The 224582-nt window shown below is 64.5% G+C and carries 217 protein-coding genes, 3 tRNA genes and 1 pseudogene (1 of these 221 running past the window's edge); 85 read left to right on the top strand and 136 right to left on the bottom strand.

The genetic code is table 11. The features are described from left to right. The 4 genes from fdxA to DW2_RS01045 all read right to left on the bottom strand — a co-directional run. A protein-coding gene (fdxA, locus tag DW2_RS01060) for a ferredoxin FdxA (RefSeq protein ID WP_038142645.1) crosses the window boundary here: on the bottom strand, nt 1-41 show its beginning. 301 nt of this gene lie to the left of the window's left edge; only the first 41 of its 342 coding nucleotides appear in the window; its start codon is at nt 39-41; its stop codon lies beyond the left edge, outside the window. Nucleotides 42-125: 84 nt separating this feature from the next. After that, on the bottom strand, nt 126-416 hold the full coding sequence (locus DW2_RS01055; RefSeq protein ID WP_038142643.1) for an RNA-binding S4 domain-containing protein: 291 nt from the start codon (nt 414-416) through the stop codon (nt 126-128). A gap of 9 nt (nt 417-425) precedes the next feature. After that, nucleotides 426-3251, bottom strand: a complete 2826-nt coding sequence (locus DW2_RS01050) for a helicase-related protein (RefSeq protein ID WP_038142642.1) — start codon at nt 3249-3251, stop codon at nt 426-428. 18 nt (nt 3252-3269) lie between these two features. Continuing rightward, nucleotides 3270-3791 (bottom strand): tetratricopeptide repeat protein, encoded by a 522-nt coding sequence (locus DW2_RS01045; protein WP_038142641.1) that lies wholly within the window; start codon nt 3789-3791, stop codon nt 3270-3272. Between the two features lie 115 nt (nt 3792-3906). On the opposite strand from DW2_RS01045, the gene DW2_RS01040 reads away from it, so the two are divergent. Together DW2_RS01040 and DW2_RS01035 are read left to right on the top strand one after the other, a co-directional pair. After that, a complete protein-coding gene (locus tag DW2_RS01040; RefSeq protein ID WP_038143380.1) occupies nt 3907-4194 on the top strand; it encodes an SCP2 sterol-binding domain-containing protein in 288 nt (95 codons plus the stop codon). Continuing rightward, nucleotides 4194-5177: an alpha/beta hydrolase gene (locus DW2_RS01035; protein WP_051855117.1), complete on the top strand. Its 984-nt coding sequence runs from the start codon at nt 4194-4196 to the stop codon at nt 5175-5177. The genes DW2_RS01040 and DW2_RS01035 overlap by 1 nt, the downstream gene beginning before the upstream one ends. Here the strand turns inward: DW2_RS01035 and DW2_RS01030 are convergent. From DW2_RS01030 to DW2_RS01015, 4 genes are read right to left on the bottom strand one after another with little or no spacing between them, the layout of a single operon-like run. Continuing rightward, entirely contained in the window at nt 5158-5883 is a 726-nt protein-coding gene (locus tag DW2_RS01030; RefSeq protein WP_038142639.1) for a proteasome-type protease, read from the bottom strand. The genes DW2_RS01035 and DW2_RS01030 overlap by 20 nt on opposite strands. Before the next feature lie 33 nt (nt 5884-5916). After that, entirely contained in the window at nt 5917-6729 is an 813-nt protein-coding gene (locus DW2_RS01025) for a transglutaminase family protein (protein WP_038142637.1), read from the bottom strand. Then, entirely contained in the window at nt 6726-7688 is a 963-nt protein-coding gene (locus DW2_RS01020) for an alpha-E domain-containing protein (protein WP_038142635.1), read from the bottom strand. The genes DW2_RS01025 and DW2_RS01020 overlap by 4 nt, the downstream gene beginning before the upstream one ends. Nucleotides 7689-7695: 7 nt before the next feature. Then, on the bottom strand, nt 7696-9108 hold the full coding sequence (locus tag DW2_RS01015) for a circularly permuted type 2 ATP-grasp protein (protein WP_038142633.1): 1413 nt from the start codon (nt 9106-9108) through the stop codon (nt 7696-7698). A gap of 219 nt (nt 9109-9327) precedes the next feature. Between DW2_RS01015 and DW2_RS01010 the strand changes: the two genes are divergently transcribed. Further along, nucleotides 9328-11145, top strand: coding sequence for a M3 family oligoendopeptidase (locus DW2_RS01010; RefSeq protein ID WP_038142631.1), 1818 nt, complete (start codon nt 9328-9330; stop codon nt 11143-11145). Nucleotides 11146-11221: 76 nt separating this feature from the next. Here DW2_RS01010 and DW2_RS01005 read toward each other — a convergent pair whose 3' ends face one another. The 4 genes from DW2_RS01005 to lgt all read right to left on the bottom strand — a co-directional run bounded on the left by DW2_RS01005 (nt 11222) and on the right by lgt (nt 15442). After that, a complete protein-coding gene (locus DW2_RS01005) occupies nt 11222-12019 on the bottom strand; it encodes a Hint domain-containing protein (protein ID WP_038142629.1) in 798 nt (265 codons plus the stop codon). Between the two features lie 662 nt (nt 12020-12681). Next, a complete protein-coding gene (pgeF, locus tag DW2_RS01000; RefSeq protein WP_038142626.1) occupies nt 12682-13443 on the bottom strand; it encodes a peptidoglycan editing factor PgeF in 762 nt (253 codons plus the stop codon). Nucleotides 13444-13457: 14 nt separating this feature from the next. Beyond that, a complete protein-coding gene (locus tag DW2_RS00995; protein WP_038142623.1) occupies nt 13458-14540 on the bottom strand; it encodes a class I SAM-dependent methyltransferase in 1083 nt (360 codons plus the stop codon). Beyond that, nucleotides 14537-15442, bottom strand: a complete 906-nt coding sequence (gene lgt / locus DW2_RS00990; RefSeq protein WP_038142621.1) for a prolipoprotein diacylglyceryl transferase — start codon at nt 15440-15442, stop codon at nt 14537-14539. Before lgt ends, DW2_RS00995 begins: the two co-directional genes overlap by 4 nt. A gap of 125 nt (nt 15443-15567) precedes the next feature. Here lgt and DW2_RS00985 point away from each other — a divergent pair, with 125 nt between their 5' ends. After that, nucleotides 15568-15828, top strand: coding sequence for an accessory factor UbiK family protein (locus tag DW2_RS00985; RefSeq protein ID WP_038143374.1), 261 nt, complete (start codon nt 15568-15570; stop codon nt 15826-15828). Between the two features lie 70 nt (nt 15829-15898). On the opposite strand, the gene DW2_RS00980 is transcribed toward DW2_RS00985, so the two are convergent. Further along, nucleotides 15899-16906: a PhoH family protein gene (locus DW2_RS00980; RefSeq protein WP_051855114.1), complete on the bottom strand. Its 1008-nt coding sequence runs from the start codon at nt 16904-16906 to the stop codon at nt 15899-15901. A 511-nt stretch (nt 16907-17417) separates the two neighbouring features. Between DW2_RS00980 and DW2_RS00975 the strand changes: the two genes are divergently transcribed. Next, nucleotides 17418-17792 (top strand): hypothetical protein, encoded by a 375-nt coding sequence (locus tag DW2_RS00975; protein WP_038142619.1) that lies wholly within the window; start codon nt 17418-17420, stop codon nt 17790-17792. A gap of 22 nt (nt 17793-17814) precedes the next feature. Here DW2_RS00975 and miaB read toward each other — a convergent pair whose 3' ends face one another. Continuing rightward, the gene (miaB, locus tag DW2_RS00970) at nt 17815-19140 is read right to left on the bottom strand and encodes a tRNA (N6-isopentenyl adenosine(37)-C2)-methylthiotransferase MiaB (protein WP_038142616.1); all 1326 of its coding nucleotides are present in this window, start codon (nt 19138-19140) and stop codon (nt 17815-17817) included. A gap of 139 nt (nt 19141-19279) precedes the next feature. Between miaB and DW2_RS00965 the strand changes: the two genes are divergently transcribed. From DW2_RS00965 to hemP, 3 genes are all read left to right on the top strand, one after another. Continuing rightward, the gene (locus DW2_RS00965) at nt 19280-20164 is read left to right on the top strand and encodes a hypothetical protein (RefSeq protein WP_038142613.1); all 885 of its coding nucleotides are present in this window, start codon (nt 19280-19282) and stop codon (nt 20162-20164) included. A 146-nt stretch (nt 20165-20310) separates the two neighbouring features. After that, the gene (locus DW2_RS19625; protein ID WP_156102840.1) at nt 20311-20481 is read left to right on the top strand and encodes a hypothetical protein; all 171 of its coding nucleotides are present in this window, start codon (nt 20311-20313) and stop codon (nt 20479-20481) included. After that, a complete protein-coding gene (gene hemP, locus DW2_RS19270; protein WP_081874794.1) occupies nt 20478-20627 on the top strand; it encodes a hemin uptake protein HemP in 150 nt (49 codons plus the stop codon). The genes DW2_RS19625 and hemP overlap by 4 nt, the downstream gene beginning before the upstream one ends. 177 nt (nt 20628-20804) lie before the next feature. Here hemP and DW2_RS00960 read toward each other — a convergent pair whose 3' ends face one another. The 3 genes from DW2_RS00960 to DW2_RS19620 all read right to left on the bottom strand — a co-directional run bounded on the left by DW2_RS00960 (nt 20805) and on the right by DW2_RS19620 (nt 22842). After that, nucleotides 20805-21248, bottom strand: a complete 444-nt coding sequence (locus DW2_RS00960) for a GNAT family N-acetyltransferase (RefSeq protein ID WP_051855112.1) — start codon at nt 21246-21248, stop codon at nt 20805-20807. Nucleotides 21249-21307: 59 nt separating this feature from the next. Beyond that, entirely contained in the window at nt 21308-21772 is a 465-nt protein-coding gene (locus DW2_RS19265; protein WP_081874793.1) for an NUDIX domain-containing protein, read from the bottom strand. 80 nt (nt 21773-21852) lie between these two features. Further along, complete coding sequence (locus DW2_RS19620; RefSeq protein ID WP_162178876.1) at nt 21853-22842, bottom strand: IS1595 family transposase; 990 nt, start codon at nt 22840-22842, stop codon at nt 21853-21855. 177 nt (nt 22843-23019) lie between these two features. Here DW2_RS19620 and DW2_RS00945 point away from each other — a divergent pair, with 177 nt between their 5' ends. Then, a complete protein-coding gene (locus tag DW2_RS00945) occupies nt 23020-23673 on the top strand; it encodes an FMN-binding negative transcriptional regulator (protein ID WP_337588229.1) in 654 nt (217 codons plus the stop codon). A 136-nt stretch (nt 23674-23809) separates the two neighbouring features. Here the strand turns inward: DW2_RS00945 and DW2_RS00940 are convergent. Continuing rightward, nucleotides 23810-23883 (bottom strand) — tRNA-Gly (locus tag DW2_RS00940). A gap of 35 nt (nt 23884-23918) precedes the next feature. Further along, nucleotides 23919-24587 (bottom strand): SOS response-associated peptidase, encoded by a 669-nt coding sequence (locus tag DW2_RS00935; RefSeq protein ID WP_038142608.1) that lies wholly within the window; start codon nt 24585-24587, stop codon nt 23919-23921. 79 nt (nt 24588-24666) lie between these two features. Here DW2_RS00935 and DW2_RS00930 point away from each other — a divergent pair, with 79 nt between their 5' ends. From DW2_RS00930 to arsC, 3 genes are read left to right on the top strand one after another with little or no spacing between them, the layout of a single operon-like run. After that, entirely contained in the window at nt 24667-25005 is a 339-nt protein-coding gene (locus DW2_RS00930) for a DUF952 domain-containing protein (RefSeq protein ID WP_038142607.1), read from the top strand. Next, complete coding sequence (locus tag DW2_RS00925) at nt 25002-26063, top strand: quinone-dependent dihydroorotate dehydrogenase (RefSeq protein ID WP_038142606.1); 1062 nt, start codon at nt 25002-25004, stop codon at nt 26061-26063. The genes DW2_RS00930 and DW2_RS00925 overlap by 4 nt, the downstream gene beginning before the upstream one ends. Then, on the top strand, nt 26054-26383 hold the full coding sequence (arsC, locus tag DW2_RS00920) for an arsenate reductase (glutaredoxin) (protein WP_038142605.1): 330 nt from the start codon (nt 26054-26056) through the stop codon (nt 26381-26383). Before DW2_RS00925 ends, arsC begins: the two co-directional genes overlap by 10 nt. Nucleotides 26384-26523: 140 nt before the next feature. Here the strand turns inward: arsC and DW2_RS00915 are convergent, their stop codons facing one another. From DW2_RS00915 to acs, 8 genes are all read right to left on the bottom strand, one after another. Continuing rightward, on the bottom strand, nt 26524-28620 hold the full coding sequence (locus tag DW2_RS00915) for a 3'-5' exonuclease (RefSeq protein ID WP_038142604.1): 2097 nt from the start codon (nt 28618-28620) through the stop codon (nt 26524-26526). Beyond that, complete coding sequence (locus DW2_RS00910) at nt 28620-29009, bottom strand: response regulator transcription factor (RefSeq protein WP_038142603.1); 390 nt, start codon at nt 29007-29009, stop codon at nt 28620-28622. Before DW2_RS00910 ends, DW2_RS00915 begins: the two co-directional genes overlap by 1 nt. A gap of 4 nt (nt 29010-29013) precedes the next feature. Then, nucleotides 29014-29550, bottom strand: a complete 537-nt coding sequence (locus DW2_RS00905) for a hypothetical protein (RefSeq protein WP_038142602.1) — start codon at nt 29548-29550, stop codon at nt 29014-29016. Between the two features lie 9 nt (nt 29551-29559). After that, nucleotides 29560-31389: a DUF294 nucleotidyltransferase-like domain-containing protein gene (locus DW2_RS00900; protein WP_038142601.1), complete on the bottom strand. Its 1830-nt coding sequence runs from the start codon at nt 31387-31389 to the stop codon at nt 29560-29562. A gap of 93 nt (nt 31390-31482) precedes the next feature. Next, on the bottom strand, nt 31483-33222 hold the full coding sequence (locus tag DW2_RS00895; protein WP_038142600.1) for a sodium:solute symporter family protein: 1740 nt from the start codon (nt 33220-33222) through the stop codon (nt 31483-31485). Nucleotides 33223-33248: 26 nt separating this feature from the next. Continuing rightward, nucleotides 33249-33506 carry a DUF4212 domain-containing protein gene (locus DW2_RS00890; RefSeq protein ID WP_038142598.1) on the bottom strand — a complete coding sequence of 86 codons (258 nt, stop codon included), beginning with the start codon at nt 33504-33506 and terminating at the stop codon, nt 33249-33251. A 65-nt stretch (nt 33507-33571) separates the two neighbouring features. Continuing rightward, nucleotides 33572-34270, bottom strand: a complete 699-nt coding sequence (locus DW2_RS00885; RefSeq protein WP_038142596.1) for an adenylate kinase — start codon at nt 34268-34270, stop codon at nt 33572-33574. Continuing rightward, nucleotides 34270-36237, bottom strand: a complete 1968-nt coding sequence (gene acs / locus DW2_RS00880) for an acetate--CoA ligase (protein ID WP_081874792.1) — start codon at nt 36235-36237, stop codon at nt 34270-34272. Before acs ends, DW2_RS00885 begins: the two co-directional genes overlap by 1 nt. 443 nt (nt 36238-36680) lie before the next feature. Here acs and DW2_RS00875 point away from each other — a divergent pair, with 443 nt between their 5' ends. Then, complete coding sequence (locus tag DW2_RS00875) at nt 36681-37178, top strand: HugZ family pyridoxamine 5'-phosphate oxidase (protein ID WP_038142594.1); 498 nt, start codon at nt 36681-36683, stop codon at nt 37176-37178. Between the two features lie 75 nt (nt 37179-37253). Here DW2_RS00875 and DW2_RS00870 read toward each other — a convergent pair whose 3' ends face one another. After that, nucleotides 37254-39545: a glycosyl hydrolase family 28-related protein gene (locus DW2_RS00870; protein ID WP_038142592.1), complete on the bottom strand. Its 2292-nt coding sequence runs from the start codon at nt 39543-39545 to the stop codon at nt 37254-37256. Between the two features lie 193 nt (nt 39546-39738). On the opposite strand from DW2_RS00870, the gene DW2_RS00865 reads away from it, so the two are divergent. After that, complete coding sequence (locus DW2_RS00865; protein ID WP_038142591.1) at nt 39739-40596, top strand: CHAD domain-containing protein; 858 nt, start codon at nt 39739-39741, stop codon at nt 40594-40596. Here DW2_RS00865 and DW2_RS00860 read toward each other — a convergent pair. Further along, entirely contained in the window at nt 40593-42239 is a 1647-nt protein-coding gene (locus tag DW2_RS00860) for a lysine--tRNA ligase (RefSeq protein ID WP_038142590.1), read from the bottom strand. The two genes, DW2_RS00865 and DW2_RS00860, sit on opposite strands and share 4 nt — an antisense overlap. A gap of 108 nt (nt 42240-42347) precedes the next feature. Between DW2_RS00860 and DW2_RS00855 the strand changes: the two genes are divergently transcribed. After that, complete coding sequence (locus DW2_RS00855) at nt 42348-42770, top strand: tellurite resistance TerB family protein (RefSeq protein WP_038142589.1); 423 nt, start codon at nt 42348-42350, stop codon at nt 42768-42770. A gap of 96 nt (nt 42771-42866) precedes the next feature. On the opposite strand, the gene dacB is transcribed toward DW2_RS00855, so the two are convergent. The 7 genes from dacB to DW2_RS00820 form a co-directional block, all read right to left on the bottom strand. After that, nucleotides 42867-44309: a D-alanyl-D-alanine carboxypeptidase/D-alanyl-D-alanine endopeptidase gene (gene dacB / locus DW2_RS00850; RefSeq protein ID WP_038142588.1), complete on the bottom strand. Its 1443-nt coding sequence runs from the start codon at nt 44307-44309 to the stop codon at nt 42867-42869. Nucleotides 44310-44379: 70 nt separating this feature from the next. Continuing rightward, on the bottom strand, nt 44380-44988 hold the full coding sequence (locus DW2_RS00845; protein ID WP_038142587.1) for a nicotinate-nucleotide adenylyltransferase: 609 nt from the start codon (nt 44986-44988) through the stop codon (nt 44380-44382). 74 nt (nt 44989-45062) lie between these two features. Next, nucleotides 45063-46199: a GGDEF domain-containing protein gene (locus tag DW2_RS00840; protein WP_051855110.1), complete on the bottom strand. Its 1137-nt coding sequence runs from the start codon at nt 46197-46199 to the stop codon at nt 45063-45065. Continuing rightward, nucleotides 46196-46780, bottom strand: coding sequence for a heme NO-binding domain-containing protein (locus tag DW2_RS00835; protein WP_038142582.1), 585 nt, complete (start codon nt 46778-46780; stop codon nt 46196-46198). Before DW2_RS00835 ends, DW2_RS00840 begins: the two co-directional genes overlap by 4 nt. Before the next feature lie 60 nt (nt 46781-46840). Next, complete coding sequence (locus DW2_RS00830) at nt 46841-48574, bottom strand: DUF4153 domain-containing protein (RefSeq protein WP_038142581.1); 1734 nt, start codon at nt 48572-48574, stop codon at nt 46841-46843. 18 nt (nt 48575-48592) lie between these two features. Further along, complete coding sequence (locus tag DW2_RS00825; protein WP_038143356.1) at nt 48593-49297, bottom strand: HAD family hydrolase; 705 nt, start codon at nt 49295-49297, stop codon at nt 48593-48595. Between the two features lie 47 nt (nt 49298-49344). After that, nucleotides 49345-49623 (bottom strand): DUF3572 domain-containing protein, encoded by a 279-nt coding sequence (locus tag DW2_RS00820; protein WP_038142579.1) that lies wholly within the window; start codon nt 49621-49623, stop codon nt 49345-49347. A 105-nt stretch (nt 49624-49728) separates the two neighbouring features. Here DW2_RS00820 and DW2_RS00815 point away from each other — a divergent pair, with 105 nt between their 5' ends. Further along, nucleotides 49729-51120 (top strand): diguanylate cyclase, encoded by a 1392-nt coding sequence (locus tag DW2_RS00815; RefSeq protein ID WP_038142577.1) that lies wholly within the window; start codon nt 49729-49731, stop codon nt 51118-51120. A 48-nt stretch (nt 51121-51168) separates the two neighbouring features. Here DW2_RS00815 and DW2_RS00810 read toward each other — a convergent pair whose 3' ends face one another. The 4 genes from DW2_RS00810 to DW2_RS18905 form a co-directional block, all read right to left on the bottom strand. Continuing rightward, nucleotides 51169-51672, bottom strand: a complete 504-nt coding sequence (locus DW2_RS00810) for a periplasmic heavy metal sensor (protein ID WP_051855108.1) — start codon at nt 51670-51672, stop codon at nt 51169-51171. After that, the gene (locus DW2_RS00805; protein ID WP_051855106.1) at nt 51672-52091 is read right to left on the bottom strand and encodes a hypothetical protein; all 420 of its coding nucleotides are present in this window, start codon (nt 52089-52091) and stop codon (nt 51672-51674) included. The genes DW2_RS00810 and DW2_RS00805 overlap by 1 nt, the downstream gene beginning before the upstream one ends. Further along, entirely contained in the window at nt 52084-52662 is a 579-nt protein-coding gene (locus DW2_RS00800) for an RNA polymerase sigma factor (RefSeq protein WP_038142573.1), read from the bottom strand. Before DW2_RS00800 ends, DW2_RS00805 begins: the two co-directional genes overlap by 8 nt. Before the next feature lie 98 nt (nt 52663-52760). After that, complete coding sequence (locus tag DW2_RS18905) at nt 52761-53570, bottom strand: EF-hand domain-containing protein (RefSeq protein WP_051855104.1); 810 nt, start codon at nt 53568-53570, stop codon at nt 52761-52763. Between the two features lie 180 nt (nt 53571-53750). Between DW2_RS18905 and DW2_RS00790 the strand changes: the two genes are divergently transcribed. After that, nucleotides 53751-54152, top strand: coding sequence for a DUF983 domain-containing protein (locus DW2_RS00790; RefSeq protein WP_038142571.1), 402 nt, complete (start codon nt 53751-53753; stop codon nt 54150-54152). After that, nucleotides 54145-54855, top strand: coding sequence for an NUDIX hydrolase (locus DW2_RS00785; RefSeq protein WP_038143346.1), 711 nt, complete (start codon nt 54145-54147; stop codon nt 54853-54855). The genes DW2_RS00790 and DW2_RS00785 overlap by 8 nt, the downstream gene beginning before the upstream one ends. Here DW2_RS00785 and DW2_RS00780 read toward each other — a convergent pair. The 4 genes from DW2_RS00780 to msrB all read right to left on the bottom strand — a co-directional run bounded on the left by DW2_RS00780 (nt 54852) and on the right by msrB (nt 57810). Next, the gene (locus DW2_RS00780) at nt 54852-55754 is read right to left on the bottom strand and encodes a DMT family transporter (RefSeq protein WP_038142568.1); all 903 of its coding nucleotides are present in this window, start codon (nt 55752-55754) and stop codon (nt 54852-54854) included. The two genes, DW2_RS00785 and DW2_RS00780, sit on opposite strands and share 4 nt — an antisense overlap. Then, nucleotides 55751-56191, bottom strand: a complete 441-nt coding sequence (locus tag DW2_RS00775) for a lipocalin family protein (protein ID WP_162178875.1) — start codon at nt 56189-56191, stop codon at nt 55751-55753. The genes DW2_RS00780 and DW2_RS00775 overlap by 4 nt, the downstream gene beginning before the upstream one ends. 50 nt (nt 56192-56241) lie before the next feature. After that, entirely contained in the window at nt 56242-57288 is a 1047-nt protein-coding gene (locus DW2_RS00770) for an aldo/keto reductase (RefSeq protein WP_038142564.1), read from the bottom strand. Between the two features lie 81 nt (nt 57289-57369). Next, a complete protein-coding gene (msrB, locus tag DW2_RS00765) occupies nt 57370-57810 on the bottom strand; it encodes a peptide-methionine (R)-S-oxide reductase MsrB (RefSeq protein ID WP_038142555.1) in 441 nt (146 codons plus the stop codon). 120 nt (nt 57811-57930) lie between these two features. On the opposite strand from msrB, the gene DW2_RS00760 reads away from it, so the two are divergent. Continuing rightward, nucleotides 57931-59553 carry an acyl-CoA dehydrogenase family protein gene (locus tag DW2_RS00760; protein WP_038142553.1) on the top strand — a complete coding sequence of 541 codons (1623 nt, stop codon included), beginning with the start codon at nt 57931-57933 and terminating at the stop codon, nt 59551-59553. 53 nt (nt 59554-59606) lie between these two features. After that, the gene (locus tag DW2_RS00755; protein ID WP_038142551.1) at nt 59607-60095 is read left to right on the top strand and encodes a cupin domain-containing protein; all 489 of its coding nucleotides are present in this window, start codon (nt 59607-59609) and stop codon (nt 60093-60095) included. A 13-nt stretch (nt 60096-60108) separates the two neighbouring features. On the opposite strand, the gene ychF is transcribed toward DW2_RS00755, so the two are convergent. Then, nucleotides 60109-61206 (bottom strand): redox-regulated ATPase YchF, encoded by a 1098-nt coding sequence (ychF, locus tag DW2_RS00750; protein ID WP_038142549.1) that lies wholly within the window; start codon nt 61204-61206, stop codon nt 60109-60111. A 122-nt stretch (nt 61207-61328) separates the two neighbouring features. Here ychF and DW2_RS00745 point away from each other — a divergent pair, with 122 nt between their 5' ends. Together DW2_RS00745 and trpA are read left to right on the top strand one after the other, a co-directional pair. After that, nucleotides 61329-61751 carry a VOC family protein gene (locus DW2_RS00745; RefSeq protein WP_038142548.1) on the top strand — a complete coding sequence of 141 codons (423 nt, stop codon included), beginning with the start codon at nt 61329-61331 and terminating at the stop codon, nt 61749-61751. 72 nt (nt 61752-61823) lie between these two features. After that, nucleotides 61824-62615 carry a tryptophan synthase subunit alpha gene (gene trpA, locus DW2_RS00740; RefSeq protein WP_038142546.1) on the top strand — a complete coding sequence of 264 codons (792 nt, stop codon included), beginning with the start codon at nt 61824-61826 and terminating at the stop codon, nt 62613-62615. A 10-nt stretch (nt 62616-62625) separates the two neighbouring features. Here the strand turns inward: trpA and DW2_RS00735 are convergent, their stop codons facing one another. After that, nucleotides 62626-63411 carry an ABC transporter permease gene (locus DW2_RS00735; RefSeq protein WP_051855194.1) on the bottom strand — a complete coding sequence of 262 codons (786 nt, stop codon included), beginning with the start codon at nt 63409-63411 and terminating at the stop codon, nt 62626-62628. A gap of 223 nt (nt 63412-63634) precedes the next feature. Here DW2_RS00735 and DW2_RS00730 point away from each other — a divergent pair, with 223 nt between their 5' ends. After that, nucleotides 63635-64246, top strand: coding sequence for a GcrA family cell cycle regulator (locus tag DW2_RS00730; protein ID WP_038142543.1), 612 nt, complete (start codon nt 63635-63637; stop codon nt 64244-64246). A gap of 72 nt (nt 64247-64318) precedes the next feature. On the opposite strand, the gene DW2_RS00725 is transcribed toward DW2_RS00730, so the two are convergent. Further along, complete coding sequence (locus DW2_RS00725; RefSeq protein ID WP_038143341.1) at nt 64319-65575, bottom strand: OmpP1/FadL family transporter; 1257 nt, start codon at nt 65573-65575, stop codon at nt 64319-64321. A gap of 198 nt (nt 65576-65773) precedes the next feature. On the opposite strand from DW2_RS00725, the gene rimO reads away from it, so the two are divergent. Beyond that, nucleotides 65774-67159, top strand: coding sequence for a 30S ribosomal protein S12 methylthiotransferase RimO (gene rimO / locus DW2_RS00720; protein ID WP_038142542.1), 1386 nt, complete (start codon nt 65774-65776; stop codon nt 67157-67159). Beyond that, nucleotides 67159-67620: a CAP domain-containing protein gene (locus DW2_RS00715; protein ID WP_051855100.1), complete on the top strand. Its 462-nt coding sequence runs from the start codon at nt 67159-67161 to the stop codon at nt 67618-67620. Before rimO ends, DW2_RS00715 begins: the two co-directional genes overlap by 1 nt. On the opposite strand, the gene DW2_RS00710 is transcribed toward DW2_RS00715, so the two are convergent. From DW2_RS00710 to DW2_RS00700, 3 genes are all read right to left on the bottom strand, one after another. Continuing rightward, on the bottom strand, nt 67617-68378 hold the full coding sequence (locus tag DW2_RS00710) for an ion channel (RefSeq protein ID WP_038142540.1): 762 nt from the start codon (nt 68376-68378) through the stop codon (nt 67617-67619). The two genes, DW2_RS00715 and DW2_RS00710, sit on opposite strands and share 4 nt — an antisense overlap. 142 nt (nt 68379-68520) lie before the next feature. Beyond that, nucleotides 68521-69027, bottom strand: coding sequence for a hypothetical protein (locus tag DW2_RS00705; RefSeq protein WP_038142538.1), 507 nt, complete (start codon nt 69025-69027; stop codon nt 68521-68523). Between the two features lie 290 nt (nt 69028-69317). Further along, on the bottom strand, nt 69318-69956 hold the full coding sequence (locus tag DW2_RS00700) for a hypothetical protein (RefSeq protein WP_156102836.1): 639 nt from the start codon (nt 69954-69956) through the stop codon (nt 69318-69320). A 423-nt stretch (nt 69957-70379) separates the two neighbouring features. Here DW2_RS00700 and ettA point away from each other — a divergent pair, with 423 nt between their 5' ends. The 3 genes from ettA to DW2_RS00690 all read left to right on the top strand — a co-directional run bounded on the left by ettA (nt 70380) and on the right by DW2_RS00690 (nt 73919). Then, nucleotides 70380-72035: an energy-dependent translational throttle protein EttA gene (ettA, locus tag DW2_RS00695; RefSeq protein WP_038142536.1), complete on the top strand. Its 1656-nt coding sequence runs from the start codon at nt 70380-70382 to the stop codon at nt 72033-72035. Between the two features lie 60 nt (nt 72036-72095). Continuing rightward, on the top strand, nt 72096-72959 hold the full coding sequence (locus tag DW2_RS19260; RefSeq protein ID WP_162178874.1) for a DUF3800 domain-containing protein: 864 nt from the start codon (nt 72096-72098) through the stop codon (nt 72957-72959). A gap of 150 nt (nt 72960-73109) precedes the next feature. After that, entirely contained in the window at nt 73110-73919 is an 810-nt protein-coding gene (locus DW2_RS00690; RefSeq protein ID WP_038142535.1) for a division plane positioning ATPase MipZ, read from the top strand. A 92-nt stretch (nt 73920-74011) separates the two neighbouring features. Here the strand turns inward: DW2_RS00690 and DW2_RS19615 are convergent, their stop codons facing one another. The 3 genes from DW2_RS19615 to DW2_RS00680 all read right to left on the bottom strand — a co-directional run bounded on the left by DW2_RS19615 (nt 74012) and on the right by DW2_RS00680 (nt 76008). Beyond that, nucleotides 74012-74167 (bottom strand): hypothetical protein, encoded by a 156-nt coding sequence (locus tag DW2_RS19615; protein ID WP_156102835.1) that lies wholly within the window; start codon nt 74165-74167, stop codon nt 74012-74014. Between the two features lie 250 nt (nt 74168-74417). Further along, nucleotides 74418-74494 (bottom strand) — tRNA-Arg (locus tag DW2_RS00685). 89 nt (nt 74495-74583) lie between these two features. Then, nucleotides 74584-76008, bottom strand: coding sequence for a sensor histidine kinase (locus DW2_RS00680; protein ID WP_038142533.1), 1425 nt, complete (start codon nt 76006-76008; stop codon nt 74584-74586). A 281-nt stretch (nt 76009-76289) separates the two neighbouring features. Between DW2_RS00680 and rpmH the strand changes: the two genes are divergently transcribed. From rpmH to yihA, 7 genes are all read left to right on the top strand, one after another. Further along, nucleotides 76290-76424 carry a 50S ribosomal protein L34 gene (rpmH, locus tag DW2_RS00675; RefSeq protein ID WP_038142532.1) on the top strand — a complete coding sequence of 45 codons (135 nt, stop codon included), beginning with the start codon at nt 76290-76292 and terminating at the stop codon, nt 76422-76424. Between the two features lie 127 nt (nt 76425-76551). Then, nucleotides 76552-76974, top strand: coding sequence for a ribonuclease P protein component (gene rnpA / locus DW2_RS00670; protein ID WP_051855097.1), 423 nt, complete (start codon nt 76552-76554; stop codon nt 76972-76974). After that, nucleotides 76971-77255, top strand: coding sequence for a membrane protein insertion efficiency factor YidD (yidD, locus tag DW2_RS00665; protein ID WP_038142531.1), 285 nt, complete (start codon nt 76971-76973; stop codon nt 77253-77255). Before rnpA ends, yidD begins: the two co-directional genes overlap by 4 nt. After that, the gene (ttcA, locus tag DW2_RS00660) at nt 77245-78126 is read left to right on the top strand and encodes a tRNA 2-thiocytidine(32) synthetase TtcA (protein ID WP_038142530.1); all 882 of its coding nucleotides are present in this window, start codon (nt 77245-77247) and stop codon (nt 78124-78126) included. Before yidD ends, ttcA begins: the two co-directional genes overlap by 11 nt. A 100-nt stretch (nt 78127-78226) precedes the next feature. Continuing rightward, nucleotides 78227-79783: an EAL domain-containing protein gene (locus tag DW2_RS00655; RefSeq protein WP_156102834.1), complete on the top strand. Its 1557-nt coding sequence runs from the start codon at nt 78227-78229 to the stop codon at nt 79781-79783. Nucleotides 79784-79989: 206 nt separating this feature from the next. Further along, a complete protein-coding gene (gene yidC / locus DW2_RS00650) occupies nt 79990-81834 on the top strand; it encodes a membrane protein insertase YidC (protein ID WP_038142527.1) in 1845 nt (614 codons plus the stop codon). A gap of 268 nt (nt 81835-82102) precedes the next feature. After that, the gene (gene yihA / locus DW2_RS00640) at nt 82103-82753 is read left to right on the top strand and encodes a ribosome biogenesis GTP-binding protein YihA/YsxC (RefSeq protein ID WP_038142524.1); all 651 of its coding nucleotides are present in this window, start codon (nt 82103-82105) and stop codon (nt 82751-82753) included. Between the two features lie 24 nt (nt 82754-82777). Here the strand turns inward: yihA and argF are convergent, their stop codons facing one another. The 3 genes from argF to DW2_RS00625 all read right to left on the bottom strand — a co-directional run bounded on the left by argF (nt 82778) and on the right by DW2_RS00625 (nt 85936). After that, complete coding sequence (gene argF / locus DW2_RS00635; RefSeq protein ID WP_038142523.1) at nt 82778-83704, bottom strand: ornithine carbamoyltransferase; 927 nt, start codon at nt 83702-83704, stop codon at nt 82778-82780. A 72-nt stretch (nt 83705-83776) separates the two neighbouring features. Next, nucleotides 83777-84955, bottom strand: a complete 1179-nt coding sequence (locus DW2_RS00630) for an aspartate aminotransferase family protein (protein ID WP_038142522.1) — start codon at nt 84953-84955, stop codon at nt 83777-83779. Nucleotides 84956-85186: 231 nt separating this feature from the next. Continuing rightward, nucleotides 85187-85936 carry a ZIP family metal transporter gene (locus tag DW2_RS00625; protein WP_038143332.1) on the bottom strand — a complete coding sequence of 250 codons (750 nt, stop codon included), beginning with the start codon at nt 85934-85936 and terminating at the stop codon, nt 85187-85189. 153 nt (nt 85937-86089) lie between these two features. On the opposite strand from DW2_RS00625, the gene DW2_RS00620 reads away from it, so the two are divergent. Continuing rightward, a complete protein-coding gene (locus tag DW2_RS00620; protein ID WP_038142521.1) occupies nt 86090-87253 on the top strand; it encodes an alpha-hydroxy acid oxidase in 1164 nt (387 codons plus the stop codon). Here the strand turns inward: DW2_RS00620 and DW2_RS00615 are convergent. Continuing rightward, complete coding sequence (locus tag DW2_RS00615) at nt 87244-88392, bottom strand: MFS transporter (protein ID WP_051855095.1); 1149 nt, start codon at nt 88390-88392, stop codon at nt 87244-87246. The genes DW2_RS00620 and DW2_RS00615 overlap by 10 nt on opposite strands. Before the next feature lie 181 nt (nt 88393-88573). Between DW2_RS00615 and DW2_RS00610 the strand changes: the two genes are divergently transcribed. The 3 genes from DW2_RS00610 (at nt 88574) to pth (ending at nt 90609) form a co-directional block, all read left to right on the top strand. Next, nucleotides 88574-89203, top strand: coding sequence for a 50S ribosomal protein L25/general stress protein Ctc (locus DW2_RS00610; protein WP_038142519.1), 630 nt, complete (start codon nt 88574-88576; stop codon nt 89201-89203). A gap of 171 nt (nt 89204-89374) precedes the next feature. Then, a complete protein-coding gene (locus DW2_RS00605; RefSeq protein WP_038142517.1) occupies nt 89375-89743 on the top strand; it encodes a hypothetical protein in 369 nt (122 codons plus the stop codon). Nucleotides 89744-89925: 182 nt separating this feature from the next. Continuing rightward, a complete protein-coding gene (pth, locus tag DW2_RS00600; protein ID WP_038142514.1) occupies nt 89926-90609 on the top strand; it encodes an aminoacyl-tRNA hydrolase in 684 nt (227 codons plus the stop codon). Nucleotides 90610-90690: 81 nt separating this feature from the next. Here pth and DW2_RS00595 read toward each other — a convergent pair whose 3' ends face one another. Then, a complete protein-coding gene (locus tag DW2_RS00595; protein WP_038142512.1) occupies nt 90691-91125 on the bottom strand; it encodes a VOC family protein in 435 nt (144 codons plus the stop codon). A 150-nt stretch (nt 91126-91275) separates the two neighbouring features. Here DW2_RS00595 and thyX point away from each other — a divergent pair, with 150 nt between their 5' ends. From thyX to DW2_RS00580, 3 genes are all read left to right on the top strand, one after another. After that, nucleotides 91276-92190, top strand: coding sequence for an FAD-dependent thymidylate synthase (gene thyX / locus DW2_RS00590; RefSeq protein WP_038142510.1), 915 nt, complete (start codon nt 91276-91278; stop codon nt 92188-92190). 3 nt (nt 92191-92193) lie between these two features. Further along, complete coding sequence (locus DW2_RS00585) at nt 92194-92874, top strand: hypothetical protein (RefSeq protein ID WP_156102833.1); 681 nt, start codon at nt 92194-92196, stop codon at nt 92872-92874. Nucleotides 92875-93071: 197 nt separating this feature from the next. Then, nucleotides 93072-93479: a DUF1810 domain-containing protein gene (locus DW2_RS00580; RefSeq protein WP_038142507.1), complete on the top strand. Its 408-nt coding sequence runs from the start codon at nt 93072-93074 to the stop codon at nt 93477-93479. Here the strand turns inward: DW2_RS00580 and DW2_RS00575 are convergent. From DW2_RS00575 to DW2_RS00555, 5 genes are all read right to left on the bottom strand, one after another. Continuing rightward, entirely contained in the window at nt 93476-94387 is a 912-nt protein-coding gene (locus tag DW2_RS00575) for an ABC transporter permease (RefSeq protein WP_038142506.1), read from the bottom strand. The two genes, DW2_RS00580 and DW2_RS00575, sit on opposite strands and share 4 nt — an antisense overlap. Before the next feature lie 13 nt (nt 94388-94400). After that, on the bottom strand, nt 94401-95660 hold the full coding sequence (locus DW2_RS00570) for an ABC transporter permease (RefSeq protein ID WP_038142505.1): 1260 nt from the start codon (nt 95658-95660) through the stop codon (nt 94401-94403). Nucleotides 95661-95863: 203 nt separating this feature from the next. Next, nucleotides 95864-96940, bottom strand: a complete 1077-nt coding sequence (locus DW2_RS00565; RefSeq protein ID WP_038142502.1) for an ABC transporter substrate-binding protein — start codon at nt 96938-96940, stop codon at nt 95864-95866. A gap of 99 nt (nt 96941-97039) precedes the next feature. Next, nucleotides 97040-98143, bottom strand: coding sequence for an ABC transporter ATP-binding protein (locus DW2_RS00560; RefSeq protein ID WP_038142500.1), 1104 nt, complete (start codon nt 98141-98143; stop codon nt 97040-97042). Nucleotides 98144-98488: 345 nt separating this feature from the next. Beyond that, nucleotides 98489-98575, bottom strand: a tRNA-Leu gene (locus tag DW2_RS00555). Between the two features lie 189 nt (nt 98576-98764). On the opposite strand from DW2_RS00555, the gene lipB reads away from it, so the two are divergent. The 4 genes from lipB (at nt 98765) to DW2_RS00535 (ending at nt 102849) form a co-directional block, all read left to right on the top strand. Continuing rightward, nucleotides 98765-99514, top strand: a complete 750-nt coding sequence (gene lipB / locus DW2_RS00550) for a lipoyl(octanoyl) transferase LipB (RefSeq protein ID WP_420340822.1) — start codon at nt 98765-98767, stop codon at nt 99512-99514. Between the two features lie 112 nt (nt 99515-99626). Next, on the top strand, nt 99627-100061 hold the full coding sequence (locus DW2_RS00545; RefSeq protein WP_038142497.1) for a c-type cytochrome: 435 nt from the start codon (nt 99627-99629) through the stop codon (nt 100059-100061). A gap of 431 nt (nt 100062-100492) precedes the next feature. Continuing rightward, nucleotides 100493-102166, top strand: a complete 1674-nt coding sequence (gene ctaD, locus DW2_RS00540) for a cytochrome c oxidase subunit I (protein WP_038142495.1) — start codon at nt 100493-100495, stop codon at nt 102164-102166. Nucleotides 102167-102312: 146 nt separating this feature from the next. Continuing rightward, nucleotides 102313-102849 carry a DUF2244 domain-containing protein gene (locus tag DW2_RS00535; protein ID WP_038142494.1) on the top strand — a complete coding sequence of 179 codons (537 nt, stop codon included), beginning with the start codon at nt 102313-102315 and terminating at the stop codon, nt 102847-102849. 3 nt (nt 102850-102852) lie between these two features. Here DW2_RS00535 and DW2_RS00530 read toward each other — a convergent pair whose 3' ends face one another. The 3 genes from DW2_RS00530 to DW2_RS00520 form a co-directional block, all read right to left on the bottom strand. Then, a complete protein-coding gene (locus tag DW2_RS00530; RefSeq protein ID WP_038142493.1) occupies nt 102853-103275 on the bottom strand; it encodes a hypothetical protein in 423 nt (140 codons plus the stop codon). Between the two features lie 65 nt (nt 103276-103340). Beyond that, nucleotides 103341-103526 carry a DUF3008 family protein gene (locus tag DW2_RS00525; RefSeq protein ID WP_038142492.1) on the bottom strand — a complete coding sequence of 62 codons (186 nt, stop codon included), beginning with the start codon at nt 103524-103526 and terminating at the stop codon, nt 103341-103343. A 98-nt stretch (nt 103527-103624) separates the two neighbouring features. Further along, the gene (locus DW2_RS00520; protein WP_038142491.1) at nt 103625-104089 is read right to left on the bottom strand and encodes a GatB/YqeY domain-containing protein; all 465 of its coding nucleotides are present in this window, start codon (nt 104087-104089) and stop codon (nt 103625-103627) included. A gap of 169 nt (nt 104090-104258) precedes the next feature. Between DW2_RS00520 and carA the strand changes: the two genes are divergently transcribed. Then, the gene (gene carA, locus DW2_RS00515) at nt 104259-105422 is read left to right on the top strand and encodes a glutamine-hydrolyzing carbamoyl-phosphate synthase small subunit (RefSeq protein ID WP_038142489.1); all 1164 of its coding nucleotides are present in this window, start codon (nt 104259-104261) and stop codon (nt 105420-105422) included. A gap of 83 nt (nt 105423-105505) precedes the next feature. Continuing rightward, the gene (locus tag DW2_RS00510) at nt 105506-107551 is read left to right on the top strand and encodes a glycosyltransferase (protein WP_081874788.1); all 2046 of its coding nucleotides are present in this window, start codon (nt 105506-105508) and stop codon (nt 107549-107551) included. Here DW2_RS00510 and DW2_RS00505 read toward each other — a convergent pair whose 3' ends face one another. Further along, nucleotides 107552-108205, bottom strand: coding sequence for a GntR family transcriptional regulator (locus tag DW2_RS00505; RefSeq protein ID WP_051855093.1), 654 nt, complete (start codon nt 108203-108205; stop codon nt 107552-107554). A 95-nt stretch (nt 108206-108300) separates the two neighbouring features. On the opposite strand from DW2_RS00505, the gene DW2_RS00500 reads away from it, so the two are divergent. The 3 genes from DW2_RS00500 (at nt 108301) to DW2_RS00490 (ending at nt 110649) form a co-directional block, all read left to right on the top strand. Beyond that, nucleotides 108301-108975: a pyrimidine 5'-nucleotidase gene (locus tag DW2_RS00500; RefSeq protein WP_051855091.1), complete on the top strand. Its 675-nt coding sequence runs from the start codon at nt 108301-108303 to the stop codon at nt 108973-108975. Between the two features lie 114 nt (nt 108976-109089). Continuing rightward, the gene (locus DW2_RS00495; protein WP_038142488.1) at nt 109090-109317 is read left to right on the top strand and encodes a hypothetical protein; all 228 of its coding nucleotides are present in this window, start codon (nt 109090-109092) and stop codon (nt 109315-109317) included. Nucleotides 109318-109437: 120 nt separating this feature from the next. Next, the gene (locus DW2_RS00490) at nt 109438-110649 is read left to right on the top strand and encodes a UbiH/UbiF family hydroxylase (protein ID WP_038142487.1); all 1212 of its coding nucleotides are present in this window, start codon (nt 109438-109440) and stop codon (nt 110647-110649) included. A gap of 12 nt (nt 110650-110661) precedes the next feature. On the opposite strand, the gene DW2_RS00485 is transcribed toward DW2_RS00490, so the two are convergent. The 5 genes from DW2_RS00485 to ppk2 all read right to left on the bottom strand — a co-directional run bounded on the left by DW2_RS00485 (nt 110662) and on the right by ppk2 (nt 115050). Continuing rightward, complete coding sequence (locus DW2_RS00485) at nt 110662-112038, bottom strand: MATE family efflux transporter (protein ID WP_051855089.1); 1377 nt, start codon at nt 112036-112038, stop codon at nt 110662-110664. Between the two features lie 42 nt (nt 112039-112080). After that, complete coding sequence (locus DW2_RS00480; RefSeq protein ID WP_038142483.1) at nt 112081-112680, bottom strand: cytochrome b/b6 domain-containing protein; 600 nt, start codon at nt 112678-112680, stop codon at nt 112081-112083. Nucleotides 112681-112685: 5 nt separating this feature from the next. Beyond that, the gene (locus DW2_RS00475; protein WP_038142480.1) at nt 112686-113129 is read right to left on the bottom strand and encodes a c-type cytochrome; all 444 of its coding nucleotides are present in this window, start codon (nt 113127-113129) and stop codon (nt 112686-112688) included. A gap of 195 nt (nt 113130-113324) precedes the next feature. Then, complete coding sequence (locus DW2_RS00470) at nt 113325-113927, bottom strand: SAM-dependent methyltransferase (protein WP_038142477.1); 603 nt, start codon at nt 113925-113927, stop codon at nt 113325-113327. Nucleotides 113928-114018: 91 nt separating this feature from the next. Beyond that, nucleotides 114019-115050 carry a polyphosphate kinase 2 gene (gene ppk2 / locus DW2_RS00465; RefSeq protein WP_156102832.1) on the bottom strand — a complete coding sequence of 344 codons (1032 nt, stop codon included), beginning with the start codon at nt 115048-115050 and terminating at the stop codon, nt 114019-114021. A gap of 153 nt (nt 115051-115203) precedes the next feature. Between ppk2 and DW2_RS00460 the strand changes: the two genes are divergently transcribed. From DW2_RS00460 to DW2_RS00445, 4 genes are all read left to right on the top strand, one after another. Next, nucleotides 115204-115863, top strand: a complete 660-nt coding sequence (locus DW2_RS00460; protein WP_038142474.1) for a glutathione S-transferase family protein — start codon at nt 115204-115206, stop codon at nt 115861-115863. 670 nt (nt 115864-116533) lie between these two features. Continuing rightward, a complete protein-coding gene (parE, locus tag DW2_RS00455; protein ID WP_038142472.1) occupies nt 116534-118489 on the top strand; it encodes a DNA topoisomerase IV subunit B in 1956 nt (651 codons plus the stop codon). A gap of 113 nt (nt 118490-118602) precedes the next feature. Then, the gene (locus DW2_RS18900; RefSeq protein ID WP_051855087.1) at nt 118603-119085 is read left to right on the top strand and encodes a hypothetical protein; all 483 of its coding nucleotides are present in this window, start codon (nt 118603-118605) and stop codon (nt 119083-119085) included. 120 nt (nt 119086-119205) lie between these two features. Continuing rightward, the gene (locus DW2_RS00445; RefSeq protein ID WP_051855084.1) at nt 119206-119715 is read left to right on the top strand and encodes a gamma-glutamylcyclotransferase family protein; all 510 of its coding nucleotides are present in this window, start codon (nt 119206-119208) and stop codon (nt 119713-119715) included. Here the strand turns inward: DW2_RS00445 and pdeM are convergent. Next, the gene (pdeM, locus tag DW2_RS00440) at nt 119688-120311 is read right to left on the bottom strand and encodes a ligase-associated DNA damage response endonuclease PdeM (RefSeq protein WP_420340826.1); all 624 of its coding nucleotides are present in this window, start codon (nt 120309-120311) and stop codon (nt 119688-119690) included. The two genes, DW2_RS00445 and pdeM, sit on opposite strands and share 28 nt — an antisense overlap. A gap of 20 nt (nt 120312-120331) precedes the next feature. Next, nucleotides 120332-122737, bottom strand: a complete 2406-nt coding sequence (locus DW2_RS00435; RefSeq protein ID WP_038143312.1) for a ligase-associated DNA damage response DEXH box helicase — start codon at nt 122735-122737, stop codon at nt 120332-120334. Between the two features lie 200 nt (nt 122738-122937). Here DW2_RS00435 and ilvD point away from each other — a divergent pair, with 200 nt between their 5' ends. Then, nucleotides 122938-124773 (top strand): dihydroxy-acid dehydratase, encoded by a 1836-nt coding sequence (gene ilvD / locus DW2_RS00430; protein WP_038142467.1) that lies wholly within the window; start codon nt 122938-122940, stop codon nt 124771-124773. Nucleotides 124774-124827: 54 nt separating this feature from the next. On the opposite strand, the gene DW2_RS00425 is transcribed toward ilvD, so the two are convergent. The 12 genes from DW2_RS00425 to DW2_RS00370 all read right to left on the bottom strand — a co-directional run bounded on the left by DW2_RS00425 (nt 124828) and on the right by DW2_RS00370 (nt 139027). Continuing rightward, the gene (locus DW2_RS00425; protein ID WP_337588228.1) at nt 124828-125667 is read right to left on the bottom strand and encodes a fructosamine kinase family protein; all 840 of its coding nucleotides are present in this window, start codon (nt 125665-125667) and stop codon (nt 124828-124830) included. Nucleotides 125668-126210: 543 nt separating this feature from the next. Continuing rightward, nucleotides 126211-126396, bottom strand: a complete 186-nt coding sequence (locus DW2_RS00420) for a PLDc N-terminal domain-containing protein (protein WP_038142465.1) — start codon at nt 126394-126396, stop codon at nt 126211-126213. Nucleotides 126397-126547: 151 nt separating this feature from the next. Further along, a complete protein-coding gene (locus DW2_RS00415; protein ID WP_038142464.1) occupies nt 126548-128515 on the bottom strand; it encodes a bifunctional 2',3'-cyclic-nucleotide 2'-phosphodiesterase/3'-nucleotidase in 1968 nt (655 codons plus the stop codon). Between the two features lie 150 nt (nt 128516-128665). Then, nucleotides 128666-129679, bottom strand: coding sequence for an ABC transporter ATP-binding protein (locus DW2_RS00410; protein ID WP_038142462.1), 1014 nt, complete (start codon nt 129677-129679; stop codon nt 128666-128668). Then, nucleotides 129676-130644: an oligopeptide/dipeptide ABC transporter ATP-binding protein gene (locus DW2_RS00405; protein ID WP_038142459.1), complete on the bottom strand. Its 969-nt coding sequence runs from the start codon at nt 130642-130644 to the stop codon at nt 129676-129678. The genes DW2_RS00410 and DW2_RS00405 overlap by 4 nt, the downstream gene beginning before the upstream one ends. A gap of 1 nt (nt 130645) precedes the next feature. Further along, entirely contained in the window at nt 130646-131548 is a 903-nt protein-coding gene (locus DW2_RS00400; RefSeq protein WP_038142458.1) for an ABC transporter permease, read from the bottom strand. 22 nt (nt 131549-131570) lie between these two features. Further along, on the bottom strand, nt 131571-132494 hold the full coding sequence (gene oppB / locus DW2_RS00395; RefSeq protein WP_038142457.1) for an oligopeptide ABC transporter permease OppB: 924 nt from the start codon (nt 132492-132494) through the stop codon (nt 131571-131573). A gap of 66 nt (nt 132495-132560) precedes the next feature. Further along, complete coding sequence (locus DW2_RS00390; protein ID WP_038143308.1) at nt 132561-134144, bottom strand: peptide ABC transporter substrate-binding protein; 1584 nt, start codon at nt 134142-134144, stop codon at nt 132561-132563. A 321-nt stretch (nt 134145-134465) separates the two neighbouring features. Beyond that, nucleotides 134466-135197, bottom strand: a complete 732-nt coding sequence (locus DW2_RS00385; RefSeq protein ID WP_038142455.1) for an alpha/beta hydrolase family protein — start codon at nt 135195-135197, stop codon at nt 134466-134468. Nucleotides 135198-135359: 162 nt separating this feature from the next. Further along, complete coding sequence (katG, locus tag DW2_RS00380; protein WP_038142453.1) at nt 135360-137534, bottom strand: catalase/peroxidase HPI; 2175 nt, start codon at nt 137532-137534, stop codon at nt 135360-135362. 402 nt (nt 137535-137936) lie between these two features. Next, nucleotides 137937-138560 (bottom strand): cytochrome b/b6 domain-containing protein, encoded by a 624-nt coding sequence (locus DW2_RS00375; protein ID WP_038142452.1) that lies wholly within the window; start codon nt 138558-138560, stop codon nt 137937-137939. Then, the gene (locus DW2_RS00370) at nt 138560-139027 is read right to left on the bottom strand and encodes a PepSY domain-containing protein (RefSeq protein WP_038142449.1); all 468 of its coding nucleotides are present in this window, start codon (nt 139025-139027) and stop codon (nt 138560-138562) included. The genes DW2_RS00375 and DW2_RS00370 overlap by 1 nt, the downstream gene beginning before the upstream one ends. Nucleotides 139028-139142: 115 nt before the next feature. On the opposite strand from DW2_RS00370, the gene DW2_RS00365 reads away from it, so the two are divergent. The 3 genes from DW2_RS00365 to DW2_RS00355 are packed head-to-tail and all read left to right on the top strand — an operon-like array spanning nt 139143 to nt 141492. Continuing rightward, nucleotides 139143-139487: a PepSY domain-containing protein gene (locus tag DW2_RS00365; protein WP_038142448.1), complete on the top strand. Its 345-nt coding sequence runs from the start codon at nt 139143-139145 to the stop codon at nt 139485-139487. Continuing rightward, a complete protein-coding gene (locus tag DW2_RS00360; RefSeq protein WP_038142447.1) occupies nt 139487-140152 on the top strand; it encodes a response regulator transcription factor in 666 nt (221 codons plus the stop codon). The genes DW2_RS00365 and DW2_RS00360 overlap by 1 nt, the downstream gene beginning before the upstream one ends. Continuing rightward, complete coding sequence (locus DW2_RS00355) at nt 140149-141492, top strand: sensor histidine kinase (RefSeq protein WP_038142445.1); 1344 nt, start codon at nt 140149-140151, stop codon at nt 141490-141492. Before DW2_RS00360 ends, DW2_RS00355 begins: the two co-directional genes overlap by 4 nt. Nucleotides 141493-141947: 455 nt before the next feature. On the opposite strand, the gene DW2_RS00350 is transcribed toward DW2_RS00355, so the two are convergent. The 4 genes from DW2_RS00350 to DW2_RS19255 all read right to left on the bottom strand — a co-directional run bounded on the left by DW2_RS00350 (nt 141948) and on the right by DW2_RS19255 (nt 162569). Then, nucleotides 141948-159809: a leukotoxin LktA family filamentous adhesin gene (locus tag DW2_RS00350; RefSeq protein ID WP_038142443.1), complete on the bottom strand. Its 17862-nt coding sequence runs from the start codon at nt 159807-159809 to the stop codon at nt 141948-141950. A gap of 149 nt (nt 159810-159958) precedes the next feature. Next, entirely contained in the window at nt 159959-160597 is a 639-nt protein-coding gene (locus DW2_RS00345; protein WP_038142442.1) for an invasion associated locus B family protein, read from the bottom strand. A gap of 14 nt (nt 160598-160611) precedes the next feature. After that, the gene (locus tag DW2_RS00340) at nt 160612-162177 is read right to left on the bottom strand and encodes a ShlB/FhaC/HecB family hemolysin secretion/activation protein (protein ID WP_038142440.1); all 1566 of its coding nucleotides are present in this window, start codon (nt 162175-162177) and stop codon (nt 160612-160614) included. Beyond that, the gene (locus tag DW2_RS19255; protein ID WP_162178873.1) at nt 162174-162569 is read right to left on the bottom strand and encodes an invasion associated locus B family protein; all 396 of its coding nucleotides are present in this window, start codon (nt 162567-162569) and stop codon (nt 162174-162176) included. Before DW2_RS19255 ends, DW2_RS00340 begins: the two co-directional genes overlap by 4 nt. A 501-nt stretch (nt 162570-163070) precedes the next feature. Here DW2_RS19255 and DW2_RS19610 point away from each other — a divergent pair. Both DW2_RS19610 and DW2_RS00325 read left to right on the top strand, forming a co-directional pair. Next, entirely contained in the window at nt 163071-163745 is a 675-nt protein-coding gene (locus tag DW2_RS19610; RefSeq protein ID WP_156102830.1) for a hypothetical protein, read from the top strand. A gap of 66 nt (nt 163746-163811) precedes the next feature. Next, nucleotides 163812-165203 carry a tyrosine-type recombinase/integrase gene (locus tag DW2_RS00325; protein WP_081874784.1) on the top strand — a complete coding sequence of 464 codons (1392 nt, stop codon included), beginning with the start codon at nt 163812-163814 and terminating at the stop codon, nt 165201-165203. Between the two features lie 950 nt (nt 165204-166153). Here DW2_RS00325 and DW2_RS00320 read toward each other — a convergent pair. From DW2_RS00320 to DW2_RS00290, 7 genes are read right to left on the bottom strand one after another with little or no spacing between them, the layout of a single operon-like run. Next, entirely contained in the window at nt 166154-167065 is a 912-nt protein-coding gene (locus DW2_RS00320; protein WP_038142436.1) for an FAD:protein FMN transferase, read from the bottom strand. Continuing rightward, nucleotides 167065-167613: a nitrous oxide reductase accessory protein NosL gene (locus DW2_RS00315; protein WP_038142434.1), complete on the bottom strand. Its 549-nt coding sequence runs from the start codon at nt 167611-167613 to the stop codon at nt 167065-167067. Before DW2_RS00315 ends, DW2_RS00320 begins: the two co-directional genes overlap by 1 nt. Next, nucleotides 167610-168437, bottom strand: coding sequence for an ABC transporter permease (locus DW2_RS00310; RefSeq protein ID WP_038142431.1), 828 nt, complete (start codon nt 168435-168437; stop codon nt 167610-167612). Before DW2_RS00310 ends, DW2_RS00315 begins: the two co-directional genes overlap by 4 nt. Continuing rightward, on the bottom strand, nt 168434-169348 hold the full coding sequence (locus tag DW2_RS00305; protein WP_081874783.1) for an ABC transporter ATP-binding protein: 915 nt from the start codon (nt 169346-169348) through the stop codon (nt 168434-168436). Before DW2_RS00305 ends, DW2_RS00310 begins: the two co-directional genes overlap by 4 nt. Beyond that, complete coding sequence (locus DW2_RS00300) at nt 169345-170607, bottom strand: nitrous oxide reductase family maturation protein NosD (RefSeq protein WP_038142430.1); 1263 nt, start codon at nt 170605-170607, stop codon at nt 169345-169347. The genes DW2_RS00305 and DW2_RS00300 overlap by 4 nt, the downstream gene beginning before the upstream one ends. Nucleotides 170608-170618: 11 nt before the next feature. Beyond that, on the bottom strand, nt 170619-172505 hold the full coding sequence (nosZ, locus tag DW2_RS00295; protein WP_038142428.1) for a TAT-dependent nitrous-oxide reductase: 1887 nt from the start codon (nt 172503-172505) through the stop codon (nt 170619-170621). A gap of 12 nt (nt 172506-172517) precedes the next feature. Further along, on the bottom strand, nt 172518-174650 hold the full coding sequence (locus DW2_RS00290; protein WP_081874810.1) for a NosR/NirI family protein: 2133 nt from the start codon (nt 174648-174650) through the stop codon (nt 172518-172520). Between the two features lie 269 nt (nt 174651-174919). Here DW2_RS00290 and DW2_RS00285 point away from each other — a divergent pair, with 269 nt between their 5' ends. Next, nucleotides 174920-175357, top strand: coding sequence for a pseudoazurin (locus DW2_RS00285; protein WP_038142426.1), 438 nt, complete (start codon nt 174920-174922; stop codon nt 175355-175357). Between the two features lie 161 nt (nt 175358-175518). Beyond that, nucleotides 175519-175728, top strand: a complete 210-nt coding sequence (locus DW2_RS00280; RefSeq protein WP_038142424.1) for a DUF1858 domain-containing protein — start codon at nt 175519-175521, stop codon at nt 175726-175728. Here DW2_RS00280 and DW2_RS00275 read toward each other — a convergent pair. Next, complete coding sequence (locus tag DW2_RS00275; RefSeq protein WP_038142421.1) at nt 175725-176420, bottom strand: Crp/Fnr family transcriptional regulator; 696 nt, start codon at nt 176418-176420, stop codon at nt 175725-175727. The two genes, DW2_RS00280 and DW2_RS00275, sit on opposite strands and share 4 nt — an antisense overlap. Nucleotides 176421-176583: 163 nt before the next feature. On the opposite strand from DW2_RS00275, the gene DW2_RS00270 reads away from it, so the two are divergent. Then, a complete protein-coding gene (locus tag DW2_RS00270; RefSeq protein WP_038142420.1) occupies nt 176584-177780 on the top strand; it encodes an NnrS family protein in 1197 nt (398 codons plus the stop codon). A gap of 240 nt (nt 177781-178020) precedes the next feature. Here the strand turns inward: DW2_RS00270 and DW2_RS20260 are convergent, their stop codons facing one another. Then, nucleotides 178021-178338 (bottom strand): class I SAM-dependent methyltransferase, encoded by a 318-nt coding sequence (locus tag DW2_RS20260; RefSeq protein WP_081874782.1) that lies wholly within the window; start codon nt 178336-178338, stop codon nt 178021-178023. A gap of 583 nt (nt 178339-178921) precedes the next feature. Then, nucleotides 178922-179464, bottom strand: a complete 543-nt coding sequence (locus tag DW2_RS00260) for a phosphatase PAP2 family protein (protein ID WP_038142417.1) — start codon at nt 179462-179464, stop codon at nt 178922-178924. A 34-nt stretch (nt 179465-179498) separates the two neighbouring features. Here DW2_RS00260 and DW2_RS00255 point away from each other — a divergent pair, with 34 nt between their 5' ends. Continuing rightward, nucleotides 179499-179981, top strand: coding sequence for a DUF2127 domain-containing protein (locus DW2_RS00255; RefSeq protein WP_038142415.1), 483 nt, complete (start codon nt 179499-179501; stop codon nt 179979-179981). 498 nt (nt 179982-180479) lie between these two features. Here the strand turns inward: DW2_RS00255 and DW2_RS00250 are convergent, their stop codons facing one another. The 7 genes from DW2_RS00250 to DW2_RS18890 form a co-directional block, all read right to left on the bottom strand. Continuing rightward, nucleotides 180480-180698 (bottom strand): hypothetical protein, encoded by a 219-nt coding sequence (locus tag DW2_RS00250; RefSeq protein WP_038142412.1) that lies wholly within the window; start codon nt 180696-180698, stop codon nt 180480-180482. 24 nt (nt 180699-180722) lie between these two features. After that, nucleotides 180723-180968: a glutaredoxin family protein gene (locus DW2_RS00245; protein ID WP_038142409.1), complete on the bottom strand. Its 246-nt coding sequence runs from the start codon at nt 180966-180968 to the stop codon at nt 180723-180725. Nucleotide 180969: 1 nt separating this feature from the next. Further along, nucleotides 180970-181173, bottom strand: a complete 204-nt coding sequence (locus DW2_RS00240) for a CopZ family metallochaperone (protein ID WP_038142407.1) — start codon at nt 181171-181173, stop codon at nt 180970-180972. Nucleotides 181174-181203: 30 nt separating this feature from the next. After that, nucleotides 181204-181599 carry a DUF302 domain-containing protein gene (locus DW2_RS00235; protein ID WP_038142405.1) on the bottom strand — a complete coding sequence of 132 codons (396 nt, stop codon included), beginning with the start codon at nt 181597-181599 and terminating at the stop codon, nt 181204-181206. A 31-nt stretch (nt 181600-181630) separates the two neighbouring features. Further along, on the bottom strand, nt 181631-184126 hold the full coding sequence (locus DW2_RS00230) for a heavy metal translocating P-type ATPase (RefSeq protein ID WP_051855080.1): 2496 nt from the start codon (nt 184124-184126) through the stop codon (nt 181631-181633). Between the two features lie 260 nt (nt 184127-184386). Then, entirely contained in the window at nt 184387-184596 is a 210-nt protein-coding gene (locus tag DW2_RS18895) for a response regulator transcription factor (protein ID WP_272944417.1), read from the bottom strand. Between the two features lie 54 nt (nt 184597-184650). After that, complete coding sequence (locus DW2_RS18890) at nt 184651-184965, bottom strand: response regulator (protein WP_081874780.1); 315 nt, start codon at nt 184963-184965, stop codon at nt 184651-184653. A gap of 33 nt (nt 184966-184998) precedes the next feature. Between DW2_RS18890 and DW2_RS00220 the strand changes: the two genes are divergently transcribed. Both DW2_RS00220 and DW2_RS00215 read left to right on the top strand, forming a co-directional pair. Further along, complete coding sequence (locus DW2_RS00220; protein WP_038142403.1) at nt 184999-185271, top strand: hypothetical protein; 273 nt, start codon at nt 184999-185001, stop codon at nt 185269-185271. After that, complete coding sequence (locus DW2_RS00215; protein ID WP_038142400.1) at nt 185268-185507, top strand: hypothetical protein; 240 nt, start codon at nt 185268-185270, stop codon at nt 185505-185507. The genes DW2_RS00220 and DW2_RS00215 overlap by 4 nt, the downstream gene beginning before the upstream one ends. Nucleotides 185508-185749: 242 nt before the next feature. Here the strand turns inward: DW2_RS00215 and DW2_RS19605 are convergent, their stop codons facing one another. Next, nucleotides 185750-185917 (bottom strand): hypothetical protein, encoded by a 168-nt coding sequence (locus tag DW2_RS19605; protein WP_156102829.1) that lies wholly within the window; start codon nt 185915-185917, stop codon nt 185750-185752. A 7-nt stretch (nt 185918-185924) separates the two neighbouring features. Between DW2_RS19605 and DW2_RS20255 the strand changes: the two genes are divergently transcribed. From DW2_RS20255 to DW2_RS00200, 4 genes are all read left to right on the top strand, one after another. Further along, a complete protein-coding gene (locus tag DW2_RS20255; protein ID WP_156102828.1) occupies nt 185925-186218 on the top strand; it encodes a UbiA family prenyltransferase in 294 nt (97 codons plus the stop codon). 170 nt (nt 186219-186388) lie between these two features. Continuing rightward, complete coding sequence (locus DW2_RS19595; protein WP_156102827.1) at nt 186389-186529, top strand: hypothetical protein; 141 nt, start codon at nt 186389-186391, stop codon at nt 186527-186529. 93 nt (nt 186530-186622) lie between these two features. Next, a complete protein-coding gene (locus DW2_RS00205) occupies nt 186623-186952 on the top strand; it encodes an SHOCT domain-containing protein (RefSeq protein WP_038142396.1) in 330 nt (109 codons plus the stop codon). A 100-nt stretch (nt 186953-187052) separates the two neighbouring features. Then, nucleotides 187053-187514 carry a c-type cytochrome gene (locus DW2_RS00200; RefSeq protein WP_238321216.1) on the top strand — a complete coding sequence of 154 codons (462 nt, stop codon included), beginning with the start codon at nt 187053-187055 and terminating at the stop codon, nt 187512-187514. 19 nt (nt 187515-187533) lie between these two features. On the opposite strand, the pseudogene petA reads toward DW2_RS00200, so the two are convergent. From petA to DW2_RS00140, 13 genes and pseudogenes are all read right to left on the bottom strand, one after another. Beyond that, nucleotides 187534-188018: pseudogene (gene petA, locus DW2_RS20370) on the bottom strand (ubiquinol-cytochrome c reductase iron-sulfur subunit); the annotation flags it as partial. Further along, a complete protein-coding gene (locus tag DW2_RS00195) occupies nt 187967-188923 on the bottom strand; it encodes an XdhC family protein (RefSeq protein WP_051855074.1) in 957 nt (318 codons plus the stop codon). The pseudogene petA and the gene DW2_RS00195, both read right to left, overlap by 52 nt. 10 nt (nt 188924-188933) lie before the next feature. Next, entirely contained in the window at nt 188934-190106 is a 1173-nt protein-coding gene (locus DW2_RS00190; protein ID WP_038142392.1) for a M20 aminoacylase family protein, read from the bottom strand. Between the two features lie 11 nt (nt 190107-190117). After that, entirely contained in the window at nt 190118-190708 is a 591-nt protein-coding gene (locus DW2_RS00185) for an SRPBCC family protein (RefSeq protein ID WP_081874779.1), read from the bottom strand. Beyond that, nucleotides 190708-191601, bottom strand: coding sequence for an NAD(P)-dependent oxidoreductase (locus DW2_RS00180; protein ID WP_038142390.1), 894 nt, complete (start codon nt 191599-191601; stop codon nt 190708-190710). Before DW2_RS00180 ends, DW2_RS00185 begins: the two co-directional genes overlap by 1 nt. Continuing rightward, complete coding sequence (locus DW2_RS00175; RefSeq protein WP_038142388.1) at nt 191598-193976, bottom strand: xanthine dehydrogenase family protein molybdopterin-binding subunit; 2379 nt, start codon at nt 193974-193976, stop codon at nt 191598-191600. The genes DW2_RS00180 and DW2_RS00175 overlap by 4 nt, the downstream gene beginning before the upstream one ends. Continuing rightward, nucleotides 193973-194470, bottom strand: coding sequence for a (2Fe-2S)-binding protein (locus DW2_RS00170; RefSeq protein WP_038142387.1), 498 nt, complete (start codon nt 194468-194470; stop codon nt 193973-193975). Before DW2_RS00170 ends, DW2_RS00175 begins: the two co-directional genes overlap by 4 nt. Then, the gene (locus DW2_RS00165) at nt 194467-195336 is read right to left on the bottom strand and encodes an FAD binding domain-containing protein (RefSeq protein WP_038142385.1); all 870 of its coding nucleotides are present in this window, start codon (nt 195334-195336) and stop codon (nt 194467-194469) included. Before DW2_RS00165 ends, DW2_RS00170 begins: the two co-directional genes overlap by 4 nt. A gap of 4 nt (nt 195337-195340) precedes the next feature. Continuing rightward, nucleotides 195341-196450, bottom strand: coding sequence for an ABC transporter ATP-binding protein (locus DW2_RS00160; RefSeq protein WP_038142384.1), 1110 nt, complete (start codon nt 196448-196450; stop codon nt 195341-195343). Between the two features lie 14 nt (nt 196451-196464). Next, on the bottom strand, nt 196465-197430 hold the full coding sequence (locus DW2_RS00155) for a carbohydrate ABC transporter permease (protein WP_202900070.1): 966 nt from the start codon (nt 197428-197430) through the stop codon (nt 196465-196467). Between the two features lies 1 nt (nt 197431). After that, a complete protein-coding gene (locus DW2_RS00150; RefSeq protein ID WP_202900069.1) occupies nt 197432-198277 on the bottom strand; it encodes a carbohydrate ABC transporter permease in 846 nt (281 codons plus the stop codon). A gap of 131 nt (nt 198278-198408) precedes the next feature. Continuing rightward, nucleotides 198409-199665 (bottom strand): extracellular solute-binding protein, encoded by a 1257-nt coding sequence (locus DW2_RS00145; RefSeq protein ID WP_202900068.1) that lies wholly within the window; start codon nt 199663-199665, stop codon nt 198409-198411. 314 nt (nt 199666-199979) lie between these two features. Beyond that, on the bottom strand, nt 199980-200705 hold the full coding sequence (locus DW2_RS00140) for a TetR/AcrR family transcriptional regulator (RefSeq protein ID WP_202900067.1): 726 nt from the start codon (nt 200703-200705) through the stop codon (nt 199980-199982). A gap of 178 nt (nt 200706-200883) precedes the next feature. On the opposite strand from DW2_RS00140, the gene DW2_RS00135 reads away from it, so the two are divergent. Further along, nucleotides 200884-201195, top strand: coding sequence for an NIPSNAP family protein (locus DW2_RS00135; RefSeq protein WP_038142381.1), 312 nt, complete (start codon nt 200884-200886; stop codon nt 201193-201195). A 16-nt stretch (nt 201196-201211) separates the two neighbouring features. Continuing rightward, a complete protein-coding gene (locus tag DW2_RS20365; protein WP_081874778.1) occupies nt 201212-201787 on the top strand; it encodes an NTP transferase domain-containing protein in 576 nt (191 codons plus the stop codon). A 46-nt stretch (nt 201788-201833) separates the two neighbouring features. Here DW2_RS20365 and DW2_RS20360 read toward each other — a convergent pair whose 3' ends face one another. Beyond that, complete coding sequence (locus DW2_RS20360) at nt 201834-202097, bottom strand: SDR family oxidoreductase (protein WP_420340825.1); 264 nt, start codon at nt 202095-202097, stop codon at nt 201834-201836. 214 nt (nt 202098-202311) lie between these two features. Beyond that, nucleotides 202312-202956, bottom strand: coding sequence for an ArsR/SmtB family transcription factor (locus DW2_RS00125; RefSeq protein ID WP_238321214.1), 645 nt, complete (start codon nt 202954-202956; stop codon nt 202312-202314). Between the two features lie 103 nt (nt 202957-203059). Here DW2_RS00125 and DW2_RS00120 point away from each other — a divergent pair, with 103 nt between their 5' ends. The 6 genes from DW2_RS00120 to DW2_RS00095 are packed head-to-tail and all read left to right on the top strand — an operon-like array spanning nt 203060 to nt 207035. After that, nucleotides 203060-203911: a sterol desaturase family protein gene (locus DW2_RS00120; RefSeq protein WP_038142377.1), complete on the top strand. Its 852-nt coding sequence runs from the start codon at nt 203060-203062 to the stop codon at nt 203909-203911. Then, on the top strand, nt 203908-205209 hold the full coding sequence (locus DW2_RS00115) for an MFS transporter (RefSeq protein ID WP_038142375.1): 1302 nt from the start codon (nt 203908-203910) through the stop codon (nt 205207-205209). Before DW2_RS00120 ends, DW2_RS00115 begins: the two co-directional genes overlap by 4 nt. Beyond that, complete coding sequence (locus tag DW2_RS00110; protein WP_051855072.1) at nt 205202-205918, top strand: DUF1499 domain-containing protein; 717 nt, start codon at nt 205202-205204, stop codon at nt 205916-205918. Before DW2_RS00115 ends, DW2_RS00110 begins: the two co-directional genes overlap by 8 nt. Before the next feature lie 9 nt (nt 205919-205927). Then, entirely contained in the window at nt 205928-206281 is a 354-nt protein-coding gene (locus DW2_RS00105; protein WP_038142374.1) for a DsrE/DsrF/TusD sulfur relay family protein, read from the top strand. Further along, nucleotides 206281-206577 carry a rhodanese-like domain-containing protein gene (locus DW2_RS00100; protein WP_038142371.1) on the top strand — a complete coding sequence of 99 codons (297 nt, stop codon included), beginning with the start codon at nt 206281-206283 and terminating at the stop codon, nt 206575-206577. The genes DW2_RS00105 and DW2_RS00100 overlap by 1 nt, the downstream gene beginning before the upstream one ends. A 32-nt stretch (nt 206578-206609) precedes the next feature. Beyond that, entirely contained in the window at nt 206610-207035 is a 426-nt protein-coding gene (locus DW2_RS00095; protein WP_038142368.1) for a rhodanese-like domain-containing protein, read from the top strand. Between the two features lie 458 nt (nt 207036-207493). Here DW2_RS00095 and DW2_RS19590 read toward each other — a convergent pair whose 3' ends face one another. From DW2_RS19590 to DW2_RS00050, 8 genes are all read right to left on the bottom strand, one after another. Then, nucleotides 207494-208051 (bottom strand): C45 family peptidase, encoded by a 558-nt coding sequence (locus DW2_RS19590; protein ID WP_156102826.1) that lies wholly within the window; start codon nt 208049-208051, stop codon nt 207494-207496. Continuing rightward, the gene (locus tag DW2_RS19235; protein ID WP_238321213.1) at nt 208048-209058 is read right to left on the bottom strand and encodes an ABC transporter ATP-binding protein; all 1011 of its coding nucleotides are present in this window, start codon (nt 209056-209058) and stop codon (nt 208048-208050) included. Before DW2_RS19235 ends, DW2_RS19590 begins: the two co-directional genes overlap by 4 nt. Next, a complete protein-coding gene (locus tag DW2_RS00075) occupies nt 209055-210050 on the bottom strand; it encodes an ABC transporter ATP-binding protein (RefSeq protein ID WP_038142313.1) in 996 nt (331 codons plus the stop codon). The genes DW2_RS19235 and DW2_RS00075 overlap by 4 nt, the downstream gene beginning before the upstream one ends. Further along, a complete protein-coding gene (locus tag DW2_RS00070) occupies nt 210047-210937 on the bottom strand; it encodes an ABC transporter permease (RefSeq protein ID WP_038142310.1) in 891 nt (296 codons plus the stop codon). Before DW2_RS00070 ends, DW2_RS00075 begins: the two co-directional genes overlap by 4 nt. Then, entirely contained in the window at nt 210934-211941 is a 1008-nt protein-coding gene (locus DW2_RS00065) for an ABC transporter permease (protein ID WP_038142309.1), read from the bottom strand. The genes DW2_RS00070 and DW2_RS00065 overlap by 4 nt, the downstream gene beginning before the upstream one ends. Before the next feature lie 20 nt (nt 211942-211961). Further along, nucleotides 211962-213500, bottom strand: coding sequence for an ABC transporter substrate-binding protein (locus DW2_RS00060; RefSeq protein ID WP_038142307.1), 1539 nt, complete (start codon nt 213498-213500; stop codon nt 211962-211964). Nucleotides 213501-213698: 198 nt separating this feature from the next. Beyond that, nucleotides 213699-215066 (bottom strand): RNA polymerase factor sigma-54, encoded by a 1368-nt coding sequence (gene rpoN / locus DW2_RS00055; protein WP_081874775.1) that lies wholly within the window; start codon nt 215064-215066, stop codon nt 213699-213701. Between the two features lie 208 nt (nt 215067-215274). Then, nucleotides 215275-216789: a plasmid recombination protein gene (locus tag DW2_RS00050; RefSeq protein WP_156102825.1), complete on the bottom strand. Its 1515-nt coding sequence runs from the start codon at nt 216787-216789 to the stop codon at nt 215275-215277. Nucleotides 216790-216960: 171 nt separating this feature from the next. Between DW2_RS00050 and DW2_RS00045 the strand changes: the two genes are divergently transcribed. After that, entirely contained in the window at nt 216961-217503 is a 543-nt protein-coding gene (locus DW2_RS00045; RefSeq protein WP_051855069.1) for a YdcF family protein, read from the top strand. A 277-nt stretch (nt 217504-217780) separates the two neighbouring features. Here DW2_RS00045 and DW2_RS00040 read toward each other — a convergent pair whose 3' ends face one another. Beyond that, nucleotides 217781-218818 (bottom strand): GSU2403 family nucleotidyltransferase fold protein, encoded by a 1038-nt coding sequence (locus DW2_RS00040; protein ID WP_038142301.1) that lies wholly within the window; start codon nt 218816-218818, stop codon nt 217781-217783. On the opposite strand from DW2_RS00040, the gene DW2_RS00035 reads away from it, so the two are divergent. Continuing rightward, nucleotides 218749-219291 carry a YdcF family protein gene (locus DW2_RS00035; RefSeq protein ID WP_272944410.1) on the top strand — a complete coding sequence of 181 codons (543 nt, stop codon included), beginning with the start codon at nt 218749-218751 and terminating at the stop codon, nt 219289-219291. The genes DW2_RS00040 and DW2_RS00035 overlap by 70 nt on opposite strands. A gap of 163 nt (nt 219292-219454) precedes the next feature. On the opposite strand, the gene DW2_RS20355 is transcribed toward DW2_RS00035, so the two are convergent. From DW2_RS20355 to DW2_RS19225, 3 genes are read right to left on the bottom strand one after another with little or no spacing between them, the layout of a single operon-like run. After that, nucleotides 219455-219592: an integrase core domain-containing protein gene (locus tag DW2_RS20355; protein ID WP_081874774.1), complete on the bottom strand. Its 138-nt coding sequence runs from the start codon at nt 219590-219592 to the stop codon at nt 219455-219457. 33 nt (nt 219593-219625) lie between these two features. Then, entirely contained in the window at nt 219626-220981 is a 1356-nt protein-coding gene (locus tag DW2_RS00030; RefSeq protein WP_038142299.1) for a HipA domain-containing protein, read from the bottom strand. Further along, on the bottom strand, nt 220978-221202 hold the full coding sequence (locus DW2_RS19225; RefSeq protein WP_038142298.1) for a helix-turn-helix domain-containing protein: 225 nt from the start codon (nt 221200-221202) through the stop codon (nt 220978-220980). The genes DW2_RS00030 and DW2_RS19225 overlap by 4 nt, the downstream gene beginning before the upstream one ends. 911 nt (nt 221203-222113) lie before the next feature. On the opposite strand from DW2_RS19225, the gene DW2_RS00020 reads away from it, so the two are divergent. The 4 genes from DW2_RS00020 (at nt 222114) to DW2_RS19585 (ending at nt 224079) form a co-directional block, all read left to right on the top strand. Then, a complete protein-coding gene (locus DW2_RS00020) occupies nt 222114-222869 on the top strand; it encodes a glycosyltransferase family 2 protein (RefSeq protein WP_038142297.1) in 756 nt (251 codons plus the stop codon). Between the two features lie 130 nt (nt 222870-222999). Next, nucleotides 223000-223275, top strand: a complete 276-nt coding sequence (locus tag DW2_RS20320; RefSeq protein ID WP_081874807.1) for a topoisomerase DNA-binding C4 zinc finger domain-containing protein — start codon at nt 223000-223002, stop codon at nt 223273-223275. 257 nt (nt 223276-223532) lie between these two features. Further along, complete coding sequence (locus DW2_RS00015; RefSeq protein ID WP_038142294.1) at nt 223533-223727, top strand: hypothetical protein; 195 nt, start codon at nt 223533-223535, stop codon at nt 223725-223727. A 7-nt stretch (nt 223728-223734) separates the two neighbouring features. After that, nucleotides 223735-224079, top strand: a complete 345-nt coding sequence (locus DW2_RS19585; RefSeq protein WP_156102823.1) for a hypothetical protein — start codon at nt 223735-223737, stop codon at nt 224077-224079. 44 nt (nt 224080-224123) lie between these two features. Here the strand turns inward: DW2_RS19585 and DW2_RS19950 are convergent. After that, on the bottom strand, nt 224124-224582 hold a 459-nt coding region (locus DW2_RS19950; RefSeq protein ID WP_162178868.1), incomplete at its 5' end, for a hypothetical protein.

Here is a 224582-nt window from a genome sequence, read left to right as displayed (position 1 = left end):
TATTTGCACTTGATACAGTTATCGGTGACGACATAGGTCATGGTGACACCCCGGCTTCTCGGATTCCTGCAACCTCCTAGCGAGGCTGTCGCCGCGATTCAAGGGAGCGCACCGCTTTTCCCGCGTCAACGCTCGGGGTCGGCCCCGGGCTCGATCCGCTCGTAGAGCCCCTGCGCCTCGCTCGCCGGGCCGCGCCGCGTTCCGCAATCGAGAATGCGCAGGACCTGAACCTGAGCGCCGATCCGCAGCGTGAGCACGTCGCCCGGGCCGACGGCGCGGCCCGGCTTGTCGATCCGCTGCCCGTTCACGCGCACCCGTCCGCCCTGCACCACCTGCTGGGCCAGCGCGCGGGTCTTGCAGAACCGCGCATGCCACAGCCATTTGTCGATGCGCAGGCGCTCGGACGCGCGCTCCATCGCCGCAGACTACTTCTTGTCCTTGAGCGCGGCGAGCACCGCGAAGGGGTTGTCGGGATCGACCGGCTTTTCCTTGCGGGGCGGGCGCGCTTCGAAATTGCGCGGCCCCTGCGGCTTGCCGCCCTTCTTGCCCTTCTTGCCCTGCGGCTTGCCGCCGCCCTTGCGTTCTCCCCGCTCGCCCCGGTCGCCCCGGTCGCCGCCGGGCTTGGCGTCGCGACGCGGGCGATTGCCGCCGCGCGGACGCGGCGCCCAGGTGAAGGTGTAGAACAGCTCGGTCTCGTCGCCCTCGACTTCGGAGGCGGCCAGCATGTCGCCGCCGGCCTCGGCCGCGGCCTCCGCCTCGGGATGGGTTTCCGCCGCCGCCTCACCGCCGCCGGCCTCGGCTTTCGCCTCGTCTGCCTGCTCCTGCGAGAGCGCCTCGGCGCCAGCGGCCTCCTCGGCCTTCTCGAGTCCGGCGGGTTTCACCTTCGTCCGCTCACCCTGCTCGGCCTTGTAGCCCAGGCCCTGCATCAGGTCCGCGAACTGCTCCAGCGTCATGCCGGTGATCGACAGCATGTCGGGATTGGCTTCGAAACCGCCGCGGCTGTCCTGACCGCGCAACAGGTCGGCGAGCCGTTCGAGCATGTCGATCCGGATCGCGCGCGCGCCGGCGGGCCGGTAGCCCGAAAGCCGGTAGGTCTCGGCCTCGAACCCGTCGATATTGGGGATCGTCACGAGGCCCGGAGGCGGGCTCTCGGGGAATTCGTCACGGCCATCCCAGAGCGAGGCCAGCACCAGCCGCAGCCGGGTCGGCGCGGGCTTGAGAAGCGCGGGCATGAAAATCGTGTACTGGCCGAAGCGCACGCCGTGCTTGCGCAGCGCGCCGCGTGCGTCCTGCTCGAGATCCTTCACCTCGGCCGCCACCTGCTCGCGCGGGATGATGCCGAGCGCCTCGACCAGCCGGAAGGCGAAACCGCGCGCGAGCCCGGTGAGCTCCTCGTCGCGGCTCATGTTGAGAAGCGGCTCGAACAGCGCGGCCACCTTGCGATCGATGAAATGCTGCAGACGGCGCGTCACCTTCTCGGCCACATCCGCGCCGGCCTCGTCATCGACGAAAGCCTGCACCGTCGGCCGCAGCACGTCGGCGCCCTTCACGAGCTTGCCCACCGCGGTGTCGCCCCACATCAGGCCGCCCTGCTCGGTGAAATCCATCTCGGTATCGGGCGCGTTGTAGAAGCGGTCAGCGCGCAGACTGAATTCGGGAGCAAGCGCCTCATAGGCCGCACGGGCAAGCATCTTCGCCTCATCCGGCGATCCGGTCTCGTCCTGCCGGAACCGGAATCCTTCAAGACGGCCGGCGAATTCGCCTTCCACCGTCACTTCGCCCTTGTCATTCACCTCGGCCACGAGGGTCTCCTTCTGCTTGAGCCGGCGCAGCAACACGGATGTGCGCCGGTCCACAAATCTTTGCGTCAGCGCGCCATGGAGCGCATCCGACAGACGGTCTTCTACAGCGCGGGTCGCCTCGCGCCAATGGCTTTCGTCATCGACCCAGCCCTTGCGTTGCGCGACATAGGTCCAGGTCCGGATAAAGGCCAGACGGCGCGAGAGCATATCGATATCGCCCCCGGTGCGGTCGATCCGCTCGATCTGGCGTGCGAGCCAGTCCGAGGGCACGCCCTTGCCCGTCTGCAGGAACTCGAAGATGCGCGCCAAAAGGGTCGCATGTTCGGCCTCCGATATCGAGCGGAAATCGGGGATTCGGCAGACATCCCAGAGCAGCTGCACATCCTTCGGGCTGATGACCCGGTCGCGGATCGCGGGATCGTCGGCCAGCACCTTGAGCGCGCGCAGGTCGTCCGCGTCGCGCCCCTTGGTGAGCCACTCGCCCTCGGGCCGCACCTCAAGCGAGCCAATCAGCCGGTCGAGCGTTCCGAATTCGAGCCGTGCGTTGCGCCATTGCAGCCGCTGCAGCGGCGCGAAGCGATGCTCCTCGATCGCCTCGATCACCTCGGGCTGCAAGGGGCGCGCCTCGCCGGTCACCCCGAACGTGCCGTCCGAGGTATGCCGCCCGGCCCGGCCCGCGATCTGCGCCAGCTCATGCGGGAAGAGCGGGCGCATCCGCCGCCCGTCGAATTTCGAGGTCGCGGAAAAGGCCACATGGTCGATATCGAGGTTCAGCCCCATACCGATCGCATCGGTCGCCACGAGGTAATCCACGTCGCCGTTCTGATACATCGCCACCTGCGCGTTGCGGGTGCGCGGGCTGAGCGCCCCCATCACCACCGCGCAGCCGCCCTTCTGGCGGCGGATCAGTTCGGCGATCGCATAGGTATTCTCGACCGAGAAGCCGACGATGGCCGAGCGCGGCTTCATCCGGGAGATCTTCTTCGAGCCCGCATAGCTCAGTTCGGAGAACCGCTCGCGCTTGGTGAACTGAACCTTCGGCACCAGGGCCGCGATCGCGCCGCGCATGGTTTCCGAGCCCAGAAACAGCGTCTCGTGCAAACCGCGCGCGTTCAGAAGCCGATCGGTGAAGACATGGCCGCGCTCGGGATCGCCGCAGAGCTGGATCTCGTCGATGGCGAGGAAATCCGCGCCGATGCCCGTAGGCATCGCCTCGACCGTGCAGACCCAGTATTGGGTGCGTTCGGGAACGATCCGCTCCTCGCCGGTGACCAGCGCCACCACGCTCGGCCCGCGCTGCGCGACGATCCGGTCATAGACCTCGCGCGCGAGCAGCCGCAGCGGCAATCCGATGACGCCGGTGCGGTGGGCGAGCATCCGCTCGATGGCATAATGGGTCTTGCCGGTATTGGTCGGCCCGAGAACGGCCGTGATCCGCCCGCTTTGCATCGCAGCTCCGTTGCGGCCTCAGAGAGCCGTGCCCTGATGCGCCTTGTCCAGACGCGCAATGGCGTCTTTCACATCCTGTTGATGCGGGTTCAAGGCGAAAGAGGCGCGATAGGCCTCGAGGGCGCGCTTGTTGTCGCCCATTTCCTCGAGAATTGCGCCAAGTCCCGCCAATGCCCCCCAATGGCGCGGTTCGAGCTTGAGCGTATGGGCGATATCGGACGCCGCCGGCCCGTAGAGCCCCGCCATGAAATAGGCGGTCGCCCGACCGTTCCAGCCGGCGGCGAAATCCGGTGCGTGATCGGTGAGCGCGGTGAAATGCTCGATCGCGGCCTCCGCATCGCCCTGATCGAGCGCCCGCTCGCCCCGCTGGAACAACAGATCCATCACCGCCGAACCCGACCGCGACCAGGCCCGCCGGATATCGGCCTCGGCGCGCGCCCAGTTCGCATCGTCGGGATCGGCGAGTTCCTTGAAATACGAATCGAGCCCCTCCGTCTCGGCATGGACCGGAAAGGCTGCAAAAGTTGCAAAAAGGCCCACCGCACAAAATGCCGTGACGGCACATTTGTATCTGTGAATTCGCTGCCACATAAACGAACTGTAACCCATACGCCGGAGAAAGCGAGAGCCCGGCCATCAAAACTGGAGGAACATGATGAGCGAGGTTATCGACAAGGCGGTCGAGGCGCTTCGGGCGAAGCTGCCCGACGGGTTTTCGTCCACCGCGAAATTCGTGATCGAGGACGAGGGCTCGATCATCGCCGACGAGAACGGCGTGCGCGCGGGCGACGATGAGGCCGAGGTCGTCCTGACCGCGGATCGCGAGACCTTCGAGGGCATGCTCAACGGCGACGTCAACCCGACGGCGGCCTTCATGTCCGGCAAGCTCAAGGTCGACGGTTCGATGGGGCTGGCGATGCAACTGGGCGCGGCGCTCGCCTGATGGATCGCGCGCCCCTGTACGACCAGATCGCGCGCGGCCCCGAGGGTGGCGCGGCCTACTGGCTGAAGACGCAGGATGACGTGCGCATCCGCTTCGGTCACTGGCCAAGCCCCCCCGAACCGCGCGGGACCGTCTTCCTGCTTTGCGGGCGCACCGAATATATCGAGAAATACGGCCCTGCCGCGGCGGATTTCGCCGCGCGGGGCTACGCGATGCTCGCCATCGACTGGCGCGGACAGGGGCTGGCGGACCGCCTCCTGCCCGGCGCGCCCGAAAAGGGCCATGTCGGCGGCCTTCAGGACTATCAGTGGGATCTGCATGCGGTGATCGACGCGGCCGACGAGCTCGGCCTGCCGAAACCCTATTTCCTGCTCGGCCATTCGATGGGTGGCGCGATCGGGCTGCGCGCGATCGCGCACGAACATCACCGGTTCTCGGCCGCCGCCTTCTCGGCGCCGATGTGGGGGATCAAGGTCTCGCCGCTGCTACACCCGCTCCGGATCGTCCTGGCCAATCTCTTCGGCGATTCTTTCCTGGCCGAGGCCTATCCGCCCGGCATGAACGCGACCACCTATGTCTATCGCGACAGTTTCGAGGACAACCGGCTCACCCGGGACCCCGAGATGTGGGCCTGGCTGATCGAGCAGGCATCGAAGGCGCCCGAACTCACGCTTGCGGGTCCGACGATCCATTGGGTGGCCGAAAGCCTTCTCGAATGCGAGGCGCTGGCCTCGCTGCCCTCGCCCGACCTGCCCTGCTATTGCGGGCTCGGCGGGGCGGAGAAGATCGTGCATACCGCCTCGGTCCATGACCGGATGGCGCGCTGGCCGAAAGGCGAACTCGACGTGATCCCGGGCGCCGAGCACGAGATCATGATGGAGATCCCGCAGACCCGCGCCCGGTTCTACGACCGCTGCGCGGCGCTTTTCGATGCGGCCGGCGCGCTCGCGGCGCGCGACACGCTCAAAGCTGAATCTGCGTGAAGCTGTCGCGCAGCGCGTTCGACCAGGCTTCGGACATGCGCGCGAAATCGGCGTCTCCCGCCTCGATCCGGCGCCGGAGCGAGATCTTGCAGTCATCCTTGCGGATCACCGCGAGATCGAGCGGCATCCCCACCGAGAGGTTCGAGCGCAGCGTCGAATCCATCGACAGCAGCACTGCCTTCTGCGCGTCCTCGAGGCTGGTCTGTGGCGTCACCACCCGGTCTAGGATCGGTTTGCCGTATTTGTGCTCGCCGATCTGGAGGAAGGGCGTGTCCTCGGTCGCCTCGATGAAATTCCCCTCCGGATAGATCAGGAACATCCGCATCTCGCCGCCCGCGCGCTGCCCGGCGACGATGACCGAGGCCGAGGTCGAGATCCGCTCGGCATCCATCCGGCTCACGATATCCTTGCGCACGCCCGCCATCGTGTTGCCGATGATCTCGGCCACCTTGAGCATCGTGGGCGCGAGCATGATCGAGGTCTCGCCCGTCGCATCCGACGCGTCGATCGCCTCCTGCAACCGCGCGAGCGTCGTCTGGGTGACCGAGAGCGACCCCGCCGTCATCACCGCGACCACCCGTTCGCCCGGCTCCTCGAAGGTGAACATCTTGCGATAGGTGGCGATATTGTCGAAGCCGCCATTGGTCCGCGTGTCGGACAGCAGAACCATGCCCTCGTTCAGGAGAAGGCCAACGCAATAGGTCATGATATTTCCTCGATGCCGGGAGCAGCGCGCAATCTATTGCTGGACTTCGTGCAAGGCAACAGTGACCTTCATCCGCTCCTCGCCCGCGCCCTGCGTCACACCGCGCACCGGCGCCGCCTCGCGCGCATCGAGCCCCGATCCGAGACGGATATAGCGCTCGTCCGGACAGCAGCGATTGGCCGGGTCGAACCCGATCCAGCCGACCGGCTTGACCCAGATCTCCGCCCAGGCATGCGCGGCTTCATGCGGGCTGCCGTCCTCGGAGGCGAAGAGATAACCCGAGACGTAGCGCGCGGGCAGATCCACCGAACGCGCCGCCGCGATCAGCGCATGGGCGTGATCCTGACAGACCCCCTCCCCCTGTGCGAGCGCCTCCGCCGCGGTGGTGTGCGCATGGGTCGCACCCGGCCTGTAGGCGATCGCCTCGGCCACCGCGCGGCTCAGACGATGCGCGCGGTCGAGTTCGTCGGACGCCCCCGCCACGGCCTCCGCCCCCAGATCGGCCAGCGCGTCGTCGATCCATGTCGCGACCGTCTCGCGCAAATAGGCCATTGGGTGAACGCTCTCGCGATGACCGCGCAGCACGCCCGAGGTGTCGAAGGTCTCGACCTGGCCGCTCACGGTGATCGCGACCTCCTCGACGGGGGGGCGGATCGACCATCCCTCCACGCGGTCGCCCGCCCCGTCGCGGAAGGCACCGCCGCGCACGCCGCCCTCGACCGAGACCTGCCAGTCGATCACGCGCTGCCCTTCGAACCGCGACGGAAAGAGGCGCAGCGACTGCACCGCCGTTCCCATCGGCTCGCCATAGCCATAGGTGGTCACATGGTTCACGGTCAGGATCATCGCGCCTCTCCGGACAGGTAACTGCGTTGGACCAGCGCCGCGACCTGACCGATCTCGCCGATGAACCGGGTCAGGAACTCGTGCAGCCCCTCGTCCACGATCTCGGCCACTTCGGTCTGCTCGAGCTCCTTCACCAGCGCCCGCGCATGCAACAGCGCGAGGTCTGCCCCCGGAGCATCGCCATAGAACCGCGCGAGATTGTCGAGGTGGTGCATCGCCTTGCGTGTCGCCGACATCAGCGAGCGCGGGCTGGCGGGGTTTAGGATCAGGAAATCGATGATCTTCGAGGCCGTCACCTCGCCGCCATAGGCCCAGTGAAACGCCCGCAGCGCCTTGAGCGCGCGCAGCAGCACCTGCCACTGGTAATTGTCGAGGCCCGATCCGACGAGTTCCACCGAAGGCAGCAGGACGAAATATTTCACGTCCACGAGCCGCGCCGAATTGTCCGCCCGCTCGAGCGCATAGCCGAGGTTCATGAAGAAGAACCCGTCATTGCGCAGCATCGTCGCATCCATCGCGCCGCGCAGCAGGGCCGACTGGCGCGCCACCCATTCGCACAGCTCGGTCAGCTCCCATTCCGAGCGCGGCTGACGCTCGATCTGGAGGATCTCCTGATAAGCGGTGTTGAGCGCGTCCCAGACCTGCCCGGAGATCGCCGTGCGAACGATCCGGGCGTTTTCCCGCGCCCGCTCGATGCAGGAGACCACCGAGGACGGGTTGTCGCGATCGAAGAACAGGTAGCTCTCGATGTTGCGCTGCACCGGGTCACCGTATTTCTCGGCGAACCCTTCCGCCGTGCCCGAGGCCTGCAACAGGCTTTCCCATTCCGACCGGTAGCCATGCCCCGCAGAGGGGATCAGCGAGATCCGCGCCCCGACCTCGAGCAACCGCCCCATCGTTTCGGCGCGCTCCATGTAGCGCGCGATCCAGTAGAGATTTTCCGCCGTCCGGCTCAGCATGTCCTACTCACTCCGCCAGAACCCAGGTATCCTTCACGCCGCCACCCTGCGACGAGTTCACCACGAGCGACCCTTCGGTGAGCGCGACCCGCGTCAGCCCGCCCGGCACCAGCTCGATCTTCTCGCCCACGAGGCAATAGGGCCGCAGATCGACATGGCGCGGCGCGACGCCCTCCTCGACGAAGGTCGGCGTCGTCGAGAGCGCGAGCGTCGGCTGGGCGATGTAATTGTGGGGGTTGTCCTCGATCTTGATGCGGAAGGTCTCGATCTGCTCCCGGGTGGCTTTCGGACCGACGAGCATCCCGTAGCCGCCCGACCCGTGCACCTCCTTGACGACCAGCTCCGGCAGATGATCCAGTACATATTTCAGATCATCGGGCTTCGCGCATTGCCAGGTGGGCACGTTTTCCAGAAGCGGCTCCTCGCCCAGATAGAACCGCACCATCTCGGGCACGAAGGTATAGATCGCCTTGTCATCGGCCACGCCCGCCCCCGGCGCCGAGCAGATCGTCACCCCGCCCGAGCGGTAGACATCCATCAGCCCCGGCACGCCCAGCATCGAATCCGGGCGGAAGCAGAGCGGATCGAGGAAGGCGTCGTCGATCCGGCGATAGATCACGTCCAGTTTCTTCGGCCCCTCGGTGGTGCGCATCCAGCAGAACCCGCCCTCGACGAAGAGATCCGCCCCCTCGACCAGTTCGACCCCCATCAGGTCGGCAAGGAAGGAATGTTCGTAATAGGCCGAGTTGAAATGACCCGGGGTGAGGATCGCGATCGACGGCTCGCTCTCGCATTTCGCGGGCGCGACCGATGCCAGCGTGCGGCGCAGCGCCTCCGGATAGCCGTCGACCGGCTCGATCCGGTTCTCGCGGAAAAGCTTCGGGAACATCCGCATCATGATCTCGCGGTTCTCCAGCATGTAGGAGACCCCGGAAGGCGTGCGGCAATTATCCTCGAGCACGAAGAACTGATCGGGGCCGGTGCGCACGAGGTCGACGCCCACGATATGCGAATAGATCCCGCGCGGCGGCACGAACCCCGCAACCGCGCGTTCATAGGCCGCGTTCTGATAGACGAGCCGCGCCGGGATCCGCCCGGCCCGCACGATCTCGCCGCGCCCGTAGACATCGTTGAGAAAGGCGTTGAGGGCACGCGCACGCTGCTTGATGCCGCGCTCGAGCCGGCGCCATTCCTTTTGCGTGAAGACCCGCGGGAACATGTCGAAGGGGATGAGCCGGTCCGGATCGCCGCCCTCTCCATAGACCGCGAAGGTGATGCCGATCCGCCGGAACAGCGCCTCCGCCTCGGCCTGTTTCATCGCCCGCAGCTGCGCGGGCATCTCGCGCATCCAGCCATCGAGCCCGGCATATGGCGGGCGAACCTCGCGGCCCTCGAACATCTCGTTGAAATATTCGGTCATGTCGCTTGTCGTCACCCCCTGCTCTTTCTCAATTCGTAGGACGTGGGCTTTCCGAGGGGAAGGCAGAGACCCACGATAGGCGCACCAGCGCCGGTGGCGAAACAAAATTTCGCCCGCTCTGCCCAAAAATCAGGCAATCGGCGCGTCGGGCATCGCCCTTGTCAGTGGTGCCCTGCTGCCCCTATCTGGGGAGCAAGCATTCTGACCCGAGAGGATACCATGACGCTGACCCATCGCCGCCCCGTCTTCGATGCCAATGCAAGCGGAGGCGCCTTCGGCGCGTTGCCCGAATGGGATCTGACCGATCTCTATGCCGCGCCCGATGCGCCCGAACTTGCCGCCGACATGGCATGGCTCGAAGAACACTGCGCCGCCTTCGCCGCCGATTACGAGGGCAAGCTCGCCGATCTCGACGCCGCCGGCATGGCCGAATGCATCGCGCGCTACGAGAAGATCGACGAGAAGGCCGGGCGCGTGATGTCCTATGTCGGGCTGCGCTATTATCAGAACACCGTGGATGCGGGCCGCGTGAAGCAGCTCTCCGACGCGCAGGACAGGATCACCACCTTCACCACGCCGCTGGTTTTCTTCAGCCTCGAGTTCAACCGCATCCCGGATGACAAATACGAGGCCGTCTTCGCCGATCCGAAGGTGGCGCGCTACAAGCCCGTCTTCGACCGGATGCGCGCGATGAAGCCCTATCAACTTTCCGACGAGCTGGAGAAATTCCTCCACGATCAGTCGGTCGTGGGCGCCGCAGCCTGGAACCGGCTCTTCGACGAGACCACCGCGGCGCTCGAATTCGAGGTGCAGGGAGAAAAACTGAGCCTTGAGGCGACGACCACCCTGCTCTCGGATCATGACCGCACCAAACGCGAGGCCGCCGCGCGCGAACTTGCCCGCGTCTTCGGCGAGAACATCCGCACCTTCTCGCGCATCCACAACACGCTGGCGAAGGAAAAGGAAATCGAGGATCGCTGGCGCAAGATGCCGACCCCGCAGACCGGGCGGCACCTGTCGAACGATGTCGAACCCGAGGTGGTGCAGGCCCTGCGCGACGCCGTGGTCGCCGCCTATCCGCGCCTGTCGCACCGCTATTACGCGCTGAAAGCGAAATGGCTCGGCCTAGACAAGCTGCAGGTCTGGGACCGCAACGCGCCGCTGCCGACCGAAGCACCGCGCGACATCATGTGGAACGAGGCGAAAGAGACGGTGCTGGACGCCTATTCCGGCTTCGATCCGCGCATGGCCGAGATCGCGCAGCCCTTCTTCGAGAAAGGCTGGATCGACGCGGGCGTGAAACCGGGCAAGGCGCCGGGCGCCTTCGCGCATCCGACCGTCACCACGGTGCACCCCTATGTGATGCTCAACTACCTGGGCAAACCGCGCGACGTGATGACGCTCGCCCACGAACTCGGTCACGGCGTCCACCAGGTGCTGGCCGCGAAACAGGGCGAGATGCTCGCCTCGACCCCGCTCACCCTGGCGGAGACGGCGAGCGTGTTCGGCGAGATGCTGACCTTCCGCAAGCTGCTCGCCGCGGCGAAGACCAAGGAAGAGCGCAAGACGCTTCTGGCCGGCAAGGTGGAGGACATGATCAACACGGTCGTCCGCCAGATCGCGTTTTACGATTTCGAGTGCAAGCTGCATGCGGCCCGCGCGCAAGGCGAGCTCACCCCCGAGGATATCAACGCGCTGTGGATGTCGGTGCAGGGCGAGAGCCTCGGCCCGGCCTTCGAGTTCATGGACGGGTATGAAAGCTTCTGGTCCTATATCCCGCATTTCGTCCACTCGCCCTTCTACGTCTACGCCTATGCCTTCGGCGACGGGCTGGTGAACGCGCTCTATGCCGCCTACGAGGCCGAGCCCGAGGGGTTCCAGGACAAGTATTTCGCGATGCTGGAGGCGGGCGGCTCGATGCACCACAAGAAACTGCTCGCGCCGTTCGGCCTCGACGCATCCGACCCGGCCTTCTGGGACAAGGGCCTGTCGATGATCGAAGGCTTCATCGACGAGCTCGAGGCGATGGAAGACTGATCTCTGACTCCGCCGAAACTGCAAACGCCGCGCGATCCTCTCGCGCGGCGTTTTGCTGTGGCTTGGCCGGAGCGCCTCAGCCCTGGAGCTGTTCGACCTCGAAGCGGGTCAGGCGCGGGATTGCGAGCGGGCCGAAATCGCGCAGCCGGTCGACATGCGGGAAGAGCGCGAGGAACAGTTCGGCCAGCCGCGGGTCGATCATGCGCTCGATCCCCTCGCCCGGGTGATAGCTCTCGATCTCGAACCCGCCGACCTTCAGCGTGCCGTGATGTTCGAGCGCGACGTGATAGGCGGTGATCGCCGAGATCGGCTTGACCTCCACCACGCTCACCCCATCGACGAAGCCCGCGATCGGCGCATAGGCCTGATCGAGCCCGAGACGGTTGCGCAGACGCGCGTCGCGCAGACAGAACCGGGCATGCGGGCCCAGCACGACGTCGTTTTGCGGCCGCCCATGCCCGAAAGCTTCGGCGGTGACGCGGATCATCCGGCCCGTATCCTCCCCCGCGCTCGGGAACACCGTCATCGAACCGATCCAGGTGACAAGCTCCACCCGTTCGTCGGCGGTGATCACGCGCTGGCCAGGCACCAGATCCTCGATCGCGACGGGACCGTCTTCGGTCGCGACGATCGCGCCGCGGGCAATGGCGCTGAACGCCTCCTCGAAGAGCGGGACGGCCGGGGCGATCCGGGTCTCTTCCGCGATATCGCCATTGGGTTCGAGCCACATCGTGGAATAGCGACGGGTCATCCCCGAAGCGCGCAACGGGCGTTTCGGCGCGTAGGGTGTCGCCCGCAGGGCGCGGGTCGTCGGGATATCAGAAACCAGGCCGGCCGAGCGAGGCCCGGCCGCCATGCGGCGTGTCATATTCATGCGATCAACCTTTCGGTCTCGTCACGTCTGCACTGGCCCCCACCTGTGGCAGAGAGACATGTCCGATCTGTACTGTTGGTAGCGAGTTAAAATTTACAAAGGGTTACCGCGAGCGGGACGGGAGACGAGCACAGCGGCAGGCGTTTCACGCCTCTGGCTTCATCCGTCTCCGACGCCCGTGGGTCTTCCTGATGAATGATTTCGCGCGGGTCCGAACGGGCGGTCCCTGTGCGGTCCGGGCAGCCGTGGCAGCGTCTGCCCGGGGCGCTCAGCGAGCCGCGACGAGGCGCGGCGCCTCGACCCGGATCAGACCGCGGCGCATTTCCGGAGAGCGGCGGTTCGTGCGCGCCCAGGGCATTTCCACATCACAACGCTTGGCCTCGGCCATGGCGGTTTTCATCCAGCGACGCATTGGTTTTTTGGCAGACATTTTCTTTCACCTCGTCTTGGGATCTCCCCGATCCGCTTGAGATCTTTATCGCCGGCCAATTGGGCCAGCGTGAGGCGTGCGCGAAATTTTTTCCGCCGCGACGGGGGCCCGAATATGGCAAACCTGTAACGGTTCGCCCGCCAGAGAAATCAGGTCCGGGAACGGATGTCGCGTGCCGCAGCGCCATAAATCGGGCGGCAATCTGACCGCCACCCGCTCAATCGCGCCGCAATCAGAGACGAATCGCGGAGAGCAGGCGGCCGTAATCGGCCTCGCCGGCATGGGTGGTTCGGCGATAGGAATAGAAGTTCTCCGGCTCGCCATAGGTACAGCGCCGCACCCATTCCGCCTCGCCGATCCCGGCCTCGCGCAGCCGGTGCAGCGAGAAGCTCGGCAGATCGAAATGCGGCTTGCCGTTCGGCCCGCCCGAGAAGAACCGACCGTAGGAGGGATCCTCGACGATGAACCGCTCGAGGAATTCCTCGCCCACCTCGTAAGCGTGGATCGAGATGCAGGGGCCGATCACGGCGACCGTGTCTTCCCGGTGCGCGCCAAGCGCCTCCATCGCCTCGAGGGTGTTTTCGAGGACGCCGTCGAGCGCGCCGCGCCAGCCCGCATGGGCCGCGCCGATCACGCCCGCCTTGGTGTCGGCGAAAAGCACCGGCTGGCAATCCGCGGTCAGGACCGAGATCGCGAGCCCCGGCGTCGCGGTGACGATCGCATCGGCCTGGACCGGCCTGTCCGGCACGCCGTCCACTGTCGCGACATCGGGCGAGTGAACCTGTTTGACGCCGAGCAGCGCCTCGGGGGCCACGCCCATCGCGTCGGCAGCCCGCGTCCGGTTGGTCCGCACGGCCTCGGCCTGATCGGACGAACCCGGCCCGCAATTGAGACCCGAGAAGATGCCCGAAGACGCTCCGCCGCGCCGGGTGAAGAACCCGTGCCGCACGTCCTTGAGGGCGGGAGAGGTCAGGATTTCGAGCGTGGTCGCCATGGCGTCCTCCTTGCTCAGGCTCGGGCGGGGTCGAAACCTGGCGGCAACGCCGCGCGCGGCGGCACGATCGCCAGAGTCTGGAACAACTGACCCATTTCTTCCGGGTGGGTCAAGCGGCGATGCGCGGCGATATGGCTCTCGAGCGCGGCCCCCGACAACCGTTTCGCCAGCGCCTGCGCCCGCGCGGTGATCCCGAGACGCTCCAGCAAAACGCCCTGCGCGGTCATGGCGGAAACCTGTGCGCCCGCCGCCTCCGCCGCGCTTGCGAGCGGTTCGAAATCGACATGCGCGGTCAGGTCGGCCTCGCCGGGCGTCGCGAAGGGATCGACGGACCGATGGGCGCGCAGGGCCTGGAACGTATCGCCCAGCGAATGCCAGTTCCCGTAATCGATGAGCAGCGCCGCCCCGCCCTGCACGGCGATCCGGGCGGCCACGCCCTCAACGAAGGCCGCGGCCGGGGTACAGGTTTCGACCACGTCGCCGGGAACGGTGTCGGCGATCCTCGGCTCCAACGCCTCGAGCCGGGACGCAGGCGCAAGACCGGGACAGAGCGAGCCATCGGGCGCCAGCCCCACCTGCCGCTCGGACCAGCCGTTTTCGACCCGCTGAAACTGCCGGATCGGCAGCGCGTCGAGAAATTCATTCGCCACGAGGAAGAGCGGCAGGTCGGGCAAGGTGTCGAGGCTGTCATGCCACCTCACCTGATGCCCCTTCAAGGTCCCCCGCTGGCTCTCGCGCAGCGTTGGCGAGGCCTCGATCAGGTGGAGCTGCGCCGCATCGACCATCCCCGGCACCGCCGCCATCGCGCGCAGCATATCGGCCATCAAGGTGCCCCGCCCGGGCCCGGCTTCGGCCAGCGCGAAAGGGGCGGGCTGTCCCTGATCGAGCCAGACCTGCGCCAGACACAGGCCCAGCATTTCACCGAACATCTGGGAAATTTCGGGGGCGGTGGTGAAATCCCCCTGCCCGCCGAACGGATCACGCGTGGCATAATATCCGTGCTCGGGATCGAGCAGGCATTGCGCCATGTAGCGATCGAGCCGCATCGGCCCCTCCGCCGCGATCTGCGCGGCGATCTTGCGGCCGAGCGGCGTCATTGCGCCCTTGCCGCGCGCAGCGCCCGGATCACGAAGAACAGACCCACCGCGATCATCGGCAGCGACAGCACCTGCCCCATCGTGAGCCCCCAGCCCTCGGTGAAGCGGATCACATGGCCGAACGGATTGCCCGGCGTGACGAATTGCGGATCGCCCTGCCGGAACAGCTCGACGAAGGCACGCGCCGCGCCGTAGCCGGTGAGGAAGATGCCGAGGCTGAGACCGGGGCGCTTGAGCGATCGGGCGAACCAGACCATCCCCCAGAGGATCGCCCCCAGAAGCAGCCCCTCGAGCCCGGCCTCGTAGAGCTGCGAGGGATGACGCGCACAGGCGCCGTCCACCTGCCCCGCGATGCCCAGACAGGTCTGCGCCGCCTCGCCGGGAAAGATCACCCCCCAGGGCGCATCGGTGGGGCGGCCCCAGAGCTCGGGCTTGATGAAATTCGCGATCCGGCCGAGGAACAGCCCGATCGGGGCCACCAGCGCCATCGCGTCGGCGAGCTGCAGCTTCGGCACCTCATGTCTGCGCGCGAACCACCAGCCCGCGATCAGCGTGCCGAGGAAGCCGCCATGGAAGGACATCCCGCCCTCCCAGACCTTCAAGATGTCGAGAGGATGCGAAAGGTACCAGTCAGCCTCGTAGAACAGCACGAATCCGAGGCGTCCGCCGAGCACCACGCCGAGGATGACCGCCGTCAGCAGATCCTCGACCTTGCCGGCCTCCATCGGCGCGCGGTCGCCGGGCCACAGTCCGGGGCGCTTCATCAGCGCGACGATGATCCGCCAGCCCGCGACGAGACCCGCGATATAGGCGAGCGCATACCAGCGGATCGGCAGACCGAGGCCCGGGATCATGATCGCGACCGGGTCGAATTGGGGATAGGGAATGGCAAGGGGAAGCAAGGCGGTCTCCTGTCATTGGCCGCGGCGAGAAAGCCCCGCAAGGAACGGGAAGTCAACCTTGCCACCGCGTCGCGCAGGTTCCATATAGGGTGGGATTTCCGCATTTTGACCGCGAGGGGATGGACATGCAGCCGCCCAACAAATTCTTCGACGAGATGTCCAAGCTGATGACCAACGCGATGGGCGTTGCTCAGGGCGCCAAGGACGAGGCCGAGACCGCGATGAAGTCCTGGATGGACCGCTGGCTGGCCGACCGCGACCTCGTGACGCGCGAGGAGTTCGACGCGGTGCGCGCAATGGCGCAGAAGGCCCGCGAGGAGAACGAAGCCCTCAAGGCGCGCATCGAGGCGCTCGAGGCCGCCTCCAAGGGCAAGACCGACGCCTGAACATGAGAACGGGGCAGCGCGGGCGCTGCCCCGTTTTTTCTAATGTCTCTGACCGGCCGCCGCGCGCCGCTCAGCCATCGGCCTTGTCATAGGCGTCGATGATCTTCGCGACCAGCGGGTGGCGCACGACATCCTTCGCCGTGAAGTAGTTGAACGAGATTCCGTCCACGCCGCCCAGGATCGTCTCCGCATCGGCGAGCCCCGAGGGCATCCCGCGCGGCAGGTCGATCTGGCTGCGGTCGCCGGTGATCACCATGCGCGAGCCCTGCCCCAGACGAGTAAGGAACATCTTCATCTGCATGGTCGAGGCGTTCTGCGCCTCGTCGAGCACCACGAAGGCATTCGACAGCGTGCGACCGCGCATGAAGGCCAGCGGCGCGATCTCGATGCGCTTTTCCTCCATCAGCTTGGCGAGCTGCTTGGCGGGCAGGAAGTCGTTCAGCGCGTCATAGAGCGGCTGCATGTAGGGATCGACCTTCTCCTTCATGTCGCCGGGCAGGAAGCCCAGACGCTCGCCTGCCTCGACGGCAGGGCGGCTCAGGATGATCTTGTCGACATGGCCGCCGATCAGCATCGTCACGCCGACGGCGACGGCGAGATAGGTCTTGCCGGTGCCCGCCGGGCCGATCCCGAAGGCCAGCTCGTTCTCGAAGAGGTGCTTCACATAGGCCTTCTGCGCCTCGGTGCGCGGCTCGACATGCTTCTTGCGGGTGCGGATCTCGTATTTGCCCGCCTCGAACATCTCGAGCTGCTCGTCCATCGTGGTGCCCGCGCCGCCCAGATCGGCCATGCGCAGCGCCGCGTCCACCTCTTCGGCGTCGATCGGCTTGCCCTGTTCCAGGCGCTGGTAAAGCTGATGCAGCACCGCAGCCGCCTGAAGCTGCGACTCGACGCCGCCGACCACGGCGAGCTGGTTGCCGCGTCGCAGGATATGAACCTGAAGCTTGTGCTCTATCTGGGCCAGGTTGCGGTCGAATTCGCCGCACAGGTCGATCAGCAGCCGGTTGTCGGGGAACTCGAGGAGCGTCTCGTGAGAGTCCTGAGAGCGGGGCGGGGATGTGATCGCGCTAAAGCCCAAGAAGAGTGTCTCCCTAGCTGATATGGTAAAGATATGGTGCCTGCCTATGGGGATTCTCGCAAGCACTGGTTTTTCTCACCCGCTCCGCCGGGGCAAGATTTCACAAAATCGAAACGAAACAGCGCCCGCGCAACCCGCCTCGCGGCGGCTGCACGAATTTTGGGCACCCCGTGTTCGGCCTGGGGGGAACGCCTTTCGCGACGCGCGAGATATGGGGGCAAGCCGCCGGAGGATCAAGGCCTCTGCCCCCCGCGACAGACCCGCCGCGCGCGCCCTGGCGCCGCGCGCATTCCGGCCCGCAAGACGGGAGAGGCCGGGTTGTTTGTCATCCCCTTGGAAACGCACGGGAATGATTTGTCACATTGTTTGCGGAACTGAGGGCAAGTGCGGAGTTTTCTTCACTAACTCAACGAATCACGACAGAAGATGAGGTTCTAGCCGGCGGGTGGGTGTGTTGATTCTGCTTCCGTCGTCCATGTTTTCTGCTGCCCGATCAGGAGGCTTCAACCCGATGAAGACCAGCGCCATCGCCATCATCCTCGCCGGCGTGTTCACTGCCGGCGCAGCCGCTGCGGATGACCGCTCGGCCTGCACCAACGTCCCGCAAGCGCATTCGCATGTCACCTCCCGCGCCCATGCCCATTGCGGCACGCCGGTGCGCAAACAGCCGATCCGCATCAACTGCTACCGCGGCCCGTGGCGCGAAACGATCTGGGATCATCCCCAGGGCAGCTTCGTCGATGATCTCGTCACCTTCGGCTACGACTATGCCAATGCCGAAGCGATCGCGACGCGCATCTGCAAGGACGAGAACCTCGTCGGCGACGCCGAAGCTCAGAAGACCGCGCTTCTGCGCGCGATCGCCCAGACGCCGCCCGGCCACTGATTTGAGATGACGACTGGCGGGTTCAGCCGATGAGCTCGCCCGCCAGCGAATTCGGCGCCGAGGCGGTGACCCGCACGCGCGCCAGCACGCCCGGGGCGAGGCCCTCGCCCTTCACATGGACGGCCTGGAGATAGTCGGACTTGCCGACCCACTGGCCTTCCATCCGCCCGGGCTTCTCGAACAGCACCCCGACCTCGCGCCCGACCATCGCGCTCTGGGCCGCGCGTTGCTGTTCGGTCAGAAGCGCCTGCAATTCCTGCAACCGCGCATCCGCGATCTCGGCGGGAACCGCGCCCTTCGCATTGGCTGCCGGCGTGCCCGGTCGGGGCGAATACTTGAAGGAATAGGCCATCCCGTAATTGATCTCGCGGATCAGCGTCATCGTGTCGGCGAAATCCTGATCGCTCTCGCCGGGGAAGCCGACGATGAAGTCGCCCGACATCATCATGTCCGGGCGCGCCGCGCGGATGCGCTCGATCAGGCGGATATATTCCTCGGCCGTGTGCTTGCGGTTCATCGCCTTGAGGATGCGGTCCGAGCCCGACTGCACCGGCAGATGCAGGTAGGGCATCAGCTTGGGCTCCTCGCCATGCGCCGCGATCAGGTCGTCTTCCATGTCATTGGGATGCGAGGTCGTGTAGCGGATCCGCTCCAGCCCGTCGACCTTGGCCAGAGCGCGGACCAACCGCGCGAGGCTCCAGTCGCCGCCTTCCCCTGCCCCGTGATAGGCGTTGACGTTCTGACCGAGCAGGGTGATTTCCTTCACGCCCTTCTCGACCAGTCCCCGCGCCTCGCGCAGGATCTTCTCGGCCGGGCGCGACACTTCCGCGCCGCGGGTATAGGGAACGACGCAGAAGGCGCAGAACTTGTCGCAGCCCTCCTGCACGGTCAGGAACGCGGTCGGGCGCGCCTGCCGGGGCCGGGCGGGCAGATGGTCGAACTTGTCCTCGGCGGGAAACTCGGTCTCGACCGGGCGCGCGCCATTGCCCGCGCGGGCGACCAGATCGGGCAGCTTGTGATAGCTCTGCGAGCCCACGACCAGATCCACCAGATCCGAGCGGCGCAGGATCTCGTCGCCCTCGGCCTGCGCCACGCAGCCCGCGACGCCGATCTTCAGATCGGGCTTGGCCTCCTTGAAGGGACGCAGCCGGCCCAGATCGGAATAGACCTTCTCGGCGGCCTTCTCGCGGATATGGCAGGTGTTGAGAAGCACCATGTCGGCCGCCGCCACATCATCGGTCAACTCATAGCCCTGCGCGCTCATCGCCTCGGCCATGCGCTCGCTGTCATAGACGTTCATCTGACAGCCATAGGTCTTGATGTGCAGCTTCTTGGGGGCCTCGGTCATGGCATCCTCGCGCGCTTTTCCTGAGCGGGCCTGATACAGCCAAAAGCCCCTTTCCCGCAAGGCCGCCCTTAAGCGCTTGATTTCGCGCGGGGCTTCCCCGATCCTGCGCTCCAAGACCCGCGAAAGGGCCGCAACAGGCATGAAACACGCATCCCTCGCCGATTTTCTCAGGAGCGACCGCGCCGCGCTGGCAAAGGGCCCGGTGAGCGTGATCCTCGCCGAGGACGGGGTCGAACTCGAAGGGACCATCCGCCATCACCTGGGGCTTGGCTTTCCGGTCCTGCTGGTGCTCGGCCGCGCGGCGATGGAGCTGCCCGAGGGGCTGTTTTCCGAAAGCCGCGCGCAGATCCATCGCATCGATTTCGACCTGCATCAGCGCGACGCCGCACCGCGTGCTCTCAACCCGATCATCGCCGCGATGCCTGCGGGCGTGTGGGGCTATTACTGCTTCAATGCCGAGTATCTCTTCTACCCGTTCTGCGAGACGCGCTCGATCCGCGAGCTTCTGACCTTCCACGCCGAGGAACGGCGCTCGGGGATGCTCAGCTATGTGATCGACCTCTATGCCGGCAATCTCGACACCCATCCCAACGGCGTCGATCCCGAAGGACCGCTCTTCGATCGCGCGGGCTATTACGCGCTCGCCCGCCCCGATCCCGCCAAGCACAACCATCCCCGGGAACGGCAGCTCGATTTCTTCGGCGGGCTGCGCTGGCGCTTCGAGGAGCATATCCCCGAAACTCGGCGCAAGATCGACCGGATCGCCCTTTTCCGCGCCAAGCCGGGGCTGGAACTGCGGGCGAACCACACGTTCAACGACGAGGAATACAACACCTATGCCTGCCAGTGGCACCACAATCTGACCGCGGCGATCGCCTCCTTCCGCGTCGCCAAGGCATTGAAGTTCAATCCCGGTTCCACCTTCGACATCCACAGCTTCGCCTGGGTCAATTCCGCCCGGTTCGAATGGTCGAGCCAGCAGCTGATGGATCTGGGCCTGATGGAGCCCGGACAGTGGTTCTGACCTCCTGACCCCCTGCGCCGCCGCGCCGGCCAGTCGGGAAACCGGGGCGCGAAAACCCGTCTTTACAATTCCGACTTTTTCACTCAGGATATATGCATCCGCCAGTCGATTCCCGACCAGCCAGCGACTTGAGCAGGAGACCGGAGATGAAGAGACCCGCTGTCCCCGGCCCCCGTTGGAGGGCCGAACCGACCACCCAGGAGGCCGACCCGCCCCTGAGCCTGCGCGACATCGTCGAGGCGCTCTGCGCCCCGATGGCGCCGGGCGCCACCGCCTTCGAGATCGCGCTAGACCGGATCGAGGGGGCCCGCCGATGAGCATCAAGGAAAGTTTCGCCGCCTCGCTTCCCGTGCATGACGCGCGGGTGCTGACCGGAGAGGCCGGCCTCGCGCATATCCTACTCGACGGGCAGGTCTACACGCTGCGCATCACCCGTGCGGGCAAGCTGATCCTGACGAAATGACACGGCGCCTTGCCCGATCGGGGCTTGATCGCCAAGACCGCGCGGGACGCACCCGGGCGGTCTTTTCTTTTGGTCATGTCCGCAAAGCGTGTTGGTCTGCTCGCCGGATTGATCGAACCTACGTTAATGATGTGACGAGGTCATCTGGCCGCTCCGAGCCCTTTACGGGCCCCGAAACTAAAGGGATTTCGAGAGCAAGAGCGCGTCACTGCCTTCGGACTGGAAGCCGCAGCTTTCGTAGAATGATCGGGCCGTCACGGTGCTTACCAAACGGCAGCGCCGGATCTCGCGCGCACGCAAGACGTCCTCCAAGCCAGAGAGGATAGCTTTGCTGACGCCGTTAAAACGTGCGTCCGGATGGACATAGTTCAAAAGGATATTGCCGCTCAAGGTGGTCATGCCAACCCCGATGATCTTCCCGTCCCGCTCGGCCACCAGCACGACGGCGTCAGCCCGCGCGATCCAATGGTGCCAGGTCTCGACTGTCTTGTTGCCAAGCCAGTCTTCGATTTCGGACGGATCTTTCAGATGATCTGCAACGCAGAGTTCGATAATTGAGCGGCGCAGGGTGCTGACGGCCTCATCAGCATCGGCATCCGTCGCTTGCCTTATCTCAATCATGTTACCTCACTCTAGCTGTCGATTGCCGGCGCCGCGTTCGCCCGCAACCGCGTTCCGGTCTATTCAGGGGATCGATGTTGCCCTGAAAACAGGAGCGCCTTGGGATAGGGAAGCGCAAGATTTGGCATGTCAGCTGCCGAAAAGTATCGAAGCTCCTGGGGCTCTGTGTCAATGCAGGGAGAATCCGTCGGTGCCACCGCGCATTTGAAGACGATCACCGTATATTCCACCAAATGCCCGTTGGGATATCGGTAACGAAATGCTTCTCCTCCCAATACTGATACGAGGTCAGCATTGAGGACTTCCGCGCCAGTTTCTTCGAGCACTTCGCGCCGAAGGGCATCGTTCGGGGTTTCACCAGGCTCAATGCCTCCAGGCGGGAGTCTCCAACCTTCCGGGCCAGCTTTTCTTTGAAGAAGCAGCCGTCCGTGCCGATCGTGAATGAGCGCTGCCACACTCGGAATCAAGAGAAGATCGTTGCCAATCTTTGATCTCAACGTGGAGATGTAAGAACTTACAGTCATTGGTGAAAACTAACTCTCGTGAGTGCGTTTTGAAAGGCAAAGTGGATTTTGGTGAGACATAGGCCATCGTCAGCATCTTTTTATGAACCTCGTATCACGTCTGCAGGCCTTGCGCCCGCCAACCTCAGCTCCAGCCAACGGATATACCCGTTGAGATTCTTTGAAGCCGGTCCGCAGAAGGGCTTGATGAACTTCTTGTAGCGGGCATGGAGCGAGTTCACGTTCTGGATGTGATAGCAGCCTGCGGCGACACGCGTTCCCGGTTTGCTGCCCAGCACAACGTGCTCGATACCGCCTGCCGACGCGATCTTGGAATAGCCAGCGGCCCCATCTGAGCAGAGCACTGCATCTCGAGGCACCAAGGGCGTCATCGCATCTTGCAGCGTCGCGCCTGCGTGGTTCGCCAGGCGCTGGAAGAGCTTCGCGCCGCCCCTGTCGGCAACTGTGAGGATGGGAAGCTGCCACCTCGAGAGCCCCCTCATCATCTTTAACCCCTGGGAGGTGAAATCCTCCCATCTGGGGCGCGGCGGCGCGGGGACATTCAGCGGATCGGCAGCGTGCCGCACCCATTCACGAGATCCCTTCCGGGACTCGCGTTGATAAGTCTCATCCGCCTCGATGATCCCGGAGAAGGCTGGCGTCACACGGTTTTCGATGATCGAGAAGACCAGCATTCGCCAGCGCCAGACCGTGTATTTGTTGAGCCCAAGCTTCTTTGCGAGCTTACGCACCGACAAAGGCGTGGAGCCAATCAGCATATCTCGCAGGACGACCATGAACAGGTCAGGACGATGGATGTGTCCGACAGCGCTCCCCGTTCGGCCCGAATAAGTTTTCTGGCAGCCGCCGCAACGATAGCGCTGGATCTTGGTTCGCGTTCGTCCCCACTTCTGACGACGTTCCTCGCCGCAGAACGGGCACTTGGCTTCGCGGCTTGTTCGTGCTTCGATCTCCGAGATCGCTTCGGTTTTTCTCCGGAGATCGCGAATTCTCGTCTGAGCATCTTCGATCTGTGCTGGGTTCAGCTCATTGAGGGCATCGAGAAAGTGGCGAAAATCTTGGTGTCGCAATGGCATTCTCCGCTTGAAAGGCGGATACATATTGGCCGAAACCTCAATAGACGAAGCGAGCCAACACGCTTTGCGGACACCACCTTTCTTTTTGGACGTGCCGCAAGGTGTCTCGCTCCACCGATCGGGGAGAGTGGAGATTGCGAGCACCGGAAGAACCGCCCTATAGATGTTCCGATGCAGCACCAGGCGGGACAGGCGAAAATGTATCTTCCTCCACATTTCGAAGAAGCGGACATGAACGCGATTGCGGCGACGATCGAAGCCGCGCCGCTGGCATGCCTCGTCGCACAGACCGATAGCGGCCTGATCGCCAATCACCTCCCGCTGCTCAGAGCGGCAAACGGCGATCTTCTGGGTCACGTCGCTCTGGCCAATGATATGCATCGCCTTGTGGCAGAGGGTCAGGAGGTGCTCGCCGTCTTCCGTCGCGATGATGCCTATGTCTCTCCCAACTTCTACCCGACCAAGCAGGACCATCATCGGCACGTGCCGACATGGAACTACGAGGTCGTGCACGTCTATGGCGATATCAGTTTCCAGCATGACGAGCGTTCGAAGCGCGCGGCCGTCGGGTTGCTGACACGCGACCATGAACGCCGCTTGAACGGGAAGGACGCATGGCGGATGGCGGATGCCCCCGCCGACTATATGGAGCAGATGCTCGCCGGAATCGTCGCGTTCCGGATCGCAGCGACCCGGACATTCGCAAAATCGAAGCTCAGTCAGAAGCGCGAGGCTGGCGATTACCGCGGTGCCATCGAGGGGCTCAAGGCCTCGGGTCATGCGGAGATGGCCGAACGCATGGAGGCGCGGCGTCCCGCGATTTAGTGAGGCGGCGAAGGTTTCGAAGCGGCCCTGCCCGGTTCGCGCGCCTCCCTCCCCCTTTTCCGGAGAACAAGGAGAACCACTGCGCGCCGGACGCGCCGCCAGCGCGTCACTCGCATCAGTCCTGATACTGGGAAAGTGGAGCGGGTGATGGGAATCGAACCCACGTCTTCAGCTTGGAAGGCTGCGGCTCTACCATTGAGCTACACCCGCGTCGGGCTTGTGCATACCCTCCCGCGCGCCGGCGTTCAAGCGGGATCGGCCAGCGGCGTGCAAAGTTCGGGTCCCGAAGCGCGGTTCGAATTCACCTCCATCCCCACGCGCCAGGCCTGCAACACGCCTTCGGGGCGCGGCTGCATCAGACGCGCCGCGCCGTGCCCCTCCTCGCCCAGCCATTTCGCCCAGTCGTTCTTCTCGATCACCAACGGCTCGCGGTGATGGATCGGGGCGAGCGTCGGCCCCGCCGAAACGGTCACGATCGCACAGGTCGTGAGCAACTCCCCGCCCCGTTCCCAGTCCTGCCAGAGCGCGCCGAAGACGATCGGCTCGCCATCGCGGCGCGAGACGAACCAGGGCAGTTTCGCCTCGCCCTCGCGATGCCATTCGTAGAACCCGTTCGCCGCGATCAGGCAGCGCCGGTCCCGGATCGCGGCGCGGAAAGCCGGTTTCTCGGCGACCGTCTCGGCACGGGCATTGATCAGCAGCGGGCCGTCGGTCGGGCTCTTGTACCAATGCGGCACGAAGCCCCATCGCATCGCGCGCAACTGCCGATGCCCCCCGAGCGAGACGCAGACCGCAAGCGGCTGGGTCGGACAGATATTGTAGCGCGGCCCCTCGGGCAGATCGTTGCCCGGCACGGCCTTGAAGAGCCGCGCCATCGCATCGACGGGAAGGATATTTGCCATGCGTCCGCACATGGGTTCAAGGTAGAGGGCCCGGCGGCAGGCTCAAGCCCCGCCGCTTGACCGGGCCGCGCCTTTGGGGCAAGGGAAACCCATGCTGATCTACAAGATTTTCCGCCGCCCCGAATGGGATGCCTTCCGCGAAGCCGGCCACACGCTCGGCGCGCCGATCGACCTTCAGGACGGCTATATCCATTTCTCGACCGCCGAACAGGTGGTCGAGACCGCCGCCAAGCATTTCGACGGGCAGTCCGATCTCGTCCTCGTCGCCTTCGAGGCCGAGCGGATGGGGACGGAGCTGAAATGGGAGCCCTCGCGCGGCGGCGCCCTCTTCCCGCATCTCTACCGCCCGCTGCAGATGAGCGAGGTGATCTGGGATCACGCCCTGCCGCTCGGGGCGGCGGGCCATATCTTCCCGAAGGAGATGTCGTGAGCACCCTCGTCGAGCGCGCCGGGCTCGCGCTGCTGCACCGCCTCGATCCCGAGACCGCGCATGGCCTTTCGTTGCGCGCGTTGCGCCTAGGGCTCGTGCCGCTGCCCGGCCCGGTCACCTCGCCGCGCCTCGCCACCGATCTCGCCGGGCTCGCGCTGCCCAACCCGGTCGGCCTCGCCGCGGGGTTCGACAAGAATGCCGAAGCCGTGCCGCAGCTGATGCGCGCGGGGTTCGGCTTCATCGAGGTCGGCGCCGCGACGCCGCGCGCGCAGGAAGGCAACCGGCGCCCGCGCCTGTGGCGCCTGCCCGCCGACCGCGCCGCGATCAACCGCTTCGGTTTCAACAACCAAGGCATGGAGCCGATCGCCGCCCGCCTCGCCGCGCGGCCCGGCGGCATCCCGGTCGGCCTCAATCTCGGCGCCAACAAGGACGCCCCCGACCGCGCGCGCGATTTTGCGACCGTGCTCGCCCATGCGGGCCCGCATATCGACTTCGCGACGGTGAACGTCTCCTCGCCCAATACCGAGAAGCTGCGCGATCTGCAGGGCAAGGCGGCGCTCTCGGCGCTGCTCGCGGGGGTCATCGAGACCCGCGACGACCTCGCGCGCCCGATCCCGGTCTTTCTCAAGATCGCGCCGGATCTCGGCGAAGCCGAACTGGCCGAAATCGCCGAAGTGGCGCTCGAGAGCGGCATCGACGGGGTGATCGCGACCAATACCACGCTTTCGCGCGAAGGGCTCTCCACCCCCAGCCCCTCCGATCAGGGCGGGCTGTCGGGCGCGCCGCTCTTCGAGAAATCCACCCGCATCCTCGCCCGGCTCTCGCAGCTCACCGAGGGGCGGCTGCCGCTGATCGGCGTGGGCGGCGTGGGCTCGGCCGAACAGGCCTATGAGAAGATCCGTGCCGGCGCCTCCGCGGTCCAGCTCTACACCGCGATGGTCTTCTCGGGGCTCTCGCTCGCCGCCGAGATCGCGCACGGCCTCGACGCTCTTCTGGAACGCGACGGATTTTCGAACGTTGGCGAGGCGGTCAGCACCGGGAGGGAGAGATGGCTCTGACGATCTGGCACAATCCGCGCTGCTCGAAATCGCGCCGGACGCTGGCGCTGCTGCACGAACGCGGGTTCGAGCCGGTGATCCGCGACTATCAGAAAGAGCCGCCGACCATGGTCGAGCTGCAAGACGCGCTGATGAAGCTTGGTTCCCCCGCCTCGGCGCTGATGCGCTGGAAGGATACCGACCTCGGGAAGGATGCCGACGAGAACGAGATCCTGTCGGCTCTCGCGGCCAATCCGAAACTGATCGAGCGTCCGCTGGTTCTCACCGATTCCGCCGCCCGGATCGGCCGCCCCCCCGAGGCCGTGCTCGAGATCCTGTGACGCCGCGGGGGGCGCTGCCCCCTCTTTGCTGCGCAAATTCACCCCCGGGATATTTCGGTCAAGAGGAAGCGAAACGCGATCTGCTTCCTCTTGAGAAAATATCCCGGGGGAGGCCGCGCAAGCGGGCGGGGGCGGAGCCCCTATTCGTTCATGTCCTTGATCAGGCGCCCGTGCTTGCGCAGCTCGGCCACGAGCGCACCGAAAGTCGTCAGGCCGCGGGCCTGAAGCGCGGGGAGCAGCTTCAGGAAGGCATCGGCCGTCGCGACCGTGTCCCCGATCGCGGTGTGGCGCGCCTCTTCGGGAATGGTGATCCCGAGGCGATGGGTGAGCGCGTCGAGCGTGTGGCGCTCGGATTGGCCGAAGACCACCGCCGAGAGCAGCACCGTGTCGAGGATCGGGTGGTCGAAGCGCGCGCCGATCGCGGGCTCCTTGCGGTGCAGGAATTCCATGTCGAAGGGCGCGTTATGGGCCACGAGCACCGCGCCCTCGGCGAATCTGTGAAAGCGCCGCCCCACTTCGGCAATCCCGGGGGCGCCGTCGACCATCGCGTTCGAGATCCCGTGCACCTCGGTCGAGGATGGCGGGATCGGGCGGCCGGGATCGACGAGCGTGTCGAAGACCTCCGCATCGAGGCGACGGCCGTTGACGATGCGCACCGCGGCGATCTGCACGATCTCGTCGCCCTCGCTCGGCAAGAGACCGGTGGTTTCGGTGTCGAAGACCACATAGGTCAGCTCGGCAAGCGGTGTCTGGGCGAATTCCTCCACCCGCTCGCGCGAGAGCAGGTCGAAATCATACACCACGGCGCGCGGGACCGGGGCGGGGCGGGAGGTGACCAGACGCGCCTCGCGCAGCGGCAGGCAGAGCCGGGCGCGGCCGCCCGCGCGCGTTTCGGGCCAGATCTCGGCGGCGTGGATCGCCAGCACGCGCCGCCCGGTGACATCCTCGAGCCCGATATCGAGCGGCGCGTCGAGCCAGGTCTCGAGCTCGGGGATGGAAACCGGAGGCCCCTCCCAGCCAAGCGCGATCATCGCGCCCGGCCCATCCTCGGTGATCTCGAGGCGAAACTTGGTGCGCCCGGCCAGCCTGCGCACCAGCGCGGCGATCAGGGCGACGATCTCGAACCCCTCGCAGCGCACCATCAGAGCCGCGGTCACCGGTTCGATCTCGCCGCCTTCCGCGCCGACCCGCGCCGCGACCGCCTCGCCCAGATCGGAGGCCCGGATCATCGAGAGCGGCCACCAGCCGAGCCGTTGCGCCTCGTGGCGTTCGAAGAAGCCGTGGATCGAGGCGGAAAGCGCGCCGGCCTCGCTCCGGGCGGCCTCGCGCACCCGGTCGCGCTCGGGCCCGGGCTCCGGCCCGTCATCGGCGGCCAGCACCCCGATCAGCGATTGCAGCGCCGCGGCGGGGCGTCGGATCCGGTCGAAGAGCTCGTCCATGAACTGCTCGCGCTGGGCATGTTCGGCCATGTCGGCCGAGACGTCGCGCAGGGTGAGCACATAGCCGGGCCGCGCGCCCAGATGATGATCCTCCCCTTCCGCGAGAAGCCGCATGCGCGCAGCCAGCACCCGCCCGTCGGCCACCGTCGCGCAGAGCAGGTCGGAGGCGGCATCGGGATCGTCGGTCGCGCGCAGCCGGTCATAGGCATGGGCGATCGGCGGGCGGTGGAGGTAGTCGAAGAGGCGCCGGTCGAGCCCGGGCCCGTGCGCACCGCCCAGAAGCGCCACCGCCTGCCCGTTATAGAAGGCGAGCTGGTGATCGGGGGTACATAGAAGCACGCCCACCGGCACGTCCGACAGGAGCGTCTCGAGCCGTTCCTTCTCCTGCGCAAGCCGGGTGGTTTCGCGCTGGACGGCCTCGGTGAGCGCGTTGCGGGTCTGGGCGAGGCTGCGCGCCACGGCGGCGGCGGCCGGGGCGAGATCGCCGAGATGGCGCGCGATACCGGCATCGAGCTCGCCCTCGACCTCGGCCGCACCGCGCGCGCGCAAGAGGCCCGAGAGCCGCTCGATCGGCTTCGCGACATGCTCGTCGAACAGGAACCAGACCCAGGCGATCAGCCCCAGCGTCACGAAGCCCGCGACCGTCCCTCCGATCACCAGCGCATCGAGCGGGTTCGCGTCATCGAGCCGCAGATATCCGAACCAGAGCCCGCCCGCGATCGCCACGAGGCTTCCGAGCGCGAGGGCGGCAAAGAAGAGGAACACCCGGATGCGCAGGCTGAGCCGGGCGGGTGTCATCAGGCCGTTCCCCGGTCGAGAATGCGCCGCACCTCGTCGCGCAATTCCTTGAGCTCGAAGGGCTTGGCGATGAAACCGTCGGCGCCGAGCGCGAGGCCCTTGCGCCGCTCCATCGCCGAGCCGCGGGCGGTCATCATCAGGATCTTCACATCGCCCAGGCCCTTGTCGGCGCGCACCTCCTGACAGATCTCGTAGCCCGAAACCTCGGGCAGCATCACGTCGAGCAGCACGAGATCGGGATGGGTCTCGCGGATCTTGTCGAGCGCCCCGCGCCCCGTGGCGATCCGGTCGTGATCATAGCCCTCGCGGCTCATCAGATAGTCGAGCGCGATCGCGATATTGTCTTCGTCCTCGACGATCAGGACGCGATGTTTCCTGCCCCCCGGCATCTTCTCATCCTCCTGCGCAAACTGCCTTCAGGCCCGGATCCTGGTCGGAGAGCTTCAACCATCCGCCGCCGACAAGCTCGCCCGTATCCGACAGCTCCGCCCCGCCCACCAGATCGGCCCGGCTGCCCGTGGCGCAGTCATAGACCGTGGGCACGGTTCTCAGCGGCTGCCAGCGCTCGATCAGCAGAAGGTCGGTCTCGGCCAGTTCCGGCTTGTCGGCGACGGGGTGGACGACCTTGTCCGCATCCACCGCCATGAACCGCACGACCATCGGCACGAGATAGGACCAGGGACGCCACGGCACGCTCTCGTCGATCGTCTGCAGCACCACCACCGAGTCGGGCATGCCCGCGCGCATCTTCGGATACCAGCTATATTCGCTCCAGACCGTGTAGCCGATCAGCGCCGCGCCGATCGCTGCGGGCATCAGCCATTTCGGCAGCTTCTCACCGCGGACCTTCTTGCTCAGATGGTTGAGCAGGAAGACCACGAGAGCGGCGAATGCTCCGGCAGCGAGGGTGGCGATGTAGTCGTTGGTCATTGGCTCTCCTTAGCTCATCACGCCCTTGCCGTGCCCGAGCGCGGATTGCATCGTGCGCACCACCACGAAGGCGTCGCGCAGATGCGAGCGTTCGAAATCGGACAGGTCGGAAGGGGCGAGGTAATTGTCGGGCTTGCGGCCGGCGCGGGCGAGGTTCGCTTGGTTCTCCAGCCGCATCGACGCGATCAGGTCATAGGCCTCGGTCAGATCGCGCGCGCCCGAATGCGACAGCACGCCCGCCTCCTCGGCCTCCAGCAGCCGCGCGCGGGTATTCACCTCGGGCAGACGCCCGCGCAGCGCATAGACCCGGGCCAGATCGGCGACCGGCACCACGCCGTTATGCTTCATGTCGATATGGTTGCGATACTCGCCCGAGCGGATCGTCGCGAAGCCGCGGATCAGCCCGAGAGGCGGCGTGTGCTTGAGCGAATTGGCGATCATATGGGCGACGAAGATCGAGTTCTTGGAGGCTTTCTCGAGGGTCCGCGCCTGCAGATCTGCAAACAGCCCCGCTCCGTTGCCGCCGATCGCGCGCAGATCGAACATCACCGAGGCGAGCATCTGCGCCTCGGGATTGGGCGTCGCGATCCAGCCGTCGAAATAGTCGCGCCAGACCCGAACCGGCTGGCACCAGCGCGGATTGGTCGCCATCATGTCGCCCGGGCAATAGACATACCCGCAGGCGTTGAGCCCGTCCGAGACGATCTTCGCGAGCTGCCGGAAATAGGCCATGTCCGCATCCGTCACCGCGTCGTCCAGGATCAGGCAGTTATCCTGATCGCTGACCCCGGTCTGCTCCTGCCGCCCCTGGCTGCCGCAGGCCATCCACAGATAGGGCACGGGCGGCGGCCCGAGCCGATCCTCGGCCATCGCGAGAAGCCGCCGGGTGACCGCATCGGCGATATCGGTGATCAGCCGCGTGACCACCTCGTGGGCGTGATGGCCGCCCACCAGCTGCACCAGAAGCTGCGGGATCTGCGCGGTCACCGCCGCCATGTCCTCCACGCTCTCGGCGGCCGCCACATCGCGGATCAGCACCGCCGAGGACACCGCCTGGAACCGCGTGAGGTCGGTCTGGGTGACCATCCCCACGAAGCGTCCGCGATCGGTGACCGGCAGATGCCCGATCCGCTTCTCGAACATGATATGGAGCAGGTCCGAGCCGAGCCCGTCTGGCGGGAGCGAGACCGGATCGGCGGTCATCACCTCGCGCACCGGCGTCTCGGGCGCGCGCCCCTCGGCCAGCACCTTGTTCGACAGATCGCGCACCGTGACGATGCCCAGAAGACGGTTCTCGGGATCGGTCACCCCGAGCGACGAGATCCGCCGGTCACGCATCTGCCGCGCGGCCTCGGCGACGGTGGTGTCCGGCGCGCAGGAGATCGGCGCTTGCGCGAAGAGCTCCGAGATCTTCATCGTCGCGATCGAATGGTTGCGCGCCTCGCCGCTGCGGGCACGGTTGAAGAAACGCGAGAAGGCGGGGACGGTCTTCGAGAGCTCGCGGAACGCCTCGGCCGGCAATTCGAGAAGGACGGTTGGGGAGCTCGTGCGCGCGGTGGTCGCGGCCAGCCCGTCGCGCATCAACCCGCGTTCGCCGAAGGTGTTGCGCGGCCCCAGGATCGAGACCAGCGCCCCGTTCCGATCGGTGACCTCGACCGATCCGCTCTTGATCAGGTAGATTCCCTCGAGCGGCTCGCGGAAGGAATAGACCACGGATCCTTCGGGCAGTTCCCTGCGGCGGAAGGAACTGGCGACACGTTCCAGCTCGTTGCGCGGCAGGTTGTCATAGGGATGGACGCCTTCGAGAAATGCGAGGATCGGGGTCAGATCGGCGGCCATGATCTCGTCCTTTGGGTGGTGGCGGCGCCCCGGGGGGCGCCTGCCGGCATTTCAGGGGCCGGGACGAGGATAGACCCCGTCCCGAGCCGTGTCTCAGTGGTCCACCGCCGCACCGGCGCCTTTCGGCACGCGGATCGACTCGACGAGCTCCTGGATGTCTTCCGGGGTCTCCTTGGTCGCGTTCGAGACCAGGAAGGCCGTCGCGAAGTTGAGGACCGCACCGATCACGCCGAACGAGGTCGACTTGATCGAGAGGATCATCGGGTTCGCATCGGTGAAGGTGTTGGTGTCCGGAATGAAGAACCAGCCCTTGTGCAGGAAGATGTAGACGAGGGTGGTCGTCAGGCCGACCAGCATGCCCGCCACGGCGCCCGTGTTGTTGATCTTCTTCGAGAAGATCCCCATCATCAGCGCCGGGAAGATCGAGCTTGCCGCCAGACCGAAGGCCAGTGCCACCGTCTGCGCCGCGAAGCCGGGCGGATTGAGACCCAGATATGTCGCCACCGCGATCGCCACCGCCATCGAGATCCGGGCGGCCAGAAGCTCGCCTTTTTCCGAGATGTTCGGGTTGATCTGCGACTTGATCAGGTCATGCGACACCGCCGACGAAATCGCCATCAGCAGGCCCGCCGCGGTCGAGAGCGCCGCCGCCAGACCACCGGCCGCCACCAGCGCGATCACCCAGCCCGGAAGGTTGGCGATCTCGGGGTTGGCGAGCGTGATGATGTCGCGGTTCACACTCAGTTCGTTGCCGTCGCCCGCATTGTATTCGATGCGGCCGTCGCCATTCTTGTCGTCGAAGCTCAGAAGCCCGGTCTTGGCCCAGTTGCGGACCCAGGCGAGGTTCTGGTCGTTCTCGATCGCGGTCATCTCCACGGCCGGCTGGTCGACACCGTTCGGGTAGAAGGTCTTGACCAGGTTCAGACGTGCCATCGCGCCCACAGCCGGAGCGGTCAGGTAGAGCAGCGCGATGAAGACGAGCGCCCAACCCGCGGAGGAACGCGCATCGGCGACCCTCGGGACGGTGAAGAAGCGCACGATGACGTGGGGCAGACCAGCGGTCCCGATCATCAGCGTCATGGTGAACAGGAACATGTTCAGCGTCGTGTCATGCTGACCCGTGTAGGACTTGAAGCCGAGCGCCTCCACCGTGTCGTTGAGCGTCGACAGGATCGGCGCACCGGAATTCACATCGGTCGAGAACAGGCCCAGGCCCGGGATCGGGTTGCCGGTCAGCTGCAGCGAGATGAAGATCGCCGGGATGGTATAGGCGATGATCAGCACCACATATTGCGCCACCTGGGTGTAGGTGATGCCCTTCATGCCGCCCAGAACCGCGTAGAGGAACACGATCGCGGCGCCGATGAAGAGGCCGGTGGTGTTGCTCACTTCGAGGAAGCGCGAGAAGGCCACGCCCACGCCGGTCATCTGGCCGATGACGTAGGTGATCGAAGCGATGATGAGACAGACCACGGCCACGGTGCGCGCGGTCTGCGAATAGAAACGGTCGCCGATGAATTCCGGAACCGTGAACTTGCCGAACTTGCGCAGATAGGGCGCAAGCAGCATCGCCAGCAGCACGTAGCCGCCGGTCCAGCCCATCAGGTAGACCGAGGTATCGTAGCCGCCGAAGGCGATCAGGCCCGCCATCGAGATGAACGAGGCCGCCGACATCCAGTCAGCGCCCGTCGCCATGCCGTTGACGACCGGGTGAACGCCGCGGCCGGCGGCGTAGAATTCCGACGTGGTCCCGGCACGGGCCCAGATCGCGATGCCGATATAGAGCACGAAAGTCGCGCCCACGACCAGCAGGTTGAGGGTAAACTGATCCATGTCCCTCTGCTCCTCCCTGTGTGTGCTTATTCTTCGACGCCGTGTTCGCGATCGAGCTTATTCATCCGCGCCGCATAGGCGAAGATGAGCACGAGGAACACGAGGATCGAGCCCTGCTGGGCAAACCAGAATCCAAGATCGGTGCCCCCGATCTTGATGCCTGCCAGCATCGGGCGCAGTAGGATCCCGAAGCCGAAGGAGACGACGAACCAGATCACCAGGAACAGCTGGATGGTCTTGATGTTCGCCTTCCAATAGGCGTTGGACGAAGATTTGTCCGCCATGAGCGTAACTCCCTTTCGATTTTCTCCAGACGGGCCCCCTCCTCAGGGCCCGCCCCTCCCCAAAATCAGGCCGAGACGCGTTTGACGATCGACCCGAGATCCGAGGCGATCTGATCGATGGACCCCATCGCGTCGACCTCCTCGAGTACGCCGAGCGCCCGGTAATGGGCGATCAGCGGCGCCGTTTGCGCGTGATAGGCGTCGAGCCTCGCACGCGCCGTCTCGGCATTGTCGTCGGCCCGGCGCTTGAATTCCGTGCCGCCGCATTTGTCGCAGACCCCGGCAATCGCGGGCTGCTTGAACTCGTCGTGATAGCCTTCGCCGCATTTGGCGCAGGTATAGCGACCGGCGACGCGCGCGATCATCGCCGCGTCATCCACCTTGAGGTTGATCGCCGCGGTGACGCCGCCCTGACCGGTCTCGGCCAGAAGCGCGTCGAGCGCCGCCGCCTGCCCCGCGGTGCGCGGGAAGCCGTCGAGGATGACGCCCTTCGCGACGTCCGGCTCGGCCATGCGGTCTTTCAGGATCGCCAGCACGATCTCGTCCGAGACGAGCCCGCCGCTCTCCATCACCGATTTCGCGGCAAGCCCCGCGGGCGTGCCCGCAGCCACTGCCGCGCGCAGCAGGTCTCCGGTCGAGAGCTGCACGAGGCCGTAGGTCTCTTCGAGCTTGCGCGCCTGGGTTCCCTTGCCCGCGCCCGGAGGTCCGAGCAGGATCAGGACGGCCGGTTCGGTCTCGGTCATCATGTCGGTCCCGTCCGTCATCACGCGTTGCCGCGGTTCGCGATCAGGTCATCGACCACCGACGGGTCGGCCAGCGTCGAGATATCCCCGAGCGCGCCGAAATCGTTCTCGGCGATCTTGCGCAGGATGCGGCGCATGATCTTGCCCGAACGGGTCTTCGGCAAGCCGGGGGCCCATTGGATGATGTCGGGCTTCGCGATCGGGCCGATCTCGGTACGGACCCATTTCTCGAGCTCCTTGCGCAGCTCGTCGGAGGGTTCGACATCGTTCATCAGCGTGACATAGGCATAGATGCCCTGCCCCTTCAGTTCGTGCGGGTAGCCCACGACGGCGGCCTCGGCCACGGCCTGATGCGCAACAAGCGCGCTTTCGACCTCGGCGGTGCCCATCCGGTGGCCGGAAACGTTGATCACGTCGTCGACCCGGCCGGTGATCCAGTAATATCCGTCCTTATCGCGGCGGCAGCCGTCGCCGGTGAAGTAATAGCCCTTGTACTGGCTGAAATAGGTCTCCTGGAACCGCTCGTGATCGCCCCAGACGGTGCGCATCTGCCCCGGCCAGCTATCGGCGATGCAGAGCACCCCCTCGGCCTCGGTTTCGTCCTGACGCACCGCGGTCTGCGGGTCGAGCACGACGGGTTTCACCCCGAAGAACGGACGCGTCGCGGAGCCCGGCTTGGTCGGGATCGCGCCCGGCAGCGGCGTGAGCATGTGCCCGCCGGTCTCGGTCTGCCAGAACGTGTCGACGATCGGGCATTTGCCCTTTCCGACATATTTGTCGTACCAGGCCCAGGCCTCGGGGTTGATCGGCTCGCCGACCGAGCCGAGAACCTTCAGATCGGACAGGTCGTATTTCTCGACCCATTCCGAGCCCTGACCCATCAGCGCGCGGATCGCGGTCGGTGCGGTGTAGAACTGGTTCACCTTGTGCTTTTCGCACACCGCCCAGAACCGCCCCGCATCCGGATAGGTCGGCACGCCCTCGAACATCACCGTGGTCGCGCCGTTCGCGAGCGGCCCGTAGATGATGTAGCTGTGGCCAGTCACCCAGCCCACATCCGCGGTGCACCAGAACACGTCGCCGTCATGGTAGTCGAACGTGTATTGATGGGTCATCGCGGCATAGACGAGATAGCCGCCCGTCGAATGCACGACGCCCTTCGGCTTCCCGGTCGAGCCGGAGGTATAGAGAATGAAAAGCGGGTCCTCGGCATTCATCGGGCGCGGCGGGCATTCGGGCGAGACGTTCTCCATCATCGCCTTCACATCGACGTCGCGGCCGTCGATCCAGGTGATCTGGTCGCCGGTATGCTTCACGACGAGGCAGCGCACCTTGTCCGAACAATGCAGCAGCGCCGCATCGGCATTCGCCTTGAGCGGCGTGCGGCGCCCGCCCCGCGGGGCGGTATCGGCGGTGATCACCAGCTTCGCGCCGCAATCGTTGATCCGGTTCGCCAGCGCATCGGGGGAGAAACCTGCGAAGACGATCGAGTGGATCGCACCGATCCGCGCGCAGGCCAGCATCGCATAGGCCGCCTCGGGGATCATCGGCAGGTAGATCACCACGCGATCGCCGCGCATCACGCCCTGGCTCAACAGCACGTTGGCGAAGCGGTTCACCTTTTCCGACAGCTCGCGATAGGTGATGTGCTGCGCGGGCGTCTCCGGGTCATCGGGCTCGAAGATGATCGCGGTCTGCTCGCCGCGGGTCTCCAGATGCCGGTCGACGCAGTTCACCGCGGCATTCAGGACGCCGTCCTCGAACCATTTGATCTGCACATGGCCAAAGGTGAAATCGGTGTTCTTGACCTTGGTATAGGGAGTGATCCAGTCGAGCCGCTTGCCTTCACGCCCCCAGAACTTGTCGGGGTCGGTGATCGATTCCTGATACATCGCGCGATACTTCGCGGAATCGGCATGGGCATTCTCGAAGCCCGGAGGCACCTCCTTCACTTCCGGAACCTGAGAAACCTGATCTTGAGCAGCCATTGGCTTCCTCCCAACAATTCGTCTCGCGGCAACAAACCGCACACAGCCCGCAGACACACGCGGACGGCTCACCCCGCCGAAGCATAACTCATTCGTTAATATTCATGTAACCCCATTTATAAATTGATTTTTTCTGTAAATATTTTGACAGGTTCGCCGCGTAATCTGTAAATTTTATGCGCAGCCGAGAAAATTTCACACGCACATTCAAATGGTTGCGTGTTCAGAGGGCAGGCCCAAACAGCGGAAATGTCGAATTTACCCGGTGGTCAAACCTCGGTCGCACGCCCGACCACGCCTTCGCCTCTTCCACGATTCGAGCTTGGGCTCAGGCGACGCGTCCCGGCGCGGATGGCTTGCAGGAGCCGCGGGACAAGCTACTGTCAGAAGCACAAAGGCCCCCGCGCCGTTTGTCCCGACGCGCGGTTCGCAGGATCATAGAGATGCCGCAAGACGTCCCCAAAACGAGCCCGTTCCGCCCTGCTGACCGGGAGGCGCGCAAGCTCGCCCGCGATCTCATCGCGGCGGCGCGCTTCGCAAGCCTCGGCGTGCTCGATCCGGAGACGGGGCACCCTTCGGTGACCCGCATCGCCCTCGGCCCCGGCCCGCAGGGGGAACTGCTCACTCTCGTCTCCGGACTGGCGGCCCATACGACGGCACTCAGGACCGACCCGCGCGCGGGGCTCCTGATCGGTGAACCGGGCCCCAGGGGCGATCCTCTCACGCACCCGCGCCTGTCGCTGCAGATCGAGGCCCGGCCCGTCCATCGCGACGAGCTCCGCTTCCCTTCGATGCGCGATCGCTGGCTGGCGGACCATCCGAAATCGGCTCTCTATATCGACCTGCCGGATTTCCTCTTCTTCGAGCTGCGCCCGCTGTCGGGCGCGCTCAACGGCGGCTTCGGGCGCGCCTGGCGTCTCGGTCCCGAGGACCTCACATAACCGCCGGCCTCATGCGGAAACGGCGCGCGAAACCTCCTTCGCGCGCCGTTTTTTGCTTCTCGCGATGCGAGCCGATCAGATGGGGTTGTCCATCCGCAAGGTGACCTGCAGGCGCCCCTTCGCGGCCTCGGGCCAGTTGATCGTCGCGAGCGTCTTGTCGGCCCCCTGCTCGACGGCGACATAGGGCATCGCGGTGACCTGCGCCCCGGCGGCATCCCGAACCATCCCCTCGGCCACCAGGCTCTGGACATTGCGCGCCCAGCCGCCGAACGGAAGATACCCGGCCGGATCGACCGTCCAGACCGTCTGCGCCGTGCCCTGATTGACCTCGAGCATCACCGGGTTCTGGGTGATCTGGGTCACCGCGTTGAACATGTTGCCCTCGAAGACGACATTGCGCATCCGCCCGCGGTCGAGATCGGCGAAACTCGTATCGACCTTCTCGATGCGGTCGATGCTGCCGTTCAATGACTTGAAGACATTGTTCGCCACGCTCAGGCCCTGCACGAAATGCCCCGCCCCGTAGGGTTTGATCGACAGCCATGAGAACCACGGCGCGACGTTGATGCACACGCAGGTATTGCCGGTGATCGTCAGCCCGCCAAAGCTGTATTCGTTCGAGAAGTCGGGATGGGCATCGTGCTCGTTCGTCCACTCGATCACCGAATTGTCGATGTAGTTGCCCGTCACCGCCGATTGCACATTCGTCTGGGTGAAGACGAGGCCCGCCACCCGAACCCCGTTGATCTCCTCGTCGCCCTGGAACCAGTGGTTGCCGACGATCAGGTGCCCCGAACCGTTGAGCACGAAGGTCGTCCCGAAGCGCACGAAACGCGAGTCGCGGATCTTCGTGTCATTGGCATTCACGTTGAGCACCATCGTCGTGCGATCCTGCGCCGGCACCAGCATCTCGTTCGACAGGAACTGGCAACCGTCGATCAGCAGATCCTGACAGCCGCGCCCGATCGAGGTGATCACCCGGTCCTTGGGGCGTACGACATAGCTGTCGCGGATCTGGAACATCTGGCCCTCGGGCGCGAGCAGGATGCAACTCGCGGCGCCGTTGCAGAGGAACTCCACATTGGCGACATTGAACCGGTCGAGCTTTTCCATCCCTGAAAAGTCGAGGATGTACTGGTTGCGGGTGAAGGTATAGGTCCGGGTGCCCGAGCCGCCGTAAAGGGGCTGCGAAAGATAGAGCGTCCCCGCCCCCACATTCTTCGATTTCACATAGACCTCGCGGCCGACCCCAGTTCCGCTGACCCGCGCGCCCACGGGGATATTGGCGATATTGGCCACATTGGTCAGCTGCATCGAGAGCGCGGTCGAGTAGGTCGCCTGCGAACTCACCACCTCATCGTCCCATGCCGCGCCCGCGATCACGTTGAACTGGCCGTTTTGCAGTACCCTGCGGTTCGAGAAGCTCGCAAGATCCGGCGCCAACTCCTCGATCCGGATCGGTTCGCTCACTTCGACGCGCCGCCCCTTCAGGTCGAGCACGTTGTGATCGGTATAACCGAAGAGCGCCTGCAACGCCTTCTTGAACCCTTCGAGCTCATCCCCGAAGGCTTCCGCATAGGTCGGAAAATCGAAAGACGACAACAGGGCGAGCTTCGCCGAGGCCGGCATCACCAGCGTGCCCACGAACTCCACCGGCGAAGAAAGCGAGATCGAATTGGCGAGAAAGTAACTCCCAGCCGAGACAAGGAGCTTGCGCCCATCCGCGGCCTGATCTGCGGCGACGAAGGCGGCGCTGTCATCCGTCGCCCCGTCCCCCACCGCACCGAAATCCCGCACATCCACCCAGCCCATGAGGTCGCGCAGGAAGGCCTCGGTCACGTCCTCGATCTCGAAATCGTCGATCCGGAGGACCCCGCCATTGGGCCCCGTCAGATCGAGCCCGAAATGCCCATGGACCGCGGAGAGCCCCCAGGGCATATCCACGCCGACCCGGTTGCCCGTCCCGACGATCGCGGAGATCTCGACCACCTTTCCATAGCTCTGCAGAAGCGTGGTCGGCCCGACCTCGATCAACCCGCCGACATGGGCGCCGCTGCCGCTCACCGCATGCCCGGCGATGCGGATCTCGGGCAGATTGCCGCTCACCGCCTTCACCCGGGTGCGAATCCGCAGATAGGTGCCGGGCAGGATCGGCGTGTCACCCATATAACGTAGCTTTTGCAGCGTCTGCGTCTTGAGCATTTCCAGACAGCCGTCGAAATCCGCATCCGCCGGGACGAGCACCGCATTGGCCGCGCCCTCGTAAGTCGTCGAGCCGGGCATCCCGTCCTCGCTCGACCATTGATCCAGCCCTTCGGCGAATGCGGGCGGGGTCAATACCAGCCCTTCGGTAATCGCGACGTTCATCAGCCAACCTCTTGTCCAGTTTCCCGCCCGCCCCGGCCATCAGCCTTGTGGCGATCGCCACCGGGGGGTGCCTCGGCGGGACAAGAGCTAGAGAGAAAGGTTAAAGAAGACCTGAGATCAGCGGACGCTGACAGCGTCACGCCCCTGTCATATCATGGCGCGAGAAACGGAGCGTAGCCGAGCGGAGAGCCTCATGGCCTATGCGATTTCGCGCGACGAAAAGAGCCCGTCCACGATGCTGCGCCGGGTCGCTCGCGGTGAACTGAAAGCCGCGCTCAGACAGGTCGAGAGCGAGTCGCGCTCGGTCCATCCCCTGCGCAAGAACATCAAGAAAACCCGGGGCTTGCTGCGCCTCTTCGCGCCCCGCTTCGACGATTTCCCCCGCGAGAACAAAGCTCTTTCCGAAGCCGCTTTCGGGGTTTCCGGAATGCGCGATGCCGAGGTGATGCGCGCGACGCTGTTACGACTGGGGCGTGAAGGTCCGGATCTCGATGGCGCGGCTGCGGCGCGGGCGATGCTCGAGGCGTTGCGCCCTCTTCACACCGAGATCGACGCTGCCGCCTTCTCCCTTTTCGCCGAACGGATCTCGGAGATCCGGAAGCGCGCCAAGCACTGGAAAGTCCGTGGCAAGGGCTGGCCCGCCTACGAGGACGGACTTTTGGCGACACTCGAGGACTGCCGGAAACGGATGAAGAAAGCGCGCGCCTCGGGCAAGAATGAAGACCTCCACGCCTGGCGCACGCGGGTGAAGCAGCATTGGTATCATACGCGCCTGCTCGCCCCGATCTGGCCGGAGATGCTGCACCCGCGCGAAGATGCGCTCGACATTCTGGGCGAGCTGGTCGGAGACCACCACGACCTCCATGTTCTGGCACTCGCCGCGCCCGAACACCTCGCTCCCGAGCCGCGTTCGGCCCTCACCCGCCTGATCGAGACGGAAATGACGCGGCTCGAGAGCGAGGCCTTCGCTCTCGGCGCGCGTCTCTTCGCGGAAAAACCCGCCGCCCTCGGCGCTCGCTGGGGCGGCTGGTACCGTCTCTGGAAGGCTTAGGCGACCAGTTCGCCCGCCAGCGCCCGCTCGATCAGCGCCACCGTTTCGTCGACACCGTAAAGCGCGATGAACCCACCGAAGCGCGGCCCTTGCGACTGGCCCAGAAGCACCTCGTAGAGCGCCTTGAACCAGTCCCGCAGATTGCCGAATTCATGGTTCTTGCCGATCGCGAAGACGACCGATTGCAGGAACTCGTCGCTGTGATAGTCGACCTCCGGCAGAGCCTCGTCGCTGCCCGCGGCCGCGTTCTTGCGCGCGATCTGGTCGAGCGCCGTCTGTTCCGATTTCAGCGCCGCCACGAGATCTTCGAGCGCCGCGCGCTCCTGATCGGTCGGCAGGCGGAATTCGAGGGTCGGCTTCACGAAATCCTCGAAATAGCGCAGCGCGAAGCCGGCCGCCTGATCGAGGTCGGGATTGCCCTCGGGGCTCGCCTCGGGTGCGTACCGCTTGATGAAGCCCCATAGCCCGTCCTTGTCCGACGCCCCCGCCACGCTCGCGAGATTGAGCAGCATCGAGAACGGCACGACCATCTTGCTTTCCGGCGGGGTGCCGCCATGGATGTGCCAGACCGGGTTGTTGACCTGCTGATCGACGCTTTGGTCGGGATAGGCGCGCAGCTGCTGGTGATATTCGTCCACCGCCTTCGGGATCACGTCCCACCAGAGCCGCTTCGCGGTCTTCGGCTTTTGATACATGAAATAGCTCAGGCTCTCGGTCGCGGCATAGGTCAGCCATTCATCGATCGACAGCCCGTTGCCCTTCGACTTCGAGATCTTCTCGCCATTGGCGTCGAGGAACAGCTCGTAGGTGAAATGCTCCGGCGCGCGCCCGCCCAGCACGCGGCAAATCCCGTCATAGATCGGCGTGTTGGTCGAGTGGTCCTTGCCATACATCTCGAAATCGACGTCGAGCGCGGCCCAACGCATCCCGAAATCGGGCTTCCATTGCAGCTTCACATTGCCGCCGGTGACCGGCAGCGTCCATTCGCGCCCGTCCTCGTCATCGAAGGTAACGGTGCCGTTCTTCGCATCCACTTCCTTCATCGGAACGTAAAGCACGCGGCCGGTTTCAGGATGGATCGGCAGGAAGCAGGAATAGGTCTGCTGCCGCTCTTCGCGGAGCGATTTCAGCATGATCGCCATGATCTGATCGTACTCATGCGCCGCACGGATCAGCATGTCGTCGAACTTGCCCGACTTGTAATAGTCGGTGGCGCTCGCGAATTCGTATTCGAAGCCGAACGTATCGAGGAAGCGGCGCAGCATGGCGTTGTTGTGGTTGCCGAAGCTGTCGAACTCGCCGAACGGATCGGGGACCGAGGTCAGCGGTTTCTGCTCGTGCTCGCGCAGCATGTCCTGGTTGGGCACGTTGGTCGGCACCTTGCGCATCCCGTCCATGTCGTCCGAGAAGCACAGCAGTTTCGTGGGGATATCCGAGATCACCTCGAAGGCGCGGCGGATCATCGTGGTGCGCGCCACCTCGCCGAAAGTGCCGATATGCGGCAGCCCCGAGGGCCCGTAGCCCGTCTCGAACAGCACATAGCCCTTCTCCGGGTCGCGCTTCTCGTAACGCTTGAGAACCCGGCGCGCCTCTTCGAAGGGCCAGGCCTTGGATTTCATCGCGGCGTCACGCAAGCTCGTCATGGCATACCTCACTGGGGCGCGCCCGTCGCGCCCGATCGCGATCCACCTATTGAAGCGGAACGGGACAGTCAATAATTAGCACCCGAACCCTGCTCAGGAGCCGATCCATTGCCCGATATTCTCGCCTCGCTCTCGCCTCAGGATGCGCTTGTCGCCGTCATGGTCGCCGTCTCCGCGGCGGACGAAGACGTGCCCACCTCCGAACTGGTCGCGATCAACCGCATCGTCGATCACATGCCCCTCTTCGCGGATTACGATATCGACCGGCTCGCGCGCGTCTCGCGCTCGGTCTTCTCGCTCTTCGAGGAGGAGGACGGGCTCGAGGCCCTGTTCGGCCTGATCCGCGACGCCCTGCCCGAGCGCCTCTTCGAGACCGCTTATGCGCTGGCCTGCGACGTGGCCGCGGCGGATGGCACGATCCGGCAGACCGAGCTGCGGCTGCTCGAAGAGATCCGTGGCGAACTGGCGATCGACCGGCTCCATGCGGTGGCGATCGAGTGGGGTGCCCGCGTCCGCCACCTGACGCTCTGAGCACGCGTCAGACATCACTTCGTCCCGACGCGTTCGCGCCTCGTCCGACTTGCTCGCCTTGCGCCACAGCCTGCCGCCCCGCCGCAGGCAAAGCGATCAACTGCCGTAGACCGCAGCCCACCGCGCGAGCAGCTGACTTTGGAGGATCTTCGAGGAGTTGAGCCAGGACCGTGCCCCGGGCGGCCGAAGCTCGGTCCCGGCGCGCTCCCGTCGCGGCAAGTCGCCGGTGAAGATCGCGAAAACCAGCTCTGTCCCGTCGGGCGCAGTCATGTAGCCTGCAAGCGTGGAGACGAAATTGAGCGTCCCGGTCTTCGCATCGACGGCGAAGGGCTGATCCTTGACCGCGCGCCCCGTCTCGTCGCGGAGCTTGAAGGGCTTCATCAGCCCTCTCAGACCGCGTTGCGGCCCAAGCATCCGCAACGCCGTCACCATGTCACGCGCCGAGATCCGCGCATCCGCGCGCAGCCCGGAATGATCGGTGAAATGCGCCGACTGCACGCCCGTGCGCGCGGCGAGCCAGTCGGTCATCGCCTTGCCGGATGCCGGCAGCGACCCGACCGGGCCGAACCGGGCGCTGGCGGTCATGCCCACCGCTTCCGCAGTCAGATTGGTCGAGTATTTCATCATCGCATGCAGCAGGGGCGACAGGGGGTCGCTGGCATCGCCCACTAGGTCGCGCCCTGCGGGCAGCGCCACCGCCTCCCGCGGCACGGGCAGCGGCACACCCTGCGCGCGCGCCAGCGTCTGGAACACATCGCCCGCATAACTCGCCGGGTGGCGCACCGGCAGCCAGCGGCTCCCGGCCCGTCCCAGTGCCGCCGACGCGACCGTCCATTCCTCGATACCGCCGCGATCCGAATAGCTGAAAACGGGTTTCGCGCGTGCCGCGACCGAGACCTTCGTCGTGTAGGCGGGGGGCCGTGCGTCACGCCCCCGCGCATCCATGCTGACGGCCCAGCCATTCCCTTCGCGCTTCCACTCGAAATGCACGCGGTTGAAATTCAGCATCAGGCCCGAGATCGACGGGTTGTAGCCCGCGTAGATGGGCTGATCCTCGGCGATCTCGCGGGCATAGGGCAAGGCCCCGGACCAGGTCAGGAACCGTCCCGTCACCCCGCGCACGCCCTGCGCGGCGAGCTTCGCGGCCATCGCGGCCAGATCGTCGGTCGAAAGTGTCGGGTCACCGCCTCCGGCGAGCACCAGATCGCCCTGGATGAGCCCCCTGGAAACCGGCCCCGTCGCGATCAGCCGGGTTCCGAACCGGAACTCCGAACCCAGCATTTCGAGCGCATAGAGCGAGGTGATGGATTTGAGCGCCGAGGCCGGCGGCAACGCCTTCGCGCCGTTGCGATGTTCGAGGATCTGCCCGCTGCGCAGATCGGCCACGACGAAGCTCACATCGCCGCTCAGTCCGGCCGCGCGCACCAGAGCCTCGCTCGACGCGACGCTTCCCTGTGCACGCAACACCCGGGGCATCGCAACGAGGCTGGCGCCGCCTGCCATGCCGCCCAGAATCCGCCGCCGTGAAAGCGCCTTCATGTGTCGATTCTCCCTGATGACCGGTCGAGCCTAGCGTGGCGTTCGGTCCGGGTTCAAGGAGGGGGCGAGCTCAGTCGCGCACCCAACCGCCGCTTTGGCGGATTTCCGTCGAGGAGAGACGCGACATCGGGATATTGACGAAACACCAGCGCGGTGTCGGCCCCTCGGCAAGGCGTTGGGAGGCCCAGAAAGGCATCTCGGCGGCGCGGTAGATCCGCGCGGCACGCGCATAGCGGCCCTCGGTGCGCCATCCGGGACGGGCCAGCACGCCGACCGGCACGGTCTCCATGATCTCGCGCCACTGCTCCCATTTGTCGAACTGCACGAGGTTGTCCGCGCCCATAAGCCAGACGAATTTCACGCCCGGATACAGTGCGCGCAGGGACCGCAGCGTATCGGCCGTGAACCGGGTCCCGAGACGGGCCTCGATATCGGTCACCTCGACGCGCGGATCGCCTCCGAGAAGGCGCCGCGCCTGCGCCATCCGTTGCGCGAGCGGCGCCGGCCCATGCGCCTTGAGCGGATTGCCGGGGCTCACGACCCACCAGATCCGATCGAGCCCGAACCTGCGCAGCGCCTCGCGCGTGATCAGCACATGACCGTCATGGGCGGGATCGAAGGATCCGCCCAGCAATCCGATGCGCTGCCCTGCCCGGGCAATGGGATAGCCCTGTTTCATGCGCTGCCCCATATCCGATCGCGAGGGGCGAGGAAAAGGGCAAAGCGTCGGGAAGTGGCGTCTTCAGCCCTCCCTCACATCGAGGGCGGCCGCGCGAAGCGCAGACATCCCCGCCCCGCTTCCTTGGAGGCATAGGTGGCGTGATCGACATCGCCCAGGACCTGCCCGAGCTCCTCCGGCAGGTAGTCCTGCGAGAAGGCGGCGCCGAGCGAGCCGGAAATGAGGCATTCGCTGCGCCCATACCATTTCGGCGCCTCGAGCTGCGCTATCAGGCGCGCCGCAAGTGCCCGGACCTCATCCCGCCCGAGCCGCCCGCGCAGCATGAGCAGGAACTCGTCTCCCCCCATCCGCGCCGCGATATCGCCCGCCCGCAAGGCGTCGCGAAGGATGCGGGCCACCGATTGCAGCACATAGTCGCCCGCGGCATGGCCATGGGTGTCGTTGACGGTCTTGAAGTGATCGAGGTCGATCTGAACCACCGCGAACGGCGCCCCGCCTGCCGCGGCGCCGGCGATCGCCTTCGTCAGTGCCTGCTCCATCGCCCGGCGATTGGGAAGCTTGGTCAGCGGATCGGTCAGCGCCTGGGTCTCGGCCTCCTTCCGGGCCGTTTCGAGCCGCGTGGTCAGCGCCCGCAGCTCCGCCATGACCAGCGACTTCGCCTCCTGCAGGTAGAGCATCTCCATCGCGAGATCGGCGGCCGAGAAATCCCTCTCTGTCAGGTTGAATGCGGCGACCGCCTCCCGCAGGTAGATACCGAAGCTGAGCTTCATCACGACCCCGCCGCCCTCCGCTTCCGGCATCGCGAAGGCCTCGCCGCGCAGGCTGAGCCCCGGGCGCGCGCGCAATGTCAGATGAATGGCGCGCTCCCGCGCCATCGCCCGCAGCAAACCACTGCTTTCCCGGGGCTGGAGGCTGCGCGGCGCATAGCCTTCCGCGTCGCGCGCATTCGGGCAAAGCGATCCGCCATGTCCCTGCCGGCCGATCGCGAAGAAGCGATCGAAGGGCTGGCCGAGCACCTCCGCCTCATCGAGCGCCTTGTGCAAGGTCCGGCCCAGCCCCTGGATCCGTCCGGCATCGTCGATCCAGAGGAACATCGGCATCAGGGCATTCATCAGCGGCGCGAAGCGCCCCAGACAAGAAGGGAATGCCGTCATTTCCGAGGGGTCCTGCGCCGCCTCGATGATCTGCCGATCGGCTTGCGTCCCGCTCATCCTTGTGCCCCGACATGATGTGACAGCCGAAAGCCGCGCGCCTCGGAATGGCGGCAGTCGAGCAGACGGATATGGACCGCCTCCATGTCGCAATCCGTCGGCATCTCGATCACGGCAAGCGCACCGTAATCGTCGGCCATCGCACGCATGAGCCCCGCCATCACCGCCCCCCATCCGGGGTGAGGAGCCTCTATCGTCAGGCGATACTCGCCCAAACCGATCTCGACGAGGTCGAGCTCGGGCAGGTCGAGATCGGCAAGCGCCATCCGCGCGCGCCCGTGCAACTCATTGAGCGAATAGAGAAACCCGGCGAAATCCTGCCCGCCGTAACGCAACAGGCGCCGAACCGGCTCGCAGGTTGTCAGGTGGGCCCCCAGATCCTCGAGCAGTTCGGGACGGGACCGCCGCAACTCAGCGCCCGCCGCCTTCAGCAGGCCGAGCGTCTCCCTGTCGGGATAGCGCAGCATCGGCTCGTAACCCTCTGTCGGCGCGCCGACCCGGTGGGCGACCTGACGCCACAGATCCGGCCCGTAGGTATCGGTCAGGAAATTCTGTATCGAACGGTTGATCAGGCCGAGCATGGGTCCTCCTGCCCGGCACGCTAGGGGCAAGAGGTTAAGAAAGCTCGAAACCCCTTCGGCTCACGGAGCCACCGGCAAGAGCACCTTTCCGCCGGCCTCGAGCGCCTGAATGCCGCTCGGCACCAGCGTCGCCTTCCCCGCGGCAACCGCCGCGATCACCGCGTCGAGCCCCCCGCGCGCGATGGCACCCTCCTGAGCGTCGCGGATCTGTCCGCGCCCCGTCCCGCGCCAGAGCCCCTCACTATCGGCATAGACCGCCACCATGTCCGAATAGGGTCCCTGCCGGATCAGCATTGCCTCTTCCCCGGTATGGGAGGGCAGAAAGTCTCCCAGCACGAGCGCGCAGCTCGGCCGACCGTCGGAATGAGGCAGGCAGAGCCCAGCGCTCCCCGCCCCCGCATCCGTCAGGATCGCGCGAAGCAGACCTTTCGGCAATTCGGGGCTTCCCGGCGCGACGACGATATCCTGCCGCAAGGCTGCAAGCCGCCCCGCCGCATCCGCCGCGGCCCCGTCTTTCGAACCATCGCGCGCGAAGACCGCCGCCAGCGCGCGGTCCGACCGCGCCATCTCGCGCAGGCGCGCCACGCCTTCCTGTCCTGCGAGCCCCCAATCGTTCTGCATGGCGTCGACCGGCAGATGCGCAGCGTCGATCCTGCCCGCTTCATAGAGCGCGATCTGCGAGCGCGTCGCGATCCGGTTGGGCGACACGAGAGGCGTCAGCCAGAGCAGCGCCACCGCCAGCAGCGCGAGCGCCATCGCGATATTGACCCGCCGCACGCCGGCCATCCATTGCCGCCCGGAGAGCACCGACACCGCATATCCCAAGGCATAGCCTGCCAGTAGCAGCGTCAGGGCGACCTCGGCCACGCGCGGGGGCGTCCAGCCGAGCGCGGCGATCTGGTGCCACTCGATCCAGCCGGCCGCCGCGACGAGTACAGGCAGGATCAGCGACAAGCCCTGTGCGGATAGCCGCAGGATCGGCGCATGCACCGCCTCGTAATCCACGCGCTCGACACCGATCGATACAAGCGTCACCGCCGCGATCGCCATTGCGAGGAGCGTATCGGTATCCGGGAACCCCGGCACGCCCACCACCCCGCGCCGCAAGATCAGCCCGGCGACGAAGACCACCACCACGACCAGCACGGCCGGCAGGAGCAGCCGCAAGAGCCGCAGGATCAGCGCGGGCGAGATCATCTCCTCGAGCTCGGTCACCACCGCCAACCCGAGGCCGAAGATCGCACCTGCGAGCGGCCAGGCGATCTGGTCATGTTCGAAGAGCACCCGCAGCACGTCGATATCGACCAGTTCGAGCAAATGCGACGACAGGTAGAGCACGATCCAGACCAGCGCGAGGAACACGCAGGCCGCCGCGTAGCGCACGACGATGTTCCAGCTATGCGCGAAGAGATCCGCATAATCGGCCCAGGCCGACCGGCCGCGCATCAGGATGACCATCGCGAAGGGCAACGGGATCGAGGCCAGCACGAAGAGCGCCAGCAGGCCGAAACGCATCTGTTCGGCGATCGACTTCGTCGGGTCGAGCGTGCCCGCCTCCCACCAGCTCAGACCCGCGACGGGCAGAGCGATGACGATCGCCGCGCCGAGCGCCTTGCGCGCGCCGATCTCACCCAGCATCGCGAGCGAGGCGCCGAAGAAGACGGCGCCGAGCACACCGAGGGCGAAGACCGCGCGCGCATCCAGGGGGAGCGCGTCCGGCATCGCATTCAGCAGCCACCAGAAGAACAGTCCGGCGAGCGCCCCGAGCAGACTATGTTGAAGCCTCGTATGCATCGCCCTCTCACACTGGTCTCAGCCACCGCGCCGCGCAAGCCAATCCGGCAGTCCGCCGATATTGTCGAGCACCGCATCCGCCGCCGGTTCGAGTTCCGCACGTCTGGCGGGCCCGCTCAAAACCGCGATCGCGATCATTCCCGCGGCCCGCGCGGCTTTCATGTCATGCAGGCTGTCGCCCACCATGACGATTTCCTCGGGGGCGATCTCGAGCGCATCCGCGAAGGCCAGGAGCGGGCGCGGGGTCGGTTTCGCACCATGGCCACTGTCATAACCGATGATCACGTCGAACAACTCGGTCACGCCCGCGCGGGCGGCATGGGCGCGGGCCGTGGCCTCCGCATCATTGGTGCAGATCCCGAGCCGCATCCCGACCCCGCGCAGCTCCGTCAGCAATGGGGCGAGCGGAACCGGTGCGACCAGCGGAACCTCCCGCGCGGCGGCGTCGAGTTCGGCGACAAGCTCGTCGAGCTCGCGTCCGGGCAGGTGCGGAAGCAACAATTCCGCGGCCTCCTCGACCGTGCCCGCGATCACCGCCGAATCCGCCTCGAACTCCACTTGCTCAAGATCGAAGCCGATCGCGGCAGAGAGAGACATCGCATGTGCGTCGTCGCGCGCCATCGCCTCGATGCGCGCCTTCGCCCAGGCTCCCCAGGTCGCGTCGAAATCGAAAAGCGTACCGTCCTTGTCGAACAATACTGCCCGAATCCTGGTTCCTGCCATCATGCCTCCGCTGCCCTTCTCGGGGCTAGACTGCCCCGAGCGGGAGCCTACGTCCAGTGCCGCAGATCGCCCCGCCCGAGAACGGTGCGTGCGCCCATAATCGTCTCCGGCTGCACACCGAGCTCCGCGGCGCATTCGAGCACCCAGCGATCCTCCATCAAGAGGTAATCGAGCACGCCCGTCAGAAAATCCGGATCATCCGCCTGTGTGCGAAGATCTTCCGCACTCGCACCCGAGACCGAGAGGAACCCGTCGAGAAGACCCTCTTGCGAGGCCATCCAGCCCAAGGTGCGGATCGCGAGAACATGAGCATCTTCGTGCCGCATCTGGGCCACCTCCTGATTACCGGAAACGCTTTGTTAACTGATCGTCCCGTATCTTCAAGTCACCGGTCGAGACAGAGCGGAGTGCAATCGGGGAGCGGACGAGAGATGGCGGGATCGATCCTGATAGTGGATGATGTCGCGACCAACCGCATCGTCCTAAAAGCGAAACTGACCGGCGCGCATTACGCGACGCTTCAGGCCGCAAACGGCGCGGAGGCAATCGCGATCGCCGCGAGCGAACGCCCCGGACTGATCCTCGCCGATGTCGATCTTCCCGATATGACGGGCACCGAAATGATCGCATGCCTGCGCGCGGATGCGGAGACGCGGCATATCCCGCTCATCGCGCTCACAAGGCGCGACGATCCGGTTCTGCGCCTCGAACTGCTCGAGGCCGGGGCGGACGAGGTGCTCTCCAAGCCGATCGACGAACTTGTCCTGATGGCACGGCTGCGCAGCCTGCTGCGGGCCCATGCCAGCGCCGAGGATTTCGCCCTGCGCGCCTTGACCTTCCGCGAATTGGGATTTGCCGAAACGGCCGACGATTATGTCGCGCCCGTCCGGATCGGCCTCATCGCCCGCACCCGGGAAACCGCATTGCGCTGGAAGATGGCGCTGGCGCGCACTCTTCCCGGCGACCGGATCGAGGTGCTGAGTGAAGACGCTCCGATCCGGAGAGCCGACGATGCGGCCCCCGAGGCCTTCGTGATAGAGGCGGATCCGGCACGCCCCCATGACGGGTTGCGGCTGATGTCCGAACTCCGATCGCACGCCGCCACCCGAGACGCGGTGATCGCGATCGCGGTCCCTCGCTTCGCGCACGAGACGCAGGCGACCGCACTCGACCTGGGGGCCGATGATCTCCTGCCTGCGGATCTCTCGGCTCCGCTCGCCGCCGAAGAGGCCGCGCAACGCCTGCGGGCCCAGCTCGCGCGCAAGCGGCTCCACGACAGGTTGCGTATTTCGGTCAACGAGGGTCTGCGCCTCGCGACGGTCGATCCGCTGACCGGCCTTCACAACCGCCGCTTCGCCACGACCCAATTGGCACGCCTGTCCGAGCGCGCGCGCCGGACCGGGCGGCCCTTCATGGTGATGCTTCTCGATCTCGACCGCTTCAAGCGGATCAACGACACCTTTGGGCATAGCGCTGGCGACCATGTCCTCACCGCGTTCGGCAAGGCACTCAAGACCCATCTGCGCGGGGTCGAACTGATCGCGCGGATCGGCGGAGAGGAATTTCTCGTAGCAATGCCCGAAATCTCGCCGGATCGCGGACAGCACCTCGCCAGGCACCTGCGTGACGCCATCGCCGCGCAACCGATCCGCCTCCCGGACGGGGGCGCGATCCGGATCACCGTCTCGATCGGGCTCGCCTTCGGCGGGTTGCGCGATGACGATCCGCAACATCTCGTCGAAGAAGCCGATGCCGCGCTTCTCAACGCGAAGGCGACCGGCCGCAACCAGGTGGCACTCTCGCGGAAGATCGCCGCAGCCTGACTTTGCCTCGGCCGGCAAGGGACCGGCCTGCGCTCATTGCTCTCACGCCTACTGCGCATCCCCTTGCGGCGGGGGCGGAGGCCCGTCTGGCCTGTCGAAACGCGGCGCGTGGGCGAGCCGATCGGCGAAGGCGCGGCGTTCCTGCGGGCCCATCGCATCGAAACGCTGCAAGATCAGCGCCTCGCCGATCTCGAGCCGCGTCACGGTCCGCTCCTTGTGCCGGGCCAGCACATGCTCCACCTCCGCGCGGTTCCACGGCTCCTCGCGCAGCGCCGCGATCAGCGTCTCCATATCGCTGCGCGCCTGGCGGCGCATCTCGCGGAATTGCGGGCCGTGGGATTGCGCAGAGGCCCGAAGCGCGGCGCGGTCGTCCTTGCTGAAGGCCCCGCCAAGCACCCCGAGGCTCACATCGCGCACCATCGGCGGAGGCGGACGCCGGTCATGGGCCAGGATGCCACCCACGATCGCCCCCGCGACCAGCAGGTTCAGCGCGACCGACCCGATGAGCGCCCAACGCAACCCGCGACAGGTCGTTTTCCCCGTTTCCGCCATCAGAACCCTCCATCATCGACAAAGGCGAGGCTTTCCCCGCCGGGCATGAGATTGACCGTGCCCAGACTGTCGCTCGTCGTGCCGAATACCGCACTCATACCGCCCATCTGCTCGGCACCCATGAAACCGATCCAGAGCCCTGCGAGCGCGGCGGTGACCAGCCCGCCGAATGTCGCCCAACCTCCGACCAGACCACGCAGACCGTCGAGAAACCCGCTCGGGCCTCGCGCCTCTCCGGGGCTCCCCGCACCGGAACGGTCGTTGAAACCCGCCTGCACACCCTGCGCATCGGCCACGACCCGCGCGAGAAAATCGGGGCCCGGTTCCGGGGCGCGCGCACGCGCTTCGGAAAAGAGCGCCTGAAGAAGCGCCTCTTCCGCCTGATGATCCGAATTGCGATCGAAGGTCTTGTCACTCATCGCCAAACCCCAACTCTTCCCGCCGTCCGGCAAGCAGCTTTCCCAAGGCACGCTTCCCGCGTGCCGTCAGACTTTCCACGGCTTCGACCCCGGTTTCCATCGCGGCCGCGATCTCGGGATTGGACAGGCCGTCGATATGGCGCAACGTGACCGCGATCCTCTGTCGCTCGGGCAGCTGCGCCAGCGCCGCCTCGAGCGCCGCCATCCGGTCGCGCCGCATCATCTCGTCAAGCGCCGAGTCGCTTTCATCCGCGATCTCGGGCGCCGCGTCGAGCCCGATCCCGCGCCGTTTGCGCAACCGGTCCGTCGCGAGGTTGGCCACGACACGATAGAGCCAGGTCGTGACCTGCGCCTCGCCGCGACGCCAGTCCGGCGCGATCTTCCACAGGCGCAGGAGCGCTTCCTGCGCGACATCCTCGGCCTCCGCCCTGTCTTGGAGATAGCGATGGGCCAGCCGGTAGGCCACAGGCCCCAGACGAAGCGTCAGACTGCGCGCAGCCGTCGGATCGCCCCGCGCATAGAGTTCCAGCAGGGCTTCGTCGGAAGCATCCTTCATCGCATCCAGCGCCATCTTCTCACTGCCAAAGGCCTAGCGCGCTTTCTCCGGGCGCGCAATTGAGCGGCTGTCCGGGGCAGCATGCCCGCCCCGGACAGCACATCGGAGTGGCCTCAATTCGCGCCGTTGCCCCATTGGCCGCGCGGACCGGTTGCCGGCCCCATCCCGGAACCATCCATCGGCCCCTGACCGCCGGGCATCATACGTCCATACCCATCGCGGGCGCCGAAGCGATCCATCCGGTGGCGCCCGTCGCGATCGCCCTTGCCTGCGCGGTCGTGATGCCTGCCTTCGCCCATCCGTTCGCGCATGAACTGGCGGGCACTCTGCATTTCCTGAGCGTCCACCGCGCCGTCGCCGTTGCGATCGATCCGCGAGAACATCCGCGTCGGCAGCGGGTGCGCCAACAATTCGGCAGCCGAGAGCTGACCATCGCCATTGCTGTCCTGCGCCTCGAAACGCGCCTTCACCCGCGCCTCGATCCGGGCCTTCACCTTGGCGAGCTCGAAATTCACCAACTCGTCTTGCGAGATCGACCCGTCGCCATTCGCGTCGAGTGCTTTCGCATCGGCGGCACGCTTGGCCTGGATCTCCTCGAGCGTGACCTTGCCATCGCCATTGCTGTCGAACTGCGCGATGTCGAAGCCGAACCCGCCGCGCAGTCGATTGCCGCCCGCCATCGGGCCCGCTCCCATCGGCGCCGCATCATTGCTCTGGGCCACCGGTCCGGTGCCATCGCGTTGCGCCATCGGGCCGGTGCCGTCACGCGCTCCCGTTTGGCCGGGGGCTGCCTGTTGCCCCTGTCCCTGACCGCCCTGCCCGGCGCCCGGCATCGCGGTTTGGGCGACGGCGGGAAGCGTGAGCGCGAGGCCGGTCCCCGCGAGAAGCGCTGCAACGACGGTCTGCCTGTTCAAGAATTTCATTTCTGACTACTCCTTGTCTCTCCCGGCGCGCCTTCTGCGCCGTTGATATCGTTTTTACGGGCATCATTCTCTTTTCCGTCGCGGGGTCCCCGATCTTCTCGCGGCACGCTCTTTCCAAGCCCCGGCGCGCTCGCCATACTGCCCCCGACCGCATGAGAAGACTGCGGGAAGGGAGAGACGATGCAGCATGATGATCCGCCCCATGATGATCGCCCGCTCGGCCGGTCGATCCTGCGCGGGTTGAGATGCCGCTGCCCGGCCTGCGGCGAGGGCCGCGTGCTGCGCGGCTATCTCAAGGTACGTGACGCCTGCCCGGCCTGCGGCGAGGATCTCTCGCATCAGCGCGCCGATGACGGACCGGCCTATCTCACCATCCTGATCGTCGGGCACCTGATGATCCCGCTCATGGCGGCCTTCTTCATCGCCTTCCGGCCCGAGCCCTGGCAGATGATCGCATTGTTCGGCACCGGGTCGATCGTGCTTTCGGCGGCCCTGTTGCCGCTGATGAAAGGAATGCTCGTCGCGATCCAGTGGTCGCGGCGGATGCATGGTTTCGGCGGCGGGGACCCTGTTCATGACTGAGACGACGACTGGAGCTCCCGACAAGAGCGCGCTGCGCGATGCGGCGACCGTGATCGTGTTGCGCCGCGAGGGCGGCGACCCTCCGCGCGTCTTGATGGGACAGCGCGGAGAAGGGGCCGCCTTCATGCCCTCGAAATACGTCTTTCCCGGAGGCGCGCTCGATCCGGATGACTGGAACGTCCCGCTCGCCGCCCCGCTGCCCGCGCTCGACGTGGCGCGGCTCGAGGATGACGCGCCAAGCGGCATCGGCGCGGCGCTCGCGGCCGCGGCCCTGCGGGAATTGTGGGAAGAAACCGGCCTCGTTCTGGGGCAACCGGGCCGTTGGCCCGGAGAGGTGCCGCCCGACTGGCAGGCTTTCGCGGATCTGGGTTTCGCCCCGTCGGCCGCCGATCTGCGCTTCGTCTTCCGCGCGATCACGCCCCCCGGCCGCCCCCGGCGCTTCGATGCCCGGTTCTTCCTGATCGACGCGGGCGCGATCCACGGCGATCTCGATGATTTCTCGCGCGCCTGCGACGAGCTCTCGCATCTGCACTGGGTGCCCCTGCCGGAAGCCCGTGCGCTCAATCTGCCCTTCATCACCGAGGTCGTGCTGGCCGAGATCGCGGCGCTGATCACCACCGATCACCCGCTCGGATCGCCGCATTCGGTGCCGTTCTTCGACAATCGCGGCCCGCGCTCGGAATTTCGCCGGATCGGGCTCTAGCGCCCCGCCAGCACGATCACGATCAGCGAGAGCATCACCAGCGCGATCCCGATCCCCTCGCGCCGATGCAGCTTTTCGTGAAAGACCAGCGCCGAGGCGAGCAGCGTGAACACGATCTCCACCTGCCCGAAAGCCCGCACGAAAGCCGCGTTCTGCAGCGAGAAGGCCGTGAACCAGCCCGCCGAACCCAGTACCCCGGTGATCCCGACCAGAACCGTCCGCCGCCAAGCCGCGAAGACACGGCACAACTGGCCCGGTTCGCGCAGTCGCAGATAGAGCCCCATTCCGAGACTTTGCACGAAGGTTGCGCAGGCCAGCGCCACGATCGCGCGGGCGAAGAAGCCGAGCGGCTCCAGCTCCAGCGTCGCGCCCCGATAGAAGATCGAGGACAGCCCGAAGAGCGCCCCCGCGCCGATCCCGTAGAGCGCGGCGCGCAGGGCGAACCCGCCCTCTGGCGGCTTGGTGAGAAACAGCACACCGGCAAGCCCGATCACGATCCCGACCCATCCGAGCGGCCCGACCCACTCACCTAGGATAACGGCAGAGAACAGGGCGACCTGCACGGTCTCGGTCTTGGTGAAAGCCACGCCGACCGCGAAGTTGCGCAAGCCGAAGAGCGCGACTGTGAGAAAGGTCGCCGCGACCTGCGTCGCACCGCCTGCGATCACATAGCCCCAGAAGGCACCGCTCAGATGCGGCCAGGGCGAGCCTGATCCCGCGATGAAGGCGAGAGCGGCGGCCGCGGCCAGCGGAAACCCGAACAGGAAGCGCGAAAAGGTCGCACCGCCCACCGAAAGTTGCGCACCGGCCAGCAGCTTTTGCAGCATGAAGCGCAGCGTCTGAACCGCGGCGGCGAAAAGCGTTACCCAGACCCAGAGATGGGCCGGCGCCTCGCTCACTGGAGCCTCGCCAGATCGTAGCCGTTGAAATCCATCACCTCGCGGGCGGCGGAGAGAAGATCGGGCCGCGCGGGCGATTGGCGCGACAGGATCACCCCCCAGCGCCCGGAGGGCGTGCCGAGCGCCGCGATCCGGTAATCCTGATCGACCCAGAGCACGAAGATCGGCTCGCCCTCATAGGCGCGGCGTGCGGCGAGGCGCCCCCCCGGCCCGGTCAGGACAACCCGGTCATCGAGCGGTTTCTGCGCGCCCGCGCAATCCGTGCCGCTCACCTGGTAGGCACCCTGCCCGTCCCATGTCCAGTGCTGCGCGCCCGAACATCCGGCCACGCCGCTCTGCACGACGTGCCAATCGCCCGCGAACCGCTCAGGTTCGAAAAGCGCGGCCGAGGAGATCCGGGCCTCCGGGCTGCGCAAAGGCGTGAGCGCCGCGGGCATGCATCCCGAAAGCGTCAGAGCTCCGAGGAGAAGAACCGCGGCGCCGCGCATCAGTACGGCATCGGGTTTTGCTGATGCGTCACCGCGATCTTTTCGAGGAGCTCCTTCGGGAGCTCCACGCCCGCCGCGTCGAGGTTCGGCATCAGTTGCTCGACAGAGGTCGCACCGATGATCGGGATCACCGGGAAGGGCCGGCTCATCACCCAGGCAACCGCCATCGTGACGGGATCGAACCCGGCCTCCCGCGCAAGATCGCAATAGCGATCGGCGATGTCGAAGGCGCGTGGGTTGGCACGGCCACCCAGATTGTGCACCAGCGAGCGGCGCGTCTTCTCGGGTGTGACATCGCCCGAATACTTGCCGGTCAGGATCCCCGCGGCGAGCGGCGAATAGGCCAGCAGCGTCACCTGCTCGTGCTGGCCCAGCTCGCCCAGATCGAGATCGTAGAGCCGGCACATCAGCGAATATTCGTTCTGGATCGCCTGAACGCGCGGCCCCCTGCCCGCCTCGGCGAGCTGGAGCCATTGCGCGGTGCCCCAGGCAGATTCGTTCGACAGGCCGAATTCGCGGATCTTGCCCTCGGCCTTCAGCTCCTCGAGCGTCTCGAGACAGGCGCTCATGTCCTCGAGCACCGCCTCTTTCGACGGCTGCTTCGACGGATCGAAGCGCCAGGTCTTGCGGAAATGGTAGGAGCCGCGATTGGGCCAGTGGAACTGGTAGAGGTCGATGTAATCGCTTTGCAGACGCTTGAGCGAATCCTCGACCGCCTGACGGATCCGTGCCGGGCTGATCGCGGGCCCGCCCGGGATCGCGTTCGAGCCTTCCCCGGTGATCTTGGTCGCGATCACCAGGTCATCGCGCTTGCCGCGCTTGGCGAGGTAGGTGCCGACGATCTCCTCGGTCCGGCCGGCGGTTTCCGGCGTCACCGGATTGACCGGGTACATCTCGGCGGTGTCGAGAAAGTTCACCCCGCGATCGAGCGCCACGTCGATCTGCGCATGCCCTTCCGCTTCCGTGTTCTGGCTGCCCCAGGTCATCGTGCCCAGGCAGATTTCCGAGACCATGATCCCGCTCTGGCCAAGTTCCAGCTTGCGCATTCCCGCGCCCCCTTTTCGAGTTCGGTTTTCGTGTCGCGCGAGACCCTGCCACCGGGGTCGCGAAAGGTAAAGACCCTTGCCCTATTCGACCTTGCCTATCAGATCGCCATAGCCCTCGGCCTCCATCTCCTCGAGCGGTACGAAGCGCAGCGAGGCGGAGTTGATGCAATAGCGCAAGCCCCCCTGATCGCGCGGCCCGTCCGGAAAGACATGGCCCAGATGGCTGTCACCATGTTTCGAACGCACCTCGACGCGTGTCATCCCGTGGCTCGTATCGGTCAGCTCGACGACATGGTCATCGAAGAGGGGACGCGTGAAGGACGGCCAGCCGCAACCGGATTCGTATTTCGTCGAGGAGGCAAAGAGCGGCTCGCCCGAGACCACGTCGACATAGATCCCCTTCGCCTTGTTTTCGGTATATTCGCCGGTCCAGGGGCGCTCGGTGCCGTTTTCCTGCGTCACCCGGTATTGCTCGGGGGTCAGCTTGGCGAGCGCCTCGTCGGATTTGGTCCACTTGCTCATGATCGGTCTCCCTTCGGGCTGTGATCTAGGCGGCGAGAGCGGGCGGAAAAGGCCTGCCGTGGCGTTTTCCTCGCCCCGCGCGCGCCCCTGCCCTACCCTCGTTCGCAGGAGGAGCCCGCCATGACCACACCCGACCCGCGTTCCGATCTGCCCACCCATCTCGTGGAGAACCAGCCGCCGGCGCGCGGCGAGCTAGACCTCTGGGCTTCCGACCGCCCCCTGCGCGAGGCGATCGCCCGCGCCGGCGGTCAGGAACAGGTGCTTGCCGCCTATGGCCGAACGCTCGGAACGTCGGATATGCGCGAGGCCGCGCGCGACGCCAATCGCCATCTTCCGGAGCTGCACCTGTTCGACACCGGCGGGCGCAGGCTCGACGAGGTGCGCTTTCATCCCGCCTATCACCGCTTCATGGAGGCCGGGATCGGCGCCGGCTATGCCGCCCTGCCCTGGGAGGGAACCCCGGGCGGTCACGCCACCCATGCCGCGATGGTCTATCTCGCGAGCCAGGTCGAACCCGGGACCTGCTGTCCGATGACGATGACCTATGCCGCGGTGCCTGCGCTTTCGGCCACGCCCGAGATCGCAAGGATCTGGCAGCCGCGGTTGACCGCGCGCAGTTACGACCCCCGCGTGCTGCCGATCGGCGAGAAGACAGGCGCGACGCTGGGCATGGCGATGACGGAAAAGCAGGGCGGGTCCGATGTGCGCGCCAATACCACCCGCGCCACCCCCGCGGACGGGCATTGGCGGCTCACGGGGCATAAATGGTTCTGCTCGGCCCCGATGTCGGACGGGTTCCTGACACTGGCGCAGACCGACAAGGGGCTGAGCTGCTTTCTCGTGCCGCGCTGGCTGGAGGGCGAACGCAACGCGATCCGCATCCAGCGCCTCAAGGACAAGCTCGGCAACCGCGCGAATGCCTCCTCCGAGATCGAATACGAGGGCGCGCATGCCTATCTGCTGGGCGAGGAAGGCCGCGGCGTGCCCACGATCATCGAGATGGTCCATCATACCCGGCTCGATACCGCGCTGGCACCGGCCGGGCTGATGCGCGCCGCGATCTCCGAGGCCCATCACTGGGCCACCCATCGCGCCGCCTTCCAGCGCCGGTTGATCGACCAGCCGTTGATGCGGGCGGTTCTGGCCGATCTTGCGCTCGAATGGGAAGGCGCGCTGATCCTTGGCATGCGGGTCGCGCAAGCCTTCGACGGCACCGCGCCCGAAGACCGCGCCTTTGCCCGGATCGGCGTGGCGCTGGCGAAATACCTCTCGAACAAACGCTGCCCGGTCGTGACCTACGAGGCGATGGAGGTGCTGGGCGGCATCGGCTATGTCGAGGACAGCCCGATGCCGATGCTCTACCGCGAAGCGCCGCTGAACGGGATCTGGGAAGGCTCGGGCAACGTGATTTGCCTCGACATCCTGCGCACTCTGGCAAAGGAACCGCTTGCCGCCGAAACGCTGCGCGCCGAATTGCTGGCCGCGCATGGCGCCGATGCGCGCTATGACGCGGCGCTGCAGGAGCATGTCGCGCGCTGGCCCGCGCTTCCTCCCGAAGCCGAGGCGCGCTGGTTTGCCGAGCGGCTCGCGCTGCTTCTCACCGCGTCCCTGTTGATCCGTTTTGCGCCCCCTCTCGTCGCCGATGCCTTCGTCGCGACCCGCCTTGACGGCGCGGCCGGGCGCACCACCGGGGCGATGGCGAGCAGCGACGTCTCTGCTATCTTGGACCGGATCGCTGGCTGAGGGGGCGGATGCCTCCGGCGGGGATATTTGGAGCATTTGGAAGGGGGGCTCTGATGAGCGAAGACCGATACCTGATCCGGGCCGGCGAGATTGCCGCGATGGAGGGGTTGGCGAAAACGCATTTCCTCAACACCAAGGCGCGGCGGACCAACAAGAGCCTCGGAGACGCGACCGGGCTGAAGGGCCTCGGCTTTCACATCATCGAGGTGGAGCCGGGTTTCGAGACGACGGAGTTTCACCGTCATCACCATGAGGACGAGGCCGTCTTCGTGCTGTCAGGCACCGCCACCGCGCGGCTCGGCGAAGAGCGGGTGGAGATCGGGCCGGGCGATTTCATCGGCTACCGCGCCGATGGTGCGGCGCATGGGATCGAGAATACGGGAACGGAGGTCTTGCGGCTGATCGTGGTCGGACAGCGTCTGCCCCATGACGTGGCGGACTATCCCGACCGCGGCAAGCGCATCTTCCGCAACGCCGGGATGTCCTGGCAACTCGTCGATATCGACGCGATCGAAGAGGTTCAGGCGGGCGCCAAGCAATGACGCCCGGAACCGTTCACGCGTTGAACAGGAAGTGCAGCACGTCGCCGTCCTTGACCTCGTAGGTCTTTCCCTCGACGCGGAACTTGCCCGCGTCCTTCGCGCCCGCTTCGCCCTTGTTCGCGACATAGTCCTCATAGGCGATGGTCTCGGCGCGGATGAAACCGCGTTCGAAATCGCCATGGATCACGCCCGCTGCAGCGGGTGCCAGCGTACCCTTGCGGATCGTCCAGGCGCGGGCCTCTTTCGGACCGACGGTGAAATAGGTCTGAAGGTCGAGCAGGTCGTAGCCCGCGCGGATCAGGCGATCGAGACCGGCTTCTTCGAGCCCCATCTCTTCGAGGAACATCGCCGCTTCCTCGGCATCGAGCTGGCTGATTTCCTCTTCGATCTTGGCCGAGATCACGACGGTGCCCGCGCCCTGCTCGGCGGCCATCTTCGCCACCGCCTCGGATTTCGCGTTGCCGGTGGAGGCGGAGCCTTCCTCGACATTGCAGACATAGAGAACCGGTTTGGCGGTCAGCAGCTGCAGCATGTTCCACGCCTTGCGGTCGTCATCGGACACCTCGACGGTGCGGGCGGGGCGACCGGCCTCCAGCGCCTCCTTGGCCTGCTCGAGAAGGCGCATCGCCTCTTTCGCTTCCTTGTCGCCGGATTTAACCTTGCGCGCGAGGTTCGCGATCCGCTTCTCGAGGCTTTCGAGATCGGCGATCATCAGCTCGGTCTCGATGGTCTCGGCATCGGCCACCGGATCGACACGGCCCTCGACATGGGTCACGTCGCCATCCTCGAAGCAGCGCAGCACATGGGCGATGGCGTCGACTTCACGGATATTGGCGAGGAACTGGTTGCCGAGACCTTCGCCCTTCGACGCGCCCTTCACGAGACCGGCGATATCCACGAAAGTCATCCGGGTCGGGATGATTTCCTTCGAGCCGGCGATCGCGGCCAGCTTCTCGAGACGCGCGTCGGGCACGGCGACCTCGCCGACATTCGGCTCGATCGTGCAGAAGGGGAAATTCGCCGCCTGCGCCGCCGCCGTCTTGGTCAGCGCGTTGAAGAGGGTCGATTTGCCCACGTTCGGCAGACCCACGATACCCATCTTGAAACCCATTGCGCCCTCCTGGTTGCGGCTTGGCGCTTCTTATTCATTGGATCTGCCTTGCGCAAGCAGGGGGCTGGGGCGGAATCGGCAAAGGTGCTACCATTGGAGCCAAGTCACCGAGGGAGGCGTCCATGAGTTTCGATCCCTACATCCATTTCCAGGGCAATTGCGCGGCGGCGATGGAGTTCTATGCCGATCTGTTCGGCGGAGAGCTCTCGATGATGCGCTATGGCGAGATGCCGGTCGAAGAGCGCCAGGGGCCGCTGTCGGAGGCAGGCGCGAAACGGATCATGCATGCCTCGCTGGTGATCGGGAACCGCTCGCTGATGGCTTCGGACTGGCCGGAGGGGGCGGAGGGCGGACCGCAGGCCTCCGTGTCGATCTCGCATGCCGAACCGACGCGGGCCAAGGCCCGGGCGATCTATGACGCGCTCTCCGAAGACGCCCGCGAGGTGATGATGCCCTTCGGCGACACCTTCTTCGCCGACGGCTTCGGGATGCTCCGCGACCGGTTCGGCACGGCCTGGATGATCATGGGGCCCGTCAAGATGTGACGCGCCCGCGCGCGCCCATTGATTTTCCGCCCCGCATGTCGCAAACCGCTCCGGAAGCCGCCGGAGGACAGCATGACTCGCATCGACGCCAAATTCGCCCAGCTCAAGGCCGAGGGGAAGAAAGCCTTCGTCTCCTATATCATGGCGGGCGATCCGGATCTGGGAACCTCGCTCGAGGTGATGAAGGGCCTCCCGGCCGCCGGCGTCGACATCATCGAGCTTGGCATTCCCTTCACCGACCCGATGGCGGACGGGCCGACGATCCAGCTGGCGGGCCAGCGCGCGCTCGAGGGTGGCCAGACGCTGCAGAAGACGCTCGACATGGCGACCGAGTTCCGCAAGACCGACGACACCACGCCGATCGTGCTGATGGGTTATTACAACCCGATCTACAATCGCGGCGTGGACACCTTCCTCGCAGATGCCAAGGCCGCAGGGATCGACGGGCTGATCGTGGTGGATCTTCCGCCCGAGGAGGACGTGGAACTGTGCATCCCTGCGCGCAAGGCCGGGCTCAACTTCATCCGGCTCGCGACCCCCACGACCGACGACAAGCGCCTGCCGAAGGTGCTGCAGAACACCTCGGGTTTCGTCTATTACGTCTCGGTCACCGGGATCACCGGCGCGCAGGCCGCGCAGCAGACCGAGGTCGCCCCGGAAGTGGCCCGGATCAAGGCCAAGACCGATCTGCCGGTGATCGTGGGCTTCGGGATCAATACTCCTGAAGCCGCGAAGACCATCGCGGGCGTCGCGGATGGCTGCGTCGTAGGTTCGGCGATCGTGAAGGAAATCGCCGCGGGCAAGACGCCGGGCGAGGTTCTGGACTTCGTCGCGGGTCTCGCAGGCGGCGCCCACTCGGCCTGAGCGCTGGCGCTCAGGGTTTCATGCGATAGCCGGTCCGCAGCCAGTACCAGCCGAGCCCCAGCACGCCCACGAGCGCGGCGCAGATCACCGTCAGCCCGTGCCAGGGCGAGGCGTCGGAGACACCCAGAAATCCGTAACGTGCCATGTCGATCAGGTAGAAGACCGGGTTGTAATGGGTCAGGATCTGGAAGGTCGGCGGCAAGGCTTTCGCCGAGTAGAACGTCCCCGAGAGGAACGAGAGCGGAGTGATCACGAAATTCGTGATCGCCGCCATCTGGTCGAACTTGTCGGCAAAGACCGCCGCAAGGATGCCGAGACCGCCGAGGAAGGCCGCCCCCAGGACGACCGCGGCAAGAGCCCAGAGCGGGTGCGCGATCCCCTGCCCCAGCACGACGAAAAGCCCCAGCCAGATCACCACCGCCACGATCAGCGCCCGCGCGATCGCGCCGGCAAGGTAGCCCAGAAGGATCTCCCACGACGCCAGGGGCGGCATCAGCGTGTCGACGATATTGCCCTGCACCTTCGCGATCACGATCGAGCTTGACGTATTGGCGAAAGCGTTCTGGATCACGGTCATCATCAGGATGCCCGGTGCGATGAAATGCAGGAAATCGACGCCCATCACATCGGCGCGATTGCGTCCGAAAGCGAGCGCGAAGACGGTCAGGAAGAGCCCTGCCGTGATCAGCGGCGCGAGCACCGTCTGCTGCCAGACCGCGAGGAAGCGCCGGATCTCGCGCCAGCCCAGCATCCGCAGCCCCATCCAGTTCACTGCGCCGAAGCGGCGCACGCCCATCTCGTACATCGCGTTTGCTCTCCCGTTATGCGCCGCTGACCTAGCACCGAGCGGTCACAAGCTCAACGCCACGGGCGCACAACCGGGTTCCGCCTGACGCACGCTCCGCCTTCGGCCTTGAAATGCAGGGGACGCGATTGTATCTGTGCGCTCTCCCGCTAGAATGCGGGCCGACCAGAGATGCCTGCGGACCGATCCGGCAGGAAACAAGGAAAGGATGCCCATGTCCTGGACCGATGAACGCGTTGAACTGCTCAAGAAGATGTGGAGTGAAGGCCAGTCGGCCAGCCAGATCGCGAAAGAGCTGGGCGGCGTGACGCGCAATGCGGTGATCGGCAAGGTGCATCGCCTTGGCCTGTCGAACCGCACGGGCGGAGCGGCCGAGCCCGCCAAGCCCGAACCCAAGGCGAAGCCGGAAAAGACCGAGGCGAAAGCCGAGAAGCCGGCGGCCCAGAGCCCGAGCGAACCTGTCGAGCCCAAACCAGCCGCGAAACCGGCACCGGCTGCGGCGCCTGCGCAACCCGCCGCTCCGGTCGTCGCGGCCACGCCCGCGCGCAAACCGATCATCCCCGCGGGTCAGCCGCTGCCGCCTCAGCCCTCCGCGAACGAGATCGATCCCGCCGCGCTCGCGAAGGTGGGCGAGGTCGAGAAGCACGCGAAGAAGCTCAGCCTGATGGAGCTGACCGAACGCACCTGCAAATGGCCGATCGGCGATCCCGCGACCGAGGATTTCTGGTTCTGCGGTCTGCCGAGCCAGGCTGGCAAGCCCTATTGCGAGGCCCATGTCGGCGTCGCCTTCCAGCCGATGAGCTCGCGTCGCGATCGCCGCCGCTGATCCGCGCAGCATGACCCGATCAAGAAAGGGCGCCCGTCGGGGGCGCCCTTCGCTTTTCTGAAGAGGCCTGCCTCAGAACTTGCGGGTCCAGCCGATCGAGGCGGAGAGCTGATGCATGTCGAGCTCCACCGTCCCGCCGAACATCCCCGGTCCGGACACCTTATGGGGCAGGACGTAGTTCACCGCGAAATCGAGCGTGTCGTGGTCATTGAGCTTCTTCGCGCCACCGAAGCTCAGATGATGCTCGACCACGCCCGGCGCGAGCAGACCGAGCTTCACGTCTTCGGGGCCGACCGGGTTGGTCGCATAGGCGTATCCCATCCGCCAGGTCATGTCCGGGCCTTGCTGCCACTCCGCCCCGAGGCGCACGACATCCACGTCATCCCAGCCGAAACCCACGCCGCCGGGCGCACCGAACTGACCGCCCGTGGTGGGATTTCCGACCGCTCCGATATCGCTGTAGAAGATCCGCTGCAGGTCGAACATCAGGGTCAGGTCGGAGCGGGGCTTGAACGCGACGCCCGCGCTGACCGAGGCCGGGATGTCGAAACTGCCGTAATTCTCGAAAAGGCCCGCATATTTGTCGAGCTTCGACATATGGAAACGGGTCTGGCCGGCCAGACCGACGCTGAGCCGCGGGTTGATCTCGTATTTCAGGCCGGCGCGCAGACCGACCCCGGTCGAGTAATCGTAGCCGTTATTCGTCACGTTGCCGGGCGAGACCGAGTAGGTCGAATTGTCGAAGGGCGCCAGTCCGCGGGCCGCAAAGCGTTGCAGGGCGAAGGTGGGCGCGACGCCCCAGCTCAGATTGCCCTCCTTGCGCCCGTAGCCCACCGAGACGAAAAGCTGCATCAGATCCACGCCGGCCTTGCCGCCGCAGAAGATCCCCGTTGCGGTGCCGCAATTGGAATTGACGACATCCGGATAGCTCGTGTTCATCCCGCCATTGCCGTAGACGAGAACATTGAAGGCCGCGCCGTTCTCGAGGGTCCGGTTGTAGCCGAAATTCGGGATCGGAAAGAAATCGTGCCCCGACCGCGTCTCCCCGTTCGGCAGCGGGTTCGCCCCGTTCGCGGTGAAACCGCGCCGCGGCGAGAACAGCTCGAGGCCGAAGCTCATCTGGTTGCCGATCTCGCCGATACTGGCGGGGTTGATCGCCGCCGACATCGGATCGACCGAGTAGGCCACACCCGCGCCTCCGACCCCGCGTTGCGCAGGCCCGTAAGCGAGGGCGAAATACCCTTCGGTCGCCTGCCCCATACCGGGCAGGGCCATCGCAAGGCACAGCGCCGCCACCCCCGTCACGCGGGGCTTTTGCAGTCTCATCATCATTATCCTCCCTTTTCGCCGGGTTATCCGCGAAGCTGCAGCTCTCCCTTTCCGCACTTCACCCCGGCAGTCGCCGCAAGGAACGACTAAACGTATTCAAATGGATTCATTTGAAGTCTGGCAAGCTTTTTCTCGGCGCAGACTGACGCTTGGTCAGCAGGGCTTTTCGCGCGACGCGCGGCAAGCTATATCGCGTCCATGAGTCAGAACCCTCCGAACCTTCGCCCCGACCTCGCGCCCCGCGCCCGGATTTCCGAAGCCCCCCGCCCCGGCCAGCCGGTGATCGGGATGGTGTCGCTCGGCTGCCCGAAAGCGCTGGTGGACAGCGAGCGGATCCTCACCCGGCTGCGCGCGGAGGGCTACGCGATCTCGCCCGATTACGCAGGGGCCGATGCGGTGATCGTGAACACCTGCGGCTTCCTCGACAGCGCCAAGGCCGAGAGCCTCGAGGCGATCGGCGAGGCGCTTTCGGAGAATGGCAAGGTGATCGTCACCGGCTGCCTCGGTGCAGAGCCCGACTACATCACCGGCACGCATCCTTCCGTGCTCGCGGTGACGGGCCCGCATCAATACGAACAGGTGCTCGATGCGGTGCATGGCGCGGTGCCGCCCGATCCCGACCCGTTCATCGACCTGCTCCCGGCCGCGGGCGTCAAGCTCACGCCGCGCCATTACAGCTATCTGAAGATCTCGGAAGGCTGTAACCACAAGTGCAAGTTCTGCATCATTCCGGACATGCGGGGGCGGCTCGTCTCGCGCCCGGCTCACGCGGTGATCCGCGAGGCCGAGAAACTGGTCGAGGCCGGCGTGCGTGAGCTTCTGATGATCTCTCAGGACACCTCGGCCTACGGCGTCGATATCAGGCATGCGGAAGAGCGCGGCCATCGCGCCCATATCACCGATCTGGCCCGGGATCTCGGCAGCCTCGGCGCCTGGGTGCGGCTGCATTACGTCTATCCCTACCCGCATGTGCGCGACCTGATCCCGCTGATGGCGGAAGTGCAGGAGAACGGCGGCGGCGTGCTGCCCTATCTCGACATTCCCTTCCAGCACGCACATCCGGATACGCTCAAGCGCATGGCGCGCCCTGCGGCCTCGGCCAAGACGCTCGACGAGATCGCCGCCTGGCGCGCGACCTGCCCCGACATCACCCTGCGCTCGACCTTCATCGTCGGCTATCCCGGCGAGACTGAGGAGGAGTTCCAGTATCTCCTCGACTGGATGGACGAGGCGCGGCTCGATCGTGTCGGCTGCTTCCAGTATGAAAACGTCGCGGGCGCGCGCTCGAACGACCTGCCCGATCACGTGCCCGACGAGGTCAAGCAGGACCGCTGGGACCGTTTCATGCAAAAGGCCCAGGCGATTTCCGAAGAGAAACTCGCGGCGAAGGTCGGGACGATCCAGCAGGTGATCGTGGACGAGGTGGATGCGGAAGGCGCGACCTGCCGCACCAAGGCCGACGCGCCCGAGATCGACGGCAATCTCTTCATCGACGAGGGTTTCGAAGCGCTCAATCCCGGCGACATCGTCACCGTCGAGGTGGACGAGGCGTCCGATTACGACCTGTGGGGACGGATCGTGTGATGCGCTGGCTCGTCGCCCTACTCTTCGCCCTGTTGCCGGTCACGGCGATGGCGCAGGGCTGCGGCGGCGATCCACAGGCAGCCGCCTATCTGGAGAAGGCAACCTCCGCGATCCGTACGCAGCAGGGCCTCAACGGGCTCGCCCGGGACCCGCGCCTGGCGGCCGCTGCGCAAGCCCATGCCTGCGACATGGCGCGGCGCGGCTATTTCAGCCATAGCGGGCGCGACGGGTCGAGCGTGAAGGGCCGGGCCCGGCATGCGGGCTATCGCGCCTGCCTGATCGCCGAGAATATCGCGATGGGTCAGCGCAACGCGCAAGCCGCCTTCGCCGACTGGATGAAATCCTCCGGGCATCGCCGCAACATCCTGCTCAAGGGCGTGGCGCAGATCGGCATCGGGATTGCCCCCGCGCGGGCCGGGCGCGGTCCCTATTGGGTCATGGTGCTGGGGCGGCCCTGCTAGCTGAGCCCCTCGGTGTCGATATGCACCACGGCACCGCAATGCTTGCAGTGGATCGCGTCGGCCTCGTGCAGGCTCAACCCGCAGGTCTTGCATTCGTAGCGCACCTTGGTGGGCCGGAAGAGCACCTGGGCGAGACGCAGGAAGAGCGTGACGCCGAAGATCATGATCGCGACCGAGAGCATCCGCCCGAACTCGCCCTTGGGGGTGATGTCCCCGAATCCCGTGGTCGTCAGCGTCGTGACGGTGAAATAGAGCGCATCGGCATAGTTGTTGATCTGCGGGTTGATCCGGACCTGCGTCGCATAGATCAGCCCCGTCATCACGAAGAGGAAGACCCCGAGATTGATCGCGGCGATCACCACATCCTCATGACGGCGGAAGAAGACGAAATCCCGCCGGAGCCGTGCGAGCAACTGATAGGTCCGCAGCAGCCTCAGCGTGCGAAGGATCCGCAGGAACCCCAGCCCCTCGCCGGCGATCGGCGCGAGGAAGGAGGCGATCGCCACCAGATCGGCCCAGGTCGCCGGCCGGGTCCAGAACCGGATCTTCTCGCCCGAGAGCGCATAGCGGGCCGCGAAATCCGCGACGATCACCACCCCGATCACCGCATCGACGGCCTCGATCCAAAGCGCACGCGACAGGAAAGAGGACACGATGACAAAAGCGACCGTGGCGAGGTCGAAGGCCAGCAACGCATAGCGGAACGCATGGGCTTCGGCCGTGTCGGATTCGTAGTAGTGGCGCAGCGTCTTGATCATCGGCTCTTTTCCCAGGTTTCGCTAAGGGATACCTGCTTTCGCGCGCCAGTCAAAGGATGCGAAAAGGCGGCCCCGCACGGGGGCCGCCTTGTCTGTCTTTCTGTTCCGGTCGATGCGCTTCACGAAGCGCACCGGAAATTGCTCAGTTCACCGCGGAAGGCGCGGCTTGCGAGGCGACGAAGGCCGCTTCGTCAAGGTTGCCGTTTTCCACCGCATAGGCGATGCGCTGCAGCTGCGCCGAGGTATAGGCCTTCGGGTTCAGGCCGAGCTGTGCCGCGATTTGCGACTTGCCCGGATTGGTTGCCCCGACACCCGGACCCCCCGGCTGCGCATTCTCGCGGCGCAGGTAGAAGTTGAGCGTCGTCGTATCGCCCTTGCGCGCGGCTTCGAGAATGTTCTGAAGCTCGGTTGCGGTGTAGCGCGTCGGGTCGACGTTGTTCAGACCGGGGAAGGTCTGCAACTGCTTGGCGATCTGGGTCTCGCCCGGGGTGGTGGCCGAGGGTGCCTGCGGACCGGAGGCCGGCGAGCTGACCGACATCGGCGGGATGATCACGCCATAGCTATCGCTATTGGAGGCAGCAGCCACACCGGCCGTGCCGACGGAAAGCGCGAGGACCGAAAGCGCCGAGACGAAAATCTTGCGGGTCATGATGAACTCCTTTTCTTACTCATCACATCGAACTTGAGTGGCGCCCCTGTGGCGCCGGTCACCCGCATCTATGTGTTCGTATAAATAGGAAAACCTGCTATTTTGACCATGGTTCTGTCAATTTTTGCACATAGTTTTTTGAAACCATTTGGCCGATACACCCCTATCGCGCGCGGATCCTTTACAGGCTGAATCTACAGGCTGAAACAGAAACGACCCCCGCGTGGGAGGCCGTCTCTCATGCGCCCGGTCGGGCACTGTCATTTCACGACGACAGAGCCCGACGCGACTTAGCCGGAGGTGACCGCATTGCCTTGCGCGACCACGTTCTTCGCCTGCTCCACATGCCCGCGCCGCAGGTCATGCTGGATCTGCTGCAACTGCGCCACCGTGTAGAGGTCCGGGTTGAGCCCAAGTTGCGCGGCGAGTTGCGTCTTGCCCTGATCCGTCATTCCGATCCCCGGCCCGCCGGAGCCGATATCCTGATGCCTGGCGTAGTAGTTTGCCGACACCAGGTCGCCGCGCTGCGCCGCATCGAGCATGTTGGTGAGCTCGGCGACCGTGTAATCGCCGGGATTGATCGTCGGGAGCTGCGGGAAATTCCTGAGCTCCGCGGCGAGTTGCGATTTGCCCTGATTGGTGGTGCCGATGCCGGGACCGCCCGCGTGAAGGTCCGCATGATCCGCATAATAGAGCGCCGTCGTCATGTGCCCGCTCTGGGCGGCGTCAAGCATGTCGGTCAGCTCGGCGGTCGAATAGTCGGCGGGGTTGATCCCGCGCAGCTCGGGGAAGGTCTGCAATTCGGCTGCGATCTGCGCCTTGCCCGGAGCGGCACCGGCCATACCGGGGGACGAGGCAGCCGCCACAGTTGCGGAGCCGGCAGTCAGGCCAAGCGCTGCGAGAAGAGCGAGTAGTGCTTTGTTGGTCATGATGAACTCCTTGATCCTCATAATTACGAACGACGCGACGCGCCGTCTGCCTCTCGAATTGGGCGCACCCGCGCGCGCAGAAAGGGCGGTTTCTAGCCTGCCCCTTGTTGGGCGCTGCACAAAGGATCACGGAACCGAGGCCACCAGGCGCGACGTCGCCGCTTGGATACGAGGGCCCCTCCGATGCAACGCACTGACATTCATAACGAATTCGCGAACACTTCCGCGCGAGCAGCTCGAAATCCGCACCATCAACTTGTCTTCACCCGGCGCGAGCGCGGCGTCACGGCTGCGGGAGGGTGCGCGTGAGCGGCCTGGCGCGGCGGAAAATCCGCACCTCGCGCGCTCTCATGCGCCCCCTTTCACTATCGCTTCTTTCCTAATAGAAGGCGCGGAAACCCCTTTTTCCTCACGAGGTATCCCATGGCGTCCTATCAATATGTCTATCACATGGATGGTGTCTCGAAGACCTATCCGGGGGGCAAGAAATGCTTCGAGAACATCCGCCTGAGCTTCCTGCCCGGCGTCAAGATCGGCGTGGTCGGCGTCAACGGCGCGGGTAAGTCCACGCTGCTGCGCATCATGGCCGGCATCGACAAGGATTTCTCCGGCGAGGCCTGGGCCGCGAAAGGCGCCAAGGTCGGCTACCTGCCGCAGGAACCGGTGCTCGACCCCGCGCTCAACGTGCGCGGCAACGTCATGGAGGGCGTCGCGGCCAAGAAGGCCAAGCTGGAGCGCTTCAACGAACTGGCGATGAACTACTCGGACGAGACCGCCGAGGAGATGGCCCAGCTGCAGGACGAGATCGACAGTGAAAACCTCTGGGATCTCGACAGCCAGGTCGACGTCGCGATGGAAGCCCTGCGCTGCCCGCCCGACGAGGCCGATGTCGAAACCCTCTCGGGCGGTGAGCGCCGCCGGGTCGCGCTGTGCAAGCTTCTGCTCGAAGCGCCCGACATGCTGCTGCTGGACGAACCGACCAACCACCTCGACGCGGAAACCATCGCCTGGCTGCAAAAGCACCTGATCGAGTACAAGGGCACGATCCTGTGCGTCACGCACGACCGTTACTTCCTCGACGACATCACCTCCTGGATCCTCGAGCTCGAGCGCGGCCGCGGCATCCCCTACGAGGGCAACTATTCGAGCTGGCTCGAGCAGAAGGCCAAGCGCCTCGAACAGGAAGCCCGCGAGGACAAGGCCAAGCAGAAGGTGCTCGAGAAGGAACTCGAATGGATCCGCGCCGGCGCCAAGGCGCGTCAGGCGAAATCGAAAGCCCGTATCTCGGCCTATGAGAAGATGGCGGACCAGTCCGAGCGCGAGCGCGTCGGCAAGGCGCAGATCATCATCCCGAACGGCCCGCGTCTGGGCGGCAAGGTGATCGAGGTCGAGGGCATCTCGAAACATTACGGCGACAAGCAGCTGATCGAGAACCTCTCCTTCTCGATCCCGCCGGGCGCCATCGTCGGGGTCATCGGCCCGAACGGCGCGGGTAAATCCACGCTCTTCCGGATGATCACCGGTCAGGAACAGCCCGATAGCGGCGCGATCACGCTGGGCGACACGGTCAAGCTCGCCTATGTCGACCAGTCGCGCGACGCGCTCGACCCGAACAAGACCGTCTGGGAAGAGATCTCGGGCGGGGCCGAGCTGATCGAGCTGGGCGACGCGCAGGTCAACTCCCGCGCCTATTGCGGCGCGTTCAACTTCAAGGGCGGCGACCAGCAGAAGAAAGTGGGCCTCCTGTCGGGCGGCGAACGCAACCGCGTCCACATGGCCAAGCTTCTGAAAGAGGGCGGCAACGTGCTGCTGCTCGACGAACCGACCAACGATCTCGACGTGGAAACCCTGCAGGCGCTGGAAGCCGCGATCGAGGATTTCGCCGGCAACGCGATCATCATCTCGCACGACCGCTTCTTCCTCGACCGCCTCTGCACCCACATCCTCGCCTTCGAGGGCGAGGCCCATGTGGAATTCTTCGAGGGCAACTTCGAGGATTACGAGGAAGACAAGATCCGTCGTCTTGGCCCGGATGCGGTCGAGCCGAAGCGGGTGAAGTATAAGAAGTTCTCGCGGTAAGAGGCTTGCACCCTCGACGACTTTTGATAGCCTTCAACCCTATTTGGGTTGGAGGCTATTTTGTTTCAGATATTTCTCGATGAAAGCGGCACCTACAAAATTGAAACCGCCTCTCGTGACACACAGAACTATTTAGTTCTGACTGCCGCGGTTGTTCCAGACGAAGAAGTGGCGCCGCTCCGGGCTTTGCTTGAAAAAATCCGGGATAAGGGGGGCGATCATAAAAAGAAACCGCTACACTCAAACACAATCAAACTCCCAAAGCTCCTTGGCCTCGTAAAAGATATAGAAAACTTCAACTTTACTCTCATCTCGGTGATATCCTGCAAAAAAAGCATCCTGAACAGCGATGATGGGTACTGGAAAGAAAAAGCAGTGAGCAATAATTGGGCCTACGCGTCAACAATTCACCGATTATTGTTCGAGCGCGTAGGCATGTTAATGGAGAAAAGGTTTTGGAACAGCCCGGAAAAAGAAAAATCCATAAGTGGAATAAAAATTTTCGCCGAGCAGCACACTGACATTCGCGAGGAAAGTATAAATAAATATTTGAACACTTGTCGAAATAATCCGAAAGACAAATTTGTTTCTTTTCTCGGCTCTCTGCCACCCTTCAACATGAAACAAAAGTCTAAAGAAGAAGAACCGCTTCTTTGGTTGGCTGACGTTGCCTCATATGCCGTCGCCAATACGCTTCTCGATGGCAAACGAAAACACGTTGAGTCTGACCTTCTAAGGCACATCGCAGAGAAATATTGGCACAATGAAGATGACGGTTCGATGCTGGAACTCGGCCTCCGTTTCATTCCCTCGGCGCGGGAAGTATGCAAATCTCCGCGAGAGCTTCATCTATTTACTCGCTCGCTTCCTATGGAAATATGCGACGTCAGAGCGCAAAGAGCCGCCGTCGACCAATCGACTTAGCTTGCAAGGATATCTCCCTAACCCCCGACCAAAACCACACACCCTTCCCCCATCTGACATCGCCGCTCACACCCCGCCTTCCCCCACCCCATCTGACCATCTATAGTGTCTCCCAAGGGACAAGACACAAGACAAGGCGGGGACAGGGACGTGGCGCATATCATCGTGATGGGCAACGAAAAGGGTGGCTCGGGCAAGTCCACCACCTCGATGCATGTGGCGACGGCGCTCGCGCGGATGGGGTGGAAGGTCGGCGCGCTCGATCTCGACCTGCGTCAGCGCAGCTTCGGGCGCTATGTCGAGAACCGCCTGGCCTTCATGGACCGCGAGGGGCTCGACCTGCCGACCCCCGATTACCGCGAGCTGCCCGAGGTCGACGCCGCCTCGCTCGCGCCCGGAGAGAACCCCTATGACCATCGCCTGTCGAGCGCGGTGGCCGAAATGGAGCCGAGCTGCGACTTCATCCTGATCGACTGCCCCGGCTCGCATACGCGGCTCAGCCAGGTCGCCCATTCGCTGGCCGACACGCTGGTCACGCCGCTCAATGACAGTTTCATCGATTTCGACCTGCTGGCGCGGATCGACCCGGTCACCTCGAAGGTGATCGGCCCCTCGATCTATTCCGAGATGGTCTGGTCGGCGCGTCAGCTGCGCGCCAAGGCGGGCCTGAACCCGATCGACTGGGTGGTGCTGCGCAACCGCGTGGGCGCCCAGCAGATGCACAACAAGCGCAAGGTGGGCGCGGCGCTCGAGCAGCTTTCCAAGCGCATCGGGTTCCGCGTCGCGCCGGGCTTCTCCGAGCGGGTGATCTTCCGCGAGCTGTTCCCGCGCGGGCTGACCCTGCTCGACCTCAAGGATCTGGGCGTCGAGAACCTCAACATCTCGAACGTGGCCGCCCGCCAGGAGCTGCGCGAGCTGGTGAAGGAGCTGCAATTGCCGAACGTCTCGATCGACTTCTGAGCACTGGCGCGAAGCCGAACATCAAAACGCCCGGACGGATCGTCCGGGCGTTTTGCTTGAGGCTCTCGGTGTGTGTGAGGGGGCGAGAGCCGTCAAATGGAGCGTTGCATCTCGGCGAAGGGGGAGACGTGCCGGCGCTGCCGGCGACGCGGCTCCTTGCCGTTGCGCAGGGCCGCATAGCGGGCATCGAGAACGGTGTCGCGACGGCGGCCGACGAGGGTGAGGAACGAGGTGAACATGCGGAACATCTCTAACTCCTTGGGGGGCTGCGGGGTGCTGTCCGTCAATACAACCTGACCGCGAAATAAGGCGCATAAGTGGCAACTATGGGGAATGTGCACGACCGCAGAGCGGCAAAAGCGTGCGTTTTGCACGGATAATGCAACAATCTTCGGCATTCCGAGGGATTATGACCGGATACGCCGGAAATCGCTTCGCGCAGCAGTTGCGCGCGACTATCGACGGCTTAACGTCGAGATTTTCCGGTATCGGGGAAAATGGCGGACCCGGAGCGATTCGAACGCCCGACCCCTTGATTCGTAGTCAAGTGCTCTATCCAGCTGAGCTACGGGTCCGCTTGTGGGGGCGATTTAGCCCCCGTGACCGGGCAATGCAAGGGCCGTTTTGGGAATTTTCCAAAAAATTCCGCCATGCCCGCTTTTGCTCAGGCCTCGCCGCCATTCCCCTTTTCCGTGACGCCCTCGACGCAGAGTTCCGAGGGCAGGAAGATCCGGAATTCGGTGCCGGTCTCGTCGGTCCGGACCAGATCGAGTCGTCCGCCATGTCCGCGGATCAGTTCGGCCGCGATGGCGAGGCCGAGCCCCGTGCCGCCCGCGCGCGTCCCCCCGGTGAAGGGCTGGAAGAGGTGCTCGCGCGCGCGCTCGGGAAGACCCGGCCCGGTATCCTGGACCCGGATCCACCAGCCCTCGCGGTTCTCCCCGCCACCAATCTCGATCGTGCCGGGCCGCCCCGTCGCCTCGATCGCCTGACGAGCGTTGCGCACGAGGTTGTTGAGGACCCGGTAAAGCTGCTCGCGATCGCCGCGGATCACGAGGTTGGGCGGCATGTCGGTGACGAAATCGACGGTGGTTTCCTCGCCCGGATGCTCCTCGTTCTCGATCACTTCCTGCGTCAGTTCGTTGAGCATGAAGCGCGACAGTGCCGGGGGCGGCTCCTTCGCCTTGCCGAAGGCGAGCGTCGTTTCGCACAGGTTGATCGCCCGACCGATCGAGCCCATCAGCTTGGGCGCGGCGCGTTGCACGGCGGGATCGTCCGAGCTTTCCATCCGGTCGGCGAAGAGCTGCGCGGTGGTGAGGATGTTGCGCAGGTCGTGGCTGATCTTGGCCACCGCCTGCCCGAGCTGCGCGAGACGCTCCTTCTGGCGCAGGGACGCGGTGAGCTGGGTCTGCATCGAGGCCAGCGCCTCCTCGGCGACCCGCAGTTCCTCGACGCTGGCTTCCGGCGTGATGATCCGGCGCGCATCCTCGGGCGCCTCGGAATAGGCGGACATATGCGCCACGAGCCGCTTGATCGGCACCACCATCAGTTGCCGGACCAGAAGGAAGAGAAGAACCGCCGTGATCACCGAGAACACCGCCGAGATCGACAGCAGCCGCAGCCCGTATTCGACCATCGCGATCCGCATCGGCTCGGTCGCGAGCGTCACCTCGATGACGATCCCGCCCTTCTTCACCGGCTGACCGAGCACCCGGATCACCTTGTTATCCGAATCGAAGAGCGCGTGAACCGCATCGCGAATCCGCGTCCATTCGGTCGAATGGCGCAGATCGTAGGTTTCGGTGACCTGCGAGGGAATCGGCGAGGAGAGGACCAGCTGGCGCACCGCGTCGCGGCGCAGCACAACGTTGAACACGCCCGCATTGGCGAGCAGTTCCTTCTCGAGATCGGGGGCGATCGTCGTGTCGGTGGTCAGGAGCGCGAGAGAGGCGATCTGCGCGCGCTCGAGACGCGTCAACAGGTAATCCTCGCGGAAATTGGCGAGCCCCGGGAGCAGGATCAAAGCTTCTGCAATAACGACGAAGACCGTCGTCAGGATCAGAAACCGCCCTGAAAGAGTGTTCAACGCCATCGCCTATCAATTTGCCCGGGCGACCTGCTGGCGCCCTTCGCCCCGCTTTTCTATGTCGGCTGGGCTGCGCTGTGCAACCGCAACGGTTAGCGCTAAGATAGTGGCCTCGCACAAAAGGCAAAACCCCGTGAGAGGTCACGTTTCTCGCGGAAGAGGGAATAAAGGCCGAAAAATCCTCTTCTGCCGAATTGACTTGCCCGGAAGAGGCCACTAAAGACCGGGCTTCGAAATGCTATCAGGCCTCGAATCCCGATTCAGGGGCCCGAACCGGAGTGACAACGATGAAACGCACGTTCCAGCCGTCGAACCTCGTTCGCGCCCGCCGCCATGGGTTCCGTTCCCGCATGGCGACCAAGGGTGGCCGCAAGGTTCTCAACGCCCGCCGCGCGAAGGGCCGCAAGCGTCTGTCGGCCTGAGGCCTGACGCGCCGCATCGGCTTTTGACGCCGCCGGAAGCTTTTCGGGATCGGGCCTCGCGCCATGATCACGGGACGCACCCGGCGGTTTGTCTATTTGCGCTTACCCAATTCGCGGAGATGCCGTGATGGCCGCCATTCGCTCTGCAGATCCCGCCCCTCCGATCGCGGTTCTCAGGCAGCGGGCGGATTTCCTGCGGGCGGCGTCGGCGCGGCGCAAGGGCATGCCCGGCTTTCTCCTGCAGGCCCGGGAAAGGCGCAGTGACGAACCTGTCGGCCCCGAACTGATCCGCATCGGCTTCACCTGCTCGAAGAAGCTCGGCAATGCCGTGGCGCGCAATCGCGCCAAGCGCCGCCTTCGCGAGATCGCGCGTGCCGTCCTGCCCGAGGCAGGCCGTCCCGGCTGGGACTACGTGCTGGTCGGGCGCCCCGAGACGACGGCAACCCGGGATTTCGCGGAGCTCAAGGCCGATCTCGCAGCCGCCCTCGCCGTGATCCACGACCTGCCGATAACCCCGCCGCGCCCGCGCAAACCGCGAGGGAAGAAATGAGCCCGCTCGCCCATATCCTCGCCCTGCCCGTGCGCGCCTATCGACTCGTGCTGAGCCCCTGGATGGGACATGGCTGCCGCTACCAGCCGACCTGCTCGGTCTATGCGCTCGAGGCACTCGAGCGGCACGGCGCGATCAAGGGCGGATGGCTCGCGGCGAAACGGCTCCTGTCCTGCCATCCCTGGGGCGGACATGGCTATGACCCGGTGCCCGGCGCCGATCCCGAACATGACGCGGCCCATCGCGGCTGTTCGCACAAGGACCCTACCGATGCTGGATGACGAAGACAGCCCGATCCACCCGCTCTTCGCGGGTGCCCCCTCGACCACCGAATTCAAGAAGCTCCGCAAGCGGATCGTCCGCGAAACCCGCGAGGCGATCGAGAAATACGGGATGATCGAGCGCGACACGAAATGGCTCGTTTGCCTGTCGGGCGGCAAGGACAGCTACACCCTGCTCGCCGTTCTGCACGAGTTGAAATGGCGCGGGCTGCTGCCGGTGGAACTTCTGGCGTGCAATCTCGATCAGGGCCAGCCGGGTTTCCCTGCCACCGTCCTGCCCGAGTTCCTCGAGCGCATGGGCGTGCCGCACCGCATCGAATACCAGGACACCTATTCGGTGGTGAAGGAGAAGGTCCCTGCGGGCCGCACCTATTGCGCGCTCTGTTCACGCCTGCGCCGCGGCAATCTTTACCGGATCGCGCGTGAAGAGGGCTGCTCGGCCGTCGTGCTGGGGCATCATCGCGACGATATCCTCGAGACCTTCTTCATGAATCTCTTCCATGGCGGGCGCCTCGCGACGATGCCGCCGAAGCTGGTCAACGAGGAGGGCGATCTCTTCGTCTACCGCCCGCTCTCCTTCGTGGCCGAGGACGATTGCGAGAAATTCGCCAACGCGATGAACTACCCGATCATCCCCTGCGATCTGTGCGGTTCGCAGGACGGGCTGCAGCGCCAGCAGGTCAAGCAGATCCTCGACCAGTGGGAAAGGAACGCGCCCGGCCGCCGGCAGGTGATGTTCCGCGCCCTGATGAACGCGCGTCCCTCGCATCTGTGCGACCCGTCGCTCTTCGATTTCGCCGGGCTCGAACGACGCGTGGCGGACGAAGCGGATTTTAGCGAAAACATCCCCGAGCTTCGCAGCCGCGATTAATCGAGCGCTCACCAATTACCCCTAGCGTGTGATCGGCCGGACCCACCTCGGGTCCGTGAACCACGATGGGGGCACAGTGAAGATCCGCGGCAGGGACATCATGCATAGCGCGCGCCCTCGCGTGAACGGGCACGGCAAGCCCGGCCCGATCCTGCTCCGGCGCGAAATGATCGCCTTCCTTCCCGCCTGCGCGCTCGCCCTGCTCTGGGTCGGGGTAGAGGGGTTCGTCATCCTGGCACTCACGGCAACGCTCGTCGGCTGGGCGACGCGTCCGCTCTCCATCCCCGAGGAGGAGCGCGATCTGCCCTGCGATCCCGTCTCCGGCCTGCCCCTGCATGACGAGGCTCTCGATATCTGGGCCGATTTCCTGGTCGAGGCACGCGAACGTGGCCGCCCCACGGCCTGTCTCGTGATCGGGCTGGACGCACCCGATCAACTCCGACGCGCGCTCTACCACCGCGAGTACGCCGCCCTGTTGCGCGCGATGCATGACCGGATCGCCCTGAATTTGCGAATCGGAGACCGTGTCACCCGGTGGGAGGATGCGCGCTTCCTGGTGCTCCTGAAGCCCACTCCGCGCCTTGATCTCGAAGGAGTGATCCAGCTCGCCGGCCGCGTGCAGGAGTCGCTCGCCGACCCCTTTCTGATCGAGGGGCGAGCGATCTCCGCCTCCGCCCATATCGGTTTTCGCCTGATCGGCCGCGATCTGCTCAATTCCCCCTCGGCACTCATCCCCGAAACCCTTCTTTCCCAAGCACGACAGGCGGCCGACTTCGCCCGGCGCAGTGGCCCGGGATCTCTTCGGGCCTTTTCCGGCGCGATGCGCCAAAAGAAAACGCCCCCGAACCCGCTCGCAGGGGAGCTCTCCGACGCGATCGAGGAGGGGCAGATCAAGGTTTTCTTCGCCCCCCGCATTTCCACCGATACCGGGGAAATCGCGGGGCTCGAAGCCGTCCCGCGCTGGCTCCATCGCAGCCGGGGCATCCTGACCGAAACCGAGATCGTCGCGGCCTCCGAAGCCACGGGCCTCGCCGAGCGCGTCTGCGAGATCATCTTCTTCGAAACCCTCGTTGCGCTGCGGGACTTCGCCCGTAGCGGGGATGAATTCGGACGCGTCTCGCTGTCTCTAACGCTCCGGCAACTTCGCGACCCGAAACTGGCCGAGCGCATCACCTGGGATTGCGACCGCTTCGATGTCACGCCGGACCGGATGGGTGTCATCGTCGCTCAGGACACGGTCGACTGCCTGGGCGAAGGTGCCGTGGCGCATAATCTGCATAGGCTTCACGCGGCGGGCGCATCGCTCGAACTCGCCGGTTTCAGCGCCGGCCCCGGCCCGGACGAGGCGATACGGAAACTGTCCCCGCGATGCCTGCGGATCGGTGCTCCCCTCGTCGCGAAGCTCGATCACGATCCCGAAGCGCAACGGCTCGTATCCGCCATAGTCGGAATGGCCGAGACGATAGGGCTCGGCACGCTCGCCGAAGGGGTCTCGGGCCTTACTGAACACGCGATGCTCGCGCAACTCGGCTGCACCGAGGTTCAAGGACCGGCCATCGCCGCCCCGATGCCGAGCGCGGCGCTTCGGGACTGGGCGGCGCAGCACCGCCGCAAACTCGCGGCCACGCCGCAGCTCGATCTGGGCGGGACGGGATAGGCGACGGTTGCGCCATGGCCGCGCGAGGCATGCGACCCGGCGCCCGGGCAATCGGCCCCGATCCTCCCCGCCCAATGCACGCCGCGCGGTCGATAAGGGTCATTCCCGGTCCGCAAGACGGTTTCCTCGGGAAAATGGCTTGACCTTTGCCTGCCCCTTCTGTTGAACCTCCCCAACCTCTCGAAAGGCTGGTGGACCCGTTTTTCATGGACAATCAGAACAAGAACCTCATTCTCGCGGTTGTGCTCTCGGCAGTGGTGCTTGCGGTATGGACCTATTTCTTCCCGCCCTCCCAGACCGAAACCCCTCCGCAGGACGGGACCGTCTCGCAACAGACCGCATCGCCGCAAACCGCTGACACCGCAGCGAATACGACGACTGCGCCCCCGCAGGCCGCCGTTCCGGGCGCCATGCCCAAGGCGAGCAGCCCCGAGGTGGCGAACACCCCGCGCATCCAGATCGACTCGCCCGACCTGAAGGGCTCGATCTCGCTACTCGGCGGTCGCCTCGATGACCTCCAGCTGAAGAAGTACAAGGAAACGCTGGCCAAGGATTCGCCCCTGGTGCGGCTTCTCGCGCCGGTTGGCGGCGCGCCGGGCGACACCACGCAGCCCTATTACGTCGTCTATGGCTGGCTTCCCGCTGGCGGCCTTCCGGCCGATCAGGTGCCGGGCCCCAACACTGTCTGGAGCCAGGTCGGCACCGGGGCGCTCACCCCGGATCATCCGATCACGCTGCAATGGGACAACGGCCACGGCCTGACCTTCCAGCGCGAGATCTCGGTCGACAAGAAATACCTCTTCACGATCCGCCAGTCGGTCCAGAACGGCACCGGCCAGCCGATCAAGCTCGCCCCCTACGGCATCATCGCCCGCCACGGCATCCCCGAGGAACGCCGGGTCTACGTCCTTCACGAGGGCGCGGTGCGGATGACCGACGGCAAGCTCGAAGAGATCAAGTACAAGAACATCACCAAGCTCGACAACCGGGGCGCCGAAGGGCAGGCGGAGCTGCTTCAGGCTCAGGACAACGGCTGGACCGGTTTCACCGACAAGTATTGGCAGACCGTGCTCGCGCCGATCTCGGGGCCGTTCACGTCGGTGGTGAAATATTCGGGCGAGAACTCGAACATCTATCAGACCGAGACCCGTCTTCCGGTGATCGAGGTGGCCCCGGGCGCCACGGGCGACGCGAAGACGCATCTCTTCGCCGGTGCCAAGGAATGGGAAACCATCCGCGACTATCAGGACAATGTTCCGATCCCGAAATTCGTCGACTCGATCGACTGGGGCTGGTTCTATTTCCTGACGAAACCGATGTTCCGCCTGCTGCACTGGCTGCACGGCGCGATCGGCAACATGGGCTGGGCGATCATCGGCCTGACCTTCATCATCAAGCTGATCGTCTTCCCGCTGGCACGAAAATCATACATCTCGATGGCGCGGATGAAAGAACTGCAGCCCGAGATGGAGAAGATGAAGGAAGCGGCCGGAGACGACCGCCAGAAGATGCAGCAGGGCATGATGGAGCTCTACAAGAAGCACAAGGTGAACCCCGCCGCGGGCTGCTTGCCGCTCCTGATCCAGATCCCGATCTTCTTCTCGCTCTACAAGGTGATCTACGTCACGATCGAGCTCTACCACGCGCCGTGGCTCGGCTGGATCCACGACCTCTCGGCACCTGACCCGTCCTCGATCCTGAACCTGTTCGGCCTGCTGCCCTTCGCGGCTCCGGGGCTCGATTCGCCGCTCCATATCGTGTCGCTCGGCATCCTTCCGATCCTGCTCGGTGTCTCGATGTGGTTCCAGCAGAAGCTGAACCCGGCACCGACCGACCAGACGCAGGCGATGATCTTCGCCTGGATGCCGTGGGTCTTCATGTTCATGCTGGGCAGCTTCGCGTCCGGTCTCGTGCTCTACTGGATCACGAACAACACGATCACCTTCCTGCAGCAGTACACGATCATGACGATGCACGGGAAGCGGCCCGACCTCTTCGGCAACATCAAGTCGGGCTTCCAACGCAAGAAACCCGCCGCCGATAAGAAATGACGGCGGGCCTCGCCACGATCTTCCGCCTCCCGCTCGAGTCGGCGGGGGGCGAGACACACCAAAGCGCGTCCCTCACCGAGGGGCGCGCTCTGCCTTTGGACGGGGAATGGGCGGTCGCGCATGCGGGTCCGGAGCACGCTGGCGCCCCCTGCCCCACCGCATTCGTGCCCGCGCGAGAGGGGCTTCAAGGCCATCCCGATCCCGGTGTCTTCTGCACCGTCATCGACGGGGGCGAGACCGCCAGTGGCGACAGAATAGAGGTGCTCTGATGGAGCTGAATTTCCCGCTGGCCGAAGAGCCGGACGATTTCTCCCGCGAGGCGGGGCGCAAGCTTTTCGCGGCCCCCGTGGAGTTCCTCAAGGGCGTGGTGGCGATGAAGGGCCTGCCGCCCGCCGACCGGATCGAGGTCTGTTTCGCGGGCCGCTCGAATGTGGGCAAGTCGAGCCTGATCAACGCGCTCACGAACCGGCGCAACCTCGCCCGGGCCTCGAACACGCCGGGCCGGACGCAGGAGATCAACTATTTCACCACGCAGGACGGCCCCTATCTCGTCGACCTTCCCGGCTACGGCTTCGCGCAGGCCCCGGTCGCGGTGGTCGCGAAATGGCAGGCGCTCCTGAAGGAGTATCTCTCGGGCCGCGCCACGCTGCGCCGCGCCTTCGTGCTGGTCGACACCCGTCACGGCATCAAGTCGGTCGACGAGGAGATCCTGACGCTCCTCGACCGCTCGGCGGTGACCTTCCAGGTGGTGATGACGAAATCCGACAAGGTGAGCGCGCAGGAGCGCGAGAAGGTGCTCGCACAGGTCCGCCAGGCGCTCTCCAAACACCCGGCCGCCTATCCCGAGATCGTCCTTACTTCTTCGGAGAAGGGTGAAGGGATCGAGACGCTGCGCGCCATCATCGCCGGGCTGGACTGAGGCGCCCTGCCCGGCTGGCGGGGCTCAGACGCCCAGGCAGTGCCGCATGATCGCCTTTTGCGCATGCAGCCGGTTCTCGGCCTCGTCGAAGATCACCGAATGCGGGCCGTCCATGACGCCGCTCGTGGCCTCGTCGTTGCGATGCGCGGGCAGGCAATGCATGAAGAGCGCATCGGGCTTGGCGTGGCGCATCAGCTCTTCGTTGACCTGATAGCCGCGCAGCTGGTTGTGCCGCCGCTCCTTGGCCGATTCCGGGTCATGCATCGACACCCAGGTATCGGTGACCACGAGATCGGCCCCTTCGACCGCGCGGGCCGGATCGCGGTCGATGGTGATCGGACGGCCGGCCTTCTCTGCCAGATCGAGCCAGGCACGTTCGGGATCGAGCGGCTCGGGCCCGGTGAAGGTCAGGTCGAAGCCGAACTGAACGCTCGCATGGGCGAAGGAGGCGAAGACGTTGTTGCCGTCGCCGGACCAGACGACCTTGCGCTCCGCGATCGGGCCGCGATGCTCTTCATAGGTCATCACATCGGCCATGATCTGGCACGGATGGGTGCGGTCGGTCAGCCCGTTGATCACCGGCACCGACGCATGTTCGGCCATCTCGAGAAGGGTTTCCTCCTCGAAGGTGCGGATCATGATCATGTCGACATAGCGCGAGAGCACCCGCGCGGTATCGGCGATGGTCTCGCCGTGACCGAGCTGCATGTCCGAGCCCGAAAGCACCATCGTCTGGCCGCCCATCTGGCGCACGCCGACATCGAAGGAGACGCGCGTCCGGGTCGAGGGTTTCTCGAAGATCAGCGCGACCATCCGGCCCGCCAGCGGCTGTTCGTCGTCGAGCGCGCCCTTGGGACGATCCGCGCGCGCCCGTTTCATCGCGATCGACTGGTCGATCATGGCCCGGAGCGCGGCCGGGTCGGTCTTGTGGATATCGAGGAAATGGGTCATCGGTTCTTCCTTCTTGGAAGGTGCCGGGGGCCCTGCCCCCGGTCCCCCGGAGTATTTATGGCCGGATGAAGATCAGGCCGATTTCTCGAGTTGGGTGGCGGCGGCATCGAGGCGGCTCACCGCCTCGGCCAGATCGGCTTCGGAGATGTTGAGCGGGGGCAGGAGGCGCAGGACATTGTCCGCCGCCGGCACGGTCAGCAGGTTCTGGTCATAGGCGGCCGCGACAAGTTCGGCAGGCGCGCACTTGCATTTGAGCCCGAGCATCAGCCCCGAACCGCGCACGCTCTCGAAGATGTCGGGATGCGCGGCGACCAGCGCCTCGAGCTTTTGACGCATGAAGCCCGCCCTGGCGTTCACCTGGTCGAGGAAGGCCGGGTCCGAGACGATCTCCATCACCTTGGCGCCCACGGCGCAGCCCAGCGGGTTGCCGCCATAGGTCGAACCGTGCGTGCCCGCGGTCATGCCCGAGGCCGCCGCTTCGGTGGCGAGCACCGCACCCAGCGGGAAGCCCCCGCCGATGCCCTTGGCGACCATCATGATATCGGGGGTCACGCCCGCCCATTCATGCGCGAAGAGCCGCCCCGTGCGCCCGACCCCGCATTGCACCTCGTCGAAGATCAGCAGCGCGCCGGTTTCGTCGCACAGGTCGCGCAGCCCCTTGAGACACTGGTCGGGGACCGGGCGGATGCCGCCCTCGCCCTGCACCGGCTCGATCAGGATCGCGGCGGTCTTGTCGGTGACGGCGGCGCGAAGCGCCTCGTGATCGGCCCAGGGAAGCTGGGTGAAGCCCGGCAGGAGCGGGCCGAAGCCCTTCACCATCTTCTCCGAATGCGGCACCGCCGAGATCGCCCCGGTGGAGCGGCCATGGAAGGCGCCGTCGAAGGTGATGATCTCGATCCGGTCCTCGCCTTTCGACGACCAGTATTTGCGCGCCATCTTGATCGCGAGCTCGGCCGCCTCGGTGCCCGAGTTGGTGAAGAAGACCGTGTCGGCGAAGGTCTTCTCGACCAGCGCGTCGGCGAGCGCCTGCTGCTGCGGGATCTGGTAGAGGTTCGAGACATGCCAGAGCTTGCCCGCCTGCTCGGTGAGCGCCTCGACCAGTTCCGGCGCGGCATGGCCGAGCGCGTTCACCGCGATCCCCGCCCCCATGTCGAGATATCGGCGCCCCTCTGCGGTCTCCAGCCAGGAGCCTTCGCCTTTGACGAAAGCCAGAGGCGCACGGTTATAGGTCGGCAGAACGGAGGGGATCATGGTTCGAACTCCACAAGAAGAAGGCAAATGCGTGCAACAGTCCCGGTGGGCTGTCAACGGTCAGGGGCCTTCGGTCAGCGATTTGAGGGAAGATGTGGCGAGAGCCACGAGCGATCGGACGTCAGGCGCGGGTGCGGCGACGTCGGGGACGGGCGATATGGGCGGTCCATGCGATCATGAGGCGTCCATTAAGCGGAGCTTGCCGCGAAGTAAAGCCTCTTCGCGGCAGGCTCAGCCAAGCGTGACATCGAGGAACATCATCAGGATGAGACCGAAGAGCATCCCCGCCGTCGCACGGTTCTGATGGCCGTTGCGGTGGGTCTCGGGCAGGATCTCGTGGCTGATGATATAGAGCATCGCGCCTGCGGCGAAGGTGAGCCCCCAGGGCAGGAGCGCGCCCGAGACCGACACGGCCGCCGCGCCGATGAGCGCCCCGACCGGCTCGACCGCCCCGGTCAGCGCGGTGACGAAGAACGCCTTGCGCCGTCCATAGCCCTGCCCGACCAACGCGACCGCGACGGCGAGACCTTCGGGAATGTCCTGCAAGGAGATCCCGGTCATTACCGAGAGGCCGTTCTCCATGCCGGCGCCGAAGGCGACGCCGATCGACAGGCCTTCGGGGAAATTGTGGATCGTGATCGCGATCACGAAGAGCCAGATCCGGGCGAGCCGCGCCGCATCCGCGCCCCCCTCGAGGCCGGACTGGAAGTGTTCATGGGGCAAATTCGCGTTCAGCCAAGCCACGAAACCGGAGCCGAGAGCGATCCCCGCCCCAGCGATACCCGCGGCGATCCAGACCGAGCCGAACATCGTCTCGGCCACATCGATCCCCGGCAGGATCAGCGAGAAATAGGAGGCAGAGAGCATGACGCCGGCGGCGAAGCCCAGCATCGTGTCGGCCATGCGCTGGCTCATCGAGCGCCCGAGCAGCGCGGGGATCGCCCCCAACGCCGTGGCCACGCCTGCGACCATGCCTCCCATCAGCCCCAGCAAGATCTCGTTCACGAAGTGCTCCCTTTTCCGCGATCCTTCCTGAAGGAAGCACGCGAAAGATCGGAATGGCAAGGGTGAAGACGATTGCGCTGCGCGCGCCCTATTGGTAAATATTTTTTACCACAACCGGGGGAGGGACACATGCCCGTCATCACCAACATCGCCGATCTCAAGCGCCTGCATAAATGCCGGACGCCGAAAATGTTCTACGATTACGCCGAGAGCGGTTCCTATACCGAGCAGACCTTCCGCGAGAACACCGAGGATTTCGCGCAGATCCGGCTCAATCAGCGGGTCGCGGTGGACATGACGGGGCGCTCGACGAAATCGCAGATGCTGGGGCAGGACGTCGCGATGCCGGTCGCGCTCGCGCCGGTGGGGCTCACCGGGATGCAGCGCGCCGACGGCGAGATCAAGGCGGCGAAGGCGGCCGAGAAATTCGGCGTCCCCTACACCCTCTCGACGATGTCGATCTGCTCGATCGAGGACGTGGCCGAGAACACCTCCGCGCCCTTCTGGTTCCAGATCTACACGCTCACCGATGACGACTATAACAAGCGGGTGCTCGAGCGCGCGCGTGCGGCGGGTTGTTCCGCCCTGGTGATCACGGTCGATCTGCAATTGCTCGGGCAGCGCCACAAGGACCTCAAGAACGGCCTCAGCGCTCCGCCGAAATTCACCCTGCCCGTTCTGCTCGATCTCGCCACGAAGTGGCGGTGGGGGATCGAGATGCTGCAGACCAAGCGGCGCTTCTTCGGCAATATCGTCGGCCATGTGGACAGCGCGGGCGACCCCTCCTCGCTTGCTTCCTGGACGGCGGAGAAATTCGACCAGTCCCTCAACTGGGACCGCATCAAGCAGCTGATGGACATGTGGGGCGGCAAGGTGATCCTCAAGGGCATCCTGACCACCGAGGATGCCGAGATGGCAGCGGCGACCGGGGCCGATGCGATCGTCGTCTCGAACCATGGCGGGCGCCAGCTCGACGGCGCCCTCAGCTCGATCCGGGTCCTGCCCTCGATCGTCTCGGCCGTGGGCGACAAGACCGAAGTCTGGCTGGATTCGGGCATCCGCTCGGGCCAGGACGTGCTCAAGGCGCTGGCGCTCGGCGCGAAAGGCGTGATGATCGGGCGGGCCTATGTGAACGGGCTCGGCGCGATGGGCGAAGCCGGCGTGACGACGGCGCTCGAAGTGATCCAGAAAGAGCTCGACACCTCGATGGCCCTGTGCGGCGAGCGGCGGATCGACCAGCTCGGGCGCCATGACGTGCTCGTCCCGCAGGGCTTCTTCGACACCTATTCCTGAGGAACGCGCGCAAGCCGGGCCAGTCCCGGCAGAATGACGAGGAGGATGAGGGCGATCGCCCCGAAGGCTGCGCGCAACCCCGCGCCTTCCGCGATCGCCCCCATCACCACCGGCCCGATGAAATAACCGGTGAAGCCGATCAGCCAGGCACGCGAAAGCGCCATCGCGCGAGACCGCGACGAAGTGCGCGCACCAAGGAGCGAGTTGGCGGAGGGCACGATCACCGCCGCGCCGAGACCGATCATCGCGACCCCCGCGACCGCCAGCACCTGAACCGGCGCGAAGGCGGTCAGCAATGCCCCTCCTGCCCCGATCAGCACCGAGATCGCGACAAGGCGCATCTCGCCCAGACGCTGCGCGAGGATCTGGCCGAAGACGCGCCCCACCCCCATCATGAGACCCATCATCATCGGTCCCGCCGCCCCCGACCCGGGCGGCGCGTCGAAGCTGCGCTGAAGATGCAGCGCCGACCAGCTCTCGGTCGCGTTCTCGGCCACGAAGGAACAGAACAGGATGACACCTGCCGGGATCACCGCGGCCCAGGGCAGCGTCGCCTTGCGCGTTTCGTGGTCGAGGTCTTCGACAACGGCGCTGCTCGGCTCGCGCATCGCCCAGGCAGCACAGACGACGACGATACCGGTCGCCGCCATGATCTCTCCCGGGCTCGCGCCCGAATGGCGCGCAAGGCCTGCCAGCGCGGCCGCCGCCGCGAGACCGAAGGAAAAGAGCGCGTGGTTCCAGTTCATCAGCGACAGCCCGGTCGCAGCTTCGCGATGGGAGATTTCCACATTCACCGCGATGTCGAGACTGGCCAGAGACCAGCCGCACCAAAGCAGCACGAGCCCGAGCACGAGCGGCGATCCGATCGTCCAGCCCACGAGCCCGACCAGCCCGAGCTGAACCGCGAAGACGGGGATGGAACGGTGGCCGAGATACCCTTGCAGCCGGGGGCCGATCCCCATCGCGCCCATCCCGCCGACTGCCGAAAGCAGCAGCAAGAGCCCGAGCGTGCCGTCCGAGACGCCCGACCGGGCCTGCCAGTCCGGCATCAGCGCCGCGAACCCGCCCCAGAACATTCCGAGCACCCCGAGACCTGTCCCGGTGGCGCGGCTGGCGCGGATCGCTTGAAGGAATGCCATTGTCGCTTGCTCCGTTTGACCGCAGCGCTATCATCCCGCTCGAGGCACGCCAAGCTCCGCCATTCCTGCGCGGCGACCCGAAAGCGCTTGCCTTTTCCCCCGATCCCGAGTATCCGCGCGTCTTCGTGGGCCCGACACCCTTGGAGGCGGCCCATCACATTGACCAATTTGGAGACCAATCATGGCCAAAGAGATCGAAACGATCGAAGCCGTGGCGCGTACGGGGACGGGCAAGGGGGCCGCTCGGCAAGCGCGTCGCGAGGGTTACGTGCCCGGCATCGTCTACGGCGACGGCAAAGACCCGCTGGCAATCAACCTCGACTACAACAAGCTGCTGACCCGCCTGCGCAAGGGCCGCTTCATGTCGACCCTCTTCAACCTCAAGGTTGAAGGCGAGGAAGACGTGCGCGTGATCTGCCGCGGCGTTCAGAAGGACGTGGTCAAGGACCTGCCGACCCATGTCGACTTCATGCGCACCCACCGCAACTCGCGCATCTCGCTCTTCGTGCATGTCGAGTTCATCAACCACGAGCAGGCGCCGGGCCTCAAGCGTGGCGGCACCCTCGTCGTCGTGCGTCCGGAAGTCGAACTCAACGTTCTCGCCGGTGAAATCCCCGAGCAGATCGTTGTCGATCTCGCCGGCAAGCAGATCGGCGACACGATCCACATCTCGGACGTGACCCTGCCGACCGGCGCGAAGCCGACGATCGAGCGCGACTTCGTGATCGCCAACGTCGCCCCGCCGAAAGGCTTCGGTGGCGGCTCCTCGGATGAAGAGGAAGGCGCAGAGGAAGAGGCGACCGAGGAATAATCCTCAGAACCCTTCTCACGCTGAATTCGCGGGGCCCTTCGGGGCCCCGTTTTTCTTTGCCAGAGTGGTCACTGTGGGAATTTTGCCAGTATCACCTTTTTGTGATCGCAAAATAATAGCCATCTTTGCGTTTCGCAGTAGAGTGAAGAAAACAACCATGAGGCGATATTGATGGCATACCTTCCGACCACCAGTCTGGCCGCCTTGCGCAAGGCAGCGCAGCTCGCGTCGGATCGCAGCGTGGGGCTCCCCTCCGCCCAAGCCTATCACGAGGCCGACAGTGCCGAGTTCGCCGCGGGCGCGGACGCAGCGCTGGAGCCTCAGAATACGCGCTTGAAGAATCTGGAGCCCGACGAAGCGTTCGACCGGCTGTTCCACGAGGCCGAGCGTCGCGTCCTTCATCTTGAATTGCAGCGTCGCGTGGCGGCAACCACGCATCTGCGCGCCGCCTTTGCGGCCAAGGTCGCAGATGGTGCCTTCCATCAGGATCCGGGTTTCCCCCAGACCTCGCTCAAGAAGCCGGGCTCTTCCTCGCGCTGACGACGACCCGATTTCTCTGAAAACGCCCGCAAGGGCGTTTTTTTCATGTCCGCCCGCCCGTGCCCTCTTTTCCGCAAGGCCGGCTTCCCATATCCCGAAGCCCGCAAGGCGTGGGGCACAAACGCGGGCAATCCCGCGCCCTGCCACACCCGCCGCAGACGCGCAATGCAGGGAGCGAACAGATGAAACTCTGGGTCGGACTTGGCAACCCGGGCGCCAAATATTCCGCGAACCGCCACAATATCGGCTTCATGGCGCTCGACCGGATTGCCGAGGATCACGGCTTTGCGCCGTGGCGCGCGAAATTTCAGGGTCAGGTCAGCGAGGGGCGGGTCGGCTCCGAGCGCATCGTGCTCCTCAAGCCCGAGACTTTCATGAATCTCTCCGGCCAGTCGGTGCGCGCAGCGGCCGATTTCTACAAGATCCCCGTGGAAGACATCACCGTCTTCCATGATGAGCTCGACCTCGCCCCCGGCAAATGCCGGCTCAAGCAGGGTGGCGGCCATGCCGGGCATAACGGGCTGCGCTCGATCCACCAGCATATGGGGTCCGATTACGCGCGGGTGCGGCTCGGCATCGGCCATCCGGGGCACAAGGACCGGGTCGCGGGTTACGTGCTGAGCGATTTCGCCAAGGCCGAGCAGGAGATGCTCGACGACTTGCTGCGCGGGATCTCGGACGGCGCGCCGGCGCTGGCCGCGGGCGAGGGTTCGAAATTCCTCAACGCGGTGAGCCTGCGCACAGCGCCGCCGCGCTCCTCGACCGGGACGGCGCCCCCCAAACCCTCCCCCGTGCCGGAACGCAAAGAGGCCGCGGACGACACCCGCAGCCCCTTCGACAAGCTCAAGGATCACTTCCGGAAATGACCCGGGCCTCTTCCTCTTGACCCAAATATCCCGGGGTGAGGCGCGACAGCGCCGAGGGGCAGCGCCCCTCGCCCCTGCCAATCACCAGTGGCCGGTGTTTTCCATGCTCGCCCACGGCTCCTGCGCGGGCAGCGCATCGCCCATCTGCAGCAACTCCACCGAGACATTGTCGGGCGAGCGCACGAAGGCCATATGCCCGTCGCGCGGCGGGCGGTTGATCGTCACGCCATTGTCCATCAGGTGCTGGCACATCTCGTAGATGTTCTCCACGCGATAGGCGAGATGGCCGAAATGGCGGCTGTCCGAGGGCAGCCCGGTATCGCCGTCCCAGTTCCAGGTCAGCTCGACATCGGCGCGCCCGTCTTCCTGGCCCGGCGGGCAGAGATAGACCAGCGTGAAGCGGCCCTGCTCGCTCTCGAAGCGCTTGCGCTCCTTCAGGCCCAGAAGTTTGTAGAACGCGATCGATTTCTCGAGGTCGAGCACGCGCACCATCGTGTGCAGATATTCGATCTTCATCGGGAGGTCTCCTCTGTCTCTGGTTTCACCGGAGGATAGAGCAGTCGCGCGCCGGGGCAAGGCACAGAGGTTATCCACAGGATATGGCGGTTCCCGCGCGGGCGATCCGCAGATATAGTGATTCACGATTCGAGACCTGCGGAGGATATCATGGCGCTCACCCCCGAACAGAAAGCCGAGATCGAGGCGCAGCGCGCCGAGACGCAACTGACCGCGCGGGCGGTCTCGCCGGGGATGGAAAAGCGGCTCTACACCGCCCATGAGGTGCTCGATCACGGGCTGGTGCGGGTCATCGACTACATGGGCGACGATGCCGCGATCTGCCAGGCCGCGCGGGTCTCCTATGGCCGCGGCACCAAGGCGGTGAGCAACGATACCGGGCTGATCCGCTACCTGATGCGGCACTGGCACTCGACGCCCTTCGAGATGTGCGAGGTCAAGTTCCACGTCAAGCTGCCGGTCTTCGTCGCGCGCCAGTGGATCCGCCACCGCACCGCGAACGTGAATGAATATTCCGCCCGCTACTCGATCCTCGACCGCGAATTCTACATCCCCGCCCCCGACAAGCTCGCCGCGCAATCGACGGTGAACAACCAGGGCCGCGGCGCGGTGCTGGAAGGCGCCGAGGCCGCCCGCGTGCTCGACATCCTGCGCGAGGACGCGATGCGCAGCTACGACCATTACGAGGACATGCTGACGCCGGACGAGGATGCGGGCAAACAGGGCCTCGCACGGGAACTCGCGCGGATGAACCTGCCCGCGAATATCTACACGCAATGGTACTGGAAGATCGACCTGCACAACCTCTTCCACTTCCTGCGCCTGCGCGCCGACCACCACGCGCAATACGAGATCCGCGTCTATGCCGCGACCATGTGCGATATCGTCAAGGACTGGGTGCCCGCGGCCTATTCGGCCTTCGAGGATTACCGTCTGGGCGGGGTGAACCTGTCGGGCAAGGCGGTGGAACTACTGAAGCGGCGTCTGGCGGGTGAGGTCGTCACGCAGGAGAATTCCGGCATGAGCAAGGGCGAGTGGCGGGAGTTTACGGATGTTTGGGGGTAACGAGTGCTGAACGTTAGTTATGATCCATCTACCGGCTTGCCTTACATTGCGCTTTTAGTTGAAGCGCTAAGATGGCTTGCTTGGCCGGTGGCGATCGTGGTCATTGCGTTCATTTTCCGTGACCCACTCAAAGGTTTGTTACGAAATATCAAGAACCTAACCGTTGGGAACAATCGCGCAGAGTTTATTCCGCAGCAACGTGGGAACTCCGGTGCGCTAGAAGATTCACTGCCCGGTGAACAACAGTCGAATAGGGATCTACCGATCCTTGAGGAGAATCTGACGCCTGCACAGCGAGAAATAAGGGATAGCGTCAGAAAAGAAATTGAAGACCATCCAGAGAACGCCCGTCTAGAAATTCTGATCGCGGCCGTGGCGAAAGAACGGTTGCTGAGACATTTTGCGTCCGCATACAGCAACATTTTTGGCAGTCAGATTCGGGCGCTCGAGTTGCTTAACCAGCGCGGTGGGCAGGTATCTCTCTTAGAAGCGCGGGAGGAGTACGCAAAACTCCAAAAAGAAATCACTGAACTCGCTTCTCTACCCTTCGAAGGCTACATCCGTTACTTGACTGATTTTCGTCTAGTCGACGTAGATGCCGAATGTATTCGCCTAACTCACATCGGCCGAGACTTTATAATCTGGCTGAACGCAATTGGTGCAAATAAAAACAAGCCGCTCTAATCGTCTTTAACCGCCCGGCCCCTAGGCCGGGCCGCGCCCGACCCGCCCCCCAGGGCGGGCGCGATTGCACTGTCCCGCGAGCCTCGCACGACACCACCCACCTCACCACCTGCACAGCGATCAAATGAAGCACGCGCCCACCCTCGGGTCGGTCGCGGCCCTTCTCACGCCGTCCCCAGCGGCGCTATAGTCGCCGCATGACCCAACGCTTCCACGCCCCGCAAGACGCCACCTACCCCACCGCGCTGCGCGAGCTGCGCCACGGGCGCAAGACCACCCATTGGATGTGGTGGATCTTCCCGCAGCTCGCCGCGCTCGGGCGCAGTTCCCGCGCCAAGGAATACGGGATCGCCGATCTCGACGAGGCGCGGGCCTATCTCGCCGATCCGGTGCTGCGCGCGCGGCTGGTGGAGGCCTCGGAGATGGTGCTCACCCATCCCGACACCCCGATCGAGCAGATCATGGGTCCTGTCGATGCGGCGAAGCTGCGCTCCTGCGCGACGCTCTTCGAGGCCGCCTCGAACGGAAAGGAGCCGGTCTTCGCCCGGCTCCTCGACACGTTCTATGAGGGCGCACGCTGCCCGTTGACGCTCGAGCGTCTCTAGCCGGGGCTCACCCCGCGCAGGCGCTCGGAGCGGCGGCGCAGCAGCTCGACCGTGGTCAGCAGCGCGATCGAGATGAAGACGAGGATCGTCGCCACCGCGAGGATCGCCGGGCTGATCTGCTCGCGGATGCCGTTCCACATCTGGCGCGGGATCGTCTGCTGGTCGTAGCCCGCGACGAAGAGCACCACCACCACCTCGTCGAACGAGGTCACGAAGGCGAAGAGCGCCCCCGAGATCACGCCCGGCAGGATCAGCGGCATGATGATGCGGAAGAAGGTCGTGCGCGGATCGGCCCCGAGGTTCGCCGAGGCGCGGCTCAACGAATGATCGAAGCCCACCAGCGTCGCCGTCACCGTGATGATGACGAAGGGGATGCCCAGCGTCGCATGGGCCATGATGATGCCCGGATAGGTGTGGGCGAGCCCGGTCTTCGAATAGAAGAAGAACAGCCCCGTCGCGGTGATGATGATCGGCACGATCATCGGCGAGATCAGCACCGCCATGATCGCGCGGCGGAACGGCATCTCGGGCCGCGACAGGCCGAGCGCCGCCAGCGTGCCCAGCACCGTCGCCAGAACCGTCGCGAAGAAGCCGATGATGATCGAGTTCTTCGCCGCGCCGATCCAGGTCGCGTGCTGCCAGGCATCCATCCACCAGCCCCAGCCGCGCTCGACATTGGGCTCCTGCATCCCGAAGGTCAGCAGCAGGTCGTACCAGCGCATCGAATAGCCCGCCGGATCGAAGCCCAGCATCTCCTTGGTGAAGGTGAAATAGGGCTGCGCGTTGAACGAGAGCGGGATGATCACGACGATCGGCGCGATCAGGAAGAAGAAGATCAGCGCGCAGATCACCAGATAGGCGTAGTGCCAGGTCTTCTCGAGCGGGCTTGCATAAGCGGGAAGTGCCATTCTCGTTCTCTCCTCAGCCCAGCTTCATGTTGTCGATGCCCACCAGCCGGTCATAGAGCCAGTAGAGGATCAGCACGCCCGCAAGCAGCAGCGAGGCCAGCGCCGCGGCGAGCGACCAGTTGAGCGATTTCTGCATGTGGAAGGCGATCATGTTCGAGATCAGCTGACCATCCGCGCCACCGACAAGGGCGGGGGTGATGTAGTAGCCGACCGACAGGATGAAGACGAGAAGCGCCCCGGCCCCGATCCCCGGCAGGGTCTGCGGCAGGTAGATCCGCCGGAACGCGGTCCAGGAGGTCGCCCCCAGGGAGCGCGCCGCACGCACATAGCTCGGCGGGATCGTCCGCATCACCGAATAGAGCGGCAGCACCATGAAGGGCAGAAGGATATGCGTCATCGCGATGATCGTGCCGGTCTTGTTGTACATCATCTCGAGCCGGCCGTCGTTGTTGACGATCCCGAGCCAGACCAGCAGATCGTTGAGCACGCCCTGCTGCTGCAAGAGCACCATCCACGAGGTCGTCCGCACCAGCAGCGATGTCCAGAACGGCAGCAGCACGAAGATCATCAGCAGGTTCGACTTCGCCAGCGGCAGAGAGGCCAGCAGATGCGCGATCGGGAAGGCGAGGATCATGCACAGAACCGTGATGATGAAAGACAGGACCGCCGTGCGCCAGAACAGCTTGCCGTAGATCGCGCGGTCGGGGTTCACGCCGACGATGTTGTCGTTCTTGTCGCGGGTCATGTCGAGCGCGGCGAGATAGAAGTCGATCGTGTAGGGATGGGTGGCCGAGCGCATCGCCCGCCACAGGTTCGGATCGTTCCACCCCTCGTTCACCCCGAGGATGGCCTCTTTCCACGGCGGTTCGAGCCGGTCGATCTTGCGCGCCGTCGAGGTGAAGAGCGAGCGCGTGCCCGCCACGTCGTAATTGATCCGGGTTCCCGCCTGCCCCTGCGTGCGGTTCTCCTTCATCGTCTTGAGATCGGATGCGAGCGCCGCATAGGCGCTCTCGTCGATCGGCGCGCCTTGCGGATGTTCAGAGAACCACTTGTCGAGCGCCGGAGCGGTCGCCGAGAAGGAATCGTTATAGACGGACTGGAACAGCATCTGTCCGATCGGCACCACGAAGGTGATGAGAACAAAGAGAAAGAGCGGCGCGACCAGAAGGAAGGCCCGTCTCTTGGCCCGCGCCTCGCTGCGCACGAGCGCCTTCTTGAGCGGCACGCCATCGGCCGTCGTCAGTTCAGGGGAAGCCATCGTGGTATCGCTCATCGTCTCTCCTTCCGCCGCTCGGATCACCGGGACCGGTAATGCGCGCAGCTTGCTCGCGCGGTCTCGGGGCAAGGCGGTGTGGTGGGCCTCCTCGCTCAGAGACGTCCCGGCACCGAGCCCCGACAAGGACCCGCGGCCGGATGTGCCCCAAATGTCTCGGAGGATAGGGATCGCGCGGGCCTGCCGCGCGATCCCGGGTCACATCAGCTCGCGAGCCAGGCGTTGAAGCGCTCGCTCAGTTCCGTGTCGTGATCGGCCCAGAACTCGAAGTCGTTGACGAGAGCGTTCTTCATGTTCTCGGGCGCGGTCGGCATATGCGGACCCATCTGGGTCTTGCCGTCCTGATAGACACCCACCATCGGGGCCGAGGACTTGCGCGCCGGACCGTAGGAGATCCACTTCGCCTGATCCGCGAGTTGCTTGGTCTCGGTAGCGAACTTCAGATAAGCCTTCGCGGCGTCCATATGCGGCGCGCCCTTCGGGATCACGAAGAAGTCGAAATCGAGCACCTGACCGTCCCAGACGATCTTGAAGGGCTGGCCTTCCGCGACTTCGGCGTTGAAGATACGCCCGTTATAGGCGGTGGTCATGACCACTTCGCCATCGGCCAGAAGCTGCGGCGGCTGCGCGCCGGCATCCCACCAGACGATGTCGTTCTTGATCGTGTCGAGCTTCTTGAAGGCGCGGTCGACACCTTCCGGCGTGGAGAGCACCTTGTAGACGTCACCCGCAGGCACGCCATCGGCCATCAGCGCCATCTCGAGCGTCGCCTTGGCGGATTTGCGCAGGCCGCGCTTGCCGGGGAACTTCTCGGTGTCGAAGAAGTCGGCGATCGAGGCCGGGGAGCCTTTCACCTTGTCGGTATTGTAGGCCATGACGGTCGACCAGACGATATTCGCGACGCCGCAATCGGTCAGGGCGCCGTCGATGAAGTCATCGGTCGCAGCCGACCCGTCCGCACCGGCCGCGAGATCGGTGGCGGGATCGATCGGTTCGAGAAGGCCCTCGTCACACAGCCGCACCGCGTCGGATTTCTCGACATCGGCCACGTCGATCGAGACGTTGCCGGCCTCGACCTGCGCCTTGATCGGCGTTGCCGGGTTGTCGGCCGCTTCCATGTTCACGGTGATGCCGGTCTTCTCGGCGAAGGGCTTGTTGTAGGCTTCGACCTGGCTCTTTTCGTAGGCGCCGCCCCAGGACAGGACGGTGACCTCCTCGGCCTGCGCTGCCGCGGCGGTCAGGCCGACGATCGCAGTGCTCAGGATCATAAGTTTCTTCATTCGAAGTTTCTCCCAGTTGGTTGGTTCTTTATTGGCGACTTGGCGTCGATTGGCCGCGAGATTGCGGCAGGCCGGGGCATCACGGACGCCCCGGTAAACTCACATCGGATCGAGGGCGCGGGCATCTTGCGGATGCCAGCCGATCTTCAGCCGCTCGCCCGGCTTGAGGCGTACCTGATCGAGCGTGTTGCGTGATTTCATCACGAATTCGTCGGATCCGGCAACCCGCATCCGGGTGCGCAGGATATCCCCCATATAGATGACCTCGAGCACCTCGGCACCGATCGTATGGGCGCCAGCGGGCATCATCTCGGGCTTGAACTCCACCCGCTCGGGCCGGATCGAGACCAGCGTCTCCTGCCCCGCCTCGCGGATGTTCACCGCCGTCGCGTCGATGATCTCGCCGGTTTCCAGGCGCACCGTGCAGGTGTCGCCCGTCAGCGTCTCGACCGTGCCCGGCAGCTTGTTGTTCTCGCCGATGAACTGCGCGACGAAGCTGTTCTGCGGGCGCTCGTAGAGCTCGTCGGGGGCGGCGAGCTGCTGGATGCGCCCGTCATTGAAGACCGCGACGCGGTCCGACATCGTCAGCGCCTCGCCTTGGTCATGCGTCACGTAGACGACGGTGATCCCGAGGCTTTCATGCAGATGCTTGATCTCGAACTGCATGTGCTCGCGCAGCTGCTTGTCGAGCGCGCCGAGCGGTTCATCCATCAGCACCAGCTCGGGATCGAACACGAGCGCCCGCGCGAGCGCGATCCGCTGTTGCTGGCCGCCCGAAAGTTGCGCAGGACGGCGATTGATGAAATCGCCCATCTGCACCATGTCGAGCGCGCGCTTGATCTTTGTTTCGCGTTCGTCCTTGCCCATCCCGCGCACTTCGAGCGGGAAGGCGAGGTTCTCGCCCACCGTCATGTGCGGGAAGAGGGCGTAATTCTGGAACACCATGCCGATCCCGCGCTTGTGCGGGGGCACCATATTGATGTTCTTGCCGTCGAGAAGGATCTCCCCGTTCGTCGCCATCTCGAAACCGGCGAGCATCATCAGGCAGGTGGTCTTGCCCGACCCTGACGGCCCCAGCATGGTGAGAAACTCACCTTTGCCGATCGAGAGATTGAGATCCTTCACGACGAGCGTTTCGCCGTCATAACTCTTCTGAACACGGTCGAATACGACGAATCCATCGCCGTCAGCAGCGTTGTTCAAAGCGGGCTCCCCATTGGTTCTTGTCGTTGGTCATTTCCCGTGCAGATGACTAAACCAAGGGCATTTGCGGATTACAACCATGAATTCAAACTTCCCGTGATGAAGACCATGGGAGCATCGAACAGCCTGAAAAACCGTCGATTTGCGCCGCTTGAAGCGCAAACAGCGACCATTCGCTGAACAAAGCAGCGCTGGACGAAGGGGAATGCGGCACGGCGGGAAGGTCGATTTCGGGCCGAGTGACGAGCGGGCCCGGACGCTCATGACAGCCCCGGAGTCCCGTCAGGGAAACCCGTCGGGTCCCTCGAGTGAGGGAAAGAACTTTACCTGATCTATTCGGAAAAATGGTGCGGTCGAGAAGACTCGAACTTCCACGGGAGTTACCCCACAGCGACCTCAACGCTGCGCGTCTACCAATTCCGCCACGACCGCACTGTCTTGGCTTGGTGTGGCGCGTATTAGCCAAAGTGCGGGGGGATGAAAAGGGGGTAATTCGGGATTACGAAAGTTTTTTGTCGCGCCCTGCCCCCCGCCTTCGGTCACCTCGTAATCGAGCCGAAAGCGCGGCTCCTTGCGCGGGGCAAACCTTGTCTTTCGACGCGGGAAGCTTCAATTCAAGGAATGCAGTTTACGATGGCGCGATTGGCTGGCGCGGCGACGGGCCGGCCTGCGCGCCGCACCGAAGGATCAGATCAGATGGTCGAATGGCGCATCAGCGACGCTCCGGTTCCCTATGAGGAAGCCCTCTCCTTCATGGAACGCCGTGTGGCCCAGATCTCGGCGGGCGAGGCGGAGGAGATGGTCTGGCTTCTCGAACACCCGCCCCTCTACACCGCCGGCACCTCGGCCAGGCGCGAGGATCTCGTCGATCCCGACCGTTTTCCGGTCTTCGAGGCGGGCCGCGGCGGGCAATATACCTATCACGGCCCCGGGCAACGGGTCGCCTATGTCATGCTCGATCTCAACAAGCGCGGCCGCGACGTGCGCTGCTTCGTGCGCCAGCTCGAGGACTGGGTCATTGCCGCGCTTGCCGAATTCAACGTGAAGGGCGAGATCCGCGAAGGGCGCGTCGGCGTCTGGGTCGCGCGCCCGGACAAGCCCAAGGCGGCGGACGGCCCGCTGCGCGAGGACAAGATCGCCGCGATCGGCGTCAAGCTCCGCAAATGGGTGAGCTTCCACGGCATCTCGATCAATGTCGAACCCGACCTGTCGCATTTCTCGGGAATCGTGCCATGCGGGATTCGCGAACACGGCGTCACGAGTCTAGTGGATCTCGGGCTCCCGGTTTCGCTGCCCGATCTGGACGTGGCGCTGCGTGCGACATTCCGTCGCATCTTCGATGGCAATCCGCCGCCGAACACGGAAAGTTAATGACACATTCCTCTTTTTGCATGTTACAAGCGCGTTCAAGGCAGCGTGACTGTCTGTGAATTCTGGGGCAGGAGGACCCCGGATACACCGAAACGAAAACAAGGAAGACGCGATGAAATTCAGCATGATCGCAGTGATCACCGCAGTCGCCATGGCTGGCCCCGCGCTCGCGCAGGATGCCGCCAAGGGAGAGAAAGAATTCAAGAAGTGCAAGGCTTGCCACTCGATCGTCGCTCCGGACGGAACGGCGATCTTCAAGGGCGGCAAGGTCGGCCCGAACCTCTATAACGTCGTGGGCCGTCCGGTCGCGTCGGAAGAGGGCTATCGCTACAAGGATGGCATCAAGGAGCTCGCCGAGACCGGTGCCGTGTGGACCGAGGCAGATCTCGCCGAATACATGACCGATCCCTCTAAATATCTTGAGGAAAAGACCGGCGACCCCAAGGCGAAATCGGGCATGGGCTACAAGCAGAAGAAGGACCAGGCGGATATCGCCGCCTATCTCGCGTCGCCTGCCGTTTCGCCGGACAACCCGGCGAACAAGTAAGCCGCACGCCTCAGTGCGCGATCGAAGGCGGGCCGGAAACGGCCCGCCTTTTTCATTCCGGATTGCCAGTGGCACCGATCGGGTACCGGCCGGTCCGGCTCCCCTTGCCGCCGCGGAGTGGCGCGGAACACGCGGGGCCGTTTTGTCGTGTCCTAAGAAGGGAAGCACCCAGCGGCGCATCCCTCTCCCCCACCCGAGACGGCGTCATTTAGAGCCTCTCGAGCCGCTCTCCCACTCCCGTGACCTCGCCCTCCGACCCGCACGAACCGACCGAAACTTCCCCGCTTCCGCCTCCCGTGAAACCCCACACAAATTTTCACGCCCCCGTGTCCGGCATTCTTGCTCTGTGAGGAAAATGCCCATAACGTCGCCCCATGCAGGTCCAATGGGACGGGAGACCCGGGCCTGAAGGGAGAAATTGGGAGTTCAATATGGCGGACGCAGCCGTTCACGGCGATGGCGCGCATGACCAGCGTGGGTTCTTCACCCGCTGGTTCATGTCGACCAATCACAAGGATATCGGGATCCTCTACCTGTTCACCGCAGGTCTGGTGGGTCTCATCTCGGTCATCTTCACCGTTTACATGCGCCTCGAGCTCATGGAGCCGGGTGTGCAATACATGTGCCAGGAAGGCGCACGCTTCATCGCCAACGCGGCCGAGGAATGCACGCCTGACGGACATCTGTGGAACGTGATGATCACCTATCACGGCGTGCTGATGATGTTCTTCGTCGTCATCCCGGCGCTGTTCGGGGGCTTCGGCAACTATTTCATGCCGCTGCAGATCGGCGCGCCGGACATGGCCTTCCCGCGGATGAACAACCTCAGCTACTGGCTCTATGTCGCGGGTACCAGTCTCGGCATCGCCTCGCTGCTCGCACCGGGCGGCGGCGGCGGCACGGGCTCGGGCGTGGGCTGGGTTCTCTACCCGCCGCTGTCGGTTCATGAGGGCGGCTACTCGATGGATCTTGCGATCTTCGCCGTGCACGTCTCGGGCGCAAGCTCGATCCTCGGCGCGATCAACATGATCACCACTTTCCTCAACATGCGCGCCCCGGGCATGACGCTGCACAAGGTGCCGCTCTTCGCCTGGTCGATCTTCGTGACCTCCTGGCTGATCCTGCTGTCGCTGCCGGTTCTGGCGGGCGCGATCACCATGCTGCTGATGGACCGCAACTTCGGCACCACCTTCTTCGATCCCTCGGGCGGCGGTGATCCGATTCTCTACCAGCACATCCTGTGGTTCTTCGGTCACCCCGAGGTCTACATCATCATCCTGCCCGGCTTCGGCATCATCTCCCACGTCATCGCGACCTTCTCGCGCAAGCCGATCTTCGGTTACCTGCCGATGGTCTATGCGATGGTGGCGATCGGTGTTCTCGGCTTCGTCGTCTGGGCGCACCACATGTACACGGTGGGCCTGAGCCTGACCCAGCAGAGCTACTTCATGGTGGCGACGATGGTGATCGCGGTCCCCACCGGCGTGAAGGTGTTCAGCTGGATCGCGACGATGTGGGGCGGCTCGATCGAGTTCAAGACGCCGATGCTCTGGGCGCTCGGCTTCCTGTTCCTCTTCACCATCGGCGGCGTGACCGGCGTGGTGCTGAGCCAGGCGCCGCTCGACCGGGTCTATCACGACACCTATTACGTGGTGGCGCATTTCCACTACGTGATGTCGCTCGGCGCGGTCTTCGCGATCTTCGCGGGCGTCTATTTCTGGATCGGCAAGATGTCTGGCCGGCAATATCCGGAATGGGCGGGCAAGCTGCATTTCTGGGCGATGTTCATCGGCTCGAACCTGATCTTCTTCCCGCAGCACTTCCTTGGCCGCCAGGGCATGCCGCGTCGCTACATCGACTATCCGGAGGCCTTCGCCACCTGGAACTACATCAGCTCGATCGGCGCGTTCATTTCCTTCGCCAGCTTCGTGTTCTTCATCGGCGTCGTGTTCTACACCCTCTTCTGGGGCAAGCGCGTCACGCAGAACAACTACTGGAACGAATATGCGGACACGCTGGAATGGACCCTGCCCTCCCCGCCCCCGGAGCACACTTTCGAGCAGCTCCCGAAGCGTGAGGACTGGGATCATGCCCACGCGCATTGAGCCCGCCATCTCCTGATCATGCAGCGGCCCCGGAGCGATCCGGGGCCGTTCGCTTTTCTCAAGCCCGGCCGGGCGCAGCATCCGCGATCTTGCTTGCCAGAGGACCTGCCTGCGGTATCCTCACGCCCGCGTGACCAGGAGGAGCGATGCCCTATCGCTGGACAGACACGGCGGGAAACCCGGCGCCGGAGCCTTCGGGGCAAGCCCCCGGCACGGCAGATCAGGTCCATCTCTGGCCCTACAGGTCGCTGCCCCGCACCGGTTTCGTCTTCTTCATCGCGGCCACGGTCGTGATGGTGAGCATCCCTCTGCTCTCCTTGCTTGGACGGCCCGAACTCTGGTGGATCCTTCTCTTCATCGCGATCGCGGTCGCCGGGGTCTGGTGGGCGATCTCGCACAGCTACCGCACGGGCGAAGTGCGCGAGGTGCTCAGCTTTCGGGGTGCGGAGCTGCACCTGATCCGGCACGAGCCCGATCAGACGGCCCGCGACTGGGTCGCCAATCCGCATTGGGTGCGTGCGGAACTCCATCCGTCGGGCGGTCCCGTCCCCGATTACCTGACCTTGCGCGGAGGCGCGCGCGTGGTCGAGCTTGGCGCCTTCCTCACACCGGAAGAACGCCGCAAACTGCATCGCGAATTGCAGGCGCGGCTCGATCTGGCGCGAGCCCCCGCTGCGCCCTGACCTTCAGCCGTCGATCCCGACCCCCGGGGCCGAGACCGGTAGGCATTTGAAGCCGTTCTCGATCTTCAGCGCCGCCTGACGCGCCCAGGCGTCACTCTCCCGGTTGACGGTTTGCGTCGCGGTCTGCGGATGCGTTCCTGCCGCAAGCGCTCCCACGAGCTCCTTCGCGAAGGTGTTCCCGTAGGAGTGGATCTCGGCCTCGTAGGCGGCATGGGCAGCGCGCGCACGTTTGCGCGTCTCCGTCCCGTTCGAGCCCGGCGCACAGAGATAGCTCACCGAGCCCCCCGCCACCGAGGACTGGAACCGGAACAATTTCCGATCCGGATATTCCTTCTGCAACTCGCCAAGGCCCACCGCGGGCACGCATCCGGCGATCGCGATCGACAAAAGGCAAAAAGACGCGAACTGAGCGGCTCTGGCCCCCATCACATTCTCCCACTCGTTACTCGGATTGTCGTCCGGCACTTCCCGGCCTCGACCGGAAAACGCGCTCAGTGACTCTTGCGCTCGGGCAGGCCGGAGCGTTCGACCCCCGCCATTTCCTCGAGTTCGCCCTCGGTCATGTGCTCGTACATGTTCCTGGCCGCCCCCTGGAGATCCTTGACGCGCGTCTCGCCGCGCTTCGCTGCAAGCGCCGCGCCAGCCGCCTTCTGCTGCACTTTCGACTGAGCTTCCATGGACACACCTCCTTTGCGCATGATCTGCGAAAAAAGAAACGCCCCCGCAGGGGCGCCGTTCCATCGCGTTCCGGGTGGTGGCGGAGCTCCGCCACCCCTCAGGAGGCGAGCCGATCCTTGACCATCGGCCCGGCCTTCGAGAAGTCCATCTGGCCGGTATATTGCGCCTTCAGCTCGCCCATCACGCGCCCCATGTCGCGGATCGAACTGGCCCCGAGCTTGGCAATCGCGGCATCGATGGCCTGCGACACCTCTTCCTCGCTCAACTGGCGCGGCAGGAACTCCTCGATCACGCGGATCTCGGAAAGTTCCTTCTCCGCCAGTTCGAGCCGGCCGCCTTCCTCATAGGCACGCGCGCTTTCCTGGCGCTGCTTCACCATCTTGCCCATGATCGCGAGCACCTCGGCATCGCCCACCGTGCCGCCGCCATCACCTTCCGAGCGCATCGCGATTTCGCGGTCCTTGATGGCCGCATTGATGAGTCGCAGCGTCGAGAGCCGCTCCTGATCCTTTTCCCGCATCGCCGTCTTCAGCGCCGCGGCGATCTTGTCGCGCATTTGCATTCGTTTGTCCCCATCTGCGTCAAGGCGACAGAATAGCTGCATTGCGAAATGCGCACAACACCCGTAAGTCATTGAAAAACATAATAAACGCAAATATGCAGGAGTCCCTTGACCCGCAGCCGAGACCCGCCTAAGTTCCGGCGAATTTTTACCTCGGGGGAGTCGCGCCATGCCTGCAAGTCAGACCGCATCGGAAAAGCCCACCGCGCTGATCGCGCTCGCCGATGGATCGCTCTTCTACGGGCGCGGCTTCGGCGCGACGGGCGACACGGTGGCGGAGCTTGTCTTCAACACCGCCATGACCGGCTATCAGGAGATCATGACGGACCCGTCCTATGCCGGGCAGGTCGTCACCTTCACCTTCCCTCATGTCGGCAATGTCGGCGTGAACCCGGAAGACGACGAGACGGGCGAGCCGGTCGCCGCCGGAATGGTCGTCAAATGGGACCCGACCGAGCCCTCGAACTGGCGCGCGGCCGAGAACCTCGTGACCTGGCTCGAAAAACGCGGCCGGATCGGCGTCGGCGGTGTCGATACCCGCCGCCTGACCCGCGCGATCCGCCAGCAGGGCGCGCCCCATGTCGCCATCGCGCACAGCCCCGATGGCGTCTTCGACATCGAGGCGCTGGTCAAGAAGGCGCGCGGCTGGTCCGGGCTCGAGGGGCTCGACCTCGCCAAGGATGTGACCTGCGCACAGAGCTATCGCTGGGACGAGATGCGTTGGGCCTGGCCCGAGGGCTACAAGAAGGCCGAGGGCAATGACCTCAAGGTCGTCGCCATCGATTTCGGCGCCAAGCGCAATATCCTGCGCTGCCTCGCCTCGGCGGGTTGCGACGTGACCGTGCTGCCCGCGACCGCCACCGCCGAGGAAGTGCTCGCGCTCAATCCCGATGGCGTGTTCCTCTCGAACGGCCCCGGCGACCCGGCCGCGACCGGAGCCTATGCGGTGCCGATGATCAAGAACGTGCTGGATACCGAGCTGCCCGTCTTCGGGATCTGCCTTGGCCACCAGATGCTCGCGCTGGCGCTCGGCGCGAAGACGATCAAGATGAACCACGGGCATCACGGCGCGAACCACCCGGTGAAGGACCTCACCACCGGCAAGGTCGAGATCACCTCGATGAACCACGGCTTCGCGGTGGACAGCCAGACACTGCCGAAAGGCGTGGCGGAAACCCATGTCTCGCTGTTCGACGGGTCGAATTGCGGCATCGCGATCGAAAATCGCCCGGTCTTCTCGGTGCAATACCACCCCGAGGCCAGCCCGGGCCCGCAGGACAGCTACTACCTGTTCGAACGCTTCGCCGAGGCCATGCGCGCCCGCCGCGCCTGAGGCCGGCGCCCCAGAGCCATTAACGGCGGATTAACCACAGCTCTCCATTCTGCCCGCGGGACAGATGCGAGGGTTGCGGCCGAATGAATACGGCAAAGCTCAGAACGATCGACATGCCGGCGGAGGCGACAGCCCCGCCGGCCCTCTCCTCCTTGCACGGCATCGTGACGCGCAAACGCGCGGGGACCGGCCGGTCAACCCGTCGCCCTCCGCTCGGGCAGATCCTGCTCGAAATGGGCGCGGTCGAGTCCGGAAACCTTCTCAAGGCGCTCGCGCTGCGCCAACGCGAGGACGTGCGGCTCGGAGACATTCTCCTCACCCATGGATGGGTCGAGGAGGCGGACCTGCTGGCCGCGCTCGCGCTGCAATGGCGCAGTTCGGTCGTTGACCTCGCGGCCGAGCCGCCCGACCCGCGCCTGATCGACGCGATCGGGGCCGAAACCTGCCTGAGCCGCGCGATGGTGCCCTGGCGCCGGATCGGCGGCGTCACCCTGATCGCCACCGCCCGCCCCGAGGAATTCGCGCCCCTCTGCGCCGCGCTTCCCGAAAGCTTCGCCCCCTACCGGATGGTGCTCGCGCCCGAGCGCGACGTGCATGAAAGCCTGCTGGCCCGCCGCCAGACCGCGCTGATCCGCCGCGCCGAGGCCAAGGTCGATCCGGAACAGAGCTGCCGCAACCGCAACGAGGCGCGAGCCGCGCTGATCGCAGGCGGTTTCGTCGCGCTCTCGGCACTCGGTCTCTGGGCCGCGCCGCAGACCGTCTTCGCCCTGCTCTTCGGCTGGATGATGCTGACCCTGATCGCGACGACGGGGCTCAAGCTTGCGGCCTTCGTCAGCTGGCTCACCATCCCGCGCCGATCGCCCCGTGGCCCCGAGGCCCTGCTCGGGCCGCCCCCTCGCCTTCCGGTCATCTCGATGCTCGTTCCCCTCTTTCACGAGGACGACATCGCGCCGCGCCTGATCGAGCGCCTCGCGCGGCTGCGCTATCCGCGCGAGCTGCTCGACGTGGTCCTCGTCGTGGAGGAAAGCGACCGGCGGACGCGGGTTGCGCTCGCCGCGACGCGGCTTCCGCGCTGGATGCGGGTCGTCACCGTCCCTGACGGGCCAATCCGCACCAAGCCGCGGGCCCTCAATTACGCGCTGAACTTCTGCCGCGGCTCGGTGATCGGGGTGTGGGATGCAGAGGACGCCCCCGAACCCGACCAGTTGCAGGCCGTCGCGCGACGTTTCGCGCAGGCGCCGCCCGAGACCGCCTGCCTGCAGGGCATCCTCGATTACTACAACCCGCGCACCAACTGGCTCTCGCGTTGCTTCACCATCGAATATGCCGCCTGGTTCCGGATCTTCCTTCCCGGTCTCGCCCGGCTCGGCTTCGTCGTCCCGCTGGGCGGAACCACGCTCTTCTTCCGCCGCGCGGCGCTCGAGGAACTCGGCGGATGGGACGCCCATAACGTCACCGAGGATGCCGATCTCGGCGTGCGTCTCGCCCGCCACGGCTATCGCACCGAACTGATCGAGACCGTCACCCATGAAGAGGCCAATTGCCGCGCGCTGCCCTGGGTCAAGCAACGCTCGCGCTGGCTCAAGGGCTATGCGATGACCTGGGCGGTGCATATGCGCGACCCGGTCCGCCTCTGGCGCGAGCTGGGCGCCAAGCGCTTTCTCGGCGTGCAGATCCTGATCCTCGGATCGCTCTCGCAATATGTGCTCGCCCCGGTTCTGTGGAGCTTCTGGCTCGCACTTTTCGGCCTCTGGCATCCGATCGCGGCACAGATGCCCGCACCCCTCTTCCTCGCGGTGATGGGGATCTTCCTGCTCTCCGAACTGCTCTCGATCCTCGTCTCTGGCTGGGCCGTACGCGGAAACGAACACCGTCACCTGGTGAAATGGGTCCCGACGCTTCACCTCTATTTCCCGCTCGGCGCGCTTGCGGGCTGGAAGGCGCTCTACGAGGTGATCGCGAAACCGTTCTACTGGGACAAGACGCATCACGGGATCTTCGACACGCTGCACTCCGGAGAGCCCCGTCTGCAGGCGAAGCGCTCAAGCCTTGTCCCGGCAATCCGGGCCGCGCTGGTGCGCGCGCGACCGGCGAAGCCGCGCACCCGCTACGCGCCGCTGATCGACTGATCAGAGCGCCTCGGCCCAGTGCCCCGCCGTGCCGTGCCCCGCCGCATCGAGCTTGAGGCGCGTCTCGAAGGCGCGCGAGATATGGGCGCGCAGCGCGGCGGCAGCCGCCTCGCCATCCCCTTCGCGGATCGCGTCCACGATCGCCTGATGTTCATCGAGCGCCGCCTCGCCCCGGCCCTTCACCGCCAGCGAAGTCGTCGCCAACAGCGCCATCGAGCGATGCACGAGATCGAGCTGCTGCACGAGGTAGCGGTTATGAGAGGCGAGATGGACCTGGTGATGGAACCGCCGGTTCGCCCGGCTCAACCCCTCGGGATCGTTGAGCTTTCCGCGATCCTCGTCGATCATGTTCTGGAGCACGCGCACCTCTTCGGGAGCGGCGTGTTTCGCCGCGAGCCGCGCCGCCAGCGCCTCGAGCTCCGCGCGCACGACATAGAGCTCGGCGAGCTGGTTGTGATCGAGCGAGGCGACGATCAGCGAGCGGCCGTCGCGCGCCAGCATCTGCTGGGTCTCGAGCCGCTGCAGCGCTTCGCGCACCGGCGTGCGCGATACACCGAAACGCTCGGCCAGTTCGGATTCGACCAGACGGTCGCCCGGGCGGTAGATGCCTTCGTCGATCGCGTCGAGGATGAGGGTATAGGCGTCTTTCTGCATTCAGTCCTGCTTTCGTTCGCGCCAAATCTAGGCGGGCTTCCGCCCCAGTGACAAGCAGATTGCGCAGCCCTTCGCCGCGCCCTAGCTTGCACGCCATGAGCAAGCCCGACCCGCATTCCGACATCGCCGCCGATTTTGACCACGTCACCGACTGGGTGTTCGACCTCGACAACACCCTCTATCCACCCTCCGCGCGCCTGTTCGATCAGATCGAGGTGCGGATGACGGATTTCGTGATGCGCTCTCTGGGCGTCGATCGCGCGCGGGCCGATCACCTGCGCGACCATTACTGGAAACTCTACGGCACGACGCTTGCCGGATTGATGCACGAGCATGAGGTCGACCCCGCGCCCTATCTGCACGAGGTGCATGACATCTCGCTCGATCACCTGACGCGCGACGATGCGTTGCGCGGCCATATTTCAAGCCTTCCGGGGCGCAAGATCGTCTATACGAACGGCTCCGGGCCCTATGCCGAACGGGTGCTCGAGGCGCGCGGCCTGAGCGGCGTTTTCGATGGCATCTACGGGGTCGAACATGCCGATTTTCACCCCAAGCCGGATGCCCTCGCCTTCGACACGGTCTTCGCGAAAGCCGGCATCACAGGGGCGCGCGGCGCGATGTTCGAGGATGACCCGCGCAACCTGCGCCACCCCCATGCGCTCGGGATGAGGACGGTGCATGTGGCCCCCGCGCCCGCCCCCGAAGATCACATCCGACACCACACCGGGGACCTGACCGAATTCCTTGCCCGGATCGCCCGGACCTGAGGCCCGGCCGGCATTCGTGCGACAATATGGCACGGGAGAGTCAACTTTAAACGATCCTGCCCCCCCGTTAAGTCGAGTGGCTCTATCAGGGAGATAGTTCTGGGAGATTCGACTATGACGATGACGACTGCCGATACCGGCATGACGACCTTTGCCGCCGACCATAACGACACCGAAGTCAAGCAGATCTCGCCCGGCTTCATGTTCACGCTCGCCCTCGTGATCGTGGCGATCGCGGTCGGCCTCGTCGCTACCATGGGTCTCGGTGGCCTCATCCTTTGGGCGGTCGGCTCGGCCTGGATCATGCTCGCGATTCTGGTGGTGATGACCGCAGGCGGCTGACGCCGGCCTCGTCCAGCTGTTCTCGAGAGGCTTCCGTCTCGTTCCGCGCTTCATTGCCGGGGCGATTGCAGCTCCCGGAGGAACGCGGCAGAATGACGCCGCAAAAGCCGGAGTGATGCGATGTCCGAGACGAAGAGGCCCCTCGAAACCGATATCCTCGTATCCGGCGGCGGCGTTGCGGGACTGACCGCAGCCGCGGCCTTCGGGTCGGCCGGGTTCACCACGATCTGCGTGGACCCCACCCCACCCGTCACCGAGGAAGGCGCGAACGGCGCCGACATGCGCTCCACCGCCTTCCTGCAGCCCTCGCGCAAGGTGCTCGAAGCGGCAGGTCTTTGGTCCCGCCTCGCCCCCTATGCCGCCCCCCTGCAGGTGATGCGCATCATCGACGCGGGCGGCGAACGGCACGAAGCCCGGCTGAGCCGCGAATTCGATGCCTCCGACGTCTCGGACGAGCCGTTCGGGTGGAATTTCCCCAACTGGCTTCTGCGCCGCGAGATGGTCGCCCATCTGGCCGGGATCCCGCAGGTCGATTTCCGTCCCGGTGTCGCGACGACCGGCCTCGTGGCCCGCGAGAGCGGCGCCGAGGTCACGCTCTCCGACGGAACCCATGTGCGGGCGCGTCTCGTCGTGGCCGCCGATGGCCGCAATTCCTTCGTGCGCGAGGCCGCCGGCATCGGCACCCGCACGACCCATTACGGCCAGAAGGCGCTGGCCTTCGCCGTCACCCACCCGATCCCGCATGACAACATCTCGACCGAGATCCACCACTCGGGCGGCCCTTTCACGCTGGTCCCGCTGCCCGATCGCGAGGGCAAGCCCTCCTCCGCGATCGTCTGGATGGAGCGTGGAGCGGAGGCCGAACGGCTCGCCGCCCTGCCGGTCGAGGCGTTCGAGGCCGCGATGCTGGAGCGCTCCACCGGGCTGCTCGGTCCGCTCAAGCTCGAGACCCGCCGCGCGCTCTGGCCGATGATCACCCAGATCGCGGATCGCTTTTCCGGGCAGCGCGTCGCCCTGATCGCCGAGGCCGCCCATGTGATCCCGCCGATCGGCGCTCAGGGGCTCAACATGAGCCTGGCCGACCTCGCCTGCCTGCTTCGGCTGTGCGAGGAGGACCCGGCGCATCTGGGCGAGGCGCGCATGCTCGATGCCTATCACCGCCGCCGCTGGCCCGAGGTGAAGGCGCGCGAGATCGGGATCGACCTGCTCAACCGCGCCTCGATGGTCGAGGCCCGCCCGCTACGCGATCTGCGCGCGGGGCTTCTCGGGGCGCTCTACTCGTTCAAGCCGGTACGCAAGACGCTGATGCGCGCCGGAATGGGGATGCGCTGAGCCCCGCGCTCATCACTGCCGCAACCACGGCCCGCGCCAGAACCGGACCATCATCATCCCGCCCGCCGAGGCCAGCCCGAGCGCGAGCCCGGCCCAGAGCCCGACACCGCCGAGCCCGAAGGTGAAGGCCAGGCAGTAGCTCGCCGGGATGCCGATCAGCCAGTAGCTCAGGCCCGCCATCCACATCGGGACCCGCGTGTCCTGCACACCGCGCAGAAGCCCGAGCGCCATCACCTGCATCAGGTCGAAGAGCTGGAAGACCGCCGCCACCATCAGGAAGCGCGTGCCAAACTCGACGATCCGCGCTGAGGCGGGATTGGCCGCATCGAGGAAGAGCCAGGTCAACTCGCGCCCGCCGAAGATGAAAAGCGCGACTGTCACCAGACCGAAGGCGAGCGACAGGCCGACCGCGACCATCGCCCCGTCCCGCAGCAGCGTCACTTCGCGCGCGCCATGCGCCCGACCCGCCCGCACCGTCGCCGCGTTCGACAGGCCCATATGCACCATGAAGGTGATCGAGGAGATCTGCAGCGCGATCCCGTGCGCGGCAAGCTCCACCGTTCCGATCCAGCCCATCATCAGCGCCGAGGCCTGGAACATCGACCCTTCCGCCACCGAGGTCAGCCCCACCGGCAGCCCCATCCGCGCGACCATTCCGAAAGCCTCCCAGTCGGGACGCCAGAAACGCTGGAACAGCGCGATATGGCGCAGCCCCGGCGCACGCGCCGCGTAACTTGCCTGCGCGACGAGACTGAGACAGGTCACGCTGAGCGAGGCCAGCGCCGCGCCGCGCACGCCCAACTCGGGAAAGCCGAGATTGCCGAAGATCAGAACCCAGTTCAGCGCCGCGTTGAGACCGACCCCGGCCAGGGTGATCCAGAGCACCACCGCCGTGCGCTCCTGCGCCGACAGGAAAGCCCGGATCACCATCATCACCAGCGCGGGCGCAAGACCGAAGCCGAGGATGCGCAGGTACTCCTGCGCGAGCGCCGCGATATGCGGGTCCTGCCCGAGCGCGCGCAGGATGGCGCCCGCGTTCCAGAACACCGGCAGCACCGCGAGGCCGAAGAGGATCGAGAGCCACATGCCCATCCGGGTGTCGCGCCGCGCCTGCACCTCGTCTCCCGCGCCGAGGCTCGCCGAGACCCGCCCCATCACGGCCAGCGCGAAGCCGTTTCCGAGCATGAACACCGCGAAGAAGAAGGACGAGCCCAGAACCAGTGCGGCGAGCGCCTCGACCCCGTACCAGCCCAGCATCACCGTATCGGTGACGTTGAGCAACATCTGCGCCAGGTTCGACCCGATCAGCGGCAAGCCCAGAACCGAAATCGCCCGCAGGTGACGGGTGATCGACATCGGCTGGGGAGATATCGGGATTTGCGCGCTCATCCAGGCTCGCTAGACGCGCGTGGCGTCCCGGTCAAGCGCGGGTCAGTCCCGCTCGTCGATCACTTTCTTGCCGGTGATCATCGGCTTGACCAGATTCTCGCCCTTCCAGTGAAGATAGAAGGCGATCGCGGTGATGTGGATCCCGACGACGATCAGCAGCAAGGTCGAAACCAGTTCGTGGATCGACGGCGCAAGGCTCGTGCTGATGCTGGAGGGCACATATTGCGCGAAGGGCCCGACATTGATGAAGTCCTGCGGATCGGAAACCAGTCCCGTCGCGACCTGCACGATCAGCAACCCCAGCATCGCCAGCACCGACCAGCCGCCAAGCGGGTTGTGCCCCACCCAGTTCGAGGGTTCGCGCGCCGGGAGGTGACGAAGGTAGGCGATCACCTCGCCGGGCTTGTAGAGGAAGCTCGTGAACCGCGCATTGCGCGGCCCCACGAGCCCCCAGATCACGCGGATGGTGACCAGCGCGCCCACCGTGTAGCCGAAATAGAAATGCCAGGTCATCTGGTTCGGCCCCCACTCGCCCAGACCCCACGCCGCGAAAAACGCCACGACGAGGCACCAGTGCAGAAGTCGCACCAGCGGATCCCAGACGGTGAGGATGCGGCTTTGGGCGCGCCGGGGTTCAGCCATGGCGCTTACTTCGCGCGGAAGTCGTCATGGCACGCCTTGCACGCGCCCCCGAGCTTGCCCACCGCGGGCCCGAGCGTCTCGAGGCTGCCCGCCGCCGCTTCCATCTCGGAAGCCGCCGCATGCATCGCGGAGAGCTTGGCCTTGAAGTCGTCGCCGCGTTCCCAGATCACGGGGAGCGCGCGGGTGTCCATCAGGTCCGCATTCGAGGTTCCCTCGGGAAAGAGCGGCGTGATGTCGACCTTGGCGAGCGCGCCGAGGTTCTTCGCGGCGGTTTCGGCCTTCGCGGCATCGAAATCCATCTTGCCCTGCGCCATCGGCGCGAGCACCGCCATCTGGGCGCCCAGGAGGTCAAAATAGCCCTGCCGGGCCTTCACGGTATCTTCGGGCGATTGCGCGAACGCAGCGGCCGCGGGCAGAACGAAGGTCAGAGCGAGGAGGGTCTTGCGCATGAGGATCTCCCGTTGGTTGAAACGATTGGGTATCACCGATCAGCTTAACCGAGAAAGTGCCCTGCACAGGAATGGAAATTGTGCAGAAAAGAACATTTCATCTGCGGGCACCTTCCGGGAATATTTCCACGCCCCGGACGTCTTTCACGGTTACCCCCGGCAAATGAAGGGCAAGGTGCCGGTCGCTCGCCCTCTCTATCTCACGGGTTTGCGCGCGACGAAATCGACGAGCGCCGCGAGGCCCGAATGCCCCGGCCCCTCGTCGATCGTGGCATCGTAATCGGCCTGATGCAGGATCTCCCAGCGCGGGAAGGCGTCACGCAGCAGATCGAGATCGTAGAGCTGTTCGACGATGCCCGGCCCGCCCGAATCGTAGCGCGGCTGGCGGCGCGCGAAACCGTGGATGAGGACGAGGCCACCGGGTTTCAGAGCCCGTGCAATCCCGTCGAAGATCTCGGCCCGGAAGGCCGGGTCGGCGAACTGGATGAAGCAGGCAAGCACCGCGTCATACTCGGCCTCGGGCCAGTCATAGCCCCGCAGCTCGGCTGCAATGATCTCGAGCGGAACCCCACGCTCGCGCGAGAGTGCCTCCGCCTTTTCGCGCGCATTGGCGGCCCCTTCGAGCGCGGTGACATGGATCCCGAGACTGGCGAGATAGGCACCGTTGCGCCCCTCGCCCTCGGCCACGCTCAGCAGCCGCGATCCCGGTGCCACGCGCCATGCCTGACGCGCGACGAAATCCGCCGGGGCCTTTCCGTAAAGATATTCAGTCCCAGCGAAGCGCTCGTTCCAATCCATCTCGACCTCCGTTTCTACAATCAGAGATGGATCCGGCCAGCCACGGGACAAGGGCACCCGGGCCCTCGACCGGTCACGAGCGGATCATCGCTCAGCTATTGCCGCGTCGTTGATCAGGATGAAGCGACGCGCCCAAAATATGATCAGCCGAATGCACGACATGGCTCGCATGTCCCACGATCAGCGGATCGGGCGCCGAGGCGATCGCCGGATCCTTGTCGGGATAATCCAGCGTCGAGAGGAAATGCCGCATGCAGTTGAGGCGCGCGCGCTTCTTGTCGTTCGATTTCACGATGGTCCAGGGCGCGTCGGCGGTGTCGGTATAGAAGAACATCGCCTCCTTCGCCTCGGTGTAATCGTCCCACTTGTCGAGGCTGGCAATGTCGATCGGGCTCAGCTTCCAGCGCTTGAGCGGGTCGGTCTCGCGTGCCGTGAAGCGGCGCCGCTGTTCCTCGCGGGTCACCGAGAACCAGTATTTGTAGAGCCTGATCCCCGAGCGCACGAGCATCCGTTCGAGTTCGGGCGTCTGGCGCATGAATTCGAGATATTCGTTGGGGGCGCAGAAGCCCATGACCCGCTCCACCCCCGCCCGGTTGTACCAGCTCCGGTCATAGAACGTCATCTCGCCCGAGGTCGGGAGATGGGCGAGATAACGCTGGAAATACCATTGGCCGCGCTCCTCCTCGGAGGGCTTGTTGAGCGCCACGACACGCGCGAAACGGGGATTGAGGTGTTCGGTGAAGCGCTTGATCGTGCCACCCTTGCCCGCCGCGTCGCGTCCTTCGAAGAGGATGACGAATTTCTGGCCCGTCTCGAGCGCCCATTTCTGGACCTTCAGAAGCTCGGCCTGCAACTCGGCCTTCTCCTTCTCATAGGCGGGGCGGCCCATCTTGCGCTTGTAGGGATATTTCCCGGTCTCGAAGGCGAGCCGCACCGCGTCCGGATCGACACGCGGGAAGCTTTTCGTCCGCCGGTCGGAAGCTTCCTCCGAAGGCCGGCCGATGGTCGAAGGATCGGCGCCCTTCACGGGCATCTCGACCGCCTTCGGCGCCTCCTGCACGGCCTCCTCGCCACCCGTATCCCCGGTTTGCGGGGCCTGCTTGGCCACAACCTGATCCTTCATGCATCTTCCTCCGCGATCAAACCTCGAAACCTTTAGCGCAAATGTGGAAATTCCGCCTTGATACGCATCAAAACCGCGTGTTTGCTGGCTTTCCCTGATGCATTCGCGCGCCAGATACCGGGGCCAGATACCGGGGAAAGACCAGAGGAACAGATGATCACGATTTACGGCAACTACCATTCCCGCGCGAGCCGCGCGCTCTGGCTGCTCGAAGAGCTCGCCCTGCCCTTCAAGCTGCGTCCCGTCGTGCAGGCGAACCGCCTGGCCGACCCGGCTGCACCCGATGCGCCGCTCAACACCCGGTCCCCCGAATTCCGCAAGCTCTCGCCGATGGGCGCGATCCCGGTTCTGGAAGAGGACGGGCTGATCCTCATCGAGTCGCTCGCGATCAACCTCCACCTGGCACGCAAGGCCGGTGGACCGCTCGCCCCCGCACATGAGAACGAACTCGCGCAGATGGAGCAATGGGCCCTTTTCGCCGCGACCTGGATCGAGACCGATGCGCTCGCTCTCAGCTTCGTCTATCGCCGCAAGGAGCAGGATACCGAGCAGGGCAAGGCCCAGATCGCCTCGCTCTGCTCGAAGCTCGCCCGTCCGCTGAGCGCGCTCGAGACCCATCTCACCACGCATAGCCATATCGTGGGCGGCCGTTTCACCGTGGCCGATCTCAACCTCGCCGAAGTGCTGCGCTACGCCCAGGACCACCCGGAATTCGTCGACCCGTATCCGCGCGTGAAAAACTGGATCGGCCTGTGCCAGAAACGCCCTGCCTACCGCGCGATGTGGACAAAGCGGGAGGCGGAGACGGTCTGAACGCAACCGGACGCCTCGCTGAGACCGAAGACGAATCGCGGCTTTCGCTCATAAAGTCGGCATTCGATTCGGTCGCAGCGCCCGTACCCCATGCGGCATAGTTCTTTTGGTTAGGTTTTCCCTACCAATCGGTCAGGTTTTCCGCAGTCACCCCCTCTTCGCTCTTGGCGAAGCAGCTTCCGTTGCGTCATCATCAGCATGTGAAGAGGGACAAAGTTCGCATGTTTTGGCTTGCGTGGATCAGTGTCCGCGACCTGTCATGGCGTTTGTAGTGATTGAAGCAGGTTTCGCGAGAAGCCTGCGCGTAACGAGAGCGACGCGCCGTGACGATCAGGCCTGATTCCGGGCTGCATGTTTCAAGCAGCTTCGGCGGGAGTGCTGTCCCGATGCCGTGTCATCTTTGGCTGGCACAGGCTGAGCGCGGCAGTTCTTCTTCACTCTGACGGTCCGGTGACGACGGGCCTTCACGCGGGTGCGGTTTCGCTCGCAGGAAGGTTCCGGAGAGCGCTATGGCGGTGGGGTCGATGCTGTTCAAGGCGCAGGTCACCGATGGATCGTCGTTCCGTGGGGGTGGGGCCCACGGGCAGAACAGGGGCGGAGGGGAAACTTGCTCCTCCGCCCCCACCTGCTGTATCTCTTGAACAAGCAAACACAAGAGAAAGCGAGCAGCATGGCCGACGATCTTCTGACGCCCAAGTCCGATTCCTACGACGCCTCCTCGATCGAGGTGCTCGAGGGGCTTGAGCCGGTGCGCAAGCGTCCGGGCATGTATATCGGCGGCACCGACGAACGCGCGCTCCATCACATGGTGGCCGAGATTCTCGACAACTCGATGGACGAGGCCGTCGCCGGCCATGCCAGCCGAATCGAGGTCGAACTGCTCACCGATCACTCGATCGTCGTGCGCGACAACGGGCGCGGCATCCCGATCGATCCGCATCCGAAATTCCCCGGCAAATCGGCGCTGGAAGTGATCCTGTGCACGCTCCATGCCGGCGGCAAGTTCTCGGGCGATGCCTACCAGACCTCGGGCGGCCTGCACGGGGTCGGCGCCTCGGTCGTCAACGCGCTCTCCGATCTGATGGTCGTGCAGGTCGCGAAGAACAAGGAGCTCTACGAACAGCGCTTTTCGCGCGGGATCCCCGAAGGCCCCGTGCAGAAGATCGGCGCGGCGCCCAATCGCCGCGGCACCACCGTGACCTTCCATGCCGACGAGCAGATCTTCGGCCATCACCGCTTCAAGCCCGCCCGGCTGATGAAGATGGTGCGTTCGAAGGCCTATCTCTTCTCGGGCGTCGAGATCCGCTGGAAGAGCGAGATCGACGATGGCGAGACGCCCACCGAGGCCGTCTTCCACTTCCCCGGCGGCCTGGCCGATTACCTCACCGAGACGCTGGGCGGCGCGACCACCTATGCCGATCGCCCCTTCGCCGGGAAGGTCCAGTTCCAGGAGAAATTCGGCGTGCCCGGTTCGGTCGAATGGGCGATCAACTGGACGCCCTCGCGCGACGGGTTCATCCAGTCCTACTGTAACACCGTGCCCACGCCCGAAGGCGGCACCCATGAGGCGGGCTTCTGGGCCGCGATCCTCAAGGGCATCCGCGCCTATGGCGAGTTGGTGAACAACAAGAAGGCCGCGCAGATCACCCGCGACGACCTGATCACCGGGGGCTGCGCGCTGGTCTCGTGCTTCATCCGCGAGCCGGAATTCGTGGGCCAGACCAAGGACCGCCTGGCGACCGTCGAGGCCCAGCGCCTCGTCGAGGGCGCGGTGCGCGACCATTTCGACAACTGGCTGGCCTCGGACACGAAATCCGCGGGCGCGATCCTCGATTTCCTCGTGCTGCGCGCGGAGGAACGGCTGAAGCGCCGGCAGGAAAAGGAAACGCAGCGCAAATCGGCGACCAAGAAGCTGCGCCTGCCCGGCAAGCTAGTCGATTGCTCGGCCACCAACCGCTCCGGGACCGAGCTTTTCATCGTCGAGGGCGACTCGGCGGGCGGCTCGGCCAAGATGGCGCGCGACCGCACCCATCAGGCGCTGCTGCCGCTGCGCGGCAAGATCCTCAACGTGCTGGGCGCGGCGAGTTCCAAGCTCGGCTCGAACCAGGAGATCAACGACCTCACGCAGGCGCTCGGCGTGGGGCTCGGGACGCGCTTCAACATCGACGATCTGCGCTATGACAAGATCATCATCATGACCGACGCGGATGTCGACGGCGCGCATATCGCCTCGCTGCTGATGACCTTCTTCTTCACCCAGATGCGCCCGATGATCGACCAGGGGCATCTCTATCTGGCCTGCCCGCCGCTCTACCGCCTGACCCAGGGCGCCAAGCGCGTCTATGTCGCCGACGATGCCGAGAAGGAGGCGATGCTCGCCAAGGGCCTCGGCGGCAAGGGCAAGATCGACGTGCAGCGCTTCAAGGGTCTGGGCGAGATGGACGCGAAGGACCTGAAGGACACCACAATGAACCCGTCCACGCGCAAGCTGATCCGGGTGACGATCCATGACGACATGCCGGGCGAAACCGGCGATCTCGTGGAGCGCCTGATGGGCAAGAAGCCCGAGCTGCGGTTCCAGTATATTCAGGAGAACGCGCAGTTCGTGGAGGAGCTGGATGTTTGAGGGTCATAACAGCCTGCAACCAATAAGCTATCTATAGATCTATTTAGAACTATTTACAGCCTCTCCATGATGGATCTATATTCAGCACAAACCAGTGCTGAAAGGAGATTCGCATGACCACCCAACCCACCGACTTCGTTTATGTCCCCATTTCTGCGGCTATTTACGCCGAACTCATCCGGCGCTCAGGTCGCGACAACGTTGCAATTTACATTGAGAACCAAGTGCAGGATTTCTTGGACAGCACCGAAGGTGATCCTGACATTTGGAGTGCTGCATATATCGAACGGCATGCCAAAGACCTCAGCGACCAGTTCGCGGAGGAATACGGAGAACCGACCCGTGGCTACCAATGGCAGAATGTCTTTCTGCCCAATGGGACGAGCATCCGGATGACCTACCGCGGCGACGCGCGTCACGCCGAGATCCGCCACGAGAAACTGATCTACGGCAAAGAAAGCATGTCTCCATCGGAATTCGCTAGCCGCGTGGCCAGCAACACCAGCCGCAATGCGTGGCGTGATATTTATGTTAAATTCCCAGGGGACAGTGGTTGGACGTTTGCCGACGATCTTCGTCGCAAAAAGTCGCGGTAACTATTAAAGTTGCAACCCGCCCCGGGCGACCAGCCCGGGCAGCGCCCGACCCTCCCCCCGGGAGGGCGCTGCCCTCAGCGCGTCTTTCGGCCGGCCCCGATCCGCTGATATAAGAGGAGCATGACCGCCCTCCCCTACCTCGCCTACGGCTCGAACCTGCTCACCGCCCGGCTGGCGGCGCGCTGTCCCTCGGCGCGGGCGTTCGGCGCCGGGTTCGTCCCCGGCCATGCGCTCGATTTCTCGAAACATGGGCGCGACGGGTCCGGCAAGGCGACGCTCACGCAAGGGGCGGGCGCGGTGCCGGGCGTGCTCTTCGAGATCGCGCCGCAGGACATCCCTGCGCTCGATGCGGCCGAGGGGGCGGGGCTGCATTACGAGAAGATCGAATTGGTGCTCGCCTGCGGCACCCGCGCCTTCACCTATCGCGCGCTGATGCGCCGCGACGGTTTGGCGCCGTTCGAGTGGTATCTCGCGCTGATCCGGGCCGGGCGACGCGAGCACGGGCTGAGCCTCGATGATCTCTCCGGCATCTCCGCGCTCCCCGATCCCGAGCCCGAGCGTCCCGCCTTCGCCATCGCCCGCGCGGCGCTTGCGCAGGCGGGCTATCGCGACTGGCGCGCGGCGCTCTGACCGATCGGGCGCATGGGCATCCCCGGCCCGGTCAGCACCGCGATCCCCGGCCCGACCAGCGCGCGCAACTCCGGCCCGTCGCAATCGAGACCCCCGGTATAGGTGCCGAAGGCGGGCAGGATCAGGTGATGAGCGCCGACCAGAAAGGCCCGGTAGCTGCGCCGGGCAAGGCGCGCTTTCGGATGGAAATGGCCCGAGATATCCGGCCCCTGCCCCGCGATATGGCGCAAGGTGAACGGGCCGAGCGGCATCTCCGCCACCGCCCGGCCCAGCCCCACCGGATCATGGTTGCCCGCGATCCAGATCGTCTCCGGCCGCTGCGTCAAGGCCGCCAGCCGGTCGGCGATCTCGGGCGCGATCTCGTTCGCCGCGATATCGTCGTCGAAGGCATCGCCAAGGCTGATGAGCCGCCGCGGGCCAAGCCGCGCGACCTCGGCCTCGAGCCGCGCCACCGTGTCGAGGCTCTCGAAGGGCGGCAGCAGCGCCCCGCCGCGCCGCGCCATCCGCGCCGATTTGCCCAGATGCAGGTCCGCCACGATCAGCGCCCCCTCATCGGGCCACCACAGCGCCCCCGAGGGCTGCGCCTCGAGCCGCATCCCGGCGAAGACGATCTCTCTCATGCCAGCCCCGCTTCGCGCATCATCGCCTCGGCCTCCCGCTCCATCAGACGCGCCTCGCCGGTGCCGCCGCGAATACCGACCTGCCCATGTTCCAGGAGCAGCGGCGCGGCGAGCGGCGTGACATGGGGCGCGCGGACATGCACGATCTCGCGGGTCTGAGCCAGCATCTCCTCGATCCGCTCGAAATCCACCAGACCGCGGGCCGCCTCCTCGCGGGTGATCCGCAACAGCAGGTGGTCGGGATCGTAGCGGCGCAGCGTGTCGTAAAGGATATCCGAGGAAAACGTCGCCTGCCTGCCCGATTTGCGCTGCCCCGGAAGGTTGCGCTGAATGAGCCCGGCGATGGTCGCGACCGAGCGGAAGGCGCGCTTCATCACCGCGTTGCCCTCGAGCCAGTCGCGCAGCCCCTCGCGCAGACCCTCCGCCGAGAGCAGCGGCGCGGGGTCCTCCACCGGGTCGATCGACCAGATCAGCAGCGCGTAATCGGTGGCCACGAAACCCAGCGGCCCGAGCCCCGCCCGCTCCATCCGATGCGTCAGCAACAGCCCCAGCGTCTGATGCGCGTTGCGCCCCGCAAACCCGTAGAGGCAGAAAAAGGCGCGGCCGCCGCGCAGGAAGGTCTCGCAGGTCAGCGTGCCGGGGCGCGGCAGGGTCGAGATCCGCGCCTGAAGCGTCAGCCAGTCGCGGGTGTCCGGCGGAAGAGCGTCCCAATCCTCCGGGCTGGCGATCAGGCGTTGCACCCGTTGCGACAGCTCGAGTGACATCGCCATCTTCAGCCCGGAAAAGACCGCGATCTTCGGCTCGCGCTTCGCGGCATCGGTGACCTCGACGACCATCTCGCGCAGGCCTTCATAGCGCACCACCTGCCCGCCGATCAGGAAGGTGTCCCCGGGGGTGAGCGAGGCGGCAAAGCCTTCCTCGACCTCGCCCAGCGGCATCCCGCCCCGGCGCGACTTGCGGCGCACCTTGAGCTTTTCGCTCTCCGTGATCGTGCCGATATTCATCCGCAGATCGCGCGCCGTGCGCGGGTCGCGCAGCTGCCATTTGCCGTCCCGCTCGAGCAGCCGCTGCCAGCGGTCATAGGCCCGAAGCGCGTAGCCGCCCGTGGCGCAGAACTGCAGGCAATCGTCGAAATCCGCACGCGGCAGACCGGCATAGGGCCCGGCCCCGCGCAGTTCCTCATAGAGCGCATTTGCTTCGAACGGCCCCGCGCAGGCGGTGAGCAGAATATGCTGGCACAGAACGTCGAGCGGCCCGCGCCAACGCCGCCCGCCACCATCCAGATCGCCTTCGCGCACCGCGTCCAGCGCGGCCGCGCATTCCACCACCTCGAAGCGGTTGGCCGGCACGATCCGCGCGCGCGAAGGCTCGTCATAGCGGTGATTGGCCCGCCCGATCCGCTGCACCAGCCGCTTGACGTTCTTCGGCGCGCCGACCTGGAGCACCAGATCGACATCGCCCCAATCGAGCCCGAGATCGAGCGATCCGGTGCAGACCACCGCGCGCAACGCGCCCGAGGCCATCGCCTCCTCGACCTTGTGGCGGGCCTCGCGCGAAAGCGAGCCGTGATGCAATCCGATCGGCAGCGCCTTGTCGTTGACCTCCCAGAGCGCCTGAAAGAACAGCTCGGCTTGCGCCCGGGTGTTGAGAAAGACGAGGCTCAGCCTCGCTCCCTCGATCGCCGTCATCACGTCGCGCGCGGCGTGCCGCCCGCCGCCGCCCGCCCAGGGCGCCGGCGTCGCGGTCGGCAGCATCGCGATATCCGGGGCCGGGCCGGGATCGGCCTCGATCACCTGCGCACCGCCCATGAAATTCGCCAGCGCCTGCGGCGCCTCGACCGTCGCCGAGAGCCCCGTCACCGTCAGCCCTGGCGCAAGCCGCCGCAGCCGCGCCACGCCCAGCATCAGCTGATCGCCGCGCTTGCTTTCGGCCAGCGCATGGATCTCGTCGAGCACCACCCGCCTGAGCCCTGCGAAGATTTTCGGTGCCTCCGGGTAGGACAGCATCAGAGCGAGGCTCTCCGGCGTCGTGAGCAGGATCTGAGGCGGGTCGACACGCTGACGACGGCGCTGCGTGGCTGAGGTGTCTCCGGTCCGGTCCTCGATGCGCAGATCAAGCCCGATCTCCTCCACGGGCGCGCGCAGGTTGCGCGCGATATCCTTCGACAGCGCCTTGAGCGGGGAGACATAGAGCGTGTGCAGCCCCTCATGCCGATCCACGAGATCGACGAGCGCGGGCAGAAACCCCGCAAGCGTCTTGCCGCCCCCGGTGGGCGCGATCAGCAGCGTGTCCCCGCGCGCCCCGAGCACCGCGAGTTGGTGCGCATGGGGCTGCCAGCCGCGACCGGCGAACCAGTCGACGAAACGGGGCGGCAGGCAAGGGTCGCGGCGGGTATCGGGCATCGAAGGATAGTTAGGCGGCGCGGCAGGATGCGCAAGCGCACGGGCGACCACGTGGCGAGGCGCGCGCGCCGGGGCATGCTTCGGACGGAAGCCCGCTTTGTCCGGGCTCACCCCCTGTTCTTCCCTTTCGCCATGTTATATTGAGTCTCGCGACAGGAAATTGCCCGGATCACCCCGGGCGCGACAGAAACGGAAATATAATGGCCTTTTATCGTTCCCGCAGATCCACCCATGGCCGCAACATGGCTGGCGCGCGCGGCCTCTGGCGCGCCACCGGCATGACCGACGAGGATTTCGGCAAACCGATCATCGCGGTGGTCAATTCGTTCACGCAATTCGTCCCCGGTCACGTCCACCTCAAGGACCTGGGCCAGATGGTCGCGCGTGAAATCGAGAAGGCGGGCGGGGTCGCCAAGGAATTCAACACCATCGCCGTCGATGACGGGATCGCGATGGGGCATGACGGGATGCTCTATTCGCTGCCCTCGCGCGAGGTGATCGCGGATTCGGTGGAATACATGGTCAACGCGCATTGCGCCGATGCGATGGTCTGCATCTCGAACTGCGACAAGATCACACCCGGCATGATGATGGCGGCGATGCGCCTCAACATCCCGGTCATCTTCGTCTCGGGCGGACCGATGGAAGCGGGCAAGATCAGCCCCGACGTGATCGACCACGACCTCGACCTGGTCGATGCGATGGTGGTCGCGGCGGATGAGAAATACACGGACGAGCAGGTGCTCGAGATCGAGAAAGCCGCCTGCCCGACCTGCGGCTCGTGCTCGGGCATGTTCACCGCGAACTCGATGAACTGTCTGGCCGAGGCACTGGGGCTCGCGCTGCCGGGCAACGGCTCGATGCTGGCCACCCATGCCGACCGCAAGGAGCTGTTCCTCGAAGCCGGGCGCAAGATCGTCGAGATCACGCGCCGCCATTACGAACTGGAAGACAAGGGTCTGTTGCCGCGCGAGATCGCGACGTATCAAGCTTTCGAAAATGCGATGAGCCTCGATATCGCGATGGGCGGCTCGACCAACACGGTGCTGCACCTGCTGGCGATCGCCTATGAGGGCAAGGTCGATTTCACGATGGAGGATATCGACCGGCTCAGCCGCAAGGTGCCGGTGCTGTGCAAGGTCGCGCCCGCCAAGCAGGACGTTCACATGGAAGACGTCCACCGCGCGGGCGGCATCATGGGGATCCTCGGCGAAATGAACCGCGCCGGGCTGATCCATCCGGACGTGCGCACCGTCCATACCGAGACGATGGGCGAGGCGCTCGCCAAATGGGATGTGATGGTCGCCAATGACGACCGCGTCGACGAGTTCTATCGCGCGGCGCCGGGCGGAGTGCGCACCACGCAGGCGTTTTCCACCCAGAACCGCTACACGGATGTCGACCGCGACCGCAAGGCGGGTGTGATCCGCGAGGCCGACCACGCCTTCTCGAAGGATGGCGGTCTGGCGGTTCTTTACGGCAACATCGCCGAGGCGGGCTGCATCGTGAAGACCGCCGGCGTCGACGACTCGATCCTGAAATTCACCGGCACCGCGAAAGTGTTCGAGAGCCAGGACGATGCGGTCTCGGGCATCCTGACCGGCAAGGTGGTCGAGGGCGAGGTGGTCATCATCCGCTACGAGGGGCCGCGCGGCGGGCCGGGGATGCAGGAGATGCTCTACCCGACCTCGTATCTGAAATCGAAGGGGCTGGGCGCGAAATGCGCATTGCTCACCGATGGCCGCTTCTCGGGCGGCACCTCGGGCCTGTCGATCGGGCATGTCAGCCCGGAGGCCGAGGAAGGCGGGCTGATCGGCCTCGTCGAGACCGGCGACATCATCGAGATCGACATCCCGAACCGCACGATCAATCTGGCGGTGGACGAGGCCACGCTGGCCGCACGCCGCGAGGCGAAAGGCCCGCTGCCGTGGAAGCCCGCGCAGCCGCGCAAGCGCCAGGTTTCGACCGCGCTCAAGGCCTATGCGTTGCTGGCCTCCTCGGCGGCCAAGGGTGGCGTGCGTATCCTGCCGGAGTGATCCCGCGCCGAACCGAATGCAGACGGCCGTCCCCCGGGGCGGCCGTTTCGCATCTCAGGCTCCGAGACGGTTCAGCAGCCCCGCGAGCATTCCGTGATAGCCCGCACCGAACAGCCGCACATGCACCAGCGCGGGCCAGAGCTGGTAGACTGCGCGGCGTTCCTCCCAGCCGGGCTCGAGCGCTCCGTAGGCCTGCTTGAAGGAGGGTCCGGGCGCACCGAAGAGGTGCAGCATCGCGAGGTCGACCTCTGCGTCGCCGTAATAGCAGGCCGGGTCGATCAGCCCGCTCAGACGGCCCTGCGAGGCGAGCACGTTGCCCACCCAGAGATCCCCGTGAAGGAGCGCGGGAAAGGGTCGGTCGGGCAAGCGGTCGCGCAGATCAGCCGCAACGCGCTCGACGCGATGCGCGAGACCCGAGGGCAAAGCCGGGAGCGAAGGTCGCAACCGCCGCTCCGCCCAGAAATCCGGCCAGCTCGCGAGCGGTGCATTCGGGATCGCGACGGACCCGAAGGCGTAATCCTCGGCCCAGCCATAGGGCGCGACCTCCCCCGCCCCGGGCGCGGAGTGAAGGGCGCGCAACATCGTGCCGAGTTCCGCCCAACCCGAGCCCGCGAGGCCTCCGCCCTCCGCGAGCCGTTCGAGCACCAGAATCCGCTCGGAGACCGCCAGCACCCGCGGGACAGGCGCGCCCGCCCCGGACAGTGCCTGCAACATCGCCCCCTCGATGCGCGGAAATGGTCCGCCCTTGGCGACCACCTCCCGCCCGTCGGTCAGGCTCAGAGAGACGACCGGGCTGAGATCGCCTCCCGCCAGAACCTGGGCGCGAATGACGCTCTCGCCCAGCAGAACCGCCGCATCCTGCACAAGGTTGTCCGTGGCTTCACTGGAAATCACGGCAGCTCACCCGACCATCACGATCTCGTGCACACACTTCAAAGCGACGACCAATCCTCTAGCATCTGCATTGAGAAAAGAGAGTGACGTTGCGGCGTTTTGCCCTCAAGTGGTTTTTATGGTTGCGTCGGAGGGGCCCATTCGCCCAAATGCGACCCACCGGCGGCTCCGGGACGCACGATACACAGAAAGAGGCCGCCCAAAAGTTTTCCGCGACACTTTTTAAAGATCCTTTCTGATCTTCTTGCCCTGCGGCTTCGGTCGGGGTGCATGAGAATCCCGGCGGAGATTCCCCACACAAGTCTCCGTCGGGCAGCAGCCGCCGCAACCCCTTTGCGGCGGCTGCGACCTTTTCGAGGGGCCCGCGCGCCCCGGGCTATGCCGCGCAGGGGCAAGAGCACTCTGACGGCCCCGGCTCAAGACCTCCTCAGAGGCCGCCGCGTCCGGCCCCACGCGCCAGAAGCCCCCCTATGCGAAACGGCGGGGCCGGTCGTGACCAGCCCCGCCGCTTTCGCGCGTTTCTTAGTGTTCTGCCGGATCAGCTCAGACCGCGGCCCGGTTGCCCTTCGGCCCGGCAATCAGCCAGATGATGAAGCCGAGCAGCGGCAGGATCACGATCAGCAGGATCCAGAGAACCTTCGAGCCGGTGGACGCGCCCGAGCTCAGGATCGACACGATGGCCCAGATATCGAGAATGAGGACGACGAGGCCCCCGATCATGCTCAACATGGCTTATCTCCTTTCCACAAGAGGTTGGAAAGGCAACCCGCTGGCCCGGCTCGCGGTTCCCTGAACACGCCCGGTCAAGCCGATGTGATCGGGAATGCCGTCGCGAAAAGGGAGCGCCTGAGGCGCCCCCTTTCCAGATGCTCCAGCTTCTTCAGAGCGTGATCCGGTAGCGGGCAAAGCCCCCTTCGCCCCCCTCGGCCGGCTCGATCTTGAGCCCGCGCGCGCGGATATCATCGAGATAGGCCTGCGCCTTCGGCCCGGTCTCGAAGAGCACCGTGGCCCCGCCCGCGGGCGCAAAGCTCCAGTTCGCATCCGCCTTCGGATTGATCGTGCCCTCCTGATGGATGTAGCGCACGATGATGTCGCGGTTGGTGTCGGGGGCCTGATAGATCACGGTCGAGCCGTCCGCACCGGGGAAATGGCCGCCACCCGAGGCGCGATAGTTGTTCGTCGCGACCACGAACTCGGCCTCGGGGTCCACCGGTTTGCCCTGATAGCTCAGGTTCACGATCCGGTTCGCGCCCGCATCGACGACCTCTCCGTCCTTGTCGAATTTCGAGGGCTGAGTGACGTCGATCTGGTAGGTGACCCCGTCGATCACGTCGAAATTGTAGGACGGGAAATCGGGATTGAGCAGAAGCGCGTCCTGCGCGCCCGGCTCGATCCGGTTGAACATGCCGGCCGAGCGCTCGAGCCAGTCCTTCACCTGCGCCCCCGTCACCTTCACCACCTGAAGCGTGTTCGGGTAGAGATAGAGATCGGCGACATTCTTGATCGCGACCGGCCCCTCGGGGACATCGGTGAAATAGTCCGGACCGCCGCGCCCGCCCGCCTTGAACGGTGCCGCTGCCGAGAGAAGCGGCAACTCGCCCTCGGGCGTGCCCTTGAGCAGGTCCTTCACATACCACATCTGCGCGTTCGAGACGATCTGCACCGACGGGTCGTCGGCCACCAGCGCGAAATAGGAATAGAGCGGCGCCGAGGTCTCGCCCACCTTCGCGCGCACATAGGTCAGCGTCTCCTCATGCACCTGATCGGAGCTGTGCAGAACGGGCGCGAAATCATCGGTCAGCGCGGTGACCGAACGGTCCGCGCCGCGCTTGAAGATCGGGCGGATCTCGCTCGCATGGGCGGCGATCTTCCACGCCCCGCCATCCTGCTCCAGCATCAGGTCGATCAGGCCCATATGGTTGCCCCAGAACCCGGCCTGCACCGCGGGCTTGCCCTGCAGCGTGCCCTTCTCGTTGTCGATGCCGGGGCCTTCGAAATCCGTGCCGGGGAAGTTGCGGTGCTGGTGCCCGGTGATCACCACGTCGATGCCCTCGACCCCCGCGAGGTAGAGCGCGGCGTTCTCCATCCCGTCGCTCTGGGTTCCCGCGTCGATGCCCGTATGGGCGAGCGCGACGACCAGATCGGCCCCCTCCTCGCGGATCTGCGGAACCCAGGCGCGGGCCGCCTCGACGATGTCGCGGGTGTTGTAATTGCCCTCCAGATGCGCGCGGTCCCATTGCATGATCTGCGGCGGCACGAACCCGATCACGCCCACGCGGATCGGCATCTTGTTCCCGGCCCCGTCGGTCAGGTCGCGATCGAGGATCAGGTAGGGCGGCAGGTAAAGCTCGTCCTCGCGGGGGCTTGCGCCGAGCTTGTGGGCGAAGTTGGCGCAGACCAGCGGGAAGTTGGCGCGCGCGTTCACCTTGCCGAGGAAATCCATCCCGTAATTGAACTCGTGGTTGCCGAGCGTTCCGCAATCGTAGCCCAGCACGTTCATCGCTCCGATGACCGGGTGCGTGTCGCCCTCCTTCATCCCCTTCGAATAGGCGATGTAGTCGGCCATCGGATTGCCCTGCATGTAATCGCCATTGTCGAAGGTCATCGTGTTGGCGGCTTCCGCCCGCACGCCCTCGATCAACTCGGCCGTGCGCGACAGGCCGACCGTCTCCACCGGCTTGTCGGCGTAATAGTCATAGGGACGGATATGGCAGTGGATATCGGTGGTGCAGAGCAGGCGCAGATGGGCCTGACCGGCGGCAGCGCGCGCGGTGAACGGATGCACCATCACCAGCCCGCCGGCAGCGGTCGTGGTCAGAAGGAAGTGGCGACGGGAAATCAGCGACATCTGGGAATACCTCCGGAAAATCTGGCTCTCGGTCGGAGCGCATTATCCCGGAAGAGTAACAGTGCTTTGACCATCCGGACAAACGTCCCGACGTCACCCGTTACAAATCGGCGTGAACGGGCGGCGCATGACCGCCCGCAGCCGGTTTTCTCAGCGCTCCGCGAGCACCGCCTGCACCTCCGGCGCGGGGCCGGGATGGTGACAATGGACCTCGCGCCCCTCTACCGTCGCGGTCGGCGGCTCGGAGGCGCAGATCTCGCTCGCGCGTGGGCAGCGCGTGCGCAGCGGGCAGCCCGAGGGCGGGTTCAGCGGGCTCGGCAGATCCCCCTCGAGCGCGATCAGCTTCTTCGAGCGCTCGACCTCCGGATCGGGGATCGGCACCGCCGACAGGAGCGCCTGCGTATAGGGATGCTGGGGCGCGGTGAACAGCCGCTCGGTCGGCCCCGCCTCCATCATCCGGCCAAGATAGAGCACCATCACCTCGTCGCAGACATGGCGCACCACGCTCAGGTCATGGGCGATGAAGATGATCGTGAGCCCGAGATCGCGGCGCAGGTCTTCGAGCAGCGCGATCACCTGCGCCTGGATCGACACGTCGAGCGCCGAGACCGGCTCATCGCAGATCAGCAGCTTCGGCTCGACCACCAGCGCGCGGGCGATCCCGATACGCTGGCACTGCCCGCCCGAGAACTCGTGCGGGTAGCGGTTGATCTGGTTCGGCAGCAGGCCGACCTTCTCCATCACCTGGCGCACCTTCTCGCGGCGCTCCTTGCGGCCCATCTTCGGGCGGTGCGTGCGCAGCGGTTCGGCGATGATCTCGCCCACGGTCATGCGCGGGTCGAGCGAGGCGAGCGGATCCTGGAAGATCATCTGGATGTCGGAGCGGTATTTCAGCATCTGCCGCGGCGAGAGTTCGAGCAGATCCGTCTCTCCCTGCCAGATCACCTGCCCCTCGGCGGGCAGCATCTGGATCAGCGCGCGCGCCAGCGTGGACTTGCCGCAACCGGACTCACCCACGATCCCCAGCGTCTTGCCTTCTTCCAGGGCAAAGGACACGCCATTGACCGCGCGCAGCCGGGGCGGCGTGCTCCAGGGCAGGTCGGAGGCGCGGCGGATGTCGAAGGTGACCCGGAGGTCGCGGGCCTCGATCAGCGGAGCACTCATGCGGCGACCTCCTCGATGGCGCGGTGGCAGGCACGGGCGCGCCCCTCGGCGAAACCGGTCAGGGGTGGCATCTGCCTTGCGCAGATCTCCTCGACGAAATCGCAGCGCGGGCAGAAGGGGCAGCCCGTCGGCATCCCGGTCATGTTCGGCGGATTGCCCCGGATCGGGGTCATCGCGCGATCCGTATCGAGCCGCGGCAGCGCCCCCAGAAGCCCCTTGGTATAGGGATGCGTCGGTTGCGCGAAGAGCGGATCGACCGGCGCCTCTTCCATGACCTGGCCGCCATACATGACGATGGCGCGTTCGCAGAACCCCGCGACAACGCCGAGATCATGGGTGATGAGGACGGTGGCCATCCCGAGTTCGCGGCGCAATTCGCCCAGAAGATCCATGATCTGCGCCTGCACCGTCACGTCGAGCGCGGTGGTGGGCTCGTCCGCGATCAGCACGTCGGGCTTGCACAGAAGGGCCATCGCGATCATCACGCGCTGACGCATGCCGCCCGAGAATTCATGCGGGAAGAGCCGCACACGGTTCTTCGCATCCGGGATCTTCACCGCGTCGAGCATCCGCACGGCTTCGGCGATCGCGTCGCGTTTGCTCAGCCCCTTGTGCAGCGTGAGAACCTCGGCCATCTGATCCGAGATCCGCATATAGGGGTTGAGCGCGGTCATCGGGTCCTGAAAGACCATCGCGATGCGCTCGGAGCGGATCTTGTTCAGCTCGGCATCGGGCAGGTTGAGGATCTCTCGTCCGTCGAATTTCACCGAGCCCGAGGCGCGCCCGTTCGCCGCCAGAAGCCCCAGGATCGAGAAGCTCAGCTGCGACTTGCCCGAGCCGGATTCGCCCACGATCCCGAGGGCCTCGCCCCGCTCGAGCGCGAAGGAGACGCCGTTCACCGCGTGGATCTCACCTTCGGGCGTGTCGAAACGCACGTTGATGTCGTTGACTTCCAGCAATGCCATATCAGCGCTCCTTCGGGTCGAGCGCGTCACGCAGCCCGTCCCCTACGAAATAGAAACCGAACAGGGTGATGACGAAGAAGAAGAGCGGGAAGGCAAGCTGCCACAGCGTGCCGTAGCTCATCGTCCCCGCCCCTTCCGAGATCAGCGCCCCGAGCGAGGTCTGCGGCTCCTGCACCCCGAGACCGAGGAAGGAGATGAAGCTCTCGGTCAGGATCATCAGCGGCACCAGCAGCGTCGCGAAGACCACCACGACGCCCACGAGGTTGGGCAGGATGTGGCGGCGGATGATCGTCGGCGCAGGCACGCCGATCGCGCGCGCGGCCTCGACATATTCGCGGTTCTTGAGCGTGAGCGTCTGGCCCCGCACGATCCGTGCCATCTCGAGCCACGAGATCAGGCCGACGCCGACGAAGAGCATCCCGATCGAGCGGCCATACATCACCAGCAGCAGGATCAGCACGAACATGTAGGGGATGGCGAGCAGGATATCGACGAGCCGCATCATGATGCCGTCGACGCGCCCCCCGAAATAGCCCGAAATCGCGCCATAGACCGTTCCGACCGACACTGCGATCAGAGTGCCGATCACCCCCACCAGCAGCGAGATCTGCGTGCCCTGCACGGTGCGCGCGAAGAGGTCGCGCCCCAGATCGTCGGCCCCGAAATAATGCCCGTTCGCGAAGGAGGGCCCGGAGGCCGCCGCATCGCCCATCACGTTGTAGTCGATATCGGAATTGTTCCACGCCGCGACCCAGTTGCCGAACAGCGCGAAAGCCACGACGAAGATCAGCAGCCCCATCCCGAAGATCGCGGCCTTGTTGCGGAAGAACCGGCGTCGGGCATCGGCCCAGAGCGAGCGGCCCGCGACATCCTCGCGGCTCGTTGCCTCGGCGAGCGAGGCCATTTTCGTTTCATCTATGACCATGTCAGTACCGGATCTTCGGGTCGATCCATCCGTAGATGATATCGACGACAAGGTTGAACAGGATGGTGAGCGTGCCCAGCAGGATCGTCACCCCCATCATCACCGCGTAGTCGCGGTTGAGCGCACTATCGACGAAGCTCTTCCCGATCCCTCCGGTGGTGAAATACACGTCCACGATCACCGAGCCGGTGATCATCGAGACGAAGGCCGGCCCGAGATAGGAAATCACCGGCAGGAGCGCCGGGCGCAACGCGTGGCGCATGATGATCTTGCGCTTGGGGAGCCCCTTCGCGCGCGCGGTGCGGATATGGTTCGAGCTGAGCACCTCGAGCATGGAGGAGCGCGTGATCCGCGCGATCGAGGCCATGTAGGAGGTCGAGAGCGCGATCACCGGCATGATCCAGAAGCGCGGGTCGTCGAAGCTCCAGCCGCCGCCGGGCAGCCAGTGCAGCGACAGCGTGAAGATCAGCACGAGGATCGGCGCCATCACGAAGTTCGGCAGCACCTGCGCGCCGATCGAGATCCCGACCGCGAGGTAGTCGAGCCAGGAATTGCGCTTGATCGCGGCGGTCACACCGAGGGTGACCCCGACCAGGACCGCGGCGATGAAGCTCAGAAACCCGTAGGTGAGCGTGACCGGGAAGCCCTGCGAGATGATGTCATTCACCGAGCGGTCCTTGTAGACGAAGGACGGCCCGAAATCGAAATGCGCGACGACGCCCCAGAGATAGGTCGCGATCTGCTTCCAAAGCGGCTGATCGAGCCCGTATTTCGCATTGAGGTTGGCCAGAACCTCGGGCGGGACGGCACGTTCGGCGGTGAACGGCCCGCCCGGAGCCACGTGCATCAGAACGAAACTCGCGATGATGAGCACGAGCAGCGTCGGAATGGCCACGGCCAGACGCTTCAGAATATAGACGATCATTGGAGAACCCCGAAATGGCTCGGGCGGGCCGATCGTGCAGCCCGCCCGAAGTTCTGACGCAAGGCTTTATTCGGCCGTGCGATACATGTTCTTGGCGTACCAGTTCAACTCCACGTTCTCGAAGGGATAGCCCTTGATATGCGAGTTGAGCAGCATCGGCAGCGAGTAGTGGTAGACCGGCGCGAGCGGCATCTGCTCGGCCAGGATTTGCTCGGCCTTGGTGTAGTCCGCCTGCGGATCGGCCGCGGTCTTGCTGTCTTTCAGCAGCGCGTCATAGGCCGGGTCCTTCCACTCGCCCACGTCCTGATCCGACCACGAGGTCAGCACGTCGAGATAGGTCGAGGGTTCGTTGTAATCCGCACACCAGCCGTAGCGCGAGATGTCGAAATCGTGCTGCTGCTGTTTCTCGAGATAGACCTTCCACTCGAAGTTCTCGAGGGTGACCTCGACGCCGAGCGCCTTCCAGAACTGCTGCACCGCGATCGCGATCTTCTTGTGATCCGACGAGGTGTTGTACATCAGGCGCAGCTTGAGCGGGTGATCGGGCCCGTATCCGGCTTCTTTCAGAAGCTCCTTGGCTTTTGCCATACGCTCCTGCTCGGACCATTGGGAATAGTCGGTCTTGGGCATGGTGAAGCCCGCAGTCGCGTAATGGGTCCAGCTATAGGCCGGGGTCTGGCCGCCCTTGAGGATCTTGTCCACGATAATGTCGCGGTTGATCGCATAGGACAGGGCCTTGCGCACGCGCACGTCCTTGAGCGCTTCGGGACCGTTGTCACCCACGTTGAAGATGTAGGCATAGGAGCACGACCGCGGCGGGGCATGCGCCTGATCGGGATGCTCATCCTTCAGACGCGGATACTGACCGGCCGGGGTCTGCACGAAATCGAGCTCGCCCGCCTCGTAGCGCGTCAGCGCCTGGTTGAGATCGGTGATCGGGATGAATTTCAGATCGGTCAGCGTGGTGTTCGCCGCATCCCAATAGCTGTCGTTCTTCACCAGCTCGATGCTCTCGCCGATCTTCCACGACTTCAGCGTGTAGGCGCCGTTCGAGACGATATTCTCGGGCTTCGTCCAGTCGGACCCGAATTTCTCGACGACCTTTTCCGGGACCGGGAAGGTCGAGGAGTTCACCAGCATCTGACGGAAATAGGGGATCGGGGTCTCGAGCGAAACTTCCAGCGTCATGTCGTCGAGCGCCTTCACACCGAGATCGGTCACCGGCTTGTCGCCCGCGATCACGTCATGCGCGTTCTTGACCTGCATCAGCTCCATGTACCAGGCGTAGTCGGACGCGGTCTTCGGATCGGCCAGACGCTGCCAGGCATAGACGAAGTCCTGCGCGGTGACCGGATCGCCGTTCGACCATTTCGCGCCCTCGCGCAGGTGGAACGTGTAGGTCATCTTGTCGTCCGAGACGTCGAAGCTGGTCGCCAGCGCCGGGACGAGGTTGCCCTCGGCATCCTGATCGTAGAGCCCCTCGAACAACTGGTGAAGAACGTCGTTGCCGTCCTTCGAGGTGTTCAGGTCGGGATCGAGCGTCTTGAGATCGTCCTGCATCCAGTAGGTGAAGGTCTGGTTGGCGGCGAGCTTGGTGCCTTCGGGCACATGGCTCGACTGAGCGAGAACGGGTGCGGCGCTGCCCAGCATCAGGGCGAACGCGGAAATCGCAGCTATCGACTTCAAGGAATACCTCCGTGTTTTGGGGGTACGCTCCATCCCGAAGACAACTTTCAGGCGAGTGGAGCCCCCCTGTTTCTTGTTGGTACGACATCAAGAAAAACTTTGGGGATCGGCGCAAGACTGACGTTGCGGAGATCACATCCATGTGAGTCCGGATTGCGCGAAGACCTCGCGAAGCTTGCGGAAACTTGCGCGACGCCCCCACCCGGCGGAAACGAAATGACTTCGCGGCGGACGTTCGAACGTGGTGCCCCGGGAGGCCCGCCCGGCCGGAATCTTAGAACAATCTTAGAACCGGGCCGAAAACCGATGCCGCAGAATCCCTCCCGAGGACGCGGCGATCCGCAAGAGACGGCGACGATCGCCCTCGAACGCGGCCTCCACGAGCCCGGACAAAACGCCTCGGCGCTTGAGATGCGGCACGAGGTCCGAATGCCCCAGCGACGGGAAGATCAGGTGATCCGTTCCGGGCTTGCGCTCGAAACGCGACGCCTGCGCCAGATCGTCGCGCGCGCCGTGAAAGAGACAGGCCCAGCCCTGCCCCCGCCCCGGCAACGGAGCCGACGGCCATGCGAAATCGCGGATCTGCCCGGTCCAGCGGGACCAGCGTGTCTCCCCGGGAAAAATCGCGGGCATGACGGAATATTGCGGCGAGAAGGCCAGCACCGCGTCGACGGGAATGACCTGCGCCGCGGCGAGCGCGCAGAAGCCGCCCATCGACCCCCCGATCGTCGCGATCCGGCGCACGGGGGCGCGTGCCTCGACCCGCGCGAGCGCCCCGCGCAGGGCGGAGGCGAAACCGGGATCGTTGGCCCAGCTTCGGCTCGCATCCATGACGAAAAGCGCGCGTCGCGGCCCCGCCCCCGTTCCGCGCCCCGTTGCGGTCGCGACGAATTCCGGCGAGGGCGGACGGGACGGATCGTGCCCGATCGAGGAAAACGCGATCACGAGATCGCCGCCCTCCCCATCGACGAAATCCACCGAGAAAGGTGGGGCCTGCCAGATCCGCTCGAATTCCACGCGCCACCCGTTTCCTGACTTGCCCCCGCTCGGCGCCCGGCAGTCTAGCTTGCGCGCGCTTGCTGCTCCAGAAAGAGAAACGCCCCGCGGGCGCGTGGCCTGCGGGGCGATCCAGATTTCAGAGCGGAGGAGCCTTTCCCGCGCGGGAAAGGCCCGGCCCCATCACGCGATATCGAAACGATCCGCGTTCATGACCTTGGTCCAGGCGGACACGAAGTCGTTCACGAACTTCTCGGCATTGTCGTCCTGGGCATAGACCTCGGCATAGCTGCGCAGGATCGAGTTCGACCCGAAGACCAGATCGACCCGCGTCGCGGTCCATTTCACCGCGCCGGTCTTGCGGTCGCGGATCTCGTAGGTCCCGCTGCCGACCGGATGCCACGAATAGGCCATGTCGGTGAGGTTGACGAAGAAGTCGTTGGTCAGCGCCCCTTCACGATCGGTGAAGACACCATGCTTGGTCCCGCCGTGATTGGTCCCCAGCACCCGCATGCCGCCGAGCAAGACGGTCATCTCGGGCGCGGTCAGGCCCAGCAGCTGCGTGCGGTCGAGAAGCAGCTCCTCGGGGCTCACCACGTAGTCCTTCTTGAGCCAGTTGCGGTACCCGTCATGGATCGGCTCGAGCGGATCGAAGGACTCCGCGTCAGTCATCTCGTCGGTGGCGTCGCCGCGCCCCGGCGCGAAGGGCACCTCGATCTCGAAGCCGGCAGCCTTGGCGGCCTTCTCGATCCCGACATTGCCGGCCAGCACGATCGCGTCGGCCACGCTCGCCCCGGCTTCCGCCGCGAGCGGCTCGAGCACCGAGAGCACCTTCTGCAGGCGGCCGGGCTCATTGCCTTCCCAATCCTTCTGCGGTGCGAGACGGATCCGGGCGCCATTGGCGCCGCCGCGCATGTCCGAACCACGATAGGTGCGCGCGCTGTCCCATGCGGTCGCGACCATTTCCGAGATCGACAGGCCCGACTCGGCGATCTTCGCCTTGAGCGCGCCGATGCCGAAATCGGCGGGGCCGACCGGGACCGGGTCCTGCCAGATCAGATCCTCTTCGGGAACTTCCGGCCCGATATAGCGCACTTTCGGCCCCATGTCGCGGTGGGTCAGCTTGAACCAGGCGCGGGCGAAGGTATCCTTGAAATACTCCGGATCGGCCATGAATTTTTGGCAGATCGCGTTGTAGATCGGGTCGATCTTCATCGCCATGTCCGCATCGGTCATGATCGGGTTGTGACGGATCGAGGGATCGGTCGTGTCGACCGGCCTGTCCTCTTCCTTGATGTCGATCGGCTCCCACTGCCAGGCCCCCGCGGGCGACTTGCGCAACTCCCACTCATGGCCGAAGAGCATTTCGAAATAGCCCATGTCGAACTCGGTGGGCTTGGAGGTCCAGGCCCCTTCGATGCCCGAGGTCATGGCCTTGTTCGCCTGCCCGCCCATCGCGGGGTTCGCCCAGCCGAAGCCCTGCAGCTCGACATCCGCGGCTTCCGGCTCCGGGCCCAGAAGCGAGGCGTCGCCATTGCCGTGGGTCTTGCCGACGGTGTGGCCGCCAGCGGTCAGCGCCACGGTTTCCTCGTCGTTCATCGCCATGCGTGCGAAGGTCTCGCGCAGCTGCGCGGCGGTCTTCACCGGATCGGGATTGCCGTTGACGCCCTCGGGGTTGACGTAGATGAGGCCCATCTGCACAGCCGCGAGCGGGTTTTCCATCGTCGAAGGCTTGTCGACATCCTCGTAGCGCTCGTCGGAAGGTGCGAGCCACTCCTTCTCGGCGCCCCAATAGACATCCTTCTCCGGATGCCAGATATCCTCGCGCCCGAAGCCGAAGCCGAAGGTCTTGAGGCCCATGCTCTCATAGGCGACGTTGCCCGCGAGGATCATCAGATCGGCCCAGCTGACCTTGTTGCCGTATTTCTTCTTGAGCGGCCAGACCAGACGGCGCGCCTTGTCGAGGCTCGCATTGTCCGGCCAGCTGTTGAGCGGTGCGAAGCGCTGGTTGCCGGTGCCGCCGCCGCCACGACCATCGGCGAGACGGTAGGAGCCCGCCGCGTGCCAGGCCATGCGGATCATCAACCCGCCATAGTGACCCCAGTCGGCCGGCCACCATTCCTGGCTGTCATTCATCAGCGCACGCATGTCGCGCTTGAGCGCCTCGAAATCGAGCGTCTTCACCGCTTCGCGGTACGAGAAGCTCTCATCCATCGGGTTCGTCTTGGTGTCATGCTGGTGCAGGATGTCGAGATTGAGCGAATTCGGCCACCAATCGGTCGCGCTCTTGCCCGTCTCGGTATGCGAGCCATGCATCACCGGGCACTTGCCTGCGCCCTTCACGTCATTTCCGTCCATGTTCCCTCCAGCAAAGCTTGTGTCGGCATTCGGCACAGGTGGCACTCGCGCAGTATCGGCCCAGGTCCGGGGCCATGCAATGACCACGCGCACTGTTACGGGAGAGGAGGTATCAAACAAGACTTATAAAGTATAATTGCATTTTCTGAGTACATTTATAACTTTCCCCTATACTTCTCCCATTCCCCGGAAGCGATACGCACGGTCGCGCAGCGGCGATAGGTCGGACGCGTCAAGAAACTCAGTCCGATGACAGGTGAGAGGCCTGGGGTCTGGCGGCAGAGCGAACAGAGCACTCGAACCCGCCGCAGGGCGCGCGCAGGGTCCGGGCTCAAGATACGGAAAAACGTCGGGCGAGCCTCGGGGACGCGAAGGCTCGCCCGACACCTCGCGGTGCGGTCCTCAGGCTCGTTTACGGCCGGTGACCATCGCTCGCGCGAGGTTTTCGCGATGGGCGACGCTTGCAAGCAGAACGCCCCCGATATGGAAGATGACCAGCAAGAGGGTCAGGTTGGCCGCGACTTCGTGCACCTCTTCCCAGAGGCTCTCGCCGCGCTCCTCGCCATGTTCCTCTCCGTCGTCATCGTCGTAGACCGACATCTCCGCGGGAGCGGCCTCTTGCGCCGTGATGACCGCGCTCAGCGGCCCGCGCCCCTCCTCGGCCGCCAGAAGCGCCATGCCGGAAACCGCCGTGACGGAGAGCGACAGGAGCAGCGCGAGGACCATGAGCCCCCCGGCCGGGCTGTGCCCGATATGACGTTCGGCCTTTCCGCCGATCAGAGCGAACAGATAGCGGGTCGCGCGGATCGGCCCCGTCACGAAATCGGAGAAGCGGGCATGGCGCGGCCCGACGAGCCCCCACACGATCCGCAGCACGACGATTGCCGCCACGGTATACCCGGCCCAGACATGGAGCCATTCCGGCTCACCCTCGGTGAGGTAGGCGGTGGCGAATGCCGCCACCAGCCCCCAATGTCCGAACCGGACCAGCGGGTCCCATACCTTGATGGTCGCCGCCCCGGTCATCAGTCACGCTCCGAGCCGACGATCTTGCCCGAGATCGGATCGAGGCGCAGCTCGAACCGGCGACCGTCACGATCGAGCACGTCGGCTTCGTAGCCATAGCGCTCCATCTCGATCTTGCGGATCTGGTAGCCTTCCGCGCGCAGACCGTTCGCGACTTCGTCCATATTTTTCCACTGATCGCGGATCTGATAGGCCTCACCGGCGCGCTCGCGGTAGTCCGAGGGCGTGCCATATTCATAGTCGTCGTCACGCTCGTCGTCGCGGTATTCGTAACGGTACTCGTTCGTCACGCGCTCCTGCGCCTGGACCGGGGTGGTCGTGCGCTGCTGGGGCAACAGAACCTGCCCGGATTGCGCGCCACCTGCGGCGGCACCCTTGCCGGCGGGACCCTGCGCCTGGGCGGCGCCGAGCGCGAAGAAACCGACGGCGAGCGAAAGAGCGCTGGTGAAGAGGATAGTGCGTTTCATTGTGATCTCCTGCGATCAAGGATGGGCGGGTTTGCCCGGATGAGACAGGAATGGCATGTTCGTGCTGACGCGGGCTGTCAGGGTTCTGTCAGCTTGCATAAACTAGAAAGGCCGCATGAAAACGCTCGTCACGATCCTTCTCGTCCTGCTCGCCAGCCCCGCCTTCGCCGAACGTGCGGGCGGCGGCTCTGCGGGCCATGGCGGCGGCTCGGATCACGACCGGGCGCGCAGCGCGGTCGAGCGCGAGGAAATCCTGCCGCTCTCGCGGATCGTCCCCGGCCTGCAGCAAAGATATGGCGGGCGGGTGATCAAGCTCGAGCTCGAAACCGAAGACGGCCGCTATCTCTACGAGCTCAAGCTCATCACTCCGCAGGGGCGGATCATCGAGGTCGAGGTTGACGCCGCGACCGGTTTGCCGATTGGTGAAACCGGGGAAGGTGAACGCGACGAGGACGACTGATGCGCGTGTTGGCGGTCGAGGACGACGAGAGGATCGCGGCGGATCTCAAGACCGCCCTCGAAGCGGCCGGGTTTCGCGTCGAGACCTGTTCGGACGGGCTGGACGCCTGGTTTCTCGGCGACACCGAGGAGTATGACCTCGTAATTCTCGATCTCGGCCTGCCGCGTATGGATGGCCTGAGCATCCTCAAGAAATGGCGCGCCAATGATCGCGAGATGCCGGTTCTCGTGCTCACCGCCCGCGGCGCCTGGACCGAGCGCGTCGAGGGGATCGACGCCGGGGCGGACGACTACCTGCCCAAACCGTTTCGCATGGAGGAGCTCGTGGCACGGGCGCGGGCCTTGATCCGCCGCTCGGCGGGACGTGCATCCGCAAGCCAGAGCGTGGGCGAGCTGACCCTCGACGCCAACCGGATGAGCGTCTCGCTGCGCGGCATGCCACTCGCGACGACCGCGCTCGAATTCCGGCTGCTGTCCTATCTGATGCTGCATCGCGACCGGGTCGTGCCCCCGACCGAACTTCTCGAACATCTCTACGGCGACGACGAGTCCCGCGAGGCCAATGCGCTCGAGGCGCTGATCGCGCGCCTGCGCCGCAAGCTCGGCCCCGGGATCATCGGCACCCGCCGCGGTTTCGGCTATTTCCTCGAAGGCGGTGCCGCGTGAGGCGGCTGTCGCTGCGGCTGCGGCTGGCGCTGGCAGGCGCGATCGCGGTCGTGGTGGCGCTGGCGATCGCCTCCACCGCCCTGATCGCCCTCTTCGCGGCCCATGTGCAGCGCCGGGCCGAAGCCGAACTCTCGGTCCAGCTCGATCAGGTCGTGGCGGGGCTGGCGCGCGACCCCGATGGCGCGCTGGTCTTGCAGAACCCGCCCGCGGACCCGCGCTTCGATCAGCCGCTGAGCGGGCTCTACTGGCAGATCGCGGCCGGTGACACGCTCCTGCGCTCGCGCTCGCTATGGGACTATGTCCTGCCGCTCCCTTCCGACGAGTTGCCCGACGGCCAGATCCACATCCACCACCTGCCCGACGAAACCGGCGGCACGCTCCTGACCCTCGAGCGCAGCGTGACGCTTCCGCCCTCCCTGGGCCGCACGCAGGTGCGCGCCGCGGTCGCGCTCACCACTGCCGATCTCGATCAGGCGCGCAGCGATTTCACGAAAGACCTCCTGCCCTATAACGCGATTCTCGCCGTCGCCCTGATCGTGGCGGGTTGGGTTCAGCTCTTTTTCGGCCTTCGCCCGCTCGCCGCGCTCGGCAAGCGGGTCCTCGCGGTGCGCTCGGGCGGCCAGCGACGGCTCGGCGCGGATTTCCCGAAGGAGGTTCTGCCGCTTGCCACCGAGGTCGATGCCCTGATCGACGCGCGCGAGACCGAGCTCGAGCGCGCACGCCGCCGCGCGGCCGACCTCGCGCACGGGTTCAAGACACCGCTTCAGGCTCTCATGGGCGAGGCGGACCGCCTGCGCAAACGCGGCAAGAACGACGCGGCCCGGGCCATCGAGGAGATCGCCGAGGCCATGCGCCGCCATGTCGACCGGGAATTGACGCGCTCGCGGCTTGCGGGACGCGCCACCACCGCCGCGACGCCGGTCGGAACGGTGGTCGAGCGGATCGTCTCGGTCGTCAGCCGAACGCCGCAGGGCGACGCGTTGGACTGGAGAACCGAGGTTCCGGAAGCGCTGAGCGTCGCGGTCGACCCCAACGATCTCGCCGAAGCCCTGGGCGCGCTGATCGAGAATGCGAGCCGTCATGCCAGAACCCGGGTCACGATCCGCGCGTTTGACCCGGAGGGGACGGTCGCAATCGAGGTGCGCGACGACGGCCCCGGCATCGCAAAGGACCGCATCGAGGAGCTGCGCCAACGCGGGGCGCGCGCCGACGAGAGCGGACACGGGCTGGGCCTCGCCATCTGCGCCGAAATCGCCGAGGCGGTGGGCGGAGAACTGATGATCGAGAATGCGGCCCCGGGACTGCGCGCCACGCTCCGCCTCCCCCGCGCACCCCGATGACGCCCTGCATGCCTGACGCTCCGGGTCCCCGGCACGTTCCGCAAGCGGGAAGGCCGCGATATCACCGGGTGGAATAGCTGTCCGCGTCGCCGGAGAGGCCCAAAAGGAAAACTCTGCGAATCTCATTGGGAATATCCTGTCGCGGATCGTCGGTTGTTTCCCAGACTTGCTCCTGCCAAGAGCTGACCGAAGCGCCCGTCGGCATGGGTGCCGCCTCGATCTCGCGCTTGCGGAGATGTCGAAGCTTGCACGGATCATTTCGACGAATTGGTTCCGCGCGCAAACGCCGGACCATGCATTGCGATGGCGGGCCGCCCCCTGAAGCGGATGATCGCGCGCCATTTCTTTGCCTATGGCCTCTCGTGACCCGGCCTGGCGCGGCGCGTTGGAAAACAAGAACGAGGGACGCGAAAGGGGCCGCAATTGCGGCCCCTGTCTTGCGCATCGGGCGGGTCTCACTCGGCCGAGGACACCACCCAGGTCACGCGCGGCTCTTCCTTCTCGGGCTGCGTGCTCGGCAGGCGCATGATCAGCCCCGGCCGGGTGACGCCCGCGCGCGCACCCGACGTCGTGTAGGGGAATCCCAGCAGGTCGGTCTCGACGCCGACGTTGAAGCCGAAACCCTGCCCGCCATTGATCCCGGTGCCGGCGAGGCGGCGGTTCAGCACAAGCCCTTCGGTCACGTTCAGGTCGATCCGGTTCGACTGGCTGAAACTGTATTTACCCGCATTGATCGCAAGCGTCTGCGCATCGGCGACGGTCGAGAGCTTGTCATAGACCGCCTGCGCGAGCACCGAGAAGCCCTGCTGGTAGAACCAGACATCGCCGCCGATCACCACGTCATAGCCATTGAGCACCGGCCCCGCATGGCTGACGGAGCCCGTCGTGATACGCCCGCGAACGAGGTTGAGCGTGCCGCGCGCCGTATCACGGCCACCCAGACGCCCGCGCACATCGTCGAAATACTGCGCCTGCGGGATGAACAGCACCGGGCCGTCGCCGATCGAGTTCACAGCGACCTGCGCCGCCATTCCGTCATCATGCCCGTCAAGCGTCAGCGCGAGCGCATCCGCGGGCGTGATGTCGTAGAGATAGGCGTCGATAGTGTCGGCATGCAGCCCGAGCGTGTCGCGCACATTGAGCAGCCCCGCATAGAGGGTAGATCCCGCATTGCGCGCGCGCAGATCAGCATTGTCGGGCGATTGCGCCTCTCGCTGACCGTAGAGCTCGGGATGGATCAGCTGCATCGCCTGCTCGTCGGCCAGATCGACCGTCGCACCGCCCAGGATCGTTACGCGCAGCGCATCATCCGCGGCCAGCGCGAGATCGGTGCGCGCGCCCAGCACGCCGAGTGTCATCTGGCCATTCGCCGTATCGAGATGCAGCGCTCCGGTCTGCGAGAGCGCGAAGCCCGCCCTCAGATCGCCCGCCGTCTCCATGTAGTTCACGTCGCCATTGGCGAAGAAATGGCCGGTCGTGCCCGGGGACATGTCGCCCATGAAGGTCGCGCCCGTCTCACCCGTGATCGCCCCGTTGAAGGCGAAGAGCCGCACATCGCCGCCCGCCAGTTGTGCGCCATCCGAGCGGATATCCCCCTGCCCGGCCGAGATCACGATCGGCGAGGCCCCACCGGCCGCGATACCGCGCACGGTGATCGGGCCACCCGCATAAAGGTCGATCAGACCGTTATCGGTCCGCAGCAGGTCCAGTCGGATCGCATCGCGCTCGTTGAGATGCATCGCGCCATTGGCGACCTGCGCCGTGACGTGATCGAAGGCAACCGGCAGCCCGTCGGGCCCGATCGGCGTCATCGAGCCGAGGTTCAGGCCCGTCCCCGCGCCCGATGCGTTCGCTTCGAACACCGTCCCGCTCTGGCCAGAAGCGATCGACAGCGCACCATCGACGGTCACGCTCAACGCCGGGTCGGCGGTGCTTTGCGTCACCACATGCGAGGCGATCATGTCGCCCTTCACCCCGAGTGTGATCGTGCCGGCGTCCGCGTCGATCGAGGTGCCCGCCGCCTGCTCCAGCAGCCCCGCGGACTGGATCGAGATCGCCCCATTGTGGCTGAGAATATCGGCATTCGCCTTGAGGCTCGTCACATCCAGACCGATCGCCCCGCCCTGCGTGGTGATCCCGGGACCCGCCAGCAGCGTCAGCCGCGCGTTGGCGGACGTCAGTGCGATCGCACCCAAGCCGCCCGCGGTGACCTGTTCGACATTGCTCGCACGGTCGCTCAGCGAGAGCCGGATATCCCCATCGACTGTCGAGGCGTAAAGGCTGCCCGTCGTCAGGCTGAGCGGCGCGGCGCTCCCGATCGTGCCGCTTGCTGTCAGCTTGGTGCGCCCGGCGACGATCCGGCCTTCGGTGAAGGAGGCCGCAGCGAGACGCACCTCGTCGGGCGAGCTGATCGTGCCGATGGTTAGCGCGCCGCCCAGGGTGATATCGGTGGGCGAGCCTGCGGTCAGCTGGGTCAACGCGGAGATGGTCAGATCGTCAGCCTCATGCATCCAGAGCGGTGTCGGATCGGTGCCGGTCGCGGTGTAGGTGAACGTGCCGAGCGCGGTCTCGAGGCGCTTGGACTGGCTGCCGACCGGGCCGCCGGTCAGGATCGAGAGCGTGCCGCCCGTCGCATCCGTCCCGCTCGACGCGGTGGTATCGAGGCCTAGTGCGGTGAGAAGCTCCAGCGCCGACCCCGTGCCGAAGCGCAGGGTATCGGTCCCGGTGAAGGACATCAGGCCATCGGTCGAGATCTTCCCGCCGCCCGCGGTCCGGGCCGAGGAGATCGGCAGGTCGCCGCTGGCGCTCAGCCAGGCGCCGCCCGAAGTGGTGGTCACGTCGAGGGTGCCGCCATGCGCCGTATCGGTCAGGGTGAAGGGCAGCGCAACCGTGCTGGAGCCGATCGAGCTTCCGGTCAGCTTCAGGCTCCCCGCGCTGATCCGCACGGCACCCGTGGCCAGCGCATCGGTGACCGCGCCGGTCGCGCTGATCCGTACCGGACCGGGCGCATAGGCCTCGGCAAGCGGCAGATCGCCGGTCGCAGCGATATTCACCTCGACACCGGAGCGCGCGGTCAGCATCCCGCCGGGGCGCACCGCGACGGTGAGCGGGTTGGTCTCGGTCGCGATCGGGGCGTCATTGCCGCTCTCGAGCACGATGATCCGGCCGGTCACCGCCGGGTTGCCCGAATGGGCGTCCGTCATCATACCGTCGAGCTTGATCGTGACGTCCCGCGCCGCGTTGACCTCGCGGATCGCCGCGGGGGTTTCCGCCCCGAGGAACACATCCGTCCCCAGCGCGAAGGCGTTCAGCGTGCCGACGGGCGCCCCGTTCGTGTCGAGCCCGGTGAAGGAGAAGTTCAGGTCCTCGGCCCGGCGCACCACCACCTTGCCATCCGGGGTGAAGGTCAGATCGGAAGGCTCGGCCTGCGAGAGCACCAAGAGATCCTGCGTCAGATCGTTGCTCGCGCCGACGGTATAGGGATCGAGCATCTCGCCGATCGTGCCCGTGGCCACGAGGTTAATATCCTTGTAGGCGTTGATGTTCGGGTCTTCGATCCGGGTATTGGTGTCCCCGGTGCCCTTGATCAGACCCGCACGGATCCAGTGCTTGAGCTCGTCCGTGGTCCAGCCGATGCCTTCGAGGAGGCTCGCCCGGTCATCCGCGGTCGGCGTGTAGGTGAAAACGGTCTGCTCGGCGGTCTCGGTGTTCCACTCCGCATAGAGGCCCTGCTGCTGCGAGATGTAATCGTCGAGCTGCGCCTGCGTCCAACCGCTGCCGAGCAGAGCCGCCTGATCGGCGCCATCCAGCGTGTATTCGATCGCCCCGCCGCCAGCAGCGCTGCGCGCCTTCCAATAGGCCCGGTAATCGTGCTCGCGGCTCGCGGCCAGCGCGTCGAGCTGCCGCTGGGCCCGGTCACTCTGCGCCACCGCGTCGTCAAGCCCCATATCCTGCGTCCAGAGCTTGGCAAGCTCGCTTTCCGAACGGATATCGCGGAGCTCGACATTGTTGCGGTCGAGGATCGAGCCATTGAACGCGGCCAGCGTGGCCGAGCCGGTCTGCGCGGTCACGCTATGGATCGGCAGGTCGCCGCTCTGCGCGCCGATCGCGACATCCTTGTTCGCCGTGGCATCGAGCACGCCGCCATTGAGCGACACCCAGACCGGATCGAGAGTCGACCCGTCATAGCTACCGATACTGCCGTTCTGCGAAGTCAGGTCGATCGAGGTCGCGGTGATCTGGTTCCCGCCGGACGCCATCTTGATATCGCCATCCGCAAACAGCGTCACCGTGCCGGTGATCGGCGCATCCGTATTGGCCGGGCGGTCCTTCGCCTCGATATTGCCGATCGTCATCGAGCCCGACATCTCGCGGATATTCACCGCACTGCCGCCCACCGCCGTCAGGCGCGAACCTTCCGACTGATCGACGCGGAACGCGCCCGAGACGCCGCCGATCCGGCCGTTCTCGGCACGGATGTCGAGATTGTTGAGCGTCGCGGTGATCTGCGGGCTTGCGGTCACGATGGACCCGGAATTCGAAGTAATATTGGTATCGCCCACGAGGTTCGAGACGGTCTTCTTGAAGATCACGTCCCCGCCCGAGGTGATGTTCAGTGCCCCGGCATCGGAGCCGCTGAAGACAATGTCGATCGGGTAATCGGCCCGCAGACGATGCTTGTAGAGCACATTCGCCGTCGAGGTCTCGGACCACGACTTGTAGACATCGCCGATCCCGAGGAACCGCTTGTCATCGGTCGTGACGGTGCCCTTGACGTTGCTGTAGCTGGTGCGCTCGCCGGTGAAGCCGTAGTTGTAATCGCCGTCGTTGATCGCGGTGTCCTCGGAAGTCACATAGGCCCCGTTAGCGCCGAAGGTCACGGTCGGGTCGAGCTTGGTCACCTTCGCCGCCTCGGACTTGCTCTTGATTTCATTGGCGAGCGGCGCCCAGAAATAGAAGGTCTTCTGCGTGTAATTCCTGACCTGCGTGATGACCTCGGATTGCAGCAGCACCATGTCGCGGTTCGCAACCGGCTGGTAGCTCGCGCTGCGCCCGCTATCGACCGTGCTGGTATCGACCAGCGTCGTCGGCACGATCCGCGTCACCGTCACGGCATCGGCCCCGGTTCCATAGGTCTTGGTGACCGAGTCATAGGTCGAGGAGTTGTCATACACCTGCAGCGTCTGACCGAGACGGCGGAACTCGGTGATGAGCGGCTTGCCCCCCACCGCCTTGAGCGGGTCGGTATCGGTGATCCGCACCAGCCCCTCGAGCCCCTGCCCGTTCGCGCCCGCCTCGCCGGTATCGACGCGGTCGAACACCACCGGGATCGAGGTGTCGTTGGTCACGTTGATATTGCCGAACCCGTCAAGCGACTCGATCTTGCCCGCGCCGGTCGAGAGAATCTGCCCGGTGATCTCCACCGTGCCGCCCTTGACGACCATCGGTGAAATCGTGATCGCGCCGGTCTGCACGCCCTCGGCATTCGTCGCGGTCGGGTCGTATTTCACCCAGACATCATTGGCGGTCACATAGGGCTTGCGCACGATATTGTTGTTGACCGGCTCGGACGGGTTGAACAGCACCGTCGGCTGGGTCGTCGAGAAGGTCGACAGATCGGTCAGGAGCCCGTCGCCAATGGTGATGTCATAGCTGCCCACACCCGCCTGGATCAGGCCGTTGATATTGAGCTGATCGGCGGTGATGTAGACATTGGCGCCCGCCTTGATCGAGCTTTGGCGAGGCTCGATCGTGAAGGTCGGAACCGACGCCGTCGGAACGGTGAGCGAACCGTAACCGGCCGTCATCGAGCCGCCGTCATAGCCGGTGACGTCGAAGCCCGCCGCCAGGTAATCGCGCACGACATTGTCGACCTGGTTGAAATAGCCGGCATAGATCGAACGCGGTTCGCCGCCCTCGTTGCGAAGCCCGGGCGTGTAACCCTGAGTGAAGTTCCCCCCGGCGCTCAGATTGATCGTCGTCGCGGAAATATCGGCGCGCACGTCGAGATCGCCGAAATTCGAATTGACCAGAACCTTCCCGCCCAGATTGGTGATCGGACCATTCAAGGTGATCGACCCATTGCCATAGGTGACCAGCTCGATCTTGGACTCGCCCGCGTCATTGCCCGAGATCATCTTGTAGTCGATCGGGGCGCCCTTGGGATTGGCAAGCTTCTGCACGTCCTCGGGCGTGTTCACCGCGACATCGTTGAAATAGATCCGGCCACCGTCAGAGGAGGGGATCTCCATGCTGCCGGCATTCACATAGGCATCGGAATAGACATGGACGACGATCTGCGCATTGCCCGGCGCATCCAGCGTGCCGGTCGAGGCGCCCTGAACCGTATCGGCGCGCATGTAGATGCTGCCGCCGGAGGCCCGGATATCGGGCAGGTTGATGAAATCGACCGTGCCGGTCGTGGTCGAGTCGAGACGGCTCGCCAACGCGTCGATCTCGGCCTGCCAGGCGGTGACCGCCTGCGTGTCCTTGCTCAGGATCGGATCGGCGATCTTCGCCTGAAGCTCCGCGATGCGCGAGGCAAGCTCGTTCTGCACGGAGCCTTGCGTGATCATCGCCTGGATCTCGGGATCGGCATTGCTCGGATCGTTCAGGATCCCGTCCGCATCCTCATTCGTGTAGCTGACCGTCTGGCCCTGCGAGTTAGTGTAGCTCTCCGACGGGTTATCGAGGTGGTTGTTCGCGTCGAGGATCAGGATCTGCTTGTTGCGCGAGCCTGCGCGGACATAACCGTTCACCACGATCATGTTCTCGCCCTTGTCGGTCGAGGTGCCGCTCTCGATGTCGAGGCTGACCGGATCGCCGCCGAAAGCCTCGCTCAGCGCCGAGCCGATCGCGGCGGCGACTTCACGATAGAGATCCTTGCCGCGGCCGTAGCCCAGCACGTCTCCGCCCCCGCGCTCGGCGAAGACATAGACGTCATGCACGGCAGCGACGCTGGCGCCGGTGCCCACGCTCACGCGCTGGTTCATATTGGCGGTCGCATCCGCGCCCGGCGTGCCGTTGATCGGGAAGGCCGTCTTGTTGAAGACGCGCGTCTCGGCATTCACATCGACCTGCTGCGCCCCTTTCGAGGTATAGCCCGCCCGCAGCCCGATATCGGTGAAGGATTGCAGATCCGCGCCCGAGGTCAGGCTGATCTTGTTATCGGCGTTGTAGGTCGCGGTGGTGTTGCCCGACGCGGCCCCAGACAGGCCGTAAGAGGTGGTATCGACCTCGGATTTGATGTTCGCGTCGCCGCCCGCATAGATGTCGAGATCGTCCATCGCGAGCAGCGTCGCGCTGCCGATTGTGACATGGGCGGTGTTGGTCTGGACATCGACCGTACTGTTACCGATCGGGCTGGCGATCGCGCCGCCGGAATCGAGCTTGAGACGGTCGAAGAAGATCATGTTCGTCGAGGCGCCCAGCTCGAAGGTCTGCCCGCCATCGGCCAGGCCGCTTTGCAGCAGCATCGCGCCGTCATTGATGTTGAGATCTGTCGTGGCGTTCACCGTGACGAAGCTGCGCATCGCGGCGACGTCGATCGCGCCGCCCGAGCCCGACACGAGGTTGTAGCCATTATCGGGGCGCTTGAAGGTCGTATCCGCGCCGATCTCGATATTGCGCGCGGCAATCGTGGTGTGCCCGCCCAGCGTCAGCGCGGTCGCCGCACTGATCGTGTTTTCGCTCAGCGCACCGGAATAGCCCACCGCCGCCGCGCTCGTGGTATCGAGGGTGCTGGCGAAAGCGCCGTTCTGTCCTGCCGTGATCTGGAGCCGGTCGGTCGCGGTGATCAACGTTGATCCGGTGGTGCCGATATCAAAGGTCGATTTCGTGTCGGTCGTGACATGCGTCTCCGCCCCCGAGCCCGAGACGAGACCGCCCGAGCCGGAATCCGCACCCGCGCTGATGTCGGGCGCATTGCCCGCACCCAGCGTGACCACTTTGCCTTTCAGGACCGAATTGTCGATCGAGAAGGCCACATCGCCACTATCGCCTTTCGTCAGATCCTGACCGGCATAGGCCAGCGTCAGCCCGACCGCCACCGCACCGCCACTGCGCCCGGTCGCGAAGCTGTCCACCTTCACCGCGCTCGCATCCGCACTCAGCGAGATGGCGTTGTTGGCGGTGAGGTTGCCACTCAGCGTCGAGGTGATGCCATAGCTCGAATAGGCATAGGCCGCCGCCCCGTTGCCGCTCAGCAGACCGCCCGAGGTCGATTGCGCCTTCGCCTGGCTCGTCACCCGATCGTCGGTCCGCTTGATCTCGCTGTTGATCGTGATGTCGCGTGCAGTGACATCGGCGCCGAACAGGGTCGTCACGTTCATATCGGCGCGCGAGGTCGCAACCCCTGCCCCGATCGAGACGCCCGCCGCGACCGAAATACCATGCGCCTCGGCATAGGCCGCGCCGCCATTGGTGTTCTGCAGGTCGAACTCGCCGCCTGCATTGACCGTGGTGCGCAGAACGCTGACCGCGCTATTGCCCGCATTGGTGCCGGTCACGACGACGGAATTCGTCGAGCCACCGAGCCCGCCCGAGCTGCCCGAGCCTTCGGCATGGACCGAGGTGCCATCGGAGGTCTCCAGAGAGATCTTGCCCGCGCTGCTCTTGAGCGTATTCAGGCTCGCGCCCGCGCGGCCGATGGTGATCGCGCTGGTCCCTTCGCTCCTGGCGCTGGAGACGGCGACGCCTGCAACACCCGCAAGCCCGCCGGTGATATTCGTGGTGACGGTTTTCACCTCGCCCGTACGATCGGCATTGATCCCGATGCTGTAGCCCGAAACCGAAACCCCGGCGCCCATCTGGACCGCGGCGCCCGCGTTGAGCGTCGCCACCGTCACGCCCGCGCCGCCAGTGTAGCCGCCCGATGCCGCAACGGTCGACGCCGAGGCGTCGATCACATTGCCATCGTCGCCGCCATGGGTCTTGGCACCCAGATTGACCGCCCCGCCCGCGCTCAGCGTCGCGCCATCAAGCAGCGTCACCGCCGCGCCGGTGGAAACGTTGGAGACCACGATCCCGCTCGACGCGCCGCCGAAGATCGAACCGGCCCCCGCCCCTGCCACTTGCGACAGATCGGTTTTGGCATCGCTGGTCAGCGACAGATCGCCATTGGTCAGCAGTTTCGCGGAGCCGATCTCGACGCCCACCTGATCGCTGCCCGTGGCGGCCGGGTTCAGGCCCTGCCGTGCGGTGACGATCTGGCTTTGCGTATCACTCGCCCCGGCAAATCCGATGACCGAACCGCCGGTATTCTGACGATCCTGATCGGTCGCGTCCGAGGGCAGCCCGCCGCTGCCGTTCTGGTCGCTTGCCAGCTCGCTATTGATCGAGGCCATCGCGTTCGAGAGATTGCCGCTCTGGTCATCGACCGCACCGCCCAGCTCGGCGACAGAGATCGCGGCCCCCACCGCAATTCCGCCCGCGCCGACCGCAACCACGGTCGAATCCAGCTTGCGCTCGGAGGTTGCGGAGAGCGTGATCCCGTCGCGCCCGACGCCGCGTGCGCCATTGGCCGCGTCATTCGCCTTCAGCACCGCGCCGTCGCCGACGGTGACCTTGGTGGTGCCCTGAAGGCTCACGAAATCGAGACTCGCCCCGACACCGAGCGCGCCGCCACCGATCGAGCCCGCCGCACCGGTGAGATCCGCGGTCTCATGCGCGGTCAGCTGCAGCTTCCCCCCCGCCGTCAGTTGCTGGCTGTCGCCGATCGAGACTTCCGTCGTCGCGCGGTCCACCATGAGATTTGCCGAGAGCGCGACCCCCGCGCCCGCCACGGCCCCTGCCCCGGCATAGCCTTTTTGCAGAAGCTGCGTATCCGCTTTCGCCGTGAGGTCATTACCCGCGTCGAGCCGCGCGAAATCGCCCGCGCGACCCGAGCCGACCGAGACTTTCGAGGTGCCATTGGCAACCGTGACCTGGATCGCGCCGCCGACCGCCGCCGCCACGCCACCCGAACCACCGCCGGTCATCGCATAGAGGTCATTGTCGATCAGCGTGTCGAGGTTCAGGTCACGGCCCGCATCGAAGGACCCGCCCCGAATACCGATCTCCGCCGTCGAATTGAGCACGTTCACATTGGCATTGCCGCTCACGCCGACAAAGCCGCCGCCGATCCCCGCGACAAAGCTGGTCAGCGTGGATTTGCTCGTCGCCTTGGCAGCGATATCGCGCGCGGCCGCGATCTGCGCGTCATATGTCTCGACCTTAGCGGTCGAGGTGACGACCGTCGTGCCCGCGCTTGCGCCGACCCCGGCCGCGCCGCCGATCGCGACATTGACGGTGTAGAGCGCGGAGTCGTTCGCGGTGTCGGCATTGAGCGTCACATCCTGCGCCGCCGACGCCGTGTCGCTGCCGATATCACCCGTGAAATCGGTATCGTAGCGCGGGTTGAGCCGCACCAGATCGCTGCCCTGAGCGGATCCGAGCTGCACCAGCGCCTCGTCGTCGATCAGGTTCATCCCGAAGAGGGCGCTGACACCGGCCACGCCGCCCACCGATCCGTTCGCGGTCAGCATCGCGATCCCGCTGCGCGCCTGCGCATTCATCGCAAGCCCGGTGGTTGACTGCGCGGTGCCGTCGATATCGGTCCAGTCGATGGCTTCCTGCCCGAGGGCGACAACCCGAGCATTGTCGAGGATACGGGCCTTCACCCGGTTCTGGATCGTGTTGACCGAGGCCGAGACGCCGACGCCCGCCGTCGCCCCGCCCGAGATCGAGAGGTTCAGATCAGGGGCCTCGTTGCGCGCATCGGTGGAATTGGCGGGCTTGCTCTCGTCCGAGCCGCCCAGCAGCGTGATCGCCGTCACCGATTGCGCGTCGATCAGCAGTGAACCACGCGTCGCGATATCGGAGCCGTAGCGCGTCGGCTCGGGCAGACCGCTCGTCGGATCCACGAGCGAGATCGGCCCGCCCTGGACCACCGCCTCGACGGTGTTCGCAGCCGTGTTGTTCACGCCCGAGCCCGTCACGCCGACCGTGCCGCCCGCCCCCGAGATCGCGTTGCCGTGGAAGGTGGTCGTCTGATAGGCGTCGAGCGAGGCATTGTGGCCCGCGCGCAGCGTGCTCGAGGTGATGTCCGCACGCACGGTCTGCGCGGAATTGTTGATCGCGATGCCAAGCCCGACCGAGGCCCCGCCCGAGCCGCTGATCGCGCCCGCATTCGCCGTGAGCGAGGGGGTCGAACGGGCGGCAAGCGCCAGCGTCCCGACCTGCGCCTCGGAGCGACGCAGGCCCGCAAAGACTTCGCCATTGGCGACATTGAGCGCGAAGCTTCCCGCGAAGGCGCCCGAGCCGCCGCCGCCGACCGCAGCCGAAAGCGCCTGAAGCGTCATCTGCTGATCGGCGTCGATGGCCAGCGTGCCCGCCAGCGACAGCGGCCCGTCCACCGTCGCGCTCTCATCGAGCTTGCGCGCGAGGATCGCCGCGTCCTCGACCGCCGCCTCGGTGTCATCCGACATCACGTTGACGACGATCGCGCCGCCCGCGCCCGCCTGCCCGCCGATCCCGGCCGAGCCCGCCATCGCCTTGATCGTGCCGGTCTGGGTCGTGGTGACGGAAACATCGCCGCGATCGGTACGCAGCGCCGCGCGCGTGCCCGACCCGCCATTGCCGCGAATATGGGCATCGGCCTGCCGGTTCATCACGTTGACGAGGATCGAGCCCGCACCGCCGACGCCCCCCGAGAAACCGCCAGAGACGGCCGCCGTCTCGATCGTGCCGGTCTGGGTCGCGCCGACCGACACGCTCGGCGCCCGGGTTTCGGCATCGGTCGGCAAGACGAGTTCGGCCTCGGTCTTCGCGAAGAGCAGATTGACGCCGATCCCGGCCCCGACACCCGCGCCCGAGCCGCCGATCGCCACCGCCCCCGCGAGCGAGCGGATCGTGCCGGTGGAGCTTGAGGTTATCGTGGTGGCGGGCAGTGCGGGCGTCGCACCCGAGAGTTCCACCCGCGCACGGGTCACCGCATCCGCATTAAGCGTCAGCGCCAGTTGGCTTGCGTCGAAATCGGGGGCCTGCGTCGTGGCGCTCACGCTGGAAACCAGCCCGGCCACCGCCGCATCGCGCCGATCCTTGACGTTGGTCTGCGCATCGCCGACCGGGTCTTCGCTGCTCGACCCGGGCAGCGGCGCCACGCTCGGGCCGTTCGCGCCCGGCTGGCCGATCTGGGTATAGACCACCGAGCCCGCCACGCTCACCTCGCCCGAGGCCGCCCCGGAAACCGCGATGGCGTCGATCCCGGCAGTATCATCCGCCGTGACGCTCAGCGAGGAGCCGCGCACCGCCTCGCCCGTGATGAGATCGGCGGTCGTGCCGCCATGGATCGTGGCCACCGTCAGCGCCACTCCCACGGCATTCGTACCGCCCGCAGCCGCCGCGCCCGAGAGGATCGAGATCTGCCCAGTGCGCGTGGCCGAAAGCGCGACCGCGCCGGTGCCGCCGTCGATCTTGGCGTTCGTCGCATCGACCGCCGTGGTGTTGCCGATATCGCCGATCGCGATCGAGCCGCCCACCGCATTCGTGCCGCCACCGGCAAGGCCAACCGCGCCGCTGGTGATGGTCGAGCCGTTCCGGGCATCGAGCGTCACGCCCTCGCCGGTCAGATCCGCGCCATGGGTCAACACGCCCGTATCATGCGTGATGAAATTGGCGGAGACCGCACCACCGACGCCGCTGCCGTCCGCGCTCAGCGCCGCACCACCCGCGAGGCTTGCGATCGTGCCGGTATCGTCGGCGCTCAGGCTCAGCGCACCGCCTGCGTTCAGCGCCGCATCCACCGCCGAAACCTGCGTCGTCGCGGTCGAGACGTTCACCGTTACCGCGCCGCCGAGCGAGGTATCGCGCGAGGCGCTCAGCGCGACCGCCGCAGACCGGATCGTGCCGGTGGCCGTCGCCGTGGCCGAGATCGCCCCGGCACCGGTCGTGCTCAGGTTGGCATTGCCGAGATTGATGCTCGTGGTGTTCGCGGTCAGCAGGTTCAGCGTGCCCGCAAAGCCGCCCGCGCTCCCGTTCGAGGCTGCGGCGCCGCCGCCCAGGCTGTTGATTTCTCGCGAGTTCGTCGCCGTCAGCGCGATGCTATCCGCGTCCAGCGCCTCGGTGCCGGCAGCCGACACCTCCAGCGTGGCCGAGATGTTGTTCGCCGACAGGCCCACGCCCGCCGCGGTCTGCTGGTCGGATACCGCGCCCGCCACGGCGATCGAGGAAATCGTGCTCGACCCGGTCGCCCCCATCGTGATCGCGCCGGTGCCGCCCGTGCCTCCCTGCCCGGTCACGAGCGCATTCGTCAGCGTCGCACCGGAGGTCGAGGTGATGACGTTCACCGTCGCGGCGCCGCCCACGGCATTGTCGCCATTGGCCAGCGCGCCCCCGAGCGAGAAGATCGTATTGGCCTCGGTGACGCCGACATTGATCGAGCTGGCCGAGATCCCCATCCGGTCCGCGCCTGCGCCATTGCCGGTCACATCCGCCCGCGCGCCACCGGTGATGTTGTTGACCGAGATCGAGCCCGCGATGCCGGTCTTGCCCGAGCCCGCCGAGACGCCGAAGCCATAGATCGACTGCGTGCTGTCGGCGGTGATGCCGAAAGCGCCGGTGTCGATGGTGCTCGCCCCGGTGATCGAGGCGCCCGCGCTGCGGGTGACGGTGTTGACGGCGATGCCGATCCCGACGCCCGAGCCCTTGGTCTTGTCCATGTTGATTCCGACCGCGCCGCCGACCGAAACCGTGGTGGAGCCATCGGTCGCACTCACGCTCAGCGCGTCCGAGGTGATGGAGGCATCGGTCACGGTTGCCGTGGTCCCGCCATCGAGCACCGCGACTGCGACCGACCCCGCCAGCGCGATATCGCCGCGCGAGGTGCCCGCGCCGCCCACGGCCACGTTGACCACCGTCGCGTGATCCTCGGCTCCGATGGTAACCGCGCCGCCCGCGTTGATCGTGGCGCCGGTCACTTCCGAGCGCAGCTCGCGCGTATCGACCATGACCGAGAAGGCGCCCGCCAGCGCATTGGTATCCTGCGCCTGCCCCAGCCCGGCCGAGACGGCCCCGCCGCCCGCGATCTGAAGCGCGGTATTCTTCGCCGTCTGGGTCAGGGTCGAGCCCAGCTCGATCTTGCCCTGCGTGTTGAGCGCCGCGACCGTCTCGTTGCCGAGCGAGAGGTTGAGCGAAGCGACGCCGGTGACCGCCCAGCCGCTTTGCTGCTGATTGCCGTCGCTATCGGCAGGAGTCTGCACGTTCTGCTGCTGGTTGACGGCCTCGTCCTCGTCATCGGCGAAGAGCCAGGACGGGATGATCATGTCATCCTCGTTCGTGCCGTTCGGGTCGGTCGTGCCGCCGGTCGATTGCGGATCGCTCTGTTGCTGGGGCTTGCCCTGCACTTTCGACCCCGCGACGCCGACCACGACATCGGTCGTCGCGTTCTCGGCGCTGATCGTCAGGGTGTCGGCATTGATGATCGTGTTGCCCGCACCACCCGGGGTCGCGGCTTCATCCGCCGGACCGATCCCGGCCCAGACCTTGCGGCCCGAAATGTTCAGCCCCGCCGAGGCACCGACCCCCACGTTTTCAGAGGCCGAGATCGCGCCCGCCGCCGCCCATTCGACGGATTCGTCCTTGGCCGAGATCGTGACCGCGCCGCCGGTGACCGAGGCATCGTCGCCGATCCGCGCCACGGTTTCCGCATGGGCGATATTCGTGGCGACCGTCGCATTGACCGCCGTTTTCGTGCCCTGCCCGCCCGAGAAGCTCAAGATGCCCGCGATGTTGCGGGTATAGGCATCGACCTTGACCGCATTCGTCCCCGCATTCACCGTCGCGCCGGATTCGACGACCGAGGAGACCTTGCTGCCGATCCGGTCGATATTGATCCCGACCCCGATCGCGCCTTCCGCATCGCCCTTGATCGGGTTCGACTTGGGCAGGTTGGCGAGATGAAGGAACAGGCTCTCCTGGCTCGACAGCACATTGAGATCGCCGGTGAGGTTCAGAACCGCACCGTTGCGGACCACCGCATCGGTCGTGTTGTCGGTGTTGAAGACATTGGCCGTGATGCCGATCGCGAGCTTCTGCTGATCCTCGGGCACGACCGGGCGCGAGCCGTCTTTCGGCACCGGCGCCAACGCCTTCGATTTGACGTCCGTGGTGATGAAGTTCAGCGGGTTGATCGTGTCGATCAGGCCGGGCGCGTCGGGCGGGGTGAGCTGGGTCGGGTCGCTCGGGTTGCTGGGCAGCTCGGTGTAATCGGTGATCTGGCCGACGAACTGGGTCCACTTGTCACGGACATCGCCCAGCGGATCGGCATGCGGGAAGCGCGTCACCGATTGTACGCTCGCAGCCGCCGCATTCACCGTGGCGTCCTTGCCGATTTCGGCCTGCGTCGTGCCAGCCATCGTCGAGACCGAGCCGGTCAGCATCAGCGCCTGGGAATATTTCCCCATCAACTCATCTTCGGTGATCTGATCGTTCGGATGCGTGGCGTTGTATTTGTCGAGCGCGTATTTCGCCGCGTAGTTCAGCTTGCCGAACGCCGCCGAGACCGAGCGCGACAGCGAACTGCCGCCCTCGGTCGGGCCCGCGAAACGATAGGCAGAGTTGACCGAAACGGGTTGGCCTGTCGCGATGACATGGGTCGTGCCGAGCGCGGTCAGCGCATCCGCGCTGGTGAAGTCGTGATAATCGCCGCCCAGCGTCGCGAAGGTGTTGTCGGTGTCCACCTGAACGTCGATCGCCACGCCGAAGCCGATATGGGGGGGACGGTTCGGATCGACCGGCGTGCCCTGAAGCTGGCTCTGCGCGCCCGGGATCGCCTGCACCATCGGGTTGTTCGCCGCGCGCTTCTTGCCGATCAGCTTGCCCGGATCGGCCACGCCCATCGTCGCGGTGGTCGCATGAATCTTGTTGAAGAACAGCGTCTCGGCATCGAGGTTCAGCGCGCCGCCGGTATTGATCGTGCCGCCCAGAGCGGCCTCGGTCGTGGATTGCGAAACATCCACGCTGATCGCCACCGCGCCGCGCCCTTCGGTTCCGGCATTCGCGCCGGTGGTGATCGAATGCGACTTGCCGGTGAAGGCACCCGCGTTGAGCGCGCCCGCCGAGGTCAGTGATCCGCCCTTCACCAGAAGCTGGTTCTTCAGTTGACGGGTCGTGACCACCAGCGCGCCCGCGTAATTCTGCACCTTGCTGGCCGAGATCGAAACCGTGTGATCTTCCGACGCGGTGCTCGCCAGACGCATGCTGCCCGCCTTGGTCGTCAGGTCGCTGCCATCAATCAGAACCTGGCTTTCGATGTGGCTGTTGGCCATGACGACACCCAGCGCATAGGCCTTGGGCGCGATGGAATAGGTGGTCTGGGCATGGGATTGCACGACGAGCGCATCGCTCGAAGGTTCCCAGGCAGAGGGCAGTTTCAGCGTCAGGCTATAGGGTGCGCCGCCGCCGATCAGACTGCCGGTGACGTTATCGACCACATCCTGCACGCTGCTGTTGAAGTTCAGCTGCGGGGTCGAGAGAAAGCTGTAGGTATCCTCAAGCAGCCCCGTAGCGCCAAGCTGGCCGTTATTCGAGGGCGTGCCACCCGAGAGGGCCGTCGGCGTGATCGCCTTGTCCTTCCAGTTACCGTCCGCGGTCAGCGTGCTGTTGGTGATCTTCACATGCGACTGTGCATCGAGGAGCTGAACCTGCAGCGGGAACATGCTGTTGATCGTCGTGGCGCCCTGCTGGATCAGGTTCGTCATCAACGTCAGACCATTGTTGATCTGATCGGTCATCTGCTGCTCGGTGGTGCCGCCTTCGAGATCGTCGACCTGCTGCTCCTCGACGGCCAGATTGTCGCTTCCCAGCGAATTCGAGACGGTCGCCACCGAGTTCACCACGATCGAGCCCGATTTCAGATCGGCATTGTCGATGGTGATCGAGGCGCTTTCGCTGTCGGGATTGATCGCCCAGGCGATGCCGGTGTTGAACGAGCGTGCCGAAAGCAGGATCAGTCCGCCGCCATCCGGCGCCGTGCTGTCCGCGCGCAAAGTGGTGCCGGAGGAGACATTGATGTCCTGCGCCGCGACGAGGATCGAACCCGCCGTGCCCTCGCCGGGAGTGCCGGCGATCGGATCGACCGCATCGCCCGCACGGGTCGAGATATCGTGGCTCAGAGTGACGGTTTTGTCGGCGGCGAAGGCCAGATCGCCGCCCTTGGTGGTGATCTGACCGGCGGTCGAGATATTTTGCCCGCGCAGGAAGACGAAGCCCGCCTTGCCAGTCGCGCTCGAGGTGGACATGTCGAAGGCGCCCTGCGCGCTCAGATCGCCTTGCGCCACCTGCAGCGGGCTCGTCACCCCGCCCGCACGCAGCACGAACGCGCCGCCATCGCCCGCCACCGAGGTCGCTTTCACGTCAAGACCGCTGCCCATCACCGCAGAGCCTTCGGTAAACAGGAAGACCGTGCCGCCCGCGCCCGTCAGGGTCCCGCTGGCCGAGACGTCGATCTTGCCATCGACATTGATCTCGCCCTGGGCCTGTCCCAGCACCACGCCGCCGCCTTGAGAATCCAGGACGTTGGTCCCCCGCTTGGCCGTGATGTTGCTGCTCGACCCGGCTGCCAGCCCGCCCTTGGAAACAAGCCGGATCACCCCGCCCTGGCTGACGAGCCCGACCGCCTGCGGCGTGCCATCTGTATTCACCCCGACCGAGATCGGATCGACAGAGGTCGGATCCTCCACCGTGATCCGCCCGTTCAGCATCATGCCCAGACCGCCCGAACGCAGCGCGAGGCGGGTTGCGTTGATCTGGCCGTCCACGGTGATCTGACCACTGTCGCTGAGCGGCTCCGAACCCGCGAAAAGCTGCGCCGTGGGCTTATCGACACTGGCGGTGAAATTGCCTTGCGCCTCGCTCGTCAGATCGTTGACGAAACCGGGTGTCGGCGCGCTCATCGTCAGTTGCCCGGCATTGATCGTGCCCGTCGAACTCACCACGAACCCGTCCGAGTTCACGAAGAAAACGTTGCTGCCCGTCGCGACCGGCGCCACGCCGGGCGCCCCGAAGCCCGCATTCAGCGTGCCGGCGATGGAGCTCTGCCCGCCATTGATGATGTTGACGAGCGCATTGGTATTTGCCGGTTGATAGACATTGACCGTCGTGCCGGCAGTCACATTGAACTGGCTGAAGGTGTTGAATGCCGTGTCGTTCTGGATCGTGCCGGTCGTGACATTGGTCGCGCCGCCGCTGGTGGAGACGGTGGTATTGGTCGTGCCATCCGCAACGACATCGGCGAAGGCGGGAAGCACCGCGAAAATCGCCGCCGCCGAGACGCTGCTCAACCACCCGAGCCTCCGCATCCCGCAGCGAAAGATGGTCGTCGTTCTGTCATTCCGGCGATAGGTCATCGCGGTGCCCCCCCCTTTTTGAAGCGGTCCCACTGCCGCTTTTCGGCGGCCCCCTCCGGCCGCCTCAGTCGTCAGGCCGACTGTCAGCCTTCTGCTTTTCTGAGCACCTCAAGTGCCTTGTTGAATTGCTCCACGCTCACACGCAGAACCACCGGCTTGCCCTCGGCGGTCGGCTTGTAGCCGAACAGGATCGCCTTATTCTCGTTGAAGAGGTTCAGCTCATCGGCCGAGAGCGGCGCAGCGGCCTCGCAAACACCGTTCAGGCAGGTCTGCCAGACCATGTCGCGCTGTTTGAGATCGTCCTTGCCCTCGAAGCGATAGACCGCGCCGCCGGGCAGGTAGACGCCCATCGGGACTTGCGCGATCAGAACCGCACCATCCTTGGCCGGGACCGCGATGAAACGCGCAAGAAGCTGGTTCGAATTCTTCACGCGCTGCTCTTGTACGAGGCGGCAGACCGTCTTCTTGACCGTCGCGGCCTGACAGGAGACGACCCAATCCCCGAAGGCAGTGTTATTGGCGATATCGCTCGATGCGTCGGTCGCGGCGGGCGCGGCTTTCTGCGCAGCGTCGGCGGGGTTCGCCACCGGCTGGGTCTTGCCGTCCTCCGTGGCCGTCTGGGCAAAAGCGGCGGGCGCGAAACATCCCAGAGCGAACACGGCGACGGCCACCCCTTTCGCGATCCGTGCGCCCAGCTCTGCCCTCTCAATCATCTTGGTCATTCTCTCGGTTCTCCTCAGAATTTATAATCAAGCCCGACATAGACCGTTGGTTTGCCTACATCGGAGAAGCCCAAAGTCTTTTTCAGCGGCACACCGACGCTCGCCAGCAACGCCACTTTCTCGCGCAGGGCCGTGGCCGCGCCGACCCCGAGCGAGGCCAGCACGTCCTGACTGGAATCGAAGCCCCCCGAAGCGCGATAGGGCACCACGGCCGCCGCATCGACAAAGGCGAAGGGCCGCACGTTCAACCGCCCCTTCATCCACGAGAAGGGCTCGCGCTTGGAAATCTGGAGGTTCAGAACAACCCCGGAATCGCCGCCGCGCACCTCGCTGGGATAGCCGCGCACGCTGCCCACCCCACCGGCCGTGATCAGGCGCGACACCGGCAGGTTCTGGCCCGGCGCGATCTGGAAATTCGCGGTCGCGTCGAATTGCAGCAGCGTACCCAGAGGCGTGCTGAAGCTCGCATCCCCATAGATCAGCTGGTAAGGCCCCTCGGTCTCGGAAGTGCCTTTGGCATCCGCCCGCCCGATCCGGACCCCGAGTCCGATGCTCGCACGCGCTTTCGGCCATTGCCGATAGAACCGCCCGATCGCGTAGACCTCGCGCAGCGAGATATCCGAGAACCCGATCGAGCCCGCCTTGGACTTGTCGCGCCCGGCATCGAACCCGCCTTCGAAGGTGTAATAGCGATCCGGCCCGATCTTGAACGGGCGTCGGTAATTGACGGTAAAATCGGTGGAATCCGAGGTGATCTGGACCGGGACGAATTCGCCCCCGATGATCGCGCTGTTCGAGCGGCTGATCGCCGCCGTCACGACACCGCCTTTCGGGCCGATCGGCCGCGAATAGCCAAGCGAATAGGCCGAAGCCCCTTGCGACTTCTGCGCCTGCAAGGAGAGCGCATCGCGCACGCCCGTCACACTCGCCCAACGCACGAAGAGCGAGGCCCGGGCGCGGCCCGTCTCGGGGCGACCGTAATTGTCGGCCGACAGGGTCGCGGTGAAACGCTTGGGCGCGTCGCCATAGATCGTCGCGACGGTCGTGCCCGGAGCGGTACCGGGCGAGAATTTCAGCGACGGACGGATATCGTAGGAAAGGTCGAAGACGCGCAGTTCACGGGCGATCTCTTCGAAATCGGGCTTTTCATCGAGCGGCAGCGAGAGGCGGTCGCGCAGGAAAGCCGGGTTGGTGCGCGGGAAGCCCTCGATCTTCACCGACTCGACCTTCGCCTCGATCAGCGCGACATGCAGCACGCCGTTGCGGATCTCCTGCGGCGGCAGAACGGGCTCTGCCGTGGGCACCCCCGCGACAACGTAAAGCCGTTTGATCTCTTTGATCATCTTCGTCAGATCGTCGAAGCTGATCGGGCGGCCCGTGTATTGCGCGGCGACCTTTTGCAGCTGCTCGGGTGCGAGATAGCTCGACGGATCGAACTCGACTTTCGACAGCGTGAAGGTCTGCACGGTGACAGAGCTCGTCTCGACCGTCCCTTTCGCCTGCGCTTCGGCATGCGCGGTTGTCAGCGGCGCCGTGAACGCCGCGCCGGCCAGAAGCATTATCAGCAGCAGGGATTTCACTCTTGCGCCTCCTCGCCCCGGGCCTGCGCCAAGGCTTTGGTCAGCCCCATCAACGACACGTCGAAGCGGATCGGTGGCGCGTTGGGAGCAGGTCGATAGGTCAGTTGCGCGGTGCGGGCAGCCTTCCACGCCTCAAGCGCGGGGCCCGGAAGATCGAGGCGCGCCTCGCAGGCGCCGGGCACGCAGCGGATCAGTCGCAGCCGTTGCTCGGCACCGCCCGAGAGCTTCGCGAAAGCGCCCGAGCCGATATGGATCTGCTGCGGCAAGAGGACCTGCAACCGCGCGCCGCCAGCGCTTTCGGGCTGCATCCGCAGGGTCGCGAGCCAGGTCCGGTCTGCCGCGAGTGTCGTGGTCGCGGCAATGCAAGGCTGGGACGCCTCCCGGCAACTCACCTTCCAGTCGCGAAACGTCCGGCTTTGCGGCGAGGCTTCGGCGATTGCCGCGGCTCCACTGAAAGACAGGGCGAGCCACAGCGTTGAACCGAGAATGGAAAAGAGGTTCGGACGCCACGCGAAAACCGCCGCAAGACGGGACGGTCCAAATAAAAAAAAACAGCCTTGATCGAAATGGAGAAACCATGCGTCACCCATTTGAAATCAGCACACGGACTGAACCAAATGGCCAAAACGCCTGGACCGGATTTACGGCATATCCACAGTGATGACCGGCACTGTGCGTCTTCAGACTATTAACGCTTAGTAAAAGGTGCGTCATTTTGTCAACAAAAGTTTTTTTCGTGCGATTGCAACATCTTGTGAGACAACTCGAGGTTGTTTTACGTTAGGTAACTCGCCTTGACTTCAAGAAACCCTGGCGCCCTCGTGATCCGCGAAAATCCAACACCCTGACGGGAATTTCCGGCTCGAGCACGGTACGCCCACTCCCGGCGCGAGGTGACGCTGAAAATCCCGCGCGGCGGGTTATGCTGCTGCTCGGCCCCTCTGGTAGAAGATGGATGCGCGCGAGGCGCTGCGGCCCTCGGGGCCGGAAGGGCCGCTCGGTCACTTCACGGCCCGGATGTCAGGCGGGAGCAGCAACGCGTTGCGATCGCCCTGGCCGACGCCAAGGTCGTTGCCGTTGGGGATGACTGGAAATCGATTTTCCGGTCGCCCGATCCGACCTCCACATCAGACGCAATTTCGGGCGCGGGTTCGGCGGGACATTCGCCGGAAAATGAGCGCCCGTCGGACGAGAACCTCGGGCGCGCCATCCGATTTGTCGACAAGTTCGCACTGGCGGCTCGGCGCTTCGTCCTGCGCAATCCAACCCAGCTCTCGGAGATGCTCGCTCCTGCGGGCGCGGCGAACCAAACTGCAAGCCGGATCGCTTGGACCCGTCGCGAAAACACGGGCTCTGACAGATATCAATTTATTGGGCGGGATGAGTGGTGCCCGGAGGCGGATTCGAACCACCGACACGCGGATTTTCAATCCCAACTGCACAACCTTTACGCGAGTCACTACGCTGCACAGGACGTCGTGATACGCCATGGCTTCATATTTTTTATCACGCCAAAACAGATACTTACGAAATTTTTTTCTATTCAGAAGCGACTCGCCGAGGTATAAACCCACTCAAGGCACAGCGCGACTATTGTATCCCCTGTGTAACCCCATCGGTTGGAGCACACACTGATGTCAAGAAAAGTCGCGCTGACCGACTGCTTCATTCGCAACCTCAAGCCCCAAAGGGCCCGAGAAGAATATTCCGACACGAAACAAATTGGGCTGCGCCTGAGAGTCAGTGCGAGCGGACGCATCACTTTCGCCTATCGCGGTCGCGCGCGCGACGGGAAGCTAAGAACCGTGACAATCGGGGACTACCCGTCATGGAGCCTGAAAGGCGCACGCAACGATGCCGCTCGAATTCGGATGGAACTGAAGCAAGGCAAGGATCCGAACGGAGAGAAACGTCGGCTGCGCGAGGACGCTGCGCGCGAAAAGGTCACGCTTCGGGATGTGCTCGACGAGTATGAGGCAATAAAGGCCGGGGGACAGAAGATCTGGCGAAGACCACCTCGCGGTCGGTGCGAAGCACGGCTGCGTATCGAAGCCGTGTTCGAGAAGCTTCTCGACCGCCCTGTATCGGAGATCACCGAAGTCGATCTCGCTCATGCAATGAGGACCTACAAGCCCCGCCGGGATCGCGGCAAGACGACCGCACATGGGCAAACCTCGCGCGCGCGGAGTTACCTCGCGAGACCGCTGGATTGGGCCGCCGGGCGCAACACGTTCAAGAAAATCGGCGCTGGCCGCTCCCCGTGCGTTGGAACCCCGGACATCCGCGACACGCATGATTTCTCCGAGGACGACCCCACAATCACTGGGAAGCGCGAGCGAGTGCTCAAGGGGTCCGAACTCGCGAGAATTCTGCCTTATCTGCGATATCCCGCGCCGAAAGAACTGAAATTGATCGATGTCTCACATGATGACCTTCGCCCAATCGCGATGCGCTTCATTTTGTTGACCGCAGCACGCCTGCACGAAGTTATCGACATGCATTGGCGCGACGTAAATTTCAGCTCCGGCACATGGTTCAAACCGAAGGTCAAAGCGAAGGGCGAGGCTCGGAGCCAAGTTTTACCTTTGTCCAACGAGGCAATCAAAATCCTCAGCTCGCTGCCAGGCCATAATGAGCGAGACCCCGACGGGTATGTTTTCCCGAATTTGGAAGGTGGACCGCTGGGCAATTTTAGTCGCGCTAATAGTGCGATCATGCGCGAGAGCGGAACCGCAAATTGGCATCGGCACGATCTGCGCCGAACCGCGAGCCAGATCATGCTCGAATGCGGTGCTCCGCCCCTCATTGTGGATACCATTCTCGCTCACACGAACGCTTTGACGAAAACAGGCGCATCTCAGTCGATCAGTCACTACGGAGCGGTGGCAAAGACGATCATGCTGCATGTGGAAGACCCGCAGAAATCCGCCCTTGAGCATGTTGCGAAGGCACTCAATTTCTACGAACTTTTAACCCCTGACCAGATCAAAGACTTGGAGGAGGAGGAGAAGGCATTGGGACGCTAGAGACGAGGCGCTGCGATCCGTGTGGCTGCCGAGGGCGAACACGGCCCGAAGGAGCCTCAGCCCCCGGAAATATGCTCAAATTCAGGCATCCCCCCCGCGCAAAGGCCGCAATGACGCCATGCTCTCGCCCCATTTCCACACTATCAACAAAAACCTTAATTCCCAACTTATGTTTGATAATCCTGAGGGGTTGCCAAATGCTCACTACACGCAACGAATTTTCTTGCAAACACCCTCCACCCAATAGGCCTCGCTCGTATTGTGGAAACGCTACCCTCGCTACGCTGCTGAATTTCACTGGACTGATCATGAAGGCGGCGCTCTCAGTGACGTTGTTGCTTTTCACCCCGACCTCGATCTCTGGTAACGCTCCCTATGGCGGTGTGGCGTGCAGCATTCTTGGTGTGCTTCTCGCACTGGACATTCTGAAACAGACATCAGCCTGAGCTCAACTGCTCCCAAGCGAAATTTGATCTTGCCAACCTTTGACCTGGCGGTGACGGTTCGGGCAGCGACAAGCTCGAGCATAGAACGCACGTTGGCTAATCCGTGCTGTGAATTGTCAATTGGCACGCAATTCCCCCCAATCGGCGTCCGTGTTTGGAATCCCGCTTCGATGCAAGAATTTTCTCTAACCTTTTGAGCGCGTTATCTAGTGCGGTCATGTTTCAGGTTTCTCAGGTGCGGCCAAGCAATGCCGCGGGTCGGTATGGTGATGCACGGATCGGAAACCAGATCAAAATTGCGAGCTCGCAGCTCGTTGGACACCACTGATTTTCCCGACCCGGATCTGTTCGATCATTTACCCATACGTGTCATCGCACTGCTCACATCGCCGACGCTCCGCACCGCCGCGGTCAGCAGACCGCGCCAACAGGATCTCGGCAGTCCTCGTCTCGCACGAGCATGGCCCAGAGCACGCGTGCAAACTTGCAGGCAGCTACCTGAGATCAACTCCAAATAACCTTCATTCCATCCTCCTCCCAAGCTTGTATGGTCTTCGGCCCGGCAAGCACCGCGGCCGTTGAAAATGCGTCAGCCACAGCAGCTCTCTGGTGAACGACGTTAGCGGTTGGCGGTGACCTCCAAATAGCTGGAGTGTCTCTTGCAGGGTTGAAGATATGACCAATGCCCGCCGCCGGGTTCACCAATGTTCCGACCAAGCTCGACGACGCGATTGCGCGATTGCGCAGGTTCAGCCTGCTGCCATCGCTCAGGCCGACATGCCAGCCGTCCCCGCCCGGCCGTGCACCCAGCGCCCGGATCTCGCCGATATCCACCAGCAAATCGCGCAATCCCTCTCGACGCAGCAATTCGACGATACGGTCCGTGATGAACCCCTGGGCGATCCCGTTGAGGGTCAGGGCCATGCCCGCGTGCGAAAATGCTATCCGGGCCGGCAAGATTTCCACACGGTCAAATCCGACCAGTGCACGCGCCGCCGCGATCTCTCCGGCATCGGCAATAGTGCCTGTGGCGAAACGCCGGGCATGGAGGGCGAACAGCGGCTGAATCGTCGGGTCGAACAGACCACCGGTGCGGTGATGGACACTTCGGGCCAGCGACAGCAGTTCGAGCATCTCCGGGGACGGAGCGTCCAGACGCCCGTCCCGGTTTAGCCGGGCAAGGGCGCTGTTGGCCCGATAGAGGCTGAATTGCGCTTCCAGCCGGTCGAGTTCGGCTTCGATCTGGGCGAAAAGCGGAGCCGCCTCCGCTGACGCTATCCCAGCGAGCTTGATCTCGGCATGGGCACCGAGGGCATGCCCCTGCCAGTGGGCCAGCGGCGTGGCACGGCCGAGCGTTGGCAGAGCGCAGGCGGCGGCAGCGATCAGCAGGGCGCGGCGGCGAGTGATCCTGGCCATCAGTGCATCCCTTCTTTCGCGGACATGCCCTCCATGTCCGAGTCTGTCTCCGAGCCCATGTCGGGGTGCACATAGCTTTCAGGCACGTCTTTCAACGCCACGATCCGGCCACCGGCCTCGGCGACGAAGGCCTCGGCGCCATCGCGACTGGCGAATGGCACCGCCTCGGGCATGCCCATGCCGCCCTTGCGCTGGCTGTCGATCACGAAGACGGCGCCGTCGGCGTCGGTCCAGGCCTTGTCGCCCGGCACCGCCCAGCTTTCGGCGCGCGCCATGTCGGTGACGTAGAACGCGGTGACCTCGCCGTCGCGCTCGGGGTCATGCAGATAGGCGATGGCGTCGCTGACCTGGCCAAACCAGATCGGATAGTCGTAGCCGCGCAGATGGATCTGCGCCTTGGGGCCGGGATGGTCGGCGACTATCATCTGACAATAATGGCCCAGGGCCTCGTCCGTCAGGGCGGCGGGCGCGGGCTTGGCCGCAGTCTGATCCTCCTTGCAGGCGGCAAGTCCGCAGGCGAGCAGGGCAATGAGAAGAAGACGGATCATGGCACGATCTTTCCTGTAAGACGAATACCCAGCAGCACCGGCGCCGCCAGCCAGAAGCCGAGCACCGCGAGCGCAAGCTGAGGCGGGAAGGGCAGGGTCCGGGCGAGGCCGTCGATGCCCGAGACCGGCGCGGCGTCGAAGGCCGCGAGGTTGTAGATGCGGAAGGCGTCGGCCGGATTGGCCAGCACCATCCAGGGGAAGATGTGGCTGGTAAAGACGCCCTCGCCCGCGGCGATGACCCCGCCCAGCAGCGCGAGGTCGTAAAGCACGACGAGGAGCAGCCAGCAGGCGATGGCGAAGGCTGCAGCATTGGCCGTGCGCCCGGCCGCCGCCGAGAGCGCGAGGCCGATGGCCACGAAGACGGCACCGAGGGCGAAACCCGAGCCGACCAGCCGCGCCCATGCGGCGAGTCCCTCGGCGCTTAGACCGTAGACTGCGCCGATCGCACCGCCGGCAATGGCGAACCCGATCGTGATGGCTGCACCCACCGCCGCGGTCTGTGCGACGAACTTTGCCACGAACAGTTCCCACCGCCGCGCCGGGGTCGCGAAGGTGAGCGCAAGCGTGCCGCGCTCGACTTCACCGGACAGCGCGTCGTAGGACATCAAGAGCGCAATCAGCGGGATCAGGTAGACCGAGAGGGTCGAGAGGCTGGCGGCCGTCAGGCTGAGCACGTCGGCTTTCAGCGCTGGACCCTGTCCGGCGCCGAGGAACCCGAGTGCCAGGGCGAAAGCGGCAAGCGCCGCGGTGGCGAGCGCGACCCAGAGGTTGCGCCGGGCAAGACGGAATTCCTGGGCGGCGATGGTGGCGAAACGAAGGATCATGGCCGGATCTCCCCTGCAGTGAGGTCAGAGTAGTGGCGATAGAGATCGGACAGGCCCGGACGGTGCAGGTCGACATCTCGGACCATCTCGGGCAGTCCGGCCAGTCGGGCGACCAGTGGCAGCGCCTGCTCGGCCTGGCAGCTCAGGTCGAGCCGGCATCCGTTGAACCGGGTGCCCCCGATCTGCGCCTGCAGCCGGCTCGCCTGTCCGGCATGGGCGGTCACCCGGATCGTGGTGGGCAGGGCGGCGCGGCGGGCGAGGTCATCCAGCGTGCCATCCGCCACCAGGCGCCCGCGCGAGAGGATCGCGATGCGCTCGGTGCGGTGTTCGATCTCTTCCAGCCCGTGCGAGGACAGAAGCACCGAGCAGCCTCGACCCGCCGCCTCGGCAATCACCGCGTAGAAATCGCGGCGCGAGATGGGATCGAGTCCGCTGGTCGGTTCGTCCAGCAGCAGAAGCCGCGGCGTCCCGATCAGCGCCTGCGCCAGGCCAAGGCGCTGACGCATACCTTTGGAATAGCCGCCGACCGGACGCTGCGCAGCCTCGGCCAGCCCGACGCGGTCAAGCAGTCCCGAGATCGCGGAAAAGGGAGCCCGCCGCAGGCCCGAGAAATAGCGGAGCACCTCGGCCCCGGTTACGGTGCCCGGGAAGGCCACTGTCTCGGGCAGATAGTTGACCGCGGTTCGCGCGGCATCGGTTCCCGGCGGATGGCCGGCCACCGTTACTTGCCCCGTAGCGGGGGGAAGGAAAGCGAGGATCGTCTTGAACAGGGTCGACTTGCCCGCACCGTTGTGGCCAAGCAGCGCCAAACGTTCGCCCGGCGCGACGCTCAAGTTCACGCCGTCGAGTGCCTGAAGCCGACCATAGCGGACGCCCAACTCCGTGACGGTTAGGATCGGTTGATCGCTCATTGCGTTTCTCCTGGTTTCGGAGGTAGCCCCGCCCCCTTGGGCGAGACCAGCGGAGCGCTGTCGATCACGCCGCCGGGGAGCAGGCCGGGAAAGCGCTGCTGCGACCAGCGGATCAATTGCACCGCAGGCGCGCCCATCAACAGTTTGGCCATTGGCTGCGACCAAACCACCCGGTCGATCGCGGTATTGGGTCGGTAAGGGCTATCCGCGCGGCCGTTACCGTCGATGTCGAAGGCGACATGATCGGACCAGTAGTTGCCGGTGCCGTTCTCAGACCACTCAAGCCAGCGGGTGCCTACGTATTTCACCTGCAGCCGGTTGCCGATGAAGGCATTGCCGGAAATCACGTTGCGTTCGGACCCTGCGGTGAAGTGCACGCCAATCCCGCAGCCCTCGAAGCGGTTGGCGGTGATGCGATTGACATTGGAATTGTAGACGAAGAGGCATTTCTCGCCGCCATTGCGCACCTCGTTGTGGGAGATCACGGCGTGATTGGCGAAGTTCATGAAGAAGCCGTGGGCGCTGTCGTCGTCCGACAGGTTTTCGGTCACTCGCAGCCGGCGCGAATACATCAGCGCGAAGCCCATGGTGTTGCCCCGGCTGACATTGTCCTCGACCACCAGCTGGTTGGAATACATCGAGTGGAAGGCATAGCGTAGGTTCGTCATCACGTTGCGCCGGTAGGTGGCCTTGTTCGAGGTGGTCACGAAGACCCCGTCGCGCCCCTTGGATATTCGGTTGCCCTCGACCAGCAGGCCGGGGGCATTCCAGACGTAGATGCCTGGGCCGCGCTCCGGCACCCTCAGATCGTCGCGGCCTTCGATGGTGTTGTTGCGCACCGTAACGTCATGGGCGCCCTGAACGTCGACACCGATCAGGTTGCCGATCAGCCGATTGTTCTCGACCAGCGCATGGCGGGCGCTCTGCGCCAGCGCGACGCCACTGTCGAGATGGTCGAGCCGCTTGCCCGCCCCGGTCACGGTGAGGCCGCGAAGCGTGACGTCGGGCGCGGTGACCGAAATCACCGTGCCGGTGCCGCGCCCCGCGACCTCCGCCCCCTGTCCCGTGAGCGTCAGGGGTTTGTCGATGGTGATCGGCCCGGCATAGCGTCCCGTTTCCAGGATCAGCACGTCGCCGGGCCGGGCTTTTGCGATGGCCCGGATCAGCGCTTCCGGTCCGGGCCGCACCGTCACCTCGCCCGCCGCCGCGGCAAGCGGCGTCAGGCAAAGGATCAAGGCAAGGAACGGCCGGAAGCGCATCTTCTCGCCCCTTATGCTGGTTTCACCAGCATCCGGCCGCGCATCTCCATGTGGAGCGCATGGCAGAACCACTGGCAGTAGAACCAGTGCACGCCGGGCCGGTCCGCGGTGAAGGTCACGCTGGCGGTCGCCTGCGGGCCGATCTCCATGGCGATGCCGTGGTTACCCAGGGTGAAGCCGTGGGTCAGGTCGTCCACATCGTCCATGTTGGTGATGTAGACCGTCACCTCGTCGCCCTGGTTGACCTCGAACTTCTCGAGGCTGAAGGCCGGCGCCACCGAGTGCATGTAGACTCGCACCTTGTTGCCGTCGCGGATCACGTCCTCGCCATAGTCGAGGTCGACCCCGTCGGCCTCGGCCTGCTTGCGTGCCGCTTCCCACATCGGGTCGTTCCGGTCGTAGATCGAGACGGGGTTGATAATGTCGGCCCGCACCATGATCGCGTCATGCGGCTCGGCGAAGGTCGGGCCGTCATGCACCAGCTCCATCTTGCCGCCCGAGATGTTGATGAGCTGGTCGTTCTCGGGCTTCAGTGGGCCGGCATTGAGGAAACGGTCCTTCGAGAACTTGTTCAGCGAAATCAGGAACTGGCCGTCGGCCTCGGCGGTCTCGCCCATCGTGGTGTGGTTGTGGCCGGGCTGATACATCACGTCGATCTTTTCGATGATCGGATCGACCTTCTCGCCATTGAACGCCCGCACCGCCTTGTCGATGTTCCATTTCACCAGCTGGCTGTCGAGGAACAGCGTGGTGAAGGCGTTGCCCTTGCCATCGAAGGCCGTGTGCAGGGGCCCAAGGCCCAGCTCGGGTTCGGCGACGACTGCGGAACGCGGTTCGGCCCCGTCGAACACCGCGCCGAGCTTGCGCACATCGACCACGGTAACCGTCGGCGACAGCTTGCCGTTGAGGCAAAGGTGGATCTTGTCGGGCGCCATGTTGCAGCCGTGCGGGCTGTTGGGCACCGGGATGTAGGCGGTGTAGGGAGAGCCGTGGCGTCCATCGAGCACCTTGACGCCCTTGTGTTCCTTGTAGTCGCCCTTCTTGATGCCTTCCTCAATGCGGGCGATGTTGAAGACCACCACCCAGTCCATCTCGTTGGCCGTCATCTCGGAAAGGTTCACCCCTTCTTCCGAGTTGTAGCAGGTCGAGAAGGCGTATTTGCCCTCGTAGTCGGCGTCACAGTTGTCGAGGTTTCCGTCGACGATCACCTGCCAGGCCACTTCCATGGTGTCGCCGTCGATGGCGGTGAACAGGGCGTGATACTGCTTGGGGTCGTCAAGGATCGAGCCATCGTTGGGCAGCGGGATCCGGTGCTCGCCGTTCGCGAAGACATAGCCGGTGCGCGGGTATTTCTGCGGCCGCAGACCGTGGATGTCCGAGGTGTTCGGGATTTCGATGATCTTGTCGGTCTTCATGATGTCGCAGCGGATCCGCGCGACACGGGTATTGGCCTTGTCGTTGGCGAAGATGTAGCGCCCGTCATAGGTGCCCTCGGTGAAGGACATGTGCGGGTGGTGCAGGTCGCCATTCTGATAGGTCTGAAGCCCGCGCTTAGCGAGGAACTCCTTGGTTTCGGGCAGGAGGCCCTCGGTCAGGATCTTCAGGCTTTCGTTGGTGATGCCCCAGCCGGTGGCCGAGCAGCGGTTGAACACCGGAATGCGCATCAGCTCGCGCATCGACGGCACGCCGACCAGCCTGATCTCGCCCGACTGGCCGCCCGACCAGATGCCGTAGTAGCTATCCAGCTCCCCCGGAGCGACCTCATTGGCCGCGCGGGCGGCGCGGGCCGGCTGCGCCGTGCCGACCAGCCCGAGGCCGCCGGCACCGGCGAGAACGGCTGCCCCGGCGGTGCCCTGGAACAGGCCACGGCGGGAAATACCCTTTGAGTCTACCGTCATTTTCTCTCTCCTTCAGTTTGACTTCGATGTTGTGTTGGGGTGGCCGGTGACCCGGGACGCGGCTTCGGCCGAGGCGGAGGCCTTGGCGCGACGCTTGTCGCGCAGGATCACGACGGGGCAGCGATCGTGGTCCTGGTAAAGGACCTGGCAGTTGAGGCAGGAGATGCACTCGTTGGGATTGATCTCGCCCGTGGGGTGGATCGCCTCGACCGGGCAATCGTGGGCGCAGGTCTGGCAGGGGCTGCCGCATTCCTTGTAGCGCTTGAGCCAGCGGAACATGTGCAGCCGTGCCGGGATCGCCAGCCCGCCACCAAGCGGGCAGACATAGCGGCAATAGAAGCGCTCGATGAACAGGCCGGGCAGCAGGGCGGCCAGCGCGATCAGCACATAGGGCAGCGGCCGGGCGAATTTGAGGATGATCGCGGTCTTGAAAGGCTCGACCTCGGCCAGATGCTCGGCCAGCGACAGTGAATAGAGCGAGGCGCCGAAGAGACCGAGGAAGATCACGTATTTCAGTGCCCAGAGTCGCTCGTGTAGGCCCCAGGGAAGCTTCACCTGCGGCACGCAGAGCGTGCGGGCGATCTTGTTCGACAGTTCCTGCAGCGCGCCGAAGGGGCAGAGCCAACCGCAATAGGCGCCGCGCGCCCAGAACAGCAGAGCGGCGGCGACCGCGAACCACAGCACGAAGATCAGCGGATCCATCAGGAAGGTGTCCCAGCGGAAGTCCGAAAACAGTGCCGAGGCAAAGGCGAGGACGTTGACCACCGAGAGCTGGGCGTTCGCATACCAGCCGACGAAAACCAGCGTGAAGACAAGGTAGGCGTTGCGCAGGATGGCAAAGGTGCGGGCGTTGCGGGTGGCGAAGGTCTGGAAGAAGAAGATCCCCGTCAGCAGCGCCAGCGCCACGGCCAGCACGATCACCTGGCTTCGCTTGGCCTGCCAGATCTTCAGCCATAGCGCGTTGCGTGCCGGAGCGGCGTCTTCCAGTTTCTGCGCCACGGGCGGCGCAGCAGAGGCGACGGTCTTGGTGTAGACCTCGGGCAGTTGGTAGCTCAGGTCATAGGTCAGAAAGAGCTTCTCGATCGGGCCAACAGCGCGCTGGACCAGGAATTGCAGCCGAAACTGTGCGGCCGGGTCGAAGCCCGCCTTGGCCGGGACGACGAAAAGGTCCATCTCGGTCAAATCCGGCGCGCCTTCAGCGGCGACGCGCACGATGCGGCGATGTTCACGGTCGCGGAAGCGGTGCGAGATTTCGCCCTGGATCAGCTGGAACCGGTCGAAGATGCCTCCGCGGACGTAGCCGGAACCCTTGAACGACCAGCGCCCGGTGCCGAAAATGGCGATAGCCTCATCGCCCGGCTTCATCATCGACTGGAGATTGGCGAACATACGCTCGCCCAGCAGGCTGCGACCGATCGCGGGCTCGCTGACCAATGCGGCATAGACATCGACATAGGCATCCGCCAGCGGCGGTTTCTCGGCCAGTTTGGCGCTGCGCGGATCGCCGAGTGCCGCGAAATCGGCGTTGATCTGGTGCACGTCGACTGTCAGTCGCCGCACAGCGCCATTGCCGGTGAGGGTCTGCCAATCGGTCACCTTGCCCGCCGTGCGGTCGATCACCGGCTTCGGTCCCGTCGCGACCGTCTTCTCGAACCCATCGAGCCCCAGCGCCTGCGCCACCTTGATGCCGGCACGCAGGATCGAGTCGTCGATCACCATGATGGTGACGGTCGCACCGGAGACGATGTCGAGATCCGAGGCGTCGCGTCCCGCAATCACCGTATGCAGGTCGAGCCCGGTGTATTTCTGGATCACCGCCCGGATCTTCGCCTCGGGAATGCCGACCAGCACGATCGGTTCCGAGTGCTTGACCAGCTTGATGCCGGTAATGACCGCCTTGGCGGAGAAGCCGGCGATGATGTGGATGGGTTTGCCCGAATAGCCAGTGGTCGAGACGAAATCTGAGGTCAGAAAGACCCAGCCGACCAATGTGTTCCCCTTCAGCGCCGGGGCCAATCCGCGGGCATCGACCGGACCAAAATGATCGGCCCCGGGAACGATTTCGGCCACGTCCACCTTGTCGATGTATTGGGTCAGGATTGGTGCCGCCCCGGCGGCGGTTGCGCCGAAGGTCAGCGCGATCATCATCCACGCCCCGGTCAGAAGCTGCGATAGCCGCGCAAATCCGTTCCGTCGTCTTGTCACTGTCTCGCCTCACTCACGCTTATTCACGGCGTCGTAACGGCTGAATAGGCGGGTTCGACCCGGCAAAGTTTGCGATTGCGCAAAGAACTGGCCGAATGAGCGGAACGGGGTGAGGGAGACCGTTCGGAAGTTTGCGCCGGCGCAAACTCAGACCGCGCTTTGCGCCCTATCCCCGGCGGCGAACGGAATTCTCAATGATGGAGAGCACTATGAAACCGTATCGCATCACAGCCGCCCTGCTTGCCGCGGGCATTGCCTTGGGTGGCGCGTCCGCGCAGGCTCAGGAGTTCGTGGTCAAGATGCTCAATCGCGGCGAGACCGGGATGATGGTCTTCGAGCCGGGATTCGTGAAGGCACAGGTCGGCGACACGATCCGTTTCGTCCCCACCGACAAGGGGCACAACGCGGAGACCATCAAGGGCTTCTTGCCGGAGGGCGCGACTCCGATTGCCGGAAAAACCGGCAAGGAGGTCATGCTGACTCTGACCAAGGAAGGCCTTTACGGTATCCGCTGCAAGCCGCACTATGGCCTTGGCATGGTGGCGCTGATCGAAGCCGGGTCACCGGTGAACCTTGATGCGGTCAAGGCTATTCACGAACCGAAGAAGGCCGCCAAGAAGTTCGGCAAATGGTTCGAACAGCTCTGAACAGCCTCTGCGAGGACAGCGCGCCCTGGCCCGGCGGTCAGGGCGTCTTCCTTTCCGGCCCAAGGCGCATTCCTGCGCTCCGAACCTTGTGCCGGCGCAACGTCTGCTGCGAGCAACACGGTCAGAAAGGTCGCTAGCATCGCCGCTCAAAGGGTCTGCCCATGCGACACGAAATCGACGACCCCGACCTGCCGCTGGCTGAGCTGCTTCGCCGCTGGCCCGGCGCCATCGCGCCCTTCCTCGCACGTCGCATGATCTGCCCGGGGTGCCCGATCGCACCGTTCCACACCGTGCGCGACGCTTGCGCGGAATACGATCTGGATGAAGACAGTTTTCGCGCCGAGATCCGCGCCGCGGCGAAGCTGTCCTAGTCCGTGGCCCCGCACAACATCATCAGCCCGTGAGGCGATGTCACGACGACATGCTTGCGGGTGCTCTTCACCAAGCCGTCCTTTTCCCAGGCGCTGAGCAGCCGGCTGACCGTGTGCAACGTCGTCCCGGTCATGTCTGAGATATTCTGGCGGGTGATCGGGAAGGCGATCTCGATCCCTTCCTCCGTTTTGCGCCCGGTCTGATTAACCATTCGCAACAGCGCCGCGGCCACCCGCTGTTCGACGGCTTTGGTCGCCAGGTCGACGATCCGGGTCTGCATCTCGCCCAGCCGTTCTCCGACCGTGCGATAGGTCTCGGTGGCGAAGCCATCGTATTTCGCAATGAAGTCGTTCCACAGACGCACCGGCCACGACAGCGCAATGCAGTCGGCAGCCGCCATCGCCGCCGCGGGATAGGTGTCGCGCTGCAGAGCAGGGGCGATGCCGAACAGCTGCCCGGGCGCGATATGCAGCGCGATGATCTGCTCGCCCGTGGGTGTCGTGCGGATCACCCGAATGAAGCCGTCGAGCAGAAGATAGAAGCGCTCAGCCTCGGCGCCTTCGCTGAAGATCGCGGAGCCGGTGTCGTAACGACGCGGGACGGCGAGATCGAGGATCTCCCGGATCTGCGGCCGTTCGAGGCGACTGAAGGGGGGAAGGCCGATCAGCAGACTCTCATCGAGCTTGGACACGTTTCCTCCGGAAGTTTGTCGCGGCGCAAACAAGCCTGCCCGCTTCTATCGCACAAGAGGAGGATAGGAAACCGATAGGCTGGCGAAGCAGCGTTCCCAATCGTCGCCCCCCGCGCGGCGGCGCCCTCCCTGCTGGCGCCCCTCGCCAAGACAGGACCCCACGATGTCTCAGCACGCCATTCCCCGCCTCGCCTATTTCGGCCCAGTGCTGTTCAGCATGGGGTTTCGTCCGTTCTTCCTGCTTGCCGGTCTGTTTGCGGCTTTCGCCGTGCCGCTTTGGCTGGCGGTGTTCTCCGGAATGGTGACGCTGGCGGGTCCCTTCGATCCGGTCGACTGGCATATTCACGAGATGCTGTTCGGCTATGCCGCAGCGGTGATCGCGGGCTTCCTGTTCACCGCGGTGCCGAACTGGACCGGACGGATGCCGGCGCGTGGCACGCCGCTGGCGCTGCTCGCGGTCCTGTGGTTGGCGGGGCGGCTGGCGGTTGCCGGAGCACTCGGTCTGGGCCCAGTGCCTGTGATGATTACCGACAGCGCCTTTCTGCTGGCAATCGGTGCCATGATCGGGATCGAGATCGTGGCTGGGCGCAACTGGCGAAATCTCAAGGTTCTGGTGCCGGTGACTCTCTATTCCGCGGCGAATATCGCCTTCCACCTTGGGGCGCTGACCGGGGCGGGGACGGAGGTGCCGCGCCGCGCAGGCTTCGCCGTCATCCTGTTCCTGGTGATGTTGATCGGCGGGCGGATCATCCCCAGCTTCACCCGCAACTGGCTGGCGGCGCAGCAGGTAGCGCGAATGCCGGTGCCGGTCAGTCGCTTCGACGGAATCAGCCTGACCGTGGCCGCCGCGGGCCTGCTGCTCTGGGTGATCCGGCCGGAAGGCGCGATGTCCGGGATGACGCTGCTTGCCGTCACCGGGCTGCAGCTTATCCGGCTCAGCCGCTGGCGGGGCATTGCCGTGCGGCGTTCGCCGCTTCTGCTGATGCTGCACTTGGCCTATGCCGCATTGGCCATTGGCCTGGCGGTGACAGGACTGGCCGCCTTCGGCCTGGCCTCGCCGGTGGCTGGCTATCACCTGCTCGGCATCGGCGCGATCGGCGGGATGACGCTCGCGGTGATGATGCGGGCGGCGATGGGTCATACCGGGCGGCCGCTGGTCGCCGGTCGCCTGCTGTCCCTCGCCTTCCTGCTGGTGCTCGGGGCGGCCCTCGTCCGCGTCCTCGCAGCAGACACGATGGGCGGGTTGGACCTCGCGGCGGCCCTGTGGACGGCCGGCTTCGCGCTGTTTTCCCTCAGGGTCGGACCATGGCTAATCACCCAGCACGCTGGCCGCAAGCGGCCGTCCGGGGCGGCGCGCTGAGCCCCCCTTCACCCGCGATTGCCGCCTCGATCCGTGGGTAGCCTGCCGCGCCATCGAAGAACCTGTCGCTAAAATCCCAGTCGGCACGGGTCTTTGCCTGCCGCGCACGCGCCTCGACGGCCTAGATCCGACGTGCAAGCCGATCGGTAAAGATCTCGGCGACAGCCACCATATCGACTTCCTGCCGAAGCTGCCTGACAAGTGTTTCTCTGCTCCTTCAGAGTTCGCGCAGACTCTACACTACGTTGAGGGATTCCGCTGGGGCAGGTCAAAGACCATTCGTCCGCCGGGACGCAGCACTCCGCCAATTTTACGAAAGGCAGGCACGGGATCGTCGAAGAACAGCACCCCAAAGCGCGAGATCATCAGGTCGAAGACGTCTGCTTCGAACATGTGGGGCTGAGCATCCGCCCGGTGAAAGACGACATAGTCCAACCTTCTGCGCCGGCACGGGCGCTTGTATGTTCGACCGGTGGGGCGGAAATGTCGACAACCAGGACGCTCCCTGCCGATCCGACATGTCGGGCGCCCTCTATGGTCGTTGTCCCTCCACAACATCCAATGTCGATAACGGCCTCACCGGGCACCGGCCGGGCCGTGTCAAATAGCAGGGAATGCACCTCTGCCATCAGCGTCTCGAGCGGCGGCTGCCGGCGTACTCAATCACGACCACGCTGACCGTTCCAGGCTGCAGCCTCGGCCGCGTTCGCTTCATTGCTCATCCCGCTCCTCCCATGTCACTTCGCCTCGGCGAGTTCCAAGGCCACCCGAGCGCAACCGTGGCGCACCTCCCTCCAAGACCAGGTGCGGACCAGGGCCCTTTCAGTCTACCCCATGGGCCGGAGGTTCGCAGCATCGCCATAGACAACTCACACAGAGCGACGTCATTCGACAGCAACTTGGAGAGGACAATACCGCTTGCGACCCACGGAACGTAGACTTTGTTGAACGTAATCTCACAGCACTCGAAGCTCTTTGAAAGGGCGTGCGATGACTACTCCCGGGCGGTTTCTTCCGGAAACCATGTTCCCGAGGCGCCACGAACGCCAAGTTCAGAGACCCGCGACCGAACTCAAGCGTCTTGTTGGCTTTGCAGGCCACCCAGCAAACCGGAACTCACGTGCCGCGTCGCATGATGTGCCTACAGGATGCCTGTCGCGAACCGGCTGAGCTTGCTGTCTTCCCGGTAGAGGGCGCGCACCGCGATGGCCGCGACGATCCCGGTGGTCGCCCCGCCAAGGACATCGGTCAGGTAATGGGTGCCGACATAGACGCGCGACAGGCCGACGAGGAAAGCCATCGCGAAGAACGCGATCGCCCGGCGCGGGAGCCGCTGGAGAGCGAAGGCCATCGCGACCGACATCGAGGCGGTCGCGTGATCCGAGGGGAACGACCAGTCGGCACTCTTCGCGATCAGAAGATGCGAAACGCCGGCTTCATAGGGGCGCACGCGGTGAATAAAGAGAAGGACGCCCTGGTTGATGGCGAGGCCCAGCAGGAAGGCAAGCCCGGCACAGATCGCGGCGTGACGCACATGTTGCCGGTCTTCCCGGCTCCACCATTGCAGGACAACGACGAGGACGATGAAGGGCACCCCGACTTTCGTGATCGCGATCATCAAGGGGTCGACGAGAGGGGTCTGACCTGCGAAAGAGTTGATCCAGTGGGTAATCGCGACGTCCATTGCCTGCCTTTCTTGGAATAAGGACGATCACGGCATGCAAGTCGCCGAACATCGCATCCATCAGGTTTTCCGCGTTAGCGTGATCCTCAAGGGAATGCACGCGCTGACCGAGATCGCTGGCGGACTTGTGTTCTACCTCGTTTCAGCACCGGCGATACTTGGCTGGGTCAACCTGCTGACGCAGGAGGAACTGACCGAGGATCCGCGGGACTTCGTCGCAACGCACCTCTTGAACGCGGCGCAGAACCTGACCGGCGCGACCGAGTCCTTCTACGCCTTCTACCTGATCAGCCACGGCCTGATCAAAGTCGTCCTGGTGGTGGGGCTGTTGCGCGAGAAGCTGATCGCCTATCCCCTGTCGCTCATCGCGCTTGGAGCATTCATCGTCTACCAGCTCTACCGCTACAGCTACACGCACTCGTTCGGACTGATCCTGCTGACGGTGTTCGATCTCATCGTGATCGTTCTCGTCTGGCATGAGTGGCGATTGCTGCGGAAGCACTTGCCGGTGGATTGACGCAGGTTTCAGCCGACGCAGTGGTCAGCTGTCCCGCAGCCGAGGCCTGTCTCACCCTACGGAATGGGTCATTCGCATCGCTCCCTCTGCTCCTCCGTGTTGACGTTGACCCGCCCGGGGAACAGTCCCCCTGCACCAGAAGCTTGCTAAATATGCCCTTCGCCGCGTGGCCGGGTGTCTGGCAGACATACCAGTAAACGCCGGGCCGGCGGACGACGAAGGTCGTGCCTGCCTCGGCATAGTCGGCCTTGCCGGGATCCTCCGCGCTGCGCCACGGAATCGGCGGCGCGATCCGGGCCAGCCCGGGGCCGGTCTGCATCATGGCGTAGGCCCCGTAGGGTGGCGCCGCAGGAGAAACGCCCACGCCGTGCTCCATGTCAGAGCCGTAGTCCATGTTGACGAGATTGAGATGGACGGTCGCCCCGGCGGGCACGACGAACGTGGGATTGGTGACGCCATGCACCTCGAGGGTGCCGTGAGGATGGTCGCGCTGAACCGTCACAATGTCGATGGTGATGTCCGCCCTTTGAACCGGACCGCCCCGCCCCAGCGCGGCGTGACGGGCCGGTCGTTCGCGGTGGCGCCCATCATGCCCGGACCACCACCCATCATGCCTTGGCCGGAGCCCGTCATTCCCTGCGCGAATACCGCCGGAGCTGCCAGACCCGCAATGGACACTATCAAGGAACTGCACTTCAGAAACGTCGCGATCTTCATCTTCGTTCTCCGTGGGAAGCCGCGTCAGGCCGACGGCCCGAATGCCGCGTCGAGGCGCGGCTTCTGGCTGGCGAAGGTCCCGTAGGAGGCTTCGCCGTCGATCACGGTGATGGGCGCGACCCGCACGCCGTAGCGCGCCTTCGCCTCCTCGGCGACGCCGGGGCGCGAGACGTCGCGTTCCTCGAACGCGACGCCGTGCTTGACGAGGTAGCGCTTCACCGCCGCGCAGTCAGGACAGCCCGGGCTGGTGTAGACGAGCACCTCGGTCATCCTACTGGACCTCGGCCTCGTAGCCCTCTTCCTTGACCGCCGCGATCAGCGCCACGGGATCGGCTGCACCTTTCACTACGGCAGCGCCGGGTTCCAGCGTGACTTCAGCGCTTTCAACGCCGGGCACGGTCTCGAGCGCCTTGGTCGCAGCCTTCACGCAATGGTCGCAGGTCATGCCGGTGATCTTCAGGGTGATGTCGCTCATGGGTCTTCTCCTTTCAGGATCTTCGATGGGTCATGCAGAAAGCGCTTCGGCCACACGGCGCAGCTTTGCGGCGACCTCGTTGCCAAGGCGTTCGACGTCGGGGTTCGCGACCATTCCGAGCACGGCCGCCGGGTCCATGAACAGCACGCCGACCTTGCCTTCTGCCTCTTCGCGAACGACGACGTTGCAGGGCAGCAGGGCACCGATATCTGGCTCGGCTTCGAGCGCCTGATGCGCGAACTGCGGATTGCAGGCACCGAGAATGATATAGGGGCTGCGCTCAAGCCCCAGCTTGGCCTTGAGCGTAGCGGCCACATCGATGGTGGTCAGCACGCCGAAACCCTCGTCCTTCAGCGCCTCGGTCACGCGTGCGACCGTCGCGTCGAAACCCTCGGGGCTGGTGACTGCGAATGTGAATTGGCTCATGGTCTTTTTCCTTTCTCTTTAAGTGGGTTAATCAGGCTTGCGCCCTGGTTTCGAACGCTTTCAGGCGGCGCAGGCGCAGGCTGTTGCCAAGCACGAAGACCGACGACAACCCCATCGCGAGACCCGCGACCATCGGGTTAAGGTGAATGCCCCAAGGCGCGGCCAAACCAGCGGCGATCGGGATCAGGATGACGTTGTAGAAGAACGCCCAAAAAAGGTTGCCGCGGATGTTGCCGAGCGTGTGCCGTGCCGCGCTCAGCGCGGTGACGACCTCGCCCAACTGGCCCCGGGTCAGAGTAACGTCGGCCGCCTCGATGGCGATGTCGGTGCCGGTCGCCAGAGCGATGCCGACATCTGCCTGCGCCAACGCGGGCGCATCGTTGATGCCGTCGCCGACGAAGGCAACGCTGCGGCCTTCACTCTGCAGCGATGTGACCACCTTGGCCTTGTCCTGCGGCAGCACTTCCGCATGGACGTCGTCGATGCCGAGCTGGTCGGCCACCGCGCGCGCCGTCGCCTTGGCGTCACCGGTAACCATCGCCACGGTAACGCCCCGCGAACGCAACGCATCGACGACCGCTTTCGCTTCGGGCTTGGCGCGATCGGCGATGGCCAGTAGGCCGAGCGCTTCGTCGTCGACCGCGACATAGACGACCGTTCGTCCCGAGCCCTCCATCTCGGCCGTGCGCGAACCGAGGTCACCCAGCGCAACCCCCTGGCTTGCCATGAACCGGTGCGCGCCGACCCGCACCAGCCGGCCGTCGATGCGGCCCTCGATACCGTGGCCCACGACCGCGCGGAACTCAGTTACCTCGGGCAGCTCCATGCCCTTCTCGCTCGCGGCGGCAACGACGGCGCGGCCCAGCGGGTGTTCGGACGACGCCTCCAAGGCGGCGGCGAAGCGCAGCGCGGCGACCGGGTCGGGCGCCACCATGTCGACCAGCACAGGCCGGCCCTCCGTCAGGGTGCCGGTCTTGTCGAAGAGGACGGTGTCGACATGCGACAGCGTTTCCAGCGCTTCGCCCTTGCGAAACAGCACACCGAGTTCCGCCGCGCGCCCGGTGCCGACCATAATCGCCGCGGGCGTCGCCAGCCCCATGGCGCAGGGGCAGGCCACCACCAGCACCGCGACCGCCGCCACCAGCGCCACGCTGATGTTGCCGCCGATCAGAATCCAGGTAAAGAAGCTCAGCGTCGCGATCGCCAGCACCACGGGGGTGAATACCCGCACCACGCGGTCGGCGAGGCCCTGGATCGGCAGCTTGCCGGTCTGGGCGCTTTCCACCAGTTTGATGATCTGCGCCAGCACTGTGTCACCGCCGACCGAAGTCGCTTCGATCACCAGCCGTCCGTCCTGATCGACCGTGCCACCGACGACCTCGTCGCCCTCCGCTTTGGCGACCGGAAGCGGCTCGCCTGTCAGCATCGCCTCGTCAACATGAGCACGGCCTTCGACCACCCGGCCATCGACCGGCATGCGCTCTCCGGGGCGCACGACGAGGCGGTCGCCGACGCGCAGTTGCGCGACCGGCACGTCCTGTTCGGCACCCTCACTATCCAGCCTGTGCGCGGTTTTGGCCTGGAGCCCCACCAGCTTGCGGATCGCGGCGGAGGTTCGACCTTTGGCAATCTCCTCCAGATACTTGCCGCCCAGCACTGCGGCGATCACCACGGCGGCACTGTCGAAATAGACGTGGCGCGCTTCGGGCGGGAACAGCGCGGGCGCGAGCAGCACCAGAGTGCTGTAGGCCCAGGCCGCGCCCGTGCCGGTAGCGACCAGCGAGTTCATATCGGGCGACAGGTGGCGATAGGCGATCAGCCCGGGCCGGAAGAAGCGACGCCCCGGCACGAAAAGCACAACGCTGGCCAGAGCGAACTGGACCCAGTCCCAGAAGCCCGCGAACGGGCTGGCGGCGGCGAGCGCACGCTCGAAGGAGGGCACAAATGCTCCCCCCATGCCCACCACAACGATCACCGCACCCAGGAATGCCGCCAGCGCCACGTCGCGCCCCATCGCGCGCAACGACGCACGGCGCTTCTCCGCGTCGCTCTCACCAGCCTCGGCGGCGTCGCCGACCGGGTGGGCCTCATAACCTGCATCAACCACCGTTGCAGCGAGCGAGTCCGCGTCGGTCATCGCTGGCAAAAAGCGCACCTTAGCCCGCTCGGTCGCAAGGTTCACGCTGGCCTCCAGAACCCCCGGGGCCTTATTCAACGCGCGCTCGACGCGACCCACGCAGGACGCGCAGGTCATACCGTCGACAGACAGTTCAGCCTCCGCGCTCACCGGGGTGTAACCGGTGTCGCGGATCGCCTCGACGATCTGCTCGGTGGTGATCTGCTTCGGGTCGAAATGCAGTTCTGCCCGTTCGGTAGCAAGGTTCACGCCCGCGTCGGAAACGCCGGGAAGCTTCCTCAAGCCGCGTTCGACGCGCGCGCTGCAGGACGCGCAGGTCATGCCCTCGACATCGACCAAAAGGGTCGGGAGCGGGGTCGCTGCGCGCGGGTATTGAACGGCAGTATCCATGACGGTTTCTCCTGTATCGGTGCGCTCGGAATCGGTCTTCCAACCGCGTTCTGATAGCCAGATAGGGCTTCCAGTCACTGGAAGCTCAAGGGGTGAAGAAGACATATTCGCGTTTTTGTCCAGATGCCGTGCCAGATCACGCCGGTTTGATCCAAGAGACGGGCCTTCTCGCCTTCTACAATATGGGGGAAGGGCCAAGCGCCCCAGTCTCTTGGATGCCGGTTGTGCACCGCCACCGCGACAGGAGGAACATCCAGGCGCTACTCCGCGCCGGCACCACCGCGTTCCGCAGGCGCTCCACCGGAGGTCGCAAAAATGAGTTCTGCGCGGCTTCCGGCACCGAACTTTTCAAGCAAACGCTCCTGATAGGTCCACACGGCAAACTGGGAAATGCCGAGCTTTCTGGCGATTTCCTTGTGGGTCATCCCCCGCACGAGCCCCTCAAGCACGTTGCGTTGACGGGCACTCAGCCGTGCCGGCGCGTCTCTTCGGCCTGCTGGGGGATCAGGATAGATCCGATAGCGTCACGCAACGGTCTTGAGCATCTCGACGAGTTCGCCCGGGTCGGTGTTCTTGAGAACGTATCCGCTGGCCCCCGCCTCCATTTCCGCCTCCAGGTCCGACGCATCCTCGAAGACTGTCAGGACAACGACGGGTGGGTCACCCCGCAACGCCTTCAGGGCCGACAGGCCGTCACATCCGGGCATCTGAAGATCCATGAAGACCAGGTCCGGTGATTGATCGCGCTCCGACGCCATACCCGAAGTGCCATCGCCATTTTCGGCCACGACGCTGTGGCCATAGTCTTCCAGCACGCGCCGAGGCCCGCTGCGAAAGATCGGATGATCGTCCCACTATGATGATGCGCATTTATGCCGTTTCCTGTGGCCAGCGTAACATTGAACGCCCTTGCGTCAAACTCAGAGCGCAGGCAGATCCACCTGGACCTCCGTCCCTGCCTTGCCATGCGAGTTCGAGAACTGGCCGTGCAGGTCCTAAACTCGATCGGCCATGATCTTCAGACCGTGATGGGCATTGGCGCCAGCATCCTTGAGCGCCGGATCGCGAAAGGTGCCGTCATCCAGAAACTTCAGGACGCGCCGACCGTTTCAAGCGAAACTTCGATCGTCCGGGCTCCGCCGTGACGGGCAGCATTGCCGACCGCTTCCTGCAGGACCCGCCCGAGTTTCCAGGTCGCCTCGGGATCAAGGGCGACCTCGCCCGCCCGGATCTCGAGGGTGACCGCGTAGCGTTCGCACGTGGTTCTAGCGAACCGCTTCAGGAACGTTGCGGTCGTCTCGTTCGGGTCGGGCTTCTGGCGAATACCGTCGACAACCAGCCGGGTCGCCTCGCAGGCGTCGAGAGCAACCTCGCGCTGTGACCAGAGATCATCTGAACGAGGGACGGATCCAGCGCGGCAGTGTCGATCTTGCCTGCATCGGACCACTGAAGAACCAGGACGCCGTCCTGCGTCCGCTTGATGCAGACGGTCGCGCCGTCATCCAGCGCCCACAGGTCAACACGCCCTTGGAACTCCTCGGACCTCACTGGGTGCGTCCCTCCGTAATCGGCCCGCAACTCCCATTCCCCTGCCCTGCGCAGGTAGAGGACCACCCCGTCGGGCTAGGCGGCATCGCACATGACTTTGAGCAGCCGGTGGGTCTGGCGCGGGCCCTCAACGCCCGGCAGGCCCACGTCGACGGCATCAAGAGCCGAACGGGCGTTAGCCTCGACATACCGGAGGCGCCAACGCAGCCTCAACTCGGAGATCAGGATCGACAGGGTGGTCACGTCGTAGCTGTCTCAGTCCGCCGTCGAGACGGCGATCTCCCCCAGGTCCGCGCCACCTTCGCGCACGCAAAAGACCCGCACCGACCCCGATCTTGTCTTCCCCGCGCCGAGTTTCTCGAAGACGACTTCGACCGGCGCGGTATCCGGGGCGGCCCCGCCGCTTCTGGGCGGGATCGCCGTGACGAACCAGATCGAGGCGTTGCCGGTGCTTCTGGTGATGATCGTCTTCGTCTGGACGCCACCGCATTTCTGGCCCCTCGCGATCCACAGGGTCGAGGATTTCCGCCGCGCCGACTTGTAGATGCGGTCGATGACCCACGGCGAGGTCCACACCTGCTGGCAGGCGCTTTTCTACACGGCCCTGCTGGCTGCGGTGACGTTGGTGCCCGCGCTGATGGGGGGCTGACCGGTTTCATCAACCCGGCGGCGGCGCTGACGCTGGCCGGCATTTTCCTATGGTATTCGGGGTCGATGCTGGTCTCATCCGATGCAAGCTGGCCGATGCGCACCTTCCACTTCTCGATCATCTACATCCTGCTGTTGTTTGGCGCCTTCCTCGCCGACAGCTATGTCTCGGCGTTGCTGGGCCAGGGGAACGTCACGTTTCAGTGAGCCCGCCCCTTCCGCGGCGCGTCGTTGACCTCGCTCAACGTCATGAACACGTAAATGGCGTAGCAGGTCCGCATTGGAACCATGGAGGCGCACATGACCAGACTTCCTTTCTACACCACCCTTCTTTCGACACTCTCCGCAGGCACGGCTTGGGCCGACGCGCCCAGTGGCGGCTACGGCGGCGGCTATTACGGCCACCCAATGATGTGGGGCGAGGGTTACGGCTTCTTCGGCGTCGGCATGATGATGATCTTCTGGGGCGTCCTCATCGTCCTTGCCGTCCTCGCCGTGCGCTGGCTGATGGAGCAGCGCGGCGGGGCGCAGGGCAAGACCGACGCGCTCGACATTCTCAAGGAGCGGCTCGCCAAGGGTGAGATCGACCCCGAGGAATACCAGGCCCGGCGCAAGGCACTGGAAGAGTGAAAGAGCCGCTCACGCGCGCTTGACCTTCCCGTGAGGGAAACCTTTAGACGGTTTACCCCGGGCCGACTCGCCGCCCGGGATGTCGAGAAGGAGAATCCGCGTGAGCAAGCTGTTGCCCTATGTGATCGGGGGCCTCGCCCTCGCCGGTGTCGCCGTCGTCGTAACGAAGGCCTTGGCGCCGACGCCGGCCGCGTCGGGCCACAACATGGCAATGCCGGACCTGTCGCAGATCGCGCAGGGGGCGCCGATCGTGAAGGTCAAGCTGCCCGCCGAACTGAGCCCCCTCGCCCAGATGGGCAAAGTGGCTTTCGATGCCAAGTGTTCGACCTGCCATGGCGAGAATGCCGCCGGCCGCAACGGCAAGGCGCCGCCACTGGTTCATCCCTACTACCGGCCGGGCCACCACGCCGACGCGGCCTTCCTGATCACGGCGCAGGCTGGCGTGCGGGCACACCACTGGCCCTTCGGCAACATGCCCCCGGTCAAGGGGGTGACGCAGGCCGACGTCAAGGCGATCGTCGCCTATGTCCGCACTCTGCAAGATGCGAACGGGATCTTCTGACGGATCGGGCAGCTGCGGATCAGCCGATGCGCAAGAGCGTATCGGACTCGTATGTGTAGGGCGGCAGGTCGAGGTTGCGCGGTGCGGGACCGGCCCGGATCCGCCCCGCGGTGTCGTATTGCGATCCGTGGCAGGGGCAGAACCAGCCGTCCCACTTGCCCCTCGGATCGGTCGGCTTCTGCCCCAGCGGGATGCAGCCGAGATGGGTGCGATGCCGATCTGCACCAGCCACTCGGGCCGCTGCGCGCGCTGTGCGTCCGTCGCCGGGTCTGCCAGATCGGGATTGTGGTCATCGCGCCGCGCCTCTTCGATCCGCTTCTTCGTCCGGTGGTCGATGAAGATCGGTTTTCCGTGCCACTTGAGCGTGATGCGCGAGCCGAGCTCGATGCCCGTAAGATCCACCTGAACCACGGAGAGCGCGGTGACGTCGGCGCTTGGGTTCATGCTGTTGATCAGCGGCCAGATCGCTGCGCCAGTCGCGAAGGCGCCGACACGCCGCGCTGCACTTCTGCAAGCACCTCTGCCAGCACTGAAACGGCCAGCAGCCGTGGATCACGCGCGGATTGGATCACCCCGATCGGTCCGCGAACCCGCGCGCACATCGCCTCCTCGACACCACGGGCCTGCAAGCCTTGCCGCCGCCGGTTTTGCGTGAGCATACTTCCCTGCGCTCCGATATAGAACGCAGGGGTTGCGAGCGCCACCTCGAGAATTTCCAGCTCCCAATCGTGATCGTGGAAAAGCAGGATCACGGCAGAGCGCGCGTCGATGACAACGTCTGCAGGGATCGCGCTTCGGTCTAACTTGCGCACCGTGCAACCGGCACCTTCAGCATTGGCGAAAGTGGCGTCTTCGGGCGTGAGAAGAAGATGCGGCGCGCCGGTAGCCCGCACCAGATCAGCGAAGAAGACCGCCTCGGCACCAGCCCCAAAGATCACGAAGCGAGGCTCAGGAGGAAAGGCGATATGCAGCTCAGCCATCTCGTCAGGAACCTCGTCCTGTTGCATGAAACGCAAGGCACCCGCTGCGCTCACCCCCAAAGTCGTCTCCTCGCGGCGCGCGCGCCGGACCTCAAGCTCGATCAACAAAGCGCGGTCCGGCGTCGGGATCACCATAATCTCAAGCGCGCCGCCGCAGGGCAGTTTCAGATCGAAAAAGGGCGAGCCGGCTCCATAGCGCAGCTTGCGCACCTGCCCGTCGGCCAGCGCCGCGAGTGCATGATCGACCACATCTTCTTCGATACAGCCTGAGCTGAGCGCCCCAAAGCGCCGACCGTCCGGCAAGATAGCCATCGCCGTGCCGACATTGCGATAGGCTGGGCCTTCAATGCCAGAGATCACCGCAATCGCGCCGGGCACTTCGGATCGCGCCAGCTCGAACCAGGGGTCTTGCGCGGCGGGATGGGTCACGTCTGGCTCCTTAATCGTTCGACCCGGCCAGAGCGCGGTGCGCTACCTCGACGAAGAATTGCACGCCCAACGGCAGGATCGCATCGTTGAAATCGTAATGTGGGCTGTGCAGGTTCCGCCCGCCTTCCGCCGATCCATTGCCAATCCAACCATAAGCGCCGGGCACCTTCTCCAGCAGGAAAGCGAAATCCTCGCTCGCCATGCTGGGCGTGTAGTCGGTCTGCACCGCATCGCGGCCTACGATGGCTTCGGCTGCACGGCGTGCCGTTTCGGCCGCTTCGGGATCGTTGATCGTGGCTGGGTAGCGACGCTGATAGATCAATTCGGCCTTGGCGTGAAAGGCCTCAGCGATCATTTCGGCGCGGTGCGTCATCTCGGCCTGAACGAAATCGCGCGTCGCGGGGCGTAGGGTGCGCACGGTGCCGCGCAGTGTCACTTCGTCGGGAATCACATTGAGCGTGTGGCCCGCGTGGATCTGCGTCACCGAAATCACCGTCGCATCGGTTGGATCCACCGCGCGGCTGACAATCGTCTGCCAGGCCATCTGCAACTGCGCGGTCAGCGTGATCGGGTCGATCCCCTCATGCGGCATGGCGCCATGCGATCCCTTGCCCGTCACCTTCAGTTCGAACGTGTCGAACGCCGCCATCACGGGTCCTGCACGCATCGCGATCTTGCCTGCCTCCAGCCCCGGCCAGTTATGCAGCGCATAAGTGCTGTCGAGCGGAAACTGTTCGAGCAGCCCATCCTCGATCATCACCCGCGCGCCGCCTTCGTTTTCCTCGGCGGGTTGGAAGATGAATACCACCGTGCCCGGCCCCGGCGGATCCGCCGCCATCGCCTGCGCCGCCCCGAGCAGCATCGTGGTATGACCGTCATGACCACAGGCATGCATCTTGCCGGTAATTTCGGAGGCATAGTCGGCTCCGGTCAGTTCGGAGATCGGCAACGCGTCGATATCGGCGCGCAGACCGACGCGCGGCCCCTCGCCATTCCGCAGGACTCCGATCACCCCGGTGCCGGCGAGCCCCTCATGGACCTCAAGTCCAACGTCACGCAGTTGCTGTGCGATGAAGGCGGCGGTCCCGTGTTCCTCAAAGGCCAGTTCGGGGCGGCGATGCAGCGCGTGTCGCCACTCGACCAACTGATCTTCCATCGCCCTGATCGCCGGAAGGATATTCATCGCGCGTCCTTTCAACCAAACAGCCAGCTGATCCCAAGACCGAGGCCAAGACCGACCAGAAGCCAGGCCACGCGGTCGATCAGTGGAAGATGCCTCGCCGCCGCGATTGCCACCGCACCCGTCGGGGCGGCGGCTTTGCTTTGCGGCGTCGCCTCCTCCACCTCGCCGGTCACGACCCGCGAGAAGGAATTGAAGAAATCCTCGGCATTCTTGCGGGCCACACCTTGGATCAATCGACCGCCGACCGCGGCCAGTTTGCCACCCACCTCGACATCGGCGACATAGGACAATCGTGTGCCCTCGCCTTCAGGCGCAAGCTTGATTTCGGCACCCCCTTTGGCAAATCCCGCAGGCCCGCCCTGCCCGCGTCCGCTGATCCGATAGGACACGGGCGGCACCTGATGGCTCAGTTCGACTTTGCCGCGAAAGCTGGCCGAGACTGGGCCGACCCGCGCCACGACCGTGGCAGTATATTCGGCCTCACCGGTCTGCTCCATCGCCTCGCAGCCCGGGATCGCGCGGCGCAGAACCTCGGGGTCGTTGAGCCCGCGCCAGACCGTTTCGGGATCGGCCGGGATCAGGTGATCGCCTTCGAACCGCATCACCTGGCCTCCGCATGGATCGCGTTATAGGCGCGGTAGAGCGCCTGCGTACCCTCTTCGCCGAAGCCCTCATCCACCAGCTTGAGATAGAGGCTGCGCGCCAGCGCGAGGCCCGGCAGATCGAGGCCCAGTCTTTCGGCTTCGTTCAGTGCGATTGTCATGTCTTTGACGAAATGATGGATGAAGAAGCCGGGTGCGAAATCCTCGTCCACCATCTTCGGCCCAAGCCCGTTGAGCAGGAAACTCGACGCGGCCCCGGTTCCTATGACTTTAAGAACCTGCATCGGCTCCAGACCGGCGGCATCCGCGTAGCTTATGCTTTCGGCGACCGCGAGCATGGTCGAAGCAATGGCAATCTGGTTGGCCATCTTCGTGTGCTGACCAGCGCCTGCCTTGCCCATCAGCGCGATATTCCCGCCCATCAACTCCAGCACGGGCAGAACCCGCTCGAAACTCTCCGGATCGCCACCCAGCATGATCGCTAGCTTTCCCGCTTTCGCGCCAATATCGCCGCCGGACACCGGGGCGTCGAGCGCGGAGACACCGCGCGCAAGCGCCACCTGCGCAATCTTCGCGGCCAGGGCCGGGCTGGAGGTGGTCATGTCGATGAGCACAGAGCCAGGGCGCGCCTTGGCAATGAGCCCACCCTCTGAAAGGTAGATCTGCTCGACATCGGCGGGGTAACCCACGATGGTGATCGTTATGTCGCTGGCCTCAGCCACCGCGCCGGGGCCGTCGCACCACTTCGCGCCCCTCGCGACAAGGGCGTCGCCCTTGGCGCGGGTGCGGTTGTAGATATTGAGTGGATGCCCCGCGGCAAGAATATGTCCCGCCATGTGCTGCCCCATGATACCGAGTCCGATGAAGCCGACGCTGAGTTTCTTTTCTGTCACGACTGGGTCCTTTTCATTGAACTGGGCGCAGCCTCCCGCAGGAGCGCGCGAATGGATTGGGGGGTCAGCGGCAGACGCTTGATGGTCACGCCGCGCGGCGCGAGCGCATCGCTTACCGCATTGGCGATCACACCGATCGCGCCCATCACGCCTCCTTCGGCCATACCCTTGATCCCCGCCGGAGTACGCCGGTTCGGCGTATGGTGATGCAGGATTTCGAACTCTGGCAGTTCGTTCGGGGAGGCCACAAGGTAATCGGCGAGTGTCGCAGAGAGGTTCTGCCCGGAGCTGTCATAGACAACCTGTTCGAGCAGCGCGCCGCTCAGCCCCATCGCAATTGCGCCTTGCTGTTGGCCACTCACGACGATCGGGTTGAGAATGGTGCCCGAATCCTCCGCGACGAGGTAGCGGTCGATCGAAATTGCGCCAGTCTGCAAATCGACCTCAACCTCGCAGGCATGGGTCGAATTGGAATAGGTCATCGCAGGCGGGTCGTAGCTCTGCGAGAAGTCGAGCCCGGGCGGGATCCCCTCGGGCAGCACCAGCGGGTCGAGATAGGCGCGCCGCGCGACATCCGTCAGTGCAAGGCCCACCTTCTGCCAGTCGTCACCAATCATGCGTTCGATCTGGCCTGCGCGCATGCGCAGCCCGCCAGCATCGTTGAGATCGAGCATCGAAGCCGCGATCGCGAGCACCCGCTCACGCGCCTTGAGCGCACAGAGATAGAGCGTTCCACCTCCTGCGGTCGCGCCGCGTCCACCGCGACTGCCCATGCCATAGGGCGCAATATCAGTATTGCCCATATGAACCGTGACATCTTCCGAGCGCACGCCAAGCCCCTCGGCAACGGCCTGCGAAAGCGGGCTCTCGTAGCCCTGCCCCGTGCCCATCAGCCCGACAGAGGCGTTGACCACCCCGCTCGGCTCGATCCGCACCCAGGCTGATTCATGCCCCGATCCGGGAATGCCTGCGGACTTGTAGAATTCCGACCCGTAGGTCGTGCTTTCTATCACCGTGCACAGCCCGAGCCCTAGATACCGGCCTTCCGAGCGCGCCTGCGTTTGCCGCTCGCGGAAAGCCGCGACATCGATTGCAGCCACGGCCATCTCAAGCGTTTCCCGAGGTGTGACATCCTCGAGGATTTCGCCCGTGGGCATTTTATAAGGCAAGTCCTCGGGTCCGAGTGCATTGACACGACGCACCTCTACGGGGTCAAGTTCGAGGTCGCGGGCAATGGCGTCGATCGTGCCCTCCATCACCCAGCTCGTGATCGCCATCGGCGCGCGCATCGGACCAGCACCGCACTTGTTCGTCAGTGCAACGCGGACCTCATAGGCATAATCCTGAATCCGGTAAGGTCCGGTCATGATAAGCGCGATGACCCGTGCCATGTAATTGGCCGGGTAGAAGCAGTAGCCGCCGAAATCCTCATCAATCTCAAGCTCGAGACCGAGGATACGTCCGGTTTCGCTGACCGAGGTGCGGGTGCGGCACTCGTATTCCCGCGCATGGGCGGCGGACATCAGGTTTTCCATCCGATCCTCGCGCCAACGAACCGGCCGGCAAAGGTGGCGTGAGAGGGCCGCGACCGTGAGTTCCTCGCGGTAAAGCGCGATCTTCTGACCGAACGCGCCGCCCACATCGGGGCTCATCACCGTGACCTGACTTTCCGACAGCCCCAGTCGCGAGGCGAGCTGACTGCGCAAAGGGTGCGGGACCTGATTGCCGATATGCATGTTCAGATGCGCGCGCCCGTCATCCCAATCGGCGAGGCAACCGCGTGTCTCCAGCGGGACATGTGTATGGCGATGGAGTGCAAAACGGGCCTCGACCACGCGATGTGCTTCGGCCCGGCGCGCCGCAGGATCGCCGACGCTCAGTGTCTGATGCGATACCAGATTGCTAGACAGGCTGTCATCGACCAGCGCCGCGTCCGGGGCGAAGGCCTCCGCGATCGAGGTCACCGCTCGGAGCTGTTCATATTCGACGGTGACGCACTCCGCCGCATCCTCCGCGAGGTAGCGATCTGTCGCGACCACGCAGGCAACCGGGTCTCCGTGGAAACGGACTTTGTTGATCGGCAGCGTCGTAAGTTCGGTTGGCTGCAGCCCCTCGATCGGCGGTGCGAGACGCAAGCGCGTCGTCATATGATCGAGATCACGCCCGGTGAAAACGCCGACGACGCCCGGCATTTCAGCAGCTTCGGCGCTGTCGATTTCGAGAATGCGCGCGTGGGCGTGGGGCGAGCGCACGAAGCTCACGTGCAGCGCGCCGGGAGAGGCAAGATCGTCGAGGTAACGCCCGCGGCCCGTGACAAGGCGCCGATCTTCCTTGCGTGGCAGGGCGCGGCCGATCTCGGTGAAGCCGTCACTCATGCCAGCTCCCCACGCATACGCGCTGCAGCCTTAAGCACTGCCACCACGATATTCTGATAACCCGTGCAGCGGCAAAGGTTGCCAGACAACACGTCGCGCACGTCTTCAGCGGTCGGGTTCGTGTTCTCGCGAAGGTAATGCTCGAAGGTCACCACGATACCAGGCGTGCAGAAACCACATTGCAGCCCATGTTCCTCGTGCAGCGCCTGCTGAAGCGCCGAGAGGGTATCGGGCCGCCCCACGGCCTCGATCGTCGTAACTTCGTGCCCCTCCATCTGGACCGCGAAGGTCAAACAGGCACGGGCCGGACGCCCGTCGATCAGAATCGTGCAAGCACCGCAGACGCCATGCTCGCAGCCGACATGGGTGCCTGTCAGACCAATGTCATCGCGCAGCACATCCGACAGCAGTTTGCGCGCGGGCACCCGAACTTCGTGGGTTTCACCGTTCACGCTCAGTGAAAGTGTCAGGGGGTCTTGTGTCGGAGCGCTCATGCACCCTCCTCCCGGTTCACAGCGGCCTTGAACGCGCGAACGACGAGCGTTTCGGCAAGCTCTCGTCGATAGACGGCGGGCACCTGCTCGCTGTCCTCGGGCGCAATCGCCGTGGCGGTCGCGATTGCGAGGTCGCGAATGGTATTCTCGTCGGCAAGCCTGCCCTGGCCGCGCGCCTCGATCTCGGGCAAGCGCAACGGGACGGTATCGACACCCCCAAGCCCGAGCCGAAGTGCAACAATTTTCCCTTCCGCATCGCGAGAAAAACTGAGCGCGACGCTGACCAGAGCGAAATCGCCGTGACGACGCGAGAAGGCCTCGTAGGCCCACAGGTCGCCAACGGGAAGCGGAAAACGCACCGCGGTAATGAGTTCGCCATCGCGCAGGTCGACCGTCATGATCGATTGCAGGAAGTCAGCTGCGGCAATCTCGCGGGAGCCGTCCGGTCCCGAAATCACCAGCGTTGCGCCAAGCGTGACCGCAATCAGTGGCAATTGGGCGGCCGGGTCCGCATGGGCGAGGCTTCCGCCGATCGTTCCGCGCTGTCGGATCGTGTAATGCCCAATTGAGGCGGCAGCAGCACCCAGAAGCGGCAGGCTACGCTGCACTTCCGGCGCATTGGCAAGGCGGTGATGGCGCGTCAGCGCGCCAACCTCCAGAGTGTCCTCCGTCACTCGCAGGCTATCCAGCTCGATCAAGTCGTTGAGATCGACAAGATGAGCCGGGCGTGCTAGACGCATGTTCAGCATCGGCCCAAGGCTTTGCCCTCCGGCGAGCGGCTTCGCTGCCGGCCCGTGCCTGAGCAAGAGCGTCAACGCCTCAGCGAGGCTCGCAGGCCGGTGGTAAGTGAAGGGAGCCGGTTTCATAGTCTCACGCCGCGTTCCAGATCAGGGACTGCCCCGATTCGCGATCGAAGATATGCAGGCGGCTGAGGTCTACCGCGAGGGTGATCTTCTCGCCGAAAGCATGGCGCAGATCCTTGCCGACACGGAAAAACAGCTCCTCCCCCCCGAAATCCATTCCCAGATATTGATCAGAGCCAACTGGAAGCACCGAGGTCACGGTGCCGCTAAGCGCATTGATCCCCGGTTCGGCGGTGCCTTCCACGACATCCTCAGCCCGAATGCCCAGCCGCACCACGCGGCCCATCTTCTCTTTCAGGCGTGCCGCGTAATCCGCCGGCAGCAGAAGGCGTAACCCGTCGCGGATGAATGCCATCTCTCCATCCGGCCCGGCCTCGAGGGCCCCGTCGAAGTAGTTGATCGGAGGGCTGCCGAGGAACGACGCCACGAACGTGTTCGACGGGCGTTCGTAAATGTCGTCAGGCGTGCCGATCTGCTGCACAACCCCATCATTCATCACCACGATACGATCCGCGAGCGTGAGCGCCTCGGCCTGATCGTGAGTCACATAGACGAAGGTCGTCTCCATCGTGCGATGAAGTTCCTTAATCTCCGCACGCATGGAGATCCTCAGCGCCGCATCGAGATTCGAGAGCGGCTCATCCATCAGGAAGACCGACGGGTCACGGACCATCGCGCGTCCGAGTGCCACGCGCTGACGCTGGCCGCCCGAAAGCTGCGACGGACGGCGGTCGAGCAGGTGGGAAATCTCGAGTTTTTGTGCAGCATCACGAACGCGCTCGTCGATTACTTCCTTCGACGCGTTCCGCATCTTCAGTCCGAAGCCGATATTGTCGTAGACGGTCTTGTGCGGATAGAGTGCATAGCTCTGGAACACCATCGCGACGTCGCGCTTGTGCGGGGGTACATAGTTCACAACCTGCTCGTCGAAGATGAGCTCACCATCCGAGACCTCCTCAAGCCCTGCAATCATGTTGAGGGTTGTGGATTTGCCGCAACCCGAAGGACCGAGCAAGACGATGAATTCGCGATCCTCGATATCGAGGTTGAGATCGCGCACGGCATGGAAGCCGTTGGCGTATTTCTTGTTGACGTTGGTGAAACGGATCCGGGCCAAGACTTAGTCCTTTTCTAACCTTTGACCGCCCCGGCGGTTAGACCGGAAACGATGTAGCGTTCGAAGACGATGGCCACGATGACCGGCGGGACCACCGCCAGCACGCCCGCAGCGTTGAGGAAGGAGAAGCTCACCGTGAAATCGGAGGTGAACGAGGCCAGCAGGATCGGCAGCGTTTGCGACGCGGAGGTCTGCGTGAACATCAGCGCGAGCAGAAATTCGTTCCAACTGGTGAGGAAGGTAAAGAGAACCACGGCGACGAGCGAGGGCATCGAAAGCGGCAGGAACACCTTGATCAGTGCCTGGAACCGCGAACAGCCATCGACCCGCGCGGCCTTGTCCAACTCGTCCGGGAGCCCCTCGAAATACTGGATGAGGATGAAGACCGTGAAGGGCACCGTGATAGCAAGATAGGTGATCACCAGCGATCCAAGCGTATCGAGCATGCCGAGTTTCCGGATCACCAGAAAGAACGGCACGACCAGCGCGATATCGGGGATCACCCGCGTGATCAGGATAAAGTAGACTGAAGCGTTGCGCCCCCAGAACCGTATCTTCGCGATAGCATAAGCAGCCGGCACCCCGACGAGCAGGTTCAGGATCACCACCAAGGTCGCGACGATCAGACTGTTGGCCATCGAAGGCAGAAGGTTCTCTGCGGTGGAGGGGATGAAGTCGCCTGCAGCCGGATCCGTGCCCGAGCGCGTCTCATAGGTAACGGGCTCGTCGTTTCCGGCAGTGAAGATCGCCTCGAAATTGCGCAAGGTGGGATGTTCGGGAATCCAGTGCGGAGGGATCGAGACGATCTCCGTCTCGGTCTGGAAGGCCGAGGAGACAAGCCAGGACACAGGGGCAAGCACGTAGGCCGTAAGGAGGATCGCGGAGATCAAGATCACCAGGCGTTGGACGATGCGCCCGATTTTCTGGCGGCGGCGGTAGTCGATCCTGTCGACAGGCGGGGTGATAGGCATATCGCTCATGTCAGATCCTGCGCCCCAGCGTTCGAATGAAGAGGTAGGAGAGTGCGAAAGTCGCGATTGCGAGGACGTAGGACATCGCAGCGCCGCTCCCGAAGGAAAGGTTACGGAAGGTCTCGACATAGATGTGCCACGAGAGTACGTGCGAGGCGCTGCCGGGCCCGCCCTCGGTTAGGATGAAGAACAGATCGAAATGGCGGATCGCCATCATCGTCTCGTAGATCATCACCAGCAAGAAACCGGGCTTCATCGCGGGCAGGGTGACATGAACGAAGCGCTGCCAGACGGTCGCGCCGTCGACGCGGGCCGCCGAATAGATATCGGACGGAATCGACTTGAGCGAGACCAGCAGAAGGATCGTCGCCAGCGGCACTTCCTTCCAGACGAACGCATTCGCGATCAGGAAAAGCGTCTTGTCCTGATCCCCCAGCCAAACCATGTACTTGTCGATGAAATCGAGCTGGTAGAGCAGGCCGTTCAGCGCGCCATAGCTGGAATCATAGATCCATTTCCACATCAGCGCATTCGCGACATAGGGGATCGCCCACGGCACCAGCAGGATCGTGGAGAGGATACGGCGACCACGAAATTCCTGGTTAAGTAGTAGCGAGACAAGCAGGGCGATAAGGGCAATCGCGGTGACCGAAACGAGCGAGAAACTCACTGTGCGCCAGACCGCCCCCCAGAAAGCCTCGTCGGCTAAAAGATCGGTGTAATTCTTTAGGCCTACGAAGGGGGTCCGGTTCGGACGCGTCAGCTTCATGCTGAAGAAACTGATATATAGCGAATAGGCGATCGGGAAGACCGCGACCGCGCCTAGCACGGCCATAACCGGAGCAAGAAACAGCATCGCGCTGCGCTCCTCGTATCCCACCCGCCATCTCGGGCGTGTCGCCCGCATCACTGCATTCGCCACGTCATGCTCTCCCGTTGCCCAGCCCGATCGTCGGCGGGCCTTTCAAAAAGGCCCGCCGCGTCTGGTCAGTAGCTGTCCTTCAGCTGGTTCCAGAGATCGGCAGATTTCGCGACCGCTCCGGCGGCATCCACATTACCGAGGATCGCCGATTGCCAGGCCGAACCATTGGTGTCGTTCCATTCGCCAAACCACGGGGTAACCGTGTCCTTTTTGCGGGCAAGCGCCTGCTGAGCCTGGATCATGTCGACATCGCCATAGGAGTCGTAGGCCGCGCGGATCTCAGGATCCTCGAACAGAGGCTTTACGCCAAAACCAGCGCCGATATCGAGGAACAGGAGCTTCTGGAACGTGTAAGCACCGTCCGCCTTGCCACCGAACCATTCGATCAGCTTCGCCGCATTTTCAGCGCGCGCCTTGTCTTGCGCGGCCTGCGCCGACATGCCGTGGAAACGCATCCAACCGACCGTCGCGTGAGAACCATTGGCGCCTTGCGGCATCATCGCCTGCTTCACGTGACCGGCGATTTGCGACTGCTCGGGGTCGTTGAGCATTCTAAGGCGATATTTCGCTACCATCGCGAAGGCATGGTTGCCCGCCGCGAAGGCTTTCAGGCCAGCCAGCTCGCCGGTCTCGACACAGGCGGGTGAGACAATCTCGTGTTTGTTGACCGCATCGACGACCCAGCTCAGCGCCTCGACAGCCCCTTCTTTCGGATCCTGCATCACGGCGACGCCATTGTCATCGACAAGACGCCCGCCATGCGAATAGACGAGGGTTGAGATGAACTCGATCAGCCAGCTTTCCTGCGCCATCGCCAGCATCATCGGATAGTCTGCGATGCCCTTCTCCTTCATAACGAGGGACTGCTCGACCAGCTCATCCCAGCTAGACGGCGGCGCGTCGAAGCCAGCTTCCTTGAGCTTCGCCTCGTCATAGAAGAAGGCCATGTAGTCGGTGTAGTAGGTCAGGCCGTATTGACGACCGCCATAGGTCATGGAGTCGGTGCAAAAGTCCTCGGCCTCGACGTTGTATTGCATCAGGTTGTCGAACTCATCGACCGGGGCGATCCAGCCGGCCTCGGCCCATTCGGGTAGCCAGGCATCCGAAACCCACATCACGTCGAGCGGCGCGTCACCGACGAATTTCGCGACCATACCCTCGCGATATTGGGCCCAGGGCGAATTGCCGTAATTGACGGGAATCCCGGTTTCCTTGGTGAAGGCGCTGAGGTGGCTCTGCACGGTGTCAACCGCGGCCGACCACGTATGCATCGTCAGGGCGGCAGTTGCGGCTTTTGCCGGACGAACCAGACCCGGCGCCATCAACGCCCCCGCGCCCGCCGCCGAGTAGCGGAGGAAATCCCGGCGCCCGAGACGGCGCGTCTTATCCTTGAGCATCATTCGATTCCTTTTGCGTGGCCGCCTCAGCCCAAGCCCGAACAAAGCCCAATCTGCGGCAAGCCGTCCCTGTTGATCTTGTTATGTGGATTTACGCTATTGGCGATATATTTATTCGTCAACTGACGACCAGTGAAAAGTTAACGCTTTCCTTTCCGCAGCGGAAGGCGCCAATATTTTCAGCATCTGCGGCGATCACCACAGATGAATTCGGAAGAAAATGTAGCTGATTTCAGCGTTTAGCGGCCTACGCACATCTTGACCATGTCCTCGAAGCCCGCGAGGAACACGCGAACATGCATCGAAACCACCTGATCCTCGGAGAGCGACAGGCTGCTCTGATAGATATGACGCCGAATCGCATAGTGAGAGATCGCGCCATGCAACGTCCATGCCATCTCACGGAGCAATGCGGGGTCTTCTGGCAAATCCACGCCCCGCTCATGCGCCACCTCGCGCATCACGGTCTCCAGCAGCTGCATGACGATCGCGGAGATGTAGTCAGGCGCCATTTTCGCCTCGGCAAGCGAAGCGTACAGGAACAGACGCAACCACTTGCGGGTTAACGTCGAGCGAAGATAGTCGCGGTAAAATGCGTCGAGGCGTTCGGACACAGGCCGCGTTCGATCCTGCAGCTCAACGAACCAGACAGCCTTGAAGGCGCCAAGAATCTCTTGGTCATAGACCTCTTTGAGCAGGTCTTCTTTGGTCGGAAAAAAGCGATAAAGGAGGCGTTGGGAGATGCCGCATTTCTCCGCCAACTGACGCGTCTGCCCCGCAAGCCCATTCTCGGCAAAGAATTCGGAGGCAACGTCCAAAATCTGAGCGCGGCGCTCATTGAACGGCATCCGCACAGCCCCCTGCGGCGAACCGGGCTTGCCTCCTGTAGCGTTCGTTTTGGACGAACCTTCAGACATTTTCAGCTTGGCCCGCACGTTTTCCCCCGGACGTCCCTTTTTGTTCATTCTGGCACCGGACGCAACGACTTTAGCCCCATACATTACGCCATTCCCAGCAACGGCAAAGCGACTTTTCCTCAGTTGACGACTTATAGATTGCGAAAACCCAAGCTTTGATCGTAGCTTCGGTTCGTCACGATGCGCCAGCGCACGCGATTTACCGCCATTCATGCCGGAGCCCAATATGATCTACGAACAAAGAACCTACCGCATCACGCCCGGGAAAGCGCCCGAGTTCCTAAAGCTCTATGAGGCAGAGGGCCTACACATTATCACCCGGTATGCGAAGCTTGCCGGATGCTGGGTCAGTGACAGCGGCGTGCTGAACGCCGTCACTTTCATCTGGGCCTACGAAGATTACGGCCACCGCAGCGCGCAGCGGGCAAAGCTGGGCGCGGACCTGGAATGGCAAAACTTCGTGCCCAAGATCCTGTCCTATCTCGTGCATCAGGAAAGCATCTTCCTTCAGCCTGCGGCCTTCTCGCCGCTCGACTGAGCCGGTCGCGGTCGCCATGCGCACGCTCGGCATTCTCCTCTCCGCCGGCACATCGCGTCGTTTCGGCGCTCAAGACAAGCTTCTTGCGAATTGGAACGGCGCGCCTCTGGTGCTGACAGCCGCACGCGCACTCGAGGCGTCGGGATGCGACACGTTAATTGCGATTGTCTCTTCCGAGAGAGTGGCCACCGCCCTTCCCCCGTCGTTCCAGGTGCACAAGGTTGGACCGAACCTGCCGTTATCCCATACTTGGCACACGGCACGTGACTGCGCAACGTGGCTTCAGGCAGAACGCGCACTGTTTGTGCTCGGAGACATGCCATTTGTGTCAACAGACACTCTCCGCGCCTTGGTAAATCGCGACGGGGGCAGCTACGCCTGCGCATCCAACGGTATCCCGATGCCCCCAGCACTTCTGACTGCGGACGACTTGAAACGTGCGCCCGATCGGGGCCGAGACCAAGGCGCCCGAGAGCTAATACGCGCACTGCCACGCAAGTCGTTGATCCCACTCTCGGCCGAAGAAGCTATTGACATCGACACGCCCGCAGACCTCCACCGCCATCGGGATAGACGCCGTCTTCGACCATAATGCCTCCTCATCTCACCCGCGTAATTCTCGCGTGCCAGCGGCACCTCTACAGAGCAACTCGGGCGCAGTAGACGCGCGCGCACCCTCCCGCGCGCAGCATTGGCACCACAACCTGACGCGAGCATTGGAATTGCCCCGTCAGGCCGAAATCCAGGCAGCGGCGCCAATCCTCGGGCGAGATTTCATCGACCGCACCGGTGGGCCCCGCAATGTTGACGCTGCTGACCAGAGCATTGAGCCCGCCGAGCTTCTGCGCAATCATCTTGAGAAAGCGTGCAACCCCGGCTTCATCCGCGACGTCGGCGCGCAGGGTCAGGGGATTCTTATGTATCGCGATGATCTGCTCCTACGGTTGACACCACGCGGGCGATGCTAAGAAACCCCGAGGCCTTCGATCATCCACTTCCATCATGAGATACCATGCGAAGTCTGGGCGAGCTGTCATGACATTTCAAAGGCCTCGCACCCAGAGAGCTGACATAGTGAGGTCAACACTTTGCGGCATCGAATAAGGCCTTTGTAAATCAGGAGGTCGACCGAATGGCTCGACCATCTTCGCGCCATTCAGGCAGACCGCCGTCAAGACGCCGGGCGTTGAAGCCATTCTTGCGCAAGAACGCCACGGCTTGGTGGGCGTAGATACAGTATGGACCACGACAATAGGCCACAATCTCGGTGTTCCGGTCGAGATCCGTCAGGAACTTGTCCAGCTCCGTCACGGCCATGTTGAGTGCGCCCGGGATATGGGCATCGGCGAACTCGTCGGCGGGGCGCACGTCGAGGACGGTCACCGACCCTTCAGTCAGTCGAGCGGCAAGCTCGTCGCGGTTGATCGGTTCCGGCGCGTCTTCGCCGTTCGATAGCCCGCGCAGGATCTCCCCAACCTGTGCGAGGTTCCTTTCGGCCACATCGCCCAAAATTCCCAACAACGTCAGCGTCCTCGCGTCGGTCAGCCTGTAGATTATCGCCTTTCCGTCGCGCCGACTGGTGACAAGGCCAACGCGTCGCAATTGCTGCAAATGCTGCGAACAGTTCGCAACAGTGAGCCCGGTTTTTTCCGCAAGCGCCTCTACCCTGCGTTCGCTCTGGGCGAGCTGCTCAAGAAGCATAAGGCGTGCGGGGGCCGACAAGGCTCGCGCGACAAGGGCATATTCTTCGAGAAGGGCCATCTTCGGGCTAATTGACATGGACTGCCTCGGAATATTAGATCATTCAATCGAATAATTGAATGATAGCGAATCTAGCCTGCACCACAAGAGCAAAGCCGACCGCATGACCGAAACGATCCTCTCTGCCGAGCCGACGATCCGACTTGCCGCTTTCCTGGGCGTGTTGGCGGCGATGGCGTTGTGGGAGGTCGCGGCCCCCCGGCGGCGCAGAGAGATACCGCGCTTGATCCGTTGGACGAACAATATCGCCCTGGTCTTTGTGGACACGGTGGTCCTGCGCCTCGCTTTCCCGATCCTCGCAGTCGGATTGGCCGTCATGGCCGAGGATCGTGGCTGGGGGCTGTTCAACAATCTTGATTGGCCGACCTGGGCAGCCATCCTCGTTTCGATGCTGGTGCTCGATTCGGCGATCTACCTTCAGCACGTCATGTTCCACGCAGTCCCCGGTCTTTGGCGGCTACATAGGATGCACCATGCCGATCTCGACTTCGACGCAACGACGGGCCTGCGGTTCCATCCGCTGGAAATCCTGATCTCGATGGGGATAAAGCTGGCGGTGGTCGCGGCGCTCGGGCCGCCTGCGGTCGCGGTGCTGCTGTTCGAGGTGATCCTGAATGCGACCGCGCTTTTCAACCACGCCAATATCGATCTGCCGCGTCCGGTTGATAGAGTGCTGCGCCTGTTCGTGGTCACCCCCGACATGCATCGCGTCCACCATTCCGTCGATCCGCGCGAGACCAATTCGAACTATGGCTTCAACCTGCCCTGGTGGGATCGGCTATTAGGCACCTATGTCGCGCAACCGGCAAGGGGGCATCAGGACATGGAGATCGGGATCGAACAGTTCCGCACGCGCCGTGATCTTTGGATCGACAGGATGCTGCTCCAGCCCCTGCGTGGCCCGGTTTCGGGCCATGCTCTCGACCCACGCATCGCGGTGGAGGAAGAGGAATGACTTATACCCTCGGCATCCGCGAGAACCTGCGCCCCTTTCTTGAACAGCTCTTGCAGGTGTTCTTTGTCGGCATGAACATCGGGCTACAACGCACGGTGATCCCCGCTTTGGCGGAGACGGAATACGGTGTCGTTCATGGTTCGATGACCGCGATCTTCGCCTTTATCGTTTCTTTCGGGATCGTGAAAGGGGCGATGAACTTCGTTTCAGGCCACCTTTCCGAGCGCGTCGGACGCAGGCGGGTTTTGATATGGGGCTGGCTGGCGGCATTTCCGATCCCGTTCATGATCCTCTGGGGCCCGAACTGGGGATGGATTGTGGTGGCCAACGTCTTGTTGGGGGTCAACCAAGGGTTTTGTTGGTCGATGACCGTTACCGCGAAGATGGACATCGTGAAAAGCTCGCAGCGCGGAATGGCGTCCGGTTTCAATGAATTCGCCGGTTATGGCGGCGTGGCCCTGGCCGGACTCTTGACCGGCTACTTAGCCAGCTATTTCGATCCGCGGACCAGTCTCTTCGCTTTTGGCCTTGCGGTGATCCTCGTGGCGCTTACGGCGGCGGTGCTGACATTCACCGAGACGCTTCCTTTTTCCAGGGCCGAAGCCGCACGTCACAAGGCGGGCATCACCAGCGGCCCGCAGCCGCGTTATGCCACGGGCCCCGACAACCCGTCCGTCGGCCAGATCTTTGCCCTCGTTTCATGGCGCAACCGAACATTCATGTCGCTGGCGCAGGCGGGAAGCGTCGAGAAATTTGTCGACGCGCTGATGTGGGGGCTGGTGCCGGTCTTCCTCGTGTCGCAGGGAGCGAGCCTGATCGAGATTGGCTGGATCACGGGCATCTACGGGTTCGTCTGGGGCGGTAGCCAATTGTGGACCGGACCGTTATCGGACGCTGTCGGGCGCAAATGGCCGACGGTCACTGGCGTTTTCCTCTGCTCTGGCGGTGTTCTTGCCTTCCCGTTTCTCGCCACGCCCACGGACTGGGCCGTTGCCGCAGCAGTAACCGGGCTCGGCATGGCGCTGCTTTACCCGACACTTATTGCGGCGATGGGCGACATCGCGCACCCCTCTTGGCGCGGCTCAGCGCTTGGAGTTTACCGATTCTGGCGCGACCTCGGCTATGCCATTGGGGCGCTGGCCATGGGGGTGATCGCCGATGTTACCGGCGTGCTTCAGGCCGGATTCTGGCTGACAGGCTTCGCCATGGCGCTTTCAGGGCTCTGGTTGATCCTTGGAATGGAAGAAACGCACCCGCGCTTGAATCCCGCCCCCGATCAGGAAGAGACAGATGCTTGAATTCATAACGCGACGCTTCGGCTTTGCGGCGATCCTTCTGGGCCTTGCGTCCCTTGCACTTCTTGCTTTGTCCGTCTGGGGTTATCGTGCGGGCGGCTGGCCTTGGCCGCAAGCCTATGACATCGCCGGTTGGGGTGTCTGGGCGGCGCTAATGGGGGTCGTCGCAGCGCTCGCGACCTTGGTGCGGGCTATCCGCAAGAGGCGCGGTGCCAGCATTGCGCTGATTGGCCTTATCCTGTCATTACCCGTTGCAGGTCTCGGAGTGGCTTTCGAAATCGCCGCTCGGACGACGCCGCCGATAAACGACATCTCGACCGATACCGAAGACCCGCCGGTCTACTGGTTCACCGCGACCCCAACGGACTACCCGGCGCAGAATGCCGAGCCACAACGCTCCGCCTATCCGGACGTGCGCCCGCTGGACCTTCCGATCCCGGTCGAGGATGCATTCGCAGAGGCGTTGACCCTTGTCGAAACGCGTGGCTGGGAGGTTCTCTCGGCCGACCCTGCGGAAAACCAGATCGAAGCCATCGCCCGAAGCCGTGTCTTCGGTTTCGAGGACGAGGTTGCTGTTCGGGTTACCGACATCGAGACAGGGAGCCGCATCGACATGCGGTCACGCTCGCGCCTTGGGCAGATCGACCGCGGCGCCAATGCCCGGCGCATCGAAGCCTTCCTTTCAGATCTCGAATTGCGAGCCCCGGCCTGAGGACCCAAGATGAAACATCTGATCCTTCTGAACGACCCACCCTATGGAACCGAGCGCAGCTTCAACGGCCTGCGGATGGCCCACGCGCTCGCCAAGAACGACCCGGAGGCCGAAATTACCGTCTTCCTGATGGCCGACGCGGTGCTCTGCGCCAAGGCGGGGCAGAAGACGCCCGATGGCTACTACAACCTCGAGCGCATGCTCCGTCGTGTCCTGTCCGCCAAGGGGCGCGTCCTGATGTGCGGTACCTGTATGGACGCGCGCGGCCTTGCAGAGCGCGACATGATGGACGGAGCGACCCGCTCAACCATGGACGAACTCGCTCAAGGAACGCTCGCCGCCGACAAGGTGCTGGTGTTCTGATGGCCGGGATGCTGACGCTCGCCGCCTTCGCGGCCGATCCGGATCGCTTCCACCTGATCGACGTCCGCGACGCGGAAGACTTCGTCGCCGCCCATGTGACGGGCGTCGTGCATATCCCGCTGGCCGAACTCGAAGACCGCGCCGGTGACTTCCCGGCTGGAAAGACGCCCGTGACCATCTGCGGCAAGGGCGGCGGTCGGTCGACAGAGGGCGCGGACATCCTGAACAGGCTCGGCCACCGGGACGCCCTCTGGCTCGAAGGCGACACGAACGGCTGGCTCACGCAGCACACCTGAACTCCAAGAAACCGGAACGGAGGAGACCCCGGATGACCCTGAAACACCTACTTTTGGCGACGACCGTCGCGCTCGGGCTGCACGCAGCGCCCGCGCTGGCACAGGACGCCGCCATCGAGGCCATGCAGGAATACATGATGTTCTCGGAATACGAGTCCGGGATCATCCTGCCCCAGCAGATCGACCAGACCGTCTTCGAGACCGCGCTCTTCGTCGACACCCGGGACGCTGGCCAGTTCGAGGAAGGCACGATCCCCGGCGCCGTCAACATCGAGTGGCGTGAAGTGCTCGACCGGATCGACGAGATCCCCGAGGACCGCATGACCATCCTCTTCTGCAACACTGGCAGCCTGTCGGCGCAAGCAGCCTTCGCGCTGCGTGTGGCAGGGCGGTCGAACGTCGTCGTCATGCAGACCGGCTTCACCGGCTGGCAGCAGGACGCGGCCTACAGGCCCTGACCCCGGGTAAGTCGACAACGAAAAGGAGGCAGGGCAATGCGCGATATCTATCTGGATTTCAACGCCAGCACTCCGGTCGCTCCCGAGGTTGCCGCGATCATGCGCCATGCCCTGGAAACGGGGCACGGCAATCGCTCTAGCGGCCACTGCCACTGGGCCGGGGTGCCCGCTCGCCGGATGTCGAGGATGCAAGGACCCAGATCGCGGATCTTCTCGGCTGCGCGCCGCAGGAGATCGTGTTCACGAGCGGCGGCGGCGAGCCGACCTTCGCCGATCCAATCCTCGACCGCTTCGTCCACAACGCTCACAGGCTGCCCTTGGACGGCTCCTCAATGCGAAAGAACGAAACATGACGCGCGACAGGGCCACTGCCACGCGCGACGCCGCGCCAGCGTCGTGGGGCGCGCACGGCGCCGCGCGCGGCTCCCCTATCGCGAGCCTCGAAAAGCTTGACCGCATCAAACAGAGGCAACATCAAGAAAGCACGCACAGTGGCGACGTCTCGCGGTGACCGGATATCCGGAACACCTGACCGGATGTTGTCGGAATGCCCGACCGGATGCGTCGGTGTGCGCAATCACATCCGGCCCCGCGTGCCGCGCGACTGTCTGGATACCCAATTGCGCGCCAGAGACGTCACGATTTTTTACAACGAGCGGACCGTCAGGCCCCTCAGTGACCGCCCAAGCCGAACAGCCATCATCCAAACGCGCGCCCCCTTTCAGATCGCGCAGCGTTCCGAGGTGCAGGTGAGCGAAGAGTTCCGCAGGATCCAGGTCGAAGCCCGAAGCTATGCCATCGAGTTCAGCAAGTCCCTCGGGGTCGATTTGTTTATGCAACAACCTTTGCGCCGCAAGATATTCTTCGGCCGCAACGTCAATCAAACCAACGGCACGCGCCTGCGCGACACGCTCGATTGTGGCCGCACGCACCTGTTCGGCGCGTCCAGCTTGCGCTTGCCCAAGCCCGCGCGCCTCAGCCGATCCCTTGAGATCGAGAGTGATCACACCGCTCACGCCGAGGCCTCGTCAAGAAGGGTGAGTTTCTCGGCCAACCGGTGGCAGGCTGCTGTATGACCGGGGCCCACCGTCTCGATGTCGGGCTGCTGGCTACGGCAGGCGTCTACCGCCAATGGGCAACGCGTATGGAATTTACAACCGGTAGGCGGACGTAATGGCGAAGGTAGATCGCCGCTCAATTTGATCCGTTTGCGTGGCCCGGAATGGTCAACTTCTGGCACCGCAGACATCAGGCTTTGCGTGTAGGGATGGCGCGGATTAGCTAGGATTTGTTCAACCGGGCCCATCTCGACGATCTGACCCATATACATCACCGCAACCCGGTCGGCGAGATAGCCTATTACCGAGATGTCGTGACTGATGAAGAGATAGGTCAGTCCCATCTCACGCTTCAGTTCCAGAAGCAGTGCGATAATCTGCGCTTGGATCGAGACGTCGAGCGCCGACACCGGTTCGTCGCAGACAATGAATTCGGGATGCGAAATGAGGGCACGCGCGATGCCGATCCGTTGACGTTGACCACCTGAAAATTGATGGGGATACCGATCGATCTGGCCAGGTTTGAGACCGACCCTTGCGCAGATTGCCGCGACCTTTTCACGCTGCTCAGCTTCATTCGCCGCCAAGCCGTGAAGCTTCAGCGGCAGGCCAACGATCTCGGCCACTGTGCGCCGTGGGTTAAGACAGGCATACGGGTCCTGAAAGATGATCTGCATCCGCCGCCGCATGGCCTTGAGGGCAGCGGGATCCAACGTGGTCACGTTCGCCCCATCAAAATTCACCGTGCCGCTGGTCGGCTCATGAAGACGCAGGATTGCGCGCCCGAGCGTAGACTTTCCGCAGCCAGATTCTCCAATCAACCCAAGAATTTCGCCCTTCTCGACGGTGAGGTCGATTTCATTCACGGCGCGGACGACCGTGTGCCGGGCGCCGGTCAGACGATCGAAGAGTCCGTGTTTGCCTTGATAGTGTTTTGACAGACCTTCAACTTTGAGCAGGCTCACGTTTCCTCCTCCCCGGCCAGGATGCAACGGGCATTGTGCGCGGGCCCGATGGCCCGCATTTCTATGGGTGCGAGACATCTCTCTCGCCGCTGCGAACAGCGAGAGTAGAAACGGCACTGCGGTTCGAGATCAATCAAATCGGGCACCTGCCCTTCAATCGGGTGGATCGGCTCGCCGCGTAGTGCAGGGCGCGGGATCGACGCCAAGAGTCCTTGGGTATAAGGATGTTTAGGTGCGCCGATGACCTCAGCAGTCAGACCTTCCTCGACGACCTGCCCGGCATACATCACCATCACGCGGTCGCAATGTTCGGCCACCACCCCGAGATCATGCGTGATCAGCGCCACGCTCATCCCAAATTCTTTTCGAATGTCCGAGATAAGTTCGAGCACCTGCGCTTGGATCGTCACATCGAGCGCAGTGGTGGGCTCGTCGGCGATCAGCAGCTTGGGTCGGCAGGCCAGCGCAATCGCAATCATGATCCGCTGACGCATCCCGCCTGAAAACTCGTGCGGATATTGCCGGAGCCGGGTCTCGGCCGACGGAATGCCGACAAGCCCGAGCATTTCGACCGAGGCCTTGCGGATCGCCGCGCGCCGCGCAGCTCCGCGTGTGGGCAGAGTCTCGTCATGGGCCTCCAGCACTTCGGCGATCTGCTCGCCCACGCTCAGCGCAGGATTGAGCGCGGTCAGCGCGTCCTGCATCGTCATGGCCATGTCGCGTCCGCGGACCGCTCGCATTTGACGGGGGCTGAGACCGCGCAGGTCGCGCCCGTCGAACACGATCGTCCCGCTCTCGATCCGGCCCGGTGCCTTCACCAGGCCCATGACCGAGGCGAAGGTCACGCTCTTGCCCGAGCCGCTCTCGCCCACGATGCCGAGACATTCGCCCCGTCGCACCGCCACGCTGACACCGTCCACCGCACAAACCCGCCCGGCCCGCGTCTCGAATACCGTGCGCAGGTCGCGCACCTCCAGCAAAGCGTCTTTCATTCGGAAAACCTCGGATCGAAAGCGTCGCGAAGGCCCTGGCTCGCGACATTGATCGCCAGCACCAGAAACAGGATCGCAAGGCCGGGGAAGGTCGAAACCCACCAAGCTTCGAGGATGAAGGCGCGCCCGTCGGACACCATAGATCCCCAGGATGCGGTAGGCGGCTGGACCCCGAGGCCCAGGAAGGAGAGCGAGGCTTCGAGAATGATCACATGCGCCATCCGGATCGTGGCCACCACGATCACCGGAGAGAGCACGTTTGGAAGGATCTCGCGCAGCATGATATGCCCGCGCGAGGCGCCCAATGCGCGCGCCGCCTCGACATATTCCAGCTCTCGCGTCACCAGGGTTTCGCCCCGCACGACACGTGCCGGGATCACCCATTCCTTGTAGGCGAGCGCAAAGATGATGTTCCAAAGCCCCGGCCCCATCATCGCCATCAGGCCGATCGCGAAGATCAGATAGGGGAAGCCGAGGAGAATATCGACGATCCGGGAGATCACCATATCCACCCAGCCCCGCAGATAGCCCGCAGCCAGACCGGCGAGAATGCCGATCGTGGTCGCGACCAAGATCACCGCGATCCCGATGAAGATCGAGATCCGCGCCCCATAGACGATGCGCGAGAGGATATCGCGCCCCAGCGCGTCGCAGCCCAGAAAATAGGACCACTCCCCTCCGGCCATCCAGCCAGGCGGCTGCAGGCGGCGGAACAGGTCGGTCTCGTTCGGGTCATGCGGAGCGATCCAGGGAGCAAAAACGGCCATCACCACGAACAACACGACGATCAGCGCACAGAGCATCGCCAGCCGGTTGCCGGAAAAAGTCGCGAGATTGCGGCGCAGGATGGTTTCCGACGCGGCGGGGGTTTCGGCTGCAAGGCTCACAGTTTCACCCTCGGATTCAGAACGGTGTAAAGCAGGTCGGCGACGAAGTTCAAAAGCACGTAGGTCACGGCGTAGAACAGCACGGCCGCCTGAACGAGCGGGTAGTTGCGCAAGAAGATGCTCTCGACAACAAGGCGGCCCAGGCCCGGCCAGCCATAGACAGTCTCGACGATCATGTTGCCACCCAGCAGACTGCCGGTCTCGATCGCGGCCACCGAGACGGTCGGGATCAGGGCATTTTTGAGCGCATGGCGAAACAGCACGCGACGACGCGACAGCCCCTTGGCATCGGCAAAGGTCACATAATCCTGTCGCAACACTTCCAGCATCGAGGTGCGCGTGACCCGCATCAGGATTGCAGTCATCGGCAAGCCAAGCGTGATCGCAGGCAAGATGAGATGCGCGACAGCGTCCCCGAACGCCTTCATGTTCCCCGCGACCAGGGTGTCGATCAGAAGAAAGCCGGTGACGTTGGGCACCTCGGAATCAAAGCCGATCCGACCCGACACCGGGAGGAGATGCAGATGCACCGCAAAAAGCATCAGCAACAGAATTCCGAACCAGAACCCCGGTAAAGATACTCCCAGCAAAGACCCCACCGTGGCGATCCGATCGAAGATCGAGTTCTTTTTGATCGCGGCCAGAACGCCCAGGGGGATTGCGGTCGCAAGCGCGACGACCAAGGCCACGAGGCTGAGTTCGATCGTGGCGGGCATCCGCTCGGCGATCACATCGGCAACCGGACGTTTGTGATAGAAGCTTTCGCCAAAATCGAAATGCGTGGCATTTCCGAGGAAGATGAAGAAGCGTTCCACCATCGGCCGGTCGAGGCCCATGTCGTGACGCAGTTGCGCCTCTTGTTCTGCGGTAATGGCCTGATCACCGATCATGATCTGCACCGGATCGCCCGGTGTCAGTGCCATCATCGTAAAGGCGATGACGCTGACACCCAGCAGAACGGGCACAAGTTGTGCGATACGCTCCAGGAGCTTGCTGAGGCTCATGCCCGTTCTCCCCTCTGATCTTATTCGATGCAGGCGTCGTGCAGGTTGATGCGGCTGTCGGCACTGGGCTTCCATCCCCTCACGCGCTTCGACACACCGTAGAGATCCGCCGGCACCCAGAGGTAGATGTAGGGCAGGTCCTTGTTCACGATGACCTCGGCCTGATGATACATCTCGGCGCGCTTCGCAGTGTCGACTTCGACAGCAGCCTCATCGAGCAGCTTGTCGACCTCGGGATTGGAATAGCCCGCCGAGTTGCCGCGATCGTTCGTCTTGTGGGTCGGTGTGAAGATATCGTAGGGATCGAGCGAGCCGTTGCCCCAGCTGGTAAAGTACATATCGCCAGTCTTTTTGCCGCCCTTAGTCCGCCACTTGTCGGCAAGTTGAGCACCTTCGCCGACAGCGACTTTGGTGTGGAAGCCTGCCTTGCTCAGCAACGAGGCAACAGCTTCGGCCGTATCTTTGAACGCCCCCTCGACATCCATGGTGATATCGATGCCAGAAGGGTAGCCGGCCTCAGCAAGCAGTTTCTTGGACAGTTCAGGATCATAGCTGTATCTGTGCAAATCCGTAGAGGCCGCAAAGGCGTCGGGCGACAATATACCCTCGATCCGCTGGGCATTACCGCCCAAGATCCGGTCAATGATCAGATCCTTGTCAATCGCATGGGCTGCCGCCTCGCGCACTCTGGGATCATCGAAATACTCGCCCTGCATATTCATGGCGATAAAGAAGCTGCGCGTGCCGTTCACCTTCATCACAGCGGTATCGGGATTGTTCTCGACCTGCTTGACCGAGAAGGGCGGCAATTCATTGATAATATCGACATCGCCAGCTAGCAGTGCGGCAACGCGGGAGGCGCTTTCGGGGATGATCTTGAAGATCACCCTATCGACGCAGGCTTTCCCAACCGGCGGAATATCGGGCGAACCACCATAGTAATCGTCGAAGCGATCCATGATGATGGCATCCCCCTTGCGCCACTCGGCCAATTTGAAGGGGCCGGTCCCATTTTCCGAGGTCGCAGCGCCGTCATTGCCAACCTTTTCAATCCAGGCCTTGGAAACCACTTCTTCGAAAGGAAGCATCGCGGGAAGGATCGGCCATGGCTCTCTTAGGGTGATCCGCACGGTGTCGCCATCGACAATCTCGGTGGAGGCAACTGGCCCCATTAAGCTCTGGCGCGGGCTTGTTTGCCCGTCGCCCATGCCCCCATCCTTTGTGATGCGGTCGATGGTGAACTTGACGTCTTCCGCCGTCAGCTCACTTCCATCATGAAACTTGATGCCCTTGCGGATTTTGAAATCGTAGACGGTAGGGGAGACCTGAACCATCGATTGAGCAATCTGCGGCACGACCTTCATGTTGGAGTCGCGCGTCAGGATGCCGTCATACATGTTCCGGATAATTGTTTCGGTTTCGCGTTTGCGATGGTTCGCCGGATCCAGCGTGTTAGCATCGAGCGTAAATCCTACTGTCAAGTCGGTCGCCGACGCGGCGGATGTCCCTACACAAAGGGCTATCGCTGTGGCAGTTAGTATCTTCTGCAGCGTCTTCATTCTTTGTCTCCCTGTTCTGTCACGTGTAACGCGTTTTTTTTAGTGGACACAAAATCTGATGCAGGAACTGTGCCACAAGGGTCGAGGTTGGACCCTCTGACTAAAATGCTTTATAATCAGTGATGTAATAAAACGTCATCCGGAGACTAGAAAAGTTTGGACGGAGTTGGCGCGAATTTCGCACGCTTTGCGCGAAAATCACGCGCCCGCAGAGCCGAGTTTTTCTTCCCGCACCGAAGCGTTGGGTATCCCCATCTGGCTACGGTATTTTGCCACCGTCCGGCGCGCCAAAAGAATACCTGCATCCGCTAGGTTTTCGACAATCTGCACATCGTTCAGCGGCTTACTTCCCTCCTGCGCGATCATCGCCGCAATGCGATGGCGCAGCGCTACCGCTGAAATGTGCTCCCCATTTTGCGTCGCAATCGAAGCGCTACAAAGTGCACGCAATGTCACCGTTCCGCGCGGTGTAGCCATCATTCGTCCGGCGGCAAGGCGCCCCACCGTTGTCTCATGCAAGCCAAGCGCCGCAGCCAGGCTGGAGAAGCTCATCGGCGCAAGTCGAGCGGGGCCCGCTTCGAGCCATCCGCTCTGACACTGGACGATCTCAGTTGCGAGGTGGAGCAGCGTTTCGTTGCGGCGGACCACGGCGCGCCGCAGAAGTTCTGCTGCGCGGAGATCCTCGCTTCCGTGCTTGGCGCGATTATTAATGTCAATCTCAGGCAGGGTCGAATTATTCAGAGAGACGCGCCATCCACCCCGCCTGCGACGCACGATGATATCTGGCTCGCTCGGCGGAGGAGAGGCGGGATCGAAACGCAGACCTGGCTTCGGATCGAAGTTGCGGATGAGCGCAAGATGCGCCCTAATCTCATCTTCGGTCGCATCACTCAATCGCGCCAGCTCCGTCAAGCCCCCCTCGGCCAGCAGCGGCAAATTGTTCAGCAGGCAGGCCATCACCGGGGACAGCAAGTCCCGGTCCTGAGCTTGCAACCACAGACACTCACGCAAGTCGCGTGCAAACAGGCCCGCTGGTTCGATTTCCTGGACACGGCTGAGAACCACCTCCACTTTTTGCGCGGGCACTTGGATCTCCTCCGCGACCTCACCGACGGAGCGATCGAGCCACCCCCAAGGAGAGACGGCCTCCGCTAAGGCTTCGCCAATCGCGAGGTCCTCCGGATCGCGAAGCACCAGACGCAGCTCGTGCAAGATATGCTCCTGCAGACCGGGGCTCCCCGCCACTCCCAGCGCCTCCCCCAAGCCGCCGCCGATGCCAACTTGCATTTGTGGCGGCCTGGGCTTCACTCCCGAAGGCGGCTTCCATAGGTTCAGTGTCACATCCTGTGTAGGGGCGCTGACCGTAAGGGCCGGGTTCACAGCGGCCTCGCGGAGCAATTCCTTGGTTAGTTCGGAATTAGAGAGCTTCAGCAAGCTGATCGCACGCCGGAGCTCCGGTGTCATGGCAAGAGCTGATGCCTGTCGCGCGATGAGCTGGGGACCTGTGAACATGCTTTGACCTTGCGACATGGATTCTTCTAAGAGACCTTTCAGAGAGCGGGCCATGTTTTCAGCCTACGCCGTGGCGTGAAGCTGAGACAAGTTAGGCATCTCGATGAATTGAATTTCTCTTTTTTGCCCTCAGTCGAAGCGCTTTTCACCAGCTCAGTGCATTATTGCAGAGCTCGCTTCCGAGGTGTGCCCCCTCTCCCCCATTGCCGTCATTCGATGCGAGCGATTTCGGTGGTGCCGAGGGCATTCAAGGACATACCACCTACCCAAACCCCGGCCCATCAATCTCGTCATCGCGCGACGGCTGCAGACCGCCGCCCCCGACTTCACCAGCCCGCACGATGAGATCGAGAACAGCCTGGATCATCCAGTCCTCCTTTTTCCGACCGAGCGCCTTGAGAGACACAGGCATGTCCCGCATCACGATGGCGCCACGCGAGATTTCGGCACGGCCCTCGGCAAGCGCAGTTATGACCTCGCCAACGGCGGCCTGCTTTTCCTCGAAGTCCCGGCCCCTTCTATCGAGCTCCCTGGATCGTTGATCTACCCGCGACCTGATATCCACGAGCCCGCGCACAGGTCGCAAAAGCCCCACGCGCAATTCCTCCGGGAGCGCCCGTAGAAGAGATGCGTCCCTCATCACGAGCTTGCCTGTGGCAGGGTCGCGTCGCAGGGTTCCACCTGAAATTTCCGCAAGAGCCCCCTCCATTGCAGCAAGCGCGGCACCGTAGGTCGACTGAGTTTTCTTGGCCTCAGCGCGCACCACCTCGATCTCTTCCTCCTGCTTGACAAGTTGGTCTGCGGCTAAAAGTTGCGCCTGTCGCTCCCTGGCAAGATCTGCTTTGTCTTTGTCGATACTCGCCTCCCGCCGGTCGAGCCCATCTTCGCGCTCTTGCTGCTTCTCCTCTTGCGCCCGAACATCCGCATCCCGCGCATCGATCTCCCGCGCTCGGGCCTCCATCTCCGTTTCCCGTGACGCCAGGGCAATGCGCTCGGCGCGCTGCGTCTCGCTCAGGCGATCGAGATCTTTGCGCCCCTCTTCGATCTCGGCCTGGAGCTCTGCCTTCGCGATCTCCAGCGCAGCGAGTTTCGCCTCTCGTTCTGCGATTTCACGCGGCAGGTCCTGATGGAGTTTCCGCACGCTCCGATGGAGTGTGTCGACATAATCCGCGCCGGCAGCAAGGCGATCGAGCTTGCGATGTCCCCGTTCGATTTTGGGGCAGAAGCGCGCGAGCACGCGGTGCGTGAGATCTTGGATCGAGACGGTGACATCGCGCTTGATCTTGTCGCTAAGCGCATGGCCGAAACGGTCGTAGGCACGCAGCATGAAATGTGCGTGGATCGTCGTTTCATCGAGGTGAACGACCAGTGACTCCACTCGCGTGGCGAACTTCTTGGCCAAGCTCCGGGCCAGCTTTTTAAATGCCCTGTTCTGCCGCTTCGGCGAGAGCTTCATGAAATCTCGCGCGGCAAGCACGCCGAAAGTGATCACCCCTCGCAAGACCACCGCCGCGTTCGATTTCATCTTGCGCTGATGACCGGCCTGTTCGCGAAGCCGCGCATTCTCGGCGCGCACCTGTGTAAGCGGACGCAAACGGATCAGCACGCGGTTGTCGCGCAGCTTCGTCTGGTCGACATAGGCGGGGATATGCCCCAGCCGATAGTCATGTGCGCGTTGGCTCCGCGCCTTTGAGAGGGTGCAGGTTTGCACACGGGTCGACGCGGCCCGAGGATTGGAGCGCGCCACATCGGCGGGAGGAGTTACAAGGTCTTTCATGGGACCCAGTGTCCATCGCCGACCTGAAAATTCCGGTCGGAAAATTTCAGGAAAATTCCATGCTCCGCATCGGAGAGAGATTGGACTGGCAGACCTACTAGGGATAACTTTCCCGGAGAGGCGAATTTCACACTGCTCTCTTTGGGAAACGAACCGCTAACAGCGGGAGTTATGTGCGATGTGTCGTTGGCCGAAAGATTTCGAAACAGCGCGATTGCGAACCAGCGCCGAAGCGCCGACAACATCCCCATGGACACGCTCTTCTTCACCACCTCCAAGCTCCTGACCCTCCTGCTGCGCGTGGAAACCTGGGGAGCGCTTTTGCTCTCAGGCGCGCTGATCGCGCTCGTGAGGGGACGCCCGCGCGCCGCGCGCGGGATGCTTTCCGTAGCACTGGCAGCTCTCCTCGCTCTGGGCATCTTTCCCCTCGGCGATCTCCTGATTGGACCCTTGGAGCGAACCTATCCGACCAACCCGCCGCTCACCCATGTCGACGGGATCATCGTCCTGGGCGGCGCCGAAGACGGGGTCGGCACGGCCCGTCACCATCAAGTCCAACTCAACGCCGCCGCCGAGCGTGTCACTGCCGGGCTCGCCCTGGCGCATCGCTTTCCAGATGCAAGGATCCTTCTCTCTGGCGGCAGCGGCGCTCTGCGCGACTTGGCCCGAGAGAGCATGCCGGGCGCTGAGGTCATGACGGCCGCCTTTCGCTAAACAGGCGTCACGCCAACCCAGACCCTCTGGGTGAGTATTGAAGAGCTTGCCGCTCGTGGCGCGGCGCGTATATTTTTAGGTATATCCAAGGCCCCATGTAGTGATCGAAACGAAGATCCGAAAGGTCGGCAACTCTGCGGTTTGCCGCCGTCTTTGTCATCCATGATCGACAGATTCCCCGCCATGGCGGCGCGTCCGAGCTGCGTGACCTAAAGGCCGCACCAAAAGCCTCTTCCAACCTACGGGATTGGTGGGGGAGGTTCACCCTGTTCAGGGGTCATCCCCCCGGGTCAGGGTCGCCCGTCTCGGCCTCGATCCGCCTCAGGGCCTTCGCGGCGTCCGGCGCCTCCCTCAGGGACGCGGAGAGGTGTTTTCGCCAGGTCGGGCCTCGGCCGCGAATGTCGCGCAAGGCGTTCATCGTCTCATTTGGCCGGGCCTCCGCCAGGACCTTCAGGAGCCAAGAGGCCTGTCGGAGGTCCTTGTTCCGCTTGCTCTTGAAGCTCCCCGCCCTGAGCTGGGCCACGATCAGCTTATGCAGGGCAAACCGTTCCGGGGCGGGGACCGTAACCTCCACCCCTTCCCGGTAGAGGGCCACGACACTCACCGGGTCCCGCAGGGAGAACTCCAGCAATCTCAGCGCTGCGACCGGCTCCTGAATGCCCTCATAGACGTAGCTCCTCTCGCCGCCGCGAGCGACCGGCCCGGGGATCTCGATCTCGATGTTGTCGTGAACGACGTGCTTCGGGGGGTCGGCCGGGTCCATCGGAAACCGCGTCTCGAACTCGAGTCCGGCGCTCCGAAGGCGGCTCGTAAGCGGCTCTCTCGGACCGGCGAGGCGGATATGCGAGGGCGCGAGCATGCCTACGTCACCGGTGAAGACCATCTCCCGTGCGGGGGCGACGACCCCAAGAAGGGCGGGGTAGAGGCGGAACGCGTTCGTCCCCCCGAGGATCCCGCCTATCTCGAAGAATCCGACCCGAGACAAGGAGGAGAGGATCTTCCCGGAATTAACGTCGAGCGAGAGGAGCCCGGCAGCCCTCAGCATCGAGACCAGGGTCGCGTTCTTCTTTCGCCAACCGTCGTAGACCTTCTGCTCGGCGCGCGCGGCCGCGACGGTCGCTAGGACCTCCGGCGTTTCAGGGCCGATCGTTTTCTCCACGACCCGGTCCCCGATGCGGCGCCTCGACACCCAATAGCCCCGACCGGACTTCTCGATCCGCATGATGGACCCAGGGACGGAGAGGGGTGGCCGGGCCCGGAACCTCTGCATCAGCTCATGATAGGCAGTCTGGATCGGGACCGGGAGGTGTTCCATCAGGCATTCCTACACATTATATTACTTTGTGTAGGAAAGTATGGTTCCCTTGGCCCCGCGGCAAGCTGGCATCGACTGCAGGCAGCGGCGCCCTGCGCGATCTGGCACGAGAAAGCATGCCGGGCGCCGAAGTCATGGCCGCGGCCCTTCGTGAAACGGGCATTCCACAGACGCGCCTTCTCCTCGAGACCCGCTCGCGCAACACCTCCGAGAATGCGCGTTTGAGTTTCGATCTCGCCCAGCCTAAGCCGGGAGAAACTTGGTTACTCGTCACCAGCGCCTTCCACATGAGACTCGCAATGGCGAGCTTTGAGCGAGCCGGGTGGGATGGGGTCACCCCCTACCCTGTCGATTATCGCGCAGTGGGATTTCTCGATGGCATCGGCTGGGATCTCTCTGGCCATCTCGACACGTTCGATCTCGCGCTCAAGGAATGGGTCGGGATCTGGGCTTATGCGGCGAGCGTGAGATAGTTTAACTGCGAGGTGGCGGAAGCACCGCCCAGCTTCATCCTCCGCAGGGAGCGCCTATAGACGGGTCGAGCAGATTTTTCCCGGTCCGCCGTTTTCATGAAGATACCGGAACTCGCTTGCGAGGTGAGCCACTCCCCATCGTTTGGCCAGTTTCGGGGGTGATTTAAGCTACTCGTTGCACCTGCTGACCGGGTTGGTTGATATCATTTCTCTGCCAATAGACCAGCGCCGGCGGCTTGCGGCCCAAGGCTGAATGAGGGCGCTGGTAGTTGTAGAAGGTCACCCAATTCCGGTGACGCATTCTGAAAATGGGGACATGAAGCAAAGACAGGCTTCACGACAGGCCCGGCCATCCTCCAGGATGAAGTTCTCGCTTCTCGTCGCGCACGAGCCGCGGAAAATAATCACCTTCTGGAACAGGCAGGTCGAGATCCTTCCAGAGGGGTGTCGCCCCCATTTGAGCGGCGACGGCGTCCGCGAGTGCCTTGCCGCCCCTTTGTTCCAAAAAGCCCATCGCCTTGATGAAAATCTGCTCGAGCATCTTTTTCGTGGGCCTCAGAATTTCCGGTTTCTTGAAGCCCAGGGCCAGCATCATCGCATCGATCGCTGCCCGGTCCACGTCTTCACTCCACATCGCCTCGCCGATCCGGAAGGAGAGTTGATGCGTCACCCTCTCATCCATGATCACCGGCACGACATCGTAGAGAGGGGCAAGCTCACCTGAGGCGCCCCGATAGAGGATCGAACTGTTCTTTGCGTGGTTGTCGGTGTTGCCCACGGCCAGATTGAAAAGGGCCTGTTCGAGAACGCGCAGCCTGAACATGCCCGGCGTGCGTGTCTGATCGGCAAGCGTGCTGACCGCCGCCATCGAAAAACGTCGCCCCTCCTCCTTCGCATCGCGTTCGTATTTGAGCTGGCGCGGCAAGCCGAGGGCCTGGCAGAAATCTTCCGTATGGATCCGCGTGATCCGGCCCGCGTCGACCTCCCGATCAAAGCGTGTCGAGAGGATTGCGTTGATATGCGCGCCCGTCTCCTCGTCGTAGAACTCGATCGCCTCATGATCGGCAACAGAGAGTCCAACCTCGTGCGCGAGCGAGAGAAGCGCCGCTTCATGGCGCGTGATCTCGAAGGACTTTCTCGGCGAGATTTTGAGGATATGGGTCGTGGGCGCCCGCGATCCCGGCTTGGGCAGATGATAACTCCCATCGTGACGGACGAGCGCCAGCTTGGGCTGCACTCCCGCCACCGGCGAGGGGTCTTTCATATCCTCTGGCAGGCTGCCATGGAAATGCAGCGATGTTACGATCTCGATCAGCCTCTCCGGTGTGAGCAGGTCGTAATCGTCAGGGAAGATCCCCGGCCGCTTTCCGGGGCCCGTCCCGTCCGGTGTGACGGAAATCGCGCCGGGACAATCCGCGCCGAGATGCCCCAGAAGGGCGCCGATATCGTCGCGGTCGAGCCCATGAGCGGCCATGACGCGTTCCAGCTCCCGTCCCTCGAAGAGCAGGTTGCCGAAGAAAGCCCGGGCGGCTGCGTCGCTGTAGGGTTCTTCGCGCACCGGCATCGCCATCGAGATCCGATGCTGAGGCTCTGCGTCCCGCGCGTAGCGGAACTCGAGGCTCTTGTCGTCCCGACGCTCGAGATGTCCCACCGGCGCCTCGAAGGCCTCGAGCCAGACATCGAGCTTCATGAGCGCACCTCGGCCACCAGGTCGATACCCAGGGCAGAAAAAATGCGCAGATAGGTGTCGATCTTCGTGCCCTCCGCGCCGCGCTCGACCTTCGACAGGTTCGGCTGCGGAATGCCGGTCAAGGACGACAGCATCTCCTGACTCATCCCGGTTTCCCGGCGACGTGTCCTGATCAGCTCAGAAAGGCGCGAAGCGTCCTTGATTACATGGCGTTTCTGCATGATGGTCGGCCTAATTTATAGCGATACAGCTATAAATAAGCGCACTCAAACTGAGGAATCAAGACTTTATAGCGGAACGGCTATATTTATTCCACAGGCGCCCACTGGCACCTGCAGATATAGCGGTTCGACTATATTTCAGAAATCATGTTGGCAATTTTCGGAAAAGAGGAAATCTCAGGACCTATTTTTGGGATTCTGTGCCCTGAGGGTGTTGTGCGACTTGGCGAGCCGATGCGAAAGTCGGGTGCGTTCAGAACAATTCACAAAATCAAGTCGCTACCAGGTTCCCCGGCAGCGCCTCAATTTTTATGTCCCATTTGCCAGAATGCGTCGCATTTCCGGATGGCCGCCTTTGTCTCTGGGCCGGTCTTCCAGGCATGCAGGTAGACGCACTCGTATTTCAGGGTCCGCCATAGCCTCTCGGTGAAGATGTTGCCGAGGAAGCGGCCTTTCCACCCTCAGCATCATGTGTAAAGGCTACGATACCGCCGGTTCCGGTGGGTTTTACAGGCCGTAAGACGTCGAGTGTCGCGCCGGGTGCATCCCGTCCTGCGCGCTCGGCATCTATGCAATCGGCTGGGCGCGCGAGCAGGAGATCATGACGTCCCGCTGATTGCGGGCGCAGCGTCTCCCAAAGTCAGATGTCCTTTCGCGGCATATTGACTGCGCCCCACATCGCGCAATCGACCTAAGCGATCGCGCGGAAAGTTGGCTGGGAGCCCATTTCAAGTCACCGAAGGCTCCCCCCAGAAATTCCAGAAAAACGACGGGCATACCAGCAACGGCGATTTTGATCCGCCATGAGAGGCAGGCCTCGGTGCTGCCCACCTGCGAGATGCCCCGTTCCCTCCCCAGCCCTGATCGCGTAAGCTCCTGCCAAACGCAGTCCTTTCGGCGCCTCATTTCCCATGAAGATCACCGTCATTACCGCCGTTTACAATTCCGAGGCCACCGTCGGCGAGGCCATCGAGAGCGTCGGACGGCAGACCCATCCCGAACTCGAGCACCTCATCATCGAGGGCAAGTCGAAGGACGACTCGCTCGCCGCCATCGAGCGCGCGTCGCATGACCGGATGTTTTTGGTAAGCGAGCGTGACAAGGGGATTTACGACGCCCTGAATAAGGGTGTGGCGAAGGCCTCCGGGGATGTCGTGGGTTTCGTTCACAGCGACGACTTCCTTGCCCATGATAACGTCCTCACCCGCATTGCTGCCGCATTCGAAGACCCGCAGGTCGAGGCGGTCTTCTCCAATCTCGACTATGTCTCGCAGGCCGACACGAGGAAGGTCGTCCGGCATTGGGCGACGGGTCCCTATAGCGCAGCGAAACTCAAACGCGGCTGGATGCCGGCCCACCCGACCCTCTATCTCCGGCGATCCGTCTATGAGCGCCTCGGTGGCTTCGATACCGGATTCCGGATCGCGGCCGATTACGACTTCATCCTGCGCTATTTCTCGCTAGCGACAGGTCGATCCGTCTATATCCCCGAAGTGCTCTACAAGATGCGCCTGGGCGGTGTGAGCAATCGCAACCTCGCCCGGATCCGCGAGAAGATGGGCGAGGATTGGCGCGCGATCCGACGCAACAAGGTCGGAGGTGTGATGACGCTGGCGAGCAAGAACCTCTCGAAGATCGGACAGTTCGTCGAGCGGCAGAAAAGCTGAGAGCCTCCGGTGTCGCTGAGGCCCTGCATAGTCGAAGCATGGGCAGACCCGCGCTACGAGATCGTGAGCCCCCGGCGGCACCGCGGAGCGGACGCATATCTGCGGCCAATGCGGCGGGCGCTTGATTTACATGCCCGGTGAGGATGGACCGGGCTGGTATCGCTGCCACCCTGTAAAGCTGTGCGGCAACCGGATGCCTGCCTGCCCACAATGCGGCATTGGATTGCCTATTCGAGATAAGAAGACTGAGGAAATGGTCTGTCCGGAATGCGGAGCGAGACCACCGGCCTGCCCGAGCTGCAAGGAAGGCTGGCTCGTCGAACGCCGGGGCCGCTACGGGGCCTTTCTGGGCTGCGTCCGGTTCCCCGATTGCAAGGGTAAGGCGAAGATAAGCAAACCGTCATAGCGGTGGCGGAGCAGGGATAGGCCGGGCTGGACCGAAGAGTTTACGCGGGCAATGTCATCTTGCGAAGAAGGCGTTGACCAAGGCAGACTCGCCGTTCACTGAAATGTCAAAGTCGACAAGTGAACGTCGGTTGCTGTGACAGCCGCACACTGGAACGTTGCTGCCAAATAGACTCAGAAAGCGAACTCAGGGGCACTGATCAAACGAGACAAAGCACGCGCTTTCAGGCTATCGTCTCCAACCACGGAGGGCAGTGAATGGAAGATCTTTACAGGAAACGACCAGAAGAAAAGGCGCGAAGCCGCGCGAAGGATGAAGAGCGCCTGGCCCGTGGCGAGGTCACTCCCAGCGAGCTGCAGCGTGAGAATCTCGCATTCAAGAAAGTCCGAGCCGATCGGGTCGGTTTCGTGAAGAACCGCGAGCCGAAATCCATCAAGTTCCTCAACCTTTGAGGCTGCTATGTCTAACGATCAGGATCTGGCTCGAGCGAGAACTCAACGCCCAAGACTCCTCGGCGAGTTGGAGACATTGCTTCGAGCGCGCAATCCGGACCTCGATCTCTTCGTCTCGGCCCTCGCCCATTATGGCGAGCCCGGATTGGCCCAACTTCATCTCTATGGCGTCGAGGACGACCACGAACGTAGATCCCGGCTGATGAAATTTGCGATAGCCTGGCTTCTGGAACGCGGCATATCGATCGAGCTTCAGGAGGGACGCGACGTCTACGACATTCCTCCATGGCGCGAGGCCCATGGGGGCACAATTCAAGATATTGGATCTCTGGACGTGCTGGACGAGATCTGAAAGCGCTCGAACCTAGGTCGGCAGAAGAGAAATTACGGGTGACACTACGAAACTTGTGCGCCCTCTCCCCCTCGAAGCTGAGTGACCTTCCAATCGCCGACATACCCTTTTTGGAAATGTGCCGCGACGATCTGAAATCCGCTTTGCGGCCAGCTCTTTGGCGTATCGACGAACAGCAATTCCGCGATGCCAAATCCGGCGTCCCTGAGATCGCGCAGACGCGCTTTTGTCGTCAGGTTGGTCAGCGGTGCGAGCCAGACGATATTTTCCGAGACCCGCATTGCATGGTGCGTGAACGCTCTCAGCTCGGACCAGGGCGGATTGGTGACGACCCAATCTACCCGATCGGCCCAAGACAGAAAGTCGCGTCCCTCGCTGATCTCGCACCAGTGGCGCTCCAGGTGATCGGGGAAATGATCAAAGAACGCCCCTTCCCCGAGTGCGCACACCGACGCATCCGGTCGGGCATTCCGACAACATCCGGTCAGGTGTTCCGGATATCC

Origin of the sequence: Thioclava atlantica (genome assembly GCF_000737065.1) — a bacterium.
GTDB lineage: Bacteria > Pseudomonadota > Alphaproteobacteria > Rhodobacterales > Rhodobacteraceae > Thioclava > Thioclava atlantica.
The sequence above is the reverse complement of the archived record's forward strand: the minus strand, read 5'-3'. Positions and strand labels throughout refer to the sequence as shown.

Excerpts from the sequence above, each read along its gene's own strand:
- ettA (WP_038142536.1), top strand. The coding sequence starts at position 70,380 with ATGGCGTCCTATCAATATGTCTATCACATGGATGGTGTCTCGAAGACC.
- DW2_RS00110 (WP_051855072.1), top strand. The coding sequence starts at position 205,202 with ATGCTTGAATTCATAACGCGACGCTTCGGCTTTGCGGCGATCCTTCTG.
- DW2_RS00280 (WP_038142424.1), top strand. The coding sequence starts at position 175,519 with ATGCGACACGAAATCGACGACCCCGACCTGCCGCTGGCTGAGCTGCTT.
- DW2_RS00485 (WP_051855089.1), bottom strand. The coding sequence starts at position 112,038 with ATGAGCGCGCAAATCCCGATATCTCCCCAGCCGATGTCGATCACCCGT.
- DW2_RS00525 (WP_038142492.1), bottom strand. The coding sequence starts at position 103,526 with ATGGAAGCTCAGTCGAAAGTGCAGCAGAAGGCGGCTGGCGCGGCGCTT.
- DW2_RS00945 (WP_337588229.1), top strand. The coding sequence starts at position 23,020 with ATGCAGCACCAGGCGGGACAGGCGAAAATGTATCTTCCTCCACATTTC.
- pdeM (WP_420340826.1), bottom strand. The coding sequence starts at position 120,311 with ATGCGGCTCGAGGCGCAGCCCTCGGGGGCGCTGTGGTGGCCCGATGAG.
- DW2_RS00520 (WP_038142491.1), bottom strand. The coding sequence starts at position 104,089 with ATGCAAATGCGCGACAAGATCGCCGCGGCGCTGAAGACGGCGATGCGG.
- DW2_RS00995 (WP_038142623.1), bottom strand. The coding sequence starts at position 14,540 with ATGACGCCGCTCGGCCGCAAGATCGCCGCGCAGATCGCGGCGGAGGGG.
- DW2_RS00405 (WP_038142459.1), bottom strand. The coding sequence starts at position 130,644 with ATGGCATTGCTGGAAGTCAACGACATCAACGTGCGTTTCGACACGCCC.
- DW2_RS00975 (WP_038142619.1), top strand. The coding sequence starts at position 17,418 with ATGAAGACCAGCGCCATCGCCATCATCCTCGCCGGCGTGTTCACTGCC.
- ppk2 (WP_156102832.1), bottom strand. The coding sequence starts at position 115,050 with ATGAAGGATCAGGTTGTGGCCAAGCAGGCCCCGCAAACCGGGGATACG.
- parE (WP_038142472.1), top strand. The coding sequence starts at position 116,534 with ATGGCCGACGATCTTCTGACGCCCAAGTCCGATTCCTACGACGCCTCC.
- DW2_RS00205 (WP_038142396.1), top strand. The coding sequence starts at position 186,623 with ATGACCAGACTTCCTTTCTACACCACCCTTCTTTCGACACTCTCCGCA.
- DW2_RS00480 (WP_038142483.1), bottom strand. The coding sequence starts at position 112,680 with ATGGCTGAACCCCGGCGCGCCCAAAGCCGCATCCTCACCGTCTGGGAT.
- DW2_RS00315 (WP_038142434.1), bottom strand. The coding sequence starts at position 167,613 with ATGATCCGTCTTCTTCTCATTGCCCTGCTCGCCTGCGGACTTGCCGCC.
- DW2_RS19265 (WP_081874793.1), bottom strand. The coding sequence starts at position 21,772 with ATGACTGTAAGTTCTTACATCTCCACGTTGAGATCAAAGATTGGCAAC.
- DW2_RS00460 (WP_038142474.1), top strand. The coding sequence starts at position 115,204 with ATGATCACGATTTACGGCAACTACCATTCCCGCGCGAGCCGCGCGCTC.
- DW2_RS00390 (WP_038143308.1), bottom strand. The coding sequence starts at position 134,144 with ATGCTGGGCAGCGCCGCACCCGTTCTCGCTCAGTCGAGCCATGTGCCC.
- yidC (WP_038142527.1), top strand. The coding sequence starts at position 79,990 with ATGGACAATCAGAACAAGAACCTCATTCTCGCGGTTGTGCTCTCGGCA.
- DW2_RS00310 (WP_038142431.1), bottom strand. The coding sequence starts at position 168,437 with ATGATCCTTCGTTTCGCCACCATCGCCGCCCAGGAATTCCGTCTTGCC.
- DW2_RS19225 (WP_038142298.1), bottom strand. The coding sequence starts at position 221,202 with ATGCAGAAACGCCATGTAATCAAGGACGCTTCGCGCCTTTCTGAGCTG.
- DW2_RS00865 (WP_038142591.1), top strand. The coding sequence starts at position 39,739 with ATGGCCTATGCGATTTCGCGCGACGAAAAGAGCCCGTCCACGATGCTG.
- DW2_RS00240 (WP_038142407.1), bottom strand. The coding sequence starts at position 181,173 with ATGAGCGACATCACCCTGAAGATCACCGGCATGACCTGCGACCATTGC.
- ilvD (WP_038142467.1), top strand. The coding sequence starts at position 122,938 with ATGGCCTTTTATCGTTCCCGCAGATCCACCCATGGCCGCAACATGGCT.
- DW2_RS00885 (WP_038142596.1), bottom strand. The coding sequence starts at position 34,270 with ATGACGGACGGGACCGACATGATGACCGAGACCGAACCGGCCGTCCTG.
- DW2_RS01010 (WP_038142631.1), top strand. The coding sequence starts at position 9,328 with ATGACGCTGACCCATCGCCGCCCCGTCTTCGATGCCAATGCAAGCGGA.
- DW2_RS00510 (WP_081874788.1), top strand. The coding sequence starts at position 105,506 with ATGAATACGGCAAAGCTCAGAACGATCGACATGCCGGCGGAGGCGACA.
- DW2_RS20365 (WP_081874778.1), top strand. The coding sequence starts at position 201,212 with ATGCGCACGCTCGGCATTCTCCTCTCCGCCGGCACATCGCGTCGTTTC.
- DW2_RS00015 (WP_038142294.1), top strand. The coding sequence starts at position 223,533 with ATGGAAGATCTTTACAGGAAACGACCAGAAGAAAAGGCGCGAAGCCGC.
- dacB (WP_038142588.1), bottom strand. The coding sequence starts at position 44,309 with ATGAAGGCGCTTTCACGGCGGCGGATTCTGGGCGGCATGGCAGGCGGC.
- DW2_RS00420 (WP_038142465.1), bottom strand. The coding sequence starts at position 126,396 with ATGTTGAGCATGATCGGGGGCCTCGTCGTCCTCATTCTCGATATCTGG.
- DW2_RS00960 (WP_051855112.1), bottom strand. The coding sequence starts at position 21,248 with ATGATTGAGATAAGGCAAGCGACGGATGCCGATGCTGATGAGGCCGTC.
- DW2_RS00325 (WP_081874784.1), top strand. The coding sequence starts at position 163,812 with ATGTCAAGAAAAGTCGCGCTGACCGACTGCTTCATTCGCAACCTCAAG.
- ctaD (WP_038142495.1), top strand. The coding sequence starts at position 100,493 with ATGGCGGACGCAGCCGTTCACGGCGATGGCGCGCATGACCAGCGTGGG.
- DW2_RS00545 (WP_038142497.1), top strand. The coding sequence starts at position 99,627 with ATGAAATTCAGCATGATCGCAGTGATCACCGCAGTCGCCATGGCTGGC.
- DW2_RS01015 (WP_038142633.1), bottom strand. The coding sequence starts at position 9,108 with ATGACCGAATATTTCAACGAGATGTTCGAGGGCCGCGAGGTTCGCCCG.
- DW2_RS00270 (WP_038142420.1), top strand. The coding sequence starts at position 176,584 with ATGTCTCAGCACGCCATTCCCCGCCTCGCCTATTTCGGCCCAGTGCTG.
- DW2_RS00150 (WP_202900069.1), bottom strand. The coding sequence starts at position 198,277 with ATGCTGTTTCTTGCTCCGGTTATGGCCGTGCTAGGCGCGGTCGCGGTC.
- katG (WP_038142453.1), bottom strand. The coding sequence starts at position 137,534 with ATGGACGGAAATGACGTGAAGGGCGCAGGCAAGTGCCCGGTGATGCAT.
- DW2_RS18905 (WP_051855104.1), bottom strand. The coding sequence starts at position 53,570 with ATGAAATTCTTGAACAGGCAGACCGTCGTTGCAGCGCTTCTCGCGGGG.
- DW2_RS00735 (WP_051855194.1), bottom strand. The coding sequence starts at position 63,411 with ATGGGCGTGCGCCGCTTCGGCGCAGTGAACTGGATGGGGCTGCGGATG.
- DW2_RS00715 (WP_051855100.1), top strand. The coding sequence starts at position 67,159 with ATGCGCTGGCTCGTCGCCCTACTCTTCGCCCTGTTGCCGGTCACGGCG.
- DW2_RS00320 (WP_038142436.1), bottom strand. The coding sequence starts at position 167,065 with ATGGCCAGGATCACTCGCCGCCGCGCCCTGCTGATCGCTGCCGCCGCC.
- yihA (WP_038142524.1), top strand. The coding sequence starts at position 82,103 with ATGGAGCTGAATTTCCCGCTGGCCGAAGAGCCGGACGATTTCTCCCGC.
- DW2_RS00145 (WP_202900068.1), bottom strand. The coding sequence starts at position 199,665 with ATGGCGCCGGGTCTGGTTCGTCCGGCAAAAGCCGCAACTGCCGCCCTG.
- DW2_RS00630 (WP_038142522.1), bottom strand. The coding sequence starts at position 84,955 with ATGATCCCCTCCGTTCTGCCGACCTATAACCGTGCGCCTCTGGCTTTC.
- DW2_RS00495 (WP_038142488.1), top strand. The coding sequence starts at position 109,090 with ATGACGATGACGACTGCCGATACCGGCATGACGACCTTTGCCGCCGAC.
- DW2_RS00415 (WP_038142464.1), bottom strand. The coding sequence starts at position 128,515 with ATGTCGCTGATTTCCCGTCGCCACTTCCTTCTGACCACGACCGCTGCC.
- DW2_RS00030 (WP_038142299.1), bottom strand. The coding sequence starts at position 220,981 with ATGAAGCTCGATGTCTGGCTCGAGGCCTTCGAGGCGCCGGTGGGACAT.
- DW2_RS00075 (WP_038142313.1), bottom strand. The coding sequence starts at position 210,050 with ATGAAAGACGCTTTGCTGGAGGTGCGCGACCTGCGCACGGTATTCGAG.
- DW2_RS00895 (WP_038142600.1), bottom strand. The coding sequence starts at position 33,222 with ATGGATCAGTTTACCCTCAACCTGCTGGTCGTGGGCGCGACTTTCGTG.
- DW2_RS00900 (WP_038142601.1), bottom strand. The coding sequence starts at position 31,389 with ATGGCCGCCGATCTGACCCCGATCCTCGCATTTCTCGAAGGCGTCCAT.
- DW2_RS00250 (WP_038142412.1), bottom strand. The coding sequence starts at position 180,698 with ATGAAGATCGCGACGTTTCTGAAGTGCAGTTCCTTGATAGTGTCCATT.
- DW2_RS00915 (WP_038142604.1), bottom strand. The coding sequence starts at position 28,620 with ATGACACCCGCCCGGCTCAGCCTGCGCATCCGGGTGTTCCTCTTCTTT.
- DW2_RS00445 (WP_051855084.1), top strand. The coding sequence starts at position 119,206 with ATGACCGCCCTCCCCTACCTCGCCTACGGCTCGAACCTGCTCACCGCC.
- DW2_RS00595 (WP_038142512.1), bottom strand. The coding sequence starts at position 91,125 with ATGAAGATCGAATATCTGCACACGATGGTGCGCGTGCTCGACCTCGAG.
- DW2_RS00710 (WP_038142540.1), bottom strand. The coding sequence starts at position 68,378 with ATGATCAAGACGCTGCGCCACTACTACGAATCCGACACGGCCGAAGCC.
- DW2_RS00115 (WP_038142375.1), top strand. The coding sequence starts at position 203,908 with ATGACTTATACCCTCGGCATCCGCGAGAACCTGCGCCCCTTTCTTGAA.
- DW2_RS00105 (WP_038142374.1), top strand. The coding sequence starts at position 205,928 with ATGAAACATCTGATCCTTCTGAACGACCCACCCTATGGAACCGAGCGC.
- DW2_RS01040 (WP_038143380.1), top strand. The coding sequence starts at position 3,907 with ATGAGCGAGGTTATCGACAAGGCGGTCGAGGCGCTTCGGGCGAAGCTG.
- DW2_RS00700 (WP_156102836.1), bottom strand. The coding sequence starts at position 69,956 with ATGACCAACAAAGCACTACTCGCTCTTCTCGCAGCGCTTGGCCTGACT.
- argF (WP_038142523.1), bottom strand. The coding sequence starts at position 83,704 with ATGACCCATTTCCTCGATATCCACAAGACCGACCCGGCCGCGCTCCGG.
- DW2_RS00565 (WP_038142502.1), bottom strand. The coding sequence starts at position 96,940 with ATGAAGAAACTTATGATCCTGAGCACTGCGATCGTCGGCCTGACCGCC.
- DW2_RS00825 (WP_038143356.1), bottom strand. The coding sequence starts at position 49,297 with ATGGCAGGAACCAGGATTCGGGCAGTATTGTTCGACAAGGACGGTACG.
- DW2_RS00705 (WP_038142538.1), bottom strand. The coding sequence starts at position 69,027 with ATGACCCGCAAGATTTTCGTCTCGGCGCTTTCGGTCCTCGCGCTTTCC.
- oppB (WP_038142457.1), bottom strand. The coding sequence starts at position 132,494 with ATGATCGTCTATATTCTGAAGCGTCTGGCCGTGGCCATTCCGACGCTG.
- DW2_RS00625 (WP_038143332.1), bottom strand. The coding sequence starts at position 85,936 with ATGGGAGGCATGGTCGCAGGCGTGGCCACGGCGTTGGGGGCGATCCCC.
- DW2_RS00725 (WP_038143341.1), bottom strand. The coding sequence starts at position 65,575 with ATGATGAGACTGCAAAAGCCCCGCGTGACGGGGGTGGCGGCGCTGTGC.
- DW2_RS19585 (WP_156102823.1), top strand. The coding sequence starts at position 223,735 with ATGTCTAACGATCAGGATCTGGCTCGAGCGAGAACTCAACGCCCAAGA.
- DW2_RS00020 (WP_038142297.1), top strand. The coding sequence starts at position 222,114 with ATGAAGATCACCGTCATTACCGCCGTTTACAATTCCGAGGCCACCGTC.
- arsC (WP_038142605.1), top strand. The coding sequence starts at position 26,054 with ATGGCTCTGACGATCTGGCACAATCCGCGCTGCTCGAAATCGCGCCGG.
- DW2_RS20355 (WP_081874774.1), bottom strand. The coding sequence starts at position 219,592 with ATGCGTCACCGGAATTGGGTGACCTTCTACAACTACCAGCGCCCTCAT.
- DW2_RS20320 (WP_081874807.1), top strand. The coding sequence starts at position 223,000 with ATGCCCGGTGAGGATGGACCGGGCTGGTATCGCTGCCACCCTGTAAAG.
- DW2_RS00655 (WP_156102834.1), top strand. The coding sequence starts at position 78,227 with ATGCATAGCGCGCGCCCTCGCGTGAACGGGCACGGCAAGCCCGGCCCG.
- DW2_RS00620 (WP_038142521.1), top strand. The coding sequence starts at position 86,090 with ATGCCCGTCATCACCAACATCGCCGATCTCAAGCGCCTGCATAAATGC.
- DW2_RS00375 (WP_038142452.1), bottom strand. The coding sequence starts at position 138,560 with ATGACCGGGGCGGCGACCATCAAGGTATGGGACCCGCTGGTCCGGTTC.
- DW2_RS00835 (WP_038142582.1), bottom strand. The coding sequence starts at position 46,780 with ATGCTCGGCCTGATCAACCGTTCGATACAGAATTTCCTGACCGATACC.
- rpoN (WP_081874775.1), bottom strand. The coding sequence starts at position 215,066 with ATGGCCCGCTCTCTGAAAGGTCTCTTAGAAGAATCCATGTCGCAAGGT.
- DW2_RS00360 (WP_038142447.1), top strand. The coding sequence starts at position 139,487 with ATGCGCGTGTTGGCGGTCGAGGACGACGAGAGGATCGCGGCGGATCTC.
- DW2_RS00060 (WP_038142307.1), bottom strand. The coding sequence starts at position 213,500 with ATGAAGACGCTGCAGAAGATACTAACTGCCACAGCGATAGCCCTTTGT.
- DW2_RS00255 (WP_038142415.1), top strand. The coding sequence starts at position 179,499 with ATGCAAGTCGCCGAACATCGCATCCATCAGGTTTTCCGCGTTAGCGTG.
- rpmH (WP_038142532.1), top strand. The coding sequence starts at position 76,290 with ATGAAACGCACGTTCCAGCCGTCGAACCTCGTTCGCGCCCGCCGCCAT.
- DW2_RS00475 (WP_038142480.1), bottom strand. The coding sequence starts at position 113,129 with ATGCGCAAGACCCTCCTCGCTCTGACCTTCGTTCTGCCCGCGGCCGCT.
- DW2_RS00095 (WP_038142368.1), top strand. The coding sequence starts at position 206,610 with ATGACCCTGAAACACCTACTTTTGGCGACGACCGTCGCGCTCGGGCTG.
- DW2_RS00930 (WP_038142607.1), top strand. The coding sequence starts at position 24,667 with ATGCTGATCTACAAGATTTTCCGCCGCCCCGAATGGGATGCCTTCCGC.
- hemP (WP_081874794.1), top strand. The coding sequence starts at position 20,478 with ATGAGCATCAAGGAAAGTTTCGCCGCCTCGCTTCCCGTGCATGACGCG.
- ychF (WP_038142549.1), bottom strand. The coding sequence starts at position 61,206 with ATGGGTTTCAAGATGGGTATCGTGGGTCTGCCGAACGTGGGCAAATCG.
- DW2_RS00615 (WP_051855095.1), bottom strand. The coding sequence starts at position 88,392 with ATGGCATTCCTTCAAGCGATCCGCGCCAGCCGCGCCACCGGGACAGGT.
- DW2_RS00965 (WP_038142613.1), top strand. The coding sequence starts at position 19,280 with ATGAAACACGCATCCCTCGCCGATTTTCTCAGGAGCGACCGCGCCGCG.
- DW2_RS00845 (WP_038142587.1), bottom strand. The coding sequence starts at position 44,988 with ATGAAACAGGGCTATCCCATTGCCCGGGCAGGGCAGCGCATCGGATTG.
- DW2_RS00050 (WP_156102825.1), bottom strand. The coding sequence starts at position 216,789 with ATGAAAGACCTTGTAACTCCTCCCGCCGATGTGGCGCGCTCCAATCCT.
- DW2_RS01005 (WP_038142629.1), bottom strand. The coding sequence starts at position 12,019 with ATGAATATGACACGCCGCATGGCGGCCGGGCCTCGCTCGGCCGGCCTG.
- DW2_RS00400 (WP_038142458.1), bottom strand. The coding sequence starts at position 131,548 with ATGGCCTCGCTCGCCGAGGCAACGAGCCGCGAGGATGTCGCGGGCCGC.
- DW2_RS00345 (WP_038142442.1), bottom strand. The coding sequence starts at position 160,597 with ATGACCAAGATGATTGAGAGGGCAGAGCTGGGCGCACGGATCGCGAAA.
- DW2_RS00305 (WP_081874783.1), bottom strand. The coding sequence starts at position 169,348 with ATGAGCGATCAACCGATCCTAACCGTCACGGAGTTGGGCGTCCGCTAT.
- pgeF (WP_038142626.1), bottom strand. The coding sequence starts at position 13,443 with ATGGCGACCACGCTCGAAATCCTGACCTCTCCCGCCCTCAAGGACGTG.
- DW2_RS00755 (WP_038142551.1), top strand. The coding sequence starts at position 59,607 with ATGAGCGAAGACCGATACCTGATCCGGGCCGGCGAGATTGCCGCGATG.
- DW2_RS00170 (WP_038142387.1), bottom strand. The coding sequence starts at position 194,470 with ATGAGCGCTCCGACACAAGACCCCCTGACACTTTCACTGAGCGTGAAC.
- DW2_RS00100 (WP_038142371.1), top strand. The coding sequence starts at position 206,281 with ATGGCCGGGATGCTGACGCTCGCCGCCTTCGCGGCCGATCCGGATCGC.
- DW2_RS00905 (WP_038142602.1), bottom strand. The coding sequence starts at position 29,550 with ATGACCAACGACTACATCGCCACCCTCGCTGCCGGAGCATTCGCCGCT.
- DW2_RS00500 (WP_051855091.1), top strand. The coding sequence starts at position 108,301 with ATGAGCAAGCCCGACCCGCATTCCGACATCGCCGCCGATTTTGACCAC.
- DW2_RS00770 (WP_038142564.1), bottom strand. The coding sequence starts at position 57,288 with ATGCGCAAGCTGGAACTTGGCCAGAGCGGGATCATGGTCTCGGAAATC.
- DW2_RS00410 (WP_038142462.1), bottom strand. The coding sequence starts at position 129,679 with ATGAGTGCTCCGCTGATCGAGGCCCGCGACCTCCGGGTCACCTTCGAC.
- carA (WP_038142489.1), top strand. The coding sequence starts at position 104,259 with ATGCCTGCAAGTCAGACCGCATCGGAAAAGCCCACCGCGCTGATCGCG.
- DW2_RS00605 (WP_038142517.1), top strand. The coding sequence starts at position 89,375 with ATGGCATACCTTCCGACCACCAGTCTGGCCGCCTTGCGCAAGGCAGCG.
- DW2_RS19615 (WP_156102835.1), bottom strand. The coding sequence starts at position 74,167 with ATGTTCCGCATGTTCACCTCGTTCCTCACCCTCGTCGGCCGCCGTCGC.
- miaB (WP_038142616.1), bottom strand. The coding sequence starts at position 19,140 with ATGACCGAGGCCCCCAAGAAGCTGCACATCAAGACCTATGGCTGTCAG.
- DW2_RS01020 (WP_038142635.1), bottom strand. The coding sequence starts at position 7,688 with ATGCTGAGCCGGACGGCGGAAAATCTCTACTGGATCGCGCGCTACATG.
- nosZ (WP_038142428.1), bottom strand. The coding sequence starts at position 172,505 with ATGACGGTAGACTCAAAGGGTATTTCCCGCCGTGGCCTGTTCCAGGGC.
- thyX (WP_038142510.1), top strand. The coding sequence starts at position 91,276 with ATGGCGCTCACCCCCGAACAGAAAGCCGAGATCGAGGCGCAGCGCGCC.
- DW2_RS00135 (WP_038142381.1), top strand. The coding sequence starts at position 200,884 with ATGATCTACGAACAAAGAACCTACCGCATCACGCCCGGGAAAGCGCCC.
- DW2_RS00760 (WP_038142553.1), top strand. The coding sequence starts at position 57,931 with ATGACCACACCCGACCCGCGTTCCGATCTGCCCACCCATCTCGTGGAG.
- DW2_RS00290 (WP_081874810.1), bottom strand. The coding sequence starts at position 174,650 with ATGATCGCGCTGACCTTCGGCGCAACCGCCGCCGGGGCGGCACCAATC.
- DW2_RS00505 (WP_051855093.1), bottom strand. The coding sequence starts at position 108,205 with ATGCAGAAAGACGCCTATACCCTCATCCTCGACGCGATCGACGAAGGC.
- DW2_RS00365 (WP_038142448.1), top strand. The coding sequence starts at position 139,143 with ATGAAAACGCTCGTCACGATCCTTCTCGTCCTGCTCGCCAGCCCCGCC.
- DW2_RS00820 (WP_038142579.1), bottom strand. The coding sequence starts at position 49,623 with ATGCGGCACGAAGATGCTCATGTTCTCGCGATCCGCACCTTGGGCTGG.
- DW2_RS00230 (WP_051855080.1), bottom strand. The coding sequence starts at position 184,126 with ATGGATACTGCCGTTCAATACCCGCGCGCAGCGACCCCGCTCCCGACC.
- ttcA (WP_038142530.1), top strand. The coding sequence starts at position 77,245 with ATGCTGGATGACGAAGACAGCCCGATCCACCCGCTCTTCGCGGGTGCC.
- DW2_RS00535 (WP_038142494.1), top strand. The coding sequence starts at position 102,313 with ATGCCCTATCGCTGGACAGACACGGCGGGAAACCCGGCGCCGGAGCCT.
- DW2_RS00120 (WP_038142377.1), top strand. The coding sequence starts at position 203,060 with ATGACCGAAACGATCCTCTCTGCCGAGCCGACGATCCGACTTGCCGCT.
- DW2_RS00490 (WP_038142487.1), top strand. The coding sequence starts at position 109,438 with ATGTCCGAGACGAAGAGGCCCCTCGAAACCGATATCCTCGTATCCGGC.
- DW2_RS00190 (WP_038142392.1), bottom strand. The coding sequence starts at position 190,106 with ATGAATATCCTTCCGGCGATCAGGGCGATGGAAGATCAGTTGGTCGAG.
- DW2_RS00870 (WP_038142592.1), bottom strand. The coding sequence starts at position 39,545 with ATGAACGTCGCGATTACCGAAGGGCTGGTATTGACCCCGCCCGCATTC.
- DW2_RS01035 (WP_051855117.1), top strand. The coding sequence starts at position 4,194 with ATGGATCGCGCGCCCCTGTACGACCAGATCGCGCGCGGCCCCGAGGGT.
- DW2_RS00875 (WP_038142594.1), top strand. The coding sequence starts at position 36,681 with ATGCCGCAAGACGTCCCCAAAACGAGCCCGTTCCGCCCTGCTGACCGG.
- DW2_RS01030 (WP_038142639.1), bottom strand. The coding sequence starts at position 5,883 with ATGACCTATTGCGTTGGCCTTCTCCTGAACGAGGGCATGGTTCTGCTG.
- DW2_RS00775 (WP_162178875.1), bottom strand. The coding sequence starts at position 56,191 with ATGCCCGCGGCGCTCACGCCTTTGCGCAGCCCGGAGGCCCGGATCTCC.
- DW2_RS00165 (WP_038142385.1), bottom strand. The coding sequence starts at position 195,336 with ATGAAACCGGCTCCCTTCACTTACCACCGGCCTGCGAGCCTCGCTGAG.
- msrB (WP_038142555.1), bottom strand. The coding sequence starts at position 57,810 with ATGAGCAAGTGGACCAAATCCGACGAGGCGCTCGCCAAGCTGACCCCC.
- DW2_RS00530 (WP_038142493.1), bottom strand. The coding sequence starts at position 103,275 with ATGGGGGCCAGAGCCGCTCAGTTCGCGTCTTTTTGCCTTTTGTCGATC.
- DW2_RS00840 (WP_051855110.1), bottom strand. The coding sequence starts at position 46,199 with ATGAGCGGGACGCAAGCCGATCGGCAGATCATCGAGGCGGCGCAGGAC.
- DW2_RS19625 (WP_156102840.1), top strand. The coding sequence starts at position 20,311 with ATGAAGAGACCCGCTGTCCCCGGCCCCCGTTGGAGGGCCGAACCGACC.
- DW2_RS00575 (WP_038142506.1), bottom strand. The coding sequence starts at position 94,387 with ATGGCACTTCCCGCTTATGCAAGCCCGCTCGAGAAGACCTGGCACTAC.
- DW2_RS00285 (WP_038142426.1), top strand. The coding sequence starts at position 174,920 with ATGAAACCGTATCGCATCACAGCCGCCCTGCTTGCCGCGGGCATTGCC.
- DW2_RS00610 (WP_038142519.1), top strand. The coding sequence starts at position 88,574 with ATGGCCAAAGAGATCGAAACGATCGAAGCCGTGGCGCGTACGGGGACG.
- DW2_RS00810 (WP_051855108.1), bottom strand. The coding sequence starts at position 51,672 with ATGGCGGAAACGGGGAAAACGACCTGTCGCGGGTTGCGTTGGGCGCTC.
- rimO (WP_038142542.1), top strand. The coding sequence starts at position 65,774 with ATGAGTCAGAACCCTCCGAACCTTCGCCCCGACCTCGCGCCCCGCGCC.
- DW2_RS00910 (WP_038142603.1), bottom strand. The coding sequence starts at position 29,009 with ATGCCGGGGGGCAGGAAACATCGCGTCCTGATCGTCGAGGACGAAGAC.
- DW2_RS01025 (WP_038142637.1), bottom strand. The coding sequence starts at position 6,729 with ATGATCCTGACCGTGAACCATGTGACCACCTATGGCTATGGCGAGCCG.
- DW2_RS00785 (WP_038143346.1), top strand. The coding sequence starts at position 54,145 with ATGACTGAGACGACGACTGGAGCTCCCGACAAGAGCGCGCTGCGCGAT.
- DW2_RS00800 (WP_038142573.1), bottom strand. The coding sequence starts at position 52,662 with ATGGCGCTGGATGCGATGAAGGATGCTTCCGACGAAGCCCTGCTGGAA.
- DW2_RS00220 (WP_038142403.1), top strand. The coding sequence starts at position 184,999 with ATGCCGTTTCCTGTGGCCAGCGTAACATTGAACGCCCTTGCGTCAAAC.
- DW2_RS00140 (WP_202900067.1), bottom strand. The coding sequence starts at position 200,705 with ATGAACAAAAAGGGACGTCCGGGGGAAAACGTGCGGGCCAAGCTGAAA.
- DW2_RS00580 (WP_038142507.1), top strand. The coding sequence starts at position 93,072 with ATGACCCAACGCTTCCACGCCCCGCAAGACGCCACCTACCCCACCGCG.
- DW2_RS00185 (WP_081874779.1), bottom strand. The coding sequence starts at position 190,708 with ATGCGGTTCGAAGGCGATCACCTGATCCCGGCCGATCCCGAAACGGTC.
- DW2_RS00235 (WP_038142405.1), bottom strand. The coding sequence starts at position 181,599 with ATGAGCCAATTCACATTCGCAGTCACCAGCCCCGAGGGTTTCGACGCG.
- DW2_RS00155 (WP_202900070.1), bottom strand. The coding sequence starts at position 197,430 with ATGAGCGATATGCCTATCACCCCGCCTGTCGACAGGATCGACTACCGC.
- DW2_RS00730 (WP_038142543.1), top strand. The coding sequence starts at position 63,635 with ATGTCCTGGACCGATGAACGCGTTGAACTGCTCAAGAAGATGTGGAGT.
- DW2_RS18900 (WP_051855087.1), top strand. The coding sequence starts at position 118,603 with ATGACCACCCAACCCACCGACTTCGTTTATGTCCCCATTTCTGCGGCT.
- DW2_RS00040 (WP_038142301.1), bottom strand. The coding sequence starts at position 218,818 with ATGGAACACCTCCCGGTCCCGATCCAGACTGCCTATCATGAGCTGATG.
- DW2_RS00570 (WP_038142505.1), bottom strand. The coding sequence starts at position 95,660 with ATGAGCGATACCACGATGGCTTCCCCTGAACTGACGACGGCCGATGGC.
- DW2_RS19595 (WP_156102827.1), top strand. The coding sequence starts at position 186,389 with ATGCTGGTCTCATCCGATGCAAGCTGGCCGATGCGCACCTTCCACTTC.
- DW2_RS20260 (WP_081874782.1), bottom strand. The coding sequence starts at position 178,338 with ATGTTGTGGAGGGACAACGACCATAGAGGGCGCCCGACATGTCGGATC.
- pth (WP_038142514.1), top strand. The coding sequence starts at position 89,926 with ATGAAACTCTGGGTCGGACTTGGCAACCCGGGCGCCAAATATTCCGCG.
- DW2_RS00125 (WP_238321214.1), bottom strand. The coding sequence starts at position 202,956 with ATGGCCCTTCTCGAAGAATATGCCCTTGTCGCGCGAGCCTTGTCGGCC.
- DW2_RS00435 (WP_038143312.1), bottom strand. The coding sequence starts at position 122,737 with ATGCCCGATACCCGCCGCGACCCTTGCCTGCCGCCCCGTTTCGTCGAC.
- DW2_RS01050 (WP_038142642.1), bottom strand. The coding sequence starts at position 3,251 with ATGCAAAGCGGGCGGATCACGGCCGTTCTCGGGCCGACCAATACCGGC.
- DW2_RS00065 (WP_038142309.1), bottom strand. The coding sequence starts at position 211,941 with ATGAGCCTCAGCAAGCTCCTGGAGCGTATCGCACAACTTGTGCCCGTT.
- DW2_RS00260 (WP_038142417.1), bottom strand. The coding sequence starts at position 179,464 with ATGGACGTCGCGATTACCCACTGGATCAACTCTTTCGCAGGTCAGACC.
- DW2_RS00790 (WP_038142571.1), top strand. The coding sequence starts at position 53,751 with ATGCAGCATGATGATCCGCCCCATGATGATCGCCCGCTCGGCCGGTCG.
- DW2_RS00045 (WP_051855069.1), top strand. The coding sequence starts at position 216,961 with ATGTGCGATGTGTCGTTGGCCGAAAGATTTCGAAACAGCGCGATTGCG.
- DW2_RS00175 (WP_038142388.1), bottom strand. The coding sequence starts at position 193,976 with ATGAGTGACGGCTTCACCGAGATCGGCCGCGCCCTGCCACGCAAGGAA.
- DW2_RS00935 (WP_038142608.1), bottom strand. The coding sequence starts at position 24,587 with ATGTGCGGACGCATGGCAAATATCCTTCCCGTCGATGCGATGGCGCGG.
- DW2_RS00470 (WP_038142477.1), bottom strand. The coding sequence starts at position 113,927 with ATGGATTGGAACGAGCGCTTCGCTGGGACTGAATATCTTTACGGAAAG.
- trpA (WP_038142546.1), top strand. The coding sequence starts at position 61,824 with ATGACTCGCATCGACGCCAAATTCGCCCAGCTCAAGGCCGAGGGGAAG.
- DW2_RS00745 (WP_038142548.1), top strand. The coding sequence starts at position 61,329 with ATGAGTTTCGATCCCTACATCCATTTCCAGGGCAATTGCGCGGCGGCG.
- rnpA (WP_051855097.1), top strand. The coding sequence starts at position 76,552 with ATGGCCGCCATTCGCTCTGCAGATCCCGCCCCTCCGATCGCGGTTCTC.
- yidD (WP_038142531.1), top strand. The coding sequence starts at position 76,971 with ATGAGCCCGCTCGCCCATATCCTCGCCCTGCCCGTGCGCGCCTATCGA.
- lipB (WP_420340822.1), top strand. The coding sequence starts at position 98,765 with ATGCAGTTTACGATGGCGCGATTGGCTGGCGCGGCGACGGGCCGGCCT.
- DW2_RS00985 (WP_038143374.1), top strand. The coding sequence starts at position 15,568 with ATGCAGCCGCCCAACAAATTCTTCGACGAGATGTCCAAGCTGATGACC.
- acs (WP_081874792.1), bottom strand. The coding sequence starts at position 36,237 with ATGGCTGCTCAAGATCAGGTTTCTCAGGTTCCGGAAGTGAAGGAGGTG.
- DW2_RS00805 (WP_051855106.1), bottom strand. The coding sequence starts at position 52,091 with ATGAGTGACAAGACCTTCGATCGCAATTCGGATCATCAGGCGGAAGAG.
- DW2_RS00830 (WP_038142581.1), bottom strand. The coding sequence starts at position 48,574 with ATGCATACGAGGCTTCAACATAGTCTGCTCGGGGCGCTCGCCGGACTG.
- DW2_RS00680 (WP_038142533.1), bottom strand. The coding sequence starts at position 76,008 with ATGGCGTTGAACACTCTTTCAGGGCGGTTTCTGATCCTGACGACGGTC.
- DW2_RS00245 (WP_038142409.1), bottom strand. The coding sequence starts at position 180,968 with ATGACCGAGGTGCTCGTCTACACCAGCCCGGGCTGTCCTGACTGCGCG.
- DW2_RS01055 (WP_038142643.1), bottom strand. The coding sequence starts at position 416 with ATGGAGCGCGCGTCCGAGCGCCTGCGCATCGACAAATGGCTGTGGCAT.
- DW2_RS00860 (WP_038142590.1), bottom strand. The coding sequence starts at position 42,239 with ATGACGAGCTTGCGTGACGCCGCGATGAAATCCAAGGCCTGGCCCTTC.
- DW2_RS00890 (WP_038142598.1), bottom strand. The coding sequence starts at position 33,506 with ATGGCGGACAAATCTTCGTCCAACGCCTATTGGAAGGCGAACATCAAG.
- DW2_RS00815 (WP_038142577.1), top strand. The coding sequence starts at position 49,729 with ATGGCGGGATCGATCCTGATAGTGGATGATGTCGCGACCAACCGCATC.
- DW2_RS00370 (WP_038142449.1), bottom strand. The coding sequence starts at position 139,027 with ATGAAACGCACTATCCTCTTCACCAGCGCTCTTTCGCTCGCCGTCGGT.
- DW2_RS00300 (WP_038142430.1), bottom strand. The coding sequence starts at position 170,607 with ATGCGCTTCCGGCCGTTCCTTGCCTTGATCCTTTGCCTGACGCCGCTT.